Source organism: Hahella sp. NS-SX17, assembly GCF_057367735.1.
This window is the reverse complement of the sequence record NZ_CM170632.1, coordinates 5,123,987-5,354,672: the sequence shown is the minus strand read 5'-3', so window position 1 is coordinate 5,354,672 and position 230,686 is coordinate 5,123,987. Positions and strand designations below refer to the sequence as shown.

General features: G+C 51.7%; 197 protein-coding genes, 14 tRNA genes and 1 pseudogene (2 of these 212 cut by a window edge). 119 read left to right on the top strand and 93 right to left on the bottom strand.

Annotated elements, in window-relative coordinates:
* On the bottom strand, window positions 1-866 hold the 5' portion of the coding sequence (locus AC2IBB_RS23845; protein ID WP_486329209.1) for a CHASE domain-containing protein. The gene continues 1,837 nt to the left of window position 1, outside the view; 866 of the gene's 2,703 nt are visible here — the first part of the coding sequence; its start codon is at window positions 864-866; its stop codon lies beyond the left edge, outside the window.
* 366 nt (window positions 867-1,232) lie between these two features.
* Here AC2IBB_RS23845 and AC2IBB_RS23840 point away from each other — a divergent pair, with 366 nt between their 5' ends.
* Entirely contained in the window at window positions 1,233-2,159 is a 927-nt protein-coding gene (locus tag AC2IBB_RS23840) for a choice-of-anchor A family protein (RefSeq protein ID WP_486329208.1), read from the top strand.
* Between the two features lie 87 nt (window positions 2,160-2,246).
* On the opposite strand, the gene AC2IBB_RS23835 is transcribed toward AC2IBB_RS23840, so the two are convergent.
* The 5 genes from AC2IBB_RS23835 to rluA all read right to left on the bottom strand — a co-directional run bounded on the left by AC2IBB_RS23835 (window position 2,247) and on the right by rluA (window position 9,964).
* Complete coding sequence (locus tag AC2IBB_RS23835) at window positions 2,247-3,266, bottom strand: DUF4340 domain-containing protein (protein WP_486329207.1); 1,020 nt, start codon at window positions 3,264-3,266, stop codon at window positions 2,247-2,249.
* A gap of 3 nt (window positions 3,267-3,269) precedes the next feature.
* Window positions 3,270-6,206: a Gldg family protein gene (locus tag AC2IBB_RS23830; RefSeq protein WP_486329206.1), complete on the bottom strand. Its 2,937-nt coding sequence runs from the start codon at window positions 6,204-6,206 to the stop codon at window positions 3,270-3,272.
* Window positions 6,196-7,143 carry an ABC transporter ATP-binding protein gene (locus AC2IBB_RS23825; protein ID WP_486329205.1) on the bottom strand — a complete coding sequence of 316 codons (948 nt, stop codon included), beginning with the start codon at window positions 7,141-7,143 and terminating at the stop codon, window positions 6,196-6,198. Before AC2IBB_RS23825 ends, AC2IBB_RS23830 begins: the two co-directional genes overlap by 11 nt.
* Before the next feature lie 240 nt (window positions 7,144-7,383).
* Window positions 7,384-9,117, bottom strand: coding sequence for a C4-dicarboxylic acid transporter DauA (gene dauA / locus AC2IBB_RS23820; RefSeq protein ID WP_486329204.1), 1,734 nt, complete (start codon window positions 9,115-9,117; stop codon window positions 7,384-7,386).
* 184 nt (window positions 9,118-9,301) lie between these two features.
* The gene (rluA, locus tag AC2IBB_RS23815) at window positions 9,302-9,964 is read right to left on the bottom strand and encodes a bifunctional tRNA pseudouridine(32) synthase/23S rRNA pseudouridine(746) synthase RluA (RefSeq protein ID WP_486329203.1); all 663 of its coding nucleotides are present in this window, start codon (window positions 9,962-9,964) and stop codon (window positions 9,302-9,304) included.
* Window positions 9,965-10,181: 217 nt separating this feature from the next.
* Between rluA and AC2IBB_RS23810 the strand changes: the two genes are divergently transcribed.
* Genes AC2IBB_RS23810 through AC2IBB_RS23800 form a run of 3 tightly spaced genes read left to right on the top strand, consistent with a single transcriptional unit; the run spans window position 10,182 to window position 10,992 of the window.
* Window positions 10,182-10,550, top strand: a complete 369-nt coding sequence (locus AC2IBB_RS23810) for a DUF6713 family protein (protein WP_486329202.1) — start codon at window positions 10,182-10,184, stop codon at window positions 10,548-10,550.
* 24 nt (window positions 10,551-10,574) lie between these two features.
* Window positions 10,575-10,700, top strand: coding sequence for a hypothetical protein (locus AC2IBB_RS23805; protein WP_486329201.1), 126 nt, complete (start codon window positions 10,575-10,577; stop codon window positions 10,698-10,700).
* A 4-nt stretch (window positions 10,701-10,704) separates the two neighbouring features.
* Complete coding sequence (locus tag AC2IBB_RS23800) at window positions 10,705-10,992, top strand: hypothetical protein (RefSeq protein WP_486329200.1); 288 nt, start codon at window positions 10,705-10,707, stop codon at window positions 10,990-10,992.
* 20 nt (window positions 10,993-11,012) lie between these two features.
* Here AC2IBB_RS23800 and arsJ read toward each other — a convergent pair whose 3' ends face one another.
* The 7 genes from arsJ to AC2IBB_RS23765 form a co-directional block, all read right to left on the bottom strand.
* A complete protein-coding gene (gene arsJ / locus AC2IBB_RS23795) occupies window positions 11,013-12,242 on the bottom strand; it encodes an organoarsenical effux MFS transporter ArsJ (RefSeq protein WP_486329199.1) in 1,230 nt (409 codons plus the stop codon).
* 25 nt (window positions 12,243-12,267) lie between these two features.
* A complete protein-coding gene (locus tag AC2IBB_RS23790) occupies window positions 12,268-13,269 on the bottom strand; it encodes an ArsJ-associated glyceraldehyde-3-phosphate dehydrogenase (RefSeq protein WP_486329198.1) in 1,002 nt (333 codons plus the stop codon).
* 52 nt (window positions 13,270-13,321) lie between these two features.
* On the bottom strand, window positions 13,322-13,792 hold the full coding sequence (locus AC2IBB_RS23785; RefSeq protein ID WP_486329197.1) for an ArsI/CadI family heavy metal resistance metalloenzyme: 471 nt from the start codon (window positions 13,790-13,792) through the stop codon (window positions 13,322-13,324).
* 56 nt (window positions 13,793-13,848) lie between these two features.
* On the bottom strand, window positions 13,849-14,196 hold the full coding sequence (locus AC2IBB_RS23780) for a metalloregulator ArsR/SmtB family transcription factor (RefSeq protein ID WP_486329196.1): 348 nt from the start codon (window positions 14,194-14,196) through the stop codon (window positions 13,849-13,851).
* A 179-nt stretch (window positions 14,197-14,375) separates the two neighbouring features.
* The gene (locus AC2IBB_RS23775; RefSeq protein WP_486329195.1) at window positions 14,376-15,257 is read right to left on the bottom strand and encodes a DMT family transporter; all 882 of its coding nucleotides are present in this window, start codon (window positions 15,255-15,257) and stop codon (window positions 14,376-14,378) included.
* A 93-nt stretch (window positions 15,258-15,350) separates the two neighbouring features.
* Window positions 15,351-15,833: a methylated-DNA--[protein]-cysteine S-methyltransferase gene (locus AC2IBB_RS23770; protein ID WP_486329194.1), complete on the bottom strand. Its 483-nt coding sequence runs from the start codon at window positions 15,831-15,833 to the stop codon at window positions 15,351-15,353.
* Window positions 15,826-17,280 carry an AlkA N-terminal domain-containing protein gene (locus AC2IBB_RS23765; protein ID WP_486329193.1) on the bottom strand — a complete coding sequence of 485 codons (1,455 nt, stop codon included), beginning with the start codon at window positions 17,278-17,280 and terminating at the stop codon, window positions 15,826-15,828. Before AC2IBB_RS23765 ends, AC2IBB_RS23770 begins: the two co-directional genes overlap by 8 nt.
* A gap of 156 nt (window positions 17,281-17,436) precedes the next feature.
* Here AC2IBB_RS23765 and AC2IBB_RS23760 point away from each other — a divergent pair, with 156 nt between their 5' ends.
* Window positions 17,437-17,673: a TIGR02647 family protein gene (locus AC2IBB_RS23760; protein ID WP_011398411.1), complete on the top strand. Its 237-nt coding sequence runs from the start codon at window positions 17,437-17,439 to the stop codon at window positions 17,671-17,673.
* A 14-nt stretch (window positions 17,674-17,687) separates the two neighbouring features.
* Here the strand turns inward: AC2IBB_RS23760 and AC2IBB_RS23755 are convergent, their stop codons facing one another.
* Window positions 17,688-18,968 carry a methyltransferase gene (locus AC2IBB_RS23755; RefSeq protein ID WP_486329192.1) on the bottom strand — a complete coding sequence of 427 codons (1,281 nt, stop codon included), beginning with the start codon at window positions 18,966-18,968 and terminating at the stop codon, window positions 17,688-17,690.
* A gap of 203 nt (window positions 18,969-19,171) precedes the next feature.
* On the opposite strand from AC2IBB_RS23755, the gene AC2IBB_RS23750 reads away from it, so the two are divergent.
* Entirely contained in the window at window positions 19,172-20,437 is a 1,266-nt protein-coding gene (locus tag AC2IBB_RS23750) for a uracil-xanthine permease family protein (protein WP_486329191.1), read from the top strand.
* Between the two features lie 49 nt (window positions 20,438-20,486).
* Here AC2IBB_RS23750 and AC2IBB_RS23745 read toward each other — a convergent pair whose 3' ends face one another.
* The 3 genes from AC2IBB_RS23745 to AC2IBB_RS23735 form a co-directional block, all read right to left on the bottom strand.
* Complete coding sequence (locus tag AC2IBB_RS23745) at window positions 20,487-20,870, bottom strand: hypothetical protein (RefSeq protein WP_486329190.1); 384 nt, start codon at window positions 20,868-20,870, stop codon at window positions 20,487-20,489.
* A 31-nt stretch (window positions 20,871-20,901) separates the two neighbouring features.
* The gene (locus tag AC2IBB_RS23740; RefSeq protein WP_486329189.1) at window positions 20,902-24,291 is read right to left on the bottom strand and encodes a FecR domain-containing protein; all 3,390 of its coding nucleotides are present in this window, start codon (window positions 24,289-24,291) and stop codon (window positions 20,902-20,904) included.
* Between the two features lie 333 nt (window positions 24,292-24,624).
* Entirely contained in the window at window positions 24,625-26,634 is a 2,010-nt protein-coding gene (locus AC2IBB_RS23735; protein ID WP_486329188.1) for a CHASE2 domain-containing protein, read from the bottom strand.
* A 100-nt stretch (window positions 26,635-26,734) separates the two neighbouring features.
* Between AC2IBB_RS23735 and AC2IBB_RS23730 the strand changes: the two genes are divergently transcribed.
* Entirely contained in the window at window positions 26,735-27,385 is a 651-nt protein-coding gene (locus AC2IBB_RS23730) for a Crp/Fnr family transcriptional regulator (protein WP_486329187.1), read from the top strand.
* Window positions 27,386-27,410: 25 nt separating this feature from the next.
* Here AC2IBB_RS23730 and AC2IBB_RS23725 read toward each other — a convergent pair whose 3' ends face one another.
* Window positions 27,411-27,710 carry a hypothetical protein gene (locus AC2IBB_RS23725; protein WP_486329186.1) on the bottom strand — a complete coding sequence of 100 codons (300 nt, stop codon included), beginning with the start codon at window positions 27,708-27,710 and terminating at the stop codon, window positions 27,411-27,413.
* Between the two features lie 527 nt (window positions 27,711-28,237).
* On the opposite strand from AC2IBB_RS23725, the gene AC2IBB_RS23720 reads away from it, so the two are divergent.
* Both AC2IBB_RS23720 and AC2IBB_RS23715 read left to right on the top strand, forming a co-directional pair.
* Complete coding sequence (locus AC2IBB_RS23720; protein ID WP_486329185.1) at window positions 28,238-29,065, top strand: methyltransferase domain-containing protein; 828 nt, start codon at window positions 28,238-28,240, stop codon at window positions 29,063-29,065.
* Window positions 29,066-29,487: 422 nt separating this feature from the next.
* Complete coding sequence (locus tag AC2IBB_RS23715; RefSeq protein WP_486329184.1) at window positions 29,488-30,156, top strand: hypothetical protein; 669 nt, start codon at window positions 29,488-29,490, stop codon at window positions 30,154-30,156.
* Between the two features lie 231 nt (window positions 30,157-30,387).
* On the opposite strand, the gene AC2IBB_RS23710 is transcribed toward AC2IBB_RS23715, so the two are convergent.
* From AC2IBB_RS23710 to AC2IBB_RS23700, 3 genes are all read right to left on the bottom strand, one after another.
* Window positions 30,388-30,464: transfer RNA gene (locus AC2IBB_RS23710), tRNA-Met, on the bottom strand.
* Window positions 30,465-30,726: 262 nt separating this feature from the next.
* Window positions 30,727-31,107 carry a hypothetical protein gene (locus AC2IBB_RS23705; RefSeq protein WP_486329183.1) on the bottom strand — a complete coding sequence of 127 codons (381 nt, stop codon included), beginning with the start codon at window positions 31,105-31,107 and terminating at the stop codon, window positions 30,727-30,729.
* 370 nt (window positions 31,108-31,477) lie between these two features.
* Window positions 31,478-31,554: transfer RNA gene (locus tag AC2IBB_RS23700), tRNA-Met, on the bottom strand.
* 296 nt (window positions 31,555-31,850) lie between these two features.
* On the opposite strand from AC2IBB_RS23700, the gene AC2IBB_RS23695 reads away from it, so the two are divergent.
* Window positions 31,851-32,903, top strand: a complete 1,053-nt coding sequence (locus AC2IBB_RS23695; RefSeq protein ID WP_486329182.1) for a GGDEF domain-containing protein — start codon at window positions 31,851-31,853, stop codon at window positions 32,901-32,903.
* Here the strand turns inward: AC2IBB_RS23695 and AC2IBB_RS23690 are convergent.
* Entirely contained in the window at window positions 32,894-33,913 is a 1,020-nt protein-coding gene (locus AC2IBB_RS23690) for an AraC family transcriptional regulator (protein ID WP_041599796.1), read from the bottom strand. The two genes, AC2IBB_RS23695 and AC2IBB_RS23690, sit on opposite strands and share 10 nt — an antisense overlap.
* Window positions 33,914-34,172: 259 nt before the next feature.
* Here AC2IBB_RS23690 and AC2IBB_RS23685 point away from each other — a divergent pair, with 259 nt between their 5' ends.
* Window positions 34,173-35,381 carry a CaiB/BaiF CoA transferase family protein gene (locus AC2IBB_RS23685; RefSeq protein WP_486329181.1) on the top strand — a complete coding sequence of 403 codons (1,209 nt, stop codon included), beginning with the start codon at window positions 34,173-34,175 and terminating at the stop codon, window positions 35,379-35,381.
* On the opposite strand, the gene AC2IBB_RS23680 is transcribed toward AC2IBB_RS23685, so the two are convergent.
* The 3 genes from AC2IBB_RS23680 to AC2IBB_RS23670 form a co-directional block, all read right to left on the bottom strand.
* Window positions 35,378-35,926 carry a hypothetical protein gene (locus AC2IBB_RS23680; RefSeq protein WP_486329180.1) on the bottom strand — a complete coding sequence of 183 codons (549 nt, stop codon included), beginning with the start codon at window positions 35,924-35,926 and terminating at the stop codon, window positions 35,378-35,380. The genes AC2IBB_RS23685 and AC2IBB_RS23680 overlap by 4 nt on opposite strands.
* Before the next feature lie 10 nt (window positions 35,927-35,936).
* Window positions 35,937-36,431 (bottom strand): CesT family type III secretion system chaperone, encoded by a 495-nt coding sequence (locus tag AC2IBB_RS23675; protein ID WP_486329179.1) that lies wholly within the window; start codon window positions 36,429-36,431, stop codon window positions 35,937-35,939.
* Window positions 36,432-36,540: 109 nt separating this feature from the next.
* Window positions 36,541-37,428: an SMP-30/gluconolactonase/LRE family protein gene (locus AC2IBB_RS23670; RefSeq protein ID WP_486329178.1), complete on the bottom strand. Its 888-nt coding sequence runs from the start codon at window positions 37,426-37,428 to the stop codon at window positions 36,541-36,543.
* A 146-nt stretch (window positions 37,429-37,574) separates the two neighbouring features.
* Here AC2IBB_RS23670 and AC2IBB_RS23665 point away from each other — a divergent pair, with 146 nt between their 5' ends.
* Window positions 37,575-38,378: a helix-turn-helix domain-containing protein gene (locus AC2IBB_RS23665; RefSeq protein ID WP_486329177.1), complete on the top strand. Its 804-nt coding sequence runs from the start codon at window positions 37,575-37,577 to the stop codon at window positions 38,376-38,378.
* Between the two features lie 32 nt (window positions 38,379-38,410).
* On the opposite strand, the gene AC2IBB_RS23660 is transcribed toward AC2IBB_RS23665, so the two are convergent.
* The gene (locus AC2IBB_RS23660) at window positions 38,411-39,454 is read right to left on the bottom strand and encodes an AraC family transcriptional regulator (protein WP_486329176.1); all 1,044 of its coding nucleotides are present in this window, start codon (window positions 39,452-39,454) and stop codon (window positions 38,411-38,413) included.
* A gap of 217 nt (window positions 39,455-39,671) precedes the next feature.
* Here AC2IBB_RS23660 and AC2IBB_RS23655 point away from each other — a divergent pair, with 217 nt between their 5' ends.
* Genes AC2IBB_RS23655 through AC2IBB_RS23645 form a run of 3 tightly spaced genes read left to right on the top strand, consistent with a single transcriptional unit; the run spans window position 39,672 to window position 44,535 of the window.
* The gene (locus tag AC2IBB_RS23655; RefSeq protein WP_486329175.1) at window positions 39,672-41,327 is read left to right on the top strand and encodes an FAD-binding oxidoreductase; all 1,656 of its coding nucleotides are present in this window, start codon (window positions 39,672-39,674) and stop codon (window positions 41,325-41,327) included.
* Entirely contained in the window at window positions 41,315-42,967 is a 1,653-nt protein-coding gene (locus AC2IBB_RS23650; protein ID WP_486329174.1) for a glycerol-3-phosphate dehydrogenase/oxidase, read from the top strand. Before AC2IBB_RS23655 ends, AC2IBB_RS23650 begins: the two co-directional genes overlap by 13 nt.
* Window positions 42,964-44,535, top strand: a complete 1,572-nt coding sequence (locus AC2IBB_RS23645) for an FGGY-family carbohydrate kinase (protein WP_486329173.1) — start codon at window positions 42,964-42,966, stop codon at window positions 44,533-44,535. Before AC2IBB_RS23650 ends, AC2IBB_RS23645 begins: the two co-directional genes overlap by 4 nt.
* A 510-nt stretch (window positions 44,536-45,045) precedes the next feature.
* On the opposite strand, the gene AC2IBB_RS23640 is transcribed toward AC2IBB_RS23645, so the two are convergent.
* Complete coding sequence (locus AC2IBB_RS23640; RefSeq protein ID WP_486329172.1) at window positions 45,046-46,032, bottom strand: response regulator; 987 nt, start codon at window positions 46,030-46,032, stop codon at window positions 45,046-45,048.
* A 521-nt stretch (window positions 46,033-46,553) separates the two neighbouring features.
* On the opposite strand from AC2IBB_RS23640, the gene AC2IBB_RS23635 reads away from it, so the two are divergent.
* Together AC2IBB_RS23635 and AC2IBB_RS23630 are read left to right on the top strand one after the other, a co-directional pair.
* Window positions 46,554-47,039 (top strand): YajQ family cyclic di-GMP-binding protein, encoded by a 486-nt coding sequence (locus AC2IBB_RS23635; protein WP_486329171.1) that lies wholly within the window; start codon window positions 46,554-46,556, stop codon window positions 47,037-47,039.
* A 138-nt stretch (window positions 47,040-47,177) separates the two neighbouring features.
* Window positions 47,178-48,758, top strand: coding sequence for an AmpG family muropeptide MFS transporter (locus AC2IBB_RS23630; protein WP_486329170.1), 1,581 nt, complete (start codon window positions 47,178-47,180; stop codon window positions 48,756-48,758).
* Between the two features lie 22 nt (window positions 48,759-48,780).
* Here AC2IBB_RS23630 and AC2IBB_RS23625 read toward each other — a convergent pair whose 3' ends face one another.
* Window positions 48,781-49,101 (bottom strand): MGMT family protein, encoded by a 321-nt coding sequence (locus tag AC2IBB_RS23625; RefSeq protein ID WP_486329169.1) that lies wholly within the window; start codon window positions 49,099-49,101, stop codon window positions 48,781-48,783.
* 98 nt (window positions 49,102-49,199) lie between these two features.
* The gene (locus tag AC2IBB_RS23620) at window positions 49,200-49,961 is read right to left on the bottom strand and encodes an SDR family oxidoreductase (RefSeq protein WP_486329167.1); all 762 of its coding nucleotides are present in this window, start codon (window positions 49,959-49,961) and stop codon (window positions 49,200-49,202) included.
* Between the two features lie 315 nt (window positions 49,962-50,276).
* Here AC2IBB_RS23620 and AC2IBB_RS23615 point away from each other — a divergent pair, with 315 nt between their 5' ends.
* The 6 genes from AC2IBB_RS23615 (at window position 50,277) to gspD (ending at window position 56,931) form a co-directional block, all read left to right on the top strand.
* Window positions 50,277-50,783: an FxsA family protein gene (locus AC2IBB_RS23615; RefSeq protein WP_486329166.1), complete on the top strand. Its 507-nt coding sequence runs from the start codon at window positions 50,277-50,279 to the stop codon at window positions 50,781-50,783.
* A gap of 170 nt (window positions 50,784-50,953) precedes the next feature.
* Window positions 50,954-51,244: a co-chaperone GroES gene (gene groES, locus AC2IBB_RS23610; RefSeq protein ID WP_127969576.1), complete on the top strand. Its 291-nt coding sequence runs from the start codon at window positions 50,954-50,956 to the stop codon at window positions 51,242-51,244.
* A gap of 53 nt (window positions 51,245-51,297) precedes the next feature.
* Entirely contained in the window at window positions 51,298-52,947 is a 1,650-nt protein-coding gene (gene groL / locus AC2IBB_RS23605; RefSeq protein ID WP_486329165.1) for a chaperonin GroEL, read from the top strand.
* A gap of 399 nt (window positions 52,948-53,346) precedes the next feature.
* Window positions 53,347-54,081 (top strand): type II secretion system protein N, encoded by a 735-nt coding sequence (gspN, locus tag AC2IBB_RS23600; RefSeq protein ID WP_486329164.1) that lies wholly within the window; start codon window positions 53,347-53,349, stop codon window positions 54,079-54,081.
* 39 nt (window positions 54,082-54,120) lie between these two features.
* Entirely contained in the window at window positions 54,121-54,924 is an 804-nt protein-coding gene (locus tag AC2IBB_RS23595; protein WP_486329163.1) for a type II secretion system protein N, read from the top strand.
* Between the two features lie 63 nt (window positions 54,925-54,987).
* Window positions 54,988-56,931, top strand: coding sequence for a type II secretion system secretin GspD (gene gspD / locus AC2IBB_RS23590; RefSeq protein ID WP_486329162.1), 1,944 nt, complete (start codon window positions 54,988-54,990; stop codon window positions 56,929-56,931).
* A gap of 199 nt (window positions 56,932-57,130) precedes the next feature.
* On the opposite strand, the gene AC2IBB_RS23585 is transcribed toward gspD, so the two are convergent.
* The 6 genes from AC2IBB_RS23585 to purE all read right to left on the bottom strand — a co-directional run bounded on the left by AC2IBB_RS23585 (window position 57,131) and on the right by purE (window position 64,616).
* On the bottom strand, window positions 57,131-59,080 hold the full coding sequence (locus tag AC2IBB_RS23585; RefSeq protein WP_486329161.1) for a M48 family metallopeptidase: 1,950 nt from the start codon (window positions 59,078-59,080) through the stop codon (window positions 57,131-57,133).
* A 13-nt stretch (window positions 59,081-59,093) separates the two neighbouring features.
* Complete coding sequence (locus tag AC2IBB_RS23580) at window positions 59,094-59,687, bottom strand: LemA family protein (RefSeq protein WP_486329160.1); 594 nt, start codon at window positions 59,685-59,687, stop codon at window positions 59,094-59,096.
* A gap of 83 nt (window positions 59,688-59,770) precedes the next feature.
* Window positions 59,771-61,831, bottom strand: a complete 2,061-nt coding sequence (locus AC2IBB_RS23575; RefSeq protein ID WP_486329159.1) for a putative bifunctional diguanylate cyclase/phosphodiesterase — start codon at window positions 61,829-61,831, stop codon at window positions 59,771-59,773.
* Between the two features lie 225 nt (window positions 61,832-62,056).
* Window positions 62,057-62,641 (bottom strand): superoxide dismutase [Fe], encoded by a 585-nt coding sequence (gene sodB / locus AC2IBB_RS23570; RefSeq protein WP_486329158.1) that lies wholly within the window; start codon window positions 62,639-62,641, stop codon window positions 62,057-62,059.
* A 359-nt stretch (window positions 62,642-63,000) separates the two neighbouring features.
* Window positions 63,001-64,128 (bottom strand): 5-(carboxyamino)imidazole ribonucleotide synthase, encoded by a 1,128-nt coding sequence (locus AC2IBB_RS23565; protein WP_486329157.1) that lies wholly within the window; start codon window positions 64,126-64,128, stop codon window positions 63,001-63,003.
* Window positions 64,125-64,616: a 5-(carboxyamino)imidazole ribonucleotide mutase gene (purE, locus tag AC2IBB_RS23560; RefSeq protein WP_486329156.1), complete on the bottom strand. Its 492-nt coding sequence runs from the start codon at window positions 64,614-64,616 to the stop codon at window positions 64,125-64,127. Before purE ends, AC2IBB_RS23565 begins: the two co-directional genes overlap by 4 nt.
* 375 nt (window positions 64,617-64,991) lie before the next feature.
* Between purE and AC2IBB_RS23555 the strand changes: the two genes are divergently transcribed.
* A complete protein-coding gene (locus AC2IBB_RS23555) occupies window positions 64,992-65,888 on the top strand; it encodes a hypothetical protein (protein WP_486329155.1) in 897 nt (298 codons plus the stop codon).
* A gap of 90 nt (window positions 65,889-65,978) precedes the next feature.
* Here AC2IBB_RS23555 and AC2IBB_RS23550 read toward each other — a convergent pair whose 3' ends face one another.
* Window positions 65,979-66,638, bottom strand: a complete 660-nt coding sequence (locus tag AC2IBB_RS23550) for a hypothetical protein (protein WP_486329154.1) — start codon at window positions 66,636-66,638, stop codon at window positions 65,979-65,981.
* 272 nt (window positions 66,639-66,910) lie between these two features.
* On the opposite strand from AC2IBB_RS23550, the gene AC2IBB_RS23545 reads away from it, so the two are divergent.
* From AC2IBB_RS23545 to AC2IBB_RS23515, 7 genes are all read left to right on the top strand, one after another.
* Window positions 66,911-67,762 carry a DUF2846 domain-containing protein gene (locus tag AC2IBB_RS23545; protein ID WP_486329153.1) on the top strand — a complete coding sequence of 284 codons (852 nt, stop codon included), beginning with the start codon at window positions 66,911-66,913 and terminating at the stop codon, window positions 67,760-67,762.
* Window positions 67,763-67,994: 232 nt separating this feature from the next.
* Window positions 67,995-68,333, top strand: coding sequence for a hypothetical protein (locus AC2IBB_RS23540; protein WP_486329152.1), 339 nt, complete (start codon window positions 67,995-67,997; stop codon window positions 68,331-68,333).
* 185 nt (window positions 68,334-68,518) lie between these two features.
* Window positions 68,519-68,899: a lactoylglutathione lyase gene (gene gloA / locus AC2IBB_RS23535; RefSeq protein ID WP_486329151.1), complete on the top strand. Its 381-nt coding sequence runs from the start codon at window positions 68,519-68,521 to the stop codon at window positions 68,897-68,899.
* Window positions 68,900-69,120: 221 nt separating this feature from the next.
* Window positions 69,121-69,196: transfer RNA gene (locus tag AC2IBB_RS23530), tRNA-Val, on the top strand.
* Between the two features lie 20 nt (window positions 69,197-69,216).
* A tRNA-Asp gene (locus tag AC2IBB_RS23525) sits at window positions 69,217-69,293 on the top strand.
* Between the two features lie 36 nt (window positions 69,294-69,329).
* Window positions 69,330-69,405, top strand: a tRNA-Val gene (locus AC2IBB_RS23520).
* A gap of 24 nt (window positions 69,406-69,429) precedes the next feature.
* Window positions 69,430-69,506 (top strand) — tRNA-Asp (locus AC2IBB_RS23515).
* 271 nt (window positions 69,507-69,777) lie between these two features.
* Here the strand turns inward: AC2IBB_RS23515 and AC2IBB_RS23510 are convergent.
* Window positions 69,778-70,833, bottom strand: coding sequence for an AraC family transcriptional regulator (locus tag AC2IBB_RS23510; protein ID WP_486329150.1), 1,056 nt, complete (start codon window positions 70,831-70,833; stop codon window positions 69,778-69,780).
* 206 nt (window positions 70,834-71,039) lie between these two features.
* Here AC2IBB_RS23510 and AC2IBB_RS23505 point away from each other — a divergent pair, with 206 nt between their 5' ends.
* The 3 genes from AC2IBB_RS23505 to AC2IBB_RS23495 all read left to right on the top strand — a co-directional run bounded on the left by AC2IBB_RS23505 (window position 71,040) and on the right by AC2IBB_RS23495 (window position 75,717).
* Complete coding sequence (locus AC2IBB_RS23505) at window positions 71,040-73,088, top strand: oxidoreductase (protein WP_486329149.1); 2,049 nt, start codon at window positions 71,040-71,042, stop codon at window positions 73,086-73,088.
* A gap of 367 nt (window positions 73,089-73,455) precedes the next feature.
* Entirely contained in the window at window positions 73,456-74,772 is a 1,317-nt protein-coding gene (locus tag AC2IBB_RS23500; RefSeq protein ID WP_486329148.1) for a zinc ribbon domain-containing protein, read from the top strand.
* Between the two features lie 3 nt (window positions 74,773-74,775).
* A complete protein-coding gene (locus tag AC2IBB_RS23495; protein ID WP_486329147.1) occupies window positions 74,776-75,717 on the top strand; it encodes a 1-aminocyclopropane-1-carboxylate deaminase/D-cysteine desulfhydrase in 942 nt (313 codons plus the stop codon).
* A 9-nt stretch (window positions 75,718-75,726) separates the two neighbouring features.
* Here AC2IBB_RS23495 and AC2IBB_RS23490 read toward each other — a convergent pair whose 3' ends face one another.
* The gene (locus AC2IBB_RS23490; protein WP_486329146.1) at window positions 75,727-76,647 is read right to left on the bottom strand and encodes a DUF1853 family protein; all 921 of its coding nucleotides are present in this window, start codon (window positions 76,645-76,647) and stop codon (window positions 75,727-75,729) included.
* Window positions 76,648-76,818: 171 nt separating this feature from the next.
* Here AC2IBB_RS23490 and AC2IBB_RS23485 point away from each other — a divergent pair, with 171 nt between their 5' ends.
* The 10 genes from AC2IBB_RS23485 to AC2IBB_RS23440 all read left to right on the top strand — a co-directional run bounded on the left by AC2IBB_RS23485 (window position 76,819) and on the right by AC2IBB_RS23440 (window position 90,187).
* On the top strand, window positions 76,819-77,709 hold the full coding sequence (locus AC2IBB_RS23485) for an NAD(+) kinase (RefSeq protein WP_486329145.1): 891 nt from the start codon (window positions 76,819-76,821) through the stop codon (window positions 77,707-77,709).
* A gap of 4 nt (window positions 77,710-77,713) precedes the next feature.
* Window positions 77,714-78,703 carry a metallophosphoesterase gene (locus tag AC2IBB_RS23480; RefSeq protein ID WP_486329144.1) on the top strand — a complete coding sequence of 330 codons (990 nt, stop codon included), beginning with the start codon at window positions 77,714-77,716 and terminating at the stop codon, window positions 78,701-78,703.
* Between the two features lie 4 nt (window positions 78,704-78,707).
* Window positions 78,708-79,583, top strand: coding sequence for a rhomboid family intramembrane serine protease (locus AC2IBB_RS23475; RefSeq protein WP_486329143.1), 876 nt, complete (start codon window positions 78,708-78,710; stop codon window positions 79,581-79,583).
* 209 nt (window positions 79,584-79,792) lie between these two features.
* On the top strand, window positions 79,793-80,077 hold the full coding sequence (locus tag AC2IBB_RS23470) for a YeaC family protein (RefSeq protein ID WP_486329142.1): 285 nt from the start codon (window positions 79,793-79,795) through the stop codon (window positions 80,075-80,077).
* An 86-nt stretch (window positions 80,078-80,163) separates the two neighbouring features.
* Complete coding sequence (locus tag AC2IBB_RS23465; RefSeq protein WP_486329141.1) at window positions 80,164-80,991, top strand: DUF2797 domain-containing protein; 828 nt, start codon at window positions 80,164-80,166, stop codon at window positions 80,989-80,991.
* Between the two features lie 44 nt (window positions 80,992-81,035).
* The gene (gene pepN / locus AC2IBB_RS23460; RefSeq protein ID WP_486329140.1) at window positions 81,036-83,696 is read left to right on the top strand and encodes an aminopeptidase N; all 2,661 of its coding nucleotides are present in this window, start codon (window positions 81,036-81,038) and stop codon (window positions 83,694-83,696) included.
* A 234-nt stretch (window positions 83,697-83,930) separates the two neighbouring features.
* Window positions 83,931-85,316, top strand: a complete 1,386-nt coding sequence (locus AC2IBB_RS23455; protein WP_486329139.1) for a DUF1329 domain-containing protein — start codon at window positions 83,931-83,933, stop codon at window positions 85,314-85,316.
* 115 nt (window positions 85,317-85,431) lie between these two features.
* Window positions 85,432-86,571 carry a WD40/YVTN/BNR-like repeat-containing protein gene (locus AC2IBB_RS23450; protein WP_486329138.1) on the top strand — a complete coding sequence of 380 codons (1,140 nt, stop codon included), beginning with the start codon at window positions 85,432-85,434 and terminating at the stop codon, window positions 86,569-86,571.
* A gap of 51 nt (window positions 86,572-86,622) precedes the next feature.
* Window positions 86,623-89,016 carry an efflux RND transporter permease subunit gene (locus AC2IBB_RS23445; RefSeq protein WP_486329137.1) on the top strand — a complete coding sequence of 798 codons (2,394 nt, stop codon included), beginning with the start codon at window positions 86,623-86,625 and terminating at the stop codon, window positions 89,014-89,016.
* A gap of 187 nt (window positions 89,017-89,203) precedes the next feature.
* A complete protein-coding gene (locus AC2IBB_RS23440) occupies window positions 89,204-90,187 on the top strand; it encodes a TAXI family TRAP transporter solute-binding subunit (protein ID WP_486329136.1) in 984 nt (327 codons plus the stop codon).
* 30 nt (window positions 90,188-90,217) lie between these two features.
* Here the strand turns inward: AC2IBB_RS23440 and AC2IBB_RS23435 are convergent, their stop codons facing one another.
* A complete protein-coding gene (locus AC2IBB_RS23435; RefSeq protein WP_486329135.1) occupies window positions 90,218-90,964 on the bottom strand; it encodes a ParA family protein in 747 nt (248 codons plus the stop codon).
* A gap of 296 nt (window positions 90,965-91,260) precedes the next feature.
* Here AC2IBB_RS23435 and thrS point away from each other — a divergent pair, with 296 nt between their 5' ends.
* The 9 genes from thrS to AC2IBB_RS23390 all read left to right on the top strand — a co-directional run bounded on the left by thrS (window position 91,261) and on the right by AC2IBB_RS23390 (window position 98,704).
* Window positions 91,261-93,174 carry a threonine--tRNA ligase gene (gene thrS / locus AC2IBB_RS23430; RefSeq protein ID WP_486329134.1) on the top strand — a complete coding sequence of 638 codons (1,914 nt, stop codon included), beginning with the start codon at window positions 91,261-91,263 and terminating at the stop codon, window positions 93,172-93,174.
* A 29-nt stretch (window positions 93,175-93,203) separates the two neighbouring features.
* On the top strand, window positions 93,204-93,740 hold the full coding sequence (infC, locus tag AC2IBB_RS23425) for a translation initiation factor IF-3 (protein ID WP_083769803.1): 537 nt from the start codon (window positions 93,204-93,206) through the stop codon (window positions 93,738-93,740).
* Between the two features lie 55 nt (window positions 93,741-93,795).
* Window positions 93,796-93,987, top strand: coding sequence for a 50S ribosomal protein L35 (rpmI, locus tag AC2IBB_RS23420; protein ID WP_011398345.1), 192 nt, complete (start codon window positions 93,796-93,798; stop codon window positions 93,985-93,987).
* Window positions 93,988-94,008: 21 nt separating this feature from the next.
* The gene (gene rplT / locus AC2IBB_RS23415) at window positions 94,009-94,365 is read left to right on the top strand and encodes a 50S ribosomal protein L20 (protein WP_011398344.1); all 357 of its coding nucleotides are present in this window, start codon (window positions 94,009-94,011) and stop codon (window positions 94,363-94,365) included.
* 93 nt (window positions 94,366-94,458) lie between these two features.
* Entirely contained in the window at window positions 94,459-95,454 is a 996-nt protein-coding gene (gene pheS, locus AC2IBB_RS23410) for a phenylalanine--tRNA ligase subunit alpha (protein ID WP_216737060.1), read from the top strand.
* A gap of 56 nt (window positions 95,455-95,510) precedes the next feature.
* On the top strand, window positions 95,511-97,883 hold the full coding sequence (gene pheT / locus AC2IBB_RS23405; protein WP_486329133.1) for a phenylalanine--tRNA ligase subunit beta: 2,373 nt from the start codon (window positions 95,511-95,513) through the stop codon (window positions 97,881-97,883).
* A 2-nt stretch (window positions 97,884-97,885) separates the two neighbouring features.
* On the top strand, window positions 97,886-98,188 hold the full coding sequence (gene ihfA, locus AC2IBB_RS23400) for an integration host factor subunit alpha (protein WP_011398341.1): 303 nt from the start codon (window positions 97,886-97,888) through the stop codon (window positions 98,186-98,188).
* Entirely contained in the window at window positions 98,169-98,525 is a 357-nt protein-coding gene (locus tag AC2IBB_RS23395) for a MerR family transcriptional regulator (RefSeq protein WP_011398340.1), read from the top strand. The genes ihfA and AC2IBB_RS23395 overlap by 20 nt, the downstream gene beginning before the upstream one ends.
* A gap of 102 nt (window positions 98,526-98,627) precedes the next feature.
* Window positions 98,628-98,704 (top strand) — tRNA-Pro (locus tag AC2IBB_RS23390).
* An 85-nt stretch (window positions 98,705-98,789) separates the two neighbouring features.
* Here AC2IBB_RS23390 and AC2IBB_RS23385 read toward each other — a convergent pair.
* Window positions 98,790-98,960 carry a hypothetical protein gene (locus AC2IBB_RS23385; protein WP_486329132.1) on the bottom strand — a complete coding sequence of 57 codons (171 nt, stop codon included), beginning with the start codon at window positions 98,958-98,960 and terminating at the stop codon, window positions 98,790-98,792.
* 363 nt (window positions 98,961-99,323) lie between these two features.
* Here AC2IBB_RS23385 and AC2IBB_RS23380 point away from each other — a divergent pair, with 363 nt between their 5' ends.
* Entirely contained in the window at window positions 99,324-100,574 is a 1,251-nt protein-coding gene (locus AC2IBB_RS23380; protein ID WP_486329131.1) for a tyrosine-type recombinase/integrase, read from the top strand.
* 686 nt (window positions 100,575-101,260) lie between these two features.
* Here the strand turns inward: AC2IBB_RS23380 and AC2IBB_RS23375 are convergent.
* From AC2IBB_RS23375 to AC2IBB_RS23365, 3 genes and pseudogenes are all read right to left on the bottom strand, one after another.
* The gene (locus tag AC2IBB_RS23375) at window positions 101,261-101,524 is read right to left on the bottom strand and encodes a hypothetical protein (protein WP_486329130.1); all 264 of its coding nucleotides are present in this window, start codon (window positions 101,522-101,524) and stop codon (window positions 101,261-101,263) included.
* Window positions 101,525-101,792: 268 nt separating this feature from the next.
* Window positions 101,793-102,068: a signal peptidase I gene (gene lepB / locus AC2IBB_RS23370; protein WP_486333996.1), complete on the bottom strand. Its 276-nt coding sequence runs from the start codon at window positions 102,066-102,068 to the stop codon at window positions 101,793-101,795.
* A gap of 54 nt (window positions 102,069-102,122) precedes the next feature.
* Window positions 102,123-103,183: pseudogene (locus AC2IBB_RS23365) on the bottom strand (IS3 family transposase); the annotation flags it as partial.
* Between the two features lie 787 nt (window positions 103,184-103,970).
* On the opposite strand from AC2IBB_RS23365, the gene tnpA reads away from it, so the two are divergent.
* Genes tnpA through tnpC form a run of 3 tightly spaced genes read left to right on the top strand, consistent with a single transcriptional unit; the run spans window position 103,971 to window position 106,186 of the window.
* On the top strand, window positions 103,971-104,270 hold the full coding sequence (gene tnpA, locus AC2IBB_RS23360; RefSeq protein WP_486329129.1) for an IS66 family insertion sequence element accessory protein TnpA: 300 nt from the start codon (window positions 103,971-103,973) through the stop codon (window positions 104,268-104,270).
* Entirely contained in the window at window positions 104,267-104,623 is a 357-nt protein-coding gene (gene tnpB, locus AC2IBB_RS23355) for an IS66 family insertion sequence element accessory protein TnpB (protein ID WP_486329128.1), read from the top strand. Before tnpA ends, tnpB begins: the two co-directional genes overlap by 4 nt.
* A 57-nt stretch (window positions 104,624-104,680) precedes the next feature.
* Window positions 104,681-106,186, top strand: a complete 1,506-nt coding sequence (gene tnpC, locus AC2IBB_RS23350; RefSeq protein ID WP_486329127.1) for an IS66 family transposase — start codon at window positions 104,681-104,683, stop codon at window positions 106,184-106,186.
* A 224-nt stretch (window positions 106,187-106,410) separates the two neighbouring features.
* Here the strand turns inward: tnpC and AC2IBB_RS23345 are convergent, their stop codons facing one another.
* From AC2IBB_RS23345 to AC2IBB_RS23310, 8 genes are all read right to left on the bottom strand, one after another.
* Complete coding sequence (locus AC2IBB_RS23345) at window positions 106,411-107,037, bottom strand: hypothetical protein (protein WP_486329126.1); 627 nt, start codon at window positions 107,035-107,037, stop codon at window positions 106,411-106,413.
* A gap of 97 nt (window positions 107,038-107,134) precedes the next feature.
* Window positions 107,135-107,533, bottom strand: coding sequence for a toxin-antitoxin system YwqK family antitoxin (locus AC2IBB_RS23340; protein ID WP_486329125.1), 399 nt, complete (start codon window positions 107,531-107,533; stop codon window positions 107,135-107,137).
* Between the two features lie 632 nt (window positions 107,534-108,165).
* Entirely contained in the window at window positions 108,166-108,651 is a 486-nt protein-coding gene (locus AC2IBB_RS23335; RefSeq protein ID WP_486329124.1) for a hypothetical protein, read from the bottom strand.
* Between the two features lie 106 nt (window positions 108,652-108,757).
* Entirely contained in the window at window positions 108,758-108,979 is a 222-nt protein-coding gene (locus tag AC2IBB_RS23330; protein ID WP_216736569.1) for a helix-turn-helix transcriptional regulator, read from the bottom strand.
* 337 nt (window positions 108,980-109,316) lie between these two features.
* Complete coding sequence (locus tag AC2IBB_RS23325; RefSeq protein ID WP_216736568.1) at window positions 109,317-109,958, bottom strand: response regulator; 642 nt, start codon at window positions 109,956-109,958, stop codon at window positions 109,317-109,319.
* On the bottom strand, window positions 109,955-111,478 hold the full coding sequence (locus AC2IBB_RS23320; RefSeq protein ID WP_486329123.1) for a sensor histidine kinase: 1,524 nt from the start codon (window positions 111,476-111,478) through the stop codon (window positions 109,955-109,957). The genes AC2IBB_RS23325 and AC2IBB_RS23320 overlap by 4 nt, the downstream gene beginning before the upstream one ends.
* Entirely contained in the window at window positions 111,439-112,449 is a 1,011-nt protein-coding gene (locus AC2IBB_RS23315) for a type 2 periplasmic-binding domain-containing protein (RefSeq protein WP_486329122.1), read from the bottom strand. The genes AC2IBB_RS23320 and AC2IBB_RS23315 overlap by 40 nt, the downstream gene beginning before the upstream one ends.
* Entirely contained in the window at window positions 112,419-113,114 is a 696-nt protein-coding gene (locus tag AC2IBB_RS23310) for a class I SAM-dependent methyltransferase (protein ID WP_486329121.1), read from the bottom strand. The genes AC2IBB_RS23315 and AC2IBB_RS23310 overlap by 31 nt, the downstream gene beginning before the upstream one ends.
* A 328-nt stretch (window positions 113,115-113,442) precedes the next feature.
* Between AC2IBB_RS23310 and AC2IBB_RS23305 the strand changes: the two genes are divergently transcribed.
* Window positions 113,443-113,655, top strand: coding sequence for a hypothetical protein (locus AC2IBB_RS23305; protein ID WP_486329120.1), 213 nt, complete (start codon window positions 113,443-113,445; stop codon window positions 113,653-113,655).
* A gap of 2 nt (window positions 113,656-113,657) precedes the next feature.
* Here AC2IBB_RS23305 and AC2IBB_RS23300 read toward each other — a convergent pair whose 3' ends face one another.
* Entirely contained in the window at window positions 113,658-114,107 is a 450-nt protein-coding gene (locus AC2IBB_RS23300) for a PH domain-containing protein (RefSeq protein WP_486329119.1), read from the bottom strand.
* Window positions 114,108-114,337: 230 nt separating this feature from the next.
* Here AC2IBB_RS23300 and AC2IBB_RS23295 point away from each other — a divergent pair, with 230 nt between their 5' ends.
* From AC2IBB_RS23295 to AC2IBB_RS23270, 6 genes are all read left to right on the top strand, one after another.
* The gene (locus AC2IBB_RS23295) at window positions 114,338-115,942 is read left to right on the top strand and encodes a hypothetical protein (protein WP_486329118.1); all 1,605 of its coding nucleotides are present in this window, start codon (window positions 114,338-114,340) and stop codon (window positions 115,940-115,942) included.
* A 341-nt stretch (window positions 115,943-116,283) separates the two neighbouring features.
* The gene (locus AC2IBB_RS23290; RefSeq protein WP_486329117.1) at window positions 116,284-117,978 is read left to right on the top strand and encodes a methyl-accepting chemotaxis protein; all 1,695 of its coding nucleotides are present in this window, start codon (window positions 116,284-116,286) and stop codon (window positions 117,976-117,978) included.
* A 218-nt stretch (window positions 117,979-118,196) separates the two neighbouring features.
* Entirely contained in the window at window positions 118,197-118,964 is a 768-nt protein-coding gene (locus AC2IBB_RS23285) for a substrate-binding periplasmic protein (RefSeq protein ID WP_486329116.1), read from the top strand.
* Between the two features lie 163 nt (window positions 118,965-119,127).
* On the top strand, window positions 119,128-119,400 hold the full coding sequence (locus tag AC2IBB_RS23280; RefSeq protein ID WP_486329115.1) for a hypothetical protein: 273 nt from the start codon (window positions 119,128-119,130) through the stop codon (window positions 119,398-119,400).
* A 301-nt stretch (window positions 119,401-119,701) separates the two neighbouring features.
* On the top strand, window positions 119,702-119,854 hold the full coding sequence (locus tag AC2IBB_RS23275) for a hypothetical protein (RefSeq protein WP_486329114.1): 153 nt from the start codon (window positions 119,702-119,704) through the stop codon (window positions 119,852-119,854).
* A 1,435-nt stretch (window positions 119,855-121,289) separates the two neighbouring features.
* A complete protein-coding gene (locus tag AC2IBB_RS23270; protein ID WP_486329113.1) occupies window positions 121,290-121,592 on the top strand; it encodes a hypothetical protein in 303 nt (100 codons plus the stop codon).
* Between the two features lie 753 nt (window positions 121,593-122,345).
* Here AC2IBB_RS23270 and AC2IBB_RS23265 read toward each other — a convergent pair.
* The 8 genes from AC2IBB_RS23265 to elbB all read right to left on the bottom strand — a co-directional run bounded on the left by AC2IBB_RS23265 (window position 122,346) and on the right by elbB (window position 135,161).
* Window positions 122,346-123,044, bottom strand: coding sequence for a hypothetical protein (locus AC2IBB_RS23265; protein WP_486329112.1), 699 nt, complete (start codon window positions 123,042-123,044; stop codon window positions 122,346-122,348).
* A 198-nt stretch (window positions 123,045-123,242) separates the two neighbouring features.
* Window positions 123,243-123,959 (bottom strand): pentapeptide repeat-containing protein, encoded by a 717-nt coding sequence (locus AC2IBB_RS23260; RefSeq protein WP_486329111.1) that lies wholly within the window; start codon window positions 123,957-123,959, stop codon window positions 123,243-123,245.
* A 289-nt stretch (window positions 123,960-124,248) separates the two neighbouring features.
* Window positions 124,249-124,962 (bottom strand): hypothetical protein, encoded by a 714-nt coding sequence (locus tag AC2IBB_RS23255; protein WP_486329110.1) that lies wholly within the window; start codon window positions 124,960-124,962, stop codon window positions 124,249-124,251.
* Window positions 124,963-124,980: 18 nt separating this feature from the next.
* Window positions 124,981-131,226, bottom strand: a complete 6,246-nt coding sequence (locus AC2IBB_RS23250) for an FG-GAP-like repeat-containing protein (RefSeq protein WP_486329109.1) — start codon at window positions 131,224-131,226, stop codon at window positions 124,981-124,983.
* 745 nt (window positions 131,227-131,971) lie between these two features.
* Window positions 131,972-132,280, bottom strand: a complete 309-nt coding sequence (locus tag AC2IBB_RS23245) for a helix-turn-helix domain-containing protein (RefSeq protein ID WP_486329108.1) — start codon at window positions 132,278-132,280, stop codon at window positions 131,972-131,974.
* 29 nt (window positions 132,281-132,309) lie between these two features.
* Window positions 132,310-132,750 (bottom strand): RadC family protein, encoded by a 441-nt coding sequence (radC, locus tag AC2IBB_RS23240; protein WP_486329107.1) that lies wholly within the window; start codon window positions 132,748-132,750, stop codon window positions 132,310-132,312.
* Between the two features lie 1,179 nt (window positions 132,751-133,929).
* Complete coding sequence (locus tag AC2IBB_RS23235) at window positions 133,930-134,349, bottom strand: hypothetical protein (RefSeq protein WP_486329106.1); 420 nt, start codon at window positions 134,347-134,349, stop codon at window positions 133,930-133,932.
* Window positions 134,350-134,504: 155 nt separating this feature from the next.
* A complete protein-coding gene (gene elbB, locus AC2IBB_RS23230; RefSeq protein ID WP_486329105.1) occupies window positions 134,505-135,161 on the bottom strand; it encodes an isoprenoid biosynthesis glyoxalase ElbB in 657 nt (218 codons plus the stop codon).
* Between the two features lie 231 nt (window positions 135,162-135,392).
* On the opposite strand from elbB, the gene AC2IBB_RS23225 reads away from it, so the two are divergent.
* The 7 genes from AC2IBB_RS23225 (at window position 135,393) to AC2IBB_RS23195 (ending at window position 144,343) form a co-directional block, all read left to right on the top strand.
* Window positions 135,393-136,940 (top strand): sensor domain-containing diguanylate cyclase, encoded by a 1,548-nt coding sequence (locus AC2IBB_RS23225; RefSeq protein ID WP_486329104.1) that lies wholly within the window; start codon window positions 135,393-135,395, stop codon window positions 136,938-136,940.
* Between the two features lie 592 nt (window positions 136,941-137,532).
* Complete coding sequence (locus AC2IBB_RS23220) at window positions 137,533-138,585, top strand: polyamine ABC transporter substrate-binding protein (protein WP_486329103.1); 1,053 nt, start codon at window positions 137,533-137,535, stop codon at window positions 138,583-138,585.
* Window positions 138,586-138,600: 15 nt separating this feature from the next.
* Window positions 138,601-141,075 (top strand): bifunctional diguanylate cyclase/phosphodiesterase, encoded by a 2,475-nt coding sequence (locus AC2IBB_RS23215; protein WP_486329102.1) that lies wholly within the window; start codon window positions 138,601-138,603, stop codon window positions 141,073-141,075.
* 128 nt (window positions 141,076-141,203) lie between these two features.
* The gene (gene gltX / locus AC2IBB_RS23210) at window positions 141,204-142,709 is read left to right on the top strand and encodes a glutamate--tRNA ligase (protein ID WP_486329101.1); all 1,506 of its coding nucleotides are present in this window, start codon (window positions 141,204-141,206) and stop codon (window positions 142,707-142,709) included.
* A 67-nt stretch (window positions 142,710-142,776) separates the two neighbouring features.
* Window positions 142,777-142,852, top strand: a tRNA-Ala gene (locus AC2IBB_RS23205).
* Window positions 142,853-142,860: 8 nt separating this feature from the next.
* Window positions 142,861-142,936: transfer RNA gene (locus AC2IBB_RS23200), tRNA-Glu, on the top strand.
* Between the two features lie 117 nt (window positions 142,937-143,053).
* Window positions 143,054-144,343 carry a hypothetical protein gene (locus AC2IBB_RS23195; RefSeq protein ID WP_486329100.1) on the top strand — a complete coding sequence of 430 codons (1,290 nt, stop codon included), beginning with the start codon at window positions 143,054-143,056 and terminating at the stop codon, window positions 144,341-144,343.
* A gap of 21 nt (window positions 144,344-144,364) precedes the next feature.
* Here the strand turns inward: AC2IBB_RS23195 and AC2IBB_RS23190 are convergent, their stop codons facing one another.
* Window positions 144,365-144,799 (bottom strand): fibronectin type III domain-containing protein, encoded by a 435-nt coding sequence (locus AC2IBB_RS23190; RefSeq protein WP_486329099.1) that lies wholly within the window; start codon window positions 144,797-144,799, stop codon window positions 144,365-144,367.
* A gap of 392 nt (window positions 144,800-145,191) precedes the next feature.
* Here AC2IBB_RS23190 and AC2IBB_RS23185 point away from each other — a divergent pair, with 392 nt between their 5' ends.
* Window positions 145,192-147,066, top strand: a complete 1,875-nt coding sequence (locus tag AC2IBB_RS23185) for an MFS transporter (protein WP_486329098.1) — start codon at window positions 145,192-145,194, stop codon at window positions 147,064-147,066.
* A 24-nt stretch (window positions 147,067-147,090) separates the two neighbouring features.
* Here AC2IBB_RS23185 and AC2IBB_RS23180 read toward each other — a convergent pair whose 3' ends face one another.
* The 4 genes from AC2IBB_RS23180 to AC2IBB_RS23165 all read right to left on the bottom strand — a co-directional run bounded on the left by AC2IBB_RS23180 (window position 147,091) and on the right by AC2IBB_RS23165 (window position 151,314).
* Window positions 147,091-147,855, bottom strand: coding sequence for a 6-carboxytetrahydropterin synthase (locus AC2IBB_RS23180; protein ID WP_486329097.1), 765 nt, complete (start codon window positions 147,853-147,855; stop codon window positions 147,091-147,093).
* Between the two features lie 236 nt (window positions 147,856-148,091).
* A complete protein-coding gene (locus AC2IBB_RS23175) occupies window positions 148,092-149,231 on the bottom strand; it encodes a response regulator (RefSeq protein WP_486329096.1) in 1,140 nt (379 codons plus the stop codon).
* Between the two features lie 63 nt (window positions 149,232-149,294).
* On the bottom strand, window positions 149,295-150,656 hold the full coding sequence (locus AC2IBB_RS23170) for a PEGA domain-containing protein (protein ID WP_486329095.1): 1,362 nt from the start codon (window positions 150,654-150,656) through the stop codon (window positions 149,295-149,297).
* A gap of 151 nt (window positions 150,657-150,807) precedes the next feature.
* Window positions 150,808-151,314, bottom strand: a complete 507-nt coding sequence (locus AC2IBB_RS23165) for a hypothetical protein (RefSeq protein WP_486329094.1) — start codon at window positions 151,312-151,314, stop codon at window positions 150,808-150,810.
* A gap of 117 nt (window positions 151,315-151,431) precedes the next feature.
* On the opposite strand from AC2IBB_RS23165, the gene AC2IBB_RS23160 reads away from it, so the two are divergent.
* Together AC2IBB_RS23160 and AC2IBB_RS23155 are read left to right on the top strand one after the other, a co-directional pair.
* Window positions 151,432-151,893 (top strand): methylglyoxal synthase, encoded by a 462-nt coding sequence (locus tag AC2IBB_RS23160; RefSeq protein ID WP_486329093.1) that lies wholly within the window; start codon window positions 151,432-151,434, stop codon window positions 151,891-151,893.
* A gap of 201 nt (window positions 151,894-152,094) precedes the next feature.
* Entirely contained in the window at window positions 152,095-155,028 is a 2,934-nt protein-coding gene (locus tag AC2IBB_RS23155; RefSeq protein WP_486329092.1) for an insulinase family protein, read from the top strand.
* Window positions 155,029-155,108: 80 nt separating this feature from the next.
* Here AC2IBB_RS23155 and ppsR read toward each other — a convergent pair whose 3' ends face one another.
* Window positions 155,109-155,927, bottom strand: coding sequence for a posphoenolpyruvate synthetase regulatory kinase/phosphorylase PpsR (gene ppsR, locus AC2IBB_RS23150; protein ID WP_486329091.1), 819 nt, complete (start codon window positions 155,925-155,927; stop codon window positions 155,109-155,111).
* Between the two features lie 426 nt (window positions 155,928-156,353).
* Here ppsR and ppsA point away from each other — a divergent pair, with 426 nt between their 5' ends.
* The 3 genes from ppsA (at window position 156,354) to rraA (ending at window position 160,051) form a co-directional block, all read left to right on the top strand.
* Window positions 156,354-158,684 (top strand): phosphoenolpyruvate synthase, encoded by a 2,331-nt coding sequence (ppsA, locus tag AC2IBB_RS23145; protein ID WP_486333995.1) that lies wholly within the window; start codon window positions 156,354-156,356, stop codon window positions 158,682-158,684.
* Window positions 158,685-158,795: 111 nt separating this feature from the next.
* Window positions 158,796-159,473 carry an NAD(P)H-binding protein gene (locus AC2IBB_RS23140; RefSeq protein WP_486329090.1) on the top strand — a complete coding sequence of 226 codons (678 nt, stop codon included), beginning with the start codon at window positions 158,796-158,798 and terminating at the stop codon, window positions 159,471-159,473.
* 86 nt (window positions 159,474-159,559) lie between these two features.
* Window positions 159,560-160,051, top strand: coding sequence for a ribonuclease E activity regulator RraA (gene rraA / locus AC2IBB_RS23135; RefSeq protein WP_486329089.1), 492 nt, complete (start codon window positions 159,560-159,562; stop codon window positions 160,049-160,051).
* Window positions 160,052-160,098: 47 nt separating this feature from the next.
* On the opposite strand, the gene AC2IBB_RS23130 is transcribed toward rraA, so the two are convergent.
* The 4 genes from AC2IBB_RS23130 to AC2IBB_RS23115 all read right to left on the bottom strand — a co-directional run bounded on the left by AC2IBB_RS23130 (window position 160,099) and on the right by AC2IBB_RS23115 (window position 162,535).
* On the bottom strand, window positions 160,099-160,395 hold the full coding sequence (locus AC2IBB_RS23130) for a PilZ domain-containing protein (RefSeq protein ID WP_486329088.1): 297 nt from the start codon (window positions 160,393-160,395) through the stop codon (window positions 160,099-160,101).
* Between the two features lie 378 nt (window positions 160,396-160,773).
* Complete coding sequence (locus AC2IBB_RS23125) at window positions 160,774-161,433, bottom strand: TIGR04211 family SH3 domain-containing protein (protein ID WP_486329087.1); 660 nt, start codon at window positions 161,431-161,433, stop codon at window positions 160,774-160,776.
* Between the two features lie 170 nt (window positions 161,434-161,603).
* On the bottom strand, window positions 161,604-161,903 hold the full coding sequence (locus tag AC2IBB_RS23120; RefSeq protein ID WP_486329086.1) for a YciI family protein: 300 nt from the start codon (window positions 161,901-161,903) through the stop codon (window positions 161,604-161,606).
* 47 nt (window positions 161,904-161,950) lie between these two features.
* Window positions 161,951-162,535 carry a septation protein A gene (locus tag AC2IBB_RS23115; RefSeq protein ID WP_486329085.1) on the bottom strand — a complete coding sequence of 195 codons (585 nt, stop codon included), beginning with the start codon at window positions 162,533-162,535 and terminating at the stop codon, window positions 161,951-161,953.
* Window positions 162,536-162,697: 162 nt separating this feature from the next.
* Between AC2IBB_RS23115 and AC2IBB_RS23110 the strand changes: the two genes are divergently transcribed.
* Together AC2IBB_RS23110 and AC2IBB_RS23105 are read left to right on the top strand one after the other, a co-directional pair.
* Entirely contained in the window at window positions 162,698-163,558 is an 861-nt protein-coding gene (locus AC2IBB_RS23110; protein WP_486329084.1) for a PHP domain-containing protein, read from the top strand.
* Window positions 163,559-163,568: 10 nt separating this feature from the next.
* On the top strand, window positions 163,569-164,735 hold the full coding sequence (locus AC2IBB_RS23105) for a phospholipase D-like domain-containing protein (protein WP_486329083.1): 1,167 nt from the start codon (window positions 163,569-163,571) through the stop codon (window positions 164,733-164,735).
* Between the two features lie 39 nt (window positions 164,736-164,774).
* Here the strand turns inward: AC2IBB_RS23105 and AC2IBB_RS23100 are convergent, their stop codons facing one another.
* Window positions 164,775-165,332 carry a YecA/YgfB family protein gene (locus AC2IBB_RS23100; RefSeq protein ID WP_486329082.1) on the bottom strand — a complete coding sequence of 186 codons (558 nt, stop codon included), beginning with the start codon at window positions 165,330-165,332 and terminating at the stop codon, window positions 164,775-164,777.
* A 221-nt stretch (window positions 165,333-165,553) separates the two neighbouring features.
* Complete coding sequence (gene rne, locus AC2IBB_RS23095) at window positions 165,554-168,754, bottom strand: ribonuclease E (protein WP_486329081.1); 3,201 nt, start codon at window positions 168,752-168,754, stop codon at window positions 165,554-165,556.
* 552 nt (window positions 168,755-169,306) lie between these two features.
* Between rne and AC2IBB_RS23090 the strand changes: the two genes are divergently transcribed.
* From AC2IBB_RS23090 to sppA, 3 genes are read left to right on the top strand one after another with little or no spacing between them, the layout of a single operon-like run.
* Complete coding sequence (locus AC2IBB_RS23090) at window positions 169,307-170,254, top strand: RluA family pseudouridine synthase (protein ID WP_486329080.1); 948 nt, start codon at window positions 169,307-169,309, stop codon at window positions 170,252-170,254.
* A 12-nt stretch (window positions 170,255-170,266) separates the two neighbouring features.
* A complete protein-coding gene (locus AC2IBB_RS23085; protein WP_486329079.1) occupies window positions 170,267-170,908 on the top strand; it encodes an HAD family hydrolase in 642 nt (213 codons plus the stop codon).
* A gap of 60 nt (window positions 170,909-170,968) precedes the next feature.
* Complete coding sequence (sppA, locus tag AC2IBB_RS23080; RefSeq protein ID WP_486329078.1) at window positions 170,969-171,958, top strand: signal peptide peptidase SppA; 990 nt, start codon at window positions 170,969-170,971, stop codon at window positions 171,956-171,958.
* A gap of 56 nt (window positions 171,959-172,014) precedes the next feature.
* Here the strand turns inward: sppA and AC2IBB_RS23075 are convergent, their stop codons facing one another.
* Window positions 172,015-172,611: a Maf family protein gene (locus AC2IBB_RS23075; protein WP_486329077.1), complete on the bottom strand. Its 597-nt coding sequence runs from the start codon at window positions 172,609-172,611 to the stop codon at window positions 172,015-172,017.
* A 126-nt stretch (window positions 172,612-172,737) separates the two neighbouring features.
* On the opposite strand from AC2IBB_RS23075, the gene AC2IBB_RS23070 reads away from it, so the two are divergent.
* The 9 genes from AC2IBB_RS23070 to tmk all read left to right on the top strand — a co-directional run bounded on the left by AC2IBB_RS23070 (window position 172,738) and on the right by tmk (window position 179,218).
* Window positions 172,738-173,259, top strand: a complete 522-nt coding sequence (locus AC2IBB_RS23070; RefSeq protein WP_486329076.1) for a YceD family protein — start codon at window positions 172,738-172,740, stop codon at window positions 173,257-173,259.
* Between the two features lie 47 nt (window positions 173,260-173,306).
* Complete coding sequence (gene rpmF / locus AC2IBB_RS23065; RefSeq protein WP_011396041.1) at window positions 173,307-173,486, top strand: 50S ribosomal protein L32; 180 nt, start codon at window positions 173,307-173,309, stop codon at window positions 173,484-173,486.
* 11 nt (window positions 173,487-173,497) lie between these two features.
* On the top strand, window positions 173,498-174,505 hold the full coding sequence (plsX, locus tag AC2IBB_RS23060; protein WP_486329075.1) for a phosphate acyltransferase PlsX: 1,008 nt from the start codon (window positions 173,498-173,500) through the stop codon (window positions 174,503-174,505).
* Between the two features lie 72 nt (window positions 174,506-174,577).
* Window positions 174,578-175,495 carry an ACP S-malonyltransferase gene (fabD, locus tag AC2IBB_RS23055; protein WP_486329074.1) on the top strand — a complete coding sequence of 306 codons (918 nt, stop codon included), beginning with the start codon at window positions 174,578-174,580 and terminating at the stop codon, window positions 175,493-175,495.
* Window positions 175,496-175,508: 13 nt separating this feature from the next.
* Window positions 175,509-176,240: a 3-oxoacyl-ACP reductase FabG gene (gene fabG / locus AC2IBB_RS23050; protein ID WP_486329073.1), complete on the top strand. Its 732-nt coding sequence runs from the start codon at window positions 175,509-175,511 to the stop codon at window positions 176,238-176,240.
* A 113-nt stretch (window positions 176,241-176,353) separates the two neighbouring features.
* Window positions 176,354-176,587, top strand: a complete 234-nt coding sequence (gene acpP / locus AC2IBB_RS23045; RefSeq protein WP_011396045.1) for an acyl carrier protein — start codon at window positions 176,354-176,356, stop codon at window positions 176,585-176,587.
* 96 nt (window positions 176,588-176,683) lie between these two features.
* Window positions 176,684-177,505, top strand: coding sequence for an aminodeoxychorismate lyase (pabC, locus tag AC2IBB_RS23040; RefSeq protein ID WP_486329072.1), 822 nt, complete (start codon window positions 176,684-176,686; stop codon window positions 177,503-177,505).
* A complete protein-coding gene (gene mltG / locus AC2IBB_RS23035) occupies window positions 177,456-178,535 on the top strand; it encodes an endolytic transglycosylase MltG (protein ID WP_486329071.1) in 1,080 nt (359 codons plus the stop codon). Before pabC ends, mltG begins: the two co-directional genes overlap by 50 nt.
* A gap of 56 nt (window positions 178,536-178,591) precedes the next feature.
* Window positions 178,592-179,218: a dTMP kinase gene (tmk, locus tag AC2IBB_RS23030; protein WP_486333994.1), complete on the top strand. Its 627-nt coding sequence runs from the start codon at window positions 178,592-178,594 to the stop codon at window positions 179,216-179,218.
* Window positions 179,219-179,271: 53 nt separating this feature from the next.
* Here the strand turns inward: tmk and acnB are convergent, their stop codons facing one another.
* Window positions 179,272-181,842 carry a bifunctional aconitate hydratase 2/2-methylisocitrate dehydratase gene (acnB, locus tag AC2IBB_RS23025; protein ID WP_486329070.1) on the bottom strand — a complete coding sequence of 857 codons (2,571 nt, stop codon included), beginning with the start codon at window positions 181,840-181,842 and terminating at the stop codon, window positions 179,272-179,274.
* A 338-nt stretch (window positions 181,843-182,180) separates the two neighbouring features.
* Between acnB and AC2IBB_RS23020 the strand changes: the two genes are divergently transcribed.
* Window positions 182,181-182,789 carry a MiaE family protein gene (locus AC2IBB_RS23020; RefSeq protein ID WP_486329069.1) on the top strand — a complete coding sequence of 203 codons (609 nt, stop codon included), beginning with the start codon at window positions 182,181-182,183 and terminating at the stop codon, window positions 182,787-182,789.
* Between the two features lie 27 nt (window positions 182,790-182,816).
* Here AC2IBB_RS23020 and AC2IBB_RS23015 read toward each other — a convergent pair whose 3' ends face one another.
* Window positions 182,817-183,551, bottom strand: coding sequence for a UDP-2,3-diacylglucosamine diphosphatase (locus AC2IBB_RS23015; RefSeq protein ID WP_486329068.1), 735 nt, complete (start codon window positions 183,549-183,551; stop codon window positions 182,817-182,819).
* Between the two features lie 3 nt (window positions 183,552-183,554).
* Window positions 183,555-184,049, bottom strand: a complete 495-nt coding sequence (locus tag AC2IBB_RS23010; RefSeq protein ID WP_486329067.1) for a peptidylprolyl isomerase — start codon at window positions 184,047-184,049, stop codon at window positions 183,555-183,557.
* A gap of 219 nt (window positions 184,050-184,268) precedes the next feature.
* On the opposite strand from AC2IBB_RS23010, the gene AC2IBB_RS23005 reads away from it, so the two are divergent.
* Together AC2IBB_RS23005 and cysS are read left to right on the top strand one after the other, a co-directional pair.
* Entirely contained in the window at window positions 184,269-185,957 is a 1,689-nt protein-coding gene (locus AC2IBB_RS23005) for a glutamine--tRNA ligase/YqeY domain fusion protein (RefSeq protein WP_486329066.1), read from the top strand.
* Window positions 185,958-186,010: 53 nt separating this feature from the next.
* On the top strand, window positions 186,011-187,414 hold the full coding sequence (gene cysS / locus AC2IBB_RS23000) for a cysteine--tRNA ligase (RefSeq protein WP_486329065.1): 1,404 nt from the start codon (window positions 186,011-186,013) through the stop codon (window positions 187,412-187,414).
* Window positions 187,415-187,515: 101 nt separating this feature from the next.
* Here the strand turns inward: cysS and folD are convergent, their stop codons facing one another.
* Window positions 187,516-188,400, bottom strand: a complete 885-nt coding sequence (gene folD / locus AC2IBB_RS22995; RefSeq protein WP_486329064.1) for a bifunctional methylenetetrahydrofolate dehydrogenase/methenyltetrahydrofolate cyclohydrolase FolD — start codon at window positions 188,398-188,400, stop codon at window positions 187,516-187,518.
* Window positions 188,401-188,694: 294 nt separating this feature from the next.
* On the opposite strand from folD, the gene AC2IBB_RS22990 reads away from it, so the two are divergent.
* The 15 genes from AC2IBB_RS22990 to AC2IBB_RS22920 all read left to right on the top strand — a co-directional run bounded on the left by AC2IBB_RS22990 (window position 188,695) and on the right by AC2IBB_RS22920 (window position 202,921).
* A tRNA-Pro gene (locus AC2IBB_RS22990) sits at window positions 188,695-188,771 on the top strand.
* 60 nt (window positions 188,772-188,831) lie between these two features.
* Window positions 188,832-188,908, top strand: a tRNA-Arg gene (locus AC2IBB_RS22985).
* A 39-nt stretch (window positions 188,909-188,947) separates the two neighbouring features.
* A tRNA-His gene (locus tag AC2IBB_RS22980) sits at window positions 188,948-189,023 on the top strand.
* A gap of 68 nt (window positions 189,024-189,091) precedes the next feature.
* Window positions 189,092-189,176, top strand: a tRNA-Leu gene (locus AC2IBB_RS22975).
* Window positions 189,177-189,294: 118 nt separating this feature from the next.
* The gene (gene tig, locus AC2IBB_RS22970; RefSeq protein ID WP_486329063.1) at window positions 189,295-190,635 is read left to right on the top strand and encodes a trigger factor; all 1,341 of its coding nucleotides are present in this window, start codon (window positions 189,295-189,297) and stop codon (window positions 190,633-190,635) included.
* A 135-nt stretch (window positions 190,636-190,770) separates the two neighbouring features.
* Window positions 190,771-191,385 (top strand): ATP-dependent Clp endopeptidase proteolytic subunit ClpP, encoded by a 615-nt coding sequence (clpP, locus tag AC2IBB_RS22965; RefSeq protein WP_486333993.1) that lies wholly within the window; start codon window positions 190,771-190,773, stop codon window positions 191,383-191,385.
* 77 nt (window positions 191,386-191,462) lie between these two features.
* Entirely contained in the window at window positions 191,463-192,746 is a 1,284-nt protein-coding gene (gene clpX, locus AC2IBB_RS22960) for an ATP-dependent Clp protease ATP-binding subunit ClpX (RefSeq protein ID WP_486333992.1), read from the top strand.
* A gap of 213 nt (window positions 192,747-192,959) precedes the next feature.
* On the top strand, window positions 192,960-195,392 hold the full coding sequence (lon, locus tag AC2IBB_RS22955) for an endopeptidase La (protein WP_486329062.1): 2,433 nt from the start codon (window positions 192,960-192,962) through the stop codon (window positions 195,390-195,392).
* Window positions 195,393-195,590: 198 nt separating this feature from the next.
* Complete coding sequence (hupB, locus tag AC2IBB_RS22950) at window positions 195,591-195,863, top strand: nucleoid-associated protein HU-beta (protein ID WP_486329061.1); 273 nt, start codon at window positions 195,591-195,593, stop codon at window positions 195,861-195,863.
* A 42-nt stretch (window positions 195,864-195,905) separates the two neighbouring features.
* Window positions 195,906-195,982, top strand: a tRNA-Asp gene (locus AC2IBB_RS22945).
* Between the two features lie 80 nt (window positions 195,983-196,062).
* Window positions 196,063-197,949, top strand: coding sequence for a SurA N-terminal domain-containing protein (locus AC2IBB_RS22940; RefSeq protein ID WP_486329060.1), 1,887 nt, complete (start codon window positions 196,063-196,065; stop codon window positions 197,947-197,949).
* Between the two features lie 285 nt (window positions 197,950-198,234).
* Window positions 198,235-199,044 (top strand): C39 family peptidase, encoded by an 810-nt coding sequence (locus tag AC2IBB_RS22935; protein WP_486329059.1) that lies wholly within the window; start codon window positions 198,235-198,237, stop codon window positions 199,042-199,044.
* 62 nt (window positions 199,045-199,106) lie between these two features.
* A complete protein-coding gene (locus AC2IBB_RS22930; RefSeq protein WP_486329058.1) occupies window positions 199,107-200,123 on the top strand; it encodes a transporter in 1,017 nt (338 codons plus the stop codon).
* A 30-nt stretch (window positions 200,124-200,153) separates the two neighbouring features.
* Window positions 200,154-201,776, top strand: coding sequence for an OmpP1/FadL family transporter (locus tag AC2IBB_RS22925; RefSeq protein ID WP_486329057.1), 1,623 nt, complete (start codon window positions 200,154-200,156; stop codon window positions 201,774-201,776).
* 2 nt (window positions 201,777-201,778) lie between these two features.
* A complete protein-coding gene (locus AC2IBB_RS22920) occupies window positions 201,779-202,921 on the top strand; it encodes a MalM family protein (protein WP_486329056.1) in 1,143 nt (380 codons plus the stop codon).
* A 13-nt stretch (window positions 202,922-202,934) separates the two neighbouring features.
* On the opposite strand, the gene AC2IBB_RS22915 is transcribed toward AC2IBB_RS22920, so the two are convergent.
* Both AC2IBB_RS22915 and AC2IBB_RS22910 read right to left on the bottom strand, forming a co-directional pair.
* The gene (locus tag AC2IBB_RS22915; protein ID WP_486329055.1) at window positions 202,935-204,011 is read right to left on the bottom strand and encodes a polysaccharide deacetylase family protein; all 1,077 of its coding nucleotides are present in this window, start codon (window positions 204,009-204,011) and stop codon (window positions 202,935-202,937) included.
* Complete coding sequence (locus AC2IBB_RS22910; protein ID WP_486329054.1) at window positions 204,008-204,676, bottom strand: DNA-J related domain-containing protein; 669 nt, start codon at window positions 204,674-204,676, stop codon at window positions 204,008-204,010. The genes AC2IBB_RS22915 and AC2IBB_RS22910 overlap by 4 nt, the downstream gene beginning before the upstream one ends.
* Between AC2IBB_RS22910 and AC2IBB_RS22905 the strand changes: the two genes are divergently transcribed.
* The gene (locus AC2IBB_RS22905) at window positions 204,675-205,487 is read left to right on the top strand and encodes a DUF547 domain-containing protein (RefSeq protein ID WP_486329053.1); all 813 of its coding nucleotides are present in this window, start codon (window positions 204,675-204,677) and stop codon (window positions 205,485-205,487) included. The two genes, AC2IBB_RS22910 and AC2IBB_RS22905, sit on opposite strands and share 2 nt — an antisense overlap.
* Here the strand turns inward: AC2IBB_RS22905 and AC2IBB_RS22900 are convergent, their stop codons facing one another.
* Window positions 205,488-206,018 (bottom strand): hypothetical protein, encoded by a 531-nt coding sequence (locus AC2IBB_RS22900; RefSeq protein ID WP_486329052.1) that lies wholly within the window; start codon window positions 206,016-206,018, stop codon window positions 205,488-205,490.
* A 237-nt stretch (window positions 206,019-206,255) separates the two neighbouring features.
* Here AC2IBB_RS22900 and ttcA point away from each other — a divergent pair, with 237 nt between their 5' ends.
* From ttcA to AC2IBB_RS22870, 6 genes are all read left to right on the top strand, one after another.
* Window positions 206,256-207,113, top strand: a complete 858-nt coding sequence (ttcA, locus tag AC2IBB_RS22895; RefSeq protein WP_216739023.1) for a tRNA 2-thiocytidine(32) synthetase TtcA — start codon at window positions 206,256-206,258, stop codon at window positions 207,111-207,113.
* 73 nt (window positions 207,114-207,186) lie between these two features.
* Complete coding sequence (locus AC2IBB_RS22890; protein ID WP_486329051.1) at window positions 207,187-207,444, top strand: hypothetical protein; 258 nt, start codon at window positions 207,187-207,189, stop codon at window positions 207,442-207,444.
* A gap of 469 nt (window positions 207,445-207,913) precedes the next feature.
* The gene (locus AC2IBB_RS22885) at window positions 207,914-209,347 is read left to right on the top strand and encodes an aldehyde dehydrogenase family protein (protein WP_486329050.1); all 1,434 of its coding nucleotides are present in this window, start codon (window positions 207,914-207,916) and stop codon (window positions 209,345-209,347) included.
* Window positions 209,348-209,422: 75 nt separating this feature from the next.
* Complete coding sequence (locus tag AC2IBB_RS22880) at window positions 209,423-211,090, top strand: acetolactate synthase large subunit (RefSeq protein WP_486329049.1); 1,668 nt, start codon at window positions 209,423-209,425, stop codon at window positions 211,088-211,090.
* 136 nt (window positions 211,091-211,226) lie between these two features.
* Window positions 211,227-213,953, top strand: coding sequence for a CHASE domain-containing protein (locus tag AC2IBB_RS22875; protein WP_486329048.1), 2,727 nt, complete (start codon window positions 211,227-211,229; stop codon window positions 213,951-213,953).
* Between the two features lie 178 nt (window positions 213,954-214,131).
* Window positions 214,132-215,511 carry a hypothetical protein gene (locus AC2IBB_RS22870; protein ID WP_486329047.1) on the top strand — a complete coding sequence of 460 codons (1,380 nt, stop codon included), beginning with the start codon at window positions 214,132-214,134 and terminating at the stop codon, window positions 215,509-215,511.
* Window positions 215,512-215,537: 26 nt separating this feature from the next.
* Here AC2IBB_RS22870 and hemN read toward each other — a convergent pair whose 3' ends face one another.
* The 10 genes from hemN to ccoN form a co-directional block, all read right to left on the bottom strand.
* Entirely contained in the window at window positions 215,538-216,914 is a 1,377-nt protein-coding gene (hemN, locus tag AC2IBB_RS22865; protein WP_486329046.1) for an oxygen-independent coproporphyrinogen III oxidase, read from the bottom strand.
* Between the two features lie 76 nt (window positions 216,915-216,990).
* Window positions 216,991-217,731 carry a sulfite exporter TauE/SafE family protein gene (locus AC2IBB_RS22860; protein WP_486329045.1) on the bottom strand — a complete coding sequence of 247 codons (741 nt, stop codon included), beginning with the start codon at window positions 217,729-217,731 and terminating at the stop codon, window positions 216,991-216,993.
* Entirely contained in the window at window positions 217,724-217,957 is a 234-nt protein-coding gene (gene ccoS / locus AC2IBB_RS22855) for a cbb3-type cytochrome oxidase assembly protein CcoS (protein ID WP_486329044.1), read from the bottom strand. The genes AC2IBB_RS22860 and ccoS overlap by 8 nt, the downstream gene beginning before the upstream one ends.
* 9 nt (window positions 217,958-217,966) lie before the next feature.
* A complete protein-coding gene (locus AC2IBB_RS22850; protein WP_486329043.1) occupies window positions 217,967-220,405 on the bottom strand; it encodes a heavy metal translocating P-type ATPase in 2,439 nt (812 codons plus the stop codon).
* Window positions 220,398-220,913, bottom strand: a complete 516-nt coding sequence (locus AC2IBB_RS22845) for a FixH family protein (protein WP_486329042.1) — start codon at window positions 220,911-220,913, stop codon at window positions 220,398-220,400. Before AC2IBB_RS22845 ends, AC2IBB_RS22850 begins: the two co-directional genes overlap by 8 nt.
* Before the next feature lie 14 nt (window positions 220,914-220,927).
* Complete coding sequence (gene ccoG, locus AC2IBB_RS22840) at window positions 220,928-222,361, bottom strand: cytochrome c oxidase accessory protein CcoG (RefSeq protein ID WP_486329041.1); 1,434 nt, start codon at window positions 222,359-222,361, stop codon at window positions 220,928-220,930.
* A 110-nt stretch (window positions 222,362-222,471) separates the two neighbouring features.
* The gene (ccoP, locus tag AC2IBB_RS22835; protein ID WP_486329040.1) at window positions 222,472-223,365 is read right to left on the bottom strand and encodes a cytochrome-c oxidase, cbb3-type subunit III; all 894 of its coding nucleotides are present in this window, start codon (window positions 223,363-223,365) and stop codon (window positions 222,472-222,474) included.
* Window positions 223,358-223,543, bottom strand: a complete 186-nt coding sequence (locus tag AC2IBB_RS22830) for a cbb3-type cytochrome oxidase subunit 3 (protein WP_486329039.1) — start codon at window positions 223,541-223,543, stop codon at window positions 223,358-223,360. Before AC2IBB_RS22830 ends, ccoP begins: the two co-directional genes overlap by 8 nt.
* A 5-nt stretch (window positions 223,544-223,548) precedes the next feature.
* Entirely contained in the window at window positions 223,549-224,151 is a 603-nt protein-coding gene (gene ccoO / locus AC2IBB_RS22825; RefSeq protein WP_486329038.1) for a cytochrome-c oxidase, cbb3-type subunit II, read from the bottom strand.
* A 19-nt stretch (window positions 224,152-224,170) separates the two neighbouring features.
* Window positions 224,171-225,616: a cytochrome-c oxidase, cbb3-type subunit I gene (gene ccoN / locus AC2IBB_RS22820; RefSeq protein WP_486329037.1), complete on the bottom strand. Its 1,446-nt coding sequence runs from the start codon at window positions 225,614-225,616 to the stop codon at window positions 224,171-224,173.
* A gap of 558 nt (window positions 225,617-226,174) precedes the next feature.
* Between ccoN and AC2IBB_RS22815 the strand changes: the two genes are divergently transcribed.
* Both AC2IBB_RS22815 and rlmM read left to right on the top strand, forming a co-directional pair.
* Window positions 226,175-226,801, top strand: a complete 627-nt coding sequence (locus AC2IBB_RS22815; RefSeq protein ID WP_486329036.1) for an alpha/beta family hydrolase — start codon at window positions 226,175-226,177, stop codon at window positions 226,799-226,801.
* 90 nt (window positions 226,802-226,891) lie between these two features.
* Window positions 226,892-228,043, top strand: coding sequence for a 23S rRNA (cytidine(2498)-2'-O)-methyltransferase RlmM (rlmM, locus tag AC2IBB_RS22810; protein ID WP_486329035.1), 1,152 nt, complete (start codon window positions 226,892-226,894; stop codon window positions 228,041-228,043).
* A gap of 84 nt (window positions 228,044-228,127) precedes the next feature.
* On the opposite strand, the gene AC2IBB_RS22805 is transcribed toward rlmM, so the two are convergent.
* On the bottom strand, window positions 228,128-228,412 hold the full coding sequence (locus AC2IBB_RS22805; protein WP_486329034.1) for an antibiotic biosynthesis monooxygenase family protein: 285 nt from the start codon (window positions 228,410-228,412) through the stop codon (window positions 228,128-228,130).
* A gap of 119 nt (window positions 228,413-228,531) precedes the next feature.
* Here AC2IBB_RS22805 and tusA point away from each other — a divergent pair, with 119 nt between their 5' ends.
* Window positions 228,532-228,795: a sulfurtransferase TusA gene (tusA, locus tag AC2IBB_RS22800; RefSeq protein ID WP_486329033.1), complete on the top strand. Its 264-nt coding sequence runs from the start codon at window positions 228,532-228,534 to the stop codon at window positions 228,793-228,795.
* Window positions 228,796-228,799: 4 nt separating this feature from the next.
* Here the strand turns inward: tusA and AC2IBB_RS22795 are convergent, their stop codons facing one another.
* Window positions 228,800-229,687, bottom strand: coding sequence for a DMT family transporter (locus AC2IBB_RS22795; protein WP_486329032.1), 888 nt, complete (start codon window positions 229,685-229,687; stop codon window positions 228,800-228,802).
* Between the two features lie 44 nt (window positions 229,688-229,731).
* Window positions 229,732-230,686, bottom strand: the final stretch of a protein-coding gene (gene dsbD / locus AC2IBB_RS22790) for a protein-disulfide reductase DsbD (RefSeq protein WP_486329031.1). 959 nt of this gene lie beyond the right edge of the window; the window shows 955 of its 1,914 coding nt (coding positions 960-1,914); its start codon lies beyond the right edge, outside the window; it ends in the stop codon at window positions 229,732-229,734.

The following is a 230,686-nucleotide window of genomic DNA, read 5'->3' as shown; positions in this document are numbered from 1 at the left end:
TCGATGTAGGGCGCCCAGCCGAGTCCGCTGATATCGCGATGAAAGTTGCGAAACTGTGACGCATAGCGCTCGAAGTCCTGTGGCGCAACGACTTTTGGGCCTTCAAACAGCAGGGCGAGAGCGCTGACGGCATTGTTGACGCCCTGCACTTGATTGAATATGGACCAGCGAAGCTGTACGCCCTGCTGGCGCACATCCTCTTTAACCTGTTTCTGATCGGCCTGCACCAGATAGTAGTGGGTGATGACGGCAAGCATGAAAGCCGTCAGCCCTGGCAATGTCACCAGCAGCCGCCGTTTGAGCGGGCTGTTTTCTTTTAGCAGCCATAGCAACAGAATCGGGGCGAAAATCAGCACGCCGAAGGTGTCGCCGAACCACCACGCCAGCCAGTGAGCGCCAGCGTCTTGAACATGGATGACGCCCAGGCTGGTCATCAGGCCAATACTGATGGTGGCGCTGATGACGCAGGCGACTGGTCCGCCGAGTATCAGTAAGCGCGCAACATCCCCTTTTTTTTCCAGATAGGGACTGAAGTCCTTGCGTGCGCGAATCAGGGTGGCGCCGGCAAGCGCCTCCAGGGGAGCGCCAATTGAAATGGCGAGCGCCAGCATTGCTTTGCTGAAAGAATCGGCCTGCTGGGAGAACAACTGCACTGCGAAACTTGCGAACCAGATGGCGGGCCAGACGCCGCGGCCATAATGAATCATTCCCGCCAGTGCGATGCCGGCGGGAATCCATACCGGGCTGGCGTTGCTGCCGGGCAAAGACAATAGCAGACCTGCGCGGGCGGTCAGGAAGTAGGCAATGGCCAGGACGCATGCCGGAGCCAGAGCACTGAGTTTCGTTGGCCACTGATGATTCGCCATGAACGCGGGCAACCTCCTGTTGGGCTAAAAAATGATCAGCGCCATTTTGATTATAGACACAAGTATGTGAGATAGCGGCTGGATATAACCTTGGGGATTTATTAATCAGGCGCTTCCCTGCGTCTGATTATTCGCATGGCAATGATATTGGCATGCTAATAATGCCTTGAAATCACTTACAGTTTTTTACATTTGTTTACCCTTGGGAACCGCTATGTCGTGGGTTTGAGAGGTTGACTTCTGTATGATGCGCATGCCTTAGCAAAGGGTGACAGGTAGTTTCTTTTAGAAGTGTCAAACATTTAGCCGCAGGCGCTTTCCCCTCTTTTTTCATATGGATTTCTTTTTGACGTGTCAGGGTGGTCAATGATCTCAGTAAAACAGTTTTACGCAATCACACTTGTCGGTTTCAGTGCGGCTATCTCCGCTAACACTTACGCTACGCCGGTGAGCCTTGGCGCGGCGGCGAACTACAACGGTTTCTTTCACGGCGACTTCACTTCTTCTCCCAATGACAGCGAAGGCGCGCTGGCGGTAGGCGGCGACGCCAATTTGACCGGTTATACGCTGAACGCGTTCCGCGAGAATGATGGTCTGGCGATTGTAGTCGGCGGCGACTATAGCCATGTCGGCGGCGATATCCACGGCGACGCGCTGGTTGGCGGCCAGTTCACCACCGCCAGCGCAGGCATTTTTGGAACTGTGAAGGACCATGCAGTGTTGCCCATCAATTTCGATGCGGAATTCGCCAAGCTGACGCAGCTTTCGAAAGAATTGTCTCTGGCGGACTCCCTGGGCGTCACCGAACAGTGGGGCGCGTTGACGTTCCATGGCGACAACACCGGCGGTCAGCAGATCTTCAATATCAGCGAGAAGGATTTCGAATCGGTCTGGGGCTTCTTCGCCAAAGACATCGGCCAGCATCAGGAGTTGATCATCAACGTGGCGGGCGACGTGATCGACATCGATCCCGCCGACTACAAGATCAAAGCCAGCGATTGGGCCTGGGCGGGCAATGAGACCAGCGTGATCTTCAATTTCTATGAAGCGACGCAGATCAATCTGTCCGCTGGCTTCTACGGTACTATTCTGGCGCCGGGCGCGGACATTTTCGCCGACGGCGGCCATGTTAATGGTCAGGTCATCGCTCATTCCTGGCAAGGCGCCAACCAGCTGAACTGGCGTCCTTACGAACATAATGTGGAGCTGCCGGAACCGGCTGCGTTTGGCATGATGCTGTCCGCGCTGGCGATAGTAGGGGCGGGCGCATTGCGTCGTAAGCAGCAGGCGTAACGATCGAAAACAGTCAGTGGCTGTGAATACAAAACGATGAGAGAAGGCCCCGAATCCGGGGCCTTTTTTGTGGGTGGCCTTGGCTGATCAGGAAGAGACGGGCGCTTCCTCCGCCTCGGCGTCGTCGCCTTTTCGCCCCAGGTTGACTTCGCTTTGTTCTGGCTCAGTCACAGGCGCGGCGCTAACGAAGCGGGCGCGCTCCAGGTCCAGAAGGGAGTCGACATGGTTTGCGTTGATCTTGAACACCTGAGGACGGTCAGAGCGGGTGAGAATGTAATAGTCTCCTTCTTCGGGTTTGCTGAAGGTCAGCTCAAGAGATTGTTCGCCTTGGGCGTTTTTCTCTTTTAGCTGTAAGGTAAAGCGCAGCTTGGGTTCGCTCAGGTTATATTCCGGCTTCACTTCCGCGCCCAATACGTCTTCGAAGCGCATGTCCGCCAGGGACGCCAGTATATTATGGGCGGCTTCTTCATTTGTGATTTCGCCTTCTTGCAAGCCTTCCAGGTCCCATTTATCGCCGTTCTTATTCAGAACGATATCTTTGATTTTGACCTGGCTGATGCTTTCCTCAGGAACGGCGGTCAACTTATTGTCCACCCAGTCTTTACCTGTCATCGGAAGCTCATGGGTGGCGTAATTGACCGCGAACACGGCGTCCTGTTCATTCAGGCGCGCGTGTACTTTGCGATACCCGGGGGATGTTCCGAGATAAAGCGTGGCCAGCGTGTCGTCGCCCTGGATCAGCTCCAGTTTGCGCTGAAACGTATCCGCGGCGACTTCAAAGCGCTTGGCTCCGGAGGTAGAGGTGGCCACCGGCCAGCCAGCCTTAAGCTCTTTCAGCTTGGTCAGCATGGCGTCCACTTTGCCGTCAATGACGGGCAGGTTGTAGTAGCTGGCCACTACCCAGCCGTCCTGTTGTTTCTTCAGGTCGACTTTCGCCGTTTCTTCGCCGTAGATACGAATGGCGTCAGGCTGCCTGGACTCCAGGTCGAGCAGCGCCTGATCGGTGTGGGTGTACGCCGGCTGCGAGCCAGGCCAATGCAGGGCGACGATCAGCGCCGCCTGCGCTACCAGCGCGACGGAGAGTAATTGGGTCCACTTGGCGTTCATTGATCAAGCCCTCCCTAATTCCAGCATATCGGCGTAGTAACTTTGCCGACGGTTGAACCATAAGCGGAACAATACATACAACAGCGCCAGCCCGGCGATCGCCAGTCCATAGTTCAGATACTCCCAGAACTGCTGACGCTCTGCGCTCATGGGATAGAGCGTGTTGGCGAAATGGCTGCGTGAGCGGATTTGCAGCAGGCTGCGATCCTCCAGTGACCAGTCCACGGCGTTTTGCACCATTTGTATGGAGTTGAGATAAGGCGCCCGTTCGGTGGAGCTGATCAGGCTGATGGTCTGATCATTCAGGAACTCGTTGGAGGAGAACAGAATGATGCGCGCGGATTCCGGCGATTTATCAATCACGCCGCCGAAATGGGTTTTCTCTGTTTTGTCATCTTGCTGTCCCGTCTGATCGCTTTCAGTGGATGCCTGGTCCGTTTCATTGACGTCCTTGGCTTTGCTCAACAGAGGGGACTCCTTGTCTTTGAACGAGGACTCGAAACGCCCTTCCAAAGCGACGCCCACCAGATAGGGCTCCGGTTCTCCTTCGCTGGTCCAGGGGCTGATGCCGCCGTCGGCGGAAACGCGAGGCGTGACGTCCAGCTTGTCGGAGACCCAGGATTGCGGTGAAGAGTGCAGCAGCTCGGTGACCTGTAGCGCCTGGGTTTTTTCCTTGTCCAGCTCTATGGGAGAAGCCCAGCTCATGGTGACGTTAGGCAACCCGGCGGTGATTGCGGAATCCTGGTTCATGCCGGTGTCGCGAATGTCGGCGAAATAGGGGTAATCCAGCAGTCGGACTTCCCGGAAAGACATGCCGCCCACATTACGTGTGACCGGAATGGGGAAGCTGGCGTTCTGCGGGTCCAGCACCATGGACTGAGCGAGGTTGATCCCGTAATTCTGCAGCCATGTCTCCAGCCCGGAGGTATGTTTGCCCGCCGTGAGGGAGCTGGAGGTCATGCGGGTTTGATAAGGTGAGGTGGACAACAGGACTGTGCCGCCTTTCATCAGGAACTGGTCAACGGCGAACAGTTGTTTGTCGGACAGAGACTCCGGCGCCGCCAGCATAAGAATATCGGCGTCTTCCGGGACCAGACCGTCTTTCAGGTCGACAGTTTTAACCGTCATCGTTTCCATCAGCTTGTCGCGCAGCGTTTTGAAGCTGGGAGAACTTTGTTGACCGAACTGTTGCATGTAGGGGTTGGCGTCGTCTTCTGGAACCACTAACGCGAGGGTTTTGGTGAAGCCGGAAGAGAAGCGTTTCAGCCCGCTTTCGATATTGCGCTTGAGCCCTTCCTTGTCGAGGGAGTCGGGGAGGGCGACTTGCACATATTGTTTGCTGTCGTTCATCAGCAGGTAGAAGTAGAAACGTTCATCGGACAACAGGCTTGTGGCCATGGGTTGCATGCCGAAATCCTGCTGAATCTGCTGCGCCAGGGAGCCGTCGCCCGCGTTCGGGTCCTGCATTTCATAGCTGAATTTGCCGTTGGACTCCTGTTTGACTTCCGCCAGTACGTCATTCAGGTCCTGCGCCAAGGATTGCAGTTCTTGCGGCAACTGCTGCGCGGAGGAGACGTAAGCATTTAGTTTTACCGGGGTGTTAATGGTGGCGAAAAGGTCACCCTGGCTCTGGTAGGCGTACAGCACTTTTTTAATGGCTTTGGTGATATCGTATTCAGGATTACGCAGACGTACGTCCAGATCCGACTCATTGCGATCCTTCACTTCGATCAGATCGCGGAAGCCCAGTACTTCGAACTGGTCGCCGTAGCTGACCAGGACATTGAAGTAGGAATTCACCAGTGACGCCTGATACTTATCCGACACCTGGAAAGGCGTCGGGCGGATACTGTATTTGTTGTTGGCTTCGTCCTCCAGTTCGGGGTTGCTTTGCGGATCGACGAATTCCACTCGGACTTTGGCGCCGCCGGCCACTTCATATTCTTTGATCAGGTCCCTTAGCTGGGGAACCAGAGGCGCCAGCAGAGGATGGGTTTTGGCGGAGAAGTAGCCGCGAATCAACAACGGTTCCTGTAATTGATTCAGGTAGTCCCGGGTGGCGTCGTTAATGGAGTACAAACTGCCGTCGGTGAGATCCGCGCGCAGTGTTTTGACTTCGCTCAGCCACAGATTGGCGGCGAACAGGTTGGCGATCAACAGGCCGGAGACGGCGTACCAGGCGCGATGGTTGGAACGCGCGCCATGGCTGCTGGACCAGCGTTGCTTCTCCAGCGCCAGCACGTTCAGCGCCAGGAACACGCCGACCAGGCTGAGGTAGTAATACAGATCGCGAATATCGATGACGCCGCGGGTGATGGATTCAAAACGGGAGCCGGTACCCAGTTGTTTGAGGACTTCCCCTGTGGTGTAGCCGAACAGATCCACGAGGGTGTCTGAGCCCAGCAGATATAGCAGTGAGCAAACCAGCACGGTGACGATCAGACTGACGATCTGAGACTCATTTTTGGCGCTGACATACAGGCCAATAGCGAGGTAGGCCGCGCCGAGACAAAGCGTGGCCACATAGGCGCCGATAACCGGCCCCCAGTCCAAGTGTCCGAGATAAGACACGGTCAACGGAATCGGCAAGGTTAGCGCCATGGCGATGAGCAATAGGATGAAACAGGCGATGAACTTGCCCAGCACCAATTGCAATGGCGTCACCGGCAGCGTCATCAAAAACTCAATAGTGCCCATGCGTTTTTCATCACTCCACATGCGCATGGTCAGCGCCGCCACCAAGAAGATCAGCAGCAGGGGCATCCACTCAAACAGGGGACGCACGTCGGCGATGTTGCGGGCGAAGAAGGCTTCCACCCAGAAGAAAATAAACAGATTAACCGCCAGGAATGCGGCCAGGAATACAAACGCCACTGGCGAAGAGAAGAACTGAGAGACTTCTTTGCCGGCCATTCGCAGTACGTTTTTATCAGGCAGCATAGGGAACCTCCGCAACCTGATTCACTTCTTTGAAGACCGTCTCCAGGTCGCGCACTTCCGGGTGCAGCGCCAGGATGGGCACATTGGCTTTGATGAGTTTGCGTGCGACGTCGGACACGAAGCTTTCGTCCACATGCGGCAGCGACGTGTTCAGGGCGTAAGTGGACGTGTCGCCGTCAGTGGCGATCGGTTGAATGTCCTGCACCGCGCCCAGATCCGCCAGCGCGCTTTTTATTTGCGCCTGTCCGGAACTGCTGCGCAACAGAAGTCGTTGTGATTTCTGCAGGTCCGCCAGTGAGGAATCCAGCGCCAGCTCACCATGACGGATCATCAGCACGCGATCACACATGGCGCTCACCTCCTGCATGATGTGAGTGGACAGGATCACCGTGGAGTGGCTGCGCAAGGACGTGATGAGGTCGCGCATGTGTTGTATCTGGGAAGGGTCAAGGCCGTTGGTGGGTTCATCGAGAATCAGGATTTTGGGGCGGTTGATAATGGCTTGAGCGACGCCCACTCGTTGCCGATATCCTCTGGATAAGGTGCTGATGGGGTTGAGCGCCTTATCCCGCAAATCGGTGCGAGCGACGGCCTCGATCACCGCCTGACGACGCTTGTCCGCGGGCGTTCCTCTTAGCTGAGCGGCGTAGTCCAGGTAATCCACCACAGTCATTTCCGGGTAAGTGGGCGGGTTCTCCGGCAGATAACCCATGTCGGCGCGCAGGGCGAGTGAGTGCTCGCGCATGTCCTTGCCGTCGATGCGGATATCGCCTGAGGAAGGCTCAAGATAGCCCATCAGCATTTTCATGATAGTGGTTTTACCGGCGCCGTTATGGCCAAGAAGACCAACGATACGGCCGCTTTCGATATTGAAACTCACGTTATTGACGGCGGTGAAATCGCCGTAATGACGACTGAGGTTCTGGACATTGATCATGGAATCATGTCTCCCTTCTGACATTTACAACGAATAATGCTTATAGATTATGCTCGGCGTTGCGCCGAGATGGTTCCGGGGGGCTCGACGTGAAACGCCACTAGAGCCGACACCCGGGCGCTAAAATTTGGGGCTTTAATATAAGAAAAAAATGGTCCCATCGAGAAAAATTAATGAAATTTAACCACTTGTCGCATATAGGGCGAGCGCTGGTAAGTGCCGGCGCGTATGAGATAAGAGTCAGGTGGAGGGGGTATTAATCACTAACTGCAAGGCGTCACCGAGAGTAGGGGCGAAGCCCAGACTGCCCTCGACGGGTTTCACGTTGGCTTTGGCCAGGGTGCGCAAAGGTTGAAACTGCAGGTCCGCCAGAATCAATGTTTGTCCCCGTTGCTGGCAAAGCCGGGAAAACTTGTTGAATGCAGAAAGACCGCCGGCGTCCAGCAGGGAAACGGCGTCCATATATAGAATCAGACCCTGTTTTGTCGCCGTCAGCATGTCCAGCTCGGAGAACACCCGGTCGGCGGCGGCGAAGAACAGGGGACCGTTAATCTTATACACCGCCCAATTGTCCGGCAGCGGCGTGGAGATCAATTTGGGATGAGTGGAGATATCGGAGACCTTGGTCATCATCGATATATCGCGCATAAACAGCAACGCGGCCAGGACGATACCGGCGGAGATCGCTAACACCATATCGAACAGCACGGTCAGCGTGAGGCAGGTCATTAATACCAGAATATCTCCAGTAGGCGCTTTCTTGATCAGGGCGACCACCTTATGCGCCTCGCTCATATTCCACGCCACCATTAATAACAGCGCCGCCATGGACGCCATCGGCAGGTAGGCGAGCAGCGGTCCCAGCGCGATCAGGCCGGCGAGCACGACGGCGGCGTGAATCATGCCGGATACAGGGGATTCCGCGCCGGAGCGATAATTGGCGGTGGAGCGTGCGATGGCGGCGGTGGCGGTAATGCCGCCAAAGAAAGGAACCACCAGATTGCCGATGCCTTGGCCGAGCAGCTCGCCGTTGGCCTGATGCCGGCGTCCTGTCATGCCGTCCAGCACTACAGCGCAGAGCAGGGACTCTATCGCTCCCAGCATGGCGATGGAAAACGCTGCAGGAAGCAGGCGTTCAAAGGTGCTCCATGTCCATGCCAGCGGCTGTCCGTCAGGCCCAGGCTGCAGCCAGGGCCAGGTAAAATCAGGAAACAGGCTGGGAATGCCATGGCCTACGCCGCCGTCCGCTAAGGGGTAGGTAAAACGCGAGCCAATGGTGTCTACGGGGTGACCCGCCGACGCCAACGCCAGAGCAACGGCGACGCCGAGCAGAATTGCGGGCAGGTGCCCGGGAACCGGCATTTTTAGGCGCGGCCACAGGATCAGTAACGCCAGAGTCAGTGCGGCCACCAGGACATTGCCCCAATCCAGTGTCGGAAACGCGAGCGCCAGGGCCTGTACTTTGCCGATGTAAGTCTCTGGCATATCCGTCAGAGTAAGGCCGAAAAAATCCTCGATTTGTAATGTGGCGATGACGATGGCGATGCCGGAGGTGAAACCCAGAGTGACGGGCTCGGGAATGTATTCAATGAGACGCCCCAGACGCGCAAGAGCGAGCCCGATCAGGATAAATCCGGACATCAATGTCGCCATTAATAAGCCTGCCAGCCCGAACTCAGAGGCGACAGGGAACAGGATCACCACAAAGGCGGCGGTTGGACCGGAAATACTGAGTCGGGAGCCTCCTGTCAGCGCAATCAGAAACCCGGCGATCATGGCGGTATAAAGTCCATGTTGCGGCGGTACGCCGCTTGCGATCGCCAAGGCCATGGCCAGCGGGATGGCGATAATGCCCACGGTTAGGCCAGCGATAAGGTCCTTACGAAAGCGGTGAAGGTTGTAGGGCTCTTTTATGCAGCTATCGACAAAGGCGCTGGCCAGACGTACCGAACGCAAGTGCGCGCGATGTGGCATATGGACTCCGAAGATGTGAGGTTAAGGATCGCAGCGCTGTTCAGGCCTCACTTTGCAGAAAGACGCTGACAGGTGCGCCCTTAGTGTAGCATGGCGTAAGGGTGTTTCTATTATGTGATTGTTTTTAAAGGTTTATTTTGTGCGTGCAAAGCTTTAAGAGGCCAGTGCTGACCCTTGATGCTGGTCAGATGAAGTCAGCGGGAGCGTCGAATGTCATGTTTTCACTGGAATAGGGGTGCTTAAAGCTCAGGGACTGCGCATGCAACAGCAGACGCTCGCTGGCGGCCAGCGCCTCAGAATGAGCGTAAAAGCGATCGCCCAGAATAGGATGCCCCAGCGACAGCATATGTACGCGCAGTTGGTGCGAGCGGCCGGTAACGGGGTACAGCTCCACCAGGGTGGCGTTTTCTTCCCGGGCCAGCACGCGGTAGCCGGTTACCGCCGGCTTGCCTTGCTCGAAACAAACCTTCTGCTTGGGACGGTTGGGCAAGTCGCAAGTCAAAGGCAGATCCACTTCTCCCTGGTCTTCCTTGATGACTCCCCACACTTTGGCGACGTAGGTTTTACTCACTTCGCGGGCCATGAATTGCCGTTTAAGCTCTTTTTCCGCTTTGCGCCTTAAAGCCAGCACCAATACTCCTGACGTTGACAGGTCCAGCCGGTGTACGACATGGGACAGGGGATGTTTCTCTTTTACCCGGCTCCAGATGCTGTCGTACAGATGCGCGCCGCGTCCCGGACTGGTGAGAATACCGCTGGGTTTGTTGACGACGATAATGTCCTTGTCTTCATACAGCGTCTCCAACCAGGGGTCGGTTGGGGGAGCGTAAACGAAATCTTCTTGCATGGGCGGAATGGTCGGAAAGGTGAAACAATTCATCCCAAGGATGGGAGTCCGGCCTTTATAAGGCGATTGACGGGATAAATCAATCAAGTATTGTTATCGGCGAAGCGGCGGCCATACACTGTTCCGTCGCTGGTCACTGGCAAGCTGGCGTGTGGTATAAGTCACGTTCCGATAAAAGAATAAAACCGGGGCCGCCATCCTCGCGAGGAGATGCAAAGTGGAGCGTAGCTATCTATCGACCTTAAGTTTGCTGATATTTCACCAGATTGACGCCGCTTACTGGAAAGAGTGGGAGATGTTTCAACTTCCCGGAGGGGTCCAAGGGTATCTTATCTTTAATATGCTGGCTTTGCCGGTCTTGCTGTATGGGTATCGGCAGACAGTATTGAAGAAACGTAATGCGGCGGTGTTTTCCTATATCTGTGCAGGTTTGGGGGTGCTGACTTTTCTGATTCACGCCGGTTTTTTCCTGGCGGAGTATGCACAGTTTAAACTGCCGCTCTCGATCGCTCTTATCTGCGCCTGTCTGGTCAGCGGCATGTGGCAGTTTTTCCAGACCCGACTCTTTAAGACGTCAGCGTCATAAGCACTCAACTGAACGCGACAGGCAATGAATCAAGACGAAATCCGCCAGCTGATTATTCAATCCGCCGACGCCAGAGGCTACACCAATCGCCTACTAATAAAAGAACTGCGGTCGCAGCTGACGCCATGCGATCCTTCCGAGTTATTTTAATGGTTTGTACAGCCTGTTTCTATCCGACGACAGCAATTACAAAAATCGGCAAGAACTGGCTGGCAGGCTGCTGTATAAGCTATACCCCCGGTTGCATTTAGATCTGCGACGGGTGATAAAAGACTGCTTGGCGACCTACTACATCTGTGTGCAAGAGCTACCGCTATACCTGGTCTTGCTCTGCGGCATAGAACGCGTTGTGATGGTCGTGAACGAATTGGCGGCGACTGAACTGACAGAAAGAGAAAGAATCAGCCTGGATGTTTTCAGATTCTGGCTGGGTATGGACTGATCACTCCGATACGCCTGAACCTAAGTCGTTTGCTTCATACGGCTTTCGTCGGCATGCCTTGGCAACCACAATGATATAGCCACTGTCGCCGCGATAAACCCGGCGGAGGTCCATAGGCAGGCGGCCAGTCCGGCGGTCTGGAACAGCCAGCCTGACAGGAGGGTTCCGCACAGCCGTCCCAGAGCGTTGGCCATGTAGTAAAAGCCGACGTCGAGGGAGACGCCGTCTTCTTTGGCGTAGCTGACGATCAAGTAGCTGTGCAGGGAGGAGTTGACGGCGAAGGCGGCGCCGAACGCCAGCAGGCCGGTGACGACAGTCGGGCCGGGCGGAAGCTGAAAATACAGGCCCGCAGCGATCACTGCAGGCGTTACCGCCAGCGCAGCAGCCCAGACGACTGCGCTGACGCCGTCTGGCGTTTTGCTTGCGGTCAGCCTGGGGGCGATGGATTGAATGACGCCATAGCCGATAATCCAGGCGGCGAGGAAGCCGCCGACTCCCCAAAAATCCCACCCCAGTTGCTCGCTGAGGAAAACAGGCAGGGCGACTACAAACCAGACGTCCCGAGAAGCGAACAGAAACAAGCGCGCAGCGGACAGAATATTCACGGCTCGGCTTTTAGAAAAAATATCCCGGAATTTGGGTTTGTTTTTCGCTTTGCCCATGTCCTGCTTCAGGCAATACAGACTGGCGATCCAGATTAACAGGATGGCCAGCGCCATACCGGCGACGGAGCCTTGAAACCCAAACAAGGCCAGCAGGGCCCCACCGAGGAAAAAGCCAACGCCTTTCAGCGCATTTTTGGACCCGGTCAGCAGCGCCACCCATTTATAGAGTTTACCCTCGGCGCCAGCGGGGACCAGCAGTTTGATCGCGCTCTTCGCGCTCATCTTGTTGAGGTCTTTGGCGACGCCGGACAGCGCCTGAGCGCTCATTACCCAGGGAATGCTTAGCCAGGAAGAAGGAACCGTCAGCATGGCCAGCGCTATGATCTGTAGCGCCAGCCCCAGATTCATGGTGCGGTTGAGACCGATACGGGCGCCGAGCCAGCCTCCGAAAAGGTTGGTGACGACGCCGAAGAACTCATAAAAGAGAAACAGCAGCGCGATCTCCAGCGGCGAATAACCGAGCTGATGAAAGTGCAGCACCACCAGCATCCGCAACGCGCCGTCAGTCAGAGTGAACGCCCAGTAATTGCCGGTGATCAACAGATACTGACGCACCTGTGGCGACAGGCTGGCGACGATAGACATAACGACTCCTGCTCTCTGCGCCTTGTTATACAGCGCCGACCATGCGCGCCAATTCCACGGTGCGATTGGCGTAAGCCCACTCATTGTCGTACCAGGCGTAGACTTTGACCTGCGTTTCGTTTACTACCATGGTGGACAGAGCGTCGATAATGCTGGAGCGGGGATCGGTACGGTAATCGATGGATACCAGCGGGCGTTCTTCGTACCCGAGGATGCCTTTCAACTCTCCTTCCGCCGCCGTCTTAAACAGCGCATTCACTTCCTCTACTGTGGTGGGCTTCTCTACTTCGAAAACACAATCGGTGAGGGACGCGTTAGCCAGGGGAACGCGAATGGCGTGCCCATTGAGGCGACCCGACAGCTCAGGAAAAATCTCTGTAATGGCGGTGGCGGAACCCGTGGTGGTGGGAATCAGGCTCATACCGCACGCCCTCGCGCGTCGCAGATCCTTGTGTGCGGCGTCGAGAATGGTCTGGGTGTTGGTGAGATCGTGAATGGTGGTGATGGAGCCGTGGCGCAAATGCAGGTTTTCATGAATGACTTTCACCACGGGGGCCAGACAATTGGTGGTGCAGGACGCGGCGGTGACGATACGATGCGCCTGCGGAATAAAACAGTGATCATTGACGCCCATTACCACGTTCAAGACGCCTTCTTCTTTTACCGGCGCGGTAACCACGACGCGTTTGACGCCCTGAGCGAAGTAAGCCTGTAATAACTCTTTCTTGCGCATCTTGCCGGAGGCCTCAATCACGACGTCGCACTCGGACCAGTCTGCGCCGGGGATGGATTTCTCCGCACTGAGAGCAATGTGCTTGCCGTTGATATCGAGACCGTCGTTGGCCGCCACGGCATCATGCCTCCAGCGGCCGTGGACAGAGTCAAAATTCAGTAGGTGAGCGTGGGTTTCCGCATTGCCGGCCGGGTCGTTGATGCGAACAAACTCTACCTCCGGCCAGTCCCAGGCGGCTCTGAGAGCCAGGCGACCGATGCGGCCAAAACCGTTGATGCCGATTTTTATTGTCATAGCCAACTCCTGTGTGTGTCGTTTATCCAGCGGTGGGCGATGCCTGCAGACTTTAGCAGCAGGAACGGGCGCTGTCGGGTTTAATCGTACTGGCGCAGCAGCTTTGTTCAACCGGTGAGGCTATCGCCTCCTGCTTGGCGGCGCTCTTTTCGCCATAGGTGGGAATGGCTTCCAGACTGTGAAAAGCCTCCCAGGCGACGCCATCTGGATCAATGGTCCAATGCTTGTTGGAACGGGCGTAACAGCAGGCCGCGCCTTCTTCTTCCGTCATGGGGCGGCCGGCGTCCTCCATTAAGTGTCGCACCAGATCAAGCTCATCTGCGCTCTCTACTTGAATGCCCAGATGGTCCAATCCCTGTTTGGCGGAGTGATCTGAGATGGCGAAGTTGACCCGGGGATCATCCAGTTTCCATTTTGCGTAGTCGTCTTTAAGGATAGTCGGCTCAACGGCGAACAGACGCGAATAAAAGCGGACGCTGGCTTGCAGGTCTTTGACGCTTAGGTGTACATGCAGTCGTTTCATATCGCTCTCCTTATATATGGTAAAGGGTATGTCTGGTTATTGGTCGCCTGTTGACGTTAGTCGCAGCAGGCGGAGTTGGCGCCGGGTCTTGCGCACATATCGGCGAGTCTGCTTTTGACCTCCTGCATCAACGCCTCATTGCCTGAGGCGGAATGTTCGAGTGTGGCTTTTATCCAGTAGGGGAGCGTCGGATTCAGGCGATAGTAAACCCATTGGCCGCGTTTACTGTCCAGGAGCAGTCCGGATTTTCGCAGTTGCGCCAGGTGTCGAGAAATCTTCGGCTGAATTTCCTGCAGGGCATGGGTCAGTTCACATACGCATAACTCACCTTCGCTCTGTATAAGAAGCATTAGACGTAGACGGGTTTCATCCGCCAGGCACTTAAAGAATGAGACGGGAGACATGATTATTTCCTGTATCGTATATGCGAAATATCATATATATGAAATTTCATATGTGTCAATGCTAAAGAACGAGAAAGATAAGTATGGAAAGTCGCAAAAGGAGGGGAAGGTGTGAGAAAGCGAGAGAAAAATAAAGCCACAGGGCGCTGCTAACGAGCGCCCGGAGGCAAGTTCAATCCTTACTGCGCAGCCGCCAGTTTCGGCTTGATCAAACTGTTGGTCAGCGCCGTGCCAGCGAACACCACAAGGCAGCCGCTCAACATGTAAATAGTGACCGGCTCGTCAAGGACGACATAACCCCAGAACATGGCGAATACTGGTATCAGATAGGTCACGGTGACCGTCTTGGTGGGGCCGATGCGGGATAGCAAACCATAAAAAATAATATACGCCAGAGCGGTGGAGAAAACGCCCATAACGATCACTGAAGTCCAGGCGGCCGCAGATATATCCCCTTGCGGCATATAACTCCAGGTGAACGGCGCCAGCGCCAGAGCGGCGGCGATCTGGCTGGCGGCGGCCAGCACCATGGGCTGTACGCCGGTCATGAAACGCTTGGTGTAATTGGCCGAGAAGCCGTAACTGAGGGTAGCGGTCAAGGCGGCCATAATCGCCAGGGTCGGGCCGGTCAGCGAGAACTCGCCTTTGCTGACGATCAGGATGGATACGCCAAGAAAGCCGATCAACAGCCCGACTGTTTGCCAGCGGTTAAGCCAGTCCCCCAGCCAGAGTGCGGCGATGATGGCGCTCCATAATGGCACGGCGGCGTTCAGAATAGAGGTGAACCCGGCGCTGACGTGCAAGGTGGCGAAGCCCAGGAGAACGAAGGGGAGGGCGGAATTACTCACGCCGAGAAAAATATAGTGGGGGACATGAGCCCAGCGCACCTGATGACGGTATTTGATCAGCATAATGGGCGTCAGGCAGAGCGCGGCGATGCTGATGCGCAACTGCACCATCGCTACCGGACCGAATTCCGGCGCCGCGATGCGCATGAACAGGAAGGAGGCGCCCCATAATCCTGCAAGGGCGAGCAGGTTGATCAAGTCTTTCTTTTCCATTGACGACACTCATGCAACTACGGCTAAAGCTGACAACATGCCTTCTTTTGTAAGCCAATGATATAGGTGGAAATATCTGCTTATTGGAGCGCTTTAGAGTGGCGCTTTTTCCAGCTCCAAAAGTGCTTGTTTTCTGTTCAGACCGCCAGCATAACCGGTCAGAGAGCCATTGACCCCAACGACCCGGTGGCAGGGAATGATGACGGAGATGGGATTACGTCCTACCGCAGCCCCGACCGCGCGCGTGGCGCGAGGGCGACCGAGAAAGTTGGCGACCTGTTGATAGGTGGATAGGCGCCCCGACTCGATATCGGACAGCGCACTCCATACCTCCTGTTGAAATGCAGTGCCTTGCGGCGCAAGCGGTAAGTCGAAACACTGTAGTTGACCTGCGAAATAGAGGGTAAGCTGCCGTGCGGTTTCTTTTAGCACTGGGCTGTCGGGGGTGCGTCGCCACTCCGGCGTTAGCTCAGGGTAATACTTTTGGCCATCGAAATAGCAGCCAGTGAGCGCCTCATTCTGGGCCGCCAGACGAATGTGGCCTAACGGCGAATCGATATCGATATAGTCAATCATGGGGTGTCTCCAAACTTCTCCATAAATGCATGACGGCGTAGCCTCGCCAGGGCCGCCACTCTTCCGCCCTTTGTACGGCCTGCTTGGCGTCTACGCCGTCAAGGGCTTTGCGTACGCCGACATCCGACGCGGGGAAGGCGTCAGGCCAGGACATGGCGCGCATGGCGATGTACTGGGCTGTCCAGTCGCCAATACCCGGAATGGCGTGCAGGCGCTGAATTTCCTGCTCCACATTCGCAGCGGGGCTCAATGTCAATTCGCCCCGCAGCATCGCCGCGGCGATTTCCTGAATGGCGCGCACCCGCGTTCGGATAATGCCGAGAGAGGCCAGTTCCTCTACGGGCAGGTCAACCAGTGTCGCGGCGCTGGGAAAGGCGCGGTGGATCTCGGGGAATGGGGCGTCTGTGGGGACGCCGAACTTCTCCACCAATCTGGCCAGTAACGTTCGCGCTGCTGCGACAGTGATCTGCTGTCCGAGAATGGCGCGTACAGCGATTTCAAATCCGTCCATGCCGCCAGGGAGCCTTAGGCCGGGCTCACTCTGCGCCAGCGGTCCCAGAACTTTATTGATCTCCTGAGGGACGCAGGAGACATCAAAGAAGGCGCGCAAACGATTGATGAGATAGCCGATGTGGCGACTCAGTGCGCTATCCAGGCGAATCCTGATGCGAGCGGCGTCTGCTTCATGGCTGGCTTCAAACCAGCCCGCGGCGGACTCTTCTCCCGCTTCTACCCTGATAATCCGCCGATAGCGGTCATTGATGACTGCGTCCACGCCAGCGATGGTTCTGGCGCTAAGAAAGCGGAGCAGGGCGTCCCAGGCATATGGCGGACGATAGGGCATCTCAAAGCTGATCATATCTGGTTGCGATTGGGGAGAACGTCGCCGTACCTTGGATGGAATAAGGCTGTAGTGCTTTTGAAACAGGGCATTAAAGCGGCGCGTGCTGTTGAATCCCGCCGCCATCGCCACTTCAGTCATCGACAGGTCGCTTTCCGTCAATAACTGCTTGGCCAGTAACAGGCGGTGTGTTTGCGAGTACTGAATGGGCGATACGCCGAATTCGCCCTGAAACAGGTCGCGCAAGTAGCGGTCGCTGACGCCGATCCGTGCAGCCAACTGGGCTAAAGAGCGGCCGCGCAGAAAACCTTGTTCAATCAGGTTGGCGGCGGCGCGGGCGAGTTGGCGTTTGCTGTCCACTGCCGCCAGTCCGGGGGCCAGTTCCGGCCGGCATTTCAGGCAGGGGCGAAAGCCGCCGTTTTCCGCCGCCGCTGCACTACGAAAAAACAGCGTATTTTCCTTTTTCGGTTTGCGTACCGCGCATACTGGGCGACAGTATACGCCAGTGCTGGTGACGCCGACGAAAAAGCAGCCGTCAAAGCGGTGGTCTCTGCTGATCAGAGCGTTGTAACAGGTGTCGTGGTCGAGGTTGGCGTTTGTCATCATAGAGGCTATGCTAGTCCTCAATACGAAGCCTGTCTCGCCATTTTCGGAACTGTTGTTTTTTCATTCCCGACAGACCGTTTTTCACTCCAGGCAGTTCGTTGTATTATCCGGAAAGCCGGTCCCTGCAATTGCGCTGAATAATAACCAGGAGCTTATATGGCCTACACGCCCGAGCTGATTGATGAAATCGAGATCCTCGCTAAATACAATCTCACCACGACCCAGGAAGGGTTGAAAGTGCACCAGACTGCAGGGCAGAAAATGGTGACGGCGGCGAAAAGGCTGCATGCGAAAGGGCTGATTACCCAGGCGGACGGCGGCTACCTTACCAGCCTCGGCCACGACGCGGCGGAACACGCCCAGGCCTTGCTGACGATATTAAAGCCGGTTTGAGCCTATTGAGGGGCTCAGCAGATGCTGAGTCCCGCTTCATTAGGGGAGTCCTTCTGCAGGCGCCCCATAAGCAATATATTCCTCGGCGTTATCTCGCGACTACAAAATTCCCGCATTGTCACTTCATAGCCCCGCTCTTGTAGAAACAGGGCGCGATCCAGCGCCAGCCAGATTTCCAGGGGGCGGCGAAACAGATGTCTCACTAGTTCAACTCTGCGCACTTCGCGATAACGGGAGCGGCCGGCTGCTGCGAACTGGGCGTAGTCGATATCTTTGGGCAGAGTGAGTTGTTTTTCCCGCGCGGCCCATGCGCAGAAGGCGGTAAAGTCGCCATTCAGCATTGTTTTGGGAAGCGACGGCGTGGGCAGGTATTCGTCTTTATTGCGTAACTGACGTTGTAATGCGTCGAATCCCAAACGCCATTGGCTTTCTTTCTCTCGCTGCGCGCGCTCTTTCGCTGAAGCGGTCACCGTTTCCTGCACCGCAAGGGATACGTCTTTCAAGGACAAGGATAGTCTGGCCTGACAGGCGGCTGCGGAGAGCGGCTGATACTGCTCGCCGAGACAGAGTTTGTGATAGCAGCACGGCGCGATGGCGACGCCGTCCGCCGCACTGTCCGCAGCGGCGCGTAACAGGTTGACGTGCAACTGCCCACAGGCGTGCAGTCCTAGACGCCATCCGCCGCGATACTCTTCCTTGCGGGAATCGAATGGCTGTAGCAAATCCCGTCGAATATAACAGATCGGCAATTGTTGTTTGTCCGCCAATGCCTGTCCGCTTTCACATAGTTGTGCGTCCAGTTCAAAGCAAAGAAGTTCGGCCTCATTGGCGCCTGCGACGGCTCGTGCGAGGTGGCCTTTGCCTGAACACCAGTCGTGGACGCGCCCGCTCAGTGGGGGAAGGGCGGCGGCGAAGGCTGTGACCTGACGCCATTTGCGTCCGGGCGCATGCAAGGCGTCAAAAGGTGAAAACGTCAGAGGTCGGTTTGGCGCTGCGACTAACTCACAGGCCCGCGCTACCGCTTGCAGCCAGGGCAGAAAAGGTTGGGCGATGGCGAGAAACTGGTCAGGCTCGGTGGAGCAGGATTCGACGACTGTATCGGGCAGGGCGCTGACAGTGCCATAGAGTTCTGGATGCCTATGACGCCAAACCGGAAGGAGGGCTTCAAAGGGGCGCGGCTTCCAGAAATAGTCATGCTCGGCGAGCAGGGCGTCGAGGGACTGGAAGCGTTGAAGTAGATCCAGATCGCCCCGCTCAGAAACGGCGTCAGGATGCAGCGGAACAACAGCTGACATGTTGGATGATAAATGACCAGTTGAAAGGTGCGCCGATTTTATATTGAATTCGGTTTTTGGCAAGTGAAATGTGAATGTCTGATAACGGCAAAGTCCTTGTTGGAAGGGCGGTTCGTCGTGACCTTGCGTACGCCTTTCGTTATATTGCACGGGTTTTGCTTGAGCCCAAAATCACACTCGCTTTTTCAGGTAGGAAAATATCCATGATGAGTACGACCGATCCGCTATGGAAACAAACACTGGCTGGCGCGCAGATGCTGTTTGTCGCATTCGGCGCCCTGGTGTTGATGCCCCTCATTACCGGTCTCGATCCCAATGTCGCCTTATTCACCGCCGGCGTGGGCACTTTGTTGTTCCACCTGATCACCGGCGGCCAAGTCCCCATTTTTTTGGCGTCTTCCTTTGCATTTATCGCTCCGATCATGGCGGCGAAATCTACTTTCGGTTTGCCCGCCACCATGGGAGGGCTGATTGCAGCGGGTCTGACATACATGGTGCTGAGCACCGTGGTGAAATTCAGAGGAACGGGGTTTCTTGACCGCTTGCTGCCGCCAGTAGTGGTGGGACCGGTGATCATGTCCATCGGTTTAGGGCTGGCGCCGGTGGCTGCGAACATGGCGATGGGTAAAAGCGGCAATGGCGATCTACAACTGGTTCCCTATGAAACGGCGTTGATGATTTCTCTGCCCGCGCTGGCGTTGACGTTGGTTGTGGCGGTCATGGGCAAGGGGCTGCTGCGCCTGCTGCCGATTTTATGCGGCGTGGCGTTTGGGTACGCGCTGTCGTTGATTTTTGGCGTGGTGGATATGACGCCAGTGGTCAATGCCGACTGGTTCGGATTGCCCGCTTTTGTGGCGCCGGAGTTCAGTTGGGGGGCGATCCTGTTCATGATCCCCGTAGCATTGGCGCCGGCAGTGGAGCATATCGGCGACATTCTGGCGATCAGCTCTGTCACTGGTAAAAACTATCTGAAAAAGCCGGGGTTGCATCGCACGTTACTCGGCGATGGCGTGGCCACCTCGGTCGCGGCGGCGTTTGGTGGGCCGCCCAACACGACCTACTCTGAGGTGACGGGCGCTGTCATGCTGACCAAAAACTATAACCCCAAAATCATGATCTGGGCGGCGTTTATTGCTGTTGCGCTGGCGTTTATCGGTAAATTCGGCGCGGCGCTGCAGACGATCCCCGTCCCTGTGATGGGCGGCATACTCTGTTTGCTGTTCGGCTCAATCGCTGCGGTGGGAATGAATTCACTGATTCGCCATCAGGTGGATCTAAGTGAGGCGCGAAATCTAGTGATAGTGGGCGTCACACTGGTGTTTGGGATTGGCGGCATGGTGATCGGCGATGGAGAGCTGGGCCTGAAAGGCATTTCACTTTGCGCTTTTGTCGCCATTCTCTTGAATGTGCTTCTACCCATGCCTGCTGGGCGCAAAGAACATATTGAGCGGGTTGAGGATATGATCTGAAACAGAGAGATGGCGGCATTGGCCGCCCTCTCTCCTCATCAATAGACTGTCAGTGGCTGTGAGAAATGGGAACATGATAGATATCGCCTCCCACTTCCAGCACATAATATTCTGGAGAGCCTCTATATCGCATAATCATCATGGACTCAGCTGACTCAATATAGTGAGCCTTCACTTTAAGAGGCAGCTTTGCGTTAGGGCGCATTTCATCGCCGTTTTCGTTCAGTACGACCATTCTGCCGTCATTGGTCATGGTAATTCTGAATGACGCGTACTTGTCCACTTTTTTACGGTCATGCCTTTCTCCGGTATCCGGGTGGTTGGGAAAGTTCGGATCACCCTCGCTGGGTTTCGTTCCGGGAGTATGGGCGCAGGCGCTAAGGGAAAGGGATGACCCCAAAGCGATGGTGGACAGCAGCTTCATTAATCTCATTATCGTCTCCTTGGTTTTTTGCATTTTTTATTTAAAAAGACAGCTGTATGCGGCTGTATAGAAATCTCTTCGGGTAATATCTCGGATAGTCCAACTCACTGTTCAGAGCTTCTTTGTTTTTATCGAAGAGATTATCAACGCCAAATTGCAGCTCGCCGAGTCGTCTCGGTATTTTGTAATCCAGGCGGACATTAAAGGTCCAAAAATTGACGTCGAAATCTCTTTGGTCAGAGGATGAGAAAGAGGCCTTTACTTTTTGATCCGTGTAAACGCTCTCTATTCTCGTGGAAAGGCGTTTGGAAGGGTAAAGGGTTACGCCTATTGGAAGGCTATGGGTCTGCACCCGATAAATGGACCCTGAGCCAAACTGACTGTCTTCCAAGTCCTGATCTTCATATTCATAGGCGATATCCAGGGTGGCGGAAGCGGAAAGGGCGCCAAAGGAATAAAGCTTGTAGGTTTCAAATTCATGATGGGGCCTTTCAGGCTCTTTCTGAAGTAGTTTGGGGCGAAGATCCACGGTTCGCCGCATAGCCTCCAATCCCGCTCCAAACTTGTTATCAAGTTTGTAATCCAGCGCTGCGGCGTAACTCTTAACGTCTGAGCCGTTTGGATCGTCATACAGTTGGTTGAAGCCTAAGATCTGCGCCGGTTCGATGGTGCGGTCTGCGGCAATATCACGCTTGAGGGACCTAAATGTCGCCAGCCGGAAAGTAAGCTGTTCCGTTGGTGTGAATTCAACGCCGAATTTGGGAGACCATTGTTTAATCTCGTCGGTGGCGCTATCGCTAACATCGATATCTGGTAACGGAAACGGAAGATCAAAGAAAGAGTTGCGTGTTAGTTCAAGCTGCAAGTTATCGTAGGCTGCGCCGACCAATAGAAATACCGACTCTGTTGGCTGGATTCCAAAGTAGGTATATATATTCCGGTGGGTTATGTCGTCGTCGTTATTGATATATCCATCAGAACTCTGGATGTTTGTTTTCGTTTCAATCGAAGCCTTGCCGGCGCCTATTTGAGCATAGAAGGCTGATGCGGTATGGATATACTGGACTTCGTAAGTGCGCGGCTTACGGTCTGAAAGGGTATCTGCGGCAGTCAGCGTCTGCTCTTCCTCAAACTTCTGGCGAATTGCGGAAAACAGTAAGCTGTTGCGACTGTCCAGGCGACTGGCTAAGCCAACTCGGTAGGTTTTCGTGTCGACGCTCCGGTCCTCGGGCTCTGCGTCTGCCTCAATGGATTTCAGCTTAAATAGATGGTCTTCCTTCTCAGCCTTCCGCGCTTCCAGCTGAATGCTGATGGAAGGGTGAATCTGCCATTGTAAAAGCCCGTTGTAGATATTCTGTTCCTGATCCAGCCCGTTGCGGAAACCATCGCTTTCGTAGTGATATTGGCCGAAGCTGGCGCTCAATGGGCCGTGTAAACCGGAGATGACTATGTCTTCTCCCCAGGTGTCGTCACTGCCGATAAAGCCGTTGGTCAGGGCGTAAACGCCATCTCGTAGAAACAAGGGGTGATATTCATTGACGCCGCTGCGTGAGGGGCCAAGGCCTTCCACGACAGGCAGACCCGTCTCATACAGCTGGGGTTGCAAAGGATAAGCGGTGATGGGTTGCCAGAGTTGCGCCTGCATCAACTCGGAAACGCGGGCGGCCTGATGATTCGGCTGCGTCAGGTAGCGGTCCGCCAGCAAACGGTGGCCGTCGGCGCTGGTCGGGTCTTGCTTGAGCGCTTCCCAGCCTTCCAGTAATACGGCTTGGTCGAAGCCCGCCTGTCCATATGCGCGAGCAAGCGCTGCGCTACGGGTGGCGGAGTCGCTCTGTAGAAGCCCGTCTGAACGGTAGACGGCGCGATTGCGGTTCAATTGTTTGGAGCGTTCCAGCTGTTCAATCGCCCCCACAGGATCGTTGCTGAAGAGCTTGTTGACGCCATCGTAAAAGTACGGCGTTGGGTCATTCGGGTCGCGCTCTTTCGCCAGCAACCACTGCTCACTGGCGTCATCGCTGCGCTTTTCCTCGAAATAGGCGCGACCCAGATAGCTGCGCAACACGGCGTTGTTGGGAGACAGGCTAATGGCGACTTCAAGGTCGTTGCGTCCAGCTTCCAGGTCGCCGCGTCGCAGTTTGGCGAGGCCCAGGCCCAACCACGCATCAGGGATGTTCGGGTCACTTTTGATCGCGATTTGGAAGTGAGTGTCTGCGGCCGCCAGTTTATGCTCGAACAAGGCGATAAACCCGGCGGCGATCTGCGCCTGAGGATGAGTGGGCGCTATTTCCGTGGCGCGATCGGCTGCATAAATGGCTTCGCGGTACGCGCCGGAGGTGAGTTGCAGTTCAGCCAGGCGGGTCCATGCGATAACGCTGTGCGGCGCCGTCACTGTCGCCCTTTCAGCGGCGGCAATGGCTTCCGGCAGATTTAAGTTGGCTTGCCAGGCGTATGAAAGGGCAAGCTGAGCGGACAGGCTGTCGGCACGCTGGGTCACGGCCTCCTGCGCCCGTTGCAGCGCCTGCTGAGGATGGCTGTTGACTACTGCGAGTAAGGCCTGCATGGCGAGGGCGATGTGTCCGACAGGGCTGTCGTCACCCATGGATTCTAATATAACTTCAGCTTCAGGCTGCTGACCGGAAGTCAATAGCAAAGCAGCGCGTCCAAGTTTGACGGACGGGTCGTCGCCGGGAAATTTGCGTAGCCTTTGTAGCGCCGCATCCAGTCGGTTGCGATCCGTCAACGCCTGGGCGTCGGTCAATGCAGAAGCTGCTGTTGCGTCGCCAAGGGCGCTGAGTTCTGTGAGTATTGCTGCGGGAGGATAATAAATCGCCCAGGCCACTGTGTCTTGCGTATTGACCTTCAGGCTGCGCAACCCCGCTCCAGCGTCGTGACGCGCCTGTTCGCCCTGGACCAGCCTTAAGCGCTCCGTGTCTGTGAAGGCGAGCACTTTGCCTTCGATAACTGTGACGGAGCCGTTTTCCATGGCTTCTACTACGAACTCGGTGCCTTCAACCATGGCGTTAACGTAGGGAGTGTCGACTTCAAAACGGTTGACGATACGACTGAGAAAGTGGGCGACGCCTTGCTTGAGCTGCACCCAGAAGCTTTCTTTTGCGTCGCTTTTGGGAAAGCGCATCACGGCGTTCTGGCTCAGGCGCATATACGTGTGGTTGCGCAGATAAATGGAGGCGCGGCTGTCTTGGCCGGTGCGTAACGAGTCGCCGGGGCAGAGGTATTGTTCCGGCGCTAATGGCGCCCAGGATTGTTGGGGAAGTGATTTTTCCAATGTCCCCTGTACGGCGATGACTTTGCCCATCCAGTCCGCACAGGGAGGGGCGGCGGCGATTGCGCTGGACAGAGTCAGGCTGAGAGACAGCAGTGCTCCGCTTGAAGCGCGACGCAGCAGTTGGCCACGCAGTAATAAGCCCACGGCGAACTCCTTAACGGGTTCCGCATTTATTATTGATGTTCAGGCTGACAACTACGTGAGGACAACGCGCCGGATTTAATAAACAGCTTTCGGCTAGCTCATATCCGCCCAGATATATGACTATGTTTTATACGTCGATATGGCTCCATCGTTTGGAAGTTATCCCTAAGGATTAAATCCGGATTCCGAGGAGTCTATCTGTCTTATGGCTTATTCAACACTTCGGAAAGTGTTGCATAGTCATGTAGATATATTGAGAGGATTGTAGCAATAAATCCAGGCATTAGTGCCGGTAATTCAGTGGAAAAATTCCAACAAACTCATATAAATGGACTAGGCCTTGCTGAGTTGGCAAACAAACTCCGGCAGGCCTTTATATGTTGACTGTGAAGATATTGCGTCACATTGGCGCAGATAAAATTTGCATACGGAGTCAGCGCTATTTTCGTGCAAGCGCGAGAAAATGGTCCGGGCCTGCGTTATGTCCCCCTGGTCCAGGCAGCGCAGCGCTTGTCGAAACGCGACTTCATTTTCATGGCTCCAACTGTCCTGTATCAGGCTGAACAGGGCGATTGGCTGTTGTTTGCCCTGCAGTAGAAATCGTCCCAGGGTGCGCAGTGAACTGGATTGGACGTCAGCGCAGGCTTCGCTGATCAATGTGTCTGTTCCCAATAATTTATTGGCGTTTTCGATGCGCGACGTCGTGTTGACGATATCGCCCATCGCCCGGTATTCAAAGTGATCGGAAGCGCCGAAATGGCCCAGCACCACCTCGCCGGCGTGCAGACCAATGCGGGTGGGGAGCGGCGTATCCGGATACTGTTGATTAAACAGATCTATGGATGCGCGCAGAGCTTTAAGTGCGGGCTCGATCATCGTCCAGGTCTTATCGGTGGGGATATGCGGCCAAAGCGCGATCACGCCATCTCCTGCTACGTCAGAGATGATGCCGCCATGCTGGCGAATCGGCGTGAGCACCGCCTGATAGTAACTGTCCATAATCTGGCTTAGCCGTTCCGGCGATACGCTTTCGGAAAGCGCTGTATATCCCGCTGCGTCAGTAGCGAGACACACGCCGAATAATTTTTGCTGTTGCGGCAGTCCCGGCTGGCTGGCCAGACGCTTGATCTCATTTGCAGGAATATAACGACCGAAAGCAAGCTCCAGGCGACGCTTCTGCAAGTCGATGGTCTGTACGCGCCGCCACACCCCATGTAAGGCCGCAGCAGGGGTGAGCCCCAGAATCGGCGTCATCCAGGGAAGCCAGTAATAGCTGTAAACGAACAGGGCGAGCGTCATCGCCATATAGCCTGCCGCGAGCAGTCCCAGCAGCAATAGTCCGCGTCCGGGCGAGGCGACGTTGCTCAGGATGAACGCCAGCGCCGCGTATAACAATGTGATGACGAACCATGCCCCGAGATGGTAACGGATGGAGCTGTCCTCAAGGAGATTGGCGTAAGCCGTGGCCGCCAGTTCTACGCCACTGATGTCCAGGCCAGTTTCCGGGGTGAAGGGGGTATAAAAGCCATCGCGCTGGTCGGGCTGATATTCCGCTGCATAGCCGACGAAGACGGTAGCGTCGCGTAATAAGTCGGCGTATTCGTTGGGGCGAGTGAGGAAGTCCTCCATAAAAACAGTGGGTATGGAGCGGGCCGGGCCGTAAAAATTATACAGTTGCGTCGGGCGCAGTCCTTGTAAACGGGCGATGGCGTTGTCACGGTCGGGAGCGCGCTGCAACAGCGCCGCAACAGGCATCGCCCAGCGCGGTGGATTGGCCTGCAGCTGCAGCCAAAAACGGCTGATTTTGGAGGAAACCTTGGGCAGTGCAAAGGGCGCAGTTGTCAGGGCGGCGTGCGCGAATGAAGGTAATGGTTCGCTGATGCTATCCGCCACAATACGATGGCCATCCAGGCTGGTGATGCGGCGCATGCTGAGGGCGAACAGCATTACTTTTCCGCTGCGCGCTATGGCGTCGGCGAAGCGCGCGTCCGCGGTGGAGTCTCTGGCTTCTCTGAAATAGATATCAAAGACGATCAGGTCGGCGTGTTGCGTCTCCAGTTTATCTATCAGTTCGGCATATACCGAACGCGGCCACTCCGTAAGACGCGCCGGCGCCTGCAAATACGTCGCCGTATTTTCCGTAATGGCGATCACTGCTACGTTGGGCGGGGGCGAACGCTCGCCGCGCAGGTGAAACAACGTGTCCAGTCCAAAGCCTTCCTCGACGCTCTGGCCGGTTGGCGTCATCAGCCACAGGGCCATAAACAGGCTCAGCAGCATGGGCGGCAGCCACAGTTTTAAGCCCTGTTGGCGGTGGGCGCGGTGCAGTCGTTGTTCGGACATCTGATTAATTTTTACGGAAAAATCACTCACTAGCGCGTAACATATAAAACATAGCCGGGGACGGCGTAATAAGAAAAAATGATGTCGGAGCTAATACAGTATGAGTCTTTTATCGCAGATTCCACTTTTCTCCGGGTTCGACGCTGAGCAACTCCAGCAATTGGAAAAGCATGCTGTTTTTCGATGTTTCCAGAAAAACAGCATTGTCATCACGGAAGGCGACCACAGCGACTCCCTTTATATCATCGTCTCGGGACGCGTTAGAGTGTTCTGCAGTGATGAGAATGGCAAGGAGGTCATTTTGAATGACCTTAAAGCTGGCGAGTACTTTGGAGAACTTGCCTTATTCGATGACAAGGAGCGCTCGGCGTCGGTGATGGCCACCGAGCCATGCCGCTTTTTGATGCTCAACAAGTCCAGCCTGCTGGAAGCGTTCAGGCAGACGCCCGATCTTGCTTACAACCTGATTATCCACCTTACCCAGCGCGTGCGCGCCTTGACCAACAATGTGAAAAACCTGGCTTTAATGGATGTCTACGGCAGAGTGGCCAGCACCTTATTGCAGTTGTCGGAGCGCAAAGGCGATCGCCTGATTACGGAGATACCCCTGACGCAACAGGAGATCGCCAACCGGGTCGGCGCCAGCCGGGAAATGGTCTCACGCATAATGAAAGACTTGGAAATAGGCGGATACATCAAGGTGGAAAAAAAGAAAATTGTTATTAATGACGCGCTGCCGGCCCACTATTGAGCCGGTGCGCGAAGCTCCTTGTCCTTTAAGGCGTGGTTGCCCTTTTGTTCTGCGCCCATAATTCCAGAATGCCCTCGTCGCTGATCAGCGGCGGATAGCGTAGATAATCGGTGGACAAGGCGACTGGGCGCAGCTCGGGCTGAGCGTCGGGAGTTGTTCCAGGAACATTATCCAGTGCGATGACGTGCTCCAATGTGGGGCTTCTGTTCTGAGCTGTTGCAGGATGCTTGTTATCATTGGCGGACATCCTTTCAAAGGCGATGCTGGCTGCGACGGCGCAAAAGAGGGCGACGGCGACCAGTGGCGCATCAATATAGACTTTCATAGGACGGCTCTTTTTGTAGTTGCTACTACTCTCGGAAGTTGAAAATCCTGATCGTGTTGAAAATGCAATAGCGATTACAGCAGAGAATTGAATAGTCCTCTGTAACGCAATGCGCTTTCAATTTGTGGAAAATTCACTAACCGACCGTCCTTGCGAAGCATCTCCACCGTAATCCCGGCGCAGGCGCTCTGACTGAACTCACCTGCGTTCCGGAAAATGCCGGCTAGTCGCAAGGGGCCTTTCCAAGAGCCGCGAACGCGGCGGTTGGCCCTCTGTATTAAATATAGTCCAAATTTGAGCGGATGAGGCTGTCGTTACAAAATATCCGGTGGTTTTCATTGTGATGACTATCTGAAATTTGGAGTAACCTTTGGCGGAAGGCGTAGTCATCGACTAAAACTCAAAGGGACATTGATGGAAGAGAGAAATAGGAATGGACTGGAGTTGAATCGCGGGGCTGCTAAAATCCAGGTTGTCGCGCTACGAGCATTGAGCGAACAACATCGCTAGAATCCATAGGAGACGCTATGAAGAATGTTGATGCCAAAGTAGTAGAGGATTTCGGAAATGAGTGGGACGCATACCCTCAGGATGAGGTAGCTCAATGCTCTCTGGAAAAAGCTTTTAATCAGTACTTCGATATATTTCCCTTTGACTTGCTGGATGGTAATGCTGCCGGTTTTGATATGGGATGCGGAAGTGGCAGGTGGGCCAGCTTTGTCGCTCCGCGCGTGGGTAGGCTGACTTGTATTGATCCTAGTGAGAAGGCGTTGGAAGTCGCCAGGAAAAAACTATCTGGATGTAACAATATCAACTATGAGTGTGCGCCTGTGGATGGTGTTTCTGTTGAACATGGGAGCCAGGACTTCGGGTATTGTCTGGGGGTGTTACATCACATTCCTGATACGGAAGGTGGAATAAAGTCCTGCTCTGAGCTGCTTAAAAGCGGAGCTCCGTTTTTGCTGTATCTTTATTACGACTTTGAAAACAGAGGGATGGCGTTTAAGTCGTTATGGCGTATCTCCGATATGATCAGAAGGTTTGTGTCCAGTCTCCCGTTCGCGGCAAAAAAACCGCTTTCTACCTGTATCGCGGCGCTCGTTTATTTTCCCCTCGCTAGAGCTGCTCTGTGTCTTGAAAAGCTGGGTTTTGAGGTTGATGGAATTCCCTTGTCCGATTACCGCGGTAAAGAGTTTTACTATATGAAGACAGATGCTTTGGATAGGTTTGGGACCCGGCTTGAAAAGAGGTTCAGCCGGGAGGAAATTACAAAGATGTTGGAGAGGAATGGCTTCAGCAATATTAGGTTTTCTCCCAATATGCCTTACTGGGTATGTTTGGCATTTAAAAAGTAACTAACACTATTCGCTTGGGCGCCAGGTAATAGAAGGCTGCCTGCCTAACTGATTGCTTTAAATTACATTGAAAGGGGGGGGGGCGCACCAGAGCCATCAATTTGGTGCTACTGGGCGATTTGAGCTACCTGCGGCCGTCCTGCATTGGGTGGCTCTGCTTATGATAAAGCGCGTTAGGGAGGTGGCATGGTTCGCTTTGTCAATGAAGCAAGCATCTATTTCAACTGGAACAAGGCGCAAAATTTGTGATCTGCTTGCCGGTGCGCTGGGATTAAAGGGAGTATGTTACTTGCAAAAGGATGACAAGTTGAATTGGGCCTGTTCAATCAGGCGTGAGCCGAAGCAAAGTGAAGGTTTCAATGCATCAGCGACGATGCGTGAGCTTCAGTTTGCCTCGGATAGCTGCTTTGAGATGTGCAGATATGTTGAACGAACCGCAATTTGACTGCGTCGAGCAAATCGGGGCCGCTTTGGCGGCGTATTGGTATAGCGCCCTTGCAATAGAAATCAGTCCGGGACAACAGGTATCTCGCTTGCTAGCCACTGGCGACGATGTGGAGATGTGTCTGGGAGGGTTTGAGTGGATTTGTGATGGCGAAGAGAGGGCCGCCCTTATCGGTCTGCCTGATAAAGATCCTGATGGCGCGGCGATAGCCTTGCCGGAGACCGTTGACGACGGTCATCACTGCCTTTTTATTCTCAATCTGGCGGCGTTAATCACCAAAAAAATAGGCGCTTCCGAGGACTTCACTGCGCTACAGGATTCTCGGATCACCGGCGACCTGATCTCGATGCTGAAAACCGCGATTGAATACGAAATGCTGCATTCCCTATGCGACGTCAAGCGTCAACTGGAGCAGGGCGGCGTAAAGTTCGCTGCTGACGCTGTGGTCGGTGTGTACCGTCATGATGAACTCACCCCTACCATTCTTGAAGATTATGCGAATGGTCCGGAACAACTGGAATTCTGCTCCCACAAAATCGCCCCGAAACAGGTACTGGAAATAGTGGCCGACGCCTTCTACCGGTCTGAAGAGAGAAAGACATGGCTGAAACAAGGCGGACTGTTTGTGGTGGAGTGTGAGCTGTGACTGATTAAGTCAGACAACTAGGAATACTGGTTACTTGAACGGCCCAGCCATCCGCATACGACCGCTAAGGTCGTCTTTCAGGCAATAAAAAAAGCCCGATATAAACTCGAGCTTTTAGAAATACTGGTTGCGGGGGCAGGATTTGATCGCGGCGGGCCTCCGCATACGACCGCCAAGGTCGTCTTTCAGGCAATAAAAAAGCCCGATATAAAATCGAGCTTTTAGGAATGCTGGTTGCGGGGGCAGGATTTGAACCTACGACCTTCGGGTTATGAGCCCGACGAGCTACCAGACTGCTCCACCCCGCGACAACGAGGGCGTATACTAAAGATCCGAGTGGCGTACGTCAATGGCAATTGCTAAAAACTTTTGAAAAAATCTATATTTATCCGTGAAGCCCCAGTGGACAAGGCTTTTCCGACGCAAATAGCAGAAGGGCATCCTTCTATTAGCAGTACGCTTTAGGGGGAGGGCAGGGGGATTCGGCGCCTTCCACTTCTCGGCTAACCGTCTGCTACAGTTTGAAATATACAGGGCTAGAGGCTGCTCCTATACAACGACTATTTCTATCTAATATTCCGTCTCGCTGATAATGTGCTGGTATTGGGTCATCTGCTCTATTTCCTCTGGCCTGAAACCGCCAAATGTTATTTTATTTTTAGAGAGGGCTGTCTGAGCGAACTTTAAAACGCCTTCATTCGGCTCTGTATTTGCGTTCCACTCTTCAGATATGAATTTAATGCACTTTGTAACTTCTTTTAGCTCTAAATAGTCTTTTGAAAGGATCTGTTTTACCTGATTTATTATTTCCTCTAGAGGCGGAATGTCCTCATCGTCCATAGGGACGTAGGCTTCTGTACGGTAATAGTCGCAACCATCAAAGGCTATGCTGCACCTGTTGCTTAGGACTAAGTTTCTCGTGAAGATAATCCAAACGCATTTTTTATCCATAAATCCCTCTTAATGGCCGGGTATAAAGCCGGATTGATTGAAGCTTACAGGTGATGTCATTTCGTTATTTATCGTCACATTGTGATCGGCTGGCGATCATCAACCAAACAGCGGGCTTTAATTATTCTTTAAAATCTGAATGATCCGTGTTTAACAGAGAAAGGTATACCGAATTCGCTATGAATAGCGTGCGTAAATTAGCGCGGATTATCCGTGACCTTCGCAGGCTTGCTATTAAGGCAGAAATTCTGGGCTGTACTTTAAATTAACTTAAGGAAAATATAGAAAGCTCAGCTAGCTGGAGAGGGGTGTAAGGGGCGATTTTCAGGCAATAAAAAAGCCCGATATAAAATCGAGCTTTTAGGAATGCTGGTTGCGGGGGCAGGATTTGAACCTACGACCTTCGGGTTATGAGCCCGACGAGCTACCAGACTGCTCCACCCCGCGACAACGAGGTGCGTATACTAAAGACCTTGTTTGCATCCGTCAACCCCTTGTAGAGAAAAGTTAACGAGGTGGTCAAATGTTGCTCTTCTCTGCGTGTCTGTATGAACAAAATCTGGATGTTTGACTATCATTTAGCTCAAGCGCCTGTATTTGTAAGTTGAACTGTCCGTCCGCATCAATGGCGGCTGCTCCAGCGTTTCTCTTTGGCGCTTAGAGAAGGGGCGAGTGCGAATAATAAAACAGCGATATCAAGAAACAGCCCGATCGGGCATTTGAGAGAGTGAGTCAGAACTTCGATGGATTCTCTGGAAGAGCTGTTCGCCCGAGCGCGTAAAAATGAAGAAATTGCGCGTAACCTGTTCGATATTGAGGTTGCGATCCTCAATGTCGCCAAGGTGCAGCCGTTTCTTGAGCACCTGCTGCAAACCGTGCAAGACAAATTCGGTGTTGAGCATGTCTGGTACGCCATGGTCGAAAGCGCGCACACAGAATCTTTGATAAAAACGCTAAAAGCCTCGCCGGAGTTGGCGGGGAAGTGGGTAAGCGCACCCTCTATTGAATATCTGGCGGCGACTAAAGGCGTCCGCGAGCCATTAATGGATCACGCTAACCTGTATCGCTTTTTCTTCATGACGCCGCCAGAGATTCGCACTCAGATCCGCTCCATCGCGATACTGCCGTTGATTCTTGAAGGACGTTTGGCGGGAAGCCTGAATCTGGCGGCCGACGACCAGGAGCGTTATCGAGCCGATAAAGAATGCTTTTTTTTGCGGCAGCTGAGCGTCAAGGCGTCGCTATGTCTGAGTTCTGTGGTGGCGCGGGAGAAAATCGCCGATCTCGCCACCCGCGATCCGCTGACGCAATTACGCAACCGTCGAGAAATGGAGGACGCGTTGGAGGTCGAGATAAGCCGGGCGGGGCGTAATGATCGGTCATTGGCGCTGGCGTTTATTGATTGCGATGACTTTAAGTTAGTCAACGACGCATACGGCCATGATGTGGGTGACGAGTATTTGAAGCATGTCGCCGATGGCTTATGTGCGATGCTGCGCAAGTCCGATCAGGCGTTTCGCTTCGCTGGCGATGAGTTTGTGGTGCTGTTGCCCGATCAGGACCAGGAGGGCGCAGAACAAATTGCTGAGCGGTTATGCGACTACCTCTACGCCACCCCTTTGGTTATTGACGACATGCGCATTCCCGTCAAAGTAAGCATTGGTGTGGCGTCCACCAGTCAAATCGGGACGGGAAGCGCGCGGTCGCTATTGAAGCTGGCGGATAAGCGCTTGTATGAAAAGAAAAAGCGTAAGCCCAACGCCGCGACGCGCCTGTCGCCCCAGGATCAGTGCTGACGCTCTCGCAGCACGCTTTCCCGATAATCCCCTGGCGTTACCCCTGTCCATTTCTTGAAGGCCCGGTGAAAGGTGCTGGGTTCGGTGAATCCCACTTTGAAGGCGATCTCGTTGATGGACATTTCCCGGCGCGAAAGATAGTAAATCGCTGCGTCTCGCCGCATGTTGTCCTTAATCTCCTGAAACGACGTGTTTTCCTCTTTCAGACGCCGCCGCAGAGTCTGCGGGCTGACATTGATCTGGGACGCGATGAACTCAAAATCCGGCATTTGCTGGCTAAGGTCGCGTCCCACCAGCGCGCGGATTTTGGATGTATAAGTATTGCTGTCGTCCGGTCTCGCAAGCAGGTCGGCGGGGGAGGTTTTCAGAAACTCCTTGAGTGATGGCTCATCCTGAATCACCGGTAACTGCAGATAGCGTTTATGGAAGTAAATGCGTGTATCCGGCTGGTTAAATTGCAGCGGGCAGTAGAACAAGTGGCGGTATTCACTGGAATGCTCCGGCTCGGGATAATTGAAGCGGGCTTCGTCCAAAGCCACTCGCTGTCCGGTCAACCAGCAGGCGAGTCGGTGCCAGATCACCAAAAGACTTTCCTGAAAGAAGTGGTAAGGGTCGTGAAAAGTCGCCTCGGCGTCGACGATGAGCACGGCCTGATCTCCATGCACTTCCAGCTTCAAGGTCACCGGCTTTTCGAACAGAGAATAAAAGATACGGCCGCGACGCAGCACGCTTTCCAGGTTATTGCAGTGCACCACCAGATAACACATGGTGGCGAAGGTTCCGGTTTTGCAGACGGTGTCCGTCAAGCCCATAAACTCGTCCTGCAGAACCTTCCAGATGCATTGCATTAATTTAGTGTACTGCGGACCGCCCACACGACTGCGCGGATTTTGGTACGCCTGCAGGGGGATGCCTGCGCAGCGCAATAGTTCGGCAACGTCCTTGCCTTGTCTTTCCGCGCCGCTGAGCGCAGCGCGAACAAAATGACTGGAAACCGTAAGTTTTGCCATGTTTTTGGGTATACCGGCGGAGAATACTGTTCGTCGTGCCCTTGTGGGGCCCTAACCTATTGGAATCTATAGAAACTCTGATTCGCTCAGTCTTAACTAATTGCCTGTCACGATCAAGGATGATTTCGCCAATGGATTTGGCGGGGAATCCCATTGGCGCCTGATCAAGGGGCATGATAATGGAGATTGCTGAAGCGGCGCGTCCGGCTATCCGGTAGTCATCGCGTTGATAAATACAATAAAACGATGGTTTCTTTATATGGCTGCGCCTTTATCCTCCCTGAAAATACTCGACTTCTCCACGCTGTTGCCCGGTCCCTGCGCCACCATGATGCTGGCGGATATGGGGGCGCAAGTTTTGCGAATTGAATCGCCCACGCGCACCGATCTACTGAGAGTTGTTCCGCCGATGGTGGGTGAGGTCTCCGCCAGTCACGCTTATCTGAACAGGGGAAAGCGCTCTCTGACACTGGACCTGAAGCAGCCGCAGGCTATCGATATCGTCAGAAAGCTGATTCTTGAGTACGACATACTGGTGGAGCAGTTTCGACCGGGAGTGATGCAGCGTCTGGGGTTGGACTATGAAGCCCTGATGGCGATAAATCCCCGATTGATTTATTGCTCCATCACCGGATATGGGCAAAGCGGCCCCTACCGGGACAGACCAGGCCACGACATTAACTATCTGGCGTTGGCGGGCGTCAGTTCCTACAGTGGTCGAGCGGAAAGCGGTCCGGCGCCGTTTGGCGTGCAGGCGGCGGATGTGGCGGGAGGCTCGCATCACGCGGTGATGGGCATTCTGGCGGCGGTCGTGCAGCGCCAGCTAAATGACGAAGGGCGGCGCATTGATATTTCCATGAGCGATGCGGCGCTGTCGATGAATCACATGGCGATGGCGGGTTATCTGGCGACCGGAGAAGATCCGCAACTGGAGGCGGAAATCCTCAATGGAGGGGGGTGCTACGATTATTACCGCACTCAGGACGGGCGCTATCTTTCCGTTGGGGCCTTGGAGCCGCAATTCGCCGAAGCGCTTTGCCGTGCTTTGGAGATTCCTCATATGCTGGCGTTGATGTTGAGCCCTCGGGAGCAGGACCGGCAGGCCAGTAAGCAAAAGCTGGTGGAAATCTTCCTGGGTAAAACTCTGGCGGAATGGGAGCGGATATTCGCATCGATCGACGCCTGCGTAGAGCCGGTTTTAACCTTGTCTGAAGCGGAAAAACATCCACACTTCAACGGCAGGGAAATGTTTTGCCAAGTGAGTGACGCTGAGGGCGTGAGTCGAAAACAGTTGGCGTCCCCCATCAAATTTGAGGGAGACGCTTTCGTTCCTGGTCGCGCCGGCTCCGCATTGGGCCAACACAGCCGGGAAGTATTGACGGAGTTGGGCTTTAGCGACGATGAGATAGACGCCCTGATGGAACAAGGAGTTGCCTCATCGCCGAAAAAGCGGTTCGACAAAAGTTAGAATGTGCCGCTGACGGCGTTGTTGATGCGCTCCAACTCTCTGCCTGCCTCAGAGTTGTCCGTCACCGGCGCCACGATGCCAGCGCCCACAGTGTTGGCTACTGCGCCAGCGGCATTGATTGCGGCGTTTCCGAAATCGCCCTGGGCTGCGTAATGTACGGCGCTGCCAGCGAACATTCTGGCCTCCCGCATATGGGCTTCGCCCTGGGACAACGTGCCTCTCTCATGCTCAGACACGTTATTGGCGATGCTATGCGCCTGGTCGTTAGGCAATGGCACGCCGTTTTGCTGCAGGAAACTGTTTACCCCGTTGACCGCCTGGCCGTAGTAGGTTTGAGCGCCTTCGGTGCTGGCCGCGAGATAAGCCCGGCCGCTTGACGAACCCGTTGGGTGAGAGGAAGAGCCTCCTCCCAGATCAGAGCAGCCAAGTCGTGCACTGTCGTTAGACGGCGAGGCATGGTTCAGGCTCGACGAGGGATTGGTCGGATTGGATTGCTGGGTTGATTGCACTTGATTGGCGGATGATACGCCATGGATATTTGTCATCTGACGACTCCTATACTCGCATGAAGCTACTTGGGTGTACCGGCTGAGCGGAATTAGACGCAGTCGGCGCTTTTTGACCAGTGCCGATAGCGTCTACCAGCTGCTCGCGGATTTGGGTGGCGCTTTCAATAAAGAAATCCAGTAAGTTGTTTAATTGAACCGCCTCGTTAACGTGCTCTGTCAGATATTGCATATGGAACGTCAGGCGATGGCTTTCCGGGTTGAGGGACAGGGTGGCGCCGCGAGTGCTTTTGCCCAGAAAATTCCACTCGAGCAGTTGCTCCAGCAGGGCGGCTTTGCTTGCTTCCGCGCTGGGCGCATGGCCGAAATCCGCATGCAGCAATAACCAGGGGCTGTCATTGGTTTGTACAATGGAATAGAGATGGCCATCTACAGAGAGAGAGCAGACGCCGTTATCGTCGAGCTTCATAAACGGCAGATTGTAATCCTGGCCTAATTGGCGCAGGAAAGAGTTGATTTTAGTTTGGCCGGTTTGGTCAACCATCTTGAACGTTCCCTCATACTGACTATTTGTCTGCACTGGGTAACGCTTTCTGAAGCAAAGTTGCGCCGGGTTTTAGCCCTGGCGCAACCAGATAGTAGGGAATTGAGGCCTAAGGCAGTCGATAGGCCGCCAGTTCGCCTTTCCACATGAGCGGCATCAGCACCAGTTTTTGTTCCGGAATATAGTCCAGGTCGGCGCTGCCGGGAGTAAGTTCGAATTCCGCCGGCGCCCTGTCCAGGGAGCTGAAATAGAACAGACGGCCGCGCATGAAATCTGTGGCCAGCAGGCCGTTTGCGCCATCGTCGGTGAGGCCGTCCAGGTTGCCAAGCGGCTGGTCGTCAATCAAATCGCTGATGCGTTTGTTGGACAGCTGAACCTGTTTTAGGCGGCCGGGGATGCGTGTGCTGAAGTCCGCCTGCAGATCCTGGCCCCAGGCGGCTACCAGCAGGCGATCGTGCTGCGCCCACAGACCATTGGGGAAATTCAGTTCCGCAGAGCTTAGCCAGATTTCCAGGGAGCCCTGATGCAGGCGGTAAATACGCTGCGCCAACAGGTCGGAAATATAGACGTCGCCGTGGTCGGTGACCGTCACATCGTTGAGAAACTTGGCCTCCGGCGCTTCATAGGTATGAGCGATTTTTCCGGTAGTGATATCGATATCCAAGACCCGGGTCAGGTCCGCCACATAAAGGTGGTCGCCATAGACGCCCAGGCCCTTGGGCGCATTCAGGCCTTGCACCCAGTGCTTTTTCACAATGTCTCCGTTCTCCGTCAGTACGGAGATGTAACCCAGTCCATTGGCGGCGTCAGCGCTTCCATTCATGCTGGATAACAGAATCTGATGACGTTTACGGTCGTAAATCGCGGATTCCGGCTGGTCGAAGCCGGAAGCGGTCCAGACATTCTGGAGAGAGGGTTGCGAAGGCGCAGCAGTCTCCGCCGATGCGGCGAAAGGCAGGGTGGCGAGGGCGAGCAGGCTGAGAAGTCGAGAATGCATGTTATCTCCTGAGACGGAACAATTAGGTTGTCGTTTGAATGCGCTCAGGTTATGTTTTTGTGTGACTTTTTAAAATTTCAGGATAATGAAGTGACAATATATGTATCTTTTTGTTGCTTGAAGCGACATATGAAGGATGGCGTCGTATGAAGCAAGAGCAGGCCGTTAATCAGAGTAGCGATCGATCAGAGCTGATCGCTGTACTTAAAACTGCATTGAAGGCCAAAGGGTTCATATACCGCGACCTGGCGGAAACATTAGGTGTTTCGGAGCAGAGCGTTAAGCGGCTTTTTCGTGATCAGGATTGCTCCTTGAGCAGGTTGGAGAAAATTTGCGAGGCGATAGGCGTCTCTCTCCTTGATCTGATGCTGGTGGCGCGCAATCGTCAGGAACCGCTTACCCAGATCACCCCGGAGCAGGAGCGTTTTCTAGCGTCCCATATCAGTCATTTCAATATTTTGTTTCTGCTCACGCAGGGGTACAGCGTCACCGATATTCAGGCGCGTCATGGTCTATCGCAGGCGCAGATGTACGCTTTCCTACGCGCGCTGGAAGTCTGGCGCTTTCTGGATATCAAGCAGGGGCTGGAGATTCGGCTGCGAGTGGAGGGGCATTTGAGTTTTCCTCTGGGAGGCGCGTTGCATGAACACATTAAAGGCATGAACAGCCGCTTTCTGTCCCAGGTTCTGGACGAATATGAGCAGGAAGACCGGCTGTTTGACAGTGGTTTTCGACGCGTCTCGCAAAGCACCCTGCAGCGCTGGCGACGGGATATGGAAGAGCTGATCCGCCAGGTGCGGCGCAGCGCGTATCAGGACGAACGGCTGCTGCCGGTGGATCAGCTGGTTCCGGTAAAGTGGACGCTGTGTTTGAGCCCCTTTGACTGGTTTGCGCAGTTAGAGGTGAATCCCGAGGATGCTCTGGCCGCTATACCGAAGCAGGAAATTTAAGCGGATTCAGTTAGCGCCTGGGTGTGAGGCAATCAAGATGGCGCGCTGGCGTTGTCGCGGAATTCGCCGGGCGTCACTCCCGTATGACTCTTGAAGCTGCGGTGAAAGGAACGCACTTCCGCGAATCCAAGCTGGCGGGCGATATCCGGAATGGGGATGTCGGAGTGAGCCAGCATATCCTGCGCCATCTCCAGGCGCACCTCGTCGAGTAACTGCTGGTAGCTGCTATGGGATTCGCTCAACCGTCTCTGTAGCGTGCGGGCGGTGACGCCAAGCCGTTCCGCCACCATATCCTGACGGCTGACGCCATGGCGTAATTGGTGGCGAATGGCGTTCTTCACACGGGTCAATAAGCTTAGATCTTCTTCATCCAGCGTTTTGATTTGAGCGCTGGCGTGGTTTTCCAATGTTTGCCGCAGCAGTAGATCCGGCTGCCGTAAAGGCGTGTCAAGCAGCCTGTCGTTCACCACAAGCCCGCTAACTGGGCTGTCGAAGATGACCTCACATTGGAAAGCGCGCTGGTAGGCGGGTTCGAATTCAGGTCCGGGAGACGGGTGTTCAAATAGAACCTGTAAGGGCGCGGCGTTGTCCGCGTTCGCGAGCCAGCGGGCGAAGTTGACCCAGGACGCCAGTACATTGGCGATCATATGCGGGCGCACGTCCGGATCAGGATAGGCGCAGTCCCAGCGAATCAGCGTCTGTGCGCCTTCTTGCGTCAGACTGGTGACGCCCATGTCGCCAACCAGTTTTTCAAAGGGAATGATACGCTCCACCGCCTCCCGCAAGGTGCTGCAACTCATGACGATATAGCCCAGCACACTATAGGAGCCAGGTTGCACATAGCCGCCACTCTTCAGTCCCAATAATGGGTCCTGAGCCTGCTGCGCCAGATCGCGCAACAAAGACTGAAATTGATCGCCATTGATGCGTTGATTCTGTCCGCCTTGCAGGATCTCCGGGTCCACGCCGGCGGCGACGAGGGCGCGCCCGCAGTCCAGGCCGGAGTCGGCGGCGAAGCGCAAATATTGATTAACGGCGGGAACGGAGGCGAATCCCAAGTGCTGGTTGGCGTTCATTTCTTAGTCTATTACATCGTTTATTGACGCATGTCGCCAAATGATACCGGGGCTGTCTTAATCCGACAGTGACTGACGACGGATTTTAATTAGTATATGCCGCAGAGAACAGGCCCGAAATGGCGACAGATCATAGGGCCGGGGTCCGTCGAATTAGCGACGCCGCTATCGACGGACGCAGACAGCGTAAGAAACAGGTTCACACCGGGAGACAAGTATGCGGCGTTGGAATGGCTGGGGCGACGAAAATAATGGGATGGAGCTGCCGCCGGGCGGCGTTGGGTTTCTACATGAGCGCGTTGGCAAGGCGACGCCGCTCGCTGACGCGTCGCTGGAGAGCGTGCTGGCGCGAACGCCGCCGTCGCGTCTGCCTGCGCATCCTCTGATTACCACTGACGCCGAGACTCGCGTCAGGCATGCGCGGGGTCAAAGTCTGCCAGACTGGCTGGCCATGCGCAGCGGCGATTTCGAGTTTTTCCCTGATGGCGTGGCCTTTCCCGAAAGCTCAGAAGACGTGCGCGAATTGCTGGACTTCTGTCTGGCGCGAGACATCGTAGTGATTCCCTATGGCGGCGGCACCAGCGTGGCGGGACACATCAACCCGTTTGACTCGGACAAGCCCATCCTGACGATGGATATGGGGCGTATGAACAGTCTGTTGGAGCTGGATGAAGAGAGTCAGCTCGCCACTTTCGGGGCTGGGACGCCTGGTCCGCATCTGGAAGCGCAATTGCGGGCGCGGGGTTACACCCTTGGACACTTTCCGCAATCCTTTGAACTGTCCACGGTGGGCGGTTGGGTCGCCAGCCGCTCCAGCGGGCAGCAGTCCCTGCGCTATGGTCGTATCGAGCAACTGTTTGCCGGCGGCCGCGTCGAGACGCCTCGGGGGACGATGTATATCCCCACCTTTCCCGCCTCGTCGGCGGGACCGGATATTCGCGAAATCATTCTGGGGTCGGAAGGGCGCATGGGAGTGCTCACGGAAGTGAAAGTGCGGGTGACGCCCCTGGCGGAAAAAGAAGATTTCTATGTCATCGTGTTCCCTTCCTGGACTCAGGCCAAAACCGCCGCCCGCGAGCTGGTTCAGGGCAAAGTGCAGTTGTCCATGCTGCGCGTCAGCAACGCGGTGGAGACGGAAACCCAATTGGCGCTGGCGGGGCATCCCAAACAGATCGAATGGCTGGAGCGCTATCTGAAGTGGCGTGGAGCTGGCGCAGGTAAGTGCATGATGACCGTCGGCGTGACCGGGACCACCGAACAGTGTCGCGCCGCCAGGAGCCAGCTCAATGCGCTGATCAAGCGTCGGCAGGGCGTCAACACGGGTACGTTGCTGGGACGTAAATGGGCGCAAAAACGCTTCCTGATGCCATACCTGCGCGAAGCGCTATGGCGTGACGGCTATGTGGTGGACACCCTGGAAACCGCCACCGACTGGGATAATGTCGATCACCTGCTCAACAAAATCGAAGCCAATCTACGGGCAGGTCTGGAGGGGGAAGGAGAGCGGGTGCATGTGTTCACTCACTTGTCGCATTTCTACGGACAGGGCTGCTCCATATACACCACCTATGTTTTCAAATCCGGCTCCAGCTATGAGGAAACATTGGCGCGTTGGGAGCGCATGAAAACCTCCACTTCCGACATGATTGTCAACAATCGCGGCACCATCAGTCACCAGCACGGCGTGGGTAAAGATCATGCGCCTTACCTGCCGGTGGAGAAAGGGGAGCTGGGCATGTGCGCGATCGCGGCCTTATGTCGCGAGTTCGACCCGCAACAACTGATGAACCCGGGAACCTTGATCGCCAGCGTGGAGGAGCCGCAAACCGCCGCTAAAAAAGCCGCCAAACGGGGTGATGTATGGACAACCTGAGCTACTGGCGGCCACAGCAACGAGAAAAACTCTGGGAGATGCTGGAGTCTGGCAAGCATGTCTGGGACCTGGTGATTGTCGGCGGCGGCGTCACCGGCGCGGGTATTTTGAGGGAAGCCGTGAGATACGGCCTGAAGGCGCTGCTGGTGGAAAAGCGCGACTTCGCCTGGGGCGCTTCCAGCAAGTCATCGAAAATGGTGCATGGCGGGCTACGCTATCTCGCCTCGGGGCAGCTTTCGCTGACCCGTCACTCCGTGCGCGAGCGGCAGCGTCTGTTGGAAGAAGCGCCCGGGCTGGTGGAGCCGCTGAACTTTTTGATGGGGCATTATCGGGGCGAATTCCCCCCGGGTTTTATTTTTCAGCGGGTGCTGGACGTATACGACCGCATGGCGGGCGCACGGAATCACGAAGCTTTTGCGCCGGAACAGGCTGCTTATCTGGCCCCAGGTATAAACGCCGAGGGGCTGCGGAGTCTTAGTCGCTTTGGCGATGCAGTGACGGACGACGCCCGGCTGGTGCTGAAAGTTCTGCGCCAGGGCGTGGCGGAAGGGGGCGTGGCGGCGAATTACTGCGGCGCCAGAGAAATTGTACGCGTCAATGGGCGTATGCATGGCGTGGTGTTGCATGACGCCACCGCCGACCGTAATTGCGAAGTACGGGCGCGGGTCGTGGTGAACGCCACCGGCGCCTGGTCCGATCAATTACGTATGCAGGAAGGCTGCGACGCGCAAATACGGCCTCTGCGCGGCAGTCATCTGGTTCTGCCTCACTGGCGACTGCCGGTCGCCTATGCGGTGAGTGGATTTCACCCGGATGATAAGCGTCCCGTTTTTGCGTTTCCCTGGGAAGGCGTCACCGTGGTGGGCACCACGGACCTCGATCACACACAGGATATGGAGCAGGATGTCAGCATCAGCGCCGCCGAAATGGGGTACTTGATGCGCGGCGTGAATCACATGTTTCCGTCCTTAGGATTGCAGCCGGAGGAGGTCATGTGTACTTACTCTGGTATTCGCCCTGTCGTATCCAGCGGCGCGGCGGACCCTTCCAAGGAAAAGCGCGAACATTCGATCTGGAATGATAATGGACTGATTTCCGTCGCCGGGGGCAAGCTGACCACATTCAGATTGATTGCTTTGGATGTGTTGCAGGAAGCGGCCCGCTATCTCGACGGTGTGGCCTTCAATGCTTCGGACGCCCGGGTATTCGCCAATGGCGCGCCGCCATACAGCCCGGATTGCGGCGTCTCGGCGTCGGTGTATCGGCGGTTATGCGGACGCTACGGCTCTGCGGGGGCCGCAATGTTGGAGAAGGACAAAGAGCGCCTGCGACCCATCGCCGGAACCAATCTGCTCTGGGGGGAGATTGATCATGCGTTGCAAAACGAATCCGTGGTTCATCTGGATGACCTGATGTTGCGACGCACCCGTCTGGGTCTGCTGGCGCCGAACGGCGCAGAGGCCATGCTGGAGGAAATCGGCCGGCGTTGTCAGCGTTATCTCGGCTGGTCGGAGGCGGTTTGGCGTGACGAGGCGAATCGGTACCGGAATCTGTTTCAGCGCCACTTTGGCGTACCTGGAATGACGACGAACAATGAGGTGGCGCGGGCACAACGCAAGACTGAGGAGAGCGGGGCATGACCACGGCCGCATCCGCCCGCACCTACGTAATGGCCATCGATAACGGCACTCAGAGTGTGCGCGCCCTGTTGATCGACGACCTTGGCAATGTAGTTGCTAAAGGCAAGCAGCCTATAGAGCCTTATTTCTCAGAGCAGCCAGGTTGGGCGGAACAGCGTCCGGAGTACTATTGGGAAGCGTTGGGAGAGGCTTGTCGTCTGATGTGGCGCGACAGTCCGGTGTCGCCTGAAACGGTAGCGGCGGTCACGGTGACGACGCAGCGCGGCACGGTCATTTGCGTTGATCGGGATGGGACGCCGTTACGCCCCGCCATCATCTGGCTGGATCAGCGCCATGCGCAGGCGGAGGATAAATTGGGCGGCGTCTGGGATGTATTGTTCAAAGTCGCCAGGGTGGAGGAAACCGTCAAGCGCTTTCGGGAAAAGACCCAGGCCAACTGGCTGGCGCAGCAGCAACCGGATCTCTGGCGGCGCACGCACAAGTTTCTGTTGCTTTCGGGTTACCTGAATTTTCGTCTGACCGGAAATTATGTGGACTCCATCGGCAGTCAGGTCGGATACATCCCCTTTGACTATAAAAAGCTACGCTGGGCGCCGGCGCGAGACTGGAAGTGGCGCGCGATGCCAGTATGCCCGGAGCAATTGCCTGAATTGGTGGAGCCGGGGCAATCGGCAGGAACCTTGACTGCTGACGCCGCGGCCTGGCTTGGATTACCCGCTGGTCTGCCGGTTATCGCCGCAGCGTCCGACAAAGCCTGCGAGATTATTGGCTCGGGCGGCTCCGCCCCTCACATCGGCTGCATGAGTTACGGCACCACCGCCACCATCAACGCCACTACCGCCAAGTATGTAGAAGCCATTCCTTATATGCCGCCCTATCCTTCCGCCATTCCCGGACGCTACTGTACGGAGGTCATGATTTATCGTGGTTTTTGGATGGTGAGCTGGTTCAAGAAAGAGTTTGGCCTGCGCGAGGAGGGCGTAGCGAAAGAACGGGGCATTGAGCCGGAGCAATTGTTCGACGAGCTGGTCGACGCTGTGCCGCCAGGATCTATGGGGCTGACTTTGCAGCCCTATTGGTCGCCTGGCGTGCGCAGCCCGGGTCCGGAAGCGAAAGGCGCGATTATTGGTTTTGGCGACGTGCACACCCGCGCTCATATGTATCGTGCGATCTTGGAAGGACTGGCGTATGCGCTGAGGGAAGGGCGGGAAAAAATCGAGAAAAAGTCCGGCGTCAAAATGCGCGTGTTGCGCGTATCCGGCGGTGGTTCGCAGAGCGACGCCGCTTTGCAGTTGACGTCGGATATCTTCAACCTTCCGGTGGAGCGCCCTCATACCTATGAGACATCAGCGCTGGGCGCCGCCATTGACGCGATGGTGGGACTGGGCGTATATCGGGATTTTGACGCCGCCATTGCCGCCATGACCCGGGTGGGGAAAACCTTTCAACCGCGACCTGAGGTGGTAAGCGTATACGAGCGACTATATTCCGAGGTGTACTTGAAAATGTACAGACAGTTGCAGCCTCTCTATCAATCCATCAGGGAGATTACGGGCTATCCGGGATAGTGTGTGATGGGAGTATGGAGTTAGCGGGGGGGCATAAACAAAGAGGGGCGACAAACTGCGTCACCCCAAAGAAACCTGCTAAGGATAAAAATGAAACAAAAAGGCAAGGAAACCTGGAGATCTGAATCCCAAAAGAAGCAGGGGGTACTACTTAACCCCCCTGCTCTAAGTGGGGGATACTACTCAAATCCACGATTTAATCTTAGTGTCCGCCGGCCCGAATCTCAGTTGTGTTTGAGTAATGGGTTGTTTTGCTTTTGTAACAAAAGAATATAACGGAGCGGCTGCTGAAACATTTCTGTTATTGACGTAAGTATTTGTTATGCCCGGCCAGAAATGGCTTTTAGTTTATAATCCGATTGGAATAAGGGGGTTACGTAAAGAGTGGTCTTCTGGCAGTTTCGAGGCAACTTGATAGAAGCTGTCGAGCAGACATTAAAAGCCGGGACAATTTCCCGGCTTTTAATTGAGAGGTCTTGGGTCATTCGAGGATTGACAGCGAGGAGGAGTTTATTCCGCGTTTTTGATTTCGTCGCTGACTTCCGGCCACAGGGCCAGGGCGATAGTGGCGGTTTCGTAGGCGTATTGCAGGCGGCGTAAGGCGACTTTTTCCACTTGCTGGGCCTTGGGCGTCGTAGTGCTGCCGTCGATGGCGCACACGCTGGTGCCCGCCTGAACGGAAACGAAGCCGGCGGTGGTTTTGAACGCCTTCAGGTTTATGCCGTCGTGAATACGGCGATAGCAACTGGTTGTGCATTGCTCCAGGCTGGAAAACTGGCCAATGACCGCGAACTGATTCTCGGAGATGCGGCAGACTGTATCCAGAGGCCGGGTCAGGTGGCGCAGGCGGCGAGACACGCCGTTGGCGATTTCTTCGAGAATGGCCGGGTTGAAGTGTTTCTTGATGGTCTGCCAGTTCTTGATGCCCAGCAACAGATAGCTTGCAGCGCCGCCGCGGGATTCCATTTGGCGCAGCGTATCGGTGAGGCGTTCGCGGGCCAGCACCTGATTGCCCAGGCCGGTCGCCAGATCCAGCACATTGCGTTCCTGCAGTTCTTTGATGTTATCCATCAACAACTGATTAGCCACCAGCAGGGTGTTTTGCATATCGGAAATCCGGTCTGCGGCGAACACGCGGGGCAGCAATTGTTTGTTCATCTCAGATTTATAAACGAAGTCGTCAACGCCGCGATCAAAGGCTTCAGCCAGTGCTTCCACGCCTTCTTTGGCGGTCAGCAGAATGATGTAGGTAAAGTGATTACTGGCTTCGTCAAGTTGCCGAACCTTGGCCGTCAATTCCAACCCATCCATTTCGGGCATCAGCCAGTCGGCGATTAATACGCTGACGGCGCGTTCTTCAAGCATTTGCAGAGCGGAGGGGGCGTTGTGGGCGATACGCACATCATGATAACCGGAGTTTCTCAATGTCTTGGCGATCATGGCGCTGCTGAATTTGGCGTCGTCGACCACAAGGATGGATAAATCTAGATTCGGCATGGAATAAGTCCAGTTCAACCTTTTTGGTTATACATTTAAAAATTCTCGATAGTTCAATAAACGCACCGACGGATGGGATCGCCGGGATGGGTTGTATGAAGTGAGAATTTTCGTAACCGGCCGCGATAATCGGCTCGGGCTTGCCCCGCCGTCAGGCCTGGGCGGCTGGTCCGGACGTGCGTTCTTGCAAGACTTTATTTGAAATAACTTAGTTGTCAGAAGTATAGCTGCATTTTTCGTGCGAGTTATAATAAACGGCTTGTAGTTTATTGCTATCGGACACATGGCGGATCTTGACGATTGCGGCAAGTGTAAGGTTGTGTTTACAGTTTTGCAGGCAGCCGCGCCAGGGCCGCGTTGGCGGGTCGTGCCGTGAATTGTGTTTGTTAGTATTCCGGCCAGGATTGTTGATGAGAGTCCGTATTCGTCAAGGAGCCGGCGAAAGACGCCCGCCAGACGGGACCTTTAACGCACGGGCGGGTATGATGGGCGCAAACGTTAATGACTATTTGGAGAATTGAATGCCTTCGTTTGATATTGTTTCAGAAATAGACCGTCACGAACTCACCAACGCGGTGGACCAGGCCAATCGGGAGCTGGAAATGCGGTATGACTTCCGGGGCGTCGAGGCTTCATTCACTCTGGCTGAAAAAGCGGTGGAAATGGCGGCGGAACAGGAGTTCCAACTGGAGCAGATGCTGCTTATCCTCAATACCACATTGTCCAAGCGCAAAGTCGACCTGCGTGTATTGGGCGATTCAACAGATCAAAAGTCCGGCAAGCAAGTGAAGCGCTCCTACGCGTTGAAAGAAGGTCTGGAGCAGAAAGTGGCGAAAGATATCGTCAAGAAGATCAAAGAAAGCAAAATGAAAGTGCAGGCTTCTATTCAGGGCGATCAAGTGCGCATTACCGGCAAGAAAAGAGATGATTTGCAAGAAGCCATCCAGTTGCTGCGCGGCGACGAGTCTCTGGACGTACCTCTGCAGTTCAACAATTTCCGCGACTGATTATTTCAGGCCGGTTTCTCGCTGGCCTTTTCTTACCGCACATTCTTACTACATATTAAGCTCCGTGATGCTGGAGCTTTGCCTCGCCTGACTATATCCTGAGCCAGAATTTCTTCCGCAAACAAAAGGTTGTGAAACTTGGAAACGCCGACCTCCTGGCGCGATGGGGTGCGCTATTACCTCGACAAACGCCTGTTGACCATTTTTGTGTTTGGCATCTCCAGCGGGTTTCCTGCTGTCATGATCGGCTCGGCGGTCACAGCCTGGTTAAAAGACGTGGGCTACTCGCGCACGGATATCGGTTTTTTTGGTCTGGTGTTTCTGGCCTACTCAACCAACTTTTTGTGGTCGCCCGTGGCGGACCGTGTGCGCCTGCCCTGGCTGACCCACGCGCTGGGACAACGTCGCAGTTGGGTGCTGATGATGCAGGCTTTAGTGGCGGTATGTTGCTGGGCGATGTCGGGAGTGGATCTGGCGGACGATTTGCTGCTCGCCAAGTCCATTGCCTTGGCGCTGGCGTTTTTCGCGGCGACCCAGGATATCGCTATTGACGCCTATCGCATCGATGTGGTCCCAGAAGGCGACGGCAAGATGATGTCGGCGGCGTCCGCCATGGCCACTGCTGGTTGGTGGACAGGCTACGCCGGCCTGGGGGCTGCGCCTTTTATTCTGGTGGGGCGCTGGGACTGGGGGTGGGCCGACATGTATGTGCTGATGGCGGCCGTAGTGGTTCTGCTGATGGCGTTTACCTGGCTGGCGGCCAGCGAACCAACCAACAATCGCGAGGGCGGCCAGCAGGCGGCGGAATCCCGGTATGCGCGGGTGCTGGGCTCAAAAGGCGAGGCGAAGCCGCTCGCCATGTTTGTCGCCCTGATGGTGATGATCGCGCTGGCGGTGTGGTCCATTATCGGCAAGCCGGGACTGGCGGAAGAGTGGCGCGCGTCCACGCCCTTGACCCTGTTTATCGCCATGGCGGATCTGGCGGCGTTGGCCTGGATGATCCGCACTTTGTGGCGCTGGGAGTCGCAAGCGGTGGAGGATGGGTCCGGGAGATCAGCAAATCGCTGGGACCAGCGCGCGCTGATTTGGCTGCTCACTACCTTTATCGAACCTTTGGCGGAGTTTTTCCGCCGCAATGGCGTGCAGTTGGCGGCGTCGATCCTGTTATTTATCTTTCTGTTCAAAATCGGGGAAGCCTTTCTCGGCAAGATGTCGGTGGTCTTTTATAAAGAAGTGGGCTTCACGGATGAGGACATTGGCATCTATTCCAAGGCGGTTACCTGGTGGGTGACTATCGTGTTCTCAATATTGGGCAGTCTGGTCAATATTCGCTATGGACTGTACCGAGGCCTAATGATTGGAGGCCTCGCCATGGCGGCCTCTAACCTGATGTTCGCAGCGCTGGCGATGGTGGGGCCGAGTGTGCCCATGCTGGTGTCGGCGGTGGTGGTGGACGGCTTTACCTCCGCCTGGTCCACCGTCGCCTTTGTGGCGTTTCTGTCCGTCATGTGCAACCGCGCCTTCACGGCGGCGCAGTACGCGCTGATGGCGTCTCTTGGAACTTTGGGGCGAACCTTGCTTGCCTCATACAGTGGCGCATTGGTGGATAGCCTCGACGGCGATTGGGTGATGTTCTTTATCATCACCACGCTGATGATTACGCCAAGCCTGATCTTTTTAACTTTCCTGCGGGTGCGTTTGGAAGCTGTTTTGAAATGAATGGGAGGGCGGCTGGCTCAGGTCAGGGCGCCCATTGAAAGCGTTTCAGGGGGATGCGTCCGTTGTGAACTTCGACGCCCTCCTGCGTTAATGCGCTTTGCTGACGGAAAAACGCCTTGGTTGTTGGCGGGAAAGAGATTCTCCCCTGGCTGTTGATGACCCTGTACCAGGGAATGCTGGAGCCGTCCGGAAGTTGTTTCATAGCGTATCCCACATACCGGGACAACCCTGGTAACCCCGCCAGACTGGCGACTTGCCCATAGGTCGCCACTTTTCCTGGAGGAATCTGGCTGACAACGAACCAGATAGCTTGCAGTTTTTCCTGTTGGCTAAGTTCAGACATATTGGCGACGCTGGTTGGGTAAGTGAATCTACAAGAGAAAAGAAGACAGGGTTCGCTTTACAGCGAGATAAAAAGCAAGGGGCCGAAGCCCCTTTTTGCTAGATGCGCAGCGCCCCGTCTACTTCGATGACGCGGCCGGAAAGGTAATCGTTTTCCAGAATGAAGCTCACCGTTTGCGCAATTTCGTTCGGCTGACCCATGCGACGCAAAGGAATCTGCTTGGTCATCATCTCCAGCGCTTCGGGTTTCATCGAGCCGGTCATTTCCGTTTCGATAAAGCCGGGCGCGATCGCCATACAACGAATGCCGAAGCGCGCCAATTCCTTCGCCCAGCTCACGCTCATGCCCACGACGCCGGCTTTGGCGGCGGAATAGTTGGTCTGGCCGATGTTGCCGGCGCGGGAAATACTGGAAATGTTGATGATGCAGCCCTTGCGGCCGCTTTCCAGCATTTTGGCGGCGGCTTCGCGGCCGCACAAAAACACGCCGGTCAGGTTCACGTCGATGACGGACTGCCATTGCTCAAGGCTCATGCGGTGAGTGATCTGACCGTCTTTATACTTGATCAGCATACCGTCCCGCAGGATGCCTGCGTTGTTGATCAATGCATCGACGCCGCCGAAGTCCTCGGCAATTTTGGCGAACACGCTTTCAACGTCAGCCTCTTTGGCGACGTTGCATAGATAGTACTTGGCTTCAGCGCCCAGTTCCTCGCATTTGGCGACGCTTTCCTGCAGTTTCTCTTCTGACAGGTCGATCAGCGCCAGACGGGCGCCTTTCTCAGCGAGATACAGCGCCATGGCGCGGCCCAGGCCCTGGCCGCCACCGGTAATCACAACCACAGAATCTTTCAATTGCATAACTTGTCCCACTCTCTCGATAGTGAAAAAACAATAATCTTTGTCCGTCGCGTTGAAATAGAAATAAACAACTCCATCTATAGTAACGACAGGTGAAGATACATACGCTTCATAGAGGGGAGCGGACCGCCAGGGGCGGGACTCCTCCACGCTGAATTACCGCTTACTATATTGAATTATATGGTGTTCTAGGGTTTGCGGCTGCGCCGGGAGGCGCTCGTAAAGCCAGTATTATGGCAGTAATTTCGCCGACCACCAAACGGTCCAGGAACCGATTTCCACCTGCATAACACTGGCTGATGTAACGACGGAATCATGCTAAGCAGAATACCTTTTCTTATCCCCATCATTGCGCTCATTGAGATTTATCTGATCATTGAAGTCGGCGGCGCCATTGGTTTCTGGCCGACAGTATCGATTTTTATCGTCACCGGATTTGTCGGCGTGACCATGCTGCGACGGCAGGGATTTTCTCTGCTGAGCAGTCTGCAGGCGAAAATGCAGGCGGGCGAGGTTCCTGCGGGAGAAATGCTGGAAGGCGTTGCGTTGTTGATCGGCGGCGCTATGTTGGTGACGCCCGGGTTTTTGACCGACTTTATGGGATTTCTTCTGTTAACCCCGTTGACGCGCAAGTTGCTCATCGGCCGTATTGGCGGCGCGTTGTTGCGTAGCGGGCGAGTAGTAAGCCGCAGTTATAGTCAAACGACCTATTCTTCGACCTCTGAACGGGATGGCGCTTCCCGCGGAGATCCCTCTGGCGGCCCACGGCAAGGCGCTGGCGGAGATAAAGTGATTGAAGGTGAGTACACCCGAGAGGACTAGGAAAAAAATTTAAAAAAATTATAGCCGGGGTGTTGAAATCCCCGCCCCGGGCCCCATTTAAATCTCCACAATTTAAGCACTCGGCGTTCCTGGTCCAACCCGGATGTCCGGCTGCTGTTTAAAACCAAAAAGTCAGCTAGTTAAATGTTCTAACTGGGAGAAAAAACGAAATGAAAATTCGTCCGTTACACGAACGTGTTGTCGTGCGCCGTAAGGAAGAAGAAACCAAAACTGCCGGTGGCATCGTGTTGCCCGGCAATGCGGCAGAAAAGCCTTCACAGGGTGAAGTACTGGCTGTGGGCGAAGGCCGTATTTTGGATAATGGCGATGTCCGTCCGTTGGCGGTCAAAGTCGGTGACAAAGTGGTTTTCGGCCAGTATGCCGGCAGCACCGTTAAGATTGACGGCGAAGAGCTGTTGATCATGAGCGAAAGCGACATCTTCGGCGTAGTCGAAGGCTAACACTCCGAAACTAAAGACTTTTGTCATCAACTAACAAGTAATGGGATTTTGTTATGGCAGCTAAAGACGTTAAATTTGGCGATTCCGCGCGTAAGCGCATGGTGGCGGGCGTTAACACCCTGGCCGACGCAGTTAAAGTAACTCTGGGCCCTAAAGGTCGCAACGTAGTTCTGGACAAGTCCTTCGGCGCGCCTACCGTTACTAAAGACGGCGTATCCGTAGCTAAAGAAATCGAACTGAAAGACAAGTTCGAAAACATGGGCGCGCAAATGGTTAAGGAAGTTGCTTCCAAAACCAACGATGAAGCGGGCGACGGCACCACCACTGCAACTGTACTGGCTCAGGCGATCCTGAACGAAGGCCTGAAGTCTGTTGCAGCGGGCATGAACCCAATGGACCTGAAGCGCGGCATCGACAAAGCCGTTATCGCTGCGGTCAAAGAAATCAAGAACATCTCCCGTCCTTGCGAAGACTCCAAGTCCATCGCCCAGGTTGGCACCATCTCCGCCAACAGCGACGAGCGCATCGGCAACATCATTGCTGAAGCTATGGAAAAAGTCGGTAAGGAAGGCGTTATCACTGTTGAAGAAGGCAGTGGTCTGGAAGACGAGCTGGACGTGGTTGAAGGTATGCAATTCGACCGTGGCTACCTGTCCGCCTACTTCGTAAACAATCAGGACAGCATGAGCGCTGAACTGGAAGATCCTTTCATCCTGCTGGTTGACAAGAAGATCTCCAACATCCGCGAAATGCTGCCTGTACTGGAAGCAGTAGCCAAGTCCTCCAAGCCTCTGCTGGTGATCTCTGAAGATCTGGAAGGCGAAGCGCTGGCGACTCTGGTTGTCAACAACATGCGCGGCATCGTTAAAGTTGCAGCGGTTAAAGCGCCTGGCTTCGGCGACCGTCGTAAAGAAATGCTGCAGGATATCGCTATCCTGACTGGCGGCACAGTAATCTCCGAAGAAGTTGGCCTGAACCTGGAAGGCGCTACTTTGGATGATTTGGGGACAGCGAAGCGCGTTGTCGTCACCAAAGAGAACACTACTGTCATCGACGGCGCTGGCGCCAAGAGCGACATCGAAGCGCGCGTTGCGCAAATTCGTCGTCAAATCGAAGAAACTTCTTCCGATTACGACCGTGAGAAGCTGCAAGAGCGTGTTGCCAAACTGGCTGGCGGCGTAGCCGTTATCAAAGTTGGCGCAGCGACTGAAGTGGAAATGAAAGAGAAGAAAGCCCGCGTTGAAGACGCGCTGCACTCCACCCGCGCTGCGGTTGAAGAGGGCGTGGTGCCTGGCGGCGGCGTAGCGCTGGTGCGCGCACTGCAGGCTGTTTCTGATTTGACTGGCGACAACGCTGATCAGAACGTAGGCATCAATCTGCTGCGTCGTGCGATGGAAGCGCCTCTGCGTCAGATCGTCGCTAACGCTGGTGGCGAGCCTTCCGTAGTTGTGGACAAAGTCCGTCAGGGCGAAGGCGCATTCGGCTACAATGCCGGCACTGAAGTTTACGGCGACATGCTGGAAATGGGTATTCTGGATCCTGCGAAAGTTACCCGTACCGCACTGCAGTCCGCTGCGTCCATCGCTGGTCTGATGATCACTACCGAGTGTATGGTTTCCGACCTGCCGGAAGACGACAAGAAAGGCGGCATGCCAGACATGGGCGGCATGGGAGGAATGGGCGGCATGGGCGGCATGATGTAATCATCCCCTCTGTCACGCTTTCTCGTGGAAAGAACCCGGCTTCGGCCGGGTTTTTTTATGGCGTGAAGAGCCTGAAGCGGCTGGAGGGGTCTATTAAGAATGTTTAACCTCAAACTCGTTGCCAATGTTGCAAATATTCTTTAGAAAACACTGCTATGCTTTTGTTACCATGAAAAAATTTAATAGCCTGTATTGATAGGCGAAGATAAAAGAATTCTGCTGTTCGCGACGGTCGTCTTAAACCTCCCGGAGGCGGAGCCCGGCCAGTGATGATGGCCGTCGAGGCTTGGCGTAGTAGGGTTTGTCGGTTCAATAACTAGAATGTAGTCCATTGCGCGTAACCTTATGTTCAGTGGTTGATTGGGAAGGTTGTAGGCCAAAGAAGTGATAAAAAAAATTATGGGATTGGTTATTATTGGCGGCCTGACCTATCTGGCGGGGCTGGCATTGCTCGTGCCTGTAGAGTTTGTATGGCGTCAGGCCGGCGTTCCCGCCAACCAACTTCCCGTGCGGGTGCAAAAGCTGCAAGGAACGCTTTGGGAAGGCAAGGCGCTGATTTCTCATTCCTGGGCCACAGGCGTACTGGATTGGGATATTTATCCATCCGGTCTGCTGATGATGGGCGACGCTCTGGCGCTGAACTTTCGCGCCAATAAAATCGATATTGACGCTAAAGCCGCGCTGGACGGTTTAGACCAGGTTCGCGTGCTTGCTGACGGCTCTCTGGATCTGGCTGCGCTGGCGCCGGCGTTGCGCCGCCACCGCCTGAACTTGTCAGGAGAGCTGAAGATCAGTGGTCTGGATGTGACGCTTGATGCAAATACTGGTCTGCCATTGCGCGCCTCTGGTCGTGCGCAATGGGTGGGCGGCCCGGTCACATATCCGATGGGGCGGGAGAACAAGACCGCCACGATGCCTCCGTTGCAGGGGCTGATCAAACAGGAGGGTGAGGAAATTCACCTGGAAGTACTGGATAGCACGGAAAACAAACCCGTTATGAGCGCCCAGGTTACGCGGGACGGCACGGCGAAGATACAGATTCGCAAGCGCCTGCTGGACTTGGCGGGAGCGCCCTGGAGTAAACAGGCGAATCCTGACGATATTGTTTTTCGGGTGCAGCAACGGATACTTTAACGACCCATGTTGACAGGCCATATTACTAAGATAACCTGGGTGCTCTTGTTTGCTATAGTCGTAATGCTGGCGTGGCAGGCCGCAAGAGTGACCTGGAGCATATGGGGGGGAACCCCGGATATTATCGTTATGCCGGTGGGCGGCGTGGCGAGTGCAAACAAGAATCAGGCGACGCAGACCAATTACCCTGCGTGGAACTTATTCGGCAAGGTGGAAGAAGCGTCCGCCAAGAAGGCGTTGAGCCAAGTGGACGCGCCTATCACTGCATTACGGCTGGATCTATATGGAGTGGTCGTGGGCGGTGAAGATGGCGGCTCCGGGGCTATCATTGCGGAAAAAGGAAAATCGGCCGAATATTATCGTATTAATGAAATGCTGCCAGGCGGCGCCAAGTTGGCCACAGTGTTTCCTGATCATGTCTTGATCAGTCGTAATGGCGCCTTGGAAAAGTTGGCGTTTGACGAGTCCGTCTCTGTCACCGGCAGCGCAATCGAGCAGGTGGCGCGACCGAAAGACAGCGGCGGGATAGACTCTCCCGAAGAGTTCGTCAGCGTCGCTCAGAAGAGACTGGAGGAAGATCCGCGAGGAGCCCTGGCTTCGGTGGGTCTGGCTCCGGTGAGTGGCGGCGACGGAGCGTCCGGCTACCAGTACGATGGCGCCAACCCCATGTTGGGCGCCATGAACCTGCAGAAAGGGGATGTGATCCGTTCGGTGAATGGTCATGTTCTTGGAAACATCGAGCAGGATAGACAGATGATTCAGCAGCTGTATGAAAGCGGCATGCTGGAGGTGGAAATAGAACGGGATGGGGCGACTTTCACTATCAGTTACCCATTACGCTGAGCCAGTTACCCGCTGCGCTAAGCGACTTCCTCAAAGTAATGAAAATCAAAAAAAGATTGTTGAATGGACATGAAACATTTTAGAGCCTTTACATTTGCCTGGTTGTTGATTGCGGGTTTTTTCTCCGGCGTGGCGGGGGCCGAAGATCAGACATGGAAGGTTAACCTTAAAGACGCTGACATCCGCGCCTTCATTACCCAAATCGCCGATATCACTGGTTACAGCTTTGTAGTCGACCCCAGGGTGAAAGGTAAAGTCACTGTGGTGTCGAACGCCGCCATGGGGCGCGACGAAGTCTACGAAATGTTTCTTTCCGTGTTGAATGTTCATGGGTTTGCGGCCATTCCCTCGGAGGGAATCATTAAAATTGTGCAGCAGAATGAAGCCAAGCAGACCGCGGAGAACACCTCGATTTTTAAGACGGTGCCGAAAGAGCAATTGGTGACCCGGGTCATACAGGTCAAAAACGCCAACGCCCTTGAGCTGGTGCCAATTCTGCGCCCGATGGTGGCCAAGTATGGACACCTCGCTGGCGTCGCCGCCGCCAACGCTCTGATTATCAGTGACCACGTCAATAATATTGCCCGTATCGAACGTATTGTCAGCGAGCTTGACAGTCCTTCCAATTACCAACTTGAAGTTATTCAGCTGAAAGACGCCTGGGTTGGCGACATGGTGAAGCTGTTGGAAGAGCTTGCTCCTTCCGAGCTGGGCAAGGGGGCGCCAAAAGGGCCCGCCAACAAGTTCAGCGTTGTTGCGGACGAGCGTAGCAATCGTCTTATCCTGAAAGGTGACGAGAACTTTCGCGACAAAATGCGCCTTCTTATCGCCAAGCTGGACCAGCCAGCGGCAGTGAGCGGCACTACCAAAGTTATCAATTTGCGTCACGCTGACGCAGAGGCGCTGGCTGAGCTGTTGAAAGGGCTGATGGGCGAGATTGCTCCTGCGAAAGGCGAAGGGGCTGCAGCGGCTCCTGGCGGCGGCAAAGTCAGCATCTATCCCGATGAGGGTTTGAATGCGTTGGTCGTGCGCGCAGAACCTTCCATGATGAAAGAAATAGAGGTTATCGTTCAGCAGCTGGACGTGCGCCGTGCGCAAGTATTAATTGAAGCGGCGATCGTCGAGATCAGCGATGGTTTGAGTCGTCAGCTGGGTGTGCAGATGGCGGCGGGAGATCTGACAGGCAAGTCTGGTCCTGCGACCGTTACTAACTTCACTAACGTAGGTATTTCCGCCTCTGCCATATTGGCGGCGATCGCCAATAATTCAACTCCCTCAATTGGCGGCGACATCGCAGCAGTAGCGATTGGCGATGCTGAAGGTCGAAAAGGTTGGGGCGCATTAATTCAAGCGTTGGGCACCAGTGGACAGGCGAACCTGCTGTCTACCCCCAGCATTATCACTATGGACAATCTGCAGTCCGAAATTATCGTCGGCCAGAATGTGCCGTTCCGTACAGGGCAGACTGGCACCGGCACAGATGGCACCAGCAATCCGTTCACCACTATTGAACGTCAGGACGTCGGTTTGACGCTGCGTGTTACGCCGAGCATCAGTGATGGCGATTTGGTCAGGCTGGAGATTGAGCAGGAGTCATCCTCTATTGCGCCTTCCAACGAAAGCGCCTCTGACATCATTACCAATAAGCGTCAGATCAAAACTTCCGTTTTGGCGGACAACGCTGAAACCATCGTACTGGGTGGTCTGATGAGCGAAAACTACAAGCTATCGGAGGCCAAGGTTCCGCTGTTAGGCGACATCCCTTTGCTGGGAGCGCTGTTCCGCAGCACCAAGCGCGAAAAAGACAAACAAAACCTTCTCGTGTTCCTGCGCCCGACTATCCTGCGCAACAAGGAAGAGGCCAAGAAGGCGAGTCAGGACAAATACGATCAACTGTGGGAGCTTAACCTCAACATCAAGCGTAACCACAAAGGCGATAAGCATGCGGATAACATGATCAAGCCTTCAATAGACAGCGTTTATAAAGAAAACGCATTCGAGCAGTAGCCTCACCAAATCATGACGGCGGATTTGCTCCGCCGTCATGCCCCAGACTTCCTCAGTTCCAATCCCTCTTAACATGGCAATGTATTGGCGTGTTAATAATCAGGTGCATGGGTGCGGCGGCGAGCCGCGGGAGACAAGGTCTGACATGTGCAGGCCTTATCGTTGCAGACAAATAGGAGGGAGCTAGTTGTCTGCCTGGTTAATATTTCTCGCCGTTGGGCTCCAGGGGCGGCATTGGGCATCCCATTACCGCTGTGGCGGCGCGTAGTAGTTCATACTCTTTCAAGCTGACGTAGCCGTCGTAACTGACGCATTGCGCAAAAGCCTCGACGACGGCGGGTTTTAGTAGGGCGGACAATTGCGAAAGGGTGTTGAGAGCGTCTGCAAGCTGATCGGAGACGAGTCTGGGTTGGAAGGTCGTTTGCAGGTGAGGGAAGTTTTGCTGCATCACCTGTTTGAAGAACTGACTGGGGCTGACCTCCGGCTTGGCGCTGGTCGCTGCGACGCCAAGGCGCGCGAAGGCTGAAAGCATCAATGTAATTTCATCCTTAGCCTGTTCGTAGCGGGTCAGTGTCTCCCGCTGGGGAGCGAAGTCCTCGTCCAGTTGAGTGCGCAGCAAGGCGAGGATAGCGAACTCGGAGAGTGTGGTGCGTTCATCCAGCGCTACGATTTGTTGTGCGGTGGCGACGACCTGGGAGCGCGTGGCTGTGTCGCCTCCCTTGAGCGCGCCCAGACAGACTTCCAATAACGGTAATCGGTAATTACCTGGTATAGCCGCCACTTTCCGCTCCAGACTTTCAAACTCCAGTGCGCTTTTAACTGGTGTCCCTGACGAATTCCGGATGTTGCTCCCAACCGCCAATCGAACGGGAGATTCCAGCAGTAATAACGCGTAAATGATGCTTTCCGTATGGGCCAGGGTATGCAGGCTGTCTCCAAAAGTCATTTGAAGCGACTGCAGTGTTCGCTGGCTCCAGTTTTGCGTGGTCTGTGTGTGACGTCCGACCTGTTTGGCGATCCCCGCGCTCCGGATTTTCTCATTGGCGGCGACTGAAGCGAAGCCGGATGCAGTGACTGCGAGGTTGGCGCTGGCGCCTTCGCGTTCTCTCGCTGGCGGCCTCTCCTGTATCTGATCTTGATTGCGGCGCGCTCTTTGTTTGGTGAGAAAAAGAGGGTCTATGGCGCGAATACGCTCATCCAGCGGCGGATGGGAGGCGAACCAGGCGTTGAGTTTCAGGGTTTCTCCGAAGCACATATGGTTTACCTCTTGCGCGCTGGACGTGTGGCCGAGATACGAATGGTCCTGACTTTCCTGGATTTTAAAGAGCGCGCCGGCGATGCCCTCTGGGTTGCGAGTGAATTGCACTGAGGAGGCGTCGGCCAGATATTCACGCTGGCGGGATAGCGCGGCCTGGATCAGACGTCCGAAGAACAGGCCGATGTAACCTAGTACAAACAACGTCACTCCCGCCGCCAGCACGACTATTACGCCTCTGGCGTCGCGAGAGCGTCCGCCGCCGCTTCTGCTTGACGCGCGTAACAGGAATGCGCCGGTGGAGCCAATTAACAGAATGCCTGCGAGAACGGCGATGATCTGCACGTTCAAGCGGGTGTCGGCGTTGAGAATGTGGCTGAATTCGTGGCCAATCACACCTTGTAGCTCATCCCTGTCCAGCTTACTGACTGCGCCGGCGGTTACGACCAGAGACATATCCTCCAGGGTGTAACCGGCGACAAAGGCGTTGATGGCCCCTTCCTTGTCCATGATGTAAATGCTGGGAATGGGGACGCCGGAAGCAATGCTCATTTCCTCCACCACATTGACGAGGCGGCGTTCATCTGGGTTCTTGGTCGCTGTGTTGATCTGGCGCGCGCCAACCATTTGCGCAACGGAACGCCCGCCGCGCCTTAACTGTAAAAAACGCTTGCCTGCGCCCATCGCGACGATAGCGACAATCGCCAGGGCGACCCACCAGGCTGGGCCGGACAGCCAGACGCCCGGCGTCATGCGGGCGTCCACGAAATAGTGATACGCAATGAACCCGACGATATTAATGGCGAGTGCGATGCCGGTCAGGGCGGCGGCGAAATGGAACAGAAGCAGGCCTGAAAGCTTGCGCGCGCGCTCTTGTTTAGCGAAAAAATCCATGACTTAAGAGGAGTCAGTTGAAGCTGACTTTCACAGCCTGGCGCGCCTCGGCGGATTCAACTTCAAACAACTCGGTTTCTTTGAAGCCAAAGAGGCCGGCGATGAGGTTGCTGGGGAACTGTTCGCGGTAGGTGTGGTAAGTCATGACGGCGTCGTTGAAGGCCTGACGGGCGAAGCCTACTTTGTTTTCCGTGCTGGTGAGTTCTTCCATTAGTTGTTGCATGGTCTGGTTCGCCTTGATGTCAGGGTAGTTCTCGGATACAGCGTAAAAATTCGCGAGTGCGCGGCTCAGCAAGCCTTCAGCTTGAGACAGTTGCTTGATACGGTCGCCTTCCTCTGGTCGTTGAGCGGCTGTCTGCTGAGCGTTAACCGCCTGACTGCGCGCCTGCATGACTTTCTCCAGCGTGTCCTGTTCATGCTTCATGAACGCCTTGGCGGTTTCCACCAGATTGGGAATCAGGTCATGGCGGCGCTGTAATTGTACGTCTATTTGAGCGAAAGCGTTCTTGAAGCGATTCTTCAGAGACACGAGTTTGTTGTAGATAGATATCAGATAGAAGGCGACGGCGATGATGACGGCTATGCCGATAATCGTGGAAATGCTCATTGATAGACTCCCATAGAAATTGTTTGTCCGCATGTTAAATGAGGACGTTACACAAGTTCCACCATGGCGCGCGACGTTGGTGATCAGGTTGGCGTTGCGTGACTGACTTTCATGAATTCGATGAACTCGTCCGGCGGCACGGGTTTGCTGTAAAAGTAGCCCTGCGCCAGCGTACACCCGTCATGCTTTAGGAAGCGTTCTTGCCGGGGCGTCTCCACACCTTCGGCGATAACATCCAGGCGCAGACTTTTACCCAGCTGGATGATAGCGTGCACGATTTGGGTGTCGTCCTCGTCTTTCATCAGGTCACGGACAAACTGTTTGTCGATTTTGATCTTGCGGATAGGCAGTTGCTTGAGGTAGCTGAGCGATGAATAGCCGGTGCCGAAGTCATCCACGGCGCACTGAATGCCGAATTCACTCAGGTGGCGCAGGGACGTGATCGCCTGATTCAGGTTCTCCATGAAGCTGGTTTCTGTAACCTCCAGCTCAATCAGCGAGGTAGGGATTTGGCGGCTTTCAATGATTTTCAGGACATGAGGAGCAAACTCTTTCTGCCTTAACTGGTTAGCGGAAAGGTTTATCGCCACTTTGATATTGAACCCCTGGCTACGCCACTGATTAACTTGAGCGCAGGCCTCGTGCAGCACCCAGTCACCGATCTCAAGGATGGTTTCATTGGCTTCTGCAATGGGAATGAATACATCGGGAGGCACTAGTCCGCGTTCAGGGTGGCGCCAGCGTAGCAGCGCCTCGCAGCCCACGACTTGCTTCGAATTCAGGTCCATTTGTGGCTGGTACACCAAAAACAGCTCGTTGTTGTGTATGGCCTTGGAGAGATCTTTCTCCAGCTTTTTGCGTTCGCGAATTTCACTGTCGAGACTGGCGACATAGAACTGGAAATGATTATTGGCGACGGACTTGGCCAGCATCATGGTTTGTTCGGCTTTCTGCAGAATCTTCTCCGCATCGCGAGCGTCGTCCGGATAAATGGCGATGCCGATGGTGCAGGATACGGGGGTCAGTTGATCTTCGATCTCAAACGGGCGACTGATTTCCCGTAATAACGACTCAGCAAAGGCCGCTACCCGGTAACTGCTGCTGACATTGAACAGAATCAGGGCGAACTGGTCGCCTCCGAGCCGGCAGACGGTGTGCACGCCGTCTCTCTGTGACAGCAGTCTCTCGGCGAATGCCTGTAACAGCTTGTCTCCCTGGCTGTAGCCCAGTTGCTCATTTATTGATTTGAAATCGTCGATGCCTACGCAAAAAACAGCGAACTTCTGGTTAAGCGCTTCGGAGTCGTCCACGGCGGCTGCGATATAGTTGCTGAACAGGGAGCGAGTTGGCAGCCCGGTAAGTGAGTCGTATTGGGATAGCTTAATGATTCGGGCTTCCGCCGCCTGACGCTTCTGTTGGTGTTCCTCGATAGATTGCAAAAGACTATTGGCGGCGCGCACCCAGCTGCCCAACTCATCTTTTTCATGTTGATGGGGAACGGGCAGAGACTGGAGGCCAGGCTCTGCAGGATTGATGCGCAGCAAGGAATTGATGATTGCTTTGAGGGGCGCAGTCAGCAGGAAGTGATAAACCAGATGCAGGACAAAAGCCAGGAGCAGGGCGCGTAGAAGGCCGGTCAGGAAAATCAGTATTGAGCGCTCGAAGAACAACGCGGACTTGGGCGCCGTATCGACAATGATTTTCAGCTCGCCGTAGTAAGTTGGCTGTGGAGTGGGGCGAAACAGAGAAATGGCGTACTCACGCTCCTTGCCGAAAATAGCGTCGGTCATCCAGCGGCTCTGAGTTTCCTGCAGGGGTTTGGAGAGTTCGGCCAGCACAGTTTGGTTGGGATGGGAAATGGCGGCGTAGCGAATGGAGGGTTTTTCGAACAACCCTTCAAGAACTTGGTGCGCCAGATCAGGATCGATGCTGTAAACCGCCTGTGTGGCGGGGTCGCGAACAATCGCCAGAGTTTGTCTGGCTTCGTTGTCCATTTCTTCCACGGCGCGCATGGATTCGAAAATGATCTGTCCGAGGCTGAGTAAAACGCCTACCACTAAAGCGGTAAACAGCACCCAGTTCATTAATTTGGCGGACAGGCTATGTCGCCATTTTACTGGAGCGTTTTGCTTATCTTGAACCATGCTGATTGATTGCTTTGACGCCGACGGTGGTGATTGGGTCAATCTTATTATCCCTTGCTACAGAAAGTGTAGTTATATACGGGACAAAGTAACAGCTTGCGTGCGCCAGGAAGGCTTTATAAAAGAGCGAATTGGAGTAATTAATGAGGGAAAAACGTTCGCAGGCGGGAGGAGGTAGAAATAAGGGCGTTACGCCGGGGCGGAGAGCCCCGGCGCTGGAGCGGATTAAGCGGCCAGGTTTTTGGCGACGAAATCCCAGTTCACCAGATTCCAGAATGCGTTCATGTAGTTAGGACGAACGTTTCTGTAGTCGATGTAGTAAGCGTGTTCCCAAACATCAACGGTCAGCAGCGCAGTTTTGCCGTCAGTCATGGGCGTGCCCGCATTGCTGGTGTTGAAGATTTCCAGTGAGCCGTCAGTGTTTTTGACCAACCAGGTCCAAGCTGAACCGAAGTTGTTAACGGCTTTGTCAGTGAATTGGGTTTTGAAGCTTTCGAAGGAGCCGAAAGTTTTGTTGATGGCGTCAGCCAGCTCGCCAGTAGGTTCGCCGCCGCCATTCGGGCTCAGACAGTGCCAGTAGAAAGTGTGGTTCCAGATTTGTGCGGCGTTATTGAAAACGGGGCCGCTCTTGGAAGCCATGATAATCTCTTCCAGAGACTTTCCTTCGTATTCAGATCCGGGAACCAGACCATTCAACTTATCGACGTAAGTTTTGTGGTGTTTACCGTAGTGGTATTCGATGGTTTCTTCGGAAATGTGCGGCGCCAGCGCATTTTTCTCGTAAGGGAGGGCAGGAAGTTCAAATGCCATGAGATTTTCTCCGTCTTTTTAAGTGTGTAATCCCGTGTAAGTCTCTGATTCTAGAGTATACAGACTGAGTAAGAAGAGATAGCTCCGAATCTCCGGAAAATCAGCCTGCAGGCTCAGGGTCATCACAGTATCACCCTGGATATTGACGCCGGCCAGATAGCGACCGACTGAATTCTTTTGTTTGATCGCGCAGAATGATATCACCGGCATATATGGAGTGCTATCAAGGGTTTTTCAAGATTATTTATCAGGCTTATTAATAAAATTAATAAAGCAGGTGAGCGATGGGGTCAGGTGGTTATAAGAAATACAGGTGCTTTATTGGAGACGCCGGCCCATAAAGATGGGCCGGAAAAACACTAGTCAAAGTGAGCCAGCGAGGAAGTGAAAGGCGTATGCTCCGGCACGAACGGGAGACACTTTTCTACTTTGGCTATCAACGCTTTGTAGTCTTCCGCGACAATGTTGATATGCCCGAGTTTGCGGCCGGCGCGCTCTTCTTTTCCATATAGGTGCAGGTGCGTGTCGCTGAGCGTCAATACGCTTTTGCGGTCAGCATGACGACCAATCAGGTTGATCATGCAACTGACGCCGACAGGCTGGGTGTCGCCCAAAGGTAAACCAGCGACGGCGCGCAAATGGTTCTCAAACTGCCCTGTGTGCGCTCCATTCATGGACCAGTGACCGGAGTTGTGTACGCGCGGGGCCATCTCATTGGCCAGGAGGCCGTCAGGCGTTTCAAACAGCTCCAGAGCCAGGACGCCCACATAGGACAGATGCGCCATCAGCGTCTCAATATACTCAGCCGCTTTCTGCGCCAGATCGGCGCTAATGCGCGGCGCCGGGGCGATGGTGTAACGCAGAATGCCGCCATGATGAATATTTTCCGCCAGAGGGTAAGTGACGGTTTCGCCTGTACTGCTGCGAGCGGCGATGATGGATATCTCCCGGGAGAAATGGACGAAGGACTCGACAATCAGTTGGGGGTGCCCAATGCTGTTCCAGGCTTCTTCCGCTTCATCGACGGACTTCAATACTGCCTGGCCTTTGCCGTCGTAACCTTCCGTGATGGATTTCGCCACGACTGGAGTTCCCAGCTCGCGAGCGGCTTCCGCCAATTCTTCTGGGCTGTTGGCCAGACGATATTTGGGAGTAGGGATGCCTAATTGAGTAAACAGCGCCTTTTCGTGCTCTCTGTTCTGACACACGCGCAGCGCTTCCACTCCTGGGTAGAGCGGCTTGCGAGCAGCGATGTTTTGCGCCAGATCCAAAGGCAAATGTTCAAACTCATAAGTCACTACATCGACGAAATCAAGGAAGCGATTCAGCTCCGACTGAGTGTTGTCGGGGTCGCTGAAAATCGCTCCAAGGCCCGCAGAAGGGGCCCCGGATGTGTCGTAAAGCGCAAATTCAAAGCCCAGCGGCATACCCGCCAGCGCCATCATGCGGCCAAGTTGGCCGGCTCCAAGAATGCCGATTCTTTTCATGATTGCCTTGGATCAGCGTTGTTAAGAACAGTGTCTGTCTGCTGCTTACGGAATGCTTTGACGGCGTCCATGATTTTGCTGTCCTGCAAGCCCACAATCTGAGCCGCCATCAGTCCTGCGTTAGTGGCGCCGGCTTTACCGATCGCCAGCGTGCCCACGGGGACGCCTCCGGGCATTTGTACGATGGACAATAATGAGTCCAGGCCATTCAGCGTCTTGGACTGCACAGGGACGCCAAGTACCGGTAGCGAGGTTTGTGACGCAGTCATACCGGGCAGGTGGGCGGCGCCGCCCGCTCCGGCGATAATTATCTTGATGCCTCTGCCTTCGGCGGACTTGGCGTAGTCAAACAGCAGGTCCGGCGTGCGGTGAGCGGAAACAACTTGCACTTCATAGGGAACGCCCAGCTTGTCGAGCATCTCGGCGGCGTGCTCCATGGTAGGCCAGTCGGATTTGGAGCCCATAATAATGCCAACTAAAGGCTGCATGATTTCTCCTTAGTAACCCTGTCATTATTGGTTAAATTCGCCTATGGGGCGCGAATTTGCGGGTGGTAGAGGCATACTGTTTAAAAAAGAGGCGCATAGTTTAGTGAGTCGGTACATGGGATGCAAACGAAAGCGGCCCCTTGTTGGCCCTCGCCACAAGCCAAGTTGTTCTGTGCGGGCGGCGTCTTTATCTGGCCCGGGAAAAACGGAATAATAACGGGTTGCTTCATGCCTGTTCTGGCGCAAATTAAGGTAAATCTGGATTAAGGGCGCGTGTACGGAAACTTCGGCATTGTTTAAAATGCCATGGCGCAACCGCGCAGAACCGGGCGTTTGCCGATACACTATATAAATACAGCCCATTAGCGAGGATACATGGAGACAATTAAGCCCGAAAAAGACGAGGTTGACCGGTTTCAATCACAGCGCCATAAAGCGCCTGCGGCGAAACCTGCTGAGCCAAAAAAGGCTCCGCCGGCCGAGGAAACTCAGGTGGAGGCTTATGTCAGGCTATCCCGCCCCGCCCAGTGGGCGATTGTCTTTGTGTTTATTCTAGTGCTGACGTTTGCGCTTATTGGTTATTGGCAAGTCAAAAACCAGCAGCAAACCATTCAGTCGCTGCAGAGCCAACTGGAACAGGCGACACAGTACATTTCCCAAAGCAAACTGGTGACTGCGCGGCTGGAAGGGCAGATCAATCAGACCGACGCCACTATGGCCCAGAGCGGTAATGAAATGGCCAGGGAACTGAAGACGCTGGACTCTGAAATCCGCAAGCTGTGGGATGTGTCCAATAAGCGCAATAAGCAGTTGATTGAAGATAATCAGAAAGCGCTAGCGGCCCTGCAGGGTGATTTAAAGCAATCGCAGGAGCGAATCAAAGCATTAAGCGGAGAGTTAAGCGGCCTGACAGTTATTGGCGAGAACCTTGGTAAGTCACAGGAAGCGCAGGCGTTGCAGATTTCCGCGCTGGCGGATGATATGGGGCGCACCGATGAGGCGTTGGAGAAGAAGCAGGGCGAGTTGGGGCAGCTTCTGAAGCAAAGTTCCGACAAGCTGGAGAAATCTTTGTCGGAGCAAACAGTGGTACTCGCCAAGCTTGAGCGCATGATCGGCAAAATGAATGAGCAGAACCTGGACGGTAATCTCAAGGAGCTTGAGAAGAAAGTCAGCGCCATAGACGCTACGCGTAACCAATTGGTGCAGCGTTTTGTTGAGTTGGATCGCCGTATGAACGAAATTGGACTGCAACTGAAATCCATGCAGAAATAAGCCTGCGCTATTGCGCCTGAGCGAGCCTTAGGCGCGCTCCCGCAGCGCATGAATCAATGCTTTAGTCTTCTCTTACTCTTACTCTTACTCTTACGGCCGCGGCGTGTTGACGATCGTGGTCGCATCAAAGTCCACTGCTTGAAACTGCGGCTCGATTCTCACCTCGACATATTGACGAAACAGTAGCGCCGCCGCCACGGATGTTTCCAGCGTCGCCAGCCTGTTTGGGTCGTACAGAGCCGCCTCTCTTTCCTCATTTCGCGCTCTCTGAGCTTCTTCATAAACCGGGCCTCCCGCGGCGGGAGGGGCGAATAGTCCAGGAACGAAAATGTCTGATAATTGTGGGTTCTGAAGCAGGGCGAGAGAGATTGAATCCAGAGTGGAGCGCTCCACCGTATCGGCAATCGGGATATAGTTAATTTGCGCTTCGGAAAAGGTGATGTCGAGAGCCCGGCCGTCTTCAAGTTCAATGTGAACGCTGGCTTCTGTAGAGGGCTCATCCAGGGGCTTCCATTCCATTTCGTAGGGAAGCTCTTCCGCATAAACGCTCAAGGAAGCGCCAAGCAGTAGCGCTGACAGAACAGCTTTGAGAGAGCGTTTGACGTGTATATCAGGCGCTGTGGAAAGGACATCCGAGTCGTTCATGAGTAGTGACCATTGCGCGTTTTTATAATTGGTTTTGGATGGATTGTAGCAACTCAACAGTGTGGGAATGTGGAGCCGCTTCAAAATACGGCTTAAATCTTTCATTCCCTGACCACATAGAGATATGTCATTGCAGTCCGGGCTGTCTATTGGCGAACTGCTGACTGTAAAGAAATGTAGTACAAAGTAACTCGTTGTAGCGAATACTTGCTCCATTTCTCAGCCGGCGACGAATTCGGTTGCTAGAATCCTTTCCATCTTCGAGAGTCCGTGGCGCAGGGCGGCGCGCTCCTGCGCAGACTTTCGTCTCTATTAACAAGAGCCATGATTTGCGAAATGGTCATGAAAACGACGCCCTTATTCATGGGGGAGCGGGTATGCAGCGAAACCTGAGCGTTAAAACGTTTGTCCTTCTGCTTATAGCAGCGGCTGGCGTAAGCGGTTGTAAGATCTATCAATCGGTAGGGAAGAGCGTAGGAGCCTTTGTGCATCCGGTCAGCGGCCCCAAATTTGTGCATATTCCTGATTCTAAGTGGGATAGCGAGACATCTGCGCTAATCTATTTTTACAGGCCTCACAGTGATTGGGCGTCTGAAGAAATTGAGTCGCCCAGTGTGTATGTCGACGATAGCCAGTACTTTAACTTTCGCGACAACAGTTACACTTGGCTGCAGGTGGCGCCGGGCGAAAGGCGCATCACCATGCGCAGACCCTTGTTAGGCTTTGAGGGGATCGGTGGGTTTACTCTTAGCAATATGACAGATCAAACTCTCAGTGTTGATGCGGGTAAAGTGTATTACCTGCGTTACTCTGAAATCAGCAAGCCAGATCCAAACCCGGAAATCGAAACAGATTCCCCCTGGGCGGAAGGCGATCTGCAGTTAGTGGCTGCGCAGTTCGCCTACAACGAAATTGTGGAGACTCGTTTTCTGAACAGCGATCTGCTGGCGCCTAATCACGCCGCCGTCTCTATAGTAAAAGAAAACATAGAGTATGCATTCGAGCAGGAGCAGGAAGAGATTGAAGTCGCCCGCGCGGAGGAAATTGAAAGGCTGAAAGAGCAGGGGCATTATCGTCCGGACAAGTGGTGGTGTATCTATATGTGCGGCGGCGGACCGACCAAGCGGCTGAAGACGGATGCTATGCAGCGCGAATTGGATAAACGTAAGGAAGCCTATAAGGCGGAGCTGGCGGAAGGGGAGAGTTCTTCCTGGTGGTGGCCGTTTTGAGGATGGAGAGGCGCTCGCCACATTAAATTTTCAATTCCACGCCGTCATCCAGTTTCATAGGGTGACATCTGGGTTTAACATCTATCATTTACTGTAAGGGCTTCGATTGAAGCAGAAGCGGCGGCTACGCTGCGCTTCTGAAATATGGGTAAGGATTTCAGTCGCTTAATTTTTAATATAAGCGGCGATGAATCAACAGCGGACAGGAAACAGAAAAAGGACTTACTGAACTATGAGCGTGACGACCATGTTTCAAGACCAAGTGCAAAAGACCAGAAGCTTTGTTGACCGTGTGAAGGATGTATACACCAGGGCCTATGATAAGGCGCTGCAAACCGGGAAAGGAGGGCTGGCTGGTGCGACGCGCATCAGTGCTGCGCTGGAGCCGAAGGTGCGGCAAAGCATCGATTCAGCCCATCACTTCTTTGATTCCATAAACCAATCGCTAGCGGATAAGGCAATCCCGGATTGCCGTCGCTCCAATGTGGAGTCGGCTCGACTGGAGGAGAAGTCGTGTGCTGCGCGACACCTGAGTGACTCCGGCATTGTGCGCCAGGATATCCAAGGCTGAGTCTATGGGGCGTTATTAACATGGCAATGAAATTGGCTTGTCAATAACTAGGCGCATGAATGCGCCTGCGCGGCGGCCAGCCGCGGGAGGCGGACAAATAGAAGGAAGCTATTAGTCCGCCTGATTATTAGTGCTTGCGGATATGTTAAGGCGCCCGCGTTTTTCATAGTGATTAGGAAAAAATCATGAGGCTATTGCACACGATGATCCGGGTAGGCGACCTTGGTCGTTCCATCGGGTTTTATACTGAAGTATTGGGGATGCGTCTGTTGCGGCGCAAAGATTACCCAGATGGCCGCTTCACGCTGGCTTTTGTCGGTTACGGCGAGGAATCGGAGAACTCTGCCATTGAGCTGACTCATAACTGGGATACCGACTCCTATGAACTGGGTGACGGCTTTGGCCATCTCGCGATAGAAGTAGAAGACGCATACCAGGCTTGTGACGCTATTCGTGAAAAAGGCGGGCAGGTAGTTCGGGAAGCGGGTCCGATGAAGCACGGAACTACAGTTATTGCGTTTGTCAAAGATCCTGATGGCTATATGATCGAGCTGATCCAGCGCTAACTTTTCTTCTGGCTACTTAGGCTTTTATTTTTCTATCGAATAAGCGCTGTAATGTGGCGCTTTTGATCGACTTTTCAGCGAAATACTCATTGTAAAAACTTTTTTAAATAATGCGCTTGACACACCATGGGGCGATCAGTACTATGCGCATCGTCTTCACGGGGCAGCCAAGCGGTTCGCAGGGTTGATTCGGAAGCGCCTCTTGATTCAGAGTGAAGCGGGGGTGGTTAGCTCAGCTGGGAGAGCATCGCCCTTACAAGGCGAGGGTCGCAGGTTCGATCCCTGCACCACCCACCAAATTCTGAAGTAGAGATCGCGGAGCGGTAGTTCAGTTGGTTAGAATACCGGCCTGTCACGCCGGGGGTCGCGGGTTCGAGTCCCGTCCGCTCCGCCAATTTCTCTAAAATCAAGAGCCAGTTCATCTGGAACTGGGTGGTTAGCTCAGCTGGGAGAGCATCGCCCTTACAAGGCGAGGGTCGCAGGTTCGATCCCTGCACCACCCACCATCTCACCCAAAGATGGATTTTCGCGGAGCGGTAGTTCAGTTGGTTAGAATACCGGCCTGTCACGCCGGGGGTCGCGGGTTCGAGTCCCGTCCGCTCCGCCAACTCTCTTCCCTTGTTTTTTCCTGATTTCACTTCGTTTCCTAATTTTCTGATTTAAATCACTAATTTAGCGCCCCTTCTAAATTACTCTATCTCTCTTCTTTGTCATCTTTTTGACATGGCGGTTTTGTAGTCTGGACTATAACCATTAACAAGGAGTGGTAACCATGCAAGAGTATATTGATGATCTCATTGATATTGATTATGAAGAGTTTGACGATGATGAGTTCGTTGACGACGCTGTAGAGCTTTAATTTAGTCTATTCTTGTCTCTCAGGTATTTTCGCCTGTTGCTGTGTCTCCGTCCTTGCTGCCAGAAATTTGTTGGTTCTTGAAAGGTTTTGGATTGACGCCAAACCACCTCTTAAATGCCCGATGAAATGCTGCGGGCGAAGAAAAGCCCAAAAGATAGGCGACTTCGCCAATCGTTAGGTCTGTGGCTTTGAGGTAAGTTTCAGCTACTTGTTTGCGAGTCTCATCCAGGACTTGTTGAAACTGAACGCCTTCCTTTCTTAATCGTCTTTGTAGTGTCCATTCCGATAGGCCTAACTGCTTTGCGGTTTCAGCTAGACCCACTTCGCGTCCCTGCAGCATGGGCGTGATTATTTGTTTGACCCGTTCAGTCAGGCTGGTTGCACCCACCAGGGTGGTGAGTTCCCGATTGCAGATGCTCACAATTTCGCTGTGTGTGGCTGGATTTGCGTAAATAGAAGGAAGAGAGAGTGCTTCTTTACGGAAAATCAGTGCGTTACGGGTGCGTGCGAACCTAACGGGGCAATTAAAAGCTTGCTGATAATGATGGGCGTAAGGCGGCGCTTCAAATTCGATTTCCACCTCCTTAAGTAATCGCTCTTGTCCTGTAATCCAATGCGCCAAAGCGCTCCAACCACTAAGCAGACAGTCCACCACGAAATAATTGAACTCGTTATAAGGGCTGATGGAGTAAAACTGGGCGACGCCGCCTTCTTCCGTCAGATAAAACCGGCTACTGCCTCGTTTGTTGACGCTGCTCAGACTTTCATAATGAATCCATAGCCGAATGGCTCGCTCCAGATTGGGGCTGGTCATCGCTGCATAGCCGGATAGTCCCATGTGAGAGATGCGTAGCGCCTGTCCCATAAAAAGCCCTAGCGCCGGTTGGTTAGCTGCGCCGATTAGAGCCTGCCCGATGCGCATGAAGCGGGAAATGCTGACGCGCGCCTTGGGGGAGGCCAGTATCTCAGGGGTGACGCTATATTCATTAAGGGTTGGCGTTGGGTCGACATTTAGTCGGAGGCAGGCTTCGCGCATTAGATCAACGAAATTGACGGATATGTCGCCGAGCTGCATGCGGATCTCCTGTGAGTGGGGTTTAAATAGAGTGTCCTGTGTATTTTATAGATAAAAAAATGTTATCTAAAGATATTGGCTGTTCCTCAAGGCAAGGCTAACTTATATGGCAATTCCCGCAGACTTGGTCGCTGCGTATAACTCGAGGCGGAAGCCGCGTCCTAATCGGTATTCCGCTCATTAAAGTGAATATTCAGGAGTGTTTCATGCAACAGAATTCATCTGGCGCGAGTAAGTATCCGCATCTGTTGGCCCCTTTGGATCTGGGCTTCACCACCCTCGCCAACCGCACCCTCATGGGGTCCATGCACACGGGTTTGGAGGAGTCTCCGAACGGCTTTCAGCGCATGGCGGCGTTTTATGCTGAGCGTGCGAGAGGCGGCGTTGGTCTGATTGTAACCGGTGGTATCGCTCCGAATCCGGAAGGCGCAGTTGCTCAGGGCGCTTCCAAAATGGACTCCGACGCGGATGCGGAAAAACACAAGATTATCACTCAAGCCGTGCATGAAGCTGGCGGCAAGATCTGTATGCAGATTCTGCATGCGGGGCGCTACGCCTATCATCCCAAACTGGTGGCTCCATCGCCTATTCAGGCTCCGATCAATATGTTTAAGCCTCGCGAGCTGACCACTGAAGAAGTGGATGAGCAGATAGACGCGTATGCTGATTGTGCTGCTCTGGCGCAACAGGCGGGCTACGATGGCGTTGAAATCATGGGCTCGGAAGGCTATTTCATCAACCAATTCATCGTAAGTCACACCAACAAGCGGACTGACAAGTGGGGCGGCGACTACGAGAGCCGCATTCGCATGCCGATAGAGGTGGTGCGCCGCGTTCGTGAGCGAGTCGGTCCGAACTTTATCATCATTTACCGCCTTTCTATGCTTGACCTGATTGACGACGGCAGTAACTGGGAAGAGGTGGTGCTACTGGCCAGGAAGATCGAAGAGGCGGGCGCCACCATTATCAATACGGGTATCGGCTGGCATGAAGCGCGCGTCCCCACCATCGCGACTATGGTGCCGCGAGCGGCGTTCACCAAGGTAACGGCGAAACTGAAGAAAGATGTCAACATTCCGTTGGTGACCACTAACCGTATCAATATGCCGGATGTTGCGGAAAAAGTGCTGGCGGATGGCGATGCGGACATGATTTCTATGGCTCGCCCTTTCCTGGCGGATGCGGATTTTGTCGTAAAGGCGGCGGAAGACAGAGCGGATGAAATCAATACCTGTATCGCTTGTAATCAGGCCTGTCTTGATCACACGTTTCAGATGAAGCTGACTTCCTGCCTAGTGAATCCTCGCGCCTGTCATGAGACCGAGCTGGTCTATGTGAAAACCAATGCGAAGAAAAAACTGGCGGTTGTCGGCGCAGGACCTGCTGGTCTGGCTTTCGCTACGGTAGCCGCTGAGAGAGGGCATGATGTAACTCTGTTTGATGGTGGGGATAAGATCGGTGGCCAGTTCAATGTCGCTAAGCTGATTCCGGGTAAAGAAGAGTTTTATGAAACCTTGCGTTACTTTGACCGTATGCTGAAGAAACATAATGTCGATGTGCGCCTGAATACTCGTGTGAATGTGGAAGACTTGAAGGCTGGCGGTTACGACGAGGTGATTCTAGCGACCGGTGTTTCTCCCCGTATACCCGAAATAGAAGGGATCGAACATCCAAAAGTGATGGGGTACCTGGATGCGTTACTGGGGCGTAAGTCGATAGGGAAGAAGGTTGCTGTTGTTGGCGCTGGCGGCATTGGGTTTGATGTCAGTGAATTTATTACTCACGAAGGGAGGTCTCCCAGCCTGGACGTTTCTGCGTTCATGAAAGAGTGGGGCGTGGATCTTGGGGTGGAGCATCGTGGCGGCGTGCAAGGTGTTGACGCGCATATTGAGCCGTCGCCCAGAGAGGTTTATCTGTTGCAACGGAAAACCTCCAAGCCTGGCAAGAATTTAGGTAAGACGACGGGGTGGATTCATCGCGCTTCACTAAAGAATAAGCAAGTGCGGATGGTCGCTGGCTGCGAATACGTCAAAATCGATGATGACGGTTTCCATGTAAACATTAATGGCGAGGCCAAGCTGTTGCCCGTGGATAACGTGATTATTTGCGCAGGACAAGATCCTTTGCGTGAGCTGCAGCAGCCGCTTGAGGCGGCGGGCGTGTCCGTGCATCTGATTGGCGGCGCGGATGTCGCTGCGGAGCTGGACGCCAAGCGTGCAATTAATCAGGGCAGCCGACTGGCGGCGGAAATCTGATTCGACCTTTCAGGGGCTGGCGCTGAGCTGAGCCCTCTTAAGCCTTTCATTTCGCACAAACCAAGCCATTCGGCTTAGTTTGTGCGCTCTTTCCCCAACTGGCCGCGACCTGTCTGACTGACATTTCCAAGGTTGCGTGCTAAGTTTTCATCAGCTTCATTATTAATCAATCAATGCGCCGGAGTGGTTTTAAGTGGCCCAGGAGCAAAAAAATATTGGTGTTTAAACGCTTGGTAAGCGCTAACGAAACAATTTTCTGTTATGTTGTTCCGCTTACAAAAAATAACAACATCGGCTATGGGCTACTGGACAACGCAGCTTAAAAAAACAAGCAAAGAAAGAAGGGCTTATTATCTAGGACATCGGCATGCCCAAACCTCAAAAAGATGATATTTACGAAGCGGTTCTCTTCTTGGAGGATCAGTATGTAGCGCGGCAAATGCGCTATTCGGAATTTGAGGCCATATTGGACGGCGTGGTGGCTCTGAATGATCTGGCTGATACGGAAATAACAGCGGTTTATGCAGAGCTTAACAAACAGTTGATACCTCGAGCGCTGGTATTTTTCAACGTCTACTTCGATGAAGAAGGCATCGCGGATTCGGAGTGGAACGTCCCTCTGAAGCGCTTGGCGAAAATTTCTGGCTCCGGTCCGGACCTCGGCGCAGGCCCGGTTCGACTTGCCTGTCGCAGTCAATGCGCTATCTCCTGGCATCAGCGGGATTTGTGGGACCCGGATATGAAGCCGGGGGGGAACGACTTTCAGGTAATCAAAAAGTCGTTGCAGGAAAATCGCCTGGGTTTCGAGGTGGTTGGCGAAGTATTGGAAGAAGAGGAGGATATTCCTGTTCTGACTCCCACACAGGCTGCTCCACAAACGGCGGCTTCGACTTCCGCGTTGGAGGAGCAGGAGCGGGTTCATCGCACGAAACTGGCGCGCCTGCTGAAAGCGCAGCGCTTGCGCATCAAGACGTTGAACAGTCAGCACGAAGCGGAAATTGAAGAGCTTAACCGGCAGCATCGGCTGGAAATGCAAGCGCTGAAGACCAAAGTGCAGGATATGGAGCAAAGCGTCCAGCACACCAAAGTGCTTTATGACCAGACCAAGATTAAGTTGCAGAAACGCAGCGACCAATATCTGTCTCTACAAGAGGAGATGGTGCAATTCAAGAAACGTCAATCGATGCTGGAGAAGGAACTTAGCAAGAGCGACGGCGGCGAGGAAGCTGAGCGTCTGAAGCAACGCTTGGAAAGTGAGCTGACGATTGTGAAAGAACAGTTGCAGCGTCGTGAGGCGGAACTGGTCTACCGGGATGAGCGTGAGGAGCAGCTGCGTCAAGAGATTCAAACCCTGAAGGATGAATCGGATGAAGGTGGCGGTGACATCCTCAATAAGCTTGCTGAACTGGATGTTGTTTTTGTTGTCTATCACCCCGGCGCAGGACATATCACCATTCCGGCAAAAGATGTCTTGCGTTATGTGCAGAACCCTATCGCCTATGCGGCGGAGCGTTGTTTTGTGACGGAGCGGCATTACAAGGAGTGGCTGGACCATTACGAGAACGCCGTTTGCGAACATGAAGTTCCCGGTAAGGGCCTGTGTGGCGAGAGTGTTTCTCGTGTGACTGTGCCGGCGGAGTTTGTTGCTGGTGAAAGCAACCGCTGCGAGAAGCATCAAGAATAGTTCGTGTCCTCTCTTTTTTATCAACCAGATTGCGTGATTCAATCGCTCAGCCATCCGCTGGCTGAGCGCGCTGACATTCGTCTATGGATAGTGCGGGGCGACTTGGTTCATGAGTTCGTGTCTGGCAACAAGTGGTTCAAGCTCAAATACAACCTGCTGGAAGCCGTGCGAAACCAAGCATCGGGGGTGTTAAGCTTCGGCGGCGCCTACTCCAACCACTTGCACGCGCTCGCTGCGGCGGGGCGTATGCTGAATATTCCCACTTTCGGCGTTGTGCGCGGCGCCTGGCGGCGTGAGCTGACGCCAACCTTGCAAGAAGCTCAGAACTGGGGGATGCGCTTGTTGTTTGTCAGCAATGAGGCGTATCGCCACAAGGATGACCCGGTTTGGCTGGAGGAAAGCATCGCGAACTGGGGCTTGTCAGAATTTATCGATACGCACAAGTTAATGGTTATCCCTGAAGGCGGCAGCAGTGCGCTAGCGTTGAAAGGGGTGTCTGAGTGGGGGCGGCGGATCTACTCCCATTTTGCCTTGACGCCTGCGTCTATATTCTTGCCATGCGGCACAGGCGGTACGATGGCGGGATTCATCGCCGCTGGCTCACCCCATGAGGTGGTCGGCGTGCCCGTGTTGCGCGCCGGCGACTCTATTGCAGATAAGGTCGAGGAGTTGCTGACTCTGAATAAGCAACGGTCAGGAACTCGCTTTCGTTTCCTGCACGGCTATGAGTTTGGCGGCTACGCCAGGACAAATGCGGAGCTGCTGAATTTTATTCAGGATTTCTCCAGCCATACTGGCGTTGAATTGGAGCCTGTCTACACAGGGAAGATGGCGTATGCGGCGCTGGACTGGTTGCGTCGCGGCGAGGCTCCTAAGGGCTCGGATGTCGTACTGGTGCACACTGGCGGTATGCAGGGAGTGCGGGGTTTTCTTGATCAACGTTGATTCTTCCCACTAATAGCTCAATGTCGCCCTGGCTGATTCCGCCCAGTCGTCGCTAACGACAAAATATCGGGCTGTTTCCAGCCATCCACCCTCCGGCGATTCCGCCAGTGCGATCAACATCCGTGGACGACTGCTCCCTTCAGTAGAGTTCAATTCCCTGTATAACTTTTGCCAGCTCATGACTGGAGCCTGATCGTCGGGATGTATTGAAAGTGAAGATAGCCAGTGTGACTTAGGGAGGAGTATCCAGCTTGAGGCTGTTTCCTCCAATTGAGACAGTGCGCTGACAGGCAGCCAGCCGCCGCATAAGTGATCAGGGGAGGCAAGCGAAGGGGCGGCGACGCTGCCGGGCTCAATCAATGGATAAAACAGATATCCTTTCATAACGATTTGGCGACGGACTTCATTGACGCCCAGTTGCGCCAGCGCCTGTCTGGCCTCGGGTATTTCCGAAAGCAGAATCTGGCTGCTGAGCAGTTTATTCAGTTTAAGATCCAGTCGATCCAGATAGTTGGGGCCGAACCAGTGAGCGTCTCCGCCTTTCGCAGATGGCGTCGATAAGCCGAGGTAAAATTTGATCGCGACTTCCTGATGTGCGTAGTGTCCATCGGGCGCCTGCAGGATGAAATCAAATTCGCCGTAAGTCTTTTTCCTGTCCTTTACTTGCAAGCCATGGGCAATTACTCGCCAGGGGCTGACTCGATCAACGGCGAAACGCCAAAGTGTTTCAAAGTAAGGGCCCAGAAAATGGCTTTTTATGTTTCCTTCCATGTTTATCAGGTCTTTGGTCAGGGATGAATCTTTGTCGTTCAGGGCGGTTGGCGCGCGATGATCAAACTGAACTGGCTCCATACCTGGAATGACAGCCAGCTCCGGGCTATCACAGGTCCACTGTAAATCTCGAAGTAGTTGCAGAGGCGTTCGCTTCACAAATTAAACTTCCGTTAGTACCCTTGCCGGCTCTATGCTCGCTGAGCACCGTAGCGGACTGGTCTGCAGCGGAGCTGCGAGGGTGTGGATGTAGACAAAAACCGCCCTTAAGGCGCATACAAGCCGGGGCAGTTTGGGTAACATAACAAAAACGCTTGATTAAGGGCATGTATGGAACAGTTTCGTAATATCGGTTTGCTGGGCCGGATGGGCAGCGTTCAGGTGGTGGAAACGCTAAAGCGACTTAAAAACTATCTGGTCGGCGAAGGCTACGCGGTGATCCTGGAAGAAGCCACCGCAGCGGTGCTGCCGGGTCATAACGTACAGGTATCCAGTAAGAAAATGCTGGGAGAAATCTGCGACCTGGTGATCGTAGTAGGCGGCGATGGCAGTTTACTGGGCGCAGCGCGGGCGCTGGCGGGATGCAATGTGCCGGTGCTCGGCGTCAATCGCGGCAGGCTGGGTTTTCTTACCGATATTACCCCAACGGAAATGGAGCCCCAACTGGCGGAAGTGTTGTCTGGCAAGTATGTCGAAGAATCCCGCTTCTTGCTGGACGCATACGTCAAACGCAATGGCGAGCCCGTAGGTTATGGATGCGGACTGAATGACATTGTTCTGCATCCCGGTAAATCCACACGTATGATCGGCTTTGATCTCTATATCGAAGGGCAGTTCGTCAACAGCCAGCGTTCCGATGGACTGATTGTTTCCACACCCACCGGGTCTACAGCGTATGCGTTGTCTGCAGGCGGGCCGATCATGCACCCCCGTCTCGACGCCATCGTGCTGGTGCCCATGTTCCCCCATACTCTGAGCAGTCGTCCAATTGTGGTGGACGGCAACAGCGAAATTAAGATCATTATCGGCGATTACAACGAAACCTATCCTCACGTCAGTTGCGATGGGCAGACGCACGTCACCTGCGCGCCGGGCGATACGGTCACCATCTGTAAGAAGCCGCAGAAGCTGCGTCTGATTCATCCCATGAGCCATAATTTCTATCAGATCTGTCGGGATAAGCTGGGCTGGTCAAGCAGTAGAGATCAGGGAGGGCAGTAGTCTAATGTCCGAGAGCCAGAAGTACCGAGGCTTTGACTTCATCGGCGACGTCCATGGATGCGCTAAAACGCTGGAGGCTTTGCTGGAGAAGCTCGATTACCGGAAAATCAACGGCGTATACAGTCACAAGCATCGTCAGGCGGTTTACGTCGGCGATATCGTCGACCGCGGCCCTCGCATCCGCGAGGCGCTGCATATTGTGCGGGATATGGTGGAGCATGGTAGCGCTCGTATCGTTATGGGCAACCATGAGTACAATGCGCTGGGGTATTGCACCAGGGCGCGACCGGGCAGTACACACACCTATCTGCGTGAGCATACGCCCCGTCATGAGCGTTTGATTCGGGAAACGCTGGACCAGTTCGCTAACTATGGCCATGAGTGGAATGAGTTTCTTGAGTGGTTCATGACACTGCCGCTGGTGATAGACGACCAGAGCTTCCGAGTCGTGCATGCTTGCTGGGATCACGGCTTGATATCCCAGTTTTTAGGGCTCCACCCCGACGGCCTTATTACGGAGGACTTTCTGCATGCTTCCACCGTTCGCGACAGCTTTGCCGGCCATGTGATGGATCGCTTGCTGCGCGGCACGGATATGAAGCTCCCTGATGGCATGTCCATTCGCAGCAGCGATGGTTTCGTTCGCACCGCTTTCCGCACCAAGTTCTGGAAAGCGGAGCCTGAGACATACGGTGATGTGGTATTTCAGCCGGATGCGCTGCCCGATGAGGTCGCGGAGCGGCGTTTGACGGAGCGAGAGCGGCGCATGCTGCTGTTTTACGGCCTGGAAGAACCGCCGCTGTTTGTGGGGCACTATTGGCTACAGGGGGCTCCACGACCTATTCGGCCCAATCTCGCTTGTCTGGACTACAGCGCAGTGAAATACGGCAAGCTGGTGGCTTATCGGTTGGAAGCCGGGGACCGTCAGCTGGCTGCGGATAACTTCGTCTGGGTGGATGTGATGCGTGACGCGGGGGCCGCCGCCGGGCGCTGAGTGCATGGAGAAAGTCTGCGACATTCTTGCTGATGAAGACATAGAGTCTCTTCGGTGTTATCTGCATAGCAATGGCGTCCCCGTAACCTTCAAGCAAAATGGGGCGCGCCAGGAGATGTGGGTGGATGATCCGGCTGTTAAGTCTCTAGCGCTGGAGTCATACCACAGTTTTCGCAAGGGCGCCGCCGCAGAAAATAATACCTCTTTGAAGAAGAGGACGCTGCTTGCTCAGGCTTACGATTATCCGTGCAGCGTCATTTTGGTCATATCGCTTGTTATTGCCGCCTGCATTACTAACTTTGGCGATAACCAGCAAGTTGTTAGTAAGCTCCTTATTATTGATCGATCTCTTCTGCCTTATGACGACATATTGGACAGGGTTAGATCTCTTATCGTCACTCTGCAGGGCGGGGCGTTTTGGCGCATGGTGACGCCTTTCTGGGTGCACTTTGGCGTACTGCACTGGCTGGGAAATATCTTGGCGATCTGGATGTTAAGCCGAAGCTTGGAAGCGCTTTTCAGCAAGCGGGGTTACTTTGCTTTCGTGTTGGGCGGGGCGCTTTTAAGCAATTTGGCGCAATATTTGGTGGCGGGCCCCTATTTTGGTGGAGCCTCGGGGGTGGGGTATGCATTTATTGGGGCTCATGCCGCCGGCCTTGCATTTGCTCCAGCTAGAAAAATCTGGGCCCCTTTCTTTTTTATCGTCGCATGTATTCTTTCAATGTTGGCGGGAATGGTAGGGCTGCCTGAGAAATTAGGCTACATCTTCGCCAATACGGCGCACGTTTTTGGTTTTTGGTTTGGCTTCGCTACGATGGCGCTATGGCTGAAAACAAGAGGAAAAAAGATGGGGAAGGCACCAACGGAGCATAACGGATAAACCAAATTGCAGAGCTGATTTTTCCAGCGTCCGTTGATGCGCATCCCCCAAGTAGCTGTGAATACTCTGATGAGAGCTGTGTGGGATCAAACACACAATGCAAATGATAATGATTATCATTTGTAAGTCAACACTTTTTCACCAGAATTTTATTGAAATGTCGGATCGCCCTTATGTTATAGTCCGCAACATTGTGCTGGAGACCCCTTATGTCCTTTGAAAATGCAGTAAAAAACCTGACTCCAGAGATTTATGAGGCTATGAAAACAGCCTTGGAGTTGGGTAAATGGCCGGACGGTAAGAAGTTATCAATGGAACAGAAAGAACTCTGCATGGAGGCGCTCATTACCTACGAAATTTCCCACGATGTGCCTGAAGATCAACGGGTGGGATATATAGAAAGAGACCGGCCGACGCCATGCGCCTTGAAGGCGGCCGCGGCGGAATCTTCCTCTGGCGTATGGACGCCTGAAAGCGGCGTTTCCAAGCATTGATCGAAGTTTCGCCTCCGTCGCGACGGGAGCGCGCGTTTCGACAATAACAATAATTGAGAGATGAATAAAAAACCAAGGGGACTCACTTGAGGGAAGTAGCTCAAGGCTGTCTGGAGAAAATGTTCAGCCAGCTCGACAACCCCGTCAACTACAGCCTGGTGGTTGGCGATGAACGAGTGGAGTTGAACTCTCTGCTCGGCAAATCACTTCAGATTAAATTTAGCGGCAAGATTGTCTGTAATCACTGCGGCCGCTCCACCAAAAAGAGCTTTAGTCAAGGCTTCTGTTTTCCTTGCTTCAAAAAACTGGCGCGTTGCGACAGCTGCATTATGAGCCCGGAAAAATGCCATTTCTTCGCCGGGACTTGTCGGGAGCCTGAGTGGGGGGAAACCTACTGCATGGTTCCTCATGTGGTGTATCTCGCCAACTCGTCGGGAGTGAAAGTCGGCATCACCCGGAAAACTCAGATACCCACCCGCTGGATTGACCAGGGCGCGACACAGGCCTTGCCGATCATGGAAGTCACCACGCGTCGGATGTCCGGTCTGGTGGAGGCGGTATTCCGGCAATCGGTGACGGATAGAACTAATTGGCGCGCGATGCTTAAAGGCGATCCGGAACCATTGGATTTGATTGCGGAAAGAGACCGTTTGCTCGCCGAGCTGGAAGGTGCGCTGGAAGGCTTACGCTGCGCTGAAGGGGCGGATAACATGGAAATTTTGACGTCTGCGGATGTGGTCGACATTGCTTTTCCAGTGATGCAGTATCCGCAGAAGGTGGTTAGTCTAAACCCGGAAAAAGAGCCGGAAGTTAGTGGTACATTACTGGGTATCAAAGGGCAGTATCTGATTTTGGATACTGGCTGCATTAATATTCGCAAATTTACGTCATACGAAGTTTCAGTCGCCGTCTGAGCCTATATGGAAGCTCGCCCACGGAACACTTGAGCATAATTACTATGAAAGAAAGTCAACCTCGCACTATATACCTGAAAGATTATCGCAAACCGGACTTTTTGATCGACGCCACGGACCTGAACTTCCAACTGTTCGAAGATGGGGCCCGAGTCACTTCCCAGCTGCATATCAGGCGTAATCCTGACGCCGATGCGTTCCGTGATGTTCTGGAGCTGGATGGCGTTGAATTGCAGTTGGAGCGCCTGCTGCTGGACGGCCGCACACTGAACCCGAATGAGTACCAGCTTGACGAGGAGTCGCTAAGACTGGAGCGCCTGCCCAAGCAGTTCGTGCTGACGGTCGTCACTTGGATCAAGCCGCAGGAGAACACTTGCCTGGAGGGGCTGTATCGCTCCAGTTCCATGTTCTGCACTCAGTGCGAGGCGGAAGGCTTTCGTCGTATTACTTATTATCTGGATCGCCCGGATGTGATGTCTTCTTTCACCACCACTATTGAGGCGGAGAAGAGTCGTTATCCTGTGCTGCTGTCCAATGGCAACCCTGTCGCCTCAGGTGAGAGCGGAGATCGCCATTGGGTGAAATGGGAAGACCCTTTCAAGAAACCCTGCTATCTGTTCGCGTTGGTGGCTGGCGACTTGGAATGGGTGGAAGACAGCTTCACAACCATCAGCGGTCGCGAAGTGCAGCTGCGGATCTATGTTGAGCCGCAGGACCTGAATAAGTGCAGCCACGCCATGGATTCTCTCAAGCGCTCCATGACTTGGGATGAAGAGGTGTACGGCCGTGAGTACGACCTGGATATCTTCAACATAGTCGCCGTCAGCGACTTCAATATGGGCGCGATGGAAAACAAAGGGTTGAACATATTCAACTCGTCTTGCGTGCTGGCGAACCCGGAGACTTCCACGGATGGGGCGTTTCAGCGTATTGAGGCTATCGTTGCGCACGAATACTTCCATAACTGGTCTGGCAATCGGGTGACTTGTCGTGACTGGTTTCAGTTGAGCCTGAAGGAAGGCTTTACTGTTTTCCGCGACGCGGAATTTTCTGCGGACATGCATTCGCGCGCCGTTAAGCGCATTGAAGACGTCGCCTTGTTGCGCACCATGCAGTTCGCCGAGGATGCAGGTCCTATGTCGCATCCGGTGCGACCGGATTCCTATATGGAAATCTCTAACTTCTACACGCTGACCGTATATGAGAAGGGTAGTGAAGTGGTGCGCATGCTGCACACCTTGCTGGGGGCGGAGAAGTTTCGCGAGGGATCTGACCTTTATTTCTCCCGCTTTGATGGTCAGGCGGTGACTACCGATGACTTTGTCGCCTGTATGGAAGAAGTCAGCGGTCAGGATTTTTCCCAGTTCAAGCGTTGGTACAGCCAGTCCGGAACGCCTGTCGTGTCAGTGACGGACCAGTATGACGCGGAGACGGAAGAGTACCGTCTTGATGTCAAACAAAGCTGCCCACCCACTCCGGGGCAACAGGAAAAGCAGCCGTTCCAGATTCCGTTGGCGGTTGGTCTGCTGGACCGTTCGGGCAAAGACATGTCCTTGACGCTGAAATCAGGTGAGGGCGAAGCCTCTGGCGTCGATGGCGACTTTACCCGGGTCCTGCAGGTTCGAGAGTCCGAGCAAAGCTTTGTTTTCACCGGCGTAACGGAAAAACCGACGCCTTCGCTGTTGCGCAGTTTCTCTGCGCCAGTACGATTGAATTACCCCTACGACAGGAATCAACTCACTTTCCTCATGTCATTCGACAGCGACGGTTTCAACCGCTGGGATGCAGGGCAAAAGTTAGCCCTTTCCGTCTTCAACGAGCTGATTGACGCGGAACTGAAAGGAGAGCAGGCGGACATTGACGAGCGCTACATTGAGGCGATGCGTCAGGTGTTGCTGGATGACGAAGGCGACCACGCTATGCTGGCGAAAATGGTTCAGGTTCCTGGCGTGTCGTTGCTGGCGGAGCAGGCCGAGGTGGTTCATGTCGACGCCATCCTCAACGCCCGGCGGCGGGTACATGAGAGAATCGGCGCCTCTTTGTCGGAGCTGTTGTTGAGTAAATACCGTCAACTGCACGCCCAGTCAGGCAATGCACTGGATAGCGTTTCCATGGGCTTGCGCGCCTATAAAAACGCTTGTTTGATGCTGCTTGCGCAGGGGAATGCGCAAGAGTCCGTATCATTGGCGAAGCTGCAGATGCAGCAGGCTCAGACCATGACGGATGAATTCGGCGCCTTGGCCGCGCTGGTGAACGGTCCGGATACTGAAGCGGCGCAATCCGCTTTGGCCGACTTCCTGTGTAAGTGGAAGAAAGACCAGCTGGTCATGGAGCAATGGTTCAGCGTGCAGGCGGCCAGCGAGCATCATGGCGCACTGGATAGTGTCCAGGCGTTGACGGCGCATGAATTGTTCTCTGAGCGCAATCCAAACAAGGTTCGTTCCGTGATTGGAACCTTTGGCGGCCAGAACTGGCGTCACTTTCATGCAGCGGACGGCTCTGGCTATCGCTTCCTGCGCGAGTGGATCATAAAGATGGATGGCTTGAACCCGCAAATTGCTTCCCGTCTGCTGACGCCACTGACTCGCTGGCGTAAATTGGAGCCGCAGCGCTCTGCGCTCATGCAGAAAGAGTTGCAGGAGATTATGGCGCATCCGGGCTTATCAAGAGATGCCTACGAAGTGGTGTCAAAAAGTCTGAAATAGGCGTAATTTGTAGAGAAAATGTCGATAAATGTCCGTTAAATATCGGAGGAATAGACAAAATTACTTGCTGAACTAAGCTTTTACATACAATAAAGCCCTGTTGAAGCAGAGCAAAATAAGAATAAAGCAGGAGGGGACCTCTCAGTCCGGCGCTCAATCACTCAGCTGAGCGCCGCGTCAGCCGAAAGAGTCGTTCAATAATCCAGCTGTCTTCGATTAGGAATAAGAGTATCTATGATGCAGAATAAAAAAATACTGCTTGGAAGCTTGTTGCTGTTTTCCTTCTATGCCGCCTGCGCAGGGGCGGCGGTGAGCCCCACTGAGGCGAAAAAACTAACGGGAGAACTCACTCCTTTTGGCGCAATACGAGAAGGCAATGGTGAGGATATTCCTCGCTGGGAAGGGGGGATAGCCCAGCCGCCAAAAGAATATCAGCGTGCGGGGCAGCACCACCCAGACCCTTTTAAGGAAGACAAGCCTAAAGAAACGATTACTGCTCAGAACTTCACTAAGTATGAAAAGTACCTGAGTGAAGGGTTGCAGGCGCTATTTAAGACTTATCCCACTACATTCAAGATTCCCGTGTACGCCACCCGCCGCTCTCATTCCGCGCCGGACTGGGTGAACCAGAACACCTATGAAAACGCAGTCAAAGCCGACCTGACTAAAGATGGAAATGGCGTTACTGGCGCATACGGGGGCATCCCCTTCCCGGTGTTGCATGGTTCGAATGAACGCAAGGCGCTACAGACTGTCTGGAATCACCTTACTCGCTGGCGCGGCGTTTTTGTCACCCGGCGCGCGTCGGAAACGGCGGTGCAGCGTAACGGCGAGTTCACCCTGGTCAATTCTCAGCAGGAAGTCTTCTGGAATTTCTATAATCCAGAAGGCAGCGAAAAAGATCTGAAGAATATCCTGTTCTATTACCTCTCCTTTACGATTTCTCCTGCGCGCCTTGCTGGCGGCGCAGTGTTAGTGCATGAAACACTGGATCAGGTAAAAGAGCCTCGACAGGCGTGGGGCTACAACGCCGGACAAAGACGGGTCAGAAGGGCGCCTAATCTGGCCTATGACTCGCCGATCGCCGCCTCGGATAACTTGCGTACGGCGGATGACACGGATATGTACAACGGCGCTCCGGATAGATACGACTGGAATTATCTGGGGCTGAAGGAAATGTATATTCCCTACAACAGCTACCAAATATCTCAGGCGGGGTTGAAGTATGCGGATGTACTGGGCGTCTCCCATATCAATCCTGACTACACCCGTTTTGAGAAGCACCGGGTGCATGTGGTTGAGGCCAAACTCAAGTCAGGGGAGAGGCATATCTATTCCCGGCGTGTGTTTTATATCGATGAGGACAGCTGGAATATCGCCTTAGTGGACCAATATGACGGCCGCGGTGAGCTGTGGCGAGTCAGTATGGCGTTCCTGAAGAATTTTTATGAATTGCCTTCCACATGGACGGCATTGGACGTGTTTTACGATTTGCAGGCGCGCAGATATCACGTGCAGGGCCTGGATAGCGAAGAGCGCTCCACGCGGGTGTTCACCAACGAGGTTCCAGACCGCCGTTACTTCAGTCCGCAATCGCTGCGGCGGCGCGGGATACGCTAGAGCGCTTGCAGTTGGTGCGACAGCGGCTAATTTTTTAAGGGGCGCCGTGAGGCGCGATGTGCAAAAGGAAGATGTGGGCATAGACAGTGATGGGCTCAGAAAAAGGCGGGAATAAATGAAGTTAACGACGGTTCTGCGGAAAATGACGTTCGCGTGCGCGCTGTGTGTATCGTTGAACTCTCCTTGGTCTCTGGCGGGCGATGTGCTCAGCACTCCGGCAATGAAAACTGAATTGGCTCCCGCTACGTTGCTGGTGGATGTGGTGAAAGCCGGCGATCGTCTGGTGGCGGTTGGGCAGCGGGGGCATATCATTTATTCCGATGATCAGGGCGGAAGCTGGACGCAGGCTAACTCGCCTGTATCGACATTGCTGACCTCCCTGTTTTTTGTGGACGCCAAGCAAGGCTGGGCGGTCGGCCACGGCGCGGTAGTGCTGCATACTGAGGATGGTGGCGTCAACTGGAGCAAACAATTTGACGGCCTCGCTGCAAATGAGATGGTTATCGCCCAGGCGCAGAAACGGGTGGCGAACTTAAAGGAGCAGCTGGACGCGGCGCCGGAAGAAGAGGCGTCGGATCTGGAGTATCAACTGGAGGACGCCAGCTTCGCCCTTGAGGACGCCATGGCGGATGCAGAAGTTGGCCCGGGAAAGCCCCTGCTTGACGTTTGGTTTAAAAATGCGCAAGAAGGCTTCGTCGTCGGCGCCTATGGCTTTTTCTTTCGCACGGAAGATGGCGGCGCCAGTTGGACTAACTGGGCGCCCAGGCTGGAAAACACCGAGCGCTTTCACTTGAACGCGATTGCGCAGATCACTGGCGGCGCGATGTTTATTGTCGGCGAGGCGGGATATGTTTTCCGTTCGACGGATTTTGGCGCGACCTGGGAAACGCTTGAGTCGCCCTATGACGGCTCACTGTTCGGAGTAAGCGGCAACGGCAATGTCAATGAAGTGTTTGTGTTCGGTCTGCGCGGACATTTGTTCCATTCCCAGGACTCTGGTTCTACTTGGGAGCGTGTGGGCGTTGATGTGGAAGAATCGCTGATGGGCGCAGCCATAGGTGAGGGCGGGCGCATGGCGGTGGTAGGGAATTCCGGGGTTATGTTGCTGAGTCAGAACTTCGGTGAAGACTTCAAGGTTCATCCGCAGGCGGACCGTCAGGGATTGCTGGCGGCGACATTTCTGTCTCCCGACCAATTGATGCTAGTCGGCGAGGGCGGCGTGAACGTCCTCAAAAGCATAAGCAAGCTGAACTAGCCATAGTTCGATAGCAACCCACATTAGAACAATCAGACAGGGGAAACTTGAATGTCGAACAAGTTGCACGATCAAGGCGATCACTTCATTTTAACGCCGAAAGCGGAGCCGTGGCTGGAACGGCTGGTGTTTAACAATCGCCTGATCATTCTTATCGTCTTTCTGGCAATTACCGTATTCATGGCCTTCAACGCTGCGAAAATAAAGCCGGATTCCAGCTTTGAGCGACTGATTCCTCTGGAGCACCCCTATATCCAGAACATGCTGGAGAACCGGGATGATCTGGAGAACCTGGGTAACTCCATCCGCATTGCTGTAGCGGTCGAGGAGGGGGACATTTTCACTGACTCCTACATGGAGACCCTGAAGCAAATCACGGACGAGGTGTTTTATCTGCGCGGCGTAGACCGCTCCGGCGTGCGTTCCGTGTGGACTCCCAATGTGCGTTGGGTGGAGGTCACTGAGGAAGGGTTTCAAGGCGGCACAGTCATTCCTGATGGTTACAACGGCGGCCAGGAAAGCCTGGACAAGCTGCGCCAGAATATTCTTCGCTCCGGTGAGGTAGGCCGACTGGTGGCGGACAACTTCCGCTCCGCTATTATCTATGCGCCTCTATTGGAGATCGACCCGGATACTGGGCAATCATTGAATTACGAGCAGTTCTCCCGGGATCTGGAAACCAATATCAGGGAAAAATTTCAAGCACAGAATCCCAATGTTCGAATCTACGCAATTGGTTTCGCTAAAAAGCTAGGGGACCTGATCGAAGGTATGCGCTCAGTGGTGCTATTCTTCCTGGTCGCCATTGTTCTCACTATTGTGCTGCTGTATTGGTACTCGCGTTGTTGGGCTGGCACATTGACGCCGGTTCTGGCCTCCGTCGTGGCGGTAATCTGGCAGGTAGGTCTCTTGCGGTTGCTGGGGTATGGGATTGATCCATACTCCATCCTGGTGCCGTTTCTGGTGTTCGCCATTGGCATCAGTCATGGCGTACAGATTGTCAATGCAATGACGATTGAGTCGGCCCGCGGCTTCGACGCCACCACTTCCGCGCGCTTGGCGTTCAGGGCGCTGTATATTCCCGGCATGCTGGCGCTGGTGAGCGACGCGATGGGATTCCTGACTCTCCTGTTTATCAAGATCGACGTCATCAAGGATCTCGCCGTCACCGCCAGTATTGGCGTAGCGGTGATCATTGTCACCAATCTGGTGCTGCATCCCATCATTCTGTCGTATGTAGGCATCACTAAGTCTGGCGTCAAACACCAGAAAAACCGCGGCGAAGAGCGTGACCGCAAATGGCTTCGCATGTCCTATTTCGCTCACCCTTCAGTAGCGCGAGTATCACTATTGATTGCGCTGGTCGGCGCTGGCTTGGGAATTTACTACAAACAGGGGCTGAAGATCGGCGATCTGGATAAAGGCGCTCCCGAGCTGCGTCCTGACAGCAGATATAACCGGGACAATGATTTCATTATCAACAACTACAGCACCAGCTCGGACGTAATGGTGGTGATGGTGAAGACGGGCAAGGAGAAATGTTCCAGTTATCCCGTCATGAAAGCAATGGATGAGCTGCAGTGGGTGTTGGAAAACACGCCGGGCGTTGAGTCGACAGCGTCGTTAGCGACAGTATCCAAAATTGTCACCAAAGCGCTGAATGAAGGTAACTTTAAGTGGTACGAACTGTCCCGCAATCAACAGATTATCAACTCGTCCATTCAGCGGGCGCCGTCTGGGTTAGTGAACTCCGACTGTAGCATGACGCCGCTACTGGCCTTCCTGGAGGATCATAAAGCGGAAACCTTACAGCGGGTGGTGGACACCATAGAAGCCTTCTCTCGCGATAACGTCAGTGAAGACTATCAGTTGCTGCTGGCGGCGGGGAACGCCGGTGTGGATGCGGCTACGAATCAAGTTATTTCCAAAGCCAAAGATCTGATGCTGATCTTCGTATACTCAGTGGTCAGCGTATTGTGTTTTGTTACGTTCCGCTCTATCCGGGCGGTGTTGTGCATTGTGGTGCCTCTGGGCTTGACTTCGATCCTGTGCGAAGCGTTGATGACGCAGATGGGCATTGGCATCAAAGTCGAAACCTTGCCCGTTATCGCCCTGGGAGTGGGCATCGGCGTGGATTATGGCATCTATATCTACACCAAGTTTGAGCACTATATCCTTGAAGGTAAAAGCTTGCAGGATGCGTATTTCGAAACATTGCGCTCAACCGGCAAGGCGGTAATGTTTACCGGCATTACGCTGGCGATCGGCGTATGCACCTGGATATTCTCCCCCATCAAACTGCAGGCGAACATGGGGCTGCTGCTGTTCTTTATGTTCCTTTGGAATATGGTCGGCGCGTTGTGGTTGCTGCCTGCTTTGGCCCGCTTCCTGCTTAACCCAGAGAAGATGGTTGCGAAGGCGAAAGCCGCAGAAGGAGGAGCCTAATACTCCAAGCGGCGTATTCGCCGTTTATCTTGCTGATGAGAAGGAGCCTGTAAAGGGCCCTTCTTTGACTATAATTAATTGGTAAGCGTCTGGAATTGAATAGTAAATTGGGTTGTAAAGCGGCCTGCAGGCCTATACATAATCCGGTTTACGTAAAGCAGTCTTGAAAGCAGGTACTCATCTCCCAATGCCATTGATTAACGCTATGCTGCGCTTCTTGGTTTTGAGCATTGCAGCTCTATGCGCCACATTGACGTATTCCGCAGACACGCCTTCTCATATCAGTATCGCTACCGGCAATGAGACTGGCGTGTATTTTCCGACAGGCGGCGCCATTTGCCGGTTAGTGAATAAGTCCAGCAAGGAATACGGGTTTCGCTGCTTCGTTGAAAGCACCGACGGATCGCCCTACAACCTGCGCGCATTACGCTTTGGAGAAGTGGACTTCGCTGTTGTGCAGTCTGATTGGCAGTTTCATGCTTATCATGGCAGCAGTATTTTCAAAGAAGCGGGGCCTCATAAAGAGCTGCGCTCTGTATTCGCTATCCACCCGGAGGCCTTTACCATCGTGGCGCGTAAAGACGCCAATGTGAAAAGTTTTAAAGACTTAAAGGGCAAGCGGGTTAATGTGGGTAATGAAGGTTCCGGCCAGCGCGGCACTATGGAAGTGCTCATGAATGCGTACGGCTGGTCTCTGAATGACTTTAAATCCGCCTCGGAAATCAAGGCTATCGAGCAGCCACGGGCGCTATGCTCTGCTCAGATTGACGTCATGCTATATATCGTGGGCCATCCAAGCGGCGCGGTGAAAGAGGCGACCACTCTGTGCGACAGCGTGCTAGTGTCGGTGGAAGGGGAGGAAATTGATAAACTCATCCGCGCCAATACTTACTATCGCCGCGCAGTGGTGCCTGGTGGAATGTACCGGGGCAATGAGCGGGACGTGAACACCTTCGGCGTCGGCGCCACCTTTGTAACTACCACAGCCGTGTCGGACGAAGTGGTCTACAGTGTGGTCAAAGCGGTTTTTGAGAATTTCGACCTGTTTCGACGTCTGCATCCCGCACTGGCCAACCTGAAGAAAGAGCAGATGATTTTCGATAGCCTGACGGCGCCGTTGCATGCCGGTGCTGAGAAGTACTACCGGGAAATGGGCATGATTGGTAACTGATCGCCAAATTTGCTCTTTGTAAGGCCGACCTTAACGTCGGCGTAGCGCTTTTTTGCGTATGTTGTCCCAGAGCAGCTGATAGGCGAGGGTGGCTGGCGATCTTGGCGCGAATACCGGCAAGGGCTCGCGAAACTCCCCCATCTTTTCCACATCGCTACAGTAAGGGATGTAGCCGATTGGCGTTTTGCCGAGCGTTTTTTTGCAGCTGGCGGTGAAATCCTGGTGAATGCTCTTGCGGCGATCAATCATGGTCAACACGGGATACAGCTTGGTCACATCGATTTTCTTCTGCTCCATCATCTCCGTCACATGACGATAAGTTTCAAAAGACAGATGAGTCGGTATCATTGTGACCAGCACGGCGTCGGCGGCTTTGAGTATGCGCAGCGCCAGCTCCGATAAGGTGGGGGGACAGTCCAACACCAATACGCCATAAGTTTCGCTCAGCATGGATAACCAGGAGTCGAGCTTGCCTCCGCTGACGCCGGTGAGATTGACGTCGATATTACGGTTGCTCATATCGGAGGGGATGATATCCAGTCGGTCATAACCTGTTCCTTGAATCAACTCCCCCAGCGCAAGCTTGTCCTTGATCAGCTTGCTTGCTTTCTTGCGCTTGCTGTTCTCAACCTGAAAATACCAACTCGCCGCCGCCTGGGCGTCAAAGTCCCACAGTAGAGTGGGTTGTCCGCTACAAGCGCTGAGATAAGCAATATTGACGGCAGTGGCGGTTTTTCCCACCCCGCCTTTTAGGTTGTATACCGCTATGGTTTTCATGGAGTCTGATGGCGCCTTGTTGTTATGGTCGGCTGGAGCCCTGGTTGACCGGCGTTGGTGTAATACTTCCATGGAGCGCCGGTGAGTGCGAGCAGTCAGGCTTTGCCGACAGGGTTTTATTATTGGGTTGCTCTGTCAGAGTTATATAGGCTTTAACTGTAAAATCAAGAAACAATCGCATGCCGGGGCGCTTTTAGCGTGGCAACGCAGCCGCATAGTTGCTAGAATCTCTGCCCCTGAAATTTGTGTGCAAGTGGTCTTTGGTATGGACCACCACTGGTGAAGGATAGTTTTTTATGCCCGTAATTACATTGCCAGACGGCAGTAAGAGAGAATTTTCCAACCCTGTAACTGTGCTGGATGTCGCCGCTGACATCGGTCCCGGACTGGCCAAAGCCGCTGTGGCGGGCAAAGTGGATGGAACACTGGTCGACTGCTCTCATGTTATCGATAAAGACACTGAACTGGCGATTGTAACGGAGCGCGACCCTGAAGGCGTTGAGGTGATCAGACACTCCAGCGCCCACTTGCTGGCGATGGCGGTGCAAAGTATTTTCCCTAGCGCGCAGGTAACTATCGGTCCTGTTATCGAAGATGGTTTTTACTACGACTTTGCGTTTGAGCGTCCTTTCACTCCAGACGATCTGGTTAAGATCGAAGAGAAGATGCAGGAGCTGTCCAGCGCCGACTTGCCGGTCACTCGCTCATTGATGTCTCGTTCTGAGGCGATAGAACTGTTCAAGAAAATGGGTGAAGAATACAAAGTCGAAATCATCGCCAGTATTCCCACCGAAGAAAATCTGTCTTTCTACTCTCAGGGCGACTTCATTGATTTATGTCGCGGCCCGCACGTTCCCAGCACAGGCAAAATCAAAGCTTTCAAGCTGACCAAAGTGGCGGGCGCATACTGGCGTGGCGATTCCAACAACGCCATGCTGCAGCGAATTTATGGCACTGCCTGGGGTAATAAAAAGGACCTCAAGGCGTATTTACACAGAATCGAAGAAGCGGAAAAGCGCGATCACCGTAAAATAGGCAAAAAGCTGGGCCTGTTCCACATGCAGGAAGAGGCGCCAGGCATGGTATTCTGGCACTCTGACGGCTGGACCTTATATCAAGTAATTGAGCAATACATGCGCAAGCAATTGCGTAAGCATGACTACAAAGAAATCAAAACGCCTCAGGTGGTTGAGCGTACTTTGTGGGAGAAGTCCGGGCACTGGGAAAAGTTCCGCGACGATATGTTCACCACTCAGTCTGAAGATCGCGACTTCGCTATCAAGCCGATGAACTGTCCCTGTCATGTTCAGGTGTTCAACCAGGGGCTTCGCAGTTACCGTGATCTACCGCTGCGGCTGGCTGAGTTCGGCTCCTGTCACCGTAATGAAGCTTCTGGCGCGCTCCACGGTCTGATGCGGGTGCGTGGTTTCACGCAGGATGACGCGCATATTTTCTGTACTGAAGAGCAGATCCAGGAAGAAGTCGGCAAGTTTATTGACTTCCTGCATGAAGTTTATGCGGACTTCGGTTTCTCCGAGATCATATACAAGCTGTCCACTCGTCCAGAGAAGCGCGTAGGTTCAGACGAAATCTGGGATAAGTCGGAAAAAGCTTTGGCGGATGCGTTGGACGCCAAAGGCTTGCCTTGGGAAGAATTGCCTGGCGAAGGCGCATTTTACGGCCCTAAAGTGGAATTCTCCCTGAAAGATTGTCTGGGGCGCTTGTGGCAATGCGGCACCGTGCAGGTGGATTTTTCCATGCCAGGCCGTTTAGGTGCGCAATACGTATCCGATGAGCAGGTCAGAAAAACGCCAGTTATGTTGCACCGGGCGATTTTGGGTTCCTTTGAGAGATTTATTGGAATTCTCATTGAACATTACGAAGGCGCATTCCCTTCCTGGCTGGCGCCGACTCAGGTTGCGATTCTCAATATTACCGACAAACAAGCGGATTATTGTAAAAAAATAGGCGAAATCCTGAATGATAAAGGGTTTAGGGTGCGTCTGGACTTGAGAAACGAAAAAATCAACTATAAAATTCGCGAGCATACTTTGAACAGAGTCCCCTTTTTGGCAGTGGTCGGGGACAAAGAAGTCGAAACTCAATGTTTAGCTATCCGGACTCGTCAAGGCGAAGACCTTGGTGTGATGTCCATTTCTGCGTTTGAAGAATTGCTTCAAAGTGAAGAAGCCAAACGCAGCCGTAGCTAGAAATGATTAATTAACACGGAGAAAACACGATTAAGCGCAATACGCCACAAGGCAAATCCGATCGTCCAAAAATAAATGAGAACATAACTGCTCCAGAAGTTCGGCTGATAGCCTCCGACGGGAAGCAGGTCGGTATAGTTCCTATAAAAGAAGCCTTGGAAAAAGCAGAGCAGGAAGGCTTGGATTTAGTGCAGATCGCGGATTCTGACCCGGTAGTCTGCCGCATAATGGACTACGGGAAAAAGATTTTTGAAGAGAAGAAGCAGAAAGCTGCTGCTAAGAAGAAGCAGAAGCAGACGCAAGTAAAAGAAATGAAATTTCGACCAGGGACGGAAGAAGGGGATTATCAGGTAAAGCTGCGCAACCTGATACGTTTCCTAGAGCACGGGGACAAGGCCAAAGTATCCATTCGCTTCCGCGGACGGGAAATGGCTCACCAAGAGCTCGGACTGCAGTTACTGCAAAGGGTCGAGAAAGACCTGGAGGAGTTCGGCGTCGTGGAGCAAAGGCCCAAGATGGAAGGGCGTCAGGCTATGATGGTGGTAGCCCCGAAAAAGAAAAAGTAGCCTTCTCAGCAATAGAGGCTGCTCATTTATATCTAAATGAATGCGGAGTATTCATATGCCTAAGATGAAAAGCAAAAGCTCGGCGGCGAAGCGGTTCAAAAAGACCGCTAACGGCTTTAAACACCGCCAATCCTTCACCAGTCATATTTTGACCAAGAAGAGCACCAAGCGTAAGCGTCACCTGCGTCCTAAGAAGCAAGTGAACCCTTCGGATGTTCCATTGATCAAGCGTATGCTCTGCCAGTAATTAATACGGAAGGATTGAAATATGCCTCGAGTTAAACGTGGTGTAACGGCTCGCCGTCGCCATAAGAAAGTTCTGAATCAAGCCAAGGGTTACTACGGAGCGCGTAGTCGTGTATTCCGTGTAGCCAAACAAGCGGTTATCAAAGCCGGACAATATGCTTACCGTGACCGTCGTCAGCGTAAGCGTCAATTCCGCGCGCTGTGGATTGCCCGTATTAACGCCGGAGCGCGTGACAACGGTCTGTCTTATAGCCGTTTGATCGCTGGTCTGAAGCGCGCCAACGTCGAGATCGATCGCAAGGTCCTGGCGGATCTGGCTATGAACGAAAAAGCGGCTTTTGCTGCTGTCGTTCAGAAAGCTAAAGAGGCCCTGGCGTAATCTAACTTTTCAGCAAATCGTTGATTTTGTTGATTAATATTTGATAGGGGAAGGGGCTGCTCTTCCCCTATTTTTGTTTCTCGGAGCGGAAAAATGGAGAATCTTGAAGGCATTGTTGATCGCGCCAAAGACGCCGTCGCCAAGGCGGAGAGCGAACAGAGCCTTGAACAACTAAGAGTTGACTACCTTGGCAAGAAAGGGCAAATCACCCAACTTCTGAAAGAACTGGGGCGTCTTGACGCTGCGGAGAGACCTGCGGCGGGAGCAAAGATCAATGAAGCCAAGCTGTTGGTGCAAGACCTTATCAACGAAGCCAAAAGCGAGCTCTCCAGCAAAAACGAAGCAGTCAAACTGGCTGCGGAATCAATCGACGTAACCTTGCCCGGGCGTAAAGAGTCATTGGGAACTCTTCATCCTGTCACCCGGACGATGTTGCGTATTGAAGATTTCTTCGCGCGATCTGGATACACAGTGGAAGAGGGGCCTGAAATCGAAGATGACTATCATAACTTCGAGGCCCTTAATATCCCGTCTCATCATCCTGCGCGCGCCATGCATGACACCTTTTACTTTGACCCGACGACATTACTGCGCACGCATACGTCCCCGGTGCAGATTCGGGTAATGGAATCAAGCAAGCCTCCATTCCGCATGATTTGCCCCGGAAGAGTTTATCGTTGTGACTCGGATATGACTCATACGCCCATGTTCCACCAGGTAGAAGGTTTGATGGTGGATAAGCATGTCAGCTTTGCTGACTTGAAAAGCACCATCGTAGAGTTTCTGCGCGAGTTCTTTGAGAAAGACCTTGAAGTACGTTTCCGTCCGTCTTACTTCCCGTTCACAGAGCCTTCCGCTGAAGTGGACATTGAGTGGGGAAGAAACGAAGACGGTTCAATCAAGTGGTTGGAAGTGATGGGCTGCGGCATGGTTCATCCTAAAGTGTTTGAAGCAGCGGGCGTCGACTCTGAAACCTATTCAGGGTTTGCCTTTGGTATGGGCGTTGAGCGATTGGCGATGCTCCGGTACGGCGTGAACGATCTGCGGATGTTTTTCGAAAACGACATGCGTTTTCTTGACCAGTTCTAACCTCAGACGTGAATACCCCTTAAAACACGGTAAGGATTAATAATAGGCTTTGTGATATGAAATTCAGTGAATATTGGTTACGAGAGTGGGTCGATCCGCAGCTGAGCTCTGAAGCGTTGGTTCAGCAAATCACTATGGCGGGCCTGGAAGTGGACGCTGCTGAGCGCGTAGCCAAGCCTTTTAGTGGAATCGTGGTGGGTGAGGTGCTGTCAGTCGAGCCCCACCCCGATGCAGATAAGCTTCGCGTTTGTAAGGTTTCGGATGGTCAGGAACAGTTCCAGGTTGTATGTGGCGCTCCGAATGTCCTAGCGGGAATGAAAGTTCCGTTCGCTAAAATTGGCGCTGTGTTGTCCGGCGACTTCAAAATTAAAAAAGCCAAGCTGCGAGGCGTAGAGTCTCAGGGCATGTTGTGCTCAGAAGAGGAGCTGACGCTAGCGGAGAAGTCCGATGGCTTAATGCCGTTGGCCGCGGATGCGCCTGTTGGCGCTGACGTTCGCAGCTATTTGAAGCTGGATGACAATATTATTGATGTTGATCTGACTCCCAACCGTAGCGATTGCCTCAGTATTCTGGGCATGGCGCGGGAAGTGGCCGCTCTCAATAAGATTCCTTTTGAGGCGCCTGAAGTGAGGAAGACGGCGGCGGTTACTGAAGACGTATTCCCTGTTCGTATAGACGCTCCAGAGGCCTGTCCGCGATATGTTGGGCGCGTTATCAAAGGGGTGGATTTGTCTGCGCCTACGCCTCAGTGGATGGTTGAAAAACTGCGCCGTAGTGGAATTCGCAGTATTGACGCAGTGGTGGACGTCACTAACTTCGTCATGATCGAGTTAGGTCAGCCCATGCACGCGTTTGACCTCAACGAGCTTGCGGATGGTATCGTTGTTCGTATGCCTGCCCCGGGTGAAAAGTTAGTTCTGCTGGACGGTCAGGAAATAACTATTAATCCAGATACGTTAGTCATTGCTGACAAAGAAAAGCCTCTAGCCCTGGCTGGCATTATGGGGGGCGAGCATAGCGGCGTTTCTGAAAAAACCCAGGACATATTCCTGGAAAGCGCATTCTTCGCTCCTTTGCATCTGGCTGGGAAAGCGCGTTCATATGGTTTGCATACGGACTCATCTCATCGCTTTGAGCGTGGTGTCGACTACGCTCATCAGGCGCGCGCCATAGAGCGGGCCACCGAGTTGTTGCTTGAGATCGTGGGCGGTCAACCTGGTCCGGTTACTGAAGTCTGTAGCAAAGAGCACTTGCCTGCCAAAGCATTAGTAAACCTGCGTCATGCCCGTGTTGATGAGTTGTTGGGCGTTCATCTTGATCGCACCAGGGTAGAGGAAATGCTGGCCAGGTTGGGGCTTAGCGTGCACAAGGTGGCGAAAGATGGCTGGACTTTCAGTGCACCGACCCATCGCTTCGATATTAGTATTGAGGTGGATCTGATCGAAGAAGTGGCAAGATTGTATGGCTATAACAAGCTTCCCGTTACCGAGCCTATGGCTCCGTTGGGAATCAAGCCGTTGCCGGAGAGCAAGGTATCGCTGCGTCGCTTGAAATTGCACTTGGTGTCGAGAGGCTATCAGGAAGCGATTACTTACTCTTTCGTAGATCAGAAAGTGTTGAGCCTGCTGACTCCCGAGGAAGATACTATTAATTTGGCGAATCCTATCGCCAGCGATATGGCTGCGATGCGTACGACCCTCTGGGCAGGCCTATTGCAAACCGCTCTATATAACCAAAATCGTCAACAAAATCGCATTCGCCTTTTTGAATCTGGTCTACGCTTCCTTAAGAGGGACGACCAAATTCAACAGGACCCGATGTTGGCAGGGTTAATTATGGGCTCCAGTATGCCGGAAGGCTGGGAGAGCAAAAAGCGTACCGTAGACTTCTATGATGTGAAGGGAGATCTGGAGTCGCTTTTGGAAATTCCTGGTTGTAACTTGGGTTTCCGGAGTGCTCAACATCCGGCGTTGCACCCAGGGCAGACGGCTGAAGTGCTGAAAGACGGGCAACCTATTGGTGTGTTAGGCGCACTGCATCCCAGAATTGCTAAAACTTTGAATTTAAATGGCCCACTTTATTTATTTGAGCTATGCTTAAATTCAATAGCAGACGGGCAAGTGCCTTCTTTTAAAGGAGTTTCCCGCTTCCCGGAGATCCGAAGAGACCTTGCTATTGTAATAGATGAACAAACACCTTACGCGGATGTCGCCCTGGCGATTGCTCAGAGCGCAGGGGAGTGGCGTGTTCACCACGAGCTGTTCGATGTATATCATGGGGAATCGGTCGGTGCTGACAAGAAGAGCCTGGCCGTCAGTATCGTGTGGCGCCATCCTGAGAGAACATTACGCGACGAAGAAATCACGGAGGCATTTGACAACGTGGTGAAAGAACTTGGTAATCGTTTCGGTGCGTCTTTGAGGAGTTAGTCATGGGAGCTTTAACGAAAGCAGATATGGCTGAGCGGCTTTATCAGGAAGTGGGTCTCAATAAGCGTGAAGCTAAGGAGATGGTCGAGGCCTTCTTTGACGAGGTCAGGGATGCATTAAGCCACAACGAGCAAGTAAAGCTGTCAGGATTCGGCAATTTTGACCTGAGGGACAAAAAGCAACGTCCTGGCCGTAACCCAAAGACGGGGGAGGAGATTCCTATCACCGCCAGACGGGTTGTTACTTTCAGACCAGGTCAAAAATTAAAGGCTAAAGTAGAAGCTTATGCTGGAACCCAGTCATAACGACGAGCTCCCACCCATTCCAGGAAAACGCTACTTCACCATTGGTGAAGTTAGCGATTTATGTAGTGTAAAGGCTCACGTGCTGCGATATTGGGAGCAAGAGTTTCCTCAACTCGCTCCTGTAAAGCGGCGCGGAAATCGCCGTTATTATCAACGCCAGGATGTGTTGATGATTCGCCAGATTCGAGATCTGCTATACAATCAGGGTTATACCATCGGCGGCGCCAAACAGAAGCTGGCAGGCTCCGAAACCAAGGAAGATGCGACACAGGCTAAGCAACTCATTCGTCAAATGATTATTGAGTTGGAAGAGGTGTTGTTGGTTCTTGAAGCCTGACAGGTTTTGAGGACCGCCACCACAAAGTAAAAAACTGAATTATTTGGTTTTTTAGGGGTTGAAGGGCGGGGTGTTTTTATCTATCATACGCCCTCTTCGAGTCGGGGCGTAGCGCAGCCTGGTAGCGCACTTGCATGGGGTGCAAGGGGTCGAGTGTTCAAATCACTCCGTCCCGACCAATTTTCCTTTCTAGTATCAATAAGTTACACCGCTATTTTATTGTGGTTAAATTTTAGTCTTGCAAAAGATTTGCAAAACCTCCCGTTAAATTTCAGCTATTTTTAGGTCCGCGACGGCATTTACCCACCTAATTTCGCTGTGTCCAGAATCGTAGTTCTTCACCATTTTTTCTGAAGCCCATCCGCCCAGTTGCTTGGGATCTTTTTCCTTATTTCTGTATGTTTTTTCATCTGGCGCTTGGATTGTAGCGGTCAAAAAATCCCCGACATTGCTTTAAGTTTTTTTAGCTACAACTGGCGCGATTCCATGCATTAAATGCATGCCGACACTGAAAGTGTTTCAAGTTGTACCTGCAGGGGTTGTTAAATTACAGGTGGATTTTCTGTTAAGTTGTTGATATTTATGATTTTTTTGAAAAAGCCCCTGGGGAAGGGGGTGGTATTGTATCTAATGTAATCTGAGATTGTCTTTTTACTTCAGTAATATGTTGAAAAATAAGATTTTAATGCTCATTATTGTCCGATATTAACTAATTGCATCCAGTTCGAATGTGTACCATGATGTGTACCAAAATTGGTTTTTTTTAACTTGTTTTAGTAAGGATAAAGGACGGTAGGAGTGGGAAAACTAAGTGATGCCAGGATTCGAAGCGCAAAGACAGAGAAAGATACTTGTTTATCTGATGGTAATGGCCTTTCTTTACGTTTATCCCCATCAAAAGGAACGATCACTAAGACTTGGGTTTTTCGATATAGACGACCTTCGTCAAAGCAGCCGGCTAAAGTATCTTTAGGGACGTATCCGGCGGTTTCTCTGCGTGATGCTCGCAAGCGCGTAGAAGAAATGAGGCAGCAACTATTTGAGGGATTAGACCCTCAGTACCTGAAAGAAAGCCGGCGAACACTTAATGCTCAAGCGGTTCCAATGAGGAAATTATTTGAGTCTTGGCTGGCGTTTCAGAAGGCGGCAGGTGACGTTACTGAAAGAACTCTAGACCAGCAGGAGCGTCGATGGAGAGTTCATCTGAATAGACCGTTGGGGCTAACTCTGGCGATGCATGTTACTCGTAGTCAGGTGGCCGCAGTGTTGGATTCTATGGTGACCAAGGGGATCAAGGAAGAAACTAGAAAGTGCTTGTCCTTGCTAAAGATGATTTTTCGCTTTGCAGAAGAGCGTCACATTATTAGTGAGAGCCCGATAGAGAGTCTAAACGCAAGAACTTTTAAGGTGGCGGCAGGCAATCCACGAGAAAGGGTATTATCGATAAATGAGTTAAAAGTCTTCTGGAGTCTCCTTGATGAAGAAAGGCTCTCTCAATCCATGACGACAGCATTTAAATTATTGATAGTCACAGGCGCGAGGCGTGCTGAAGTCACAGGTATGAAATGGACGGAGCTTGATTTGGATAAGGGGGTATGGACTCTAGGTCATGATCGCACCAAAAATAGAAAAGGGCACGTTATATTTTTGTCTGACTTGGCCATGAGACTGATCTTAAGCATGAGGCCATTAACAGGAAGTGGCCAGTACGTTCTAAGCTTAAATGGAGGGGAAAGATCCATTCGACCCGATAGTCTCTCTGGTTCGCTCTGGCGCATTGTTGAGAATGTAGGAAGCCTTCAGCACTTTACCGCTCATGACCTCCGTCGAACCGCTGCTACAGCATGGGGTGAAGTGTTAAAGGTTCAGCCACATGTTATTGAAAAAATGCTTAATCATCAGCCGAAAGATAAGTTAATTGCGACCTATCAAAGAGCGCTCTACTTGGATGAACAGAAAGCTGCATGGCAGGCATGGGGGGAAGCAGTTGAAGCCTACATTGTTGGATGCTCTGAAAACGTAGTGGCTTTTAAAACCTCTCGTGGCTAAGGTGTAGTGCGATCCTGCCTTCGAAGATTAAACGGACAGTTGGCGCAATTATCATTATTGAGAACGCATGGATATTTCCATTCGGGGGCGTGGATTGAAGCAAGGACGTTATTCTGAGGTTCGAACCTCAAAGCTGTTTAAAAATGTAAATGTGTCTACAAAGCGTCTACGCAGATCTAATCAGGCTGTGTAACAAAAAATCGATATGGCTGGAAAGGGTCAGTGTTGCTACTATTTTTAAATCTACCAGTGTGCACTTAACACCATTGGCATGGACATGTCCATGCTGGTTAAGATGCGTTTTTTTGCAACCTTTTTGCACGTTTATTCCAGAAATAAGCGAATGTAATTCGATACAATATAAAGAATGTAATTGTTATATAGGCAACTGTTAGCAGCAATTGCGTAATAATAAATTCCTTATCTATAAAGAGAATGCCGATGTACGTGAGCAGGCCAAATAACGGCCCGAAATATAACGACATCTTGAGCACATATTTTGTATCCATTAGCTGGTCTTGCTTAGGTTTTAGAAACAAAAATGGATACCAGCCAGAATCCATATCCGTAAGTTTATTCATGAACTTTTCCATAATGCCTCTTTACGCCCGCAACTCACGGGGCTTTATAGTGAAGGCGAAGCCGCAACGTAAAAGCCGTCGCTGTGCATGCGTTTGTTTTGGGTGTTACTCAAACCTACAAGGCTCATCCATAAGAGTATCTTCAACAACCGGCAATACACCAGGGTTTTTACTCCGAAATTCAGCCAAAGATTTCTCCAACTCTGTTATAGATTGTCTCTTCAACTGTGGCTCCTTATACTTTACAGTGTCATCAAATCTCGCCAATAACCACTCCAAATCCAGCAATTTCCCTTCATCGCCTTGATTAACATTTTTAATGGCGGAAATGAGAGACTCTCTGTCTACTGATATTTTATATATGCTCATGTTCTCCGCCACTCATAACGCCGCCAGCTGCGAGGTCCAGCGCAGGTAGTGCGCGATGCTGCTTGGCCTTGATAATTGTTTTGTATTTGTTGCTTAAAGAGTTCACATCGTTCCTCTAGCAGGCAAATCGTACTGCATGGTGAATAATTGACCATGTTTTTCCGCCATAAGAGATGAAAATAGCACACAATGTCTCAAATGTGCTGCTTTACTCACTATGCCATGGTTTCCGGGAATTCGCTACTTTGCTTTGTTAAGAGTTTCAAATTCAAAATACATAAATTAATTCACCTATAAAGTTAGCACCTGAAACCGGTCCCCATATACGACTATCGGAAGAATTATCCCTGTTGTCACCAAGAAAAAAATAATGATTATCTGGAACTGTGATAGAGCTGGTAACAGTAAAGGGTCTTGCGGGGAACCTTTGAATTAAATAACTGTCGTTTCCGAGTTTTTCTCGGTATACCTTGACTTCATTTGATTCAAATAAAAACTCTGATGATAAAGAGTTTCCATTTATATAAATAATATCTTCTCTTATTTCGATATGATCCCCTGGTAATCCTATAAGTCTTTTAATTAATGGTTGTTCTGGTCAAATCCCACCGGACACTTTCTTTAGAGAGTTTTCATAATTAACCGGCGACATATCATTGTTCGCCGTATGCAGTCTTTCGAGGTTGTAATATCTCATGTAGGCTGCGACATCCTGCTTCATGTGTTCCCGGGTGGGCTGGGGGATTTTGAATATCCAGTCATGCTTAAGACTCCCAAAAAAGCGTTCAACCACCGCATTGTCCCAACAGGCTCCCACATCGCCCATACTTGCCCTGATTTCATACTTTTCCAGCAGTTTTCGATAATGTCCGCTGGTGTACTGAGAGCCCCGGTCACTATGGAATACCAAGCCCTTGGGCGGCTTCCGCAAATTGTAAGCCTTGATCAGCGCCTGGCTGACCAGGCTCGTTGTCATGCGCTTGTCGATGCGCCACCCGACGATCCTTCGGGAATATAAATCCATGACAATGGCCAGATACATCCAGCCTTCTCCTGTTTTCAGATAGGTCACGTCGCCAGCCCAAACCTGATTGGGCGCTGTAGGATTAAAATTCTGATTCAACAAGTTATCCGCCACCGCATGATGGTGTTTGCGCCTTGTAGTGGGTTTGTAGGCAACGCGTTGCGTGACCTGAAGACCAAGCCGCCTCATGAGCTTGCGAACCCGGTAGCGTCCCACCTGAAAGCCTTCTTCGCGTAGCTTCTTCATCATCTCTCGACTGCCCAGACTGCTTCGAGAAGCTTTAAACAGTCGCTTCATTCGCCGATGCAGATGAAGCTCATCAAACCGGATCACCGGCGCAGGGCGCCGACGCCAGGCATAGAATGCTGATCGACTTGCACGCAGAGCCCGGCAAAGCACTTTCACTGGGAAGCGATTCGACTCTGCTTGAATGAAGGCGAACTTTATTTCATTTCTTTCGCGAAGAAGGCCGAAGCCTTTTTTAGAATTTCCTTTTCCATGCGCAGCTCTTTGTTTTCTTTGCGAAGCCGTTTTAACTCGGCGCGCTCGTCTTCAGCCAGAACCTGATTTTCAAGCTGAGCTTCAATCTTTTCCTTCCACTTGTAGTGTAGTGGCCTAATAACCCCGGACACCTTTAGGTGGTAGGATCGCTACCACATAGAGAGGTGTTCAATGATCAGAAAGTGACGTTTCTTTTCGCCAGAGTTCAAACAAGAAGCCATCAGTCTTGCACTTGATCAAGTGTATACCATTTCTCAAGCAAGTACTTCCTAGACGTGAGAGAACACCCGTCGGCCCTAGGTGATACAACTGTAAGATGAAACTGATGGCGTCACTCCCAAGGGCAAGGCCCTCACTCTTGAGCAACGGTGGATTCAGGAGTTGGAATCCGGTTACAAGCGCTTGGAGGAGAAAACGGACATTATTAAAAAAACTACCGCTCTCTTGTCGTCGGAGGAAATCAATCGCACGCGTTAATGGACCGTTTGAGTGGGTAAAGGTCAGAGGAGATGGCCTGTAAAGGGTTTGGTGTCAGTCGTTCCAGTTTCAACGTCATGGTCGTATCAATGCTGAACATCTGCAGCTACGAGCCAGGGTGTAGCGAATATTCACCCAAAGCCGAAACTCTGAGGGGAGTCGAACAATTGCGCTTACGCTCAATGATGAAGGAGTGATGTGATGATTGGGCGTTTTAAGGTCGCCCTCAATGCGGAGCGTGGATTGAAGCAAAGACATTACTCGAAGATTCGAACCAGAGTCTCTGGAGTCAAAGTCCGGTTACTCATTAGTTTTTTGTGAATTTTATAAATTTATTTTCTTTTAAAAACAATTGGTTAAATTGTGAGCGTCCGCCGAATCACACCTTTGAATTTGTCTGAGAGCTCCTAAACTGTCTTCCGAACCACATTCGGGAGACAGTTCATGAAGCGAAGAACAAGACGGCAATGGCTGGCGCTCTTTGTCCAGCAGGAGCAAAGCGGCCTGAGTGTATCCGCGTTTTGCCAGAAGCATCATTTGTCCGCGCACTACTTTTCCAAGCGCAAGCGGTTATTAAAGCCTACTTCCCAGGATCGCCTTTCCTCTCCTTTTGTTTCTTTACAGCGCCCGGCTACTATGTCTTCCACTGAGACCATTCAATTGCGCGCTGGCGCGGTCATGCTTGAGATACCCGCCTCGACATCTCCCGCATGGCTGGCCGAGCTGATTCAGGCTTTGTCATGAGATCGGCCGCTGACTTCGATACTATTTACCTGCATCGCGATCCGATCGACTTTCGCAAGTCGATTAACGGGTTGATGCTGATCGTCGAGCAGGAAATGGCGCTGTCGCCATTCGATACCGCTCTGTTCGTGTTTTGCAACAAAACCCGCGATAAACTCAAGGCTCTGTATTGGGATCAGACGGGCTTCTGCCTCTGGTACAAACGATTGGAGCAGGATAAGTTCAAGTGGCCAGGGAAACGCCAGACGGCGCGATTGACGGTTACCGCGCAGCAGTGGCGCTGGTTGTTGGATGGCTATGACATCAGCCGGATGCAGGGACATCGACCGCTTGTGTTCACAACCGCCTGCTGATCGGCCGGATCAAAACTTACCTTTCAAGCTCGTTCGACGACAATTAGAATGTCCGGCATGAAACTTCAGCCGCCTCCACTGCCTGACGACGTCGCAACCCTACAAAAAATGGTGTTGGAACTGCAGGCGGAAAATCACCGCCTGCTTGAACAGTTCCGTCTCGCCCAGCAACGGCGGTTTGGCAAAAGCGCCGAGGCCCACGCCGGTCAGGGTGAATTATTTAATGAAGCGGAGCAGCTGATTGAGGAGGTTGTTGAGCCGGAACAGGAAGTCATCTGCTTCTCCCGCAATAAGCCGAAACGCCAGCGGCTGTCGAAAGACCTACCCCGGGAAGTCATTGTTCATGATATCGCTGAAGCGGATAAAGTCTGCGGCGGTTGCGGCGGCGCGCTGCACAAGATGGGCGAGGACAAAAGCGAGCAGCTTGAGTTCATCCCCGCGCGCATCAAGGTCATTGAGCATGTGCGACTGAAATACAGCTGCCGGAGCTGTGATAAGGCGGGGGCTCAGATCGCCATAAAGATCGCGCCGGCGCCGGCGAGTCCCATCCCAAAGAGCTTCGCCACGCCATCGCTGCTGGCGCAAGTCATCACCAACAAATACCAATACGGTTTGCCCCTGTATCGTCAGGAACGGCTGTTCGCCCAACACGGCATTGAGCTGAATCGCAAGAGCATGGCGCATTGGATGCTTAAATGCGCGGAACGGCTTAAACCGATAACTGATAGCTGGCGAGAGGTTCTGTTGCGTCAGCCCGTGATTCAGGCGGACGAAACGACGGTGAATGTGTCGGGAGAAGATAAAGCGACCTGTTATATGTGGCTCTACTGCAGCGGAGCCGACTCGCCAGGAAAGCACGCCATCCCGAACATTGTCCTTTACGACTACCGGCGCAGTCGCAGTCGCAGCGGTCAGTGTGCAGCGGACTTCCTGCGAGGCTTCAATGGTTACCTGCAGGTTGACGGCTATGCGGGTTACGAACAAACCGACGCCACACTCGCCGGTTGCTGGGCGCACGCCCGGCGCAAGTTCATTGAGGCGCAACAGGCGCAGGGTAAGCATAAGGCAGGGCTGGCCCAATGGGCGCTTAGCCATATCCAGAAACTGTACCGGATTGAAAGCGCCATCAAAGACAAAAGCGCCGAGGAAAAACGCACCCTTCGTCAGAGGCAGGCGTCGCCCCTGCTATGGGAGTATAAAGAATGGCTGGACCAGTCGGTCATCCTGGCTCCACCCAAATCCGCCATAGGCAAGGCCATGAACTACAGCCTGAATCAGTGGAGCAAGCTCATCCGCTATGTTGAAGATGGAGATATAGCTATCGACAACAACCGCGCGGAAAGGGCAATAAAGCCCTTCGTTATCGGACGGAAGAACTGGTTATTCGCTAACACGGCGCGGGGAGCCGAAGCCAGCGCGGTCCTCTACAGCCTTATTGAAACAGCCAAGGCTAATGGGCTCATACCTTTCGATTATCTATTGCATCTATTGACCGAGCAGGCCAGGCAACTCAGTGACGACTGGCTGATGCCGTGGAATCTGGAATTAAAGCAGAAAATCTAGGCGGGGTTTGCCAGACGCTCACGTTAGATTTTGTAGATGGTGCTCTGGCTGTTCAAAAAATGTAAATGTGTCCACAAAGCGTCCACGCAGGTTACCAAAGTGGTCATCTAGTCAGATTTCGGAACTGAAGTCGATATGGCTGGATAGGGATAATTGCTGAATCTGCCCTTGAGAGATTAAAGCTTTGCTAATTTGCGCCGCCAGGCGTCAAATTGAGCAACTTGTTATGCGATTTCAACGACCAATGCCTTGCCTTCTTTCCCAGCTTTACACAACGCATCATAGAGAATATAGATTCCGTTCTCTTCATCTTTCTTCAAGTCTTTAATTTTAGTAATAGGTTCTAACTCATTTTTAAGGTCATCAATTTCATGCGGTAGAACCCAAGAAATCTTATATACTCCATCATCTGACTCATATTTGTGACTATTGCACTTTGCGATCGACATACCTTCAAACAACAGCGTATTGTAGATACTTTGAGCATAATTAGAACTGTCTGGTAGCACAGCCTTTAAACTATCGGAATATCTGGATAGTTTCATCATTGAAGTATTAATATTTTCAAACAATGAAAATTCAATGCCTGTGATTGAACTAAGCTCCTCATACATAGTTAATTCGTCTACAACCCTGTCGATAAGTGCCGCATCCTCTGCCGAATCAACGTTGAGCGATGAAGGCCCAATCTTACTCATATGGCAAGCCATTCTATAGACAGACTCGTTATGGTCCTCTGGATATTTAACTCGGCAATTCTCCATGCACTTGATTAAGTTATGTAGATTTTCAAAGACAATACTCTCTACACCATCTTTTTTACCTAGAGAATAATGTACATACGTTCCCATAAGCTTACCTTGTGCTGGATTCCTGCGACCGCATAACGCCGCAAGCAAAGGCGCGTGTTAGCGCGTCCAGCCCGCAGGGCGATTTTGGCTTGCCTTGTTATGCGTGAACATTGCGCATACGTTCCAATACCTTTGCCATAGGCGAATTAGCTTCTAATTTTCGCTGCTCAACAAGCTCGCCAGACTCGTTATATTTCTCGTACGAAGTTTCTATATCATGCTCAGTCAGCCTAATTGATAACGTGACTCCATTTTCATAATACTGTTTTTCTTCTGATACACCTTGGCTGCGGACGGCTAGCCACTCTCTCTTGAGTTGACCTGACTCATACCATTCTTTGCAACAACCTGAAGGCAATCCGTTGTCGTATGACATTGCCCTTTTTATATTGCCGCCAGCATAGTTTAAAAAAGTCTCACCAGTATATGGTTTACCTTCAAACACAAGAAGATCGTCATCATTGAATTCTAAGAGACTTTCATCAATTTGACTCATCGCACTTCCTTTACGCATAACATTTGTATATCGCGCATGCGCGTTTTTCCATTCCAATCTTTTGAAGATAGTTCCTCCTGCCCACTGATTCCAGTGTAAAACCCCAGAAAGTCAAACTACCTCACTTACAAGAAACCGTGCGTGCGCATATACACTTTCTTGGGTGTCTCGTTATCACAACAGGCTAGCTCGCAAGTTATTGAATCAAAACACTTTTCAGGACAACTTCATCAGAAAAGGGAGCCATTCGCTACGAAAAAGCGTGCGACTTTCCAGTCACGTGATAAATAAACTGTATTTGTATACAGGTAAACATAAAAAAATTACCTGTCCCCATCACAACGTCTTACACCAGATTAACTGTTACAACTTAGTTCCAAATAATTCAATAATTGAAATCCTGATCTTTCCAAAAGCCTGTCCCCTTGGGGCGTAGGACCTAACCCCAATTTCATAAACTTGGCATTTACTCAAATCACGTAGGCGTGGGGAGGAGTGAGTTTATAGCTTGCCGGCGCTACTGAGGATTGTGGTTGTATGAGGGAACGTTCTGTCAGATCAGGTTGCACGCATACAACAAAGAACGACCGCCAGCAGCGGTCTCTTAAGATCATTGCTATGTAATAGAAGGATTAATCTTCATCAAGCAACATGGCATTAACTGGCTCATACTTTGATCTTTTCACCGTTGAGCATGGCGCCTTACGGGGCACTTTGGGCGGAGGCGCTTGTTTCCAAGTGTTTGGCGCTGTATCCGTTGCTTTCTTTAATAGTTTGCCGCCACAGTCATTAATTGGGAGCCAAGCTAATGCATAGAGAGTTGGAATGTTGGGTCTGGCTCCCTTGCGGGTTTCAATCAGCCAACCTCGTTCTTCCAACTCTTTGCGGGCTTTATGAAGCTGGTCACTGCTGGTCCATCCATAGGATTTCATTATGGTTAAACTGGCGCATAGGTCGCCGTTATTGTGGCCTCTGAATTGGCTGGCTACATCCAGAAGTAAACTCTTCGCCCGGTATGATAATGACCGAAAATTTTCATGCGCCATCATATGAAGGGGGAGCTTAAGAAACGGCGCTGAATCGCGGCGATTTTTAGCTCGCTTCAATTTGTTTGACATCTCATATTCCTCGACTGATCACGAGTTGGACTGTTCTATTGAAGAGAGCGATTAGCTCTCCTCTCTGGCGCCAGTAACGGGTGATGCTCTTTCTTTCCCTCAAACCTTAATGATGTGTTTCTTTGCGATTGACCCATTGCTGGTAAGGTACTCCAGCCTTTAGGGAGGCTTGCCAATCATCAAGGGATGACTCAAACCAACCTACTGCTCTTTCTCCTAAATGCACCGGAGGCGGGAAGCTGCCGTTGGCAACGCGTTCATAAATAGTTGATCTAGACAAGCCTGTTAGCTTGGTGGTTTCTTTAATTCGGAAAATCATTTCCGCCATACTCCACTGGACTCCTACAGTATTAATCGTGACCACTCGTCACGCCTTGGAATACTATCAGTCAAATTCAGTAAAAACCAATATAAACAAAAGGTTATAGGTACTAGGAAGGGCTAAAAAGAGTGATTTTTGATCTATTTCTTGATTGTTTTTCGTACAAATGGAAAATATAGGAAACTAAAAAGTACTCAATTTCCCGCAATGTCCTGAAATGTCACATACCAAAAAAAATTCATTACAATCTAGTAATGTGCGACTGAAAAACATTCAATTGGCAAATCTGAAAGAGTTTCATGGTGTGTTGTCGGACGACGTAGCTTCCTAAAGAGGGCTTCCGCTAGTCATCAATATCATCAATCACCCCTAACCTGATGGCGCATTCCCTGAAACCTGTTCGACTGACGCCAAGCACGGGCTTTATTTTCTCAGTGATAAGATTGTTGATCCGCTTTTCGCTCAAGTTCAACTCGCTGGCGACTTCAGTCATATCGCTGCCTTGAGCGAACATTAGGAAAATCTGCTTTTCCCTGTCATCCAGTTTACGCAATGGGTCGCGCACGGCTTTCATACCGATGCTTTCCAAGACGCCGGGTGCGAAGTAATCGTCGCCTTGCGCAACGGTTTCTATCGCCTCTACTACCAGTTTCAGGCTGGCGCTCTTTTTTACATAGCCTTGCGCGCCCATGGTGTAGCACCCGGAGATGGTATGAATATTCTCTCGCATGGAAAAAATGACAACCCGAATGTGCTCATTCCGCTCCTTCAACCGTCTGATAAGAGAGATATCCCCTTTGGTCCCTTTGAAGCCAAGATCGACAACAAACACGTTTACATCCTCTCGGCTGGCGTTCTCCATTAGATCCGCCTCAGTTGAGGCGTGCCCAACGACGTCAATGTGAGGATATTGGCAAAGCATATCCCTTAATCCGCTGATGACGATGTCATGATCGTCAGCAAGAAAGACGTTTATCTTAGTCATGGCGTTAATATCGTCTGAGGGTCCATCATTTCAGGTAATTGTATGGGGAGGCGTACATGGATGGCGGCGCCTGTTTCAGGTTGTTGCTCAATCCAGAACTGGCCTCTTAGCGCTATCGCTCGCTCCTTCATGGAGGTTAAACCGTGCCCGCCGCTACCGCCTGCGGGAGGTACGCCAACGCCATTATCCCTGATGCATAGGCGAAGGCAATGTGGAGAAGCAGTTTTGTCCACGCCCAGGCTAACGCTAACTTCCGTCGCTTGGGAGTGCTTGGCGACGTTCACCAAGGCTTCTTCAACGATGCAAAATAGAGCATGACTGACGGCGTCAGGCAAATTTTCGGGAATGTCGATATACGCGTCATAGCGGCGTGTCGGTAGCTTTTCTCGCCATTCTTCAATGGTGCGCCTTATAGCTTCCTGTAAGCCAAGCGTATCGAGAATTTCAGGTCTGAGCCGTTCGATGATATGGGTCGTGGTGGAGATTAACCCGTCCACTCGCTCCAGGATGGCGGCAAGCCTGTTAGCGTCGGATTGTGTGTCGGCGCCGTCGGCGGCGATCTCTACGTCCCAACGTAAGCGCATTAACGTAGCGCCAAGCAGATCATGAATTTCATTAGCAATTTTGCGCTTTTCAGTGTCTTCAATATGTTTCTGCAGATGCAGCAGGTTACGCGCATCCCGGATATCCAGGATCTCCTTCACCGGCAACTTGCGCGGATCGTTGCTGAGGTTAAAGGGGTACGTGAGGGGCGCGATGATTTCTCTGCGAAATACACTGGCGATCATCGCGCGGGAGCAGATGGCGAATATCAGGAGCGCAATGAAAGTGATAACGACGAACAGATAGAAGCGCCAATCGAAATCGGGTTTTATTTCTATGGGAAGATTTACGGCGGACTCGACAATCAATCCGAATTCGCTGTCATAGCTTAGCGTCTCAATGCCATCACAGTGGTCGCACAGGGCGATGTTTGAGTTAATGCTCTTAATCTTATCAATGACATTATTGCGGTCTAAATACAGGGTGACGGTTGCTTCACATTGCCCAAAGGCAGGACTCAATACATAGCCTAAATAACAAATTTCCGTTGAGAGGTAATCGCTGGTCGCGGTCCCGAATGAAAAGATTTTTTCATCGCCCTGGTTCTTGATCAGAAAACCACTGATATCGTCTCTGGGGATACGCGTCATCAATTCGATAAAACGCTTGTTACGTTGACTGCGGGTGATCGGTCCAGAGCGTACAAATTCAATAAACTCTGAAGAGCTGGCGATGATGGCCATGCGGTTAAGCAGGTTGTTGGTATAGATCTGAACGGAAGAGGTCAAATCCTCTTGGGCGTCATCTATCGCCGAGGCGCGGTATTCGAAATACAAAAAGGCATAGATGACGATGGAGATAACCGAAATCGACGCGCCAAACAACAACACGGAAAGCGATAATTCATTTTCAACCGAGCTGAGCGTCCTCTCTCTTTTCAAAGCGTATGCCCCAACTGCAGTTTTATCATCAACCATTCTTCCTCTAGTTGGTTATATTGCTCTGTGGGATAACGCTGGAGCCAGGGCAGTGCATCAATGTGCTGTAAGAACTGCGTGTAGTCGTGCGCAAAGAGTTTGTCCTCAATATCGTCTGGCCCAACGCTCAGAAAGGGCGAGTAGTATTTGGTGGTTAACATCAACCCATTGAGAAAAGACTCGCTGGAGAGCGCTTTCGCCACGCACACAGCCGCCTTGTCAGCGCTAAGTGCGGTAATCAAATCGCGGGAGATGTGCGATAACGAGGGATGTATCGTGAAGCGCAAATGAGGGTTGTTGCGCAGCTTGCTCAGCGCCGCGCCGCTCCATGTGTAAGCGAAAGAGAAACTCGCATCGGAAAAGATTTTTCCAAGGCTGTTGGTAATAACGAACTGTGAGTCGCCCACCAGCGTTTCTATTCTCCGTAAGCCATTGGGACTGTGAGCCTTGGCGACGAGATTCGCCACTTCAATCGCATCGTCAATCACCACGATGCGTTTCCCTTTGGCGGCTTGAAATATATCTTCAATCTGTTGCGATTCATCAACACTGAAAGTGTTCCGGTTCCACAAAAAGCCAGTTAAGGACAATTGGAACAGAGCAGTATTTTCGGTATATCCATCTCCGATGAAGCGCTGCTTGACAGCTGGGTGATAGCGATCGCTGATTTGGCTCAGGTTAACCCGTGGCGCTTGGGCGACGATATCTTTGGTGAAGTCGTAAACCACATCCGAGTGAATAATGATGTCATAGCGATCACCGTCCAGGCGTGATAGAAACTCTTGGTTGGTGTAGTAATCATCATAGGAAATCTCTGCGCCGCAGGCGCGTCCAATTTCATCCATCAAACCTGGCGCATTGAGATATCCCCACCACGTGAGAATATTCACGGGGCGGGCGTTAGCATGACCTATCAGTACGCCGAACAGCAGCGTGGAGGTCAGTACTTTTCGAATATGAAATCTATCCATCCCGGTTCAACTACGTTGTCTCTATTAAAATTCTCAACACGTTGTATTAGGGTGAGATTAAGCCCTTCCAGAAAGGGGAGCAGGTCTCGCTCGTCCTCAACGATTCTGACGGAGAGCGAGCATTCACGTGCGCCCTCGTCAACGGAATAAATGTCCGTCCAAATGCCTTGCTTTTCATTACGTCGGGACAAGTCAAACGCAGGAATATAATTCACCCGCTGACCATTTAGTTCAAAGTCGCCTTCCACGGCCTCTCTCCAATAATCTGGGTGATAGTAGTTTAGGGATGCTCGCCCTCCCGGCTCCAGGTGTTGATCGATCAGCCGAAATAATCCCCGCAAATCAACGTCATTGGTGAATAGACAAAATGAATTGTAGGCGGCAAACAGCCGACTGAATCGCTTGGGACTGCTGAAAGTCCTGACGTCGCAGACATGCTTCCTCGATGACGGCAGTTGTATTTGATCCGAGAAGAAGGGGCTGATCTCTACCGTCTCAAGCTCCACGCCATGGTTGGCTAAATGATTGCTGACTCGCCCGTATCCTGCGAATAACTCCAGGGTTGAATGCCCTTGGCAAAACTCCAGATAGAAATCCAGGTCATCAGTGAAATCGCTTGAATGAGATTGGTATAGCTGCTGATCCGTAATATGAAAGAAATCCATATGTGTCCTTAAACTGTCTTCCTGAATCGGTAATTCGTTGCTCTTGTTCGTAACTGGGTGATGACGTTTACGTGTTGCTTTTCTCCTGTCGTAACAGGGAATTAGAGAATATGGGTATTGATTCCCAATATTCGGGAGTATATTCTCGCGCAAAAGGAAAATGTTCCCAGCGTCCCGGATAGACCATCGCAATGATATCGATCTTTACCTCGTCTTTTCGTTCCTCGTCGTCCACTGATTTCGTTGTAAGCCTGACTTACCTGTTTCAGGTGAAGGGTTACGCTCGCCCCGTGTCCGCTTGCTGATGTTGCGCAACAAAGGACCGTTCATGTCACCGTCTTTACTCAATAAATTCTTGAATATCGAAGACCTTAAGTTTCAGTTGTCCCGCCTTGAGGCTCTGGCGGAAAAGCCGGAAACCGCCAATCTTGTTATTCGCTACCTAACGAGCGACCCACAGTTACAAATGCAACTAGGTTATGTTTTGCAAAAGGCCTATGACACTCGCGCCAAGGTGCGGGCTCGCCAACAAGAATTATGATTTTAGGAAGCAATAAGCCTAGGAGATTCTAATGGCTCGCCTTGCTTTGTTTCCTGCATTTCAAAAAACGCCTTTCTGAACAGCAGCGGCTTGGAAACGCCTGGAATTGGGGCTTTGGGATTGCCAGCGCCGGAAACAATAATGCTGCCGTAATTTAGCAATCGGCCCAGTATGCTTTGATGGACCTGAATGCTCTCGACCTTAATCACCGCCATCTCAATCGTATTGCGTCTGATGAAGCCAAACTTGGCGATAATTCTCTTGTTGGTGATTACCAACTCTGTCGTTAGATAGCTAATGGCGGCGGAAAGCCAGAACAACAAGCCTAATCCAAAGACGCCAAGCAAAATTAAACCGATTACTATTCGAGGCCATAGCGACCAAAGGCTGACCTTGCCCTCATAGATCACATACTCGCCATTGATAAGATTATTATTAACGTAGGAAGCCACTTACTTTCTCCTTGTGGTGCATGACGATAGATGGCGAAACAACTTTCCGCCGGGCGGGCATATTATAAGAAATGCGTTGGTCTTGCCTAACAGAGATGAAAAGGTGGAAAGATGGTTAACTATCTCCATATATGCTGGCGACGCGAATAAACTTTTTGGGCCCCGTATTGTACGGTTCCTCCGACTTAATTAAGGTTCCGCCTTCACTCCCACACTTTTGGACCGCCACCGTGACAGACTCCAGACAGGATATCATTTGCGACATATTCAGAATTTTCTCTACCGAATACAAGGAAGACGGGATACGGAAACAGTTGATGAGCGCCATGCATGCGCTGGAGCAGGTGACGGACAACGAAGAAGACATGCTGCGAGCGCTGATGGCGGTCATCTGCGCCACGGATTGCCTGGATGAGAGCGAGGCTATCGCCGACTTGGCGTTTGCTTCGCTTATGGCGGTGATGAGTGCGATTGCAGACTGTTGCCCAGGCCCTGACCGGCTGGCGGAAATTAGCGCCTGGATTGATGAGCAGCTATGGCTTGCGCTGGAAGCCGACGTTGACACGATGCGACTGCGAAGAATCATTCAATGCGCCACCTACGCCAGACTCGCAATCAGCGAAGACGTGATATTTCGAATCAACGAGAAAGAAATTGAAGACAGCCCGCCGTTCATTGGCGTTCCCACGGTTGAGTCGATGGCGAGAGCCATCCTGGAACTGGTCACACTAAACGGCTGCAAAACTGAGTGGGATTTGCAGCAGGTGTTGAGCCATCTGGGGGCGCAAATGCCCGAGGGTGCGACAGCATTCTATGTGCCTGCGTTGTTAAGCCTCGAAACGCCTTGGCGCGACTGCGCGGCGTTGCTGACCATGGACCCGATCAGGAAAAACCGACAGGGGGCCATTGAAGCTTGGTTATCGCCGGAGTGTCAGGCGCTCGCCAATGAAACGGACCTGACCCGGTTAGTGGCTGCCCGTAAATGGCTGCCTGAGGAGGATAGAGAGCTTATCGACGTGGTAGTGAAGGGGTTGCAGCGCCTTCGTGTGGGCGGCGTTGTGGGGCCTTCCAGCAAGGCGGAGATACTAGGGAGCTATGTCTCCCCATTTGATTCTCAGGGGGCGTTTTATGCCGTCCTGGCGCTGCGTCATGAAGACGCCTGGAAGATCTGGAGCGCTCGTCTGCAGCAGGGCGTCGGCATCACTAAAGGCGGCGTGCTGGTATTTCCTGAATTCGAATCGCTTGAACATCACATTGAGGGCGGCAAACATCACTTTCACCTTGGCGAACTCTCCCTTGTTACCCTGCAAAAAATCATTCGCCACTTCCTGCTGAAAAACCGCGATTCGGGAACGCTACCTGCGCCGGAGCTGCTATGGCTGATCAGCCATGTTGAAGGGGACTGGGCGCTGCCGGGCGCCATGAATATGGACGACCTCATTGAAACGCTGACCGATGCGGGAGAACTGCCTGCGGATCAATGGGACTTTGCGCAAGACATGCGTAGCCTGACGCAACCTTGGTTAAGGTCGGAATGGACAGGCCAGCACACAACAAGTGAGGCGCTAATCCTTGAATGCCTGGAGCCGCAACGAGAAAGCTGGCTGGAGCGCTGCGCCCTTTTGGCCTGCTTCATTCACGAGCGAAAAGGAAGCCGCAAGGAGATTGAACTGCTGAGACAGGCCGCCGCCAGTATCGCCTCCGGCAAACCGCTGATAAACATTTCCCTTATACGAGAAATGGCGGAATCCGCGTTTCATTGGGAAGGAACGCCAGTCCAGTGGCTGGATATGCCGTCCGAGATAGCGAAGACGATTCGCAGGCAAATATACTGACACACAGGCAACTGCTTGATAGAGGGCGCGTGGCGGCAATACCGATAGTCTGCTTAAGGCCCTACGAAGAGAATAGCTGCACTAATCCTACTCAGAATCAATCTCAATACTGTTAGAACCACGCAAGCAAGCGAAAGGCGTGCATTGCGGAGGGCGGTAATAACAAAAAGGCAGCGACACCCACATAGCCAAGGAGGACCTGTGTCAGGTGCGCTGTTTCGGAAGGCCCCTTCAACTCAACACTGATTTTTTATTTTCCAAACGGTGGCCATGGCAGGCCATGAGCTACACTTTGTAAATAACGCTTAACTTTAAATACCTAGTATAGGGTGAGTAGTAATATGAATAGACTCTCTCTTATCTGGAAAATCTCGCTCCCCGTCATTGTTGTTTTCACACTGTGTGTTTTCGCTATTTACCTATACATACCCAAGGCGGTGGAAGCCAATGCCATTAGTGAAGCAACTACTTCGGCGGAGCAGGTGGTGCAGCAATTTAAGACATTGCGCGGCTACTACACCAAGAATGTGGTTCAGAAAGTGCTGGGAAATTCGAGCATGAAAGCCTCGTTTAATCACAGCCAGGAGAAAGACGCCATCCCATTGCCAGCGACGATGATTCACGACCTAAGTCATGAGTTTTCGCAGCAAGGCATGACTTTGAAGCTGTATAGCGCCTTTCCATTCCCCAACCGATCAGAGCGCCAGTTGGATAGTTTTGGTCAAGCTGCTTGGGCCAACCTGACTAAGAATCCTGACACTACCTTTTCCCAAGTAGATAAAGATACGAAGCAGGGCTCCGTGGTGCGTGTCGCAGTGGCGGATAAAATGGTGGCGCAAGCCTGTGTCTCCTGTCATAACACGAGAGCAGACACACCTAAAAACGATTGGAAATTGGGTGATGTAAGAGGCGTCTTGGAAGTGGATGTTAATATTGACGCTTCGCTCGCTAACGGCCAAGTCCTAGGCGCCAAAATAGCTGCTATATTGGCTGTCTCGTTATTCGCTGTATTGTGTCTCACCGCATTTTTATATCGGATATTGGCGCACCGACGAATCAATCATATCGCCATGGCTATGGAAGACATATCCAGCGGGGGTAGTGACCTCTCTCGCAGACTGGATGCTGAAGGGGGGGATGAAATTAGTCGTATAGCAGTAGCGTTTAATAACTTTGTTAATGAGCTGGCTCAAACCTTCAATAAGATTGTTAGCTTAACGCGAGAGGTTGCCTCCGCAGCAAAAGAATTGTCGGAAATTACCGAACGTAGTAACGATGACATACACCAACAGCAACGTCAGACCGAGACTGCTGCTGCGGCGATTAATCAAATGACCAGTACGGTCAATCATGTTGCAGACAATGCTTCCCAATCGTCAGAGGCGTCCACTAAAGCGGATGCCGCCGCTAAACAAGGCCTGCAAGTAACCCAGGCCGCAGCAGAGGCGATTGCACAGGTATCAGAAAGTATGCAGGACGCCAAAGACGTTGTAGTCAGATTGAATGAAGACAGTAAAAGCATTGGCGCGGTTATTGACGTTATACGGGGGATTGCGGAACAGACCAATCTGCTGGCTTTAAATGCCGCGATAGAAGCCGCAAGGGCTGGCGATCAAGGGCGAGGATTCGCCGTCGTCGCTGATGAAGTGCGCAGTCTTGCCCAGAAAACCCAGACGTCGACCGAAGAGATTCATCAGATGATTGAAAAGCTACATAGCGGCTCTCAAGCCATGGTGGCGGTTATTGAGCAGGCCTCTGGAAAGACTGTTCAATCTGTGGAGTACGCTCAGCAGACATCTGAGACTATTAATGCGGTCTCCGAAGCGATCAAGGTCGCCAGTGAAATGAGCGCTCAAATCGCTGCCGCAGCCAGAGAGCAGCGCTCAGTTTCGGAAGAAATTAATAAAAATATCGTGTCAATCAATGAGGTGACAAGCCAGTCTTCAGACAGGGCGCTTCAAGCCGCTCAACGAGCGGAAAACCTTGCAGCATTAGCCAGCGAACTTAGCGCTCTTACTGCCCGATTTGGTGTATAGGTGAGGGTTTATGGCAAAAGCTCTTACAGATGTCCTTCTTCTATAATGAGATAGTTCAGGCATGAGTGATGTGGCGTCGAAGTGGTTACTTTTTGAGAGGACTGTCAATATTTAATGGCTGCGTATCACTAGAGCCAAAGCAATAATAGGGGCAGTCCAAGGAGTGCATACGAGCGATGTATACAAGTCGAACCCAGATGACTGGGTGCGGTAAGTACATGAAGCGAGCTATAGCATTTCTTGCTGTGGTATGTGGGCTACTACTGTTTTCCCGCAATGGCTACGCAATTGAACCGCCATCGTTGCACATGGTCACTTCAACTTCGATAGCGCCGTATATTATCGAAGAACAAAACAGAGGAATGGTGCTTGATGTTATTCGCGAGGCGCTCAAAAGCCAAGGCTACTCTGTAAGTTTCACCTACGTTACGAATCGGCGCCTGTATGCAGTGCTACGTGGAATGTCTGTGGATGGCGCATTCAATCTCCCCTATGGAGATTATAGCAACTATGGCTACTTTATATCCGACCCCATTGTTAACTATAAAAATATTGTAGTAACGCTCAAGAGCAATAATACCCATATCCATAATATTGACGACCTGAAGGACAAACGCCTTGCTGTTTTTCAGAATGCGCATTATTACTTGCCGCCTGCTTACAGTGTTATGGCGAAAGGTAATCCACGAATAGAAGAGGTCATCGATCAACGCTCACAGGTTTATATGCTGTTCATGAAGCGTGTGGATGCGATTATTTTGGATAAGCGCATTTTTTATTACTATCTGAACCAGCTTGAGCATGAAGGCGTTTTAATCAAGGAACCGTTTCAATTGACAGAGTTATTCGATAGTGCGCCCAGATATGCTGTTTTTCGCTCTAAGAAATTGCGAGACGATTTTAACGTTCAGCTACGGGAAATGAAGGATAGCGGTCGATATCAAGCTATTTGTGATCTGTATATTAGGACAGACTTGCAAGAATAGCACTGTATGGACCACATCAATCCCAAGACGAAAGGAAGCGAGTCAAACTTGCGCAGGCTATGTCAGGAGAGTCATCATGATAAAACGTTGTTGAGGAGCTTAAAGAAATAATAGTCAGCAATGATATAACTCTATTATAGGGGTAGAAGTGCGGAGAGATGTAATGTCTTGGGACTCAAGCGATGGCTTGATTAGCGTATACGGGGAGTCCCCGCTGGACTCTAAGAGCCCGCCGAAGGTTGGAGACCATGTCACGCTTTCTGCGTGTAATGGAACTGTGTGGGTGACGGCAAGTGTTTTATCCATAGATGGAAATAGGATGAAAGGGATTGTTGGCGACGTTTCAGAGGCAGAGATTGCTGAATGCCAGATTGGGGAACTGATTAGCTTTACCATGGAAAATGTCAGGATACTGGCGCGTCAGCATAAAAAATAACACCATGAGGAGATCCTAAACACGTTTTTTCAAATTGCTTGATGGGCGGAGGTGCGAAATACGCTTTGTTGACAAGGAGTGGGCGCTGTACGGCGTCAGAAGAGACATACTTGGCGATGATGCGCTAGTGCTGGAAGTGGCGGCGGAAAATATGCCAGAGATGCTTCCCAAAATCAGGTCTTGTCAGGGGGGCTTTAAATAATCTCAAGCTGCATGTTGGCGAGCCCACTTTATATTTTTTTCATCATGCGGATGTTGAATTAACCAAATTGGACAGGATGCTGCTGATAGAAGGTATAGAGTGAAAGAGCCCCTCGTTGATAACGCATGGCAAACCATCAGAAAGGAACAATTTAAACCTCACCAGACGCTGAAAGAGGTGGTTGCAAAGATGGAGCAAATAAAGACGGCGGCATCAGTCATCCAACAAAATGAAGGAATCCAAAAAAATTAGAAAGCGTCCTTCGTTATACGTGTTTAATGCATGCTTTGTCGAAATATAAAGACGCTTTAGAAGATGCAGAAGTTCCTATCTGTGAAGAGCGACTCCTGTGCTTACATGCTCATGCCGCCAGTGAACTATTGGAAGTCCAACAGCGGATTGACTCTGAACTTGGGCATTTGGACTTATAACTTTCATTAGGATGTGAGAGAGGGCGAAATGGATATACCCATCCTTAAAGTGTATTTAGAGATCAATGTCGATGCGTCACGGGGAGCGTTCTTGTCTAATAAGCCAGGAAAGCCATGATATCACCTCAAAGTTAGCTGATGCGAAGATGAGACTTGCGAAAACGAGACAGTGTCAAAGGGAGCGCCAAGTAAAGATACGTACTGAATGAAGCTATACGGTGGTTGGGGGGCTCTCGAACGCTCTTGTAATTGGTTTAGTGGAAGTATTTCCAAGTGGATTAATAGTCCCAGTGTGGGGCTCTGTACAGGAGAGTATCGGATAATGATCTGGGAATTGATGGCAATGACAGTCGTTGTGTCGGCTTTATATGTTGTTATGCTATGGCGCAACAGGAAAGAAGGAAATAATTAGAACCTCATGGCTCTACGTGGCAGTTTAAGGTTATACGAAACTCGTATAAAAAGAGCTGTCCAAACCAGTTGCTTGAAGGTGATGGCGAGTATCAAGAGTCTGAAGATTAGCTAACCACTTTCAATCATCAGCTTGAAGTCGGCAAGGCGTACATGAACTTGCCCAGATGCTGGAATTGGAAGGATTCGAGTAGAAGTGGAGGAAAGCGACCCAGTTGAATCAGGCTAAATAACGAAAGCAAAAAGGGGGAACGGATTAAATCTCTGTCACCAGAGCGTCCAACATGCTGAGTGCCTATAATTAAGGATACGGGAGCTGTTGAAGGGTAGAAAGAAGGGAAGAGCAAGCGCGGTGATTTTAGTCGATCATATCAAGCCACATAGCCCGTGGCGGGAGCGATCAGGATGGTAATTTGTAGTCCCTGCCATCGCTCCAAAACGAGAAATTGACGCGCTCCAAGGGAGGCAAAGATGGAAACCAAGTTTAGAAGCGATGACTGGCAACGCCTTATTCGCATTTCAAGGGTAGATCATGATCAGGCTGTCGAGATAGTTTGTAACATCGAGTCTGAGCTAAGCAGTATGATCAGCCGAAACAAGTACTCCCCGTATGTAGTAGGCAACGTTCAAGAATGTCTTGAGCAGCTTGGAAAGTTAAGGGCGGCTCTTGGTGGTAGAGGCGCTGTGTGTGAGTACTATCACGCAAATAGCAAGCTAACGGAAATTGAAAGGCAGCTAGAGATGGTGCGCTGATTTCAATTGTGGGCCAATTTGCGCGTGGCTGTTGTTATCCGGTAACTTGAGATGATTAGGGTGGACCAAGCTTGTTTCAGCAGGAGTCCGTAATGCAGAAAATGAAAGTCACTTATCAACTACAAGGTTCCGAGCCGATTTCATTTGTGGTTGATTATTTTAAAAGGAGTTCCTCTCTTGATGTGAAACTGAGGGCGATAAAAGAGACTATCATTAGGGCTAAGCTAATCGACTCTTATAATGCCTGTGGGTTGTCCGATACGGCAGAAAGAGACTCCGCTGTGAGCGACGCCAATACTCAGAGGTTAATGGAGCGTTACGGAATTTCCATTATATCGATAGAGCTGGATGGCGAGCCTTATACTGTTTTGACTGACTTACAACATTCCCGCTAAGGAGATGTGCAGATGGTAGTAATTGGTGGTAATGCCTGGATGCGGCCTTACTGAATATGGGGCGCTATGTTCGTCATTCCCCATATACTCACCTGTACGGCTGGATACGGTTTCTTAGAGGTGAGGGGCTCAGTCAGCAGGAAATCCTCAAGGCTTTTGAGATGTGCAACGCTGTTAGATTAGATCCCTTTGACAAAGGACAAAAGAGCTTGGCGATGTCCATTATTCAACATGCCTTGGGAGTGTCGCCTGTTTTTGAGTTTGAACGTTACTGTCCTCCCACGCGAGTAATTAAACTCATTGCTGTGATTGATTGCATCAAAGGTTATGTATTGAGAGCCATTACCCCCGAGGGAGAAGAGGACTTTCTGTTTTGGGTGGACAAGACTGTGGTGGGTGGAGGTTTAAGGTTATGTGAGTTGCCGCCTATACTGCAAAGCCTTAACAAAAACATTAACGAGCTACTATTGTTTAGGGTGCATGCAGGTGTGCGATTTCGTGTTGAAGGTTTACCATATAGGCCGCTCGTTGTGATACTGACGGAGAGGGACTTTGGACTTCCTAAACCACTTGCTTACAACCCTGATTTCTACCGGGGGGGGCGGGTCAAATCTCTGATACCTGAGCGACCAACACCGCACCCCTAAGTCTTTTTTTATACCCGCGAAATTAAAAATTTTGGATACTAAGACATTAGAGCTTCCAAGCTGATGGCTGAGTTGCCACCAGCTTGGAGTCATGACTTCATGTGAGCTAAGACATGTCGTCTATCAGAGCTGACCTAGGTAATTTTCCAACCTTGAAAGCCTCAATATTGGCTTTCGACAACTCTCTTAGCGCCTCGGTATTATTGGCTTTTTGCTTTAGCTCAAAAATCCACTTATCCAGCCCACCTACATCGTCGAAGGTATCCTTTGGCCACCTTTTTAGCGATTTGTATGCTTCATCAATGATTGCATCTCTCATTTTGCTCTTTGATAGCCAACCACATATAAGCGCCATATCCTGATAGAGTAGCTCTGGACACATTTTGGGGTATTTATTTATTCGCTCTCTGTATCTAGCAAGCACTTCGCTAAGCCTGATATCGCCTTGTAAAGGTAAAAGGGACTGCTTCGCCATGCGTGCTAGCGCATCAAAATATTTCTTTTCATGCGAGTTCACACTGATTGACTCTGGCGCTTGAGTGCGAACTGTCTCCAAAGGTGTTTCCAAAGTTAAAGTAATAAATGAAAAGTCAGAGCAAAGATTATGCACGTGAAAAGTCGGCTGGTATGAATCGTTTGAACTATCTCTTTCTAGTGCGATTCCAACAAGCAACGGTTCAACTACACGCAATAGCCAAAGTGGCTCATATATACCTAGGCTAGATAACTCTGTACTCCAATCCTGGGTAATTTTTTTCTTTGTTGCGGGGGTAAGTTTTTTTTTCCATGCACCTAGTGTCTTCAAGGGTTCACCTCAATAACTGTAACGCCACGGGGAGTGTTGGCTTGTTAATTTGCCTTGTCGAATGTCCAGCAATCCGTACCCTCTTATTTGTCTGGTGCTTAGACCCACGAGATTAAAAGTCTCAAATTCAGGGTTTTCTGCCCATTACACTCTGGCTAGTAAGTAGGCGCTCTACTGCTTGAAGTAGCGCCATAAAAATCATTTATTGGAAACGCATCCTATTGTTCTTCCAAGATAATCAATTGCTTCAGCAGAATCCTTGTCATCTATAAATATCCCTTTATATAAGATGGCCTCAGTCTGTCCAGTTCCAAAATCATTCGAAAATATAAATTCTACATCTTTAAATGTTTCTTTCCATGTATCTGGATAGTCGCCATTCTTCAGCTTTTCAACTGATCCTAAAGCAGACTCTATATTGTTTACATGTATATATTCATCACTTGAAGGTAAAGCTTGCTCGTTAAGTTTGATTCCTCCTCGGAATGCGACATCTAGCAAGTTAGCATTGGAGAAGTCGTTTCCCGAAAATCGATTTCCCTTTCTACTAAAGTATTCCTGGAGTTCTTCTGGTACACTACCAGTAAATATGCAATTTTTAAACGTGCCGGAGAAGTGACAATTAATAAATTCGCCGCCGCTTGAGTACAGGCCGTTAACATTAACCTCTTCGAATTTGCAGTTCTCAAACAAAGATGTTCCCGTACTAACTTCTTTTAAAGAGCAACGGCTAAAAACACAGTTAGCGAACCTAGACTGAACCAAGCCTGCGCCAAGGCTTATATAGCTAAACTTACAGCTATCAAACTTACAATTAGTATAGTTTTTTGCTATTACGTCCTTGTCAAAGCTAGCTTTTGTAAATGTTTGACCTTGGATTTCTGAAATTTGCTCTTGCTTTCTTTTCCAAAACATAATGTTCACCTTAATATCTTGGATAGGTGGCGTAATCCCTGCCGGGTCCATATTTACATATATGCTGCAAGGTGGTTGGATGATCCGTTGTCAGCTCAACAATTCTTCCCGTTTGAGTGTCTGTAAAATCAGGCCCCCTTTAAGGTGATCCTGCCACTTTATTAAAATTTCAAGCAAGATACTAAGTATGATTACTATAAGCTTTAGATTTCAGTGAAAAATTTGACCTCAACAGTAAATAAGGCGCCTGTTATTCACAGAGCGCCTTTTTAGTCAAATAATGAAGCAGCTAATTCTCAGACATAAGCCCTATCAGCTTATCTAAATCATCCATAGCCTCGGAGGACTCTTTATCATCGATATAAATCCCCTTGTAAACATGAAGTGATTTTTGCCCTTGCTCAAGATCACTTTTCAGTACATCCAATATCCTATGAAAAAGGCTAGTACTTGGCATCCTATCTAGCCCAAGCTCCTCTAGTTTAGCAATGGCAGTATGTGCATCTTTCACATAAAGGTAATTTTCATCCAATGGCAATACTTGGTTGCTTAGATCGATCCCTCCTCGGAATGCAACATCCAAAAGATCTGCTTCCGAAAAGTTATTTCCAGTAAATCGATTATACTTTCTATTGAAATCATTCTGGAGTTCTTCAGGTACAGTTGCAGTAAATATGCACTTTTTGAATGTGCCGGAGAAGTGGCAGTCTAAGAACTCACCTCCACTTGTAGAGAATAAACCATTGACTGTAACTTCCCTAAAGTTGCAGCGTTCAAATAGAGAAGTCCCAGTGAAGACATCTTTAAATTTGCATTTGTCAAAAACGCAGTCCCGATACGCGCTCTGAATTTTCCCTGAGCCAAAACAAAAGTAGTTGCTAAACCTGCATTGTTCAAATCGACAGTTAATATAGTCGTTTCCAAAGAACTCCTTGTTAAAGGTTTCCTTTACGTATACTTGATTTTTGATTTCTGTATTCTTTATTTCTCTTTTCCAGAACATAAGATTCACCTTAGCGACTCAGTATCTAGGGTAGGTGGCGTAATCAATGCCGGGTCCATATTTATTCATATGCTGCTGCAAGGTGGTTGGATGGTCCGTTGTCAGCTCAACAATTCTTCCCGTCTGAGTGTCAGTAAAATCAGGCCCCCTTGAAGGGTTATAAGTGAAGCGACCTGGAAATTTGGCTCTCAGTAGATCAAAAGTCTTTTGATGGATCGCTGTTCCTAAAAGCATTTTCTCTAGGTATGGCTTTGTTGCTAACACATTCGCCTGTTCTCGTGAGAGCATATTGATTAACTGTCCTCGCCTCATATTACGTGCCTGCGCCGCGTATTTCTCCACTAATTGCTTGGATGTGAGACCCGAGCCGCCCATGAAGTTCATCATGCGCATTCGAGATCGAGCCAATGCAGAGCTTGACGCGCTGACTAAACGTTTGACTCCAACAGCGAGGGTGCGCCCTAACTGGAATAAACTCAACCCGAGTTCGATTTTGTAACCTAGTGCGGTTTCCTGCAACGCCACACCCATTAACGAGTAGGCGCTTAGTCCCTCCATATAGCCTGCTCTGGACGTATGAGAGGCCATTATCCTCGCGCCTGTTGTTAGACCGTAGTCTATGCCTGCGTGATGCAGAACTTGACGAAAAGCCTCCACTTTCGGCCAATATCCAAAACCACTTAGACGAACGGCAATATTGTTCGCAAATACAGTATCGGGTGGGTGGATAGTCGATAGATAGGCGTCTGTTTTAATGCTGTTCTCTGGAGTATGGTTCCACTGCGTTACTTCGTTGTATATCCCTTGTGAGCGAGAAAAGTCTGCATAACCAGCCCCTTGGGCTTCGCCGGTTTCAATGGCGTTAGCCTCCGAGTCACTCCAATCGCCTAAAGGCTCGCCAGGGTCTCCCGTCCACTCATAACCGGTTGGGTCCGTCATCGTTAACGGGTTGTTCATGACATAGCTGTAGCGGTTAAAGCTTTGGGATAAGGAAGGAGCTTGAACTACCGGATCAGCGGATAAGAAACGGCCTATAACGGGGTCATAGACGCGGCCATTCATATGAATGAGCCCCATGGCGTCAATGTGCTCATGACCGGTGTAGCCCTGATTCGTCGTTTTCGCTTTGTAGGCGTATATATTGATGTCGTCCCAGGTAAGAGCGTTTCTACGCAGACCCCACGGGTCGTAGCTCAATCGCTCCACCTCTCGTCCTTTAAAGTCCGTGACAAAGGCCACACCGCCTTGGTGGTCATGATGCAGATATTCTTTTGTGATCGAGTTGCCTTCGCGAGTGAACACCGCGAAGTCATCAATGTATAGCCTGTGCTTAGTGACGCCGCCCTCTACGACCTTTTCATACACGCTGTCCACATAGGTTGTTGTTATCGATTCCTCTCCTGGGGCGCTATCAATGCGTTGAATGCGTGATTGATCTGGTCCATAGGTAAAGGCAATTTTTACTCCACCTCGCGTCATTTCGTATGGCATGTTGAAGGCGGTGTACTTGATCGTGCGACCATCGCCACTGACTTGGTTGCCGTTTAGGTCGTAGCAGTATTGGGTGGCTTTATCCCCGCTGATAGAGCTGACGGCGTAGGGGTTAACGTATGAGGATGCGGAAGCGCTGGACTGCTGGCACTGAGCCCCAACTACTCCGTACGTATAAGCGCCGACGCCGGTTTTTGAGGTGATGTTTCCATTGGCGGCGATGTCTACGCCATTAGTTGACGTTAGTAACTGTCCTCCAACACTCCGAGTGAAGGATGTATTGTCCAGGCGATTAAGCGCATCGTAGGTAAAACTCTCGCTGAGCGACCGGTAATGATCCTCGCGCGTTTCAAGATTCCCAGATTCATCGTAACCAAACTCCAAGTCATATAAGTTGCCCATGGAGGCGAGGACGTAGCTTTTAACCCTGCTAAGCCTTCCCGTCTGAGGATCATACTCACGCTGGGTTGTAACGCCGTTGCCGTAGCGAAATTGATTTACAGCGCCACGAGCGGTAATGGATTCGGCATGCCAATAAACTTCTTGCGGGTTGTCGGCGTTAACGACAGAGGTCAGGTAGCCATGCTCATTGTAGCGCCTGAGTATGCCGTCGCCTGTGGGATAAACCTGAAGATCAGGCTTGCCAGTTCTACTATCGTAGCCATAGCCTACGCTGAAGGTTTCGCCGCTAATGGTTGTGGAAGCCTGTTCCAATCGAGATCTGGCGTCATAGGTAAATGTTTTCTGAAAGCCGTGCGCTCCCAGAACTTTTGAGACATACCCTATACCTTTTGTTGCGGAGTCATACTCCCACAGTGATGTTTCGGGATTACCGGCGTCGCCTGCACAATCATTCAGGGCTTGTGTGGCTATACTTCCTTTGTAATTGGCGACTTGCTTGGTAAGGCGGCCTATCTTGTCGTAAGACATACAGATAACTGAGCCGTTTCCCGTTTGGGCGGTAATCATTTCCCCTAATGAGTTGTATGTGTAGCGTTCTACCGGGGCGCTAGTATCCGACTCGTTGATGGACTCGGCGCGCTGTGAAATCTTGCGGCCAAGAATATCGTATTCGATAAGCGTCACTACGCCATCAGCAATGGTTTTTCTCAGGTTTCCAAAGCCATCGTAGAAATACTCTACTGAAGAGCCATTGGCTTCCGTTATCTGATCCGGCTCACCTAAAACATTTTCGGTGATGGTTTTGTCGTTAAACCGCTCATCCCTTGTTATGCGTGTCGGACCTTGAAAAGTGACAATTTGACGGTAGCTTCCATCTGGATTGATGAACTTATAAGCCCTCAGATAGTCGTCATACTTAGTTTCATTCCAGGACACGCTATCATTCGCGTAGTAAGGCTCAGAGGCGCGAGAGACTTGGCCTTGCTCGTTATACTCAGTAACTTGATGAATTTCCCTTCCGTCAATTCCAAGCGTCTTTGATCGGACTGGTCGATCCAGGCGGTCATAGTATTGAGCTACTGGGGCTTCGCTGGTGGATTGGGTAATGACGACATATTCTTCCCAGGAGTTCGCCAAGCAATCCGCGCCCGTCTCACTACATAGCTTTCGTTCAAAGGTAGTTTGAGTCCGGTCGGGGTGTATTTGTTTAATGAGTTGGCCTATGCCGTTATAACTCCATTCCGTTACTTGGCCGTTGGGGTCGGTTTGCCGTGTGGGTAGTCCTAAACGTTCATGGTACTGTCTGTCGCTTGCGTCCTCGTGACCTTCCGCATTACGCACACGCAACAAGTACCTTCCTGATGTGTCGTAAACAAAATTTGTCGTACGTGGAGCCATGCTCTTCCCTATAACGGTTTGAGACTCCAATACGCCGGTTTGATCGTTGTAGTTATACTCAGTGGCTTGTTGATTGCTACCGGGTTGTATAATTTCTTTCTCGACTGAGCCAAAAACAGGGTGGTACACGGGGTAATGGGTAATACGCTTACCTTCGCTGGGATAATCAGACGATTCTCCCCATACTGACTGATATTCAACTAGCCCTATGAACCAGTTGCTAATGTCGGCGGGATGATAATCATACTCAACTGTTTGCTTGCTGCGCTCGCCGTTAAGGGTGGAAGTAGTAGTTTGTGAGAGCAGGTTTCCATAGCAATCATCCGAGAAATCAGACTCGACTAACTGCTCTCCCAGTGAATAGCCATCGGGGTCAAATTTTTTGGTCTGTGTTGAAGAGATATAAGGGAAATATCTTTTATTTGTCCCACTGCCGCATACCTTGACCTCGAGAGTATTCGTCGTCTCTTCAATAACTTTCTCACCATTAAAGCTGATGATAGAGTTTAGCAACATCCCTTGTGTGTGATTCGCATAGTTCTGGCTGTATGTTCGTTCTTCTTTCAACCCCGTTCGGAAATCTTCTTTTATGACTTTCTGGAAGCCCAAACTAGCGCGGGCTCGCAGGTGGCTGCTAAGCCCCTCATAGAAGTATTGATAGAAGTTTAAAGTACCTTGTCCCGTGACGATGCTTACGTTAAGAACAACATCGAGTGAAGACTGCTCCTCAGTAACAGGATAGGATTTATTGGAGCTTTTAGAATAGTTCTTACCAAAGGATAGTGAGCTATAATTTATTACGTATTGATTGCCAAATCCGGTATTAATTAAATAAAGATGAGTGGAGTCGTATGCGGAGCTATTTAAAACAAAAAGAGAGTTTTCTCCAGCAAGATGGAAAATGTCGGTGTTTCCATCTCCCCAAAAATCGCCAACAAATAAATTATATCCGTTCTGGCTTAAATCGTGACCGTAGTCAGGGTAGTGCTTGTCGGTAATGTGAAATTTACCATCTCCGAGAGAAGCCCATATATGAATATACCCATCCTTGACAATATGAGCTAAGTCGGTGCTTCCGTCGCCATTAAAGTCGCCAGATAAAAACTTATAGTCATTGTTTGATATGTTGTAATTTCCTGGATCGAACGCGTCTTCTATAATAAAGCTACCGTCGCCCGATGATGTCCAGACTCGGACATAGTCTTTGTTGACAAAGTGAATAAGATCGGAGTTGCCGTCACCATTGAAGTTAGCTACAACATAATTGTAATTATTGCTATCCACTCTATAGCCTGGGGACGGAATGAATTTGCTTTGAATAGTGAAGTTTCCATCTCCGTTTGAAATCCAAGTATGTGTGTAATCTTTATTTATGAAGTGAATTAAGTCGGTTCTGCCATCCCCGTTGAAGTCGCCGACTTTAAAGTTGTAATTGTTGGTGCCGACGCCATATTCATTGTTTGGAAATGAATTTCTTATGCTGAAGGTTCCATCTCCATTGGATATCCAAACGTGGACATAAGCGTTATTAACGAAATGAATCAGATCTGTTCGCCCGTCACCATCAAAGTCCCCAACCTTAAAATTATACGCATTGGCGGATACGCCGTAACCTGCCCACGGACTGAACTTGGGCCTTATATTAAAAGTGCCGTCTCCATTGGAAATCCAAACATGAATATAGTCATTGTTAACAAAATGAATGAGATCGGTTTTTCTATCTCCATTAAAGTCGCCTGCAATATAGCTGTAGTTGTTTGCGCTCAAGTCATATGTAGAATTCGGGAATTTTTCTTTTATGTCGTACCATCCAAGCCTCTTATTGCCAGCCAGCCATAGTTGTCCATATCTGTTGCTCTTTATCTTGAATAAGTCAGTTCGTCCATCACCGTTAAAGTCCCCTTGAATGAATTTGTTGACAGCTGATTCAGAATTATTCCCATCGCCTGTAAACTCTCGCGATACATTAAAATCCCCAATTCTTTCTTCTTGGGATGAAGTATATTTAAATGTGCTTGGTAGAAGACAGGCTCCATCAAAGCCACAGAAGCTAACTTCGGAAATGTAGGCCTTTTCAAGTATAGAGCTGAATGTATAATCTAATGAATAACTATTGACCCATTTGGAATTTGCATTGATGTTGATTTTCTTTAGTAGGGCGGAGAGTGTAAATCGAGAGCCAGATTGGTAGCTATATTCTTCGTACTCTCTGGACTCGTAATCAAAAGTGATTGTATTTTGCGAAGCGGTAAACGAATTACCTGAATAACTGATTCTGGAAATTTTTTGCTCGTTCTTATTCTCATCCAACTGGTAATCATATTCAATGTATGCGCCAGCCCTATTGGAAATCTTATTAATGCGCCAATTGATAACGTCCGTTCTGGGATAGGCTTTCAACCTGGAGTCGGCGCTAAGTCCGTACTCGGCAATGAGTCCGTTTTTCAGCCAGACTTTAAATCCAGAGGGGCCATTGCCAGCGGAGCCATCATTGTGGGCGACAACGCGTTTTCCTGACTCAATTTCCGTACGGTATTCCGAGCCGTTAGCCCCGTGACTCCCTGATACCAAAATAAGACGGTTGCCATCCATACAGAATTGATCATTACTATCAAAGTCTATGGGGTCAATATAGCTATCACGCTCCAGCGTTGTCCCGCACCGGTAAATGACCGATAGGCCGCTCAGCGTCCAGCCTTGCCCTAAGTAACCTGTGTTTTCTCGGCTGCTGTAGGCAAGAGCCAAGCTTGGAGTTAAACCGCTTATACCGGGAGGAACCTGGATAGGGATGGTATAAGTCGCGGCGCCTGAATTCGTCACTTCGAAAGAGCCGGGAATCGTTGCAGTTGAGGCGGAAGCCAGACCTGCTCCAGCCAAAGCGACCGCCAACAAAATCCGAATACATTGGATCGCCAAGGCTGCAACTGAATATCTAATATGAGTAAAGAGAGGGAGAGGTAGTTTGCTCAACAAGCATAGATTGCTCCCTAGGTGCTTTCCTATAAGCATAAAGTCCTCAATATTGCGTAATAACGTAAGGTGACTAGAGCGCGATAACGCTAGCCGTTAAGGAGACAACCGGAAAACGGCTACATACGTATGCGGAGAACAGCTAAAAGCATGAAGAGGTACAAGCCAGGGAGAATAAAACTACGGCGTCCCAACCGTCTTAATACTTCGATACCTCGCAAAAGACGAAAGGGCGCTACAAGCAACTCCTTTTTTCTTCGGGATATGAGTTCAGTTTCCGTACAACGCGGCGCATATTAATTTATGTTTAGATTCATTAGAAGGCCTCTTAATCGATTTCGTTTGAAAAAACTTCCATTTAAATCAGCGCGACCAGTAAGCGCGTCACTGCTCATTCAGCGCGAAATCGTGCGGCGTTAAGGGTAGCCAAATGTAGCGACATTCTTTGACGTGATGAGGGCGTTTTTTTATCTGTCAGGATATCGGGACGCTGAGTGGCGGTAGGTGTCTGGAAAGTTAAACGGTCCCAAATTGCGATCAACCTTCTCTGTTCGCCCTGTCTTTAGGGGGCGATAAAACTAACAAGTTCTCATGAGCGAGTTAGTCGGTGTATGGAAGTCCATACATAAGGATTGAGGGTGTTTGTAAGTCGGATCGGGAATGCGTGAACGCTCTCTACGCCTGGTAAAGCGAGAGAGCCTAACGGATGGTCTGAATATCAATGGTCAGCATATTTGCGGATTGGTGATCAAAGCTCCTTGATACCTTGTCTAGCTGGAGCTAAGCCCGTTTCGATTAACAGCAGGCGCCATGCCGCATAGGGAATGGGACGATAATTCGCGTTATCCTCAGCGGAGCACCAACGCCGTATGCTGCGGGAATCGACGCCCATTAACTTTGCAGCGGCGGCTCCGCTTAGTCCTGCAATCCGTAACGCCTCCCGGATGTCCTGAGCCGTAGGCGGCTGATAGTCCGCGCTGGAATAGGGCTCCAGCGATTGAGGGGTTATCCTTTCCGCATGCTCCGAATCTCCATAAATCCCATTTTCTTCTGACATACCGTTAACCTCTGTGGGGCGTAACGGACCTATAGAAGCCCGTTATCAACGAAACTGTATTTATCCGTTCCACCGATGATGACGTGATCCAAAACCCGCACATCAAAAAGACTGAGAGATTTCTTGATATCTTGGGTCAGCCGGATGTCTCTTTGGGAAGGGCTTGTCATCATCGAGGGATGGTTATGAGCGAGAATCACGGCCGCCGCATTCAGGGCCAGCGCTTTTTTTGCGATTTCCCGAGTATGGACGGTGGACTCGTTAAATGTTCCTCGGAACATGGCGTCAAATTCTATCAGCCGGTGTTTGTTGTCCAGGAACAGGACGCAGAACACTTCATGATGCAGCTCGGCCAATTTCAATTTGAGGAAGTTGTAAGCAAGCTGGGGGCTGGTGACGACAGCGCCGGGCTGGCGTAGTCGGTTGGCTAAGATGGTTAATGCCTGCTTGATAATTTGATCGCCTTTCATCGTATTTCTCCGGTTGTTGACCCACCGAGGCGGGCTCTTTGATTGACCCACCGTCAGCGGCGGGCTCTTGAATATAGGCATGCGAATAGTAGAACCCTGGGCAATTCATGTAAATGCAGAATTGGCGATGTGTGATCGCCAATCTCTCTATCCTGAGAGCATTATCTCGGACGGTTTGAAGAGCGATCCTCGCTAAATCCAGTATATGAGGGCAAAGCACCGAGAAGGGGCGCAAGTTATGCGTGTTACTCAATTCTGGTGACGTCTTCGCTTTCATTCGCAGCAAGCCGAAATCGGCCCGCAAATGAGCCGGAAACGGCCTGTTGGGGTGAGCTAGATTGACTGATGGCAATTTGCATTGACCTACGCGATTAATCTTGGCAGTGACGTGCATCGTCCCAATCGATTTTCCGACTGCTTGGAGTGGCCCTATGACTAAAAATACATAGGGCTATGGTAGATTCTAAGAAGGTTTCCGTATGGCGGAGTAGGCGAAGTCAAAAAGCAAGGGTTTATAGCTCCGTATGGCGGATTAGAGGTTGTGGATAACAGGGCCCCGTTGGACCGTATGACGGAATAAGTTAATCCATGTGGCGGAATAGAGAATTTTTATTCGTTGCTTCGCTGACGGGCGTTTGTGTTGACGCTCCGATTAGATTGGGTAAGCCTTATTTACGGGCTCAAAGGTTGCTGTTGCTGATGGCGGGGATGTCTGTGGCGGACATTCTGGAGGAAGCTCTCTGCCATACTGTCGCCAAGTCTCGGATATACGCCTGTGAGCTTGTGTAGTCCATTTCTCTCCTTGGGTGGCGCATATTAAAACCTCTGCTTAAATCAAATCTCAGGCCATGCTCTGGGTTTTTATTGTTTGGGTGCTCTGTCATCGAGTCTCAACCCTCACAACAGAAGCAGGATTGTTCCCTAAGCTCAAAGCGGACAGCCAACCTTTCGGCGATTAATTACTCTGTGAGGATGGGGCGGAGGGGGGAATGGGTCGTCTACGTTGTACCGTTCTTAAAAGTGTCCCAGGTGTGTACCGTGGCGCCTTAGTTTTATGGTGTGCGCTGGTTTCTTGTGTGTAAGTTATTGAATTTTTTATTATTTATATTTTGAGTTTTTGAAAAAAAGCCCCTGGGGAAGGGGCTGAGTCTACTCTAGCTCTAAACTAGTGAGGTTTACTCAGTGTGAAATCTTTTCTTTTAACAAATTGACCTTTTCTAGGAGGTGTTTGACTCTGGTTTCAAGGTTCTGTTTGTAGTTTTCGAGTCTGGGTTTGACTTCTTTGTCTACCGCTTTTTCGGCTTGCATCCTGGCGTAGGCGGACATCATATTGGCATTCCAGCGTATTCTTCCGCGCACTTCATAAGTGGCTGCGTCGATGTTTCGGGCGAAATCTTTGATGCTATTGTTTTTTGACCGGATTCGGGCGACAACGGCTTTCAGGCTCTTATCTTCGTTGTCCAAGTCTGCGCCTAATTGATTCAGTACTTTCTTTCCTTCTTGCTCAACTGTAGTCAGCCCAGATTGTAGTTGGCGTTGTAGTTGTTTCTTTAATGTGGTTAGCCGGTCCATTTGGCTTTTTGAGTTTTTTACCGACATCTTCGCGCCTTGAAATCAGGTGGTATGACTAAACTTGAATCAAATACTAGAAGCAAAAATTAGAATAATCATCCTAATTTGTGGGACCTGATAAAGGCGGCTATGGGGCGGGTGCTGCCGCCGGTTTTCAGCCGGCGGAAGTGTGGTGTGAGCGATCAGTGGATCCAAGCCAGAATTTGGCGGACCAGCTTTTCTATACCTGTAGCGGCTTCCGAAATACGGCCTGCCAGCATATAGGCGGGAGTGGAGACGACTTTGCGTTCCTCATCCACTACCACATCATCTACGGCGCAGTTCACATGGTGTCCGCCCATGCTTTCAATGGCTCTCGCGACCTCACTATTGTCGCCAATAGTACATTTGGCGCCTGCGCCATAGATGTGGGGAATCATGGTTGGGGCAATACAAACGTATCCAGCTGGTTTGCCCGCATCTGCGAATGCTTTGGCGACACGCTCCACTTGGGGAAGAACTTTCATATCGACGCCATCGACAGCAAAGGTGGACAGGTTTTTCGCAGCGCCGAACCCGCCAGGGAAGATTAATGCGTCAAACTCATCTGGGTTAAGCTCAGAAAGCTCTTTAATTTCGCCGCGCGCCAAACGCGCTGATTCCAACAGGACGTTACGGGACGCTCCCGGCACAGGCTCCCCGCTTATATGATTCACAACCTGTACTAAATTGATGTCCGGTGCGAAGCATTGATACTTCGCGTCGTTGCTGTCCAGGGCTAAAAGAGTGATGACGGATTCATAGATCTCCGCTCCATCGAGATACCCACAGCCTGACAAAACCACAGCAATATTAGCCATTGTAACTCCTCCCTTTTTCTCAGCTCAGCTTTAATCAGTCTCAACATTTTACGCCGACATACTTTAGCCCGGCGGGTTTGCATTTTCTATGCTATGGTGAATTTAGACTCACCAGAACAATCCGCCATGAATTTGAGATCGCTTTGGTTCAAATTCGGAGCAATTTGTGTCTGCTTCGCCGTGATTTTGATCTTGATCTTTATGGCGGGCTTGCAGGTGTTTTTTGCTCCAATGGCCAGGGACTTGGAATCTCAACGCGCCCGTCTCGATATTGACAGGGTGACAGGCGCTTTATTCCATGAGCTTACCAATCTGCATCAATATACCTTGGACTGGGCGGCCTGGGATGATACCTACCGTTTTGTCGAAGCTCCTTATCCTGAATATATAGAGTCCAATCTTGGCGACGCCACTTTCGTTAATCTCAAGATAGACGCGATGATGTTCTACAAACCCAACGGTGAGGTGATCTGGGGAAAGACCTGGGATCAGGAGACGGGGGAGTCGCTGAATGTGAAAGAGCTACCTCTGGATGGCCCGCCTGATCCGGGATTTATTCTGGGGGTGGCGCTTGGAGACTTTAAGGACCCGTATTCAGGATACTCCGGGATCATGGGAACTGAATCCGGACTAATGTTTGTCAGTGTACGGCCGGTGTTTCGCTCTAACCTGACTGGTCCGGCGAATGGCGTATTGTTATTTGGTCGTTTGGTGCGCGGGCGGTTGTTACAGAACCTGCAGCAGCTGGTCGGGGTTCCGTTCGCTGTCTTTTGGATGCATGACCCAAAGCTGGGCGATAACCTGCGTGATATTGCCGACAGATTGACGGTGGATGACCCCATATATACCCGTGAAGTCAGCAACTCAAAGCTAGAAGGCTACACGCTGATCCCCGATATTGAGAGTGATCTTAGTATTCTTGTGCGAATCAATGCTGACCGCGATTTCTTCAATCTGACGGCGGCGACATTCGATCGAGCGATGAGCTACGCCTCCTATTTACTGACGGCGGTGCTGGGTATTTTCGCTTTCCTTGTTTTGATGCTGGTGCTACGCCCGCTGGCGCGCCTGGAGGCGTATGTCAGACGAGTGCAAAGTCAGCCGCAGTTAGAAAAGTTGGAGCTGCCCAAACTGCCTAGAGACGAAATTGGTAAGCTGGGTCGCGCGTTCTATCAGTTGTTATGTCAATTGCAGGAGCAAAGCGAAAAATTGCGCGAAATGTCCTTTCGGGATGAATTAACTGGCTTGGCGAACCGTCGAGCGGTAATCAGTTATCTGGATGAGCGCTGGAATTTGGCTTTGGAGCAGAAGTCGGATATCGCCATCATTATTTGTGATGTCGATTATTTTAAAGACTTCAATGATCATTATGGTCACGACATGGGAGATGAGGTGCTCAAGGAGGTTGCTTCGGCATTGCGCCGGGGCGCAAACAAGCGCCTTGATCTTGTCGCTCGATATGGCGGTGAGGAGTTTCTGGTCGTATTGCCAGGCGCTGACTTGCAGATTGGTGAGCAAGTAGCGGAGAGGCTGGTCAAGCGCGTTTATGAAATGAAGCTTCCTCATCATTTTTCACAGGTAGCGCAGTATGTGTCCGTCAGCTGTGGCGTAGCCGCCGGTGCTCCAGGGGAGGACGAGTCGAAAGAAGAGTGGATTCGATTGGCGGACGAGGCCTTATACAAAGCCAAAGAATCGGGAAGGAACCGGTTTGCGGCGATCAACCCTGCTGACTTGCGTAATATGAAACGAAGCAGCTCCTTCAATTCGGTCAACCCTTAAACTGGTTGCCTATCTGAGCTTCTAGGTCTGATTAATAGAGATGTCGCCGTAGTAGATGATCTGGTGAGATTCCGCTTTATGAGTAGGAATAACGCCTGTCTTCTTATCTCAAACGTTCGGAAATCCCTGTATGCCCTATAGGATAGGGAGATTCTCGGATTTTTATTCATCTAGAGATGACTAAAATTCATCTTTACTTGTCGGTGGTTGGCTGACCATCGCAAGGATGTTTCGCCGCTCTGGGTTTTTTCTCCAGGCGGCTAAAGAAGTAAAATTGCATTAGAGAGTAGGTACCAGCTGTGATTAAACGTTTTGCATCTTATGGCGCACTGGACGCGTTCATAGCAGCCAACACAGTGCTGCTGGTTCAATGCTGGCCTGACGTTAACGGCGAATGGGTCGCTGAATTCAAGGCCTAATGGAAGAATCCTTTAAAGAAGCCGGGTGATGAGAGTCTCCCGGCTTTTTTCTTTCTATATCCGAGGCTTCTGCTAATCTCAAAGAGAGAGGCCAGGGCTTCCGGCAAAATATCGTCATTCCCTCGGCGTAGTGAGATAACACTGATTTCGGACAACTGATAGACACCGCCGACATGGAGCATCGACTGATTCTATGGTTGACCATATGGGGGGCTAGCCTCCTGTATCCCTATGCGGCGAGGGGGGCGGATGGTGTCGAACTGGTTCTGTATAACTGGGCGAACTACATGCCCCCCGATTTACTGGACGCCTTTCAAAAGGAAACGGGGGTTCAGGTGCGGGAACTTTATTACTCTTCAGATGAAAGCAAGCAGGCCTTGTTGGCGGAAACTCAGGGAGTTGGACTGGATCTGATCGTCAGCGCAGGCGCATCCATGCGGGAGTATGTGATTCCCGAATGGGTTGACGCATTGCAACCGGAATTATTGCCACATTTATCCAATGCTGATGAGCACTGGATGAAGATGTTCGGTGAGGTCGAAGGTTACGGCGTACCCTTGTTGTGGGGAACTATCGGTATCGCATATCGAGGCGACAAACTTCCTTATCCTCCTTCCAGTTGGCAGGATTTCTTTAAACCCCATCACTCCCTGCGACAAAAAATCATGGTGATAGACGACTCTGCCGATGCGTTTGGTATGGCGCTGGTGGCGTTGGGGTATTCAATGAATGCGACGGACTTGACTCAGGTTGAGGCGGCAGGGGCACTGCTGGAGCAGCAAAAGCCATATGTGGCGGGCTACGCTTATCCGCTTATTGATGAAAATTCGGAACTGATCAAAGGTCATATTGTCATGGCCATGATGTATAACGGGGATGCAGTAGGGTTGCATGAACTCGACCCAAGGGTGGAGTTTGTAGCGCCGGCGGAGGGCACCAATCTGTGGGTGGATTACATCGGCGTAGTCAAGAAAAGCCAGCATAAGGAGGAAGCGCATCGTTTTATCGACTTTTTACTGCGCCCGGAGAACGCCGCCAAGTTGTCTGAATTTTTGCACTACGCGTCTGCTAACAAGGCGGCGACCCCAATGCTCTCAAAAGAGCATATGGATAATCCCGATATATATCCCCCGAAAGAAGTGATGGAGAAGGCGGATATATACAGAGTCACTTCTCCAGAGGTGTTAAAGATGCGCAATCAGATGTTTCGTTCGATCAAGCGCTAGAATGGATACGCCGCCATGCTGAAAATTCAGTTAAGAGCGCGCATTTTCCTGTTCGTTTTGCCTTTTATCGTATTGCCGTTGCTCATGTTCGGCAGTCTTTCCTACCTTTATATCCGCGAAAACACCATGCGCATACTGGAGCATCAGCTTGATTTGTCCCTGCGTAGTGGACGAGATGAGCTGAATAAGGATTTCAGTTCCGCACGGGCGAATCTGGAGCTGTTTGTCTCCAACGACATTATCCGCCGTTACCTGAACCTTCCTGACACTGTGCGATACAAAGTCATGCAACCGGCTTTATTGGGATTATTCGCCGATTATCGTAAGGCCTTTCCTTCCTATGTAGACATCGCCTTGCTATTGCCGGACGGAAGTATCGATTCAAGAGATGCGGAAGATCCGAAAGCTCCGTCTAAATACAAAGACTTTATTGAGCGAGTGGCCGCTCAGCGCCCTAGCTATGCGGAGCAGCTTTTTTTTGTGGAGGAGGGGGGCTACATCGAGTATGTACAGGCGCAACGAATAGACCATCGTAATGAGGCCGTGGAATACCTGGGGACGACGGATCTGACCAAAGGCTACCTGCTGGTGGTGATGCGTATTGAAGACGTTATTCAGATGCTGCGCAAAAAACTGAATAACCCGGAAGGGTATGTCGTAATCAGCGACCCTCAGGGAGAGTCCTACTTTTTGAATGACAAGGAATTGAAACTCTGGGGTCCTTTGGTGAAGCAGATCATTACGTCGGGTATTGGGCGTTTGAGAGGTTTTACGCAGGGAGAGCAGGACTACCTGGGAGGATTTTACCGTGTTAATGAGCAGCTTTTTATTACTGGCATTGTCACGGAGGAGGTCGTGGACCGAATGGTGACGCCGATACTGATCGCCCTGATCTGGTTTCTAGTGATTGTGGCGATTGTGGCGTTTTTACTGATTTACTCAAAGTTAAATAAGTTGCTCTTGGAGCCTATTAACCGACTACAACGTCAAATTGCTGCATTTCGCAGCGGAGCGGAGATCGCCTGGGTGTTTGATGGCGATGATGAGCTTAGCCGTCTCAGCGCAGAGTTTGAAGAAATGGCTTCTACCCAGCGTGGACAAATTGAGCGGGTGAAAGGGTTGTCGAACTTGGACCCGCTGACAGGGCTGCCTAACCGCACCGCATTCTCCGGCATTCTTGAAAAAGCGGTGAGTTATACCCGTAGACAGGATCAGGCTCTGGCGGTTTTGTTTATTGATATTGATCATTTCAAGCGTATAAATGAAACCTACGGCTCTAAGGTAGGGGATGAGTTGTTTCGCCAAGTGGCTGATAGACTCAGCGCCAGTCTGCGCCTTTCCGATGAGGTGGCGCGTCAGGTGATGACTGAGTTTGGCGATATGGACAGAGTGCTGGTGCGTACCGGCGGTGATGAGTTCACTGTGTTGCTGCGGGACATTCGCAAGGCTCATCAGGTTTCACTGGTGGCGTCCCGCATTCTGTCTTCGTTTGATCACCCTTTTACTTGGGAAGAGCACAGTGTCGCCATGTCGGTCAGTATCGGCATCGCCTTGTATCCAGTGGATGGGCAGACTCCAGAGTTGTTATTGAAAAGCGCGGACTTGGCTATGTATGAGGCTAAGCAGGCGGGTGGGGCTTGTTTCCGGTTCTTTACTCATGCGCTCAATACTTCCGCAGAGAAGCGGCTGCAGCTGGAGAGGGACATTCAGGATGGGTTGGTGGTTAAGGAATTTACTGTATATCTGCAGCCTCGCGTTAATCTGAGAACTGGCGTCGCTACGGAATTTGAGGCGGTGGCGCGCTGGAACCATCCTCGCCTGGGTATATTGTTGCCCGAGCAGTTTATTTCTGTTGCGGAAGAGTCTGGACATCTTATCGAGTTGGGCAAGCAGTTGTTAGAGGCGGTATGCAGCGCCATCAAGACTTTGCAGCAGAGCGTCGGCAATGATGTCAAAGTATCATTTAATTTGGCTCCCCATCATTTAAGGATGAACGAGGTGCTCAGTGAGATCAGCAATTGCCTGGAGCGATACGGCTTACCTGGGGATACGCTGGAATTAGAGATCACGGAGGACTTGTTGAAAGCAGAGAATAAAGACGCATTGATTCTACTTAATCAGTTACGTGAGCGCGGCGTCTCAGTGGCTTTGGATGACTTTGGGTCAGGAGATTCCTCATTGTCCGCCCTGCGGCGGGCGCCGATCGATACTCTGAAGGTTTCGCCAAACTTTATGCAGGAGCTGTATGTGGACAAAGAAAGCCCCGTGGTCCTACAGGCGATTTGTGACTTGGCGCGCAGCCTTAAGCTGAAGGTGGTGGTGCAGGGAGTAGAGAGTCGAACACAAGTGGAGCAGGCGCTTACAGTCGGCGCTGATCAGGCGCAAGGCCACTATCTTTCTGAGGCTGTCCCGGTCGAAGATGTGAGAGTGGACTATCGCATCAAAATATTTGATTTACCCACCGGTGAGCGTGGCGGCGTAAGAGTTTAGCTCTTGCAAAGACTGACCGCCTGTGGGGTGTGTGCAGCCGCCGCCGTCATGTTTATAATGCCTGCTCACTATGCTATGGCCTGATACCGGGCCCGATTCACTGAGATATAAAACAGGTAACTGCTACCATGACGGTAAGAACCCGTATTGCACCATCTCCCACCGGCGATCCTCATGTAGGAACCGCTTATATTGCGCTTTTCAATCTGTGCTTCGCTCGTCAGCACGGCGGTAAATTCATTCTACGTATTGAAGATACTGATCAGGCCCGTAGCACGATGGAATCGGAACAAGACATTCTGAGCGCTTTGAGATGGTTGGGGCTGGAATGGGATGAGGGGCCGGATGTCGGCGGTCCTCATGCCCCTTATCGTCAAAGCGAAAGAAAAGACAGTTATCGCGCTTATGCTGAAGAATTAGTCGCTAAGGGGCGCGCATACTACTGCTTCCGCACGCCGGAAGAGTTGGATGTCATTCGTGAAGAGCGTAAAGCGCAAGGTTTGCCGCCGGGCATAAAAGGAGATCTTGAGTTGCCTGAAGATGAAGTGAAGCGTCGTCTGGCTGCTGGTGAACCTCACGTTATCCGCATGAAAGTGCCGGATGAAGGCGTGTGCGTTGTGAAAGACATGTTGCGTGGCGATATTGAAATCGATTGGGGGCAGGTCGACTGCCAGATCCTATTGAAATCCGATGGCATGCCGACTTATCACCTGGCCAACGTGGTGGATGACCATCTGATGGAAATCACCCACGTTATTCGCGGTGAAGAGTGGATCAACTCGGCGCCTAAGCACATGCTGCTGTATCAATATTTTGGCTGGGAAATGCCGACGCTGTGTCATATGCCGTTACTGCGCAACCCGGATAAAACCAAGCTGAGCAAACGCAAGAACCCAACCAGCATTAATTTCTATGAGCGTTTGGGCGTGATGCCGGAAGCGTTGCTGAATTATCTGGGCCGGATGGGTTGGTCCATGCCTGACGAGAGCGAAAAGTTCACGCTGAACCAAATGATCGAGAATTTCGACATTAAGCGCGTTTCGCTTGGCGGACCGGTTTTTGACATAGTGAAACTGCGTTGGCTGAATGGGCTCTGGATGAGAGAAAACCTGAGCGAAACTCAGTTCCTGGAGCGTCTGGTGCACTGGTCATACAATAATGACTACGCCGCCAAGATGATTCCTCATGTGCAAAGCAGAGCAGAAACATTTTCTGATGTGGCTCCGTTGGCGGCCTTCATGTTTAGCGGTTATTTGCCGATTAAAGAGGAAGATTTCGCCGCCTCCAAGCTGGAGGCGGAGCAGCTCAAGAAGGTGCTGCAATATTCGCTGTGGCGACTGGAAGCCCAGCGTCACTGGACCAAAGAGAATATATTCGCTGACTTGAAAGCGCTCAGCAAAGCGATGAGTGTGAAAATGGGCGACTTTATGATGCCGATTTTCGTATCTATCGCGGGCACGCCAAATTCTTGGTCAGTCGTGGACTCCATGGAAACTCTGGGCCCCGATATGACTCGAGCTAGGCTGCGTTTTGCGCTGGAAGTATTGGGCGGGCTGTCCAAGAAAGGGTTGAAGGCTGCAGAGAAAGAGTTCGCTCAAATTTCAGCCGCTATCGACGCTACTGAAAAAAATTAGAATTTTTTCAAAGGTAACGCTTGACTCAATGGGGGGATCTCTCTAACATACGCCTCCGTTGTGACACGGGGCCATAGCTCAGCTGGGAGAGCGCAACGCTGGCAGCGTTGAGGTCGACGGTTCGATCCCGTCTGGCTCCACCAAGTTTCTAGTCCCCTTCGTCTAGAGGCCTAGGACACCGCCCTTTCACGGCGGTAACAGGGGTTCGAATCCCCTAGGGGACGCCAAATTGAAAGCCCTCATATCGAAAGATATGAGGGCTTTTTTTATGCTTTCGAGGCTGAAGTTTTTCTCAGCGCCGCCGATAACCTGTTAGCGACTGCAGTTTGTTGGGCGGAGGCTTCATGCAGATCCAATCCTCTTCTATTCAGTTTTCCAACCAGGGTGTTTCGCAAGAAAAAACGCTGGAGCGCGAACGTCTTTTGTTTGTCTCTTCACAGTCTTCGCTGGCAGATGCTTCCGGTTCTTATTTGCTTGGCCAGCGACAATCTTATTTCAATTATGACGCCAATCAATCTGAAAGCGCCCAGGTGTACTCCAAGGTGCTCTCTGGCGATGGTCAGACAGAGGTGCTGGATAGAAACTCTGTCTTATCGCAGATCGTCCAGGTTGGGCTGCAGGGGGAAGAGGCGGTGCAAGTGATTGCTGGCGGGGCGACAGGCGGTGTATCCGTCGCAGGTGAGGCGGTTGTGGCGTTTAGTCGCTATTCCTTTGTATCTGAATCACAAAGCTCCACAACCGTCTCTTCCGGTGTGATCAATTTGGAAGATGGTAGAGAGATTGCCTTCACTTTATATCTCAATCGTGAGCGTGCGAGTGTTGTTGAAAGTCAATCTAACCTTCTGGTCAGCGCTAGAGTGATGACCGATCCGCTGGTGCTGAACTTTGGTGCGGAGTCCGCGACACTGCGTAATACATCCTTCAGTTTTGACCTGAATGGAGATGGGCGGGGGGAGGATATTGCAGAGTTAGGCTTTGGTAGCGGTTATCTGGCGCTGGATGTGAATGGCGACGGGGAAATCAACAATGGCGGTGAGATGTTCGGGGCGTATAGCGGTGATGGCCTGGGAGACCTCTCTCGTTATGATGCGGACGGCAATCGTTGGATTGACGAATCCGACCCCGTTTTCTCCAGCTTGCGTGTTTGGACGGCTTCGGAAAATGGTGATAAAAAGCTATTGTCTTTGAGGGAAGTGGGTGTTGGCGCGATCTATTTAGGCTCAACGCCAGACTCTTTTGAATTGGTGGGAGATTATGGGCGGGTGCTTGGTCGTACTAAAACCACAGGAATTATGCTGATGGAAAATGGCGAGGTGCGTACTTTGCAGGAAATTGATCTTGCGCACTCCGCTCCAGCCAGTATGAGACCCTTTTCTGCTGAAGTAATTGAGGATGCTCGTGCTGAACTTAATTTAGGTGGCGCTCAGACGTCCTCAGAAGGCGTACAAGGTTCAAGCTTTATGCTCGGAATGCAGGATGTGCTCGCGAAACTTAATGAGCTTAGAGAGCGGCAGAAACAATATTTGGAAGCGATGGCCCCGGCGAAAGTGAAATTTAAATCACCGCTTGAGCAGCTATTGGCGCAAATGGAAGAAGAGCGCCGAAAACTGCAGCGGCGCTTACACAAGGACTAAGGGGAAGGTGTGTAAAACTGGTTAGTGAATGGTCTTGGGGAGCACTTTCGAAGGATCGCTTTCAACGCCATAGGTATCTACTGCTGTAACTGCGAAATAGTGTTCGCCCGCTTCAAGATTGTCGAAGTAATAGGAGTCGGCGTCGGCTGCTACTTTTACTGATTTCCAGTCGTCGTTTGCTGCTTTGTTGCTGTCAGATGCTTTCAGTGGAGCGAAGCTGTGATAGACCCGGTAGCCCGCTATCTCCGATGCTTTTAGTGGCGAGCCGTCCTCTCGCGTGGCGGGCGCGTCCCAAAAAACATATACCCCATTGGCTCCAGAAGTTGATTTAGGGGCTTCTTCACTGCCGCCACAACCGGTAACTATGGTTGTAAGAATGATAATGCCTGTAAATATGGGTAAGGATTTATTGCGTACGCAAGCAGATAAAATTGATGCAAATCCTGCAAATGACATGGACTTCACTGTAGGTACCGCCTTATACCAGCTCCTGATTTTGCGATGGAGTTTAAACCAAGCCTGTGACGGGATTCTGTTTATTTCGGTAACGAATTGTTTCTTAACAAAAAATTACATGCTAAGAAGGCTGGTAAGGCCTCAAGAGTCGCTGTCGCTCGTGTGGAAATAGCGGGCGTAGGCGGGGCTCAACTTCTAAAGCTGTAACAAGCCAAAGTATTAATAAAATGATGCGAATATCGATACTTGATGGGTAATTATCCGCAACCTGCCTAATGTTGCATGGCGCCCAGGAAGTGCTGCTGCTAATCTTCGCTAAAACAAAGTGTTATAAAAAATCGCCGGATAGCGATCAGCTATCCGATCGCATTTAGCCCTTGCGGAGTTCCTTCATGGCTAATAAAGGCGTGTTTAATTTGCTCGGCTCCATTCGATTTCTGCCGTATTTTTTGACGCAGGCGTTTGGGGCGTTCAACGATAATCTTTTCAAACAGGGTATTTTGCTACTGTTCGCTTATAAGTTGAGCGAAGAAGAAAGCGCAACGCTGGTGAACGTAGCGGCCGGTTTATTTATCCTTCCCTTTTTTCTTTTTTCTCCGTTAGCGGGACAGCTCGCTGACAAATATGAGAAAGGAAAATTGATTCGAATCATCAAACTAGTGGAAATTGCGCTCATGTCGCTGGCCGCGTTTGCTTTTGTCTCTGAGTCCAAAGTGATGCTGCTGTTTTTACTATTTATGATGGGAGTGCAGTCTGCAGCATTTGGTCCTGTCAAGTACTCCATCTTGCCCCAGCACCTGAAGCATGAAGAGCTCTTGGCGGGTAATGCCTTGGTGGAAATGGGCACTTTCCTGGCTATCTTATTCGGCACTATTCTCGCGGGCATTTTATTCAGTCATCCAGGCGGAGTGAACCTGATTGCGGGTGGCATTATTGCTTGTGCGATTGTGGGTTACGTCGCCAGTCGCTCTATTCCTCAAGCGGACCCGGCAAACCCGCGGTTACGTTTAAACTGGAATCCAATCACGGAAACCCTGGGGACGGTGCGTGAGGTGAAAGATAACCGCGCTGTTTTTCTTTCGGTGATGGCGATCAGTTGGTTTTGGTTTTTGGGTGCGAGCTATCTAACGCAGTTCAATATCTTCACCAAGGAATATTTACTGGGGAATCCTGCCGTAGCGACCGGGCTACTGACATTATTCTCTATTGGCGTCGCTACAGGGTCATTGTTATGCAGCAAGCTATCGGAGGGTAAGGTAGAACTTGGACTTGTTCCCATAGGCTCGCTGGGGCTCACTCTTTTCGGCGCACACTTGTACTTCTCGACGCCCTCGGTCAATGGCATGGAATTGCGGACATTTGGGGAGTTCCTCTCTGACCCATCCGGTTATGGCGTGCTGGTGGATCTGTTATTCATCGGTTTGTTTGGTGGTTTCTACATCGTACCTTTATATGCGCTGATTCAAGAGCGCTCAGATGAAAAGAAGCGAGCGCAAGTTATTGCGCTGAATAATGTTATGAATGCTATCTTCATGGTGTTCAGCGCTGCCTTCGCCATCGTTTTTCTGTCTCTGATTGGGCTTAGCATCCCCGAGTACTTTCTGGTGCTGGCGGTCATGAACGCCGTAGTCGCCGCATACATTTTCAAACAGGTGCCAGAATTTGCGCTGCGTTTTTGCATCTGGCTGCTGGGGCATACAATGTATCGGGTGAAGCACCGAGGCTTGGATAATATACCTGAAGAAGGGGCGGTCGTGCTGGTGTGCAATCATGTCAGCTATGTTGATGCAATGCTGATTGGCGGCGCTGTCCGCAGGCCTGTACGCTTTGTTATGGATAAAGGAATATATGAAATGGCTGGTATGCACTGGTTTTTCAAACTGGCGCGCACTATCCCCATTACTTCCGAGAAGAGAGACCCGGAAACCTATCGTCGCGCTTTCGAAGCGATCAGCGAGGCTTTGGAAAATGGAGAGGTGATTTGTATCTTCCCGGAGGGCCGTCTGACGAAAACTGGCGAAATTGATGCGTTTAGAAAAGGCATTGAGCTGATTATCCAGCGTAACCCTGTACCGGTGACGCCAATGGCGCTACGAGGGTTATGGGGCTCTTTCTTTAGTCATAAAGGCGGTGTGGCCTTGGCTAAGCTGCCTCGACGTTTCTGGTCTAAAGTCGAGCTCGTGGCGGATGCAAGCTGGGAGCCTGATAAGGTCAGCGCTGATGCGCTGGAGGATAAGGTAAAAGTTTTAAGAGGGGAGTGGGCCTAGCCCTTCCCCCGGTGGCGTGGGAGTCTAACGCTCAGCGATAGCGCCTTTCTTGACGCCTTCATACGCCCGTACGGTAAACCAGTTTTGCGGGCGTTGCTTTTTAAGTGTTTGCGCAATGTGTTCGGCAATCCACTCAACAGTGGAATCTGTCTCAATCATATAAACGCGCTTCTTCGGCATTAATAGCTCGAAGTCTCCTTGCGAGGCGGTATATTTGAACCGTATGTGCTCAACGCCATTAATGGTTTCTTCTTTATCGACATCTTCCTGGCTACCGATATAAATATCTTTCCACTTTTTCGCCCATTGATACTCCGTCAATTGGCTGCGCTGTCCGTCCGCGAATATTTCCAGCTTGGAGCGATGACCGTGGGCGATGCGCTGACAGTTGCCTGCGTGCTTTTTCAGGCCGTGAGTGTAGTGGTAGTAAGCGCCTTGAATATTCTCTTCTCGCAGTCTGATTTTTACCTTTTTGACGTTGTCCGGCACCACGCTTTGCAGGTGCTTGGTCAACAAAGGTTCTACTGATTCGATATCGATCTCTGTCAGGGGGAGCGCTGCAATAGCGTCAGTAGGGCCGGAGATATAGAACTGAGCCTCGCCGGGGAAGCTGCAACTGACTTCAATGCGTTCTCCCTTTTGCTTAACGTTCATATCAAGCAAGTCCTGGGGTACTACCAGTTTGTGGTCAATCATATCCTCCGCAGCCTGGCGAAGGATTTTTTTGACGTCACCGAAATCGAACACCATGCCTTGTTCGTCAAGGTCGCCGGAAAGTTCGATGTCCATGATCCAGCTTTCTCCAACGATGCCGCGGAGAGGGTGAAGGTAAGAAAAATCAAGGACGGTAAGGTGATCAACAAACAGACGATTCATAAGGACTGGCTATAAAGTGAGCTATGTGTGCGAAATTAATGCTGCGTTATATCGCTTAAAGACGTGTAAGTCCAGTATTGCTGAGTATTTTCCTGGGGCTTCTCCCGCCGCTTCCCTCAATGAAAAGGGCGGGAGACGACAGGAGAATGTCAGCCAAAGATGCCGGAGATGAATGCGACGCCAGCGGCGAATACGCCGATGCTGATCGACAATGCGATCATATAAGCTTTATTGCTGGTGCTGCGTTGCGACTCTGCGTATAGCTCAATAGTGCGTTGAGCAATGTCTTCCGCTGTTTCTCTGGAAATATCATGGGCCTGTTGAATGGCCTCCGCCTGCAGGGTTTGCCAAAACTCGGTGTCAATGGACTGCACTGTTGTCATGTGGTCTTTCAGTTCGTCCAGTTGCTTCTGAGTGATCGCAGGTGAAGCGCCTGTGGCGGGCGCCGTCGGCGCTGCATTCTTGAGCTCTTCCTTGATTTCATTCAGCTCTTGGCTGATTTCTCTGGCCAGTTCCGCAGACACTTCTTCTTTGAGCGCTGCGAAGCTGGTGGTGATTTGATTTTCAATGCGGCTATAAAAAGTTTCTATACGCTCATCATGTCTGTTTTGTAGTTCTTCCGACAAGCGCTTGAGGTGAGCGTACTGCTCGTCAAACAGATCGCTCAATAACTCGTGAACGCGCGTATTCAGGCTGGTTTTCACCGTAGAACGGGCGACCTGTTCAATCATTTCTATGGGCAGACTGAACGCTTTTCCGTTTACGGGTAAGGCGTCATGAGGTGAAGGCGGCTGCTCTTCTTTAGCTTTAACTTTGGCGACGGTTGCTTCTTCCGCATCATCCACGTCATGGTCGCTGAAGGCGAAATCCATGGCGGTCAGATCAATGGGCGCTGAAGTCAGGTTGCCTGCTTCAATGTCCCGATTGAGTTGCTCCAGAATACTGTGAAGGCCATCTGTTTGCGGTGGCTTGGTGAGAATGTTGTAAATACCGAATCGCTTGGCGGCGTCCTCAAACTCCTTGGACTTTTTCGATGTGCACATAATGATCGGTATGGCGGCGGTGTCCGGATTGGACTTGATCGCCTTGGAGGCTTCCACTCCGTTCATACCCGGCATCAGGTGATCCATAAATATCACGTCGGGTGGAGAATTCTTGCTCAAATAATCGAGCGCTTCCTCCGCAGAGCCGGCCAGATTTACGTTCATGCTGACGTTCTCAAGCAGCTTGCTAAGTGCAAACCTTGCTACTTTTGAGTCGTCAACGAGTAACGCAGTTTTAATTGTCATGGTGTACCTCAAATACCAATGTCACCGTCGCAGCGCGCTAACATAGCTGACTTTGGGTGTTTGTTACCAGCCTTCAAGAGGCGGGCATTGAGTTGCTCTATAACTTTTCAGGCGATAGCAAACGCCGGGGTTACTGCTGCGGGCGGTGAATATCTCGCCCTCCGGCGTGGTCAGTGTCGCCAGTCCGTATGGTTTGCCGAATTTAAATGTACCGCTGATTTTACTGCCATTGGGGTTCAATAATTCCCCCTGTCCATGAAACTTCCCTTCAAAGAACTGTCCGGTGTACTTTTTGCCGTCCGCGTAAATGAGCTCCCCTTTGCCCTGGAACTGTCCGTTGGCGAAGCCTCCTTCGTAATGTGTTCCGTCCGGGTAGGTTAACGAGCCGGAACCATGATATTTGCTTTCGGAAAAACCGCCGACGTAAAGCATGCCGTTTTTCCCGGTCAGTGTGCCTTCGCCATTCAGCTTTCCATCAACCCAGTAGCCTGTGTAGATATCGCCGCTCTTCAGTGTGAGTGCGCCCTCGCCGTTGAACTGATCGTCTCTGAAGTCGCCGACATACAAGTCGCCGTTGGGTTGCTTGAAAGAGCCGCGTCCATGTTTGCGTCCTTCATACCATTCACCGTTGTATTCTGCGCCGTTGGACATTTTCAGCAATCCTTTGCCGTGGAAGAGTTTGTTGACGAACTCCCCCTGGTAGCGAGAGCCATCTTTGCCGGCATAAGTGCCTTCGCCCGTTACAACGCCGTGTTTCCATACGCCATCTCTATAATCCACAATCGTTATGCGATCCAGAGTCACACTGATAGTGCGAGAATCACCGCGGGTAAGATCGATTTTACTGCGAAAGGTTTTGTAGCCTTCTTTGCTGACTTCAATGTCGTATTCGCCAGCAGGCAGTTCCACTTCAACTGCGCTGGAGCCGTAGGGGTCGCCGTTAATAAGAACTTTGTCGTTGGCGACGTTCGAGCGGATAAAAAGCTTGCCAGTATCAGGCATAGTGGGGGAGGGCGTCTCCTTGGTCTCTTTCGCAACGACCTGCTGAGGTAGAGAGAGCACCTGGTTTGCGTCTGCTGAAGCCAGTAGTTCTTCACCTTCTGCATCTTGTGTGGCGTTTGATTCTTCCAGCGCTTGTTGTTGCTCGGGCGACAATTGGTCGACGAACAGGATGGCTTCTTCCAGCGACTCCCCAGGCGCGTTTTCGGAAGAACGGAAGCTTTCCAGCTGGGCGCTGAGATCCGCACTGCCGATCGGCGTGCCATAATCGGTAGTTTTAATATCGCCTGCCCTGCGCTCCGCCGCGGGGGATAAACTATCCGCCAGCGCCGGTATGTTGATATCTTGCCTATGGGCGAAGCCGGCGGTCACCAGCAACATCAGGACAAGCGCATTGATAAATAAAAGTGGTCTCAGATCGACCATTATTACTACCTTGCCATCAACCCATGTGTAATTTGTAAGTCATCTTAGCCCTTAATCCGGCTGATTGTAACCAAATAGGTCACGGCTTCTATTAAATGCATATAGTGTCACATTGCTGTTGGTATTGGCTCACGCTAAATATCTGTCCTGATTATGTTTTGTTGCGAGTTTGCAACTCCTCCCAGGCGCGCATGTGGACATCCGCTTCATACTCATAGGGGCTCTTGAAGGGCGTAAGTATGAAGTCAAAAACCGCGAAGGTGAAGCCGATTGAAAACCACGCGATAAATAAAGTTTCAATGGTCGCCGCCTGGCTTTGTGGGTTGGCTTCCACGAAGGACTGCAAACTGGGCAGAATATCCTGCACCATCGCCACTGGATTGAATCTCGACAGCACCAGAGGAACCCAGAAGGCGATAAATATCGGGAAGAAGGTAAAGGACCATAAAAAGCGTCGCAGCAAGTAGATCAGAGTGGCTTTCACATACCGGGTGCGTAGCTCAGGAATCTTCTTGATTTCATTCAGATAGCGCTTGCGTTCCACCCAATAGGCTTCAATCTCTACTGGAGCTGGAGCTGGAGCTGGAGCTGGAGCTGGAGCTGGAGCTGGAGCTGGAGACTCGCCCGGTGGCGTTTCGTTGTTGTTTTCGCTTGTCATAGAGTCTGGTCTTTGCCTTTGGGTTCTGACATATTCGTATCAAAAGCTACATCCGATCTGCCGATGTCAGCGTTTTAGCATGTAAAGATTAAAGTCTGAAATAGTGGATGTAACTACATGACAGATCAAGTAAATCGCCCCAAGGGCGTCACCAGTGTCGCTCTTATCGCTCACGATAACAAAAAGGCCAACCTGATCGCCTGGGTGGAAAAAAATAGCGTTAAACTGAACAAATGTACAGTCTACGCGACGGGCACAACGGGAAAATTGATTGCTGAAAAAACGGGAGTGGAAGTCCAGCGCTGCCACAGTGGACCGCTGGGTGGAGATCAGCAGATAGGCGCTTTGATCTCTGAGGGGAAAGTGGATTTGCTGATATTTTTCTGGGATCCGCTGGAGCCGATGCCGCACGATCCTGACATCAAAGCGCTGTTGCGTCTGGCGACATTATGGAATGTCCCCAGCGCCTGCAATTCTGCGACAGCCGACTTTCTGATGAACTCCAATTTGTTTGAAGAGTTTCTACCGCAGCGCCCGGATTTCGACTCTTATCTCAATCGCGATGTTCCCGGTAGCTGACCGTATTCAATAGTCATGCGCAATCGAAGAGATAGAAAGATATGTCGAGCGTGGCATTCGGTAAATATCAGTTCTCTCTGTTACACTTGTTTAAATTGCTGCTCCGCGGAGGCGCTATTTTAAGTCGTTTATAATGGTCGCTAACTGAGCAGCGCAAGGAACTAAAACTCATTCGACACCCGAAAGGTTGGCTGGAAATAAATGTCTGACTCGTTGTCTTTGGATATCGCCCATCCCACATTTGAATGCATTAGCCGACGCAAAATAGATGCGTTGAAAGTCGAACTTCAGGAATTTCGGCATTTGAAAACCGGAGCCAGACACTTTCACCTGAGCTCTGAGCAAAAAGAAAACGTGTTTTTGGTTGCGTTGCGTACGGTGCCCACTGACTCCACTGGCGTGGCCCACATTCTGGAGCATACGACGCTGTGCGGCAGCAAAAATTTCCCCGTTCGCGATCCGTTTTTCATGATGACGCGGCGTTCGCTAAATACCTTTATGAACGCTTTCACCAGTAGCGACTGGACGGCATACCCTTTCGCTAGTCAGAACCGTAAAGATTATTTTAATCTGCTTGATGTTTATTTGGATTCCGTGTTTTTTGCGAATCTGAATGAGCTGGACTTTGCGCAAGAAGGGCACCGGTTTGAATTCGAGGAAGCGGAAAACCCTGAGTCAGATTTGGTCTATAAAGGCGTCGTCTACAATGAGATGAAAGGCGCTATGAGTTCGCCCATGTCGCAATTATGGGGAGCGGTCACCCGATATCTGTATCCGACATCCACTTATCATTACAACAGTGGCGGCGAGCCCGAACATATCCCTGATCTGACCCATGAACAGCTGCTGCAGTTCTACCGCAAGCATTATCATCCCAGTAATGCTGTGTTCATGACCTTTGGCGATTTGCCGGCGAATGAGCTGCAAAAAGTATTTGAAGATAAGGCGCTTAAACAGTTTGAACGCTCTGACGATCTTCCTGTCATCAGTGATGAGAAACGCTATTTTTCACCTGTTCGCGTCCAGGAAGCCTATCCGCTGGCGGCGGAAGAAGAGGCCGCATCAAAGTCTCATATCGTAATGGGCTGGTTGTTGACGCCAAGTGGCGATCTCGAACGCAACCTGGAAGCTCACCTGCTGTCCAATGTTCTACTGGAAAACAGCGCCTCACCTTTGATGCATGCTCTAGAGACCACTGACTTAGGCCACTCGCCGTCCGGTCTGTGTGGTTTGGAGGACTCTTATAAAGAAATGGCGTTTGTGTGCGGAATAGAGGGCTCGGAGCCTGGTCGCGCTGCGGCGTTTGAGTCTTTGGTGCTGGGCGTGCTGGAAAAAGTGGCGACGGAAGGCGTACCTCTGGAGAAACTGGAAGCTGTGCTGCACCAGTTGGAACTGAGTCAGCGTGAAATTTCTGGGGATTCGTATCCTTACGGTCTTCAGTTGATTCTGGCGGCTATGTCACCTGCGTTGCAGGGCGTAGATCCTGCGGAGCTGTTGGATATCGACCCGGTGCTGGTGAAATTGCGGGAGCGCATCAAGGACCCGGAATACATCAAAACTCTGGTGAAAGAGCTTTTGCTGGATAACCCACACCGCATCACATTGACTCTGGCTCCAGATGCGCAATTGGAAGCCCAGCGCGAGAAGTATATTCACGCCAAGTTGCAGGCGGTCAAGTCCCGCCTTTCTGATGACGAGAAGCAAAAAATTGTCGCGCAAGCGCTAGCGCTGAATGAACGTCAGAACCAGAAAGACCCGGAAGATATTCTTCCTAAAGTAGGGCTGGACGATGTGCCTCTGGATATTGCGATTCCTGAACCGATCAAGGCCAAGGGCGCTCTGCCGTTGACGGCGTACGCTCAAGGGACGAATGGTTTGATTTATCATCAGGCTATTCTGCCGCTGCCTGAGTTAAGCGACGATGAGATGTCGCTGCTACCCTTGCTGACCTTCTGTCTGGCTGAAGTGGGAGCAGGCGGGCATTCCTACCTGGAAATGCAGGAGCGTCAATCTGCATACACTGGTGGTGTTTCCTGCTATTGGGAAATTCGTGGCGAAGTTGCCGATGAGCAGAAGTGTAAAGGCTTTTTAGTTGTTTCCGGTAAGGCGTTACAGCGCAATCAAGCTGAGCTGATTGGCTTGATGAAGGAATTCTTATACCAGCCACGTTTCGACGAACTTGATCGTATCAAGGAGCTGGTCGCCTTGTTGGCCTCCAGGCGGGAGCAGGGCGTGACCAGCAATGGTCATGGCATGGCGATGATGGCGGCGGCCAGCCGCTTGAGTCCCGCGGGGGCGATTGGCCATCGCACCGGTGGTCTGGCGGGCATTCAGTGGATCAAGGCGTTGGATAAGTCGTTCGCGGATAAAGCGAAACTGCAGGCGTTTGCAGATAGTCTGAAGCAATTACATCAGAAACTTATCGCTAATCCAGCGCAGTTCTTGAGCGTCGCTGAACCTGCTAATCTGGATGCGTTCAACCAGGCGGCTTCAGAGGGGTGGGGTAATGCATCCCCTGATTCTGGAGTAAGTCTGCTTAACTTGCCTTCCACGCGAGAGCATTGTCAGGTGGGCTGGATCACCAACAGTCAAGTCAGCTTCTGCGCTAAAGTTTACGCCACGGTTCCCAGTGATCATGCTGACGCCGCCGCGTTGACCGTATTAGGGCATTACCTGCGCAACGGCTTCCTGCATCGGGCGATTCGTGAGCAGGGCGGTGCGTATGGCGCAGGCGCCGGGCAGGATAACGCCAACTCCGTATTCCGCTTCTATTCCTACCGTGATCCACGGATAGAAGGAACATTAAGCGACTTTGACGAATCCATTGCCTGGCTGTTGAATCGCGAGCATGATCCCGCGGAACTGGAGCAGGCAGTATTGGGCGTAGTCAGTAATATTGATAAACCGCGCTCCCCGGCGGGGGAAGCGAAGTCTGCTTTCCATAGCGAACTTTTCGGCCGCACCGCAGAACAGCGGAAGCAATTCCGTCGTCGAGTGCTTGGAGTGACGATGGAGGACTTGGAAAGGGTGGCCAAAACCTATCTGTTGAACCAGGAAGCCAGTGTTGCGGTTGTCAGTGGAGAGGGCGCTAAAGACACGTTCAATAAGTTGAACCTGACCGTACACAAGATATAAGCCTTTGGGCGGCGTATCTGATATGCGCGCCTGATATAAAGCAAGAAGCCCTGGCGGTGCAGACCGCCGGGGCTTTTTTATCAGCGAATGCGGCGTTCGATACCGGTCATCATCATGATGCGGGTGGATATTTCTTCTACAGAATAGTCCGTCGAATTCAAATAAGGGATGCGCTCTCGACGGTACATCAGCTCTACTTCCTCCACTTCATAATTACATTGCTTGATAGAGGCGTATTTAGAATTGGGTTTGCGTTCGTTACGAATGACTGCAAGGCGCTCGGGATCTATAGTCAAGCCAAAGATTTTTTCACGATAACTGCGCAGTGATTCTGGCAGGCGTTGATCCAGGATGTCGTCTTCAGTCAGGGGGAAGTTGGCGGCCTTGATGCCGTATTGCAGCGCCAGGTAAATGCAGGTTGGGGTTTTGCCGCTACGGGAGACGCCGACCAAAATAATATCCGCTTCGTTGTAGTAGCGAACTCGCGCTCCATCGTCATTTTCCAAGGCGTAGTTCATAGCATCGATACGACGGTTGTAGGAGGAGTTGCTGACAATGGAGTGGGACTTGCCGACAGTATAAGTGGATTTGGAGCCCAGCTCCTGCTCCAGAGGCTCCAGAAAAGTGCCAAAGATATCAATCATATATCCTTGGCTTTTACGTATCTCCGCACGGATTTCGCTATTAACGATAGTGTCGAATATGACAGGTTTATTGCCGTCTACTTCAGAGGCTTTATCTATGCGCGCGACAGCTTTACGGGCTTTTTCCAATGAGTCGATATAAGGCAGGGTGATCTTTTCAAATTCTATGAATTCAAACTGCGCCAGCAGACTCTGTCCCAGGGCTTCAGCGGTAATGCCTGTGCCGTCTGATATAAAAAATGCGGTTCTTTTCATGAAGTTTAACCTGCTCAAAGCATATAAATGGCGGAAGTAATAGTTAGTTATGATTTAAATGTATCTGTGCGCTTCCTTTGTTGCGAGTCCCGCCGCCAACAAGACTGGTTTGGAATGCGGTATTTGAAAGACTTGATCGTAATCGCCTAATTGCTAATTGTCTTCCTGTATTGTCGGATGCAGAGCCCAGTATACAGATGCTAGACTACGCCGGATAAGTCGCTTATAAAGTGAATCACAAATAAGATTAGGCATAAACATCATAGGGATGGCTGCTACTTGTAGTTATCTCGGTAAACGGTTACAACTGTGTGGCGCCGCTGAGCTATGATTTGCGACATGCTTCGTAGTTTGACGCCAAACGCTATGATTTGACTAGGGAGAAGCACCTTGGAAGATTACATCATTTGGTTTGAAAGCCTTGGTATGGGCGATATCGACAAAGTGGGGGGGAAGAATGCCTCACTTGGCGAGATGATCAGTAACCTGGCTCATGCCGGGGTTACCGTTCCGTTGGGGTTCGCCACTACCGCTCACGCTTATCGTGAGTTCCTCCAAACAGAGGGATTGGACAAGCGTATTCATGATGAGCTGGCCAAGTTGGATGTGAACGATGTGGTAGCGTTAGCGGAAACCGGTTCCCGTATTCGCCAGTGGATCACAGAGACTCCTTTCCCCAAGCCCTTGGATGAGGCGATCGCCTCTGGCGTCGCCAAATTGCAAGAAGGCAACCAGAATATGGCGGTGGCGGTTCGTTCCTCCGCTACTGCAGAAGACCTGCCGGACGCCTCTTTCGCAGGTCAGCAGGAAACATTCCTGAATATTGTCGGCGTTGATAATATCAGGCACGCAGTGAAAGAAGTTTTTGCGTCCCTGTTTAATGATCGCGCTATTTCCTATCGCGCTCACCATGGTTTTGAACACAGTCATGTAGCGTTGTCCGCAGGCATTCAACGTATGGTGCGCAGTGAGTCCGCCTCCAGCGGGGTCATGTTTACCCTGGATACTGAATCAGGTTTTAAAGACGTTGTGTTCATCACTGCCTCATATGGCCTGGGTGAAACCGTTGTGCAGGGCGCTGTAAATCCGGATGAGTTTTACGTCCATAAGCCAACATTTGAAGCCGGTCGCCCTGCTGTATTGCGTCGCAACCTGGGCAGCAAGGCTATCAAGATGGTTTATGGCGATCACGGCTCTGCCGGCAAGTCCGTGCAGACAGTGAATGTCGATCAGGAAGATCGTGGCAGGTTTTCTCTGACTGATGAGGAAATATATGAACTCACCCGTCAGGCGCTGGTAATTGAAAAGCATTATGAGCGCCCAATGGATATCGAGTGGGCGAAAGACGGCGACGATGGCAAGCTGTACATTGTGCAGGCGCGTCCGGAAACGGTTAAGAGTCGCGCTTCCGCCGTTATGGAGCGTTATCTGTTGAAAGAGAAGGGAAAAGTGCTGTGTGAAGGCCGTAGTATCGGCCAGAAAATCGGCAGCGGTCCTGTTCGGGTCATCACCAATATTTCCGAAATGGACAAGGTTAAAGATGGTGATGTGCTAGTCACTGATATGACAGATCCAGATTGGGAGCCGGTAATGAAGCGTGCTTCCGCTATTGTGACGGATCGCGGCGGTCGTACGTGCCATGCGGCGATTATTGCGCGTGAGCTGGGTATTCCTGCGGTGGTCGGTTGTGGTGACGCGACAGATTTGTTACATGACGGCGTCAATGTGACAGTGTCCTGCGCTGAAGGCGATACCGGTATGATCTATGAAGGCCTGCTGGACTTTGAGCTGCAGAAAAACAGCGTGGAGTCCATGCCCAAGCTGCCCTTCAAAATCATGATGAATGTCGGTAATCCTGACCGCGCCTTTGACTTCCAGGCGCTGCCCAATGAAGGTGTGGGCCTGGCCCGCCTGGAGTTCATCATCAACCGTATGATTGGCGTGCATCCCAAGGCGCTGTTGAACTTTGATACTCTTCCGCGCGATGTTAAGCAGGTGGTGGAGAAGCGTATTTCCGGTTACTCGTCTCCCGTTGATTTTTACATTGAGAAGCTTGTTGAAGGCATTTCCACGTTGGCGGCGGCGTTTTATCCGCAACGCGTCATCGTGCGCTTGTCTGATTTCAAATCCAATGAGTACGCCAACCTGATTGGCGGCACCATCTATGAACCGGAAGAAGAGAATCCCATGCTGGGCTTCCGTGGCGCCTCCCGTTATATTTCGGACTCTTTCCGCGACTGCTTTGAATTGGAGTGTCGCGCGCTGAAGAAAGTCCGTAATGAAATGGGCTTCACCAATGTGGAGATCATGGTTCCGTTTGTGCGGACTGTGGGAGAGGCCAAGCAAGTTGTAGAGCTGCTTGAACAGAATGAACTGCGTCGCGGCGACAATGGTCTGCGTCTGGTCATGATGTGCGAGCTGCCAGCCAATGCGTTGTTGGCGGAGCAGTTTCTGGAATACTTCGATGGCTTCTCCATCGGTTCCAATGACTTGACTCAGCTGACGCTTGGTTTGGACCGCGATTCCGGTATTGTGGCGCATCTGTTCGATGAGCGTAACGATGCGGTATTGCGCCTGTTGTCTATGGCTATTCAGGCCTGTAAGAACGCCGATAAATACATTGGTATCTGCGGACAAGGCCCGTCTGACCACCCAGACTTCGCCAAGTGGCTGATGGATCAGGGCATCGATAGCGTCTCCTTGAACCCTGACTCCGTCTTGGATACCTGGTTCTTCCTGGCGGAAAAACACGCGTAACGACAGCGTTGGAGATGTTTGCAAAGCCGGCTATAAGCCGGCTTTTTGCGTTTAGGAAGAAGTTTGTTTTCTCGACAAACGCGACGCAAGAAAAGAGGCGAAGGAGACGATATGGTGGGTGGAGAACGTAGTGCTTTGATATTGGGGGCGAGTGGTCTTGTCGGTGGGCTATGTCTTCGTCATTTGCTTGCATCGGCGCACTACGCGCAAGTGACTGCGGTTGGGCGTCGCCTTATGGAAATGGATGACTCGAAGCTGACGCAGAAAGTGGTTAATTTTGATCAATTGGAACAGGCGTTGGCGGGTATACGTGCGGACGATGTGTATTGTTGCCTGGGCTCAACTATGAAAAAGGCGGGTGGTCAGGCGGCGTTTAAGCTCGTCGACTATGGATATCCTGTTGCTGCGGCTCGTGTTATGAGGCGTAATGGCGCAGCTCATTTTTTGCTGGTCTCGGCTCTAGGTGCCTCAGAAAAGTCATTGTTTTTCTACAATCGTGTTAAAGGAAAAACAGAGCGTGCAATACTGGAGGAAGGCTTTCCTTTTGTGACGATCTTTAGGCCTTCTTTACTACTCGGTGAGCGTCAAGAGTCTCGACTTTTGGAAGGGGCTGGCGTTAAAGCGGCGGCATGGCTGAACCCCCTAATGCGGGGGCCGCTCAGAAAATATGCCGGAGTTGATGCAAAAAAGCTGGCGCATCGTATGGTCTGGGAAGCCGAAGAAGCTTTAACACGGAACAGGCCGTCCGTTCTGACGCTTGAGTCCGATAGTTTACAGAGACCTATATAAAAGACGGCCTTGGGCGTTTAAGTTTTTTGATAAAAGTCTTTTAATAATGCTCTCAGCACTTTCATAAAAACAGGGAGAACCAGTAAGTGACATATGTGACTCCGGATTTATGCGATGCATATCCACAACTAGTCAAAGTCGTTGAGCCGATGTTTCAAAACTTCGGCGCTAAAAGTTCATTTGGCGGAGAAATGGTGACTGTTAAATGTTTCGAAGATAACTCCGTCGTAAAACAGCAGGTGGAACAGCCGGGGCATGGCAAGGTCATGGTGGTTGATGGGGGCGGTTCGAAGAGGGCGGCGTTGTTGGGCGATATGTTGGCGGAGAAAGCGGCCGCCAATGGCTGGGAAGGCATTATTATCTACGGCTGCATTCGGGACGTTGATGTGATTCGCCAAACTGATCTCGGCGTTCAGGCATTAGGCGCCCATCCCATGAAAACGGATAAGAGGGGAATCGGGGATCTGAATGTAGACATTACGTTTGGCGGCGTCACGTTTAAGCCTGGTCATTATATCTATGCTGACAACAACGGCGTGATCGTGTCGCCTGAGCCGCTGAGTATGCCTCAGGCATAACAGAGTCAGCATAGCAAAAAGGCGTCGGGTGACGCCTTTCATGGATATCAATTGACGACTTTGGTGATTTCTACGCCGATGATGTATCTGTCTTCAGATACGGGCGTGCACCGGATTACTCGGACGACGGTCTCAAAAGAAGGGAAGGCTTCGTTTGACGAGGGTAGGGAGGTCTGAAATTCGGCGCCCTCGGGGAACGGCTCTCCGATTTCGATGGACATTCCCGCTCCACTCAGGTCTTTGCAAACCCCTGTTAAGCTTCTGCCAGTGTCGGCGATAGTCAACACAATTTCTGAGTCGACTTTCATACGGATGAAATCACGTTTCTCGCTATAATCGCGCATAGTTGTCAGTCTCATCGCGGCCTCACTTATTGTTATTGGGTCCTTAGTTTTATACGCTGCTAAAAAGAACCTGTCAAAGCTGGATTTGTTATAAGTTGGCCTATTGGTAGAACATTTGGTATGTGCTATTGAGTGAAGGCACTATATATTGATAGCATGAAAACCTTTCCCCCCCTTCCAAGCACATCCGCTTACATGATTTCGGACGCTTTTTCAGCTCACTGCGTTATAAAAATTACAGTGATGAAAGTATCCGGTTATAAAAGGCTTTAAAGAAACAAACGGACGTTTGTTTCTTTATATATGAACAGTGTAGCACTCGTCCGCAAACATACCGGATGTTATTGCAGGCAAGCTCTGAGGGGAAATCTAGAGAGGTTACCAGCCAGCTTTCTTTTCTCTCTTAAACATGGGAACGATCAGAGCGATGATGACGCCAAGCAAAACCAATCCGCCGCCCAGTAGCATCTTGTCGCGCTCATCGCTGTCTTTCAAACGCAGGTTTTCCGCAGAGAGTAATTCCACCTCGTTTTTCAGCTTCTCATTGCTTTCCCTGAGTTCGCGGTTACGGGTATCCAGGGCAATGGCGTTTTCAGAAATGCGTTTGATATTGCTGAGTTCCAACTGAAGTTCTTTGTTGGACTTTTCCAGTTGCTCCCGGGCTCCTCCCAGATTGGAGTTTTCGCCCTTAACCTGACTGTATTCATTCTGCAGATCGGTAAATTTCTGCTGTAATGCTGTGTATTGTTGATTCAGTCTATTGAGTTTGTCTCTGGCAACGGGTTCGTTCACCAAAAATCGAGTAGGCAACCAGCCTTCGATGCCCTCTGGGGTGCGGATCAAACTGTAGCCGGATTCTGAGTTGGTTTGTATGTGTTCAACCGGCGTGCCGCTTTTTATGCCTTTGTGAACAATACGAAACTCCAGCCCCTGGCCGCTTCTCAGCGGAGCGTACATGGTGTCGTCAATATATTTCGTATCTGCAAATGCAAATGAGGAAATTAGCAAACCGGCTATTAAAAGCGCTTTTTTTCCCACGTTGTAGTTCCTAATCAGTATGCGGTGACATGGTTGGAAAGCCAGGGCGCGCGCGTCATTGTTTCAGTTTGAGCTAACCCCGCTTCCCGCATAGAGTAGCGGGCGCATAGTCGAACGTTTTTAAACTATATCGATAGGGTAGTGCAAGCGCCCAGAGCGTTTGGTTATTCTCAGGGCAGAACTTTTTTGAATGGCTTGACGGTGACCTTTTCGTACACGCCCGCCTTAATATACGGGTCTGCGTCCGCCCAGGCCTTGGCGTCGTCCAGTGATGGGAATTCCGCTATCACTACACTGCCGCTGAAACCTGCTGGTCCCGGGTCCATGGCGTCGACATGAGGGGTGGGGCCGGCGAGGATCAGGCGGCCTTGCTGCTTCAGTGCTTCCAACCGTTGCAGGTGGTCGGGTCTTGCCTGCATTCTGTTTTCCAGGCTGTTGGCTTTGTCTTCTGCGTAAATGACGTAGAGCATAGTGCGACTCTTAATTCTTTAAGGTATGTTGGAAATGTATCTGTTTGCTAAAAGGACTTATTGTCGCCATTTCCCGTTGCGCTTTCGCTTGCCGTCGGCTCATCCTCTTCCATATGACGGCTGATGTAGATGCCCTGCATCAAGGCGAACACCAGGGATAACCCAAGCATGCCGAATAATTTGAAATTAACCCACTGGTCCTGAGTGTAGTGGTAGGCGACATACAGGTTGAGGCCGCCCAGCAGAGTATTAAATATAACCCAGGAATAATTCAGCTTGGACCAGGCATGTTGGGGAAGACTGATGTTGGCTTCCATCATGCGCTGATACAGGTTCTTTTTGCTAACCCAGCCGCCAATAAGAAATACTGCAGCCAGTAGCCAGCAAACCACACTGGGTTTCCACTTAATGAATGTGTCGTCTTTAAATAGAATTGTGGCTCCGCCCAGTATCACAACGATGACCAAGGCGAATAAATGCATTTTCTCCACTTTCCGGTGCTTGAACCAGGAGTAAGCGACTTGCGCAATGGTGGCGGGAATGAGCGCGGCAGTGGCGGTGACGATATCGTTAGTCGTTTTATAAACTACAAAAAAAAGAATGATCGGAAAAAAATCAAATAACAGTTTCATAGATAGCCGTGTCGTTTGGCGACGGTCTGCCCGTCGGCGTTTTTGCTCTTCGCAATGATGCAAATTCTGGTGCGCGAAGAACTTTTTTAATTAGAACTTAAATTAGACGAGATGATACTGTATTTTCTACTAGCGTTGTACTTTAGGGTTTTGTAACCATTTATGCAGATTGTCAATCACGACTTCGACCTTCACTGTCACACCACTGCTTCGGATGGCTCCCGAAGTCCTGCGGAATTGTTGGAGCTGGCCGCAAGCCGGGGGCTGACAACTTTGGCGATTACTGATCACGATACGGTTGAAGGCATGCGTTCTTTGATGGATGCCTCACTGGACCAGGGGCTAGGGATTAGATTGATTGCCGGTACGGAGTTCTCGTGCCTGTGGCAAGGAATGACGCTACATATGCTGGCGTTTGGTTTTGACTTGGAGGGAAGCGAAGTTGCAGCCTTGTTGGAAAAGCAGAAAACACGACGTTTGGACCGCGCCAGAGTAATCGCTGATAAATTGGAGAAAAAGCTGAAAATCGCCAATTTGTACGTTAGAGCGGAATCCTTCGCTGAGAGTGGCGTACCGGCTCGCCCACACTTCGCTCATGCGCTGGTGGAAATGGAAGCGGTTGAGTCAATTGATGTTGCTTTCAAGAAGTATCTTGGTGCGGGAAAAATTGGTGACGTAAAGCTGTATTGGCCTACTCTGGATGAGGTGCTTTCGGCCGTGAAGCAAAGTAATGGCTTGAGCTCGCTGGCGCACCCATTCAAGTACAAAATGACTGCTTCCAAGCTGCGGCGACTGATGGGCGAAATTAAGGCTTGTGGCGGAGATGCGGTGGAGGTGTCCGTCCCTGATATCAATTCAGGTGAGTTTGGCTGGATTCAGCAGGAGGCTGGCAAGCTTGGGCTGGCTCAATCGGCGGGGAGCGATTTTCACGGCTCGATGATGCCATGGCGACAACTGGGTAGATTTCCAAAGCTGGCGCCGTCCTTACCTTGTCTTATTGATGTCTTGCTTGCTCAGCAGTAAATGAACGCCTATGGATAGATGCAAGGTTGTTGGAGGCAACGCATTTAGCTTCAGCGCCGGTCACATCGAAATATTGAAAGCGCTGGATAAAGCGTTATCTTCGGCCCGTCATTATATCTTTATTGAAATGTATCTCGTGGAGAGGGGGCGAGCCTTTCAGTGGCTGTATTCGTTGCTGGAGGATGCGTCGAAGCGAGGTGTGCAAGTATTTTTGCTTCTGGATGACTTTGGTTCCCGGCTAGTATTGAGGGACCTTTTTTTATCCCGCGCTCTACCACCGAATATTCATGTCGCCGCCTATAATCCCATCAATTATCGACGTTGGACTCGGAACTTTCATAGAGATCACCGCAAGCTCGTGTTGGTGGATGGCGAGATTGCGCTGGTGGGTGGGTTTGGAATTACCGACGACTTCTTCCCCTGTGTTCCTGACCCTGGTGTGCCTGTATCCGCTGATCATTGCACTATTAGTGATGAGGCGCGCGTCGCATGGCTGGACGTGGCAGTGACTATGTCAGGGGCGGTGCTGTCAGATTGGGATAATAGTTTTCGTGAAATCTGGCGCGAAAGCAGTGACGTGGCGCTGCCAATTGGCCGTCCCGCCCCGAAGAAAGGCGAAATGGCAGGGCGTGTTGCGCTTGGATGGGGGTGGCGCAAGCAGGATATTGTTCGTGAGCTGCTACGCCGAATTAAACGCTCGCGCGAGCGCTTGCTGGTGATCACGCCTTATTTCGTGACGTCTTGGCGGGTTCGCCGAGCGCTGCGCTGGGCTGCTCGGCAAGGGGTTAGAGTTCAGATCATTGTTCCAGGGCTGGCCAGCGACCATCCGGGAGTTACCTATGCAGCCCGGCGGCACTATCGTTCGCTATTGCGTGCAGGTGTTGAGTTGTATGAATATCGACCGTCTTTTATTCACGCCAAAGTGTATATATGTGATGACTGGTGCTCAGTAGGTTCGTTCAATCTCGATCACTGGACATATCGCTGGAATCTGGAGGCGAACCAGGAAGTTTGGGAGGCGAGCTTCACCGCGCAAGTAGCCGGCTTTTTTGAAATGTGTCGCGGCGACAGCAAAGCGGTAACGTTGGAATCTTTGAATAGAATGGGCTGGTACAGCCGACTAATGGTCTATTTAATGGGGAAACTTGATGAGTTATTGATTCGGTTTCTAAGGTAACGCAGCCCTTGTTGGAGTGGGCTGCGTAAGAAGTCTGGTTTACTGTTTGGCGTGATAGAGTAGATACAAATCGGTCAGATTTTCTGGGATCTGGTCCGCCATCTCCGCCATAAGCTTGTCGTTGTGTTTAATGTCCTCGAAGTCCTCGTCGTCGAACAGCTCCGAGTGCGCCATCATGGGTAGTAATAATGATGCGACGGCGGCTTCGTCGTACTCTTCAAACCACTGCTTTTCGTTGCTCAAAAAGCCTTCAATAAAACCCGCGGACCAGTTGGCCAACGCGTCTTCGTCATCAAAAATTTCTTCCGGTACAGAGACATTTTCTTCGCTGTGTAGTTGCTGTTCAATGTGTTTGAATAATTTCAGAATGGCCGCCTTAATTTCTTCAAGCTCCCGGCTCTCCAGTTGACAGGTTCCATCTAGAATGAGGCGTAGCCATTCATTGACGTCTGCGTCTGCAGGGCCGACGGCAAATGCGCTCAAGAGTCCATGAATCCCAAACAGGTCCAGGTTTTCTTCTTCTTGGTCGTTGTCGAATAGCAGAGACTCAAGGTGGTCGATTTCCTGGGAGTTAAAGGGAAAAGCTTCGGATTGCATGACGGGTTCCTTAGAGGACGCTTTGAATCAGTCTAATTTATGCCGATAGCGGATGCTACAGCAAAAATGTGAAGTATTAATATCCGCATATTGCACCGACATGAATCTCCTTTTTATGGCGGTTTACGGAGAGCATGAGCGGGGCTTGTGGCATAAAGCGAGATGCCGACGACTGGTGTAAAACGAGTCGTCGGCATCTCATTTAGCCGGTTGTGACCGGCTTAGGCTTGTGAGGCCTTGTTGTCCTGAGAAGAAGGCTTTTCTTCTGCTTTTGCATCAGAAACAGTGGCTTCAGGAGCGCTGGGGGCGCTCTTTTGAGGCTCAGCCTTTTCGTTGGAATTCTCCGCTAGTGGGGCTTGCGCCACTTTTGACTCAGGCTCTTTTACTTCCGCCCTTGGCTCTATAGTGGCTGCCTCAGGAGGCTTAGGCGCCGCCATTTGTGGAGTCGCGGGCGTAGCAGGAGCCTTACTGTTTTCAGTTTTCTGAGCCTGGATGCGTTTGCGCACTTCTCGCGGATCGTTGAAGGCCCGTTTGGGCTCGCCTTCCGCTTGCTCTGGCTCAGTAGCTGGCGTCTCTGCGGCTTTTTTCCCAGCGGCTGGCTCGGAAGTGGGCTTTGCCGCCTCTTTGCCTACCGCTGGCGCAACCTCAGCCTTGGCTTTAGCTTCGACTATCACTTCTTTTTTGTGCTCAGTGATTGGCTCTTTGGTGGCCTGCAACTCTTCCTTCTTCGCGTCTTTAGCCTTACCTTCTGTGGTTGGCTTATTGGCTTCTTGCAAGCTTGCTTTGGCCTGACCGGCCGCTCTTTCTACCTGAGCGTCTTTTGGGGCGCCTTCGGGCTTTGTATCTGAAGGCTCTCGCTTAGGGCGTCGTGTTTTGTTACGGGGGTCGTTATCAGCCCGGGTTTTACGTGCAGGCTTCTCTTGCTCTCCCTCGCTGGTTTCCTGTTGCCTGGCCTCGCCTTCAGTGCTTTTACGCTGTCGACTATCCGTCTCTGACGGCTTTGCTTGCTGCTCAGACACAGGGCGTTCTTGCGCCGCAACTTTGTTTCGCTCGGTGGCTTCATTCGACTGTTTCGCCGGCTGCTGAGCGGGCGTTTCGTCTTTACCCTCTGCTTTGGGTTGTGGCTGGCGGGTGCTGTCGTTGCTTTCCGCTTCTGTGATAGCTTCTACAGACTTGTTCCAAACCTCTTTTGCGATTTCTGACTTCGCGGGCTCTTCTGTGACGTTAGTCGTTGTCGTTGTCGTTGTCGCTGGAGTGCGGAGTTCGGCTACTGCGTCTTCGGGCGCTTTCTCCTGGCTCTCAGGGGGCTCTTGACGTGCTGGTCTGTCCTGTCGCTGCGGGCGAGGGACCGACTTGCCAGAAGAGCGGTCGCGTCTAGGGCGGCTGAACTCAGATTTTTCCTGGCTGCCGGATTCCGTTTTCTGCGACTCATTGCGGCCTCTTTGCTCGCGCTGAGGTTCGCCTTTGTTTGTGTCGCGATCACGTTGACGCCTATCTTTTTGAGCTTCGTTACGGTCATTGCGTTCACCGCGGCGCTGGTTGCGGTCATCATTGCGTCCACGGTTGCCGCGACGATTATCCTGGCCGCCATCTCTGGATTCAGCCTGACGAGAGTCGCTTTGGCGCTGATTGTCGCGCTGTCCATCCTGACGGTCGCGGACTTTGACTTTTCTACGGCCTGCGTCTTTGTCCTGGGAGGTTTGGGGTGACTCTGTGACTGAGATCTTGAGATCGCCGTCTTTTTTCTCGCCGGAGAACATTTTTGATACTTTTTGGCGCAAGCGCTTCAACAGTCCGACTTCTTCGCTAGGAGCGGCGGGTGTGGAGCTTGGCACAATAGTTTTAACCGCGGCTTCCTGTCTTACGATTTCTTTGTGCAACAGGCTTTCAACCGGGTTCTTTTCCTCCATCTCGGGCTTAACGTTGTAGCTGGTTTCGCTAATGTTTGCGTTATCGTCCCGGATGCGTTGAACTTCGAAGTGAGGGGTGTCCATGTGTGAGTTTGGAACCACAATCACTTTCACTCCATGGCGCTTTTGCGTTTTCGCCAGGTTCTCACGCTTTTCATTCAGCAGATATGTGGCGACGCTGATCGGGCAGATGGCGCGGACTTCAGCGGTGCGCTCTTTAAAGGCTTCCTCTTCAATCAGGCGCATGACGGAGAGGGCGAGAGATTCCACGCCGCGGATAGAGCCCTGACCTTTACAGCGAGGGCACATCTCATTACGGGTTTCACCCAGTGACGGGCGCAGGCGCTGGCGTGACATTTCCAGTAAGCCGAAGCGGGAAATCTTGCCGATTTGTACGCGGGCACGGTCCAATTCCAGCGCTTCTTTCAGGCGGTTTTCCACCTCACGCTGATTCTTGTTGGGCGTCATATCGATAAAGTCGATAACGATCAGACCGCCGATATCGCGCAAACGCAACTGGCGTGCAATTTCGTCCGCTGCCTCCAGGTTGGTTTGCAGGGCGGTCTCTTCAATGTCGCCGCCTTTGGTGGCGCGAGCAGAGTTGATGTCGATGGAAACCAGCGCTTCGGTAGGATCTATGACGATAGAGCCGCCGGAAGGTAGTTTTACTTCTCTTTGGAATGCTGTCTCGATCTGGCTTTCAATCTGGTAGCGATTGAACAGGGGGATGTCATCCTGATACAGCTTGATGCGGTTTTCAAAATTCGGCATCACCGCTTTGACAAAGTTCAGGGCGTCCTGATGCACCTGAGGGTGATCGATCAGGACTTCGCCTATATCCTGGCGCAAGTAGTCTCGCGTAGCGCGGATAACAACATTGCTCTCCTGGTAAATCAGGAAGGGGGCGGGCTTGCTATCTGACGCGTGTCGGATGGAGTCCCAAAATTGCAACAGATAGTCCAGGTCTCTTTGCAGCTCTTTCGAGGAGCGGCCAACGCCTGCTGTGCGGATAATCAGTCCCATATCTTTGGGGACTGTCAGACCAGACATAGCGTCTTTCAGTTGATCGCGATCATCTCCTTCAATGCGGCGAGAAATGCCGCCGGCGCGAGGGTTGTTTGGCATTAACACCAAGTAGCGGCCCGCCAGGCTGATAAACGTCGTGAGCGCTGCGCCTTTATTGCCGCGCTCTTCTTTATCTACCTGGATGATGATTTCCTGACCTTCCTGCAACAAGTCCTTGATATTCATCTTGCCGCCTTTTTGCGGCTGGCTCTTGAAGTATTCGCGGGAGATTTCTTTAAGGGGCAGGAAGCCGTGGCGCTCTGCGCCGAAGTCTACAAAGGCGGCCTCAAGACTGGGCTCGATACGGGTAATTTTGCCTTTATAGATATTGGATTTTTTTTGCTCGCGGGTGCCGGACTCAATGTCCAGATCGTACAGTTTTTGTCCGTCAACGAGGGCTACACGCAACTCCTCTGGTTGAGTTGCGTTGATCAACATTCGCTTCATTTATGTTTTTGTCCCACTCAGTGTTCTGTGGGCGCCAAAAACCGCTTAAGCAAGTCGGAACGGTGATGCGTGAGGCCACAGCGGAGGTGTGCTGGCGGACCATGGGATGGGATCATCCGGGTCAACCATAGAGTTACAGATTGTGCCTCTATTATGCGAGCCGTACATTATCTATGCGTGCGCCGTGTCGTCACTTGTTTTCCACCCTCCTTTTTAGTCAGAGGGTGGGCGGGAAGGAGGTTATCCCTACCGCGGGAATTCGTTCCGCCTGGATATGCGTCTCTCGGCGCCGTTTTATCGGTTGCCAGTCTGATTACAGCATATAGGCTTGGAGTCAAAGCTCGGTTTATAACCCGTGTTCAACTCTGTATAATCTCTTCGCGCCTGATGTTATGTCATCGCTCAGCTATTCGGATGCTAAAAGGCCTACCTTTTCTCCGCCGAGTTAGCGCCTTGAAAATATAGCAGTTAAACCCCTGGCATTCAATCACGTTTGTTTTGTCCGGTTTTTATTCAAGAATATTTGCGGTTTTACGCCAGAGTTAAATATTTGTGACTAAGTTAGATGGCGGGGCCGGCGTCGGCGCCCGAGTTGTTACTATCGATAGTGGATCTGATGGGCAGCGTCTGGATAATTTCCTGGTGCGAGAGCTGAAAGGCGTGCCGAAAGGTAAGATATATAAGATTATCCGCAAGGGAGAGGTGCGGATAAACAAAGGGCGCTGCAAGCCCGAGACAAAGTTGAAGGATGGGGATCAAGTCAGAATTCCCCCTATTCGCGTGTCAGAAAGCGACAACTCAGAGCCTTCAATCCCCGCAGGGCTTATAGAGTTGGTGTCGCAATCAACCCTGTTTGAAAATGACGAGCTGCTTATTATAAATAAGCCGTGCGGAGTGGCTGTTCATGGCGGGAGCGGTGTTAGTTTTGGCGTTATTGAAATACTTCGCGCTGCGCGACAGGATCTGCGCTTCCTTGAGCTTGCTCATCGGCTTGATCGTGATACATCCGGCGTTTTAGTGTTGGCGAAGAAGCGCAGAGCCCTGGTGCAGTTTCATGACATGTTGAAAACTGGCAGGGTGGAAAAGATTTATCATGCTTGGGTGTGTGGTAAGTGGCCTAAGCATAAGTCGGTGATTACTGCTCCTCTGAAAAAGAACGTCCTGCGTTCTGGAGAGCGCATGGTCAATGTTAGTGAGGATGGCAAGCCCAGTGAGACTCGCTTCAGAGTGTTATATTCCGGAACAGGGCGCTCTTTGGTTGAGGCGCAGCCAATTACAGGCAGAACGCACCAGATTCGGGTGCATGCGAAATTTGCCGGGCATCCCATTATTGGTGATGACAAATACTGCGACTCGGAGACGAATAGGATCTACCGAGACATGGGAGTTAAAAGGTTGTGCCTGCATGCCTATTCATTGCGCTTGAGTTGGCCTGATCGGCCAGAGCAAAAGATCGTATGTGAGTGGGATGAGGATCATTCTTCTGTGTTGAGGGGCTAGCGTCGAATTCATATGTATAAGTTGTTGATTTTTGACTGGGATGGAACGTTGGCTGACTCCACTTCGCACATTGTGGACTGCCTGGAGGCTGCCAGCAAAAAAATGCAGACGCCTTTCCCGGGAAGAGAGGCGGCCAGAAATATAATTGGGCTTGGCTTGTCTGAGGCGATTGTTGAGTTGTTTGGCATTGAAGATAAGGTGTTTGTTGATGGCTTTAAAGATGCGTACTCAACGCAATTTCTATTGGCTGAAATAACTCGGAGCGACCTGTATCCGGGGGTTGTCGATATGCTGGGTGACTTACGTAAGGTCAAATATCTGACTGCGATTGCGACAGGTAAGAGTCGGCGTGGTATGGATAGGGCGCTCAAAGCAATGGAGATGTGTTCGTATTTCGATGCTGTCAGGTGTGCAGACGAAACTCGTTCCAAGCCGGACCCGCTCATGTTGCAGGAATTGTTGGAAGAGTTTTCGCTGCCGCCACATGAAGCGGTGATGGTTGGAGATACAGAGTACGACATGGAGATGGCTATGCGATTGGGGATGGATCGTATAGCGATATCTCATGGCGCTCACCAAGTTTCCCGGTTGCAAAAATATCAGCCGGTAGCGGTCGTGAATAATATGGCTGAATTGCAGGAGTTGTTCCTGTAATGGCCTTGTAGTTGTGAGTATGGATGTTAAGACCAAGCTAGCAGGTGTGTAAAAACGAATATGTTTGAAAATTCTGAAGATAAAGCGGTGCGGGAGTCCTCTGGGCAGCCAGGAAGTCAGAAAGAATGGCGTCTAATTGAAAAAATGGTGATGAGCTCTCTCAACGAGCAGCGCAAGGCCCGTCGTTGGGGGATCTTTTTTAAGTCGCTGACCTTTTTGTACCTGTTTTTTATTGTGATCGCCCTCAGTCCTGGCATAAGTAAAAATGTTGCTGCGCGCACGGAGCCTCATACGGCGGTTATTGAGGTTAATGGGGTGATTGCGGCTTCGGAGGAGGCTAATGCTGATGCTATAGTTTCTGCATTGCGGGAGGCTTTTAAAGAGGAAACTGCTAAGGCTGTTATCTTGCGGATCAATAGCCCTGGTGGAAGCCCGGTACAGGCAGGCTATGTTTATGATGAGATTGGGCGTCTAAAAGGCGAGCATCCAAATAAGAAAGTGTACGCGGTGATTATGGATATTGGCGCCAGCGGAGCTTATTACATCGCCGCTGCAGCGGATGAAATTTATGCTGATAAAGCGAGTCTTGTGGGGTCTATTGGTGTGACCGCATCCGGCTTTGGGTTTGTTGATGCGATGGATAAGTTGGGTGTCGAGCGGCGAATCTTTACTGCAGGTGAGCACAAGTCCTTTTTGGACCCCTTTGTGCCAGTAAAAGAGGAAGAGCGCGAACTGTGGCAGGGTGTGTTGAATACTACTCATAAGCAGTTTATTGATCAGGTTGAGAAAGGTCGGGGCGATCGCATTCATAAAGATAATCCGTTGCTATATTCCGGAATGATTTGGAGTGGCGAGCAGGCTCTGGGGCTAGGATTGATCGATGGTTTAGGTAGCTCTGGTTATGTTGCCAGAGAGGTTGTGAAAGCGGAGAAGCTTATTAACTATACACCGAAGCGCAACCCATTTGATGAATTGCTTGGGAAGCTGGGTGTAAGTGTTGGTAAAGGTGTGGCTCAAGCGGTGTTGGGCTCAGGGCCTCAGCTTCATTAACGTTTTGGTCGGGCGCTTTGCCTGAATTTAAGTAAGTGCTGCAATGTAAAGAAGGGTTACGGTATGCGTAACCCTTCTTTTTTGAGTAGGGTGATCAGGTCGATTAGGGGGAGGCCAATGAGTGTGTTGGGGTCTTTTCCTTCTATTTTTTCAAATAAGCTAATCCCCAAGCCTTCGACTTTGAAGCTGCCGACGCAGTCGTAAGGTTTTTCGAGTTCAAGGTAGCGCTCGATTTCCTCTTTGGATAACTCTCTGAAATAAACGGTTTGCCAGTCAACACATGTTCTTATGGTGTTGAGTTTGGTGTTTATCAGCGCTATCCCACTATAAAAGGTCACTGACTTGCCGGAGCAGGCGGTCAATTGTTTGATGGCGTTGGCTTTGTCGCCTGGCTTCCTGAGTAACTGTCCGTCAAGTGCGGCTGTTTGATCGGAACCAATTATTAAGTGGCCTGGAAACTGTTTGCGGAGACTCTCTGCTTTTTCTTTCGCGAAGTTGATGGCTATATCTTTGGGGTGGCTGTCTGGCGCCAAGCTTTCGTCAAAGCATGGGGCGGCTTGTTGGAAGCTTAGGTTTAGTTTTTGTAGTAGTGCGGCCCGATAAGGAGAGGTTGAGCCTAATATAATAGAAGGAGGTGTGTTTTTGTTCGTCATTTTTAGAGTTTAAGCTTTGTGGCTCAGGGCGAATAGTCGTTTTGTGGCTCTTTTATCGCTTTAATTCCGTGATTTTGCAATCATCTCTTTGACTTTGTTTGGGCGCATCACTAGAATTGCGCGCTTATGAAAAAGCCTGGTATTCCGGAATTGGTAGATCCCTACAAAATGTGTGAGAAAGAACTCACACTTGAAGGGATTATTTTGGCTAAAGAACTCCCCAGGTACGCAGATCAGCTAGCGGGTGGCGCAACTGAGTGTGATCAGGTTGAAGCGTCGGCTCGTTTTAAGCGTGATGAGCAGGGCTCTAGAGTGGCGTATATCGCATATTCCACTTTGGCGAGATTAATCTGCCAGCGCTGTTTGGGTGAGGTTGGGCTGAAAATTAATGGCGAAACTACCTTCGTCTTTTTAGGTTCCGAATCTGAGTTAGATCAGTTACCGCGTTCCTATGAGCCAGTCCTTATGGAAGGGAGCGAGGTTAACCTGCTCCAGGCAATTGAAGATGAACTGCTGCTGAGTTTGCCCATGTTCGCCTATCATGAAGATGAGCACTGTAGCGGTGAGTTAAACGAAATTAAGGGGCAGGCGTCCGAGACAAAGGTTGATAATCCTTTCTCGGTGCTGGGCGACCTGTTAAAAAAGTAGACCTGTTTTATTAGTTTTAGCGAAAGAGCTAGCTCAGGAGAATTGCAATGGCTGTTCAACAGAATCGTAAATCCCGTTCACGTCGCGGCATGCGTCGTTCGCATGATGCATTGTCTTCAGCGGCGTTGTCCATCGATCCGACTACTGGCGAAAAGCATCGTCGTCATCACGTTACTCCAGATGGATTCTATCGTGGTAAGAAAGTAGTTGAGGTTTCTCAGGACTAAGAAGCCCTGTCTTGGAACGCAATATAACAGTTGCGGTCGATACGATGAGTGGGGACTTCGGTCCCTCCATCGTGATTCCTGCTGCATTAAAATGTATCAAAAAAAATCCCTTCGTAAGTTTGATTTTGGTTGGCGATGAAGCAGAGCTAAGAAGCTTGCTTCGCAATCAGCCTACCTCTCCCCGTATCTCAATTGTTCATGCTCCCGATGTTGTCCGGATGGATGATCGCCCCAGTCATGCGCTTAGGAAAAAGCAACAGTCTTCTATGGCTGTGGCGCTATCATTGGTACGGCAAAAGGCTGCTCATGCCTGTGTGAGTGCGGGTAATACGGGGGCCTTGATGTTGTTGGCCAGATCCATTCTGAAAACGCATCCTGGGGTGGATCGTCCCGCCATTGTGAAGCGCATCCCGTCGCCTAAAAATCGCTGCTACGTATTGGATTTGGGCGCTAATGTTGATTGTACAGCTGAGCATTTGTACCAGTTCGCCCTTATGGGGTCTGCTTTGGTTGAGGCGCTGGAAGGCAGGCCTGAGCCGAGGGTGGCGCTTCTGAATGTGGGAGAAGAGGAAATCAAGGGGAATGAGCAGGTGCGGCTGGCTTCGCGTATGCTGGCGGAGTGTGAATCGGTTAACTACATTGGCTATGTGGAAGGTGGGGATATATTTAAAACCATTGCTGATGTGGTGGTGTGTGACGGTTTTGTCGGTAATGTCGCTTTGAAAGCTGGCGAAGGCGTGGTGGAGTTGGTGATTGGTATGGTCAAAGGGGTATTTGACCGGAATTGGTATAGTCGCCTGGTTGGGTATCTGGCTTTACCTATGCTGCGTAAGCTGCGCGACCTGGTGGATCCTTCTCGTCATAATGGTGCAAGTCTAATTGGGCTTCAGGCGACAGTGATTAAGAGTCATGGTAATGCTCGGGAAATTGGTTTTCTGAGTGCCTTGGAGCAGGCTATTTTTGAGGCTCAGAAGGGTGTTCCGGAAATGATAAACGCCCGTCTTGATGAGCTTATATGACGCTCTGATGCAAGTTGTAATACAACTTTGATCTAATTACTCCGTTTAACTGTATTTGAGTATTCTAAGCCGATGAACATTGCTATCTTATTTCCGGGGCAAGGGTCGCAAAGTATTGGGATGTTATCTGATCTCAATCAGGCGTTTCCATCAATTGCCGAAACATTTCAGGAGGCGTCCGACGCTTTGGGTTATGACCTCTGGTCTTTGACTCAAAACGGACCCGAAGATCAACTCAATAAAACCGAAATTACGCAACCCGCTATTCTGACTGCTAGTGTCGCCTTATGGCGACTATATCAGCAGAAAGTGAATCCTTCCGTTGCTTTTATGGCTGGTCACAGTCTTGGTGAATATAGCGCCTTGGTCGCCGCTGGCGTCATTGGGCTGCAAGAGGGCGTGAAGCTGGTTCAATTGCGTGGCCAGCTTATGCAGAAGTCTGTTGAAGGGCAGGCCACGGCGATGGCGGCGATTTTGGGGTTGGATGACCAAGCCGTGATTGATGGTTGTCGCGAAGCGGCTGCCGGAGAGTGCGTTGAAGCTGTGAATTTCAACTGCCCAGGACAAGTGGTTATAGCTGGAACGGAGTCTGCTGTAGAAAGGGCTATTGTGGCGCTTAAGGAGAAGGGTGCGAAGCGTGCATTGAAGTTGGCTGTAAGCGTGCCGTCCCATTGTGCGCTGATGAGGCCGGCCGCGGAGCAATTGGCGGAGCATATCGGCTCTATGGCGTTTAACAAGCCGTCTATACCTGTTGTCCAGAACGTGGGGGCGAGGTCTGTTGATGATCTTGCTGAGCTCAAGGACAATCTGATCAAACAATTATTTTCTCCTGTGTTGTGGACGCAGAGCGTTCAACATATAAGCGAGAAGGGCGTGGACAGCTATATAGAGTGCGGTCCAGGCAAGGTCTTGGCGGGTCTGGTTAAGAAGATTGATCGCGCCGCTTCCATTCAATCGCTATCAGACGCAGAAGTCTGGAACGCGTTATAGAAGGACTCCCATAATGGATAAAGTAGCCTTGGTGACTGGTGCTTCCAGAGGTATCGGCAGCGCCATCGCGGACTCGTTGGCGAAAGCGGGTTATATCACAATTGGTACGGCCACCTCTGAATCGGGCGCGGCGGCGATTACTGAGCGCCTGAGCGCTATCGGTAAGGGGGTGGGCAAAGTGCTGGACGTGGCTTCAGATGAATCCATTGCCCGGTGCCTCAGGTCAATTGAAGAAGAATTTGGCGCTCCGGCTGTGTTGATTAATAATGCAGGCATTACCCGGGATACCCTGATCATGCGCATGAAAGATGAGGACTGGGATCAAGTGGTGCAGACTAACTTGAGTTCGGTTTTTCGCATGAGCAAGCTGGTAGTTAAAAGCATGATGAAGGCGCGTTGGGGTAGAATTATTAACATCAGCTCCGTGGTTGCCTCAATGGGGAATGGTGGGCAGGTTAACTATGCCGCCGCCAAAGCAGGGATTGAAGGGTTTACACGCTCACTGGCAAAAGAAATCGGCGCTAGGGGGATTACGGTTAATGCGATTGCGCCTGGTTTTATCGAGACGGATATGACCAGCGAATTGCCTGAGGCCCAGAAAGAGGCCTTGCTGGGCGCTATTCCTTTACAGCGTCTTGGCAAGCCATCTGAAATTGCTGAAGTGGCTTCATTTTTAGTTTCTGACGCCGCTGGCTATATTACCGGTGAGACCATCCACGTAAACGGCGGCATGTATATGGGTTAAGTTTGCGCTGCCGCGCTATGCGGTGGGTGAACTTTAGCTTGATTAATTAAATAGGGTTCAACTAGACTAGCACGCGATTAAGTGCTTGGTTATGAAATAAGAGTGAGGAAATTATGAGTACTGTCGAAGAGCGCGTTAAGAAGATTGTTTGTGAGCAGTTGGGAGTTAAAGAAGGCGACGTTCAACTGACTTCCAAGTTCGTTGAAGATCTCGGTGCTGACTCTCTGGATACTGTAGAGCTGGTAATGGCGCTTGAAGAAGAATTCGAGACCGAAATCCCAGACGAAGAAGCAGAGAAGATCACAACTGTTCAAGACGCTATCGACTACATCTTGGCTAATCAATAAGAAGTAACCTTCTCAGACCAAGCCAAAGAACCGCTCGCAGGTAGACCTTGCGGGCGGTTTTTTGCTTTCAGGGTTTGTGTTTTTTGGGGTTGATGCTTGTATCTGGTAAATGGCGAAAAGGCGGATCATATATCGATCGCTGATCGAGGGCTGGCATATGGAGATGGGCTTTTTGAGACCGTCTTGGTTGTAGACCATCGCCCGTTACTTTGGGATGAGCATCTGGCCCGTTTGCGGATGGGATGTGAACAACTGCGAATACCTTATGAGGTGGATGGCGCTTCTTTGTTGACGCGTTTGAATGAACTCTTGACGGCCGAAGAGGTTGGCTCAAGATGCGTGTTAAAGATCGTCGTTACTCGTGGGTGTGGTGGAAGAGGGTATGCGCCGCCACTAAAACAGGAGCCCACTGAGATACTTGGTGTGTTCGCTGCACCAGAAGTCGCTACGTTTCAGGCTTGTGGAGTTGGTGTATTGACATTAAATGCGCGAGCCATAGAGTATGGGGTTTATGCGGGTCTTAAGCATCTCAATCGCCTTGAGCAGGTGGTGGCGTCGGTTGAGCTTGACGGTAGAGCCTTTGAGGGGCTTATGTTTGACAGCGTTGGGCGTTTGATTGAAGGGACTCGGACGAATGTTTTTCTCTGGGATGGAGAGCGTATATTTACCCCTGGTTTGGAGCATGCAGGGGTGAAGGGAGTGCTGAGACAGTATATCCTTAGCAGCGCTTCTGAGTTGGGGCTGTGTATTGATACTGCTGACATTACTCGGGCGGAATTAAAAAAAATCAAGGGGATGGCTTTGGTCAATAGCGTGATGGGAGTTATTCCGGTTAATCAATTAGATGGTAAATTACTGAAGTTTGACTGTGTCATCAAAGAACTCCAAGAAAAAGTCCACAAAAAAGCCCCGTTTTAGTTTGAGAAAACTCGTTCTCAAGTCCTTTCTGGTCGTATTCCTTCTTGCATCGGCGTCTGTCGCTGGCGTGTACTATTATGGGCGTTATTTATTGTCGCAGCCTTTATCTGTGGGGGCTGTTTCCACTATAGAGGTTCGGCGAGGCGACTCTTTGCGTAAAGTCGCTGATAGACTAGTCGAGGAAGGGGTGCTCGATAGCGCTGAATGGTTTTATTGGTATGGCCGACTTAGTGGAAAAGACAAGCAGTTGGTGGCCGGGGAATATCTGTTTGAGCCAGGTAAAAGCACAATCGAGCTGCTTGTTTTGCTGACCTCAGGCGACACTTTGAGTTATGCGCTTACGATTATTGAAGGCTGGAATTTGCGGGATGTCCTGCGAGAGCTGAACAATCATCCGAAGCTGGAGAATACGATTGATACCCGGGACCCGACGCAGCTCGCCAAGCTGCTCGGCATGAGTTATCCGCATGCGGAAGGTCTCCTGTTTCCAGATACGTACTTTTATAAGAAAGGAACTCGAGATATCGACTTGCTAACGACGGCGCATCGCCGAATGGTCCGCATTCTAGAGGATGAATGGTCTCGTAAGAGTGCTTGGAGTGTTGCTGCAACTCCTTATGAAGCGCTGACTTTAGCGTCAATTGTGGAGAAAGAAACCAGTGTTGATTCTGAACGAGGTAGAATTTCTGGCGTATTCACTTTGAGGTTGGAAAAGGGGATGCGTCTGCAGACGGACCCGACAGTGATATATGGTATGGGAGAAAGTTATGAAGGAAATCTGCGTCGGAAAGATTTGCGTGAAGCGACAGCGTATAACACCTATGTGATTAAAGGGCTGCCTCCGACGCCAATCGCTATGCCGGGGCGCGCCTCCATCCATGCCGCGTTGCATCCAGAAAAAACGGGGGACCTGTACTTTGTCGCTCGTGGAGATGGTACGCATGAGTTTTCCAAGACTCATGAAGCGCATGTGCGGGCAGTTAGGAAGTACCAGTTACGCCGGAGAGAAGATTATCGCTCAACGCAGTGATTAAGAGGGGCGTGCTACATTGGGCTTAGGTGCGGATAAATTTGGATGGGAAAAAGTTGAAAAAAGGCTTGTTTATAACTGTTGAGGGTATCGAAGGGGCGGGTAAAACTACGAATCTCAACTTCATTCGCTCTATTTTAGAGGAGGGTGGAGACGAGGTGGTAATGACTCGCGAGCCGGGCGGTACGCCGATGGCGGAAGAGGTCAGGGAGTTATTGTTGCGACCTCGTGAAGAGGTCGTATCGCCTGCAGCTGAGCTGCTGCTTATGTTTTCCGCACGGGCTCAGCACTTGGAACAAAAGATTCGCCCTGCGATTGAGCGGGGTGTTCATGTGCTCAGCGACCGGTTTACCGATGCGACCTATGCATATCAAGGTGGGGGGCGGGGTTTGTCTTGGAAAATGATTCAAGACCTTGAACAAATAGTGCAGGCGGGTTTCAAACCGGATCTTACTTTGCTGTTGCGCATTGATCCTGAGGCGGGTATTGCGAGGGCGAGAAAGCGTGGTGCTTTGGATCGTTTTGAGCAAGAGAAGCTGGGATTCTATTCTCGGGTTCAGGATGGTTATATGAAGAGAGTGGCTGAAGATCCAGAGCGCTTTTTGGTTGTGGACGCGCAACAGCCTTTAGAGGAAGTGCAGGCGGCGATTGCTAAGGGTTTGATGGTAAAGCTGCGTGCTTAAACCTTAAGTGGTAAGAGATAAAGAAACGCCCCGCATCTGCGGGGCGTTTTATTTTATGCTTCGGCTTTCGCGTTGGCTGCTTTTTCGGTATATGCATCCATCTTGTCGAAGTTCAGGTAGCGGTAAATGTCGCCAGCCATGCTGTCGATATTTTTCGCATAGTCCATGTACTCTTCAACGGAAGGGAGGCGGCCCAATACTGCCCCGACCGCCGCCAGTTCTGCGGAAGTTAGGTAGACATTGGCGCCGTCGCCCAAACGGTTGGGGAAGTTACGAGTGGATGTAGACAGTACGGTTACGCCAGGAGCTACGCGAGCCTGGTTGCCCATGCAGAGTGAGCAGCCTGGCATTTCTGTGCGAACGCCATTGCGTCCGTAAATGTTGTAGTAACCTTCTTCCATCAGCTGCGCCTGATCCATTTTGGTGGGCGGAGACATCCAGAATCGGGTTTTCAGCGCGTCTTTGTTTTGCTCCAGCAGTTTGCCAGCAGCGCGGAAGTGGCCAATGTTTGTCATGCAAGAGCCGATGAAGACTTCATCAACTTTATCGCCTGCTACGTCAGACAGCTTCTTGGCGTCGTCTGGATCGTTCGGACAGCAAACGATAGGCTCTTTGATTTCGTCCATATCGATTTCGATAACCGCTGCGTATTCGGCGTCGGAGTCAGCGCGCATCAGGCTTGGGTTGGCCAGCCATTCTTCCATGGCTTTGGCCCGGCGCTCGATGGTGCGGACGTCTCCGTAGCCTTCAGCGATCATCCAGCGCAACATAACAATGTTGGAGCGCAGGTATTCGGCGACAGAATCTTCAGACAGGGTGATGGTGCAGCCCGCAGCGGAGCGCTCCGCCGATGCGTCGGAAAGCTCGAACGCTTGCTCGACAGTCAGGGTTTCCAGGCCTTCGATTTCCAGTACACGACCAGAGAAGATGTTTTTCTTCCCTTTCTTTTCAACGGTCAGCAGGCCTTGCTGAATCGCGTAATAGGGGATGGCGTGAACCAGATCGCGCAGAGTAATGCCGGACTGCATTTTCCCCTTGAAGCGAACCAGTACTGATTCAGGCATATCCAAAGGCATGACGCCAGTGGCTGCGGCGAAAGCGACCAGACCTGAACCTGCAGGGAAAGAGATGCCCATGGGGAAGCGGGTGTGAGAGTCGCCGCCGGTACCGACAGTGTCTGGCAGCAGCATGCGGTTCAGCCAGCTGTGAATGATGCCGTCGCCAGGACGCAACGCCACGCCGCCGCGGTTCATGATGAAGTCTGGCAGAGAGTGTTGCATTTCTACGTCAACCGGCTTGGGATAAGCGGCGGTGTGACAGAATGACTGCATAACCAGGTCAGCGGAGAAGCCTAGGCACGCCAAGTCTTTCAGTTCGTCGCGAGTCATCGGGCCGGTGGTGTCCTGGGAGCCGACAGTGGTCATGCGAGGTTCGCAGTATTGGCCAGGGCGTACGCCTTCGACGCCGCATGCTTTTCCGACCATTTTCTGGGCCAGAGTGAAGCCTTTGCCGGAATCGTTGGCGGCTTGCGGGCGGCGGAATACGTTGGATGGCTCCAGGCCCATCGCTTCGCGAGCTTTGTCGGTCAAGCCGCGGCCGATAATCAGAGGGATGCGTCCGCCTGCGCGAACTTCGTCCAGCAATACGTCTGATTTCAGTTCGAATTCGCCGATGACTTCGCCGGTTTCGTGATTCTTGACCTTGCCTTCGAAGGGCAGGATTTCGATGACGTCGCCCATGTTCATTTGGGATACGTCGCATTCAAAAGGCAGAGCGCCGGCATCTTCCATGGTGTTGAAGAAGATAGGAGCGATTTTTCCGCCAATACAAATACCGCCAGTGCGCTTGTTGGGTACGCCCGGCATGTCGCGGCCAATGTACCAAAGTACGGAGTTGGTGGCGGACTTTCTGGAGGAGCCTGTGCCCACTACGTCGCCGACAAAAGCGACTTCGTGGCCTTTCTTCTTCAGTTCTTCAATCTGCTGCTCGGCATTGGTAATGCCTTCGCGAGGCATTTTGTACATCGCTTTAGCATGCAGGGGGATGTCCGGGCGCGACCATGCGTCAGGCGCAGGAGAAAGGTCGTCGGTGTTGGTTTCGCCTGTTACTTTGAAAACAGTGGCGACAATGCTCTTGGGCACTTCAGGCTTTTGCAGGAACCATTCTGCGTTGGCCCAGGAGTCCATGACTGCTTTTGCGTTGGCGTTGCCTGCGTCCGCTTTTTCTTTGATGTCGTGGAAAGTATCGAAAACCAGGAGCGTAGATTTCAGTTGTTCTGCGACAAGTTGTCCAAGAGAGGCGTCATCCAGCAGTTCAACCAGTGTGGAGATGTTATAGCCACCCTGCATCATGCCTAATAACTGAACGGCTTTTTCCTTGGAGATCAGGGGGGATTGGGCTTCGCCTTTAACGATGGCGGTGAGGAAGCCGGCTTTAACGTATGCCGCTTCATCTACGCCGGGGGGCACGCGATTTTCCAACAAGTCTACTAGCGTTTCTTCCTCACCGGCTGGGGGGGCTTTCAGTAGCTCCACCAACCCTGCCATTTGCTCTGCGTTAAGCGGCTTGGGTGGGACGCCTAGTTCGGCTCGTTCTTCAACGTGTTTACGATATGCTTCTAGCACGGTAGAACCCTCATCATTTCCTGTATCCGCCCTTATGGGGCGGTGTTTTTGATTGGGCGAGAGGTTACTTCGCTCCATATATAGAGACGCAATATTCTATGCCAATGATAGTGCAAAGTTAAGCAAACGCCCTATCAGCCCGGTTGATAGTCGATATAAATTTGAAAAATGTAGCCATTGGTCGTAATAAACTTTCGTGAATGTAGGAGGGGGAGCGGCTTATAGAAAATGGTGTTGTTGGTGAGCCGGGTGGGCGGGGATATGAGAATTTCTGGTATACTGCCCGGCTCACATTTTGATGATCAATTTTGACTTTTAGTGCGGAAACTCTAGTGGATATGTCTGTATCGGCTCCTGAAGATATCGTTAGCTTTTTAGGCTGTGAAACGCCCGAGGCATGGTTGCGTAAAGCTGCAGCGGAACTACCGTTATTGCTGGTGGATCATGCGCAGTGTGAGAAGAAGGCGGCCTCTTCAGCATTGCAATTGATGTTCAGATACCCCGAGGATATTGAGTTGTCGACGCGGATGTCGAAGCTTGCGCGTGAAGAGCTGCGCCACTATGAGCAGGTAGTGAAAATCATGCAGGGCCGAAAAGTGTCTGACCGTAAGCAGACGGCGTCTCGTTATGCTTCTGCGTTGCGTGATTGCGTTCGTAAAGGCGAGCCGCACAGACTGGTGGATATGCTGATCATTGGGGCGTTTATAGAAGCGCGTTCCTGTGAGCGATTCGCTCAATTAATTCCATATTTGGATGAAGAGTTGGCCGCTTTTTATCGAGGCTTGCTTGAGTCGGAAGGACGTCATTACAGAAACTATCTAAAATTGGCTAAAGAGCGTTCACCTGTCGATATAACGGACAGGGTTGCTTATGTTCGTGAGGTGGAGGCGGATCTGATTCGTTCGCCTGATTCGGAGTTTCGCTTCCATAGCGGCGTTCCCTCTTAAAGTGTTGAGAGCCTGACGCTGCTTGCGTCAGGCTATATCCTCGGCTTTTAGGTTCAGCAATTGGAAGCCATCTGCGTCCGCTCTGCCATACCAAGTTTCGTCTCCCCAGTCGCCCAGAACAATGCGCTTTACTTCCCCTTGGGGTAGGTTATAACGATGTGTGTCGGGACGATGTGTGTGGCCGTGAATCAACAGCTCAATTTTATAAGTGTTGAAGGCGCTTATTACCTCGTCCGGCGCGACATCCATAATTTCTTCCGCTTTTCCTTGGTTCTTCGCCATGCTGATCTGCCGCATTTGGCGAGCCGTTAATTGGCGTTGATCCAGGGGGCGTGAAAGAAACTGCGACTGAAAGGCTGGGTTGCGAAATGTGGCGCGAGCCTTCTGGTAGGCGGCGTCCAAAGTGCAAAGCGAGTCGCCATGCATAAGTAATGACGGGACTCCATACAGATCAAGGGAATGAGGCTCTTCCAGCAGGGTGGCGCCACATTGCTTGGCATAGGTGTCGCCAATGAGGAAGTCGCGATTGCCATGCATGAGATAGATGCAAGTTCCGGCTTCCGCCAGTCTGTGAAGCCGTTGCGCCACCTCTACTTGCAGAGGGGACTGCTCGTCATCACCTACCCAGACCTCGAAGAAGTCTCCGAGTATATACAGAGCGTCTGCATTCGGAGCTATTTTGTCCAGAAAATTAAAGAAAAACCGGGTGAGTTCCGGTTTTTCCACTTCCAGATGTAGATCGGAAATAAACAGCGTTGGCATGATTTATTCGACGATGGTGGCGGAAGTGATAATCACATCTTCGGCTGGAACGTCTTGGTGCGCGCCTTTATAAGTGGTGGCGACGGATTTGATTTGATTGACGACGTCCATGCCTTCGACGACTTTGCCAAATACTGCGTAACCCCAGCCTTCAGTGGTTTCTGATGTGAAGTCCAGGAACCCATTATCCGCTACGTTAATAAAAAACTGAGCGCTGGCGGAATGAGGGTCCATGGTGCGGGCCATGGCGACGGCGCCTGTCATGTTGCTGAGCCCATTGTTGGCCTCATTTTTGATCGGTGCGCGGGCTTGCTTGGGGGTAAGTCCCGGCTCAAAGCCGCCGCCCTGAATCATGAAATTGGAGATGACGCGGTGAAATATAGTGCCGTCGTAAAAGCCGTCGCGGACATATTGCTCGAAGTTTTTTGCTGTAACCGGCGCATTTTCGTAGTCGAGCTCGATTTTGATGTCACCGAAGTTTGTCTGCAAAAGAATCATGTAGTTACCTTTTAAGGCTTTTGAACGGTTAAAACGTCATTTTAGCCAAAAAGCAGTGACCATTTCAGTAATTTGCGCTGCGACAAAAGTAAAGTTTCCCTATAATTACCGGTTTATCCCCTGTGCGTATAATCAGGGAACACCGAAAGCGAATTCTTTTTGCAGGGCTGAGAATCAGCCTTAAGCGCAATAAACATTGATGGTAGAGAAAGCATTTTTATGAGTGAAGGCGAGGCCATAAAGCCCAACTTTATTACCCAGATCATTGATAAGGATCTGGCTGCGAACAAGCATGGCGGCAAAGTGCATACCCGTTTTCCACCGGAGCCGAATGGATATCTCCATATCGGTCATGCAAAGTCCATATGCCTAAATTTTGGCGTTGCTGAAACTTTCGCCAATGGTCGTTGCAATTTGCGCTTTGATGACACGAACCCTGAAAAAGAGAGTCAGGAATACATTGACTCAATTACTGCTGACGTTAAATGGTTGGGGTGTGAGTGGGAAGAGCCGATTAGACATGCGTCTTCATACTTTGATCAATTGTTTGAGTATGCGATTGAACTGATCAGCAAAGGCAAAGCCTATGTGTGCAGTCTGACTCCAGAAGAAATGACGGCTTATCGCGGCTCTTTGAAAGAGCCGGGTAAGCCGAGCCCATACCGCGACCGAAGTGTTGAGGAAAATCTGAACCTGTTTCATCGTATGGCGAAAGGCGAGTTCGCGGATGGGGCGCACGTGTTGCGCGCGAAGATCGATATGGCGTCGCCCAATATCAATATGCGCGATCCGATTTTGTATCGAATTCGTCGCGCTCATCATCATCAGACTGGTGACAAGTGGTGCGTATACCCGATGTACGACTACACTCACCCGATCTCAGACGCCCTGGAAGGGATAACACATTCTCTATGCACACTGGAGTTTGAAGACCATCGCCCCCTGTATGACTGGGTGTTGGATAACATCAGCATTGATTGTCATCCTCAGCAAATTGAATTCGCACGCTTAAATCTGAACTATACCGTCACTAGTAAGCGTAAGCTGAAAAAACTGGTGGATGAAAAGTTTGTTGAAGGCTGGGATGACCCGCGCATGCCAACCCTTGCAGGTCTGCGTCGTCGCGGCTATACGCCACGCTCAATTCGTAGCTTTTGTAATGCAATCGGTGTGACGCGTAGTGAAGGCGTGGTCGATGTGGCCATGTTGGAGTTCGCGATCCGTGAAGATCTGAATGAGCGTGCGCCAAGAGCAATGTGCGTGTTGCACCCATTGAAAGTGGTGATTACCAACTATCCCGAAGGGCAAGTTGAGGAGTTGGTTGCGCCGGCGCACCCTCAAAATGAATCCATGGGTACTCGCACAGTGCCATTTGCGAAAGAACTTTATATTGATCAGGAGGATTTTCGGGAATCCGCCAATAAGCACTTCAAGCGTTTAGTGTTAGGGAAAGAAGTGCGCTTGCGTAACGCCTACGTGATTCGTTGCGACGAAGTAATCAAGAACGAGGCGGGTGAACCTATTGAGTTGCGCTGTGTCTATGATCCCGACACGCTGGGTAAAGACCCGGAAGGACGCAAAGTTAAGGGCGTTATTCACTGGGTCGCTGCAGAGCGGTCAGTAGATGTGGAAGTGCGGCTTTATGACCGCCTTTTCAATCATGAAAGCCCAGACGCCCAAAAAGAGGTGGAGTTTACTGAATTCCTGAATCCAGAGTCCTTGGTTGTCTTGAGCGGAGCCAAGGCGGAGGCGAGTCTGCGTCAGGCGGGTTCTGAAATTCCATATCAGTTTGAGAGGGAGGGGTATTTCTACCTTGACCCAATCAAGGCGGCTCAGGGTGACCTGGTGTTTAATCGCACAGTCACACTTCGTGACACCTGGGCGAAAATTGAGGCGAAGGGCGAATAACTTCGCCTTTCCGCCGGAAGCAACGTTAACGGTAACATTAGGACTAATAGGTCGTGTTGAAGATATACAGTAGCCTTTCTCAGCAAAAAGAAGAGTTTAAACCCATTCAGGCCGGTAAGGTCGGTATTTATGTTTGCGGAATGACTGTATATGACTACTGTCACCTTGGGCATGCCCGGGTCCTGGTGTGTTTTGACATTATTACCCGTTACCTGCGCGCCAAAGGCTATGACGTTAATTATGTGCGCAACATTACCGACGTCGATGACAAGATTCTGAATCGGGCGCGTGATAACGGGGAGTCTGTTGATGCGCTGACGGCTCGTTTTATCGACGCCATGCATGAAGATGAGCGCGCGTTAGGCGTGCTGTCTCCTTCTGCGGAGCCTCGTGCGACGGGGCACATTGGTGAAATTATCGCCATGATTCAGCGGCTCATGGATAAAGGGTATGCCTACCATGCGTCCAATGGCGATGTTTACTACGCCGTAGAGCAGTTTGCGGATTACGGTAAACTCAGTAAGCAGAAGCTGGATGAAATTCGCGCTGGAGCCAGAGTTGAAGTGGATGCGGAGAAGCGCAGCCCTGCGGATTTTGTGCTGTGGAAGGCGGCGAAGCCGGGTGAGCTGTCATGGAGTTCGCCATGGGGTGAGGGGCGTCCTGGCTGGCATATTGAGTGCTCTGCGATGTCTACGCAATGCTTGGGCGATACCTTTGATATCCATGGCGGGGGGCCAGACCTTAAGTTTCCGCACCATGAAAACGAAATAGCACAGTCGGAAGCCGCTACAGGATGTAAGTATGTTAATTATTGGATGCATGCTGGTCCCGTAAGAGTGGATAAGCGGAAGATGTCCAAGTCCTTGGGTAACTTCTTCACAATTCGAGAGATCCTGGATAGGTATCCGGCGGAAGTTGTACGGTACTTCATTGTCTCCAGTCATTATCGGAGTGCGATTGATTATTCTGATCTCGCTTTGAATGAGGCGCGGAGTGGGCTGGAGCGATTGTACAATACCATTCGTGAACTCTATGGGGAGTTGGGTGCTGTTTCAGTGGATGAGTCCCTGATTGGAGAGTATCGAGAGCGCTTCAATCAAGCGATGGATGATGACTTTAATACTTCTTCAGCCGTGGCCGTGCTGTTTGATTTGGCGAAAGCAGTAAACGTAGCGAAAAAGGAAGATCGCGCCAAGGCGTTATCGTTGGCGAAAGGCATGATTGATCTGGCTGAGGTGCTTGGTCTGCTTCAAGCTAACCCTGAATCCCTGATGCAGGGAGAGAATGAAGAGTTTGGTGGTTTGAGTGTGGCCGAAATCGAAGACTATATTGCTCGGCGCAATGCAGCTCGCGCCAATAAGGACTTTGCTGAATCTGACCGTATTAGAGATTTGCTTAAGGATAAAGGCGTACTGCTTAACGACTCGCGTGAGGGTACGACCTGGCAGAGAGCTTAGCTCGGCCGTTTAAATGTAAAAAGCCCCGGTTATTTATGTGAGTAACCGGGGCTTTTCTCTATATGGAGTCTGCTAAGTGATTGGCTGCTGTGAGGTAGGAGTTAATCTTTGTGCAGGTGGTTGGCGGCGTAAAGCGTGTTCTCCATGAGCGTGGCGACTGTCATGGGGCCAACGCCTCCAGGTACTGGTGTGATCCAGCTGGCGCGCTCCGCAGCTTCATCAAACTCGACGTCTCCAACTAGCGCGCCGTCATCCTTGCGGTTGATGCCTACATCGATCACGATGGCGCCGGGCTTTATCCATTCGCCTTTTACAATACCAGGGCGTCCTACTGCGACGACAACAATATCAGACTGGCTCACTTTAGCTGGAAGATTGACCGTAAAGCGGTGAGTAATGGTGACTGTGCAGCCCGCCAGTAATAACTCCAATCCCATGGGGCGTCCGACAATATTGGAGGCGCCGACCACTAAAGCATCTTTGCCTCGTAGTTCAACGCCGGTACGGGCCAGTAACGTCATGATGCCTTTCGGGGTGCAGGGGCGCAGTACGGGCATGCGCTGCGCCAGTCGGCCAAGGTTGTAGGGATGGAAGCCATCGACGTCTTTGTCTGGCTTGATGCGCTCCAATATATTGTCAGCATCCATGTGCGCGGGGAGGGGTAGTTGGACAAGTATGCCATCTATGGCGTTGTCCTCGTTAAGAGTGTCGATCAGCTGGAGTAGCTCCTGCTCCGTCGTGTTCTCTTCCAGGGCGTATTTTTGGGAGAGAAAGCCGACTTCCTCACAAGCCTTGGTTTTGTTCTTCACATAAACTTGGGAGGCGGGATCCTCTCCCACCAATACAACGGCGAGACCGGGGGCGCGCAAGCCGCTGTCGGTACGGGCTTTTACGCCTTCAGCAACATTTTTACGAACGTCCGCGGCGACCTGCTTGCCGTCGATCAGCCTAGCGTGATGGTTGTTCTGGGCGTGAGTCATAGTCATGGCCAACTGATGGGAATAGGGGCCCACATTTTACTGAAATGGCGCTATAGCTCAATTGTTTAATGTAATGTGTCAGGGCTGATCGTGGTGGTCTTGGTTGATTTGTTTCAGTCTGCTGGCTAGGGGTGTCTCCATGGATGCTTCTTTTATTTATATGCATTTATGGGCGCCCCTGCTTAAAATACCCGTGTTGGGAAAATATTTTAAGTATTTTCAAATTGATGGTTGACGATGGTGGGCGCCGCGAGTATTATTCGCGCCAGCTTTCGCTGAGACGCCTGGTCTCACTAAGAGCGGGGTATAGCGCAGTCTGGTAGCGCGCCTGCTTTGGGAGCAGGATGTCGGGAGTTCGAATCTCTCTACCCCGACCACTTTACTTGGTGAGTAATCACGGCCTAAGGTGGTAGTTCGCAAGGATTCGCGAATATAGAGCGCCCGTAGCTCAACCGGATAGAGCATCGGCCTTCTAAGCCGAGGGTTGCAGGTTCGAGTCCTGCCGGGCGCGCCATGCTTTAAATTGGTGGCCTTAGGTAGCGAAGCATTTGTGGTGGACGTAGCTCAGTCGGTAGAGCTCAGGATTGTGATTCCTGCGGTCGAGGGTTCGATCCCCTTCGTCCACCCCATTCCTCTCAAGCTTTAGGGCTTGTTAAAAAGTTTTGATGTGTTTTGCAGCAAAACTACCTCTTATAGTGCGAAAGTGGCGGAACTGGTAGACGCGCTGGATTTAGGTTCCAGTATCGAAAGATGTGAGAGTTCGAGTCTCTCCTTTCGCACCATGTTAATTTTTAATAATTGCGAAGCTCCTTGTTTGTATTCTCTACTTGCTAAAGCAGTCGGGGCTCCGTAATATTTGCCTCCACTTTTTTAAGTTGCGTATCAGAATCGAGGATTATCATGCAAGTTTCGCTAGAGTCGACCTCTTCTATCGAGCGTCGAATGACAATTGGTGTGCCGGCAACTCAAGTTAACTCGGAAGTAGAGAAGCGTTTGCAGAAAACTGCTCGTACTGTCCGCATGAATGGTTTCCGTCCCGGCAAAGTACCGATGAGCGTGGTCAAGAAGCGCTACGGAGAGGGCGTTCGCCAGGAAGTTATTGGCGAAATGATGCGCGACGCTTATGTTGAAGCCCTCCAGAAAGAAGACCTGAACCCCGCTGGCTATCCCAAGTTTGAACCTAAGAAAATCGAAGACGGCGAAGACTTGGAATTTATCGCCACTTTCGAAATTTACCCTGAAGTAGCTATTGGCGACCTTTCCTCTATCAGCGTAGAGAAGGAAGAGTTTGAAATTGTCGATGCAGATGTTGATGGCATGATCAAAAAGCTGCGTGAGCAGTCTTCTGTATGGAAAGACAGCGAAGACGCAGCTGCTGAAGGCGACCGTTTGACTATCGACTTCAAGGGTATGGTTGATGGTGAGGTGTTCGAAGGCGGTTCTGCGGAGAGCGCACAGATCGTTATTGGCTCCAAGCGCATGATTCCTGGCTTTGAAGACGGCTTGGTGGGTTTGAAAGCTGGCGATGAAAAAACGCTGGATCTGACTTTTCCTGAAGACTACCACGCAGAAAACCTGAAAGGTAAACCGGCTCAGTTTGAAGTGAAAGTGAGCAAGGTTGAGCGTTCTGAGTTGCCTGAAGTCAATGATGAATTTTTCGCACAGTATGGTGTGCAGGAAGGCGGAGAAGAGGCCTTCAAAGTAGAAATTCGTAAGAACATGGAGCGTGAAGCAAAATTTGCAATCGCAAACAAAGTTAAACAGCAGGTGGTTGATCAGTTGCTGGGCTTGAGCGAATTTGAAGTGCCTTCAGCTCTCGTTGATTCCGAGATTAACAGAATGCGCGAAGATGCCGCCCAGCGTTTTGGTGGCGGTCAAATGAAGGCTTCGCAGCTTCCTGCGGAACTGTTCAAAGATCAAGCTGTCAAACGTGTTAAGACTGGTTTGCTATTTGCCCAAGTGGTAAAAGATAACGCACTTGAAGCAACCGAAGAGCAGATTGAAGCGAAGATTCGCGAATTGGCGTCTAGCTATCAAGAGCCGGAGCAAGTTGTTAGCTGGTATATGAGCAATCCAGAGCAGAAGGCTCAGATGCAGTCAGTTGTGCTGGAGGATGTGGTAGTGGACTTCGTGGAAAGCAAAGCGAAGATCGAAACCAAAACCGTATCATACGAAGACGCAGTTAAGCCCAGAGTGGCTCCTGCTGCAGAAGCGGATGATGCTGAGCAAAGCGCGGAATAAAAAACGCGGTCTTGCGCTAAAAAAGCCAGCAAATTAAGCTAGAATGACAAACAGCCGGTAATGCCCGGCTGTTTGTCTTTTATAGAAAGCAATGGAGTTCTGATAAAAATGGCTCGCGACGACAACGCAACAATGATGAATAAATTAGAGATCGCCAATGCTCTGGTGCCTATGGTGGTTGAGCAAACGGCGCGGGGCGAAAGATCCTACGATATATACTCAAGGCTGTTGAAGGAGCGGATCATTTTCCTGGTCGGCCAGGTTGAAGATCATATGGCTAACCTGGTTGTGGCGCAGTTGTTGTTCCTGGAGTCGGAGAACCCGGACAAAGACATTCATCTCTACATCAATTCGCCCGGCGGCTCTGTGACTGCCGGGCTGTCAATATACGACACTATGCAATTTATTAAGCCGGACGTTTCTACGATGTGTATTGGACAGGCGGCTAGTATGGGGGCCTTGCTACTAAGTGGCGGCGCCGCTGAAAAGCGCTACTGCTTGCCGCACTCACGCGTCATGATTCACCAGCCGTTGCTGGGTGGTCTTCAAGGGCAGGCTTCTGATATTGAGATACATGCAAAAGAAATTCTGTTGCTGCGCGAGAAGCTGAACAACATCCTGTCCAAGCATACAGGGCAAGATATTGAAACGATTGCTCGTGACACTGATCGGGATAAGTTCATGGATGCGGAGATGGCCAAAAATTATGGTCTGATAGACTCCGTGCTTGATAAACGGGTGGTTGGTTAGCATACTTGGTGTATGGTAAATACGTAAGACTAACTAAACCCGTCTTGCATATATTGAATTAATTTAGGGGTAGTTTGATGGCTGATGAAAGAAGCGGAAAGGGCGAAGACAGCGGAAAGTTGCTGTACTGCTCCTTTTGCGGGAAAAGCCAACATGAGGTTCGCAAGCTGATCGCCGGGCCGTCTGTATTTATTTGCGATGAGTGCGTTGATCTGTGCAACGACATTATCCGCGAAGAGATTCAAGAAGCGACCACCAGTGACAGCAGCGACAGGTTGCCCACACCTCACGAAATCAAGGAAACGTTGGATGACTATGTAATCGGTCAGACCCGAGCCAAGCTTGCGTTGGCTGTTGCGGTTTACAACCATTACAAACGACTGCGTTACGAAGATAAAAAAGGTGAAGTCGAATTAGGCAAGAGTAATATATTGCTGATTGGCCCCACCGGAAGCGGTAAGACGCTGCTGGCTGAAACGCTGGCGAGATTGCTGAATGTGCCGTTTACCATCGCTGACGCCACAACTTTGACTGAAGCTGGTTATGTCGGTGAAGACGTTGAAAATATCATTCAGAAACTGCTGCAAAAGTGCGACTACGACGTAGAAAAAGCGCAGAAGGGTATCGTTTATATTGATGAAATCGACAAGATTTCGCGCAAATCCGACAATCCTTCCATCACGCGCGATGTGTCGGGCGAAGGTGTTCAGCAAGCTCTGTTGAAGCTGATAGAGGGGACCGTGGCGTCGGTGCCGCCACAAGGTGGTCGCAAGCATCCGCAGCAGGAGTTTCTGCAAGTGGATACGTCGAATATCCTTTTCATTTGCGGTGGGGCGTTCGCTGGCCTGGAAAAGATTATCCGGGATCGCGCAGAGAAGGGCAGCATTGGGTTCTCAGCAGTAGTTAAAAGCCAGATGAGCTCCAAGTCGGTTGGCGAAACATTAAAAGATGTAGAGACCGAAGACTTGATCAAATTTGGCCTAATTCCAGAATTTGTCGGTCGCTTGCCCGTTATTGCGACCTTGGATGAGTTGGATGAAGCTGCTCTGATTCAGATTCTAACTCAACCTCGTAACGCGCTGACTAAGCAATACTCCAAACTGTTTGAAATGGAGAGCGTCGAAGTTGACTTCCGGGAAGACGCTTTGCGTTCTATTGCTAAAAAGGCAATGGAGCGTAAGACCGGTGCGAGAGGCCTGCGCTCTATCCTGGAACAAGTACTGCTGAAGACCATGTACGATATTCCTTCAGAACAGGATGTTTGTAAGGTCGTGATTGACGAAGGTGTCATCGCTGGCGAGTCAGAGCCAATCAAAATCTACAAAAACAGCGAACAGGCCAAGCTGGCTGCTGACGAGTAGCTTCTATCGCGGTAATGGTTAAATTACCGCCTGTTTTTGAAGGTTTTTGTAAAAAAAGGGGCGTTAAGCCCCTTTTTTCTAAAATATTCCTATCTTGTAATCATCCTGCGTTTGTATTTTGCAGTCATTGTCCCCATCATCTATATCAAGTGAAAGATATAGTGACCAGCATACGGCGCATGTTCGAAGCGCCACTAAGTTCTGAGGTGTTATATGGTTGAGGGTTCATCACCTATCGTAATCCCTTTACTGCCATTGCGTGATGTAGTTGTTTTCCCGCATATGGTGATCCCTTTGTTTGTCGGTAGAGCTAAGTCTATTAAAGCTCTCGAGGAAGCAACGGAAGGCAATAAGGAAATCCTGCTGGTAGCGCAGCGTGACCCTGCTGACGAAGATCCTGGGCAATCTGAAATTTATGGCATCGGCACAGTATCAACCATTCTGCAGATGCTCAAACTTCCTGACGGCACTGTGAAAGTGCTGGTCGAAGGCAATTACCGCGCTCACATTGACAGAGTTGAGAATGATGAATACCTCAGCGCGAAAGTCAGTGAGCTGCCGGAGCCGATTCTGTCTGAGCGCTCTGCGGATGTATTGACTCGTTCTTTGCTTTCTCAATTTGAGCAATATGTAAAGCTGAGTAAGAAAATACCCAATGAGTTATCTGACTCATTAAGTAATATCGCCGAGCCCGGTCGTTTGGCCGATACCATTGCTGCACACTTGGAGCTTAAGCTTGAGTCCAAGCAGGAGCTGCTGGAAGTTGTGGATGTTAAGGCGCGGGTTGAAGCGTTGATGCAGCGTCTGGAGAATGAAATTGATATTCTTCAGGTGGAGCAGCGCATTCGCGGTCGCGTTAAAAAGCAGATGGAGAAAAGTCAGCGCGAGTATTACCTTAATGAGCAGATGAAGGCCATTCAGAAGGAAATGGGTGATCTGGGAGATGGCGGTAATGAGTTGGAACAGCTTGAGAAGCGTATCCTGTCAGCAGGTATGCCTGAAGAGGCTCGCAAGAAAGCGGAGTCTGAGCTAAGCAAGTTGAAGATGATGTCGCCGATGTCCGCTGAAGCGACGGTTGTGCGTAGCTACATCGACTGGATGGTGAATATTCCCTGGAAAAAGCGCAGTCGGGTTAAGCACGACTTGGATGCGGCGCGTAAGATTTTGAACGAAGACCATTACGGTTTGGATGAGGTCAAAGAGCGAATACTTGAGTATTTGGCGGTGCAGAGCCGGGTCAAAAAGATGAAAGGCCCTGTGCTTTGTCTGGTTGGGCCTCCTGGGGTTGGTAAGACTTCACTGGGGCAGTCTGTCGCCAAGGCGACTAACCGTAAGTATGTTCGTATGGCGCTTGGCGGTGTGCGCGATGAAGCCGAAATTCGCGGCCACCGTCGTACTTATATTGGCTCGTTGCCGGGTAAGTTGCTGCAGAAATTGGCGAAAGTCAGCGTGAAGAATCCATTATTCCTGTTCGATGAGATCGATAAGATGGGAATGGATCATCGCGGAGATCCTGCGTCGGCTTTGTTGGAGGTGTTGGATCCAGAGCAAAATCACACCTTTAACGATCATTATCTGGAAGTGGACTACGACTTGTCTGAGGTCATGTTTGTCTGTACTTCGAACACAATGAATATTCCACCCGCTTTGCTGGATCGTATGGAGATCATACGTATTCCTGGCTATACGGAAGACGAGAAGGTCAATATTGCTCAGAAGTATCTGCTGCCCAAGCAAATGGTGAATAATGGTTTGCAGGAGGGCGAGATGGAAATGGATGAGCTGGCCATTCGAACCGTCATACGTTACTACACCAAAGAAGCGGGCGTGCGAGGATTGGAGCGGGAGATTGCGAAAATCTGTCGTAAAGTAGTTAAAGAAAATGTATTGCTAAAAGGTAAAAAGGGCGAGGCTCGCCCCATTACTGAAGAAAATCTTGAAGACTATCTTGGCGTTCGCAAGTTCAACTATGGTAAAGCCTCGTCTCAGGATCGGGTGGGGCAAGTTACTGGTTTGGCCTGGACCCAGGTCGGCGGTGAACTGTTGACAATTGAATGCACCTCTGTGCCAGGTAAGGGCAAGGTGGTGAAAACAGGTTCTCTTGGCGACGTTATGCAAGAATCTATTCAAGCTGCTCTGACTGTGGTGAGAGGGCGCTCTCATGTGTTGGGTATAGCGTCTGACTTCCATGAAAAGAACGATATTCACGTGCACGTTCCCGAAGGCGCGACGCCGAAGGACGGGCCTAGCGCAGGTATTGGCATGTGTACTGCGCTGGTATCGAGTTTGACCAATGCGCCAGTTAAGGCTAACGTTGCGATGACGGGCGAGATTACCTTGCGAGGTGAGGTCCTGGCTATTGGCGGACTCAAAGAGAAATTGCTGGCCGCGCACCGTGGCGGTATTAAGACGGTGGTGATACCGCAGGAAAATGTTCGTGACTTAAAGGAGATTCCAGATAACATCAAAAATGAACTGGAGATCATTCCAGTTACATGGATAGATGAAGTTTGGAATATTGCACTGGGGGATGACTTTGCAAGTAGGTTATCTAGTGCTGAAGGGGGCGTATCGGAAAAAGATAAAAGCTCCATTAATAAAGGTGATGAAACTTCTGATGGGGCGGACCGTATAAATACGCACTAGTGGAAGAAGCTGCTTGACACGCTTTTATCCGTGTTGGTATAAATGATCGCGTTGTCAGGCAGCGTCCCACAAGGGCTGCCGGCCAATTAAAAGAAGAAAAAGGATGTACTCACGCTCTAAAGATTTAAGTGTGTTGTATACCTGAATTCCTTCATCACCAGTCAATTAATCAATTCAAAAAGATCTAAGGGGTTTAGTGTGAATAAGTCAGAATTGATTGATGCTGTTGCTGCATCTGCAGACATCTCAAAAGCGGCTGCTGGTCGTGCTCTTGATGCTGTCGTTGAGTCAGTTACTGAAGCATTAAAAAAGGGTGAGCAGGTTACTTTGATCGGTTTTGGTACGTTCTCTGTTAAAGAGCGCGCTGCACGCACTGGTCGCAACCCGCAAACTGGCGAAACGATTAAAATCGACGCCGCTAAAGTTCCCAGCTTTAAAGCCGGTAAAGCTCTGAAAGACGCAGTCAACTAGCATCTCGCGTCCCTAGTAACATAGGGACGCAATGCAATCGAAGGAGCGGTAGTTCAGTCGGTTAGAATACCGGCCTGTCACGCCGGGGGTCGCGGGTTCGAGTCCCGTCCGCTCCGCCAAGATCCAAGGCGCCCACGAGCGCCTTTTTTCTTTAGAACATTACAACCAGATTTGGAAGTTAGAATTCTAAGAGGGGCGCATGCTTCAAAATATTCGGGATAACGCCCAGGGCGTGATCGCCAAGGTAATTGTCGGCTTAATCGTACTGACATTTGCCCTCTTTGGCGTTGAGTCTATCGTTGGAGGGCTCAGCGGCGAGCCCGAAGTTGCATCAGTCAATGGCGAACCAATCACTAAGTCTCAATTCGAGCGCAAGTTCGAGAGAAGTCGTCTTCAAGCTATCGCCAGCATGGGGGAGAACTATGACCCCAGCAAGATCGACGAGAACAAGTTACGTAAAACCACTTTAGATGAAACTATTGCCCGTGAGGTTCAGCTTCAGGCTGCTCGGGAGGCTGGTTTCGCTGTTTCTGACGCAACCATCAACAACTTTATTACTCAGTGGCCGATGGCTCAGAAAGATGGTAAATACGATAACAACCAGTTCATGGAAGCTTTACGTAGAATTGGCATGCGTCCTATGGAGTTCCGTGAGGAGTTATCGGATGAGCTATTGGTTGGGCAGTTGCAATCCGGTATCGCCCAGACCTCTTTTGTCATTGGTGAAGAGCTGAATGAGCTTCTGAGAATGGAGCGCCAGACTCGCAGCTTTAGCTACTATCGCCTTAACGCTGTAGATGTGGCGAAAGACATTGAAATCAGTGACTCAGAGGTGGAAGAGTACTATAACTCGAATAAAGACGAATTTATTTTGCCTGAGCGCATTGTCGTCAACTACATTGAGTTAACTCGAGATGTATTGGTGGCGCGTGCAGAGGTTAGCGATGAAGAAGTCGCTAAGCGATATGAGGATGAAAAGAAAGAGTTTCAACCTTCTGAGCAACGCCGCGCGTCCCATATCCTGATTGAAACTTCAGATGATGTGTCTGATGAGCAGGCACTGGCGAAAGCCAAAGAAGTTGAGCAGAAGTTGAAAGAAGGCGGAGACTTTGCCGCGCTCGCGAAAGAATACTCTAACGATTTTGGCTCGGCTAATGACGGCGGTGATTTAGGCTACGCTCAGGAAGGCGCATTTGTTGAACCTTTCGAAGAAAAACTGTTCTCTATGAACGTGGGCGATATTTCTGAGCCAGTTAAGACTGAATATGGCTACCACATCATCAAGTTGAATGATGTTAAAGCCGTTGAAATGCCAAGTCTGGATGAATCCAAGGACCGCATAGTCAAAGAGTTGCAGGAGCAGAAGGCGGATAGCCTGTTCGTTGAAATTAACTCTAAATTGAAGGATATCACTTATACCGCAGACGATTTGGCGGGACCGGCTGAGGAACTGGGTCTGACAGTACAAACCTCTGAGCCTTTCTCCAGAGAAGGCGGCCAGGGTATTTTCAGCGGTCCACAGGTGATCCAAGAGGCGTTTTCTGCGGATGTACTTGAAGATGGCCACAACAGTCAGGTTATTGATCTGGGCAAAGAAAGAAGTCTGGTCTTGAGAAAGAAAGAGCTGCTGCCAAGCGAGCCGCAAGAGTTTGCGGAGGTTAAAGACGCAATTAAGCAGAAGCTGGCTTTGCAGAAAGCAAAAGACTCCTTGGCCGCTAAGTCCGAAGAAATGGTGGCTCAGCTGAAGAGTGGCGATCTGACTCCTGTGTCCAAGGGAGAAGATGGCGAACAAACCGGTTGGGTGGAACTGAACGACGCTCGTCGTTCTCAGGCTGGCGCTGCTGATATCGCTCGTCTGGCCTTTAAGCTGCCTAAACCAGCTGAAGGAAGTCCCGTTATAGAAAAGTTTGAGACAAACTTTGGTTATGCGGTTATCGTTCTGAATGAAGTAAAGGACAACACCGACGACCTGAGTGAAGCTGAGCAAAAGACTTACAGAACCTTCATGGCAAGCCGAAACGGTCAGCGTGAGTACAACGATTACAACGAGAAAGTGCAAGACTCAGCTGAGATAGAGCGTTTGTAATTTCTTGATTTTAAGTTAGCTAAAAAGACGGCCAAGGCCGTCTTTTTTTGTTGCCTGATAAAAGCTTCTCCAGAGGGTGTAAATTAAACTGTGTAACCGCTTCTCTGTGTCAATTCCCCTCTTGTCTCGCTTGCCCTATAAGGGATATTACCGATCTTGCGTCCCCGTCTAACTGAGAATTGTGTACTGGTTATCTTTCCCAAACAGGCAATTACGGTATCTTTACTTTACAAACAGTTACGTTGCAATTCCGTAATTACACACAATAAAAATGAGTGGAAATGAATGCTTCTAGTGCTCGCCGGTTCGGTGCTCGCTTTCAACATCGCCAATGAGGCGGCTATTGTTGAGCCTCAGCCTAAAGGGGTTGTGGTTTACCAGCAAGCGATCAGCACCGCGGGTAATGATGTCGCGTTTTTACGGTACGACACCATGGTGGAGCCAGCGAAGGAGCAAAAGTTTCGCAACATCACCAAGCAGGCCTATGACTACAGTTGCGGGTCTGCGGCACTGACTACGGTGTTGGAGCACTATCTGGGGCGCACTTTCGAGGAGCGCCAGATTATGGAAGGGCTCCTGCACTATGGTGACGCCGCTCGTATTGTGGAGCGGCGTGGTTTCTCCATGCTTGACTTCAAACGACTGGTGACGGCCCTAGGATATCCTTCCGGCGGCTTTCGGGCGGAGATAGAAGATTTAGCTGAACTTGATCATCCTGCTATTGTCCCCATCCGCTACGGCGGCTTTAAGCATTTCATTGTCGTTCGCGCAGTACGTGATAATCGTGTTTTCGTGTCTGATCCCTCGTTGGGCAACATCACTTTTACAGTGGAGTTATTCAAAGAGCATTGGGACCAGAATGTTCTCTTTATTGTTTTTCCTGGTAATACCAAGCCCGTGGACGGACTGGAATTAAGAGAGGAGGACATGCGCTTTGTTGACGAGCAAACCTTCACTTTGAATGCGTACCGGGAGTTCCCCCAGTTTCATGAAGCAACGGAGTTTCGCATACGTAACGAACTGGAAAGGCTGAAAAACAACGAAGACGGTTCAGTTAACAATACCAATAAGTATTTGCATTACAAACGCAATTAAAAAGCCCTGAAAACGTAACCGTCTGGAAAGCTAATAAATACAATAACATTAAGGGAAAGCTAATGAAGCATTGGGTAGTATCCTGTGTTTACTGTGCGCTTACTTTTACTGCTGCTTCGTCTGTCTTAGCCGATGATGAGCAAAGTAGTGTGGATAAGGCGAGAGAGGCGTTGACCAAGCAGGAGGACGATGCCGATTCCGCTAAACAACTGGAGGAAGTATTCCAGGCGGCGGAGAAGAACTACTCCTTGCTGAAGAAGGGCAAGATGTCTTTGACCTATGCCTTTGACTACAGCTATTTCGGCGACCAGCGTCTGGATATCGACATTGTTAACGGCTCATTCCGAAATTTTGACGTCACACCTGCGGCGCAACATACTTTCACGAACACTTTTACTTTTGACTACGGCGTATTGGATAACCTGACTCTGTCCACGCGGGTGCCGTTGTCCACCAAATATGATACCGAGACTGAGTTAAATAACTCTGATGTAGGAGATATTTCACTCACCGCCCGATGGCAGCCTTTCGCCTATGTCCCGGGGAAGCCTTCCTATACCCTGTTCAGCACCTTCAAGTCTAAAACCGGGGTCAGCCCTTATGAAATAGACGTCAGGCGGCAACTGTCCTCCGGGAGTGGCTACTACTCTTTTTCCGTCGGGGGCAGTTTTTCAAAGGTGCTTGACCCTGTCGTCATATTCAGCTCAGTCAGTTACACCTTTCCTCTGAAAGAGACGGATTTGAACCAAGTGCGGGGAGGGCAGAGACTGGTCTCCGTAGAGCCCGCAAACTCCCTGTCATTGTCGGCGGGCTTTTCTTACGCTCTGTCTTACGATGTGTCGCTCAGCGTGTCCTCGCAGTTGAGTTACTCAGATGAAACCGTACTCACTTTCAACACTGGCAATAAAGCCGTTGCTCAGGATCAGGTAAGCAGCTTGATGAGTTTTGCGATGGGCATTCGCGTCAGTGAAACCAAAATCATCAACACCTCTGTGGGGTTTGGTCTCACGGAGGATTCGCCTGATGTAACTATCGGGGTGTCGATCCCCATCAATATCGCGGGACTTAAAGAGCAATAAGCGGAAACAACAATCAGGCAGAGTTGTAAGATGGGCTTAAATATTAATAAGAATACAAAGCTCCTGGCTACGGCGGGACTATGCGCAGCCTGCTGGAGCGGAATGGCGTCCGCCCAGTTGGCGACGAATCTGATGGTGGACCCCTATGCTCTATCATTGGGCAACGCTGTGACGGCTGCGCCTCCGGGAGTGGCTTCCATTCACTATAATCCAGCTGGTCTGACCAAACTGAAAGGCCGCCAGTTAGCGGTGACGTTGATGGGGGTACACGCTAATGTGCAGGCGGACTTCTATGCACCCGAAGGTTATAACGTATTCGGCATTGATGGGGTGGAAAATGACCCTATCTTCGATGGCGATACGGTTGCTAGAAGCCGCACTAACACCATAGCCCTGTACATACCAGGGTTTGGCTTGCAGCGCCTGCCGAAAGGCCCCCCGGCGTTAGCGCCTTCTGTGGGGTTCAGTCTTAATCCGCCAGGCTCCAAGTTCACTTTTGCGAACCTGACCTACGGCCCTGAAATTCTGGGCTATTACCGGAAGAAGGACGATCCCGCCAGATACTTGGGCAAGTCGTTGTCGCTGCAGCGTTTTACTTATTTATCGCCATCCTTTGGTTATGAGATAAACGATGAGTGGTCGGTGGGGTTTGGCGTCAGCATGTCCTCCCAGTCATTGGCTTTAGATACATACACCCGTGCGCCCAACCTGATGATAGGCGTATTGGAGGTCCTGCAGGACGCCTTCAATTGTGAAACTGGAGAAGAGCCTCTGGCGCCTTTCCTTGGCTTGTGTGGCGGCAATGTGGGTCCATGGGATGATATTGGAGGCATGAGTATTCAGGTGCAGGAAACGCTCTCTCCGAAGTATCACATGGGTGTGTTATGGGAACCGACGGATTGGTTCGCCTGGGGCGCCAGTTATCAAAGTGAATCCGACATGAAGTTGAAGGGGACATACGAACTGGCGTACACCGACGATTGGTCCGGTTTCTGGCGCTCATTCAACGGCTCGATTGTTGGCGCGATCACCGCCGGGATATTCTCACTGCCTTCCGGGACGCCCAGAGAGGCTGGGCAACTCTCCATTGACCTTACTCATCCCCAGCACTTTCAAACCGGCGTCAGCGTGAAGTTGAATCATCAGTTTACCGTGAATGTGGATGTGGGATGGACGGATTACAGTTCCTGGGACGCTTTCCTGCTCAAGTTTGACCGCAATCTGGAATTTCTGGGGGCGGCGCGTCTGTTGTCGCCGAACGCGACGGCCAACACTATGCGCTTGCCATTGGAGTATCGAGATGTCTGGAATGTGGGTATCGGCGTCGAGCAGCATCTGTCCAGCCGTCTTGATCTGCGCTTCGGAGTAGAGATGCGTAACTCTCCGATTCCGCATAACCGCCGAGATATTCTGGCGCCTTTAAACGACACAGTGCTGTATAGCGTAGGCATGGGGTACAAGTGGGATAGAGACACGACGGTGGACTTCAACCTTAGTTATATGCGCAGCTGGCAATATATTCCCGCCGGCTCCAGTTTGAATCTGAACGATGACGGTATCCAGAATATTGTCTACAACCCCTATGCAGGTGTGAATGTGGAGACCAACCTGAAACTGATCATGGCGGGCCTAACCTTCCGGACGGCGTTTTGAACATGAAGAAGATGGCATTACTTCTCTCGCTGGCGCTATTCAGTAGCGGTTCTGCGCTGGCGGACAGGTATTACACCTGGGTGGATGAAAACGGCCAGGTGCGCCATACGCTGATTCGCGAGGCGCAGCCGAAACCAGAACCTGCGTCACAGACTCCGCAAGAAACACCGCCCGCGGCAGTTCAATCGATGTCTGAACAAAGCCCGACTTCCGCTGAGCTGGCAGTACCCCCTGTTGAGCAGCAAAGTGACGCGGGCGCAGCGGCATCCAGTCAGGCGCCGGAAGTCTCTGTTGCGAATGAAAGCCAGGAGGTATCCAAGGGGGGCTCGCCCCAGCCTGCGCCGTTAACGGGCCCCCAAAAATCAGCTCAACGCGAAATCATCGATGAGTCCACATATATGGATGCGGCGGAACTGGAGAAACGCGGATTTGTGCGAGATGGAGATAGTCGCTTTTACACCTGGGTTGATGCTGACGGGGTGATGCGCACGGAAGAATATAACCCGGCTGAGGGTAAAGTCCCGCCTAATGCCCAACCATTGCAGCCCGCACAGGTTGTGGCGAATGAGCAACGGATTGAGAAAAGCAGGCCCTCTGAAAGCGCCGATCCCTATGCGATCGGTTTGCTTGGGCTGGACTCGCAGGATGGGCGGCGGGAAATAGATCTGATCTATGGTCGCTGCTGTGAAAGCCTGCTGAATGACGAGCGGGTTGAGCTCGAGTTTGATGATGGAGAGTTACTGGAAATTCGCAAGGACGAGCAGGGCTACAACTTCGGCGTAGGTTACAGTCTTTATCGGATCGTGGAAGTACCAGAAGGTGGCGTTGATCACCTGTTCCAGTTGCGCGCTTACGCCCAGCCGGACGCATTTTATCCCTCTATCCTGGTATTGGATCGCGATTGGAAGCCGGTGCGCTTTTTACAGGATCTGCTTTATATCTATGAGCCTGAAAACTGGTTTCGCTATGGTTACTTGGAGGGTTTTTTCAGAATTAAGTCTAAGGAAGAGAAATATCTGGTATTGCTGACGACTGGGGCGGATATGAAAAAACGCACTGTGGCGGAAGGCGTGGCTGACAAACCAATTGTTATCAGCCACGCATCCAGTGGAATCTTGCACTTGGCGATACTACCGCCCCAGTGAGGGCGATCGGGGGTTAACTTTCCGGCACGGCGGGGTTGATCCATGGGAAAGAGCGCCAATAGAATAGTCCGCCGCCAGCTGGCGCAGTGCAGTTGTAGCGAAAGCGGCGTCCGTTGAATGGAGCCCGTCCATTCACGGTGACTTCATTATCGACAGCTTCGCTTTCCAGCATTCCCTGCCCGCTGCCATAACAGGTTATTTTGGTGTTCAGATCGGTGCTGAAACGCAGCTGTGGCGGATTGTTGTCCGCAATCAGGATGTTCTGCGGCGATAGCATCTGTGCAGGCAGCGGCAATGTGCTCAGCTTTTCTTTTAACTGCGGAACGGAGCTGAAAGCGTTGGAGGCGGGAAAACGGGGCAGAGAGGTCCAATCGCTATCAGGCCCGATAGGTCCGGAGTGCTGACCTAATCCGACGTAACCCATTGAACTCACCAATTTTTGTAGTGACGCATCGTATTCGCCGTAAGGGTAGGCGAGTAGTTTGAGCGAGGCGCCGGTCTCTTCCTCGATTCTTTTTTCCGCTTGTTCGATATTTTGAGTAATGCGCGCCCGCCAGGCGCTGGCGTCCTCATCGGTTTTGACTTCCACCATATGGATGTGGCCCACGCCATGGTTCGCCACCACGCCGCCGTGTTTACCCATTTCTCTGGCCTGCTCCCAGGTAATGTGAGTGCTGCGGCGATTATCCAGCGCGTCTGGATTCAGGAAAATCGTGAATGGATAACCGCGTTCCTTCAATAGCGGGTATGCGGTTTCGTAGATGCTTTTGTAGCCATCATCAAAAGTCAGCGCGACCGTTTTCTCGGGAAGGTTGCTGCCTTCCTGAAGTGTGCGAATGATCTCCGCCAATGGCAGCACTTGGTAGCCATTATCGGCGATAAACTGCATGTGCTGCTGAAAGAGCTCCGGTGTGGTGGAGGTGCTGCGCGGGGTATCGTCGCTAATGTGATGATATTGCAGTACGTATGCGCGGGCGGGGCTTTCTTGAGCCTGAGCTGATGCGCAAAGCAAGACGCCGGCGGCGATTCCAAGCGCCTGAATCCGACGAGTGATTGATGTTGCGTTGAGAGAATAGCGTCCGTTATTCATAGTGAGTAATAAACCTTCAATACTTCATATGCTTCCGTGATGGCTTGAAACAACGCGGTGTCTCCGCCCCGGTCCGGGTGATGTTCCATGGCGAGGCGGCGGTAGCGAGCCTTAATCTGTCCTGCGTCGCTATCTGGAGAGCACCCCAGAGTGTCCAACGCGGATTGCTTCTGATGAGGGTGTACGTACATCAGCCAAAAATCCCTGATCAGCTTCTCCACGTCTGCGGCGCTGGTGTCGAATAAGTTTTTCGGGTTGAGGTAGTATTCCGCCAAAGGGTCCGCCGCCACCGGCGCATTGTGGTTGCTGTGAGCCTCCGCATCATAGTGATAAAGGGTGATGCGTACGGAGGTCATGGCGAGGACAAGATTATGTTCTTGTAACCATTTTTTTTTCAAGCGATAGAGCGTATGAAACGTCAAGAAATGGGTCTGAAAAAGGTCCAGTGGAGATTGCAGGCAGTTCTCAGAAAAAAGGCTATGTGGCGGCAGGGTCAATTGTTTGATTAGGTCGTGTTCGGAAATCATTGCCGGGCCGGGGAGTAGAATCTCTGCGACGGCCTGTTCCAGTTTTTGCGTGAGATAGCGCCAACTGGTCGGTTCGCGGGAACCTTCCGTACCTGCAAGGGTCAAATCCTCTGGTATCTCTGGATGATCAAAACTCATGAGCGTAAGACTATTTTTAATCCTGATTTTTATGGGCTGGTTGTCGGGCGAAGCCATTGCGGCGCCGAAGGCCGAGTATTGGGGCCTGTGGGATAAGGCCAATGAGCGAAACCCTGCTTTGCTAGATCATAGCACTTGGACCCGTCTTCTGCAGACCTACCTTAGTGAGGATGGGGACGGCTTCGCCAGATTGTCGTACGGCAGCTTCACGACGGAAGAGAAGCGTCAGTTGGACAGCTACATCGCCTCACTGACGTCCGTTGATCCCCGGGAGTATTCCAAAAATACGCAAATGGCTTACTGGATCAACTTATACAACGCCCTGACCGTGCAGTTGGTGCTGCAACATTATCCGGTAGACAGTATTAAGAAGATTGGCGGCGGCTGGTTTCGTTTTGGTCCCTGGGACGATGTCATCACCCATGTGCAGGGGCAGGCGCTGACATTGAACGATATCGAGCACCGAATCCTGCGTCCCATCTGGAGAGACAAACGCATTCACTATGCGGTCAACTGCGCCAGCCTCGGTTGCCCGAATCTCTATCTGGAAGCCTTTGAGCCCAATCGTCTGGAAGAACAGTTAAATAACGCTGCGCAAAACTTCATCCGACACTCCAAAGCCGTGGCCTTCGTCAAAGACAGCCTGCGACTGTCCTCCATCTACGACTGGTATCAAAGCGACTTCGGCTCCCGGCAAGAACTCCTTGACCATCTCGCCAAGTACTCCGCGGAGCCAGAGAAAAGCCGCCTGGAAAACTATAAGGGCGGCATTGAATACGCCTATGACTGGAAGTTGAATGATGCGCAGTAGTTACTCAAAGGTTTGAGGACTTGAGTCAAGCGCTTCCAGAATGTCTTTGCGTTGAAACCTGAGTTTGTTGCTGGTGAACTCAGACCCGAGCCCCATCAGCGGCTGGGTGAGCTGTATTTCGATGTAATCAAAATCCACATTGGATAAAGGTACTTTGCCGCCGTCGTCCAGATATAGTTTTAGTTCTTTAAAATCGAAAGCGGCGTAGCTTGATCCATTATTCTTATGTAGCTCAAGCTTTGTTCCATCAGTAACATATGGCCCTCTTCCTATTGAGTAGGCAGTAATCTTATCTCCCTTTACTAAATTTACTCTTAACTGGAGCAAATTTTCCTGTGTATCGATTTGAGGGCTTTCGGACTGAAAGCTAAAAAACAGGTACGTTCCAGGAGAGGGCAATTTCTCATTTATAGGTTTTACTATTTGTACGAGCCCCACGTGAGGAGAGGAGATTGTCACTTCGTTGGAAGCACATCCTGAAGTAAGTAAGCAAAGGGCCGCTAATGCTTTAAATAAGGCTGCTCTAATCATGTGTATCCTGTTTTATTTCCCTATGGTTCAAAAGGATATTGGCTGGATCGTTTAATACTGGGCATGGTAGTGTTCGTGAAGAGGCGCTAGCAATCGGCCAATCTGAATAGGTTGCGAGAGTATTCTACCCTTAGTAAAAAAAGTATTTACTGTTTACAGACTGAACAAAAACTGCACTGGCGTTAGACGGGGGGATTTAGGCTATAATGCGCACCCGTTAACCGGAGGTAGTGAGATATGACGGCGGCTTTTAAGTCAGAGATGGCGCAGCGCGATCGCTTGGAGTTGAACAAACTGAGAAAACTGCTGCGGCGTGAAGTCGGCAGGGCGATTGCTGATTTCAATATGATTGAGGATGGCGATAAAGTGATGTGCTGCCTCAGTGGCGGTAAAGATTCATACGCCATGCTGGACATCCTGTTGAATCTGAAAAAGCACGCGCCGATCAGCTTTGAGGTTATCGCGGTTAACCTGGACCAGAAACAGCCCGGTTTTCCTGAGCATGTCCTGCCTGAGTATCTAAGCTCCCTGGGCGTTGAATATCACGTTATTGAGCGCGATACATACAGTATCGTGAAAGACAAGATCCCTGAGGGTAAAACTACTTGTGGTCTGTGTTCACGCCTGCGCCGCGGGATTTTGTACGATTTCGCCGTCGAACATAAGTGCACCAAGATTGCGTTGGGACACCACCGCGACGACATCATGGAAACGCTGTTCCTGAATATGTTCTACGGCGGCAAAATGCGCGCAATGCCCCCCAAACTGAAAAGCGATGACGGCCGCAATATCGTTATTCGTCCTCTGGCTTATTGCCGTGAAAAAGACATTGAGCGTTACGCTGGCCTGCGTGAGTTTCCAATTATTCCCTGCAACCTGTGCGGCTCTCAGGAAAACCTGCAGAGACAGAACATCAAAATGATGCTTCAGGACTGGGATAAGCGTTTCCCTGGTCGCTTGGAAAACATGTTCCGCGCTGTGCAAAACGTATTGCCCTCACACCTTTGCGACACCAGGCTGTATGACTTCGACAAGTTGGAGCGATACAGCATGGAGCCGGAAGAGTTCAACCAGATCAGCGTGCTTAACCTCTAGGCATGACGCAGTCGGGTCGAAACTGTCGGCCCTTATCGCCAGCGCAGGTCAATCCGACGGAGAATCAAGCGCCATGACGCCTCTATTGCTAGCCATTCTCAGCATTGTAGTTGGTGTTTTTCCGTTATTGGTCGCCAGTATGGCGAAGACGATTGCAAACTTGCTGGGCGGTTCTCTAAGCGAGGCGGATTGCGAAGGCTGCATGCTGTTTGGGCGAGACATCAGCCCGATTCTATACAGGATGTTCGTCTTCGCCTGGTTGAGTATGTTTACGCTGGGCTTGGGCATGCTCGGCGTCATGGGCGCCATTGCCTGGGCTTTGTTGAGTTAACCCCTCCGCCAACAATTTCACTTATCCGTTTTTCTCGGGCTGTCCATTCCTATCTGGGCCATGGTCGTCACGATCTGCTTCCAATACTCGCGCCGAACGAAATTAACATATCGTAATTCTCTGATTTAATTGACGGCTTTTATGTCTATCCGGCGCTTAGGTTGGCATGAAGAACAGCTTTTATTCGGCGCGTGCGCTGATATGTTTTTCCCCGCTGAGAAGCAGCCCAATCGGTTAGTTTTCTTATCCTATAGGCGTATCTCGACATACGCTCCTGCGCCGACCGCATTTTGCGAGTCGGCTTTTTTTGTCGCCTCTTTTATTTCTTCGACTTATCAGGCTCATAGTCTTTTCCTTTAGGCAAATCGTTTTGCGAATGTGTCATACTCGTGCGCTCGAAATAAGCGAGCAGTACCAGGCCCCGCCTTTCGCTTACACGCCAACTGCCTGACAGAAAAAGGACCTGCTTATGTTAGCCAAATCCTATCCCTTCTATCTCGCCAACGAGCCTGTCGCAGATCCTCGCGGCTGGTTGCCGGTCGAAGACAAATATACTGGAGAAGAATTCACCAAAGTCGGTCTGGCCGATCACGATGATATTGAGAAGGCTATCGCCGCTGCGGAAAAAGCTGTTGCTCCCATGCGCAGAATGCCGGGATACAAACGTCGCGATGTGCTGCTGCACACCGTTGCGCGTCTGAAAGAGCGCTCGGAAGAGCTGGCGCAGGCGCTGGTGCGGGAAGCGGGCAAGCCGCTTAAGGACAGTCGTGGCGAAGTGGCGCGTCTGATCGAAACCTTTCAGATTGCAGCGGAAGAAGCCGTGCGCAATAACGGAGAGTGGCTGGATCTAGCTTATTCCGCTCGCAGCGAGGGCTATCAGGGCATGGTGCGGCAGTTCCCGATTGGCGTCTGTTCGTTTATCACCCCCTTTAACTTTCCTTTGAATCTGGTGGCGCACAAGGTGGCGCCGGCTATCGCCGCGGGTTGTCCGTTTGTACTCAAGCCCGCCAGCCTCACGCCCATCGGCGCGCTGATCTTGGCGGAAATTCTGGCAGAAACAGATTTACCCAAAGGCGCTTTCTCCGTCGTGCCCTGTAAAAAGGACGACGCCATGGCGCTGATTTCTGATGAGCGCATCAAGCTGCTGAGCTTCACTGGCTCGCCAGCGGCGGGGTGGCCCATGAAAGCGAAGGCTGGCAAGAAAAAGGTTGTGCTGGAGCTGGGCGGCAACGCGGCCTGTATCGTGGAGCCGGAAACAGACCTGGATAAGGCTATTCCACGCGTCCTTTTCGGCGGCTATTACCAGTCTGGACAAAGTTGCGTGAGCGTTCAACGCGTGCTGGTGCAGGAGTCTCTGTATGAAGACTTCAAACGTCGCCTGGTGGCGGAGGTGGAAACGCTGAAGACTGGCGATCCTAAAGATGAGGATACTTTTGTGGGGCCGCTGATCAGCCGCAAAGAAGCGGATCGTGTGGCATCCTGGATTAATGAAGCGGTGGAGGCGGGCGCCGAACTGCTGATCGGCGGCGAGCGCAGCGGCAATGTCATTACGCCTACGGTGCTGGCTAATACTCCGCGCCATTGCAGCGCTTACAACGAGGAAATCTTCGGGCCGGTGACCGTTCTGGAATCCTACAAGACTTTTGACGACGCGCTGCAAGCCGTCAACAACAGCAAATTCGGCCTGCAAACCGGCGTATTTACCCGAGATGTGGAAAACATGCAGAAAGCCTGGGAAGAACTGGAAGTCGGCGGCGTTATCATCGGTGACGTGCCGTCCTGGCGTGTGGATCACATGCCCTATGGCGGCGTGAAAGACAGCGGCATCGGTCGGGAAGGGGTGCGTTACGCCATGCAGGACATGAGTGAACCACGCTTGCTGGCGATCAAGCGCCAAAGTTGATTGTGTTGCGAGGGATTCAGGCGCTGCTATTGCGCCTGGATACGGAGTACGTGTGCAAACCCTGTGGAGAACTGAATGAAAACAGAGCACGGGGGCGAGAAAGCCTCAGACCTATTTGTCAAAGCGCTGGAAAATGAAGGCGTCAAATATATCTTCGGCGTGCCCGGAGAAGAAAACCTGGACTTACTCGAGTCGCTACGGGGTTCATCCATCAAACTGGTGCTGACCAGGCATGAACAGGCGGCGGCCTTTATGGCGGCCACCTATGGTCGCTTGACCGGGAAAACCGGCGTGTGTCTATCTACATTGGGGCCTGGCGCCACCAACTTGGTGACTGGCGCCGCCTACGCAAAACTGGGCGCCATGCCGTTGCTGATGGTGACGGGGCAGAAGCCGGTGAAGAAGTCCAAGCAGGGCTTGTTTCAGATTGTCGATGTTGTGGACATGATGCGCCCGTTGACCAAGTTTACGCACCAGATCATCAACGTAAACACTATTCCTTCGAAGATCCGCGAGGCGTTTCGCCTGGCGGAGGAAGAGAGGCCGGGCCCTGCGCATCTGGAGCTGCCGGAAGACATTGCTGAAGAAATCTCCGACTCAGACGTCATGTTGTTCGAATCCAGCCATAGCCGTCGTCCGGACGCCAATGATCTGAGCATTCAGCAGGCGCTGGAAATGATCCAGAACGCCAGGCATCCGCTGGTGCTGATTGGCGCGGGGGCGAATCGTAAGCGGGTGTCCGAGGCATTGTTAGGGTTTATTGAGAAAACCGGCATTCCGTTCTTCAACACCCAGATGGGCAAAGGCGTGGTGGATGAACGCCATCCCCTGTTTATGGGCACCGCGGCCTTGTCTGACGGCGACTATCTACACTGCGCCATCGATTTTGCTGATTTGATCATTAATGTCGGCCATGACGTTATTGAAAAGCCGCCTTTTTTTATGGAGCCCGGTGGTAAGAAAGTCATTCACATCAACTTCAATTCCGCCAATGTGGATCGGGTATATTTCCCGCAGTTGGAAGTGGTGGGAGATATCGCCAATTCGGTGGTGAGGCTGACGCAGTTGCTGGAGCCGGTAAATACCCACGACTTCGAATACTTCAAGCGAGTCAAGGAAGAAGTTGAGAAACAACTGTGCGAAGGGTCCGAAGACAACCGCTTTCCAATCATCCCGCAGCGGCTGGTGGCGGATGTCCGCAAGGTCATGCCAGACGATGGCGTTATCGCTTTGGATAACGGCATGTACAAGATTTGGTTCGCCCGTAACTACAAGGCGCACATGAATAATACGGTGTTGCTGGACAACGCGCTCGCTACCATGGGAGCGGGATTGCCCAGCGCTATCGCGGCGGCGATGCTGCATCCTGAATTGCAGGTGATGGCGATCTGCGGCGATGGCGGGTTCATGATGAACAGCCAGGAAATGGAAACGGCGGTGCGTCTGGGATTGAATCTGGTGGTGTTGATCGTGAACGACAACGCTTACGGAATGATCCGCTGGAAACAGGAGCAGGGCGGCTTTCATGATTGGGGGCTGAGTTACGGCAACCCTGACTTCGTTAAATACGCTCAAGCCTATGGCGCTACCGGTCATCGCGTGCAACGCGCCGAAGACCTGTCTCCAACTATCAGGCAGGCTTTTGCCGCTGGGGGCGTGCACTTGATTGACGCGCCAGTGGATTATTCGGAGAACCGTCGCGTACTAACCGATGAACTGGCGCGCAGAGTTTGTCTGGTCTGACCTCTAAGTAGTCTGTCCCTATCCAGGTCCCGAGCCGCCACGGCCGGGGCCTGCTTCCTCAAGTTTGAAGCCTCGCCATCTATGACCTATAAACTAGTCAGGCGATATCTTTTGTGGAAGGACCCTCTCCAACATTATGGCCAAATCCCATGCCGTCGGGACCTTGCTCTGTAACCTGCTTACTGCGCTGGCGTATTTCGCCACGGGTAGAATTGGTTTATGGCTGACCACTGACAGCACCTATGTCACGGCAATCTGGATTCCTTCCGGCATCGCACTCGCTGCAGTATTGTTGGGCGGCTATCGCTTAAGCGCAGGTGTTTTTCTTGGCTCTCTGATTAACAACTTAAGCGTTACCCAAGGCTTTCCCGATGACGAGATATGGCCTTGGCAGTTGTTTACATTTATCTCGATTGGCGCGGGTGCGGCCCTGCAGGCCTGTCTGGGTCGCTATCTGGTCATACGTTTCGCCAATTATCCTGGTCGCTTGGCTGAGCTTCCGGAGATTATTCGTTTCTTGTTTTTCGCCGGGCCTGCAAGCTGCCTGTCTAATGCTTTTATCGGCAGCAGCAGTTTACTCTTGGCCGGCTTTATACCCATAGAGAGTTATGCGCGCTCCCTAGGCGTCTGGTGGATCGGCGATACCATTGGTGTTGTGGTTTTTACCCCGCTTTTATTGGTGTGGGGCCTGCAGCCACGTGAATCCTGGAAGAAGCGTCGCTGGCCGGTGACATTTTCACTGCTTGGCACTTTCTTTTTGGCCACGGTCGCTTTTCTGTACGCTAAATCCTGGGAGGAGAGCAGCCTGAGGTTACGCTTCTTCAGCGAAGCTCAGGGCTTCTCAGCAGCCCTGAATCAAAGTCTGGAGGCCCATTTGGATGTGGCCAGGGCTATTGAGAAAAATCTTCCGCGTACGGCGCTCATTGACCGTAGCGGATTTGAAAAGGCGGTATCCTGGGCGATGACGCGGTATCCGGGATTTCAGGCGATGTCTTGGAATCCATACCTGCGCAGTTATGAACGAGAGATGTTTGAAGCCGGGCTGCAAGAAGACTATGGCGCCGACATGGGAATTGTTCATCGGCGGGATGGCGAGTTGCTCCGCTCGCCGGAAAAGCCGATTTATCTGCCCGTACGCTACATCTTTCCTTTAGAAAGCAATCGGGGCGCGCTTGGGTTTGACGTATCCTCCAATCCGTCCCGTTTGACCGCCATCGCCGACGCAAGAGTCTCAAGAAAGCCGATCATGACCGGCCCGATCAATTTAGTGCAGCACCCTTTAGATAATGTAGGAACTCTGGTGTTTTATCCGCACTTTCTCAACGACGGGAGCCCGGATGGGGCGGCATCTCCTGCGTCTGCGTCAGATCAGGATGATGAAGCCAGTGATGAAGACTATCCGGACGGTTTCATGGTGGCGGTGTTTCGTATCCATTCATTGCTGAAACATTTCGTTAACCTGCTGGGTATGGACGGCTACCACATTACCCTCAGCGACATTACGGAACAGCGCCAGGTGATGCAGGAAATGGAAATCAATAAAGGAAAGCTGAGGGTATCCCAGTCGACCACAGAGGAAGACGTCATTCATGCCCGCCAGTATCGATGGGAGCACCAATTCAATGTCCTGAACAGGGTGTGGGATCTGGATATCGCCCCAACCAAAAGCAATATCGCAGCAAACACATCTATCAACGCCTGGATCGTATATGTGTTGGGACTGCTCTTTACTGGCGTCAGCGGTATGGTGTCACTGTTCTTCAGCGGCCGCACGCTGGCTCTGGAAATACTGGTCGATGAGCGCACGGCGGAGCTAAGGCACAGCGAGCAGCGCCTGCGAGCCATCTACGAACACACGCCGGATGGTCTGCTGACGGTGACGGAGGATGGAGCGATTACCGCGGTAAACCCGGCGGTGGAAAGCCTGTTTGGATACGCTTGCTCCGACTTTGCGGGCCTGAATATCCGAGTGCTGGTGCCGGATTTTCAGACGCCAGGCGCTGGCGCGAGTCATGACGTCGCTGTGATGGAAGCGGGTCCGGGCTATTTGCAGGGGATACGTCGTAATGGACAGGACTTCCCTTTGGAACTGCAGACTGTGCGATTGTCCCAAACCCCGCCAGCGTCTTATCTCTGTATCGTGCGGGATGTGACGGAAAGAGCGGAAGCGGAGCGAATCAAGGATGAATTCATTTCCACCATCAGTCATGAGTTGCGGACGCCATTGACCGCCATCAACGGTTCACTAACATTGCTGGACGCCAAGATCGCCCTGGCGGCGCCGGAGAGATACGAGCATATGATTGATATTGCAAGACGCAATACGGATCGCCTGATCAACTTGGTGAACGCTATATTGGATCTGAAAAAAATGGCGTCAGGAGAAATGACGTTGCAGCTCAGCCGCATCAATCTGGCGCAACATGTCAGCGATGTGCTGGCGCTCAACCAAGGGCTGACTCATAGCGCTAACGTCAGCTTCATTCTCAAGCTTCCGACCGACTGCGTAATAATAGTGGAAGCGGACGAGGAACGTCTTACTCAGGCGTTGACCAACCTGATTTCCAACGCCGCCAAGTTTTCGCCTCCGCATACGGACATTTTGGTTTCAGTTATCCTGGAAAACGGCTTCGCGCGGGTTTCCGTCACCGACAAAGGGCCTGGCGTGCCGCCGGAGTTCCAGAACCGCATATTCGGCCGCTTCGCGCAGGCCGACTCCTCCAACACCCGCAACAAAAGCGGAACCGGCCTCGGCCTCAACATCTCCAAGGCCATCATCGAAAGACATGGCGGCAAAATTGGCTTCCACAACAATCCGGGCGGGGGCTGTACGTTTTATTTTGAATTGCCGGTGCTTTCCTGAATTATGCAAGACATTGCCCAGATACAGCAGAACCACGCGCTTATGGTATTTGGCGGCCATAGACGACTAAGACTGCTGAATTCACTGCTGATAATCGATACCATGCTATGACTTCGTTGAACGCGTCATAACCCAAGTTAATGCGGCGCGTCCTGATTCAGAGGAAGATACGGGCGTTATGGCTATCAAATTTAAAACTTCAACAATCACCAGCGGCGTGAAAGGCGCCGTGCAATCGTCCAGGGAAACGCTGTCCAACCTGATGTCATCAGTGGATGAGCAATACCAGCGTGTGAAGGAAAGCGTCGGTAAACTGCAGTTGTTTTCCTCAAACCAGACTGCGCCGTCCTTGTACGAGGACATGGATGAGAAACACTACTTTATAGTTCCTTTTCGTCTTGCTGAGCAGGGCTATGTACTGCATACCATGCGGGTGCTGCCGCCGGGCGTTCAGCCGCTTAACAGCCTTCCCAAAAAGCGCATTTTCCACGCGCCGTCGAACTGCTCCAGAGAAATGATTCAGCAGTTGATCGTAGAGCCAATGCTCGCGGAAGCGCCTCCACCAGATGACGGCAGCGCGTTTGGCCAATACCTGAAAGAAGTGGCGAACAATATCGACCGGGTAGAAAACAAAGTGACCGGCGGCCTGCTGCTGGTGGGGGGATTGGTTGCGATGATCAATCCAGTAACGGCGGTCGCCATTGCCGGACACGCCTTGTTGCCCACTTTGGCTAAATACGGGCTGAACAGCGCAGGCAAGAAACTCAATGCATTGAACGCCGAGAAAGAGGTTGAGCTGGCGCGGGAGAAATTATTAAAGGAATTCAGTGAAAGTGGGGTGGAGTATGTGGAGAACCCAATACTGACGGAGCTTGTCCTGGCGTTATCGACCTCGGCGGAAGAGCATGATCCGGCGACCTTTGATCTTCAGCAACACCACTTCAACAACCGCGACAACGCCAGGCTTATTCATTTGACATGCGCATGTATTTACGACGTTTACGCAGACCTGCTCAAGACCAGGCGCAAATGGCGCGACGCCGGGCTCGGTGCTGAAGACATTCAATGGATCAATCAATTGGGTCTGGAGGCGGACCACTATCGGTCCCTGATCAAGTCAAAGGGAATGCTTGACTGGAAAGCCTCCAGGCAGCGTTTGATGACGCGCTTGAGCGACATGGGACTCAACGAGACCAGAGCGTTAGTCGGGGAGATTGACCACCTTATCGATTATCTGCTGCCCTACATTAGCCGCCAGTCTGTCTTTCAGGATGACAAACACGACTTCCAGAAACTGGTGTTTTCCTGGTTGCCGGAATACATCAATTATTTCTTGAGCATGCCGACAGACAAACTGCTTGAAAAAGAGGGCGGCGCGGAATCACTGACGGACCGCTTCATCGCTGAGATGACGCTTCTGCAGGTCAAACTGAAAGAGATGTCCGCTTCTGTTTATCTCAACAAGTCGACATCAATGGTCGATTTGGGGGACTTCTTCAGATATAAGTTTGATCGCTCAGGCTCGATCGCCATGGATAACCAGAGAGAGCGCGGCTGAGAAAGCCGCGCTTATGCCATGGGAAATTAGATAATCCTGGAAAACCCCTGTTGCGTCTGTGTCCGGTAGCGGTCAAACACTTTGCAGACGCCTCGGATCAGCAGTCTTCCTGTTGGATTCACATGTAGTCCGTCGCGGGTGAAGGTGACCAGCCCGTCTTCCGCCATATCCTGCAAAATACTTAGTTCTCCCTGGAAATAGTGGGCGAAGTCGATATTGAACAGGGCTTCGATGCGGCGGTATTCAATTTTGAAGTTACAGATCAGTTCGACGATGACTTTGCGGCGGACGACGTCGTCATCATTCAACTGCACGCCTTTGATAATCGGAAGCCGGTTCTCGGTCATGGCCGTTTCGTAGCTTTCCTGGTCGTAGCAGTTCTGGTAGTAGCAACGATCCAGCATGCTGATGCTGGAGGCGCCCATGGCGATGAGGTCGCAGTCGCCATGAGTGGTGTAGCCCTGGAAGTTGCGATGTAGCTCCCCCTTCTCCTGAGCGATGGATAGCTCATCGCCGGGCTTGGCGAAGTGGTCCATGCCGATAAAACGATAGTCCGCTGCGATCAGTTGGTCGACGGATTGCTGCAGGATGGTCAGTTTATCCTCCGGGCGTGGCAGATCTTCATCGCGAATGCGACGTTGGGGCATAAAGCGCTGCGGCATATGCGCGTAATTGAACACCGAAAGTCGGTCTGGGGCGAAATCGATGATGGTGTCTACGGTCTTGCGGAATGAGTCTGGCGTTTGCAAAGGGAGTCCGTAGATCAGGTCGATGTTAATAGAACGAAAGCCCAGCTCTCGCGCCTTACGCAGCACATTCAAAGTCAGTTCTTCGCTTTGAATCCGGTTCACTGCTTTCTGGACGGCGGGATTGAAATCCTGCACGCCCAAGCTGATGCGATTAAAGCCAATTTCACGCAATGTGGTCAGCGTTTCGTCGTCGGCTTCCCGGGGATCGATTTCAATAGAATAGTCGCCCTGATCATTGTCCATAAAGCGAAAGTGCGTGCGCAGTTCATTCATCAGGTCCCGCATCTGCTGCGGCGCCAGAAAAGTGGGCGTGCCGCCGCCCCAATGCAGTTGCTCCACCAGACGGTCCGCGCCGAAAAGCTTGCTTTGCAGGGCGACTTCGCGATACAGCGCCTCAAGGTAGGGAATCGCTTTTTCTCGACGTTTGGTGATGATTTTGTTGCAGGCGCAGTAATAACAAAGGCGCGCGCAGAACGGGATATGCAGATACAGCGATAACGAGCGGTTTGCCGCCCGGCTGGCGGCGGCCGCTTCATCAACGGCGGTAATGGGGAAATCGTTCTGGAATTCGACGGCGGTGGGGTAGGAGGTGTATCGGGGGCCCTGCAGATCGTATTTGCGGATCAGGCTCTCATTCCAGTAAATATTTTTCACAACGGCGCTCGCACTTCTAGCAACAGATTGGAAGCGTCATTGTATATCCGAGATGGTCAGTCGGGTTTGATATGCATCAATGCCCAGAGTGTTCAGCGGGAGAGGGCGGAGCGGGAGAGCCGTGCTGGTGATTTCCCCCTTGTCCGGCGAAAAGGCCAGCAAAATGCACGGGCAATGTCCACAGGCCGAACAGGATGAGCAGCCCGCCAAACACGCGACGCACAGACAGGTTGCTCAGCCAGCGTCGCAAGTGATAAGTGAACAATCCCGCCGCCAGCATGCTGGGCAGGGTGCCCAGGCCGAAGCAGAACATAAGCAGCGCCGATAGCGAAGCGTCCGCGTTTGACATTGACCAGGCGAGGGCGCTGTAGACCAGACCGCAGGGCAGCCACCCCCAGAGCAACCCTAAAGCAAAGCTGATATGTGGCCCCTGGCGCTCGCCAAGCGATTTGCTAAGAGGCGAAATTCGGCTCCATAGCCTCCCTCCAAGGCGTTCGATATGGGTTAGGCCCATCCACCACTGACCGACGTAAAGCCCCATCAGAATGATCATAATGGCTGCTATCGTGCGCAGAATGATCAGTAGCGTCTCGTTCAACGCCAGCGCTTCCCCCAGAAACCCCGCCAGTAAGCCAATCAGCGCATAACTGCATAAGCGCCCGAAGTTGAATAGAAACAGCCAGGAGGTTTTGGGCGAGCCCTCGCCGCCGTTGGCGAAGGATTGCGCGCCCGCGATGCCTCCACACATGGCGATGCAGTGGCCGCTGCCGAACAGGCCGACCAGGAAGGCGTTAACGATCAGTAACAGCTCATGCATCGTGCTTGTGTGAAGCGTCCTCGGAGGACTGAGTGGAGGATTCCTGTTTGTCTTTCTTGTCTGCTTCGTTACCGGGAATCATCTTTTCATCGTCATCGAACAAGATGCTGTGCGCAGGACCTTCCAGGTCGTCGTACTGACCGGAGCGAACCGCCCAGCGAAATATAATGACGGCGACGGTAATGAGCGCGATGGAGAGAGGGATCAGGACGAACAGTATCTGCATAGCGAGGCCTTATGGCTTTTGAACGCCGGACAGTCTAAGAGCGTTGAGGACAACAATCAACGAGCTGACGGACATGCCGATTGCGGCGGCGTAAGGCGGCACATAGCCAGCGGCGGCCAGGGGCAGGGCGAGTAGATTGTAGCAGAGCGCCCAGGACAGGTTTTGGCGGATAATGCGGTACGTGCGCCGCGCTTTTTTGACAGCGAATGCGAATGTGCGCAAATCTCCGTTCAGGATAACTGCGTCTGCGCGGACCTGGGTCAGGTCTGTCGCATTATTCATCGCCACTGCCAGGTGCGCGCCAGCCATCACTGGCACGTCATTGACTCCATCGCCAACCATGACGACAGTCTCGCCTGCGCGTTGCCATTGCTTGACCCGTTCCAGTTTGCCTTCTGGCGAACAGGACTTTTCCATATCGCTCACGGCCAGTTCAGTGGCGACAGTCTCGACGGCGGCTGAGCTGTCGCCGGATAAAATGGCCGTACGCAGATTTTGCTCCTGTTGTAACTGGCGCAAGGCTTCTTTAGCAGAAGGGCGCAGGCTGTCGGTAAGGTAAAACAGCGCGAGGAGGTGTGTTGCGTCCGCCAGCGCCACGGTTTGATAGTTCTCCGGTGTGACGCCATGGGGGTGCGGCAACTTCTCGGTTGCGAATTTCAGGCTGCCAAGACGGTAGCTGAGCCCGTTGCGCATTCCTTCGACGCCTTGTCCGGTATAGTTGCGAATCTGCTCCGCCGGCTTGGGGGAATAATCATGGAAGGCTTTTGCGATAGGGTGTGGATTATCCCATTCCAGCGACCCGGCGATGGCGAGTAGTTCGGTGTCTGAATAGTCTGAGCGATTGTCAATTTTCACCAGACTCAACTCACCCTGTGTCAGTGTGCCGGTTTTATCGAACACGACGCGTGAAGCGCGGGCCAGCGTTTCCAGAACATGGCCGCGGGTGATGACCAGTCCTGATTGCCGTAATGCGGTGGTGGCGGTGGTAAGCGCGGTGGGGGTGGCCAGCGACAGTGCGCAGGGACAGGTGACGACCAGTACGGAGAGCGTAATGGCGAAAGCGTGATCCGGGTCTATGTCCCACCAGATAAAACCTACGATGGCGGCGGTCAGTAATACGCCAGCGACGAAATAGCTGGCGACTCGATCCGCCACCGCGCTGAGCTGCGGCCGCTCTTGTAAGGCTCTCTCCACCAGCCTGTTGATGGTGGAAAGGTGGGAATCCTGATCGAGGGCCGTGACGCGCACCACCAGAGAATTGTCAATATTGACGCTGCCGCTTAATACCGTGTCCCCGGCGCACCGGGATTGGGGCATGAACTCGCCGGTTAGCGCCGCCTCATTGACGGAGGACTCGCCTTGCACGATTTTTCCATCGACGGGGATCAGATCGCCCGCTTTAAACAAAATGTGGTCGCCGACGCGAACATCCCGTAAGGGAGTCAATTGCGCTGTCGTCAAGTCGAATGGACGTGTCTTGGTCTGGCCTGGCAGAAGGTCGACGAATTGCGGCGCCTTTTGCTTCAGGCGGGCGTTGGACTGAACGGCGGACATGCGCGCGCGACTTTCCAGGTAGCGGCCCAGCAGCAAAAAGAAGGTGAACATGCAGACGGAATCGAAGTACACCTCCGGTCCGCCACGGAAAGTGATCCAGACACTGGCGGCGAAGGCGCCCCCGATCGCCAGCGAAACAGGAACGTCCATGGTCAGATGTCGGAGCTTGAGGTCCCGTAATGCTGCGCTGAAGAATGGGCGCGCGGAGTACAGAATCACTGGCATCGCCACAATCAGGCTGATGAAGCGAAATAGGTCAATGTATTCCTGCGTATCCTGCAGCAGGCCGAAGTACATCGGCACCGCCAGCATCATGTTCTGCATCATGCCGATGCCGGCGATGCCCAGGCGCACCAGCATGGTCTTTTGTTCATCCGCAAGTCGCTTCTCTTCTTCCGTGGCGGAAAAAGGATAGCCGCGAAAGCCAATGGACTGCAGTTGCAATAGCACTTCGCTGAGCGGCGTGGCTTCTTGTTTCCAGGTCAGAGCGGCGCGGTGATTGCTCAGATTCACCCAGAACTCGTCAACCCCGGGCAACTTACGTACAAACTGCTCAATCAGCCAGACGCAAGCGGCGCAGGTAATACCTTCAAGCGACAAGGACAGGCTGCGTTTGCCTTCAGCGGTGGGCTGAGTAGCGATGGAAGACAGCACGTCGTCTCTGTCATACAGCGCATACTTGGAGCGGTCCAGAGAGGATATCGGTTCCGGCGCTTCCAGGCGCTGGTCCCGGAAGCGATAAAACTGTTGCAGCCCGTCGTTGTGAATGAGATTGGCGACTGCCTGGCAGCCGCGGCAACACACTGCATGTTCCTCACCACCCACGGTGACATTCAGGTTGAGGGAGGCGGGAACCGGGTTACTGCAGTGATAGCACTTTTCGGCTTCACTCATTCTCAGTCGGCACAGCCGGGCTCAGCGTGATTTTGGCGTCAGTGGGAAACCAGCTCTCGCCTTTCAGGCGCCAGGTTCCGTCTGCGTCGGACACTTGAATGTACCGTCGGCCTTCGATTGGGCTGGGCATAATGCCGTAATAGCCGTCTTCCTGCGCAAGGAGGGCGACTTTGTAGTCATGCTCCGCCAACGTGGGGTGAATGAACTGAATGTTCAGACGCTCCGCTTTCTTGATGGGAATCCCGGACGTCAACTCCAGCTTTATGCGACCCTCTTCATCAACGCGGGCCTGTGCGGATAGCCCATAGTTTTGCGCGATGCGGTCCTTGGCCAACTCCTGGTTGATCGCCAGACCGTCCTTGTAATAGTCGTCTTTGACCAGCGTGTCTTTGCCCTGCACAGCGAGGGTGACCATCAAAATACTGAACAAAACAGAAGAGGCGGGCAAGCCGATTAACAACCATACCCACTTTTCTTTATACCAAGGCAGACTAATACCAGCCGACATAGCAGAATCACTCATTAAAATTTAACCGGCGCAGGACCTAGAAAACGACTTTCGGAATCAATTTTTACGGAGGCGTCGTCGACAGCCTGCGCTTTAAACACGATATCATGATTACGTTCAGTCATCGCGTTGGGTTTGACCTCAACCGCCATAGGGATTGAACGTACTTCTGAAGGCTCTAACGTGAATTCGCTTTTACCGGAGATGCTGATCGTGTCTATGCCTTCTACGGTAATCACAAAGGTGCGCTCCTGGTCGGACATGTTCATCAACTGCAGGGTATAGGCGTTTTCAATGTAACCTTTAGCGTTGGTCTGGAACAACGCGCCTCGGTCACGAATGACATCCAGCTCAACAGGAAGGCGCGTCCCCAGTTTGACGGCGAAAGCTGACATCATGATAAGCAGCGCCAGACCATAACCAAGGGTGCGTGGTCGCAACAGTTTGGAGTCTTTGCCCTCCAGCTTCTGTTCTGTGGTGTAGCTGATCAGCCCTTTTGGGTACTCCATTTTTTCCATTACGGAATCACAGGCGTCAATACATAGAGCGCAACCGATGCACTCATACTGGAGGCCGTCCCGGATATCGATGCCGGTTGGGCATACCTGCACGCACATGCCGCAGTCCACGCAATCGCCGAGGCCGACTTCCTTCGGGTCCGCAGAGCGCTTGCGGCTTCCGCGAGGCTCGCCGCGGTTGGGGTCATAGGATACAACCAAGGTATCCCGGTCGAACATGACCGATTGAAAACGTGCGTACGGACACATGTACAGACAGACCTGTTCGCGCATCCAGCCCGCATTGATATAGGTAGCGAGGGTGAAGAAGGCAATCCAGAAATACGCCCAGCCGGAGCTGATATCAAAGGTGAAGAAATCAGGGACCAGCTCGCGGATAGGATAGAAGTACCCCACGAAAGTCAGACCGGTGGCGAAGGCTACCAACAACCAGGAAACGTGTTTAGCCGTCTTCTTCAGCGCCTTTTGTTTGTTCATGGCAGCCTGATCCAGCTTCATGCGCTGATTCCTGCTGCCTTCAATACGCTCTTCCAGCCACATGAATATGAACGTCCAGACAGTTTGCGGACAGGTATAGCCGCACCAGACCCGCCCGAACAGGGTGGTGATGAAGAAGAGCCCAAAGGCGCAAATGATCAGTAGCCAGGACAGGAGCACAAAGTCCTGCGGCCAGAAAATAGCGCCAAAGATATGGAACTTGCGGTTTGGCAAATCGAACAGCACCAGTTGCTGCCCGTCTACGCTGATCCAGCAGAACAGGAAGTACATTCCCATCAGGAACCAGAGAGAGAAGGAGCGGACTTTTTGGAAGACGCCGCTTATTTCCTTGACGTAAATCTTCTTGCGGGCTTCATAAAGTTCGACCGTTTTGACCTTTGCGGTGGAAGCGTCTTGCGGATCGATATTTTGGACTGGGATCTTAGTGCTCATGATGCTGTCCAAGGTTTAATCACTTTAGCTTTGTTCAAACGACAATTGAGCAAAGCTAAGGAGACTAAAACCGCCGGAGCCCCGCAATGCGGGCCCCGGCATCGAAGCGTCTAGCGATGAGATAAGGAGTAGATGTATGCGGCCAAGAGGTGAATGCGCTCTTTGCTCAATTGGTTTTCGAAAGCCGGCATGACGCCGCCCCGGCCGTTGCGCACGGTGGCTTCTACGATTGCCTGAGTGCCGCCATATAACCAGATGCCGTCAGTCAGGTTGGGCGCGCCCATGTCATGGCTCCCTTCACCACCTTCGCCATGGCAAATGACGCAGTTCGCAGCAAAGACTTCAGCGCCTTTAGTCGCCATTGCCGTATCCACATCTTCTTGACCGCTCAGGGAGCGAACATAGTGGGCGACTTGTTTAACGCCTTCGTCGCCAATCTCGTCTTTCCATGCGCGCATGGCTGAACCGTTGCGACCGCCAGTGATGGTCTCTTTGATCTTCTCTGGCGAGCCGCCGTACAGCCAGTCATTATCGGTCAGGTTGGGGAAGCCGGTAGCGCCATGTGCGGTGCTGCCATGGCAAACAGCGCAATTGTTGGCGAACAGACGCTGGCCGATTTTCATGGCGTTTTCATCCTTAGCCAGCTCTTCGATAGGCGTGGCCGCCAGCTTGGCGAAAATAGGGGCGTAAGTTTCTTCCGCCTTTTTCACTTCCTCTTCCCACTGGTTTACGGATGTCCAGCCAAAAAGGCCCTTGTAGCTGCCCAGACCAGGATAAACAACCAGATAAGCCAGCCCGAAGAAAATGGTTCCCATAAACAGAACCAGCCACCAGCGGGGCAGGGGATTGTCATACTCTTCGATGCCATCGAACGAGTGACCCATGGTCTGCTCGGTCTCGGTATCGAACTTCTGGCTTTTGCGGGTCACCCACAACAACCAGGCGCATCCAAATATTGATCCCAGGACGATAAAAGATATCCATCCGGTCCAGAAACTAGTCATGTTTTTTAGTCTCCGCTTCGCGTACTGACTTAGCGTCCGCTTCGTCATCTTCAAAGGGCAGGTTTGCAGCTTCGTCAAACGTCTTCTTCCGTTTGGAGCTGTAAGCCCATACCACTAGACCGATGAACGCCGCCATGATGAACAGGGTGGCTAACCCGCGGACAGTATTAATATCCATTGAACTTACCGTTTGATTGCTGTGCCCAGTTGCTGCAGGTAAGCAACCAGGGCTTCAATCTCATACTTGCCTTCAACCATTTCCGCTGCGCCGTCAATGTCCTCTTGGGTATAAGGTACGCCGACTTTGCTGAGAGCGTTCAGTTTGGCTGCAGTTTTTGACGGGTCCACCTTGTTGGTGAACAGCCATGGGAAGGCGGGCATGTTGGATTCTGGAACCACGTCGCGGGGATCATACAAGTGAGCCCGATGCCAGGCGTCGCTGTATTTTTCTCCCACGCGGGCCAGGTCTGGACCAGTACGCTTGGAGCCCCACAGGAATGGGTGCTCATAAACGGATTCACCGGCGACAGAGTAGTGGCCATAGCGCTCGGTTTCCGCACGGAACGGACGAATCATCTGTGTATGGCATACGGTGCAGCCTTCACGGATATAAATATCGCGTCCTTCCAACTGTAATGCGTTCAGCGGCTTGAGGCCTTTAACCGGTGTCGTCACTTCTTTGGTGAAGAACAATGGTACGACTTCTACGAGTACACCGAAGCTGATTGCAACCACAATCAGAGGGATCATCAAGCCAAGGTTTTTCTCGACGACTTCATGATTCATCGAATTCTCTCCCTCTCAGTTAAACAGCTTGTGGAACAGAGTCAGCTTGCGGCAGCGCATCTATCGCTTTGGCGTCGCGTTGTCTGACGGTTTTCCAGGTGTTGTACGCCATGACCAGCATACCGGTCAGGAATATGGCGCCGCCCAGGACGCGCACTTTGTAGCCAGGGTAGCTGGCGTTCAGCGCCTGTACGAAGCTGTAGGTCAGGGTGCCGTCTTCGTTAACTGCGCGCCACATCAGGCCTTGCATAATACCGTTGACCCACATCGCCGCGATGTACAGTACGGTGCCGATGGTCGCCAGCCAGAAGTGAACGTTGACCAGTTGCACGCTGTACATTTGTTTCAGGCCATACAGACGGGGGATCAGATGATAAAGCGCGCCAATGGAGATCATCGCCACCCAGCCCAAAGCGCCTGAGTGAACGTGGCCGATAGTCCAGTCAGTGTTGTGGGAAAGCGCGTTGACGGTCTTGATGGACATCATCGGGCCTTCGAACGTGGACATACCGTAGAAAGACAGAGAGACGACCAGGAAGCGCAGCACCGGATCAGTGCGCAGCTTATGCCATGCGCCGGACAGGGTCATCATGCCGTTAATCATGCCGCCCCAGGAGGGCGCCAGCAGGATCAGTGACATAACCATACCTGCGCTTTGCGCCCAGTCAGGCAGTGCGCTGTAGTGCAAGTGGTGCGCGCCGGCCCAGACATAGATGCTGATCAACGCCCAGAAGTGAACGATGGACAGGCGGTAAGAGTAAACAGGACGCTCCGCTTGTTTGGGAACGAAGTAGTACATAATGCCCAGGAAGCCGGCGGTCAGGAAGAATCCTACTGCGTTATGGCCCCACCACCATTGCACCATTGCGTCGATGGCGCCAGCGTATACAGAATAAGACTTCATGGCTGAAACAGGGATCGCCATGCTGTTGCCGATGTGCAGAATGGCGACAGTAATAATAAAAGCGCCGAAGAACCAGTTGGCGACGTATATATGCTTGCTTTTACGCTTGGCGACCGTGCCAAAGAAAACAATAGCGTAAGCCACCCAGACAACCGCGATCAGAATATCGATCGGCCATTCCAGCTCAGCGTATTCTTTGGACGTGGTGTAACCCAGAGGCAGCGTGATAGCGGCCAGTACGATAATCGCCTGCCAGCCCCAGAAGGTGAAGCTGGCCAGACCATTGGAAAACAGAGAAGCCTGACTGGTGCGTTGGACTACATAGTAGGAAGTGGCGAAAAGAGCACAGCCGCCGAATGCGAAGATAACGGCGTTAGTATGCAGAGGTCTCAGACGACCAAAGTGGAACCATGGATAGTGAGTGTTTAGCTCCGGCCAGACCAGCTGTGCTGCGATAAGCACGCCGACAGCCATGCCCACTATACCCCAAACAACCGTCATGATGGCGAACTGACGCACCACCTTGTAGTTGTAGGTTTCGTTAGCACTTACTGTATTCATTAGTGACTATTCCTACCCTGAGTTGATTAATACGGCGCAAACCTGCTGGCGAGTTCTTTATGCTTTTGCAATTTTGAGTTGTCGCCCAGTTCGAATGTCAGGCTTTCAGGATCCAGAAACCAGGGGCCTCTTTTTCCTCCCCCCTCGACAGCGGGCCGAAGCATAAGAGTTGCGCAATAGGGCTGTCAACTTAATATGCTTGGCCAAGTCATTATCTCCACATATTTTTTCCCCTGCTTGATATGCATCAAACGCGTTATAAACCGGAGGGCGGATGCGTTAGTTCAGAAGGGGGAGCGTCTGTCTTCGACTTTACTGCAAGGGAAGTCTCAGGGCATGTGAAGCAATGACCAAAGGACAGGAAATCCCTCTCACCCAATGCCTAAATAACTACTAGAAATAATAGATGATTTCTGGCTGATTTCTGGTCAATTTCATGTGGGGCGGCTCCTTCCTTTAATAAAGAAGGCAAGATCGTGATAATGACGGCCTTCGCGCAAAGATGAATATTTTGTCAGATCGCAGTTTTTATATTGATTTTTAGCTGGTGGAGGGCGCATGCGCTTTATGGTTGACGGCCCGGAACAGGCCCGGAAGGTTCTTTTATTCGCCCATGGCGCTGGCGCGCCGATGGACTCCGATTTCATGTCCTTTATCGCACAGGAGATTGGCGAAGGCGGCGTTAAAGTTGTGCGCTTTGAGTTTCCTTATATGCAAGAGCGTCGCGACACTGGAAAGAAGCGTCCGCCAGACCGTCAGGAGAAGTTGCTGAGTTGCTTTGCAGAGGCGCTGGGAAACTGTTCTCCTGATGCGGAGGTTTTTCTGGCGGGCAAATCCATGGGTGGACGCATGGCCAGTATGCTGGCGGCGGACCTGCCGAAAGGCGGCGAACGTGTGAAAGGATGGCTGGCGTTTGGTTATCCCTTTCACCCCCCAGGCAAACCGGAAAAGCTCAGGACGGAGCACTTGGCGAGTATTCAGCTTCCGGGATTGATACTGCAAGGTGAGCGCGACCCATTTGGCGGAAGTGCGGAAAGTATGGAGCAATACTTGGGGGAGCAGGGCGCCATCGAATGGCTTCCTGATGGCAATCATGATCTGGCCCCGCGCAAGGCCTCCGGTTTGAGCAAGGAGCAAAACTGGCGTACGGCGGCGCAGGCCGCGCTGACCTTTATGCTTCGCTGATTTGCCCAGGGCGACAGGATCAACGACAATAGCGGCCTTTACCCGGTCGCGCCTTGGCGTGTCGATGAATTGATGATTGGAAATGCCCGGATGTCGCAAAAGCACCCTTCTAGTTCCTCCCGAAAACGTACTTCTTTAAGCTCCGGTAAATATTCCGCCATCGGACTTCTCGCCTATTGCAGGCCCGGATTTGAAGCGGAATGCGCACAAGAGCTGCAGAATATTGCTTCACTGCAGTTTGTTTATGGCTACTCAAAAATAGACAAGGGATCAGGCGTCGTATTTTGGCGTTGCTCCCAGGGTAATGCGGTGGATGTATATAAAGAGATAAATGTGAGCCGCTGCATTTTTGCGCGGCAGGTATTTTGCGCGTTGCATGACCTCGAAATCGAAGACGCCACTGATCGGGTGTCGCCGGTTGTCGAGGCGCTGCGTGGCGGTGGCGTGTTCGGGTTCCTGCATATCGAAACGCCGCTGGAGGACGACGCGGGCTCTCTGCAGAAGCTGGCCAGAAAACTGACGGCGCCGATGAGCGCCGCCTTGCGTAATGCAGGGGTGCTGAGTAAAGCCAAATCTGAAGAGCTGCCTCAGCTACATCTGGTTTGTCTATCCGGCCAACACATCATCGCCGCTCTGGCGACCTATCCCAACAGCAGTCCTCTGCCTTTAGGCATACCTCGTTTACGATTTCGGGATGAAGCCCCGAGCCGTTCCGCATTGAAAATAGAGGAGGCGTTTCTGACCATGTTGACGCCGGCGGAGCGTGAGTTTGTATTGAAACGCGGTCAGCGGGGCGTGGATCTGGGCGCGGCGCCGGGCGGTTGGACCTGGTATATGGTGACCCAGGGCGTGAAGATGACGGCGGTTGATCATGGCGCGCTGCAGCAGGAGCTTTTGGAGGACCCGGCGGTGACCTATGTCAGTGACGACGGATACGTTTATAAGCCGCAGCGAAAAGTCGAATGGGTTGTATGCGACATCGTGGACAAACCAAAACGCACCCTGGAGCGAATGGCTGACTGGTTGTGTTACGACTGGACCACATACGCGCTGTTCAATCTGAAGTTGCCCATGAAGACGCGGATGGATGAGGTGGAAGCCTGTCTGCAACGGCTGCAGGAGCGCCTTCTCGGCGCTGACATAGAATCGGAAGTCCGCGTGAAGCAGTTATATCATGATCGCGAAGAAGTCACCGTGCTGGCGCTCACAGGGCACTTTTTGACCGCTTTCCAGAAGCACTGATCTTTTTCCGGTCGGACAGCTGGTAGTCGAGCTTATGGCGTCGCCCTCTGAGCTCGTTTGTTTGTGCTTAACTGAGCGGCCGTTTCAGGCGTGCTCCAGAATGGTGACTTTCTCCTCTCTATCCATCATTGGGATCAGCTCCGCCATTAATGCCTTGCGTTTTTCCGAAGACTGCCAGGACTGCCAGTCCTGCACAGAACGCCAGGTTGACCAGATCACTCGGTAATTGGGTTCGTTTGCGTTGCGCAGCGATTCGCCGGAGAGAAACCCGGGCGCCTGCACGGCCGCCTGCAGGATTTTTTTCGCCGTGTATTCGTAGTTGGTTTCCAGGGTTTTGGCGATGTGGCGTTCGATCAACACGCGGATCATGAGGCTCCCCTCCGGTTTTGTAGTATTTATTGGTATGAGTATAACAAGCAATGCCAAGCAATTGAGGCCCGTGCTGCGTTGAGGGTGTATAATCGCCGCCACGAAATGGAGAGGTTGCAATGAACGATAGCAAGAACGAAAGCGCAGAATACTCAATCGACAGTGTTATGGATGTGTGCGGCTTGTTTTGCCCGGAGCCGGTCATGATGTTGCATAACCGTATCAATGATGTGGAAGTGGGATGCGTTATCGAAGTATTAGCGACAGATCCCTCCACTCAGAGAGATATCCCCAAGTTCTGTCAGTTTCTGGGTCATGAATTACTGGCTGCAGGCGAGCGGGACAAGCAGTTTTTTTATCATATCCGTAAAGCTGGCGGCTGAAGCGTCAGTTTTTGGCGGTCGCAATCTCCGACTTTCTGGACCGACTATAGAAGAAGGTCAGTGCGCCAGCCAGGACAATCAGGCCGCTTCCGATCCAGAGCTCCAAGTACAGCTCTTCGCTCCAGATCAACCATCCCAGCAGGCCCGCAATTGGTAGCGATGCATAGCTGTACAGGCCTATTTTGCCCGGCGACGCCAGTGTATAGGCGTGGGTGGTTGATAGTTGGCCGACTGTCGCCAATATGGCGAATAGAAACAGCCAAACCAGGATGATCGGCTCCAGAGCACGCCAATACCAGAGCATGGGAATGCAGGACAGTATGCTGCTGAACAGGTTGAAGTAGAAAACGATGCGGACGCTGGGCTCGGTGGCGCCTAAGCGACCGATAACCACTTTGGCGCCAGCGGCGAATAAAGCTCCGCTTAATCCCGCGAGGATGGCGAGGCGCGCTGCGGCGGCAAGGCTGTCTGGTTGCAGAATAATGATAACGCCGAGGAATCCTAAACCCAGAGAAAGCGCCAAAATCGGCGTCGGGCGCTCTCGTAGCCAGGCCCAGGCGATGACTGGAATAAATAGCGGCAGCATCAGTTTCAGCATGGTGGCTTCCGCTAGGCGAATGGACGCGAAAGTGTAGATCAAACAGGAAAAAGCGGCGACGCCAAGGGCGGCGCGGAGAAAATGTAGCGGTAATCGCTGGGTCTTGAAAGCGCTACGCCCTGAGCGGAGCAGAAGAGGTGTAAGAAGCGCCAGACCGAAGAGGTTGCGGAAAAATACCATCTGCCAGACATGAGCGTCCAGGCTGATATGCTTCACTACCATGCCGGTAAGCACGAAAAAGCATTCGCCGAGAATGATGAACGCCACTCCCCGCAGAAAACGATCTTGCGGCATGCGCTGACAACCCCTGATGATGGATGATTGCGACGCCGCGAAGTTTATATGTCTTTAACGTGATTAAGAAGCGCGTTCTTGGAGATTTCGCCTAGGAAACGTTTGGACGCCAGTTCCGTTCCATTTGCGTCGAAAAACACAAACGCGGGAGGACCGAATATGCCGTAGCGTTTGAGTAGCGCTTGGTTGCCCTGATCATTGTCAGTGACGTCCGCTTTGATAAGGTGGAAGCGGCTAAGACCTGCTTGCACCTCCGGTAAAACAAAGGTTTCCCGCTCCATGATTTTGCAGCTGATGCACCAGTCTGCATAAAAGTCCACCATGACCGGCTTGCCATTCGCGGAGGCTTGGGCGACCTCCCGGTCGAGCTGCTCCGGCGAAGTGACTTTTACGAACGTCAACGCCTGCGCCGCCGGGCCGCCGGTTGCGGCCACGGCGGACTTGATGGCGTAAGGCGCAAGTGGGCGGAGTGGGTCGTTAGCGCCCGCCGCTGCGCCCAGCATCAGAGTGACGGCGTATACGAAAAACACCAGCCCCAATCCTTTGCTGAGTTTTTGCCAGCCGCTCCAACCGGACTCGACATTGGTGAAGGCGCCCATATAAACCGCTGAGACGCCGATCAATACCGCCCACAGAGTCAGGGTGGCTTCCGGCGGCAGAATACGCTCCAGCATCCAGATAGCCACGCCCAGCAGGGCGACGCCGAAGACATGTTTCACATGCTCCATCCAGGCGCCGGCGCGAGGCAATAGTTTGGTGCCGCCAGTGCCAAGAATGAGTAGCGGCAAACCGATGCCCAGGCTGAGTCCGAACAATGCGACGCCGCCTTCGAAAGCCGAGCCCAGGTAGGCGGCGTAACCCAACGCTGCGATCAAGGGGGCTGATACGCAAGGCGACACCACCAGTGCGGACAGCAACCCCATAATGAATACGCTAATGACTTCGCCGCCCTGTTGCTTGCTGTTCATACCGCTGAGCTTGTCACGTAAAAACGAAGGC

Excerpts from the sequence above, each read along its gene's own strand:
- AC2IBB_RS23130 (WP_486329088.1), bottom strand. The coding sequence starts at position 160,395 with ATGCGCGATTATAGCGAGAAACGTGATTTCATCCGTATGAAAGTCGAC.
- AC2IBB_RS22875 (WP_486329048.1), top strand. The coding sequence starts at position 211,227 with ATGGCCAAATCCCATGCCGTCGGGACCTTGCTCTGTAACCTGCTTACT.
- AC2IBB_RS23675 (WP_486329179.1), bottom strand. The coding sequence starts at position 36,431 with ATGGTTGACCAAACCGGCCAAACTAAAATCAACTCTTTCCTGCGCCAA.
- AC2IBB_RS22805 (WP_486329034.1), bottom strand. The coding sequence starts at position 228,412 with ATGATCCGCGTGTTGATCGAACGCCACATCGCCAAAACCCTGGAAACC.
- AC2IBB_RS22930 (WP_486329058.1), top strand. The coding sequence starts at position 199,107 with ATGAAGCATTGGGTAGTATCCTGTGTTTACTGTGCGCTTACTTTTACT.
- AC2IBB_RS23615 (WP_486329166.1), top strand. The coding sequence starts at position 50,277 with ATGCTAAGCAGAATACCTTTTCTTATCCCCATCATTGCGCTCATTGAG.
- AC2IBB_RS23505 (WP_486329149.1), top strand. The coding sequence starts at position 71,040 with ATGCAACAGAATTCATCTGGCGCGAGTAAGTATCCGCATCTGTTGGCC.
- AC2IBB_RS23280 (WP_486329115.1), top strand. The coding sequence starts at position 119,128 with ATGTCTTGGGACTCAAGCGATGGCTTGATTAGCGTATACGGGGAGTCC.
- purE (WP_486329156.1), bottom strand. The coding sequence starts at position 64,616 with ATGCAGCCTTTAGTTGGCATTATTATGGGCTCCAAATCCGACTGGCCT.
- rpmI (WP_011398345.1), top strand. The coding sequence starts at position 93,796 with ATGCCTAAGATGAAAAGCAAAAGCTCGGCGGCGAAGCGGTTCAAAAAG.
- AC2IBB_RS22870 (WP_486329047.1), top strand. The coding sequence starts at position 214,132 with ATGGCTATCAAATTTAAAACTTCAACAATCACCAGCGGCGTGAAAGGC.
- AC2IBB_RS23015 (WP_486329068.1), bottom strand. The coding sequence starts at position 183,551 with ATGCCAACGCTGTTTATTTCCGATCTACATCTGGAAGTGGAAAAACCG.
- AC2IBB_RS22910 (WP_486329054.1), bottom strand. The coding sequence starts at position 204,676 with ATGAGTTTTGATCATCCAGAGATACCAGAGGATTTGACCCTTGCAGGT.
- AC2IBB_RS23120 (WP_486329086.1), bottom strand. The coding sequence starts at position 161,903 with ATGCTCTACGTCATTTACGCAGAAGACAAAGCCAACAGCCTGGAAAAC.
- AC2IBB_RS23320 (WP_486329123.1), bottom strand. The coding sequence starts at position 111,478 with ATGGTTGATGATAAAACTGCAGTTGGGGCATACGCTTTGAAAAGAGAG.
- AC2IBB_RS22935 (WP_486329059.1), top strand. The coding sequence starts at position 198,235 with ATGCTTCTAGTGCTCGCCGGTTCGGTGCTCGCTTTCAACATCGCCAAT.
- AC2IBB_RS23455 (WP_486329139.1), top strand. The coding sequence starts at position 83,931 with ATGATGCAGAATAAAAAAATACTGCTTGGAAGCTTGTTGCTGTTTTCC.
- arsJ (WP_486329199.1), bottom strand. The coding sequence starts at position 12,242 with ATGTCTATCGTCGCCAGCCTGTCGCCACAGGTGCGTCAGTATCTGTTG.
- AC2IBB_RS23745 (WP_486329190.1), bottom strand. The coding sequence starts at position 20,870 with ATGAGATTAATGAAGCTGCTGTCCACCATCGCTTTGGGGTCATCCCTT.
- AC2IBB_RS23805 (WP_486329201.1), top strand. The coding sequence starts at position 10,575 with ATGAATCAAGACGAAATCCGCCAGCTGATTATTCAATCCGCCGACGCC.
- AC2IBB_RS23470 (WP_486329142.1), top strand. The coding sequence starts at position 79,793 with ATGTCCTTTGAAAATGCAGTAAAAAACCTGACTCCAGAGATTTATGAG.
- ccoP (WP_486329040.1), bottom strand. The coding sequence starts at position 223,365 with ATGACTAGTTTCTGGACCGGATGGATATCTTTTATCGTCCTGGGATCA.
- AC2IBB_RS23075 (WP_486329077.1), bottom strand. The coding sequence starts at position 172,611 with ATGACGAACAAAAACACACCTCCTTCTATTATATTAGGCTCAACCTCT.
- AC2IBB_RS23115 (WP_486329085.1), bottom strand. The coding sequence starts at position 162,535 with ATGAAACTGTTATTTGATTTTTTTCCGATCATTCTTTTTTTTGTAGTT.
- AC2IBB_RS22920 (WP_486329056.1), top strand. The coding sequence starts at position 201,779 with ATGAAGAAGATGGCATTACTTCTCTCGCTGGCGCTATTCAGTAGCGGT.
- fabG (WP_486329073.1), top strand. The coding sequence starts at position 175,509 with ATGGATAAAGTAGCCTTGGTGACTGGTGCTTCCAGAGGTATCGGCAGC.
- AC2IBB_RS23830 (WP_486329206.1), bottom strand. The coding sequence starts at position 6,206 with ATGCTGCCTGATAAAAACGTACTGCGAATGGCCGGCAAAGAAGTCTCT.
- AC2IBB_RS23835 (WP_486329207.1), bottom strand. The coding sequence starts at position 3,266 with ATGAACGCCAAGTGGACCCAATTACTCTCCGTCGCGCTGGTAGCGCAG.
- AC2IBB_RS23305 (WP_486329120.1), top strand. The coding sequence starts at position 113,443 with ATGTCACCGTCTTTACTCAATAAATTCTTGAATATCGAAGACCTTAAG.
- AC2IBB_RS23480 (WP_486329144.1), top strand. The coding sequence starts at position 77,714 with ATGTCCGAGAGCCAGAAGTACCGAGGCTTTGACTTCATCGGCGACGTC.
- AC2IBB_RS23100 (WP_486329082.1), bottom strand. The coding sequence starts at position 165,332 with ATGCAATCCGAAGCTTTTCCCTTTAACTCCCAGGAAATCGACCACCTT.
- AC2IBB_RS23220 (WP_486329103.1), top strand. The coding sequence starts at position 137,533 with ATGGAGCATCGACTGATTCTATGGTTGACCATATGGGGGGCTAGCCTC.
- AC2IBB_RS23510 (WP_486329150.1), bottom strand. The coding sequence starts at position 70,833 with ATGCAGCTCGGCGACATATCCGTCAATTTCGTTGATCTAATGCGCGAA.
- tig (WP_486329063.1), top strand. The coding sequence starts at position 189,295 with ATGCAAGTTTCGCTAGAGTCGACCTCTTCTATCGAGCGTCGAATGACA.
- AC2IBB_RS23780 (WP_486329196.1), bottom strand. The coding sequence starts at position 14,196 with ATGTCTCCCGTCTCATTCTTTAAGTGCCTGGCGGATGAAACCCGTCTA.
- AC2IBB_RS23790 (WP_486329198.1), bottom strand. The coding sequence starts at position 13,269 with ATGACAATAAAAATCGGCATCAACGGTTTTGGCCGCATCGGTCGCCTG.
- AC2IBB_RS23620 (WP_486329167.1), bottom strand. The coding sequence starts at position 49,961 with ATGCAATTGAAAGATTCTGTGGTTGTGATTACCGGTGGCGGCCAGGGC.
- ccoG (WP_486329041.1), bottom strand. The coding sequence starts at position 222,361 with ATGAGCACTAAGATCCCAGTCCAAAATATCGATCCGCAAGACGCTTCC.
- lon (WP_486329062.1), top strand. The coding sequence starts at position 192,960 with ATGGTTGAGGGTTCATCACCTATCGTAATCCCTTTACTGCCATTGCGT.
- AC2IBB_RS23445 (WP_486329137.1), top strand. The coding sequence starts at position 86,623 with ATGTCGAACAAGTTGCACGATCAAGGCGATCACTTCATTTTAACGCCG.
- AC2IBB_RS23110 (WP_486329084.1), top strand. The coding sequence starts at position 162,698 with ATGCAGATTGTCAATCACGACTTCGACCTTCACTGTCACACCACTGCT.
- AC2IBB_RS23235 (WP_486329106.1), bottom strand. The coding sequence starts at position 134,349 with ATGTCGGTAAAAAACTCAAAAAGCCAAATGGACCGGCTAACCACATTA.
- AC2IBB_RS23085 (WP_486329079.1), top strand. The coding sequence starts at position 170,267 with ATGTATAAGTTGTTGATTTTTGACTGGGATGGAACGTTGGCTGACTCC.
- AC2IBB_RS22860 (WP_486329045.1), bottom strand. The coding sequence starts at position 217,731 with ATGCATGAGCTGTTACTGATCGTTAACGCCTTCCTGGTCGGCCTGTTC.
- AC2IBB_RS23395 (WP_011398340.1), top strand. The coding sequence starts at position 98,169 with ATGCTGGAACCCAGTCATAACGACGAGCTCCCACCCATTCCAGGAAAA.
- AC2IBB_RS23195 (WP_486329100.1), top strand. The coding sequence starts at position 143,054 with ATGCAGATCCAATCCTCTTCTATTCAGTTTTCCAACCAGGGTGTTTCG.
- thrS (WP_486329134.1), top strand. The coding sequence starts at position 91,261 with ATGCCCGTAATTACATTGCCAGACGGCAGTAAGAGAGAATTTTCCAAC.
- AC2IBB_RS23555 (WP_486329155.1), top strand. The coding sequence starts at position 64,992 with ATGGAGACAATTAAGCCCGAAAAAGACGAGGTTGACCGGTTTCAATCA.
- AC2IBB_RS23655 (WP_486329175.1), top strand. The coding sequence starts at position 39,672 with ATGCGGCGTTGGAATGGCTGGGGCGACGAAAATAATGGGATGGAGCTG.
- AC2IBB_RS22845 (WP_486329042.1), bottom strand. The coding sequence starts at position 220,913 with ATGTCGGCTGGTATTAGTCTGCCTTGGTATAAAGAAAAGTGGGTATGG.
- AC2IBB_RS23635 (WP_486329171.1), top strand. The coding sequence starts at position 46,554 with ATGCCTTCGTTTGATATTGTTTCAGAAATAGACCGTCACGAACTCACC.
- AC2IBB_RS23140 (WP_486329090.1), top strand. The coding sequence starts at position 158,796 with ATGGTGGGTGGAGAACGTAGTGCTTTGATATTGGGGGCGAGTGGTCTT.
- AC2IBB_RS23310 (WP_486329121.1), bottom strand. The coding sequence starts at position 113,114 with ATGGATTTCTTTCATATTACGGATCAGCAGCTATACCAATCTCATTCA.
- elbB (WP_486329105.1), bottom strand. The coding sequence starts at position 135,161 with ATGGCTAATATTGCTGTGGTTTTGTCAGGCTGTGGGTATCTCGATGGA.
- AC2IBB_RS23500 (WP_486329148.1), top strand. The coding sequence starts at position 73,456 with ATGCCCAAACCTCAAAAAGATGATATTTACGAAGCGGTTCTCTTCTTG.
- groL (WP_486329165.1), top strand. The coding sequence starts at position 51,298 with ATGGCAGCTAAAGACGTTAAATTTGGCGATTCCGCGCGTAAGCGCATG.
- AC2IBB_RS23730 (WP_486329187.1), top strand. The coding sequence starts at position 26,735 with ATGAGTCTTTTATCGCAGATTCCACTTTTCTCCGGGTTCGACGCTGAG.
- folD (WP_486329064.1), bottom strand. The coding sequence starts at position 188,400 with ATGACTATGACTCACGCCCAGAACAACCATCACGCTAGGCTGATCGAC.
- AC2IBB_RS23345 (WP_486329126.1), bottom strand. The coding sequence starts at position 107,037 with ATGGGAACGTATGTACATTATTCTCTAGGTAAAAAAGATGGTGTAGAG.
- tnpB (WP_486329128.1), top strand. The coding sequence starts at position 104,267 with ATGAGATCGGCCGCTGACTTCGATACTATTTACCTGCATCGCGATCCG.
- pepN (WP_486329140.1), top strand. The coding sequence starts at position 81,036 with ATGAAAGAAAGTCAACCTCGCACTATATACCTGAAAGATTATCGCAAA.
- AC2IBB_RS23770 (WP_486329194.1), bottom strand. The coding sequence starts at position 15,833 with ATGATTGACTATATCGATATCGATTCGCCGTTAGGCCACATTCGTCTG.
- AC2IBB_RS23440 (WP_486329136.1), top strand. The coding sequence starts at position 89,204 with ATGCCATTGATTAACGCTATGCTGCGCTTCTTGGTTTTGAGCATTGCA.
- AC2IBB_RS23160 (WP_486329093.1), top strand. The coding sequence starts at position 151,432 with ATGACAGATCAAGTAAATCGCCCCAAGGGCGTCACCAGTGTCGCTCTT.
- AC2IBB_RS23565 (WP_486329157.1), bottom strand. The coding sequence starts at position 64,128 with ATGAAAAGAATCGGCATTCTTGGAGCCGGCCAACTTGGCCGCATGATG.
- AC2IBB_RS23190 (WP_486329099.1), bottom strand. The coding sequence starts at position 144,799 with ATGTCATTTGCAGGATTTGCATCAATTTTATCTGCTTGCGTACGCAAT.
- AC2IBB_RS23245 (WP_486329108.1), bottom strand. The coding sequence starts at position 132,280 with ATGTCAGAAGAAAATGGGATTTATGGAGATTCGGAGCATGCGGAAAGG.
- rpmF (WP_011396041.1), top strand. The coding sequence starts at position 173,307 with ATGGCTGTTCAACAGAATCGTAAATCCCGTTCACGTCGCGGCATGCGT.
- gspN (WP_486329164.1), top strand. The coding sequence starts at position 53,347 with ATGGGATTGGTTATTATTGGCGGCCTGACCTATCTGGCGGGGCTGGCA.
- gltX (WP_486329101.1), top strand. The coding sequence starts at position 141,204 with ATGACGGTAAGAACCCGTATTGCACCATCTCCCACCGGCGATCCTCAT.
- AC2IBB_RS23215 (WP_486329102.1), top strand. The coding sequence starts at position 138,601 with ATGCTGAAAATTCAGTTAAGAGCGCGCATTTTCCTGTTCGTTTTGCCT.
- AC2IBB_RS23020 (WP_486329069.1), top strand. The coding sequence starts at position 182,181 with ATGTCTGTATCGGCTCCTGAAGATATCGTTAGCTTTTTAGGCTGTGAA.
- groES (WP_127969576.1), top strand. The coding sequence starts at position 50,954 with ATGAAAATTCGTCCGTTACACGAACGTGTTGTCGTGCGCCGTAAGGAA.
- gspD (WP_486329162.1), top strand. The coding sequence starts at position 54,988 with ATGGACATGAAACATTTTAGAGCCTTTACATTTGCCTGGTTGTTGATT.
- AC2IBB_RS23270 (WP_486329113.1), top strand. The coding sequence starts at position 121,290 with ATGCAGAAAATGAAAGTCACTTATCAACTACAAGGTTCCGAGCCGATT.
- AC2IBB_RS23665 (WP_486329177.1), top strand. The coding sequence starts at position 37,575 with ATGAAGCAAGAGCAGGCCGTTAATCAGAGTAGCGATCGATCAGAGCTG.
- AC2IBB_RS23005 (WP_486329066.1), top strand. The coding sequence starts at position 184,269 with ATGAGTGAAGGCGAGGCCATAAAGCCCAACTTTATTACCCAGATCATT.
- AC2IBB_RS22940 (WP_486329060.1), top strand. The coding sequence starts at position 196,063 with ATGCTTCAAAATATTCGGGATAACGCCCAGGGCGTGATCGCCAAGGTA.
- AC2IBB_RS23640 (WP_486329172.1), bottom strand. The coding sequence starts at position 46,032 with ATGCCGAATCTAGATTTATCCATCCTTGTGGTCGACGACGCCAAATTC.
- AC2IBB_RS23340 (WP_486329125.1), bottom strand. The coding sequence starts at position 107,533 with ATGAGTCAAATTGATGAAAGTCTCTTAGAATTCAATGATGACGATCTT.
- AC2IBB_RS23625 (WP_486329169.1), bottom strand. The coding sequence starts at position 49,101 with ATGTCTGAACTTAGCCAACAGGAAAAACTGCAAGCTATCTGGTTCGTT.
- AC2IBB_RS23735 (WP_486329188.1), bottom strand. The coding sequence starts at position 26,634 with ATGTCCGAACAACGACTGCACCGCGCCCACCGCCAACAGGGCTTAAAA.
- ihfA (WP_011398341.1), top strand. The coding sequence starts at position 97,886 with ATGGGAGCTTTAACGAAAGCAGATATGGCTGAGCGGCTTTATCAGGAA.
- AC2IBB_RS23550 (WP_486329154.1), bottom strand. The coding sequence starts at position 66,638 with ATGAAAGATTTAAGCCGTATTTTGAAGCGGCTCCACATTCCCACACTG.
- AC2IBB_RS23450 (WP_486329138.1), top strand. The coding sequence starts at position 85,432 with ATGAAGTTAACGACGGTTCTGCGGAAAATGACGTTCGCGTGCGCGCTG.
- sodB (WP_486329158.1), bottom strand. The coding sequence starts at position 62,641 with ATGGCATTTGAACTTCCTGCCCTCCCTTACGAGAAAAATGCGCTGGCG.
- AC2IBB_RS23840 (WP_486329208.1), top strand. The coding sequence starts at position 1,233 with ATGATCTCAGTAAAACAGTTTTACGCAATCACACTTGTCGGTTTCAGT.
- AC2IBB_RS23580 (WP_486329160.1), bottom strand. The coding sequence starts at position 59,687 with ATGAGCATTTCCACGATTATCGGCATAGCCGTCATCATCGCCGTCGCC.
- AC2IBB_RS23185 (WP_486329098.1), top strand. The coding sequence starts at position 145,192 with ATGGCTAATAAAGGCGTGTTTAATTTGCTCGGCTCCATTCGATTTCTG.
- AC2IBB_RS22830 (WP_486329039.1), bottom strand. The coding sequence starts at position 223,543 with ATGGATATTAATACTGTCCGCGGGTTAGCCACCCTGTTCATCATGGCG.
- AC2IBB_RS23650 (WP_486329174.1), top strand. The coding sequence starts at position 41,315 with ATGGACAACCTGAGCTACTGGCGGCCACAGCAACGAGAAAAACTCTGG.
- AC2IBB_RS23330 (WP_216736569.1), bottom strand. The coding sequence starts at position 108,979 with ATGGCGGAAATGATTTTCCGAATTAAAGAAACCACCAAGCTAACAGGC.
- AC2IBB_RS23175 (WP_486329096.1), bottom strand. The coding sequence starts at position 149,231 with ATGACAATTAAAACTGCGTTACTCGTTGACGACTCAAAAGTAGCAAGG.
- AC2IBB_RS23165 (WP_486329094.1), bottom strand. The coding sequence starts at position 151,314 with ATGACAAGCGAAAACAACAACGAAACGCCACCGGGCGAGTCTCCAGCT.
- AC2IBB_RS23375 (WP_486329130.1), bottom strand. The coding sequence starts at position 101,524 with ATGAGCATATATAAAATATCAGTAGACAGAGAGTCTCTCATTTCCGCC.
- clpP (WP_486333993.1), top strand. The coding sequence starts at position 190,771 with ATGAATAAATTAGAGATCGCCAATGCTCTGGTGCCTATGGTGGTTGAG.
- AC2IBB_RS23575 (WP_486329159.1), bottom strand. The coding sequence starts at position 61,831 with ATGGTTCAAGATAAGCAAAACGCTCCAGTAAAATGGCGACATAGCCTG.
- rlmM (WP_486329035.1), top strand. The coding sequence starts at position 226,892 with ATGTCGCAAAAGCACCCTTCTAGTTCCTCCCGAAAACGTACTTCTTTA.
- ccoO (WP_486329038.1), bottom strand. The coding sequence starts at position 224,151 with ATGAATCATGAAGTCGTCGAGAAAAACCTTGGCTTGATGATCCCTCTG.
- AC2IBB_RS23765 (WP_486329193.1), bottom strand. The coding sequence starts at position 17,280 with ATGATGACAAACGCCAACCTCGACCACGACACCTGTTACAACGCTCTG.
- AC2IBB_RS23105 (WP_486329083.1), top strand. The coding sequence starts at position 163,569 with ATGGATAGATGCAAGGTTGTTGGAGGCAACGCATTTAGCTTCAGCGCC.
- AC2IBB_RS22915 (WP_486329055.1), bottom strand. The coding sequence starts at position 204,011 with ATGAATAACGGACGCTATTCTCTCAACGCAACATCAATCACTCGTCGG.
- AC2IBB_RS23685 (WP_486329181.1), top strand. The coding sequence starts at position 34,173 with ATGGCTGCGCCTTTATCCTCCCTGAAAATACTCGACTTCTCCACGCTG.
- AC2IBB_RS22905 (WP_486329053.1), top strand. The coding sequence starts at position 204,675 with ATGAGCGTAAGACTATTTTTAATCCTGATTTTTATGGGCTGGTTGTCG.
- AC2IBB_RS22850 (WP_486329043.1), bottom strand. The coding sequence starts at position 220,405 with ATGAGTGAAGCCGAAAAGTGCTATCACTGCAGTAACCCGGTTCCCGCC.
- rluA (WP_486329203.1), bottom strand. The coding sequence starts at position 9,964 with ATGCAAGAAGATTTCGTTTACGCTCCCCCAACCGACCCCTGGTTGGAG.
- AC2IBB_RS23325 (WP_216736568.1), bottom strand. The coding sequence starts at position 109,958 with ATGACTAAGATAAACGTCTTTCTTGCTGACGATCATGACATCGTCATC.
- clpX (WP_486333992.1), top strand. The coding sequence starts at position 191,463 with ATGGCTGATGAAAGAAGCGGAAAGGGCGAAGACAGCGGAAAGTTGCTG.
- AC2IBB_RS23785 (WP_486329197.1), bottom strand. The coding sequence starts at position 13,792 with ATGAAACGACTGCATGTACACCTAAGCGTCAAAGACCTGCAAGCCAGC.
- AC2IBB_RS23070 (WP_486329076.1), top strand. The coding sequence starts at position 172,738 with ATGAAAAAGCCTGGTATTCCGGAATTGGTAGATCCCTACAAAATGTGT.
- pheS (WP_216737060.1), top strand. The coding sequence starts at position 94,459 with ATGGAGAATCTTGAAGGCATTGTTGATCGCGCCAAAGACGCCGTCGCC.
- AC2IBB_RS22885 (WP_486329050.1), top strand. The coding sequence starts at position 207,914 with ATGTTAGCCAAATCCTATCCCTTCTATCTCGCCAACGAGCCTGTCGCA.
- AC2IBB_RS23180 (WP_486329097.1), bottom strand. The coding sequence starts at position 147,855 with ATGGACATCGAACTTTCCGGCGACCTTGACGAACAAGGCATGGTGTTC.
- rplT (WP_011398344.1), top strand. The coding sequence starts at position 94,009 with ATGCCTCGAGTTAAACGTGGTGTAACGGCTCGCCGTCGCCATAAGAAA.
- dauA (WP_486329204.1), bottom strand. The coding sequence starts at position 9,117 with ATGCCACATCGCGCGCACTTGCGTTCGGTACGTCTGGCCAGCGCCTTT.
- AC2IBB_RS23680 (WP_486329180.1), bottom strand. The coding sequence starts at position 35,926 with ATGACAAATATCCATGGCGTATCATCCGCCAATCAAGTGCAATCAACC.
- AC2IBB_RS23155 (WP_486329092.1), top strand. The coding sequence starts at position 152,095 with ATGTCTGACTCGTTGTCTTTGGATATCGCCCATCCCACATTTGAATGC.
- sppA (WP_486329078.1), top strand. The coding sequence starts at position 170,969 with ATGTTTGAAAATTCTGAAGATAAAGCGGTGCGGGAGTCCTCTGGGCAG.
- AC2IBB_RS23225 (WP_486329104.1), top strand. The coding sequence starts at position 135,393 with ATGGCCAGGGACTTGGAATCTCAACGCGCCCGTCTCGATATTGACAGG.
- AC2IBB_RS23660 (WP_486329176.1), bottom strand. The coding sequence starts at position 39,454 with ATGAACGCCAACCAGCACTTGGGATTCGCCTCCGTTCCCGCCGTTAAT.
- AC2IBB_RS23755 (WP_486329192.1), bottom strand. The coding sequence starts at position 18,968 with ATGTCAGCTGTTGTTCCGCTGCATCCTGACGCCGTTTCTGAGCGGGGC.
- AC2IBB_RS22815 (WP_486329036.1), top strand. The coding sequence starts at position 226,175 with ATGCGCTTTATGGTTGACGGCCCGGAACAGGCCCGGAAGGTTCTTTTA.
- AC2IBB_RS23285 (WP_486329116.1), top strand. The coding sequence starts at position 118,197 with ATGAAGCGAGCTATAGCATTTCTTGCTGTGGTATGTGGGCTACTACTG.
- AC2IBB_RS23775 (WP_486329195.1), bottom strand. The coding sequence starts at position 15,257 with ATGGAAAAGAAAGACTTGATCAACCTGCTCGCCCTTGCAGGATTATGG.
- AC2IBB_RS23255 (WP_486329110.1), bottom strand. The coding sequence starts at position 124,962 with ATGTTCTGGAAAAGAGAAATAAAGAATACAGAAATCAAAAATCAAGTA.
- AC2IBB_RS23315 (WP_486329122.1), bottom strand. The coding sequence starts at position 112,449 with ATGGATAGATTTCATATTCGAAAAGTACTGACCTCCACGCTGCTGTTC.
- tnpA (WP_486329129.1), top strand. The coding sequence starts at position 103,971 with ATGAAGCGAAGAACAAGACGGCAATGGCTGGCGCTCTTTGTCCAGCAG.
- AC2IBB_RS23670 (WP_486329178.1), bottom strand. The coding sequence starts at position 37,428 with ATGCATTCTCGACTTCTCAGCCTGCTCGCCCTCGCCACCCTGCCTTTC.
- fabD (WP_486329074.1), top strand. The coding sequence starts at position 174,578 with ATGAACATTGCTATCTTATTTCCGGGGCAAGGGTCGCAAAGTATTGGG.
- ccoS (WP_486329044.1), bottom strand. The coding sequence starts at position 217,957 with ATGCAGATACTGTTCGTCCTGATCCCTCTCTCCATCGCGCTCATTACC.
- ppsA (WP_486333995.1), top strand. The coding sequence starts at position 156,354 with ATGGGCGATATCGACAAAGTGGGGGGGAAGAATGCCTCACTTGGCGAG.
- AC2IBB_RS23725 (WP_486329186.1), bottom strand. The coding sequence starts at position 27,710 with ATGAAAGTCTATATTGATGCGCCACTGGTCGCCGTCGCCCTCTTTTGC.
- AC2IBB_RS22795 (WP_486329032.1), bottom strand. The coding sequence starts at position 229,687 with ATGCCGCAAGATCGTTTTCTGCGGGGAGTGGCGTTCATCATTCTCGGC.
- AC2IBB_RS22900 (WP_486329052.1), bottom strand. The coding sequence starts at position 206,018 with ATGATTAGAGCAGCCTTATTTAAAGCATTAGCGGCCCTTTGCTTACTT.
- AC2IBB_RS23170 (WP_486329095.1), bottom strand. The coding sequence starts at position 150,656 with ATGGTCGATCTGAGACCACTTTTATTTATCAATGCGCTTGTCCTGATG.
- gloA (WP_486329151.1), top strand. The coding sequence starts at position 68,519 with ATGAGGCTATTGCACACGATGATCCGGGTAGGCGACCTTGGTCGTTCC.
- AC2IBB_RS23715 (WP_486329184.1), top strand. The coding sequence starts at position 29,488 with ATGTTGAACGAACCGCAATTTGACTGCGTCGAGCAAATCGGGGCCGCT.
- pheT (WP_486329133.1), top strand. The coding sequence starts at position 95,511 with ATGAAATTCAGTGAATATTGGTTACGAGAGTGGGTCGATCCGCAGCTG.
- AC2IBB_RS22925 (WP_486329057.1), top strand. The coding sequence starts at position 200,154 with ATGGGCTTAAATATTAATAAGAATACAAAGCTCCTGGCTACGGCGGGA.
- radC (WP_486329107.1), bottom strand. The coding sequence starts at position 132,750 with ATGAAAGGCGATCAAATTATCAAGCAGGCATTAACCATCTTAGCCAAC.
- tnpC (WP_486329127.1), top strand. The coding sequence starts at position 104,681 with ATGAAACTTCAGCCGCCTCCACTGCCTGACGACGTCGCAACCCTACAA.
- AC2IBB_RS23335 (WP_486329124.1), bottom strand. The coding sequence starts at position 108,651 with ATGTCAAACAAATTGAAGCGAGCTAAAAATCGCCGCGATTCAGCGCCG.
- rne (WP_486329081.1), bottom strand. The coding sequence starts at position 168,754 with ATGAAGCGAATGTTGATCAACGCAACTCAACCAGAGGAGTTGCGTGTA.
- AC2IBB_RS23585 (WP_486329161.1), bottom strand. The coding sequence starts at position 59,080 with ATGGATTTTTTCGCTAAACAAGAGCGCGCGCGCAAGCTTTCAGGCCTG.
- AC2IBB_RS23290 (WP_486329117.1), top strand. The coding sequence starts at position 116,284 with ATGAATAGACTCTCTCTTATCTGGAAAATCTCGCTCCCCGTCATTGTT.
- AC2IBB_RS23645 (WP_486329173.1), top strand. The coding sequence starts at position 42,964 with ATGACCACGGCCGCATCCGCCCGCACCTACGTAATGGCCATCGATAAC.
- acpP (WP_011396045.1), top strand. The coding sequence starts at position 176,354 with ATGAGTACTGTCGAAGAGCGCGTTAAGAAGATTGTTTGTGAGCAGTTG.
- AC2IBB_RS22880 (WP_486329049.1), top strand. The coding sequence starts at position 209,423 with ATGAAAACAGAGCACGGGGGCGAGAAAGCCTCAGACCTATTTGTCAAA.
- AC2IBB_RS23435 (WP_486329135.1), bottom strand. The coding sequence starts at position 90,964 with ATGAAAACCATAGCGGTATACAACCTAAAAGGCGGGGTGGGAAAAACC.
- AC2IBB_RS23540 (WP_486329152.1), top strand. The coding sequence starts at position 67,995 with ATGAGCGTGACGACCATGTTTCAAGACCAAGTGCAAAAGACCAGAAGC.
- AC2IBB_RS23690 (WP_041599796.1), bottom strand. The coding sequence starts at position 33,913 with ATGGCAAAACTTACGGTTTCCAGTCATTTTGTTCGCGCTGCGCTCAGC.
- AC2IBB_RS23720 (WP_486329185.1), top strand. The coding sequence starts at position 28,238 with ATGAAGAATGTTGATGCCAAAGTAGTAGAGGATTTCGGAAATGAGTGG.
- AC2IBB_RS23485 (WP_486329145.1), top strand. The coding sequence starts at position 76,819 with ATGGAACAGTTTCGTAATATCGGTTTGCTGGGCCGGATGGGCAGCGTT.
- AC2IBB_RS23545 (WP_486329153.1), top strand. The coding sequence starts at position 66,911 with ATGCAGCGAAACCTGAGCGTTAAAACGTTTGTCCTTCTGCTTATAGCA.
- AC2IBB_RS23750 (WP_486329191.1), top strand. The coding sequence starts at position 19,172 with ATGATGAGTACGACCGATCCGCTATGGAAACAAACACTGGCTGGCGCG.
- AC2IBB_RS22890 (WP_486329051.1), top strand. The coding sequence starts at position 207,187 with ATGACGCCTCTATTGCTAGCCATTCTCAGCATTGTAGTTGGTGTTTTT.
- AC2IBB_RS23760 (WP_011398411.1), top strand. The coding sequence starts at position 17,437 with ATGGCCTACACGCCCGAGCTGATTGATGAAATCGAGATCCTCGCTAAA.
- ttcA (WP_216739023.1), top strand. The coding sequence starts at position 206,256 with ATGACGGCGGCTTTTAAGTCAGAGATGGCGCAGCGCGATCGCTTGGAG.
- AC2IBB_RS23475 (WP_486329143.1), top strand. The coding sequence starts at position 78,708 with ATGGAGAAAGTCTGCGACATTCTTGCTGATGAAGACATAGAGTCTCTT.
- AC2IBB_RS23260 (WP_486329111.1), bottom strand. The coding sequence starts at position 123,959 with ATGTTTTGGAAAAGAAAGCAAGAGCAAATTTCAGAAATCCAAGGTCAA.
- tusA (WP_486329033.1), top strand. The coding sequence starts at position 228,532 with ATGAACGATAGCAAGAACGAAAGCGCAGAATACTCAATCGACAGTGTT.
- AC2IBB_RS23010 (WP_486329067.1), bottom strand. The coding sequence starts at position 184,049 with ATGATTCTTTTGCAGACAAACTTCGGTGACATCAAAATCGAGCTCGAC.
- AC2IBB_RS23825 (WP_486329205.1), bottom strand. The coding sequence starts at position 7,143 with ATGATCAATGTCCAGAACCTCAGTCGTCATTACGGCGATTTCACCGCC.
- ccoN (WP_486329037.1), bottom strand. The coding sequence starts at position 225,616 with ATGAATACAGTAAGTGCTAACGAAACCTACAACTACAAGGTGGTGCGT.
- ppsR (WP_486329091.1), bottom strand. The coding sequence starts at position 155,927 with ATGAAAAGAACCGCATTTTTTATATCAGACGGCACAGGCATTACCGCT.
- AC2IBB_RS23695 (WP_486329182.1), top strand. The coding sequence starts at position 31,851 with ATGGATTCTCTGGAAGAGCTGTTCGCCCGAGCGCGTAAAAATGAAGAA.
- AC2IBB_RS23705 (WP_486329183.1), bottom strand. The coding sequence starts at position 31,107 with ATGGATAAAAAATGCGTTTGGATTATCTTCACGAGAAACTTAGTCCTA.